Genomic DNA, 230,686 nt, shown 5'->3' with positions numbered 1-230,686 from the left:
AGGGAACCAGAAATCACCGCCATGGTTTTCTTCGCTAATTCTAGAAAGCCTTTTTTTTCCTTAAATTTCATATATGGTTATGTTTGGTTTATATCAATTTTATCATGCGCTTTTTTCCGTCATTCTTTCTTTTGTATAATATCAACTTCCCCACCAGTATCACTCGGCTGTAAGTCTTCATCCCCTTTCCCCTGTTCTTCCGGAAAATATTCATAAACTAAGTGTTTCGGATTAAGTCCATATTCATTACCCCCTATCTCTCCATCTGCAAAAAACATCCACAATTGATAAAAAGGGATAATCTGCCAGATACCTGAATTTCCTCTATCATGGCAGCGCTTCGCTCCTTGAGCCAGCATAAACCAGAAAGCAGGAATGTATAATACTAAACTAATGATCGTTGCGGTGCCACTTGCCGGAGCACCAAGCATGGTCACCATTATGCTGATGAAGCCGCATAAACTCACGTAGATGAGATAACTCAGGCCATACTCCAGCCTGCGGATTCTCCCTTCAAAGGAAAAAGGATTTTTGAACATACGTTTATATTTGGTTTGGTTGGTTACAGTAAAAAATCATGGTTAAGAAGCGTTAAAAAGTACAAATGTATCAATACGATACAATTCGATAGGAGAGATTAACCAAATATTATTAATATTTACCTAACAACCAAACGTTGTAAACAAATTTTTGAAAATAATTCAGAATGTTTAACTCCTACCCTTTCTTCATCAGGCTTTCCTTCTTCATCTTACCATAGTATTGCTCGGTCATGTCCAGGTAGCTGGCCAATTCTTTGAAACTAAAAATTTCTTCTATTTTTCTGCCAAAAAATGCAATCATGGCATCCCTTCGCTCCCATTTATCCATCCGTAATAGCCAGGAGCGCTCTTGTTCATAGCGCTTATTTTCTGCCACCACGTTGATGGCCAGTGTTGCCGCTTCGGGTGCTTTCATGGCCAGTTCCTGGAAATCTACTGTGCTAAAGGGAATAAACACCGAGCGCTTCTTCACCACATAGTGCAGATTAGAAACCGCACCATTGAAAAAACCATGCTCATCCAGCATGATCGTCCCTGCAGGGTAAATGCCAACAATCACAGGCGATCTCACACCATTCTCATCAGCTACCAGCTCATAGCAGCAGCCAAAACCCTCATCTATCCAAATTGCGGTCTTAGAAACTCCTTCTTCTTTCGGACATTCGAAATTGGATTTCCGTTTGCTATCTTCCAGCATCGGGTATATAGTCTCCAGAAATTGATCGCTGAGTTTTGCCCTATTGGACAGATAAATGAGGAGCCTGCCTGCCGGCTTGCCCTCATCAAAATAATGGTGGTTCATAAGATTACGTTAATTTGGCGTTTACTTTAGTTAACTAAATATATTTCTATTTTGAGATATACTCCAAATTTTTGTATCATTTGGTACCGCCTTTCCTATATAAAAAGCCAGAGAAATACCAGAGAAAGACTAGAGAAAAGCCTTACCTGGCGGGGTCTTGGAGGGGCCTTAGGCCGGGGTTTGGCAGGGGTTGACCGGTTGCCAACCAGACCAAACCCGCTAAAACACTTGGCTAAGTCCGCTATAGCTATGGAATTTCTATGGGCCTATGCTTGGTTATGAATTTAAGGAAGAAAAAGGATTGCAAATTTGAACATTAAAAAAGCCCCGGTCTATAAGATCCGGGGCTGATATGATTTTAAAGTGATTTGATCCAGTCGACCAGCTCATCTCTCGTTTTACCGGTCTTTTGCTGTAGTCTTCCATACAGTTCATCGTCTTTACCTTCTTCGTGTTTCAGGTCATCATCGGTCAAATCGCCATAAGCTTGCTTCACTTTACCTTTGATCTCGTTCCATTTACCTTTTAATTCCAACTTGTCCATAATACTTGTTTTTTGTGTTTTACCAGATAGTTAGCTAAATAACAGGATTAATATAATTTTGTTTGCTCAGACATATTCAACATATGACGAGCTTTTAAATGGAATTGGCACGATATTGAAAAGGTATCCTTGAAAACACAGCAATGAAAAACTTGTTTAAAACGGCAATCTTTGTCGCCCTATTCTTAATGACGATGCCTTCCAAAGCCCAGCTGAGCATTTGTTACGATAAGGATGGATTTACGAACGTTAGAAAATCTGCGTCGATCAATTCCAAAGTGATTGGCAAAATCACCGAAGGTCAGGTGTTCGCAATTGCCTCCTACACGCAGGAGGAAGAAAACAAATCTCCAGACTGGGTTGCCGTTAATTTCCCCCTGGCTGTCAAGAAATATGGTGGTGACCTACTTAAGTTTTCCGGTAAAGAACAATTGGGCTACATTCACAAAAGCAGATTAGTAAGACTGGAACAATTGCCAAGTTTAGATTTGATGAAATCGGATGCAAACACCGTGACACATGACGATGGCTATTTCGCCGTGACCATTGAGACTGGTGCATTCAGGCCAAAGGATCACCAGGTCATTCAACAGAAGACCGGGACTTATTTAATAGATGGGAAAAGAGCCTTCGCATATTACGGGGCAGAAACCCATGAGATCAAGCGCATTACCCTAAAATCTAAAACAGGAAAATATATCGTTCCCGCGCAAACCTTTAAAAATCTATTTGGTGTGAGCGCAGTTTACACTACGGTGTACCGGGGCGAAAAAGAAGAGTACTACATCGTATTTGATGCGGGTGACGGAGCTGATGCCTATAACATCGTTTATTGCTGGAAGGACAACAGGCTATTTTCAATGACAGTAACTTCGACTATTCCTTAGGTTGCCACGTAAATTCCTTACTCTATAGATACTGCAGCCTAAACATCGTACAGGCTAATGAAACTGGAACGGCCATCCTCTCCTGGATAATAATAACAAACCACCAGATACGAAATCGGCTTATCCAGATAGGCCTTTTCAGTGTTAGAGAATTTTAGGTTCGTCCGCATACTGTTGAGCACCGCACTGTCCAAAGCAGCATTGCCAAATTTCTCCAGCTGTTTTACAGCTGTAACCGAGAAATTTGTAGCCAGTTCAATTTGGAAAACAGCGATGCGTTGTTTAGCCTTATACCCGTTGATGCTTTGTAGCTGATCATTCCAGGTAAATATATTTCCAAGACTGCTGGAAAACACATTGTGCCTCTTGAGGTATTCCACTGCTTCCAGCTTCAATTCATTGGAACTTCTATATTTTTTATAAAGCCCTGGTTCCTTAACAGGGTCAAACAGGTCTAGGTGTTGACTCCCTGAACAGAAGCCAAAACTTAATTTACCTTGAAATTCAGTAGCAAATATCAACCAGGTAGTCTGCTTTTTTGGTAAAAAATAACAGGAACCGCCCCTGCTAAAAATTTTGATCCGTTTCAAGGATTTACCCTTGTAAAGATTAATGACCTCTATTTCCGCATCATGGTATTTCGAATCTAGGGAGTCGGGCGTTACATCAATGATCTTTGCTGTGGCAACGAAACCTGCGCGTTGAAAGTTGTCAGCTAGCCTCATTGGAGCGCATTTACAGGCCATTGCAGCAGCAGAAGTGCAGACAAATAAAAGGAGCAAAAAGTAATGTTTATACATAATAGAGACAGGGAGTTAGAGCGCCTGGTAGCGTAAAGCTAAACAACTAAAGCCAAATTTACAAGCTAGTTGGTTAAGCTAGCTGTTGTGTTGTACATCAAAGTTTTGAGCCTGATCTGACAAATAGACCTTACGAAAAAACTCGTTAAATTATGGTGTATTAGGTTGCATTTCCAAATCTTCTCCGGTAAGCGCAAAGAAAAGGTTTTGAACTTGATGGACATGATTTATAGCTAGAACTCTTTCAACAAGATCACCTTCCATAAAATTCATTACATCGAGATTAAACTTGTGATTGGTTTCGCTATAATAAAGTCGAAACTTTCCAGTAAAGTTCAATGGAGAGAATGTAGGAAAGCCTTCTGGCACGGTATCCTCCATTTCTATAAATCCGAACTTCAGTAACCATTCTTCAGTAATTGCTATGCCTTGGATGTCCGCGGCCTTGACTGAATACGTATCGATTACACAATCTGATTTACCGATATTAGTTACTTGTCCCTGAAGCCAGGAACGTCCGCTTAGAAAATTAACTATATTTCCGAGCCTTAATTCTTTCGATTCCATATTGTTAAGTTAGATAATTCTATTCCTGTTATATTTTTTAGATTAGAAGAAACCATGTTAGTGAGACAAAAATAATAGCGTCCTAAAATTACTACCTTAGTAGCAAGGCAGAATAGACTAGTTTATGATCTAAATCGATCATTTGATCTTGTAAACTTCATCACGAAGTACTGTAGAACTGAAGTTGGACCTTGCTTCTATTTGGTATGAGTTTTTTGAGGAGCTGAGTATCTTGACCGTTAAAATTGAATTTTTCGGTATCTCGGGATTTTTTATCAAGGTCAAGGAATCAGGGCGCAAAGTATAACTACAATCATCAATCCAAGTGACATCGAATGACATAGGTACTTCCGCATCATTGAAATATTCTAATTGCTTACCTGCATAACGCTTAATAACAACTGATTTCTCTCCTGCTGCCATTTTGAATGTTCCTTCGTGGAATTTCTTACATTCAGTTTTTGTAGGTGCAGGGCTACAATTTATTAAGAGCAGGCAAGCGACTATTGTTATTGGTTTGATGTAGAGCATATTTAATTTGATTAGTCAAATATAGAATTCGGCACCTAAGCACCTTGAAAAATTTCAACGTTAGCTGCTCGGAACTACTGATGCAGAAAGCTGTTTAAGCACAAGTTGTTTATTGAAGTTGGGAAACAGTTTTTTTATCGTCTTCTCGCTTAGGTCTCCGGTATAGAATTTCCAGGTCTTACCATTATCTATGCTGACAGCAAGTACATCCGACGAAGTGATAAAATGAGCTTTCTTCGTGCTCATAGAAACCTTTTGCGGGATGGCACAATGTAGTTCATTTCCAGCTTTGTAGATTTTACTTACTTCTCCCAATTCAACGCTGTGAAAAGCCATTCCCTCTGCTTTCATACCCGCTAATGTGTGTTTCATATTGGAAGTAAATTCTGCTTTACCGCCTGCGTTAGCTATGAGTCTTGCCTCTGTGTATTTCAGTGCGATTTCAAAATTACCATTCCAGAAACACTCTGCCCATGTTCTGGCAGTTCGTTTTATTGCCGCAGTGTCCTGTGCCTTGACATTAATGAAAGATATTAGTAACAATACGAAAACTGAGCAGGACTTTCTAGATTTCAATAAAAGAATGAGATTTTGCATTGCGATAATTTTTACGCAAAATACTAAAATCCCTGTTCTCCACAAACCATGATAGATTGTTGCCTTTCAATCAGTCGGATACAGCTTTGCAAACTGCTCAATGACTTCTTCCCAATTGTCGCCAAATGCCACTTCTATCATCCGGCCATTTGGTGACACGAGAATCTTTGTTGGATATCCAGTGACATGGTATTGATTTGCTATGGTGTCGTTTGCCATAGCCACCGGAATGGTAAATTTATTGAAGCTTAGATAGGACTTTACTTTATCCGCATTGTCCCGGCAGGCAACGCTCAAAAATTTCATGCCCTTATGCTCCTTATCGCTCAATTTCTGATGGAAAGCATTTAATTGAGGCATTTCCTGTCTGCAGGGCTGGCACCAGGTTCCCCAAAAATCAATCAGCAGCCAATTGTTTTTATAATCGCCAAGCGTATGTTGGGCGCCATCAATGCCTGTTAATGTAAAATCCGGCGCGGCTGGCCATGTTGGCACCACCTCCTTAGCGAAAAAGCGTTTAAAATCCCCTTTTGGGAGATATTTACTGTAGCTCCTTTCCATTGCACTGATGTTCTTGGGCGCTGAGTTTAACAGTTTCACAAAGTTTTGAAGTGCCGCTACGGTATCGCGATTGTCGAAAAGCTGCTCCATATAGCTATCGCGGTAACTTTCTTTCGCATGCCGTAAAAAGAGGCGGTCAGTAGCGTAGTGATCATTGCCAACAGTAGTGCCAGCAGGAGAACACAATGCGGCCTTGGCCAGATACTGTGCTGCATTTGCTGAGTCTGTCCCTTTAGTAAATAGGTATTTGGAGTAATAAGCATAAGCAAGCAAGGTCTTATTGCGGGCGATATCGTACTTCGTACTGTCCGCTGTTCTAGCCTCTAAATTGCCCATCGTTTTGGCCAGTAAAGTTTGGGCGACATCAGGCCTGTTCACATCCAATAGCATGTTGTAGAGCATCAAAGCATACCAATTGCTATTTGCCAGGTCGATCGACTTCCCGGTCATCTTCATCAGGCTGTTGGCTGTTTCAGTGAGCTGCTCCGGATCGTTTTTGCGCAACCGCGCATTTGCCCAAAGATTGAAAGCCAGCGTTTTTTGACGGAGCACTTCAATGGGCGATTGCTGGTACAGGTCTATCAATAACTTGTATTTTTGGTCATCAGCTGAGGGTTCTTTGGTGTCAATAAACTTTTGGGCAAAACTGTTCTGCAGCCAATCGTCAAATCGTTGCAGCTGATATAAATTCCGACTTACGTCATAAGATTCCTTTGCCGACATTTTCTCCATCTGAAAGAGCTTGTTCAGCAGGTGATTGCTTTGCTCCCCAGTCAAAAAGCTATTGGGGGTTTCAAATAGTGCTTTATTGTACACATCCGGCGATGCTGTCCATTGGATAAACTGAAGCCTGCTAGCCCTGTAATATGGGTCATTGTAGTATAATGGATCGTGTCGCTTAAAGTAATTGTTCAACTTAACCGTATCGAAGCCAACGCCCTTCACGAATGCAGTACTGTGGTACACATTTAAGTTCATGTACATATTTACCCAGGCGGTGTCTGATTTGTATTTGTTGACTAGAGTGCCTAAGCGCACCTCGTTATTCTCATTGATGAGGTAGCCATTTGGCATTTTGTAGCGGTGCACAATATTGGCTTTTTGTACCAGGCCGGTGTTAGCGCTATAGGTATAGGTCCTTTCTGTAGCACCTCCGGGCATATTGTTTGTCAGGTCTTCAGCCTGTTTGTAAGTAGCTGAAATGGTGGTCAGATCGTTTTTTTTCGCTGTAATCAGGTAAGTTAGTTTCTGATCGGGATTGGTCCAACTCTTACCGATAGCTAGTTTTTGATCTGGCATAGCGCTGAAGAACAGCTGGATCAGGTTGCCCGGATAATTGGCACCATTGCCCATCATCTGGTCTTTCAGACCCTGGTTTAGTTTCCAGGTATTTACGGCATCACTGAGGGCTTCTGTAACCCCTTCCAGCTTGATCAGCTTACCACTTGCATCAATGGTTGCCTTCAATGGCTTATTTAGGAGTGCTAAAGGCATAAATACCTCTGTGTTATTGAACTGGAGTTTACTAATATTATCAGTTTCCAGGGCGATCACTGTCCCGTTGGGCTCAGTACTATTTTCAGTGATTACCGCTTTTACCAGCCGGCATTCGTATATCGTGTTCGATCCCTCCTTTCCTACGTAATGAAACTGGAAGATGCTTTGCCTTGAGCTTTTTTGACTGCCACTATTGACGGTACTGATACTGAATTCAAAATCTTTCTTTTGGACGGAGCCGGGTTTTTGTGCATGGCAATAGGAAACTGCCAGGAGCAGGATTAAAAATAAGAAGCGCTTTTTCATCGAACAGGTTTGGTGGTCATGGTGTGTAATGATAAATGTAAATTTATGAGGATGTCCGAAAAGGTACGTACGTCATCCTGAATTTATTTCAGGATCTACGGACATGCTATTTACACCATGCTCAAGCGGGGATCCTGAACTAAATTCAGGATGACGAGAAACATAGAATAGTAAATTGCACCTTTTTGGACACCCTCTATTTCCAGGGAAAAATTTAGTCAGACTGGATTTTCTTATCTTTATTACCAAATAGAAACTCAAATGAAACCTAACAGGATCTTATGCAAACCGGAAACGAGTTCGATTGACGAAGCGACGGAGATCCGGCTTGAAGGATTTACTTTATCGCAACTCGAGGCTTTTCCCTGGGCAGAGTGCCGCAATTTAACTTCGCTTAATCTGGTTTTCTGTGAAGGGATGAGCATAGCGCTGATCCAATCATTACCCAGGCAATTGAGCAGTCTAGTGGCCAATGTAGACAATCTGGATGTCCTGACAGATCAGGTATGGGATGATTTCAGATACATGACTAAGCTTCATTTGAACGGAAAATGGAACAGCCCGCATGCGCTCGTCGAGGCTTTCGATCAGCAATACCCGAATATTGGCTTTTCATTTTATCATCCGGAAGATGACTCCTATCACAATTCCTTCGAATACAGGCAAGGCAAATGGGAATTTCAGTATTTTAAATAATTAGCTTCCTGATCGGAACACAACTGTACACTAGAATGATGATTTGTGGTTCGCGACAAACTTAATATTCAAGTCGTTCAAGTTTTCCTGGTAATCCATAAATCGTTCGTCCAAATCCTCCCAGATGGACTTGTTAGGATCAATTTGCTTTACAAGTGCTATCCTCATTGTTCGATCTTTAGGAACCTCCCTGTTTGGAAATAGATCAATAGCTTGTCGCAAAACGTTCGCCGTTTTAACTGCACCAATCTCCTTCAGGCTCAATAGGGTTTCATGAGCATGGTCACCGCTAGAATTCATGAAATACTGCCAGAAGCCTCCGTTATTCACCTCACGTTCCAAATTCTGATTGAGGTAAAACTTCTGCTGTGGTATTGTAATCGCTTCCATATCATCGCCGTAACTACAGGCATTCCCGATAAAATTGTCGATTTCTATTATGCTGTCATTTACATTTTCAGCATGGAGTAACTCATCTAAATTGTCCATTCTATTTATGGACAGTCCAGCGTTTTTATAACCAATTTCTGGTTTCCCAATCTCTTCTTCGTTGTCGTCAAAATATATTCCCTTCGGATTAGGCCCATACTCATTATCGCCTATTTCGCCATCTGCGAATAGCATCCACAAGCCGTAGAAGGGTATGATTTGCCATATTCCACTATTGCCCCTATCATGGCAGCGTTTCGCCCCCTGCGCGAGGAGGAACCAGATCATAGGAATCAATGTTAACAGCATCGCTATTGAAACCAATAGATTCTCTATTTCACCAATCATTTCAATAAATAACAGAAAAACCAGATACATAAGATAACTAAGGCTATATTCCAGCCTACGGATTCTCCCTTCGAAGGAAAATGAGTTTTTGAACATACTTTTATATATGGGTTGCTTGGTTACAGTAAAAAAATCATGGTTAAGAAACGTCAACTTGACCAAATATCATTAATATTTACCTGCGCTCAAAATCGGATTTCAGCATTATCTATTTCCATATTTCAAGCTTATAAAATTGCCTGGATTTTATCACCTTGCATAAGTAAGGAATTAATAACCACATAATGAAAAGTTACTGTATAGGCTAGACTCTTTGTAGTATCGATAGGAGTTCCTGTAGGGATAGTCTTTTTGATCAGGAGGTTTACTATTAAGTCTAAAAGCGACAACTGATAAAACAATTTACTCGGATAACTAATTACGTTAATACCGAAATCTTAAAATATAATGAATACCATTCCGGAACAACACAGACAAGCCCTATCATCAGCCATTGCTAAAGGCGAATTTGATAGCATGCGCAGCATAATTGAAGCAAACAACATCGACCTAAACGCTTACGAAGAACAATTTCACACGCCGATTTTGATGGGCGTTCTCACTTCATATGGCATCAAAAACGAAAACGAAAGAGTGGAGATGCTGCGTTATCTTCTTGAAAATGGTGCCAATCCAAACCTGAATTGTAAAGCGGGCTACAACAGCCTACATGTGGCGGTGCAACAGCAACGCTTGATTAAACCGCTGGACTTGTTTTTGGACTTTGGCGGTGATGTAAACCTGGCGGATAATAACGGCGGCACCGTTGCATATTGGGCCATTCAAAGTTTTCCATGGCGAACTGAGGGCGAGGAAAGGCAATTTCATTTGAAAGTTTTGGAGAAGATATTTATGGCAGGTGCGGACCTGGACCGCAAAAACAAATATGGCGTGACGCCAAGGATATGGCTGGAAAGAAGCGCTGAGGATGTAAAGGATTTGGCCGGGAAATGCGAAAAGTTAAAACCGGTTTACAAAGCCAGCGAAACACAGCAGCCGGAATTCCCAACCAAACTCAAATACCCGGAAATCGCAAAGCACATCAGGACAAATTTAATTCCTGTCCGTGGAAAGGCAGATACCACCGAAGGGGAAATGCTAAGGGGATTGGATAATTTGAGAGATGAAGCCCATAGGAATGGCAATGTGAACTTTGGCAAAACGCATAAGGAGTATGCAGATTTTATAGCCAGCACTTTGACCCAAGCTCCGTTTTTTGACAAGAAGGAAAAAGACAAGATCAGCAGCGCTGCTAAAAAACTGACCTATGCTAAAAAGCCTTATCTGGAAGATGATGTTTTTGATTACCTGACTGATCAGATCTGTGTGTATTACAAGCAGAAGAATGCCTGAAGGGTTCTCCTATCGTCAATACTACGAAGCTAGACAAACGCAAGCTTGCATTTTAGATTGCAATGATGTTTTTTATATTTGTAGAAATCCTCTCTATGAAAAACATCCTGACAGCCAGTATCGTCGCACTATTTTTGCTCTCTTCCTGTGGTAAAGAAGTCAATTCGCCTGAAATACAAAAAATTGATTTCAATAAGGCCTCAAAAGTTTTGATGGACAGCATTAGGCCGGTCATAAGAGGCAGCTGGAAGATAAAAACCTTGACCTTAAGGCCTAAAAATTTTTACGCCAATCCAAAAGATCAGACGAACGACACTGTACTTTATAATTTTGGCGACTTGCACCTAAACCATGTGAATTCCGAAGGTTATTACGAAAAATACAATGACGTCACCGGAAACCTTTATTTTAACAATAAAGTGCACGCTGTCGGTTTTACAATGCTCGCACAATCATCCAGAATCACGGAGAAAAAGGGACCTCAAGCCGTTGCATTCTTCGAATTTCGTGTTGCTGAAGGCACACCATTACCCTCTATTCGTCCTACAACTCCAGAAGAATCCTATCTAACTGAGATCGGGCTAATCAACGATAATTTCTATATTGAAATCAGTAAAGACGGAAAATCAATGACTTGGACAGGCATGAGCCGCAGAATCCGGAGCATCTATTTTGAGAAAGAATAGCACAGGTCATCTCTTAGGGGGAGATTTCATAAGAAATCACTTAGGATAATCTTAGCTGCAATAGAATCAGGCGTTTTAAAAAAATCACTATACACTATTGCTTTACTTAGAACTTCTAGGTATGTTTGTAGTATGCTAGAACTAAACAAGGATTTAATGGCCAGTTCCCTGGCGCCCTTAGTGCTACTGATACTAAAGCGTCAGGAGAGTTATGGTTACCAGATTATTCAGGAGCTCAAAGACAAGACCGAGGGTGAACTGCAGGTGGCCGAAGGTACCCTCTACCCTGTTTTGAAAAAAATGGAAGCCAAAGGCTGGATCTCTGGCGATTGGAAAAAGGTAGAATCTGGCCGAGAGCGCAGATACTATAACCTTACCGACAAAGGCAGGCATGAACTAGATGCGCAATTTTCTCAACTCAACTATATTAACGAACTAATCAACAAATTATGGAATCTTCCAACTTCAACCTCGACCAATCCATTCAAGCTTACATCGATGTAATCAGCAATCAGGGCAGCATTACGGGTTCGGATGCTGCTGAGCTGAGGGATCATCTTTATGATGCCACAGCCGACCTGATGCAAAGCGGGTTATCGACCGAAGAAGCATTTATGATCGCGACGAAACGCTTGGGCAAAAGTGAATTGCTTAGCGCAGAATATGGTAAAGTGAATGTTTCCGTGATGACCAACAAAGTTTGGGCATACCTGCTGGCTGGATTTAGCATCTTTTACGTGCTTGGTTTCTTCTTGTTTACATTAATACCCATATTCTATAATTTTGTTTTTGAAAACTTCCGTACGTCGGACACCTCCGTAGCCATTGTAACCAGCTTTCATGTGATGTTTATTGGATTGAGCTGGTATGCCCTCAAATTCAAAAGGAAATTTTCCTGTTTTATAGAGCGACAAGTGGAGCGCAGAGCAACGGCATTGTTGGTATTTTGTATAGTGATGGTTTTTGGCCTTTTCTTTTTTGGAACATTTTCACAAAAAATATTACCTACGCATTCTGTCGTTTATTATCCTGTGCGAGGTTTCGAAAGTCCATGGACTGAATTTTCATTCTATATGGCATATTTAAGTTTGGCGGGTGTATTATTGAGTCTGGTATTTAGCGTAAACAAAGTCGAGGCATTGACTGCTAAAACCTTGCTCCAGAAACCTTCAATAGCTTTTCTGGTGATATTTGGATTCGTTGTGGAGCTGCTTGCAGCTTCTACTAGAGTAATTCGTGTAGATAACATTATTTTCTCGTCCATATTATTCGGATTAGTGTATCTGCTTGCTTCATTTTCAATAGTGTATTACAATAAAAACAATCACGTAAAGTATCTGGCTATTGCTTTCCTACCAGTGTTTTTGTTGGAATTAGCTGTGGGACTTTCCGTACGAGAAGACTTAGATGTCCTATATTTCACCGCAGCAACAATTCTGGCTGTCTACGGCGGCAGGATATTTGGCCTCGCCGCGGCTGATCGTAGAGGCTATGTGCTAGAGGAATAACCGTAGGATGGGACCATCTACAGAGCCTTCATGGTCGCATAAGGAGCAATGTACGGCAGAATAATGCCTGAATTTGCTTATCTTCATTCCAAGATAGATATTCAACCAATGGTGGCCGCTAATAGTGGACCCAGTAAGCAAAGTAAGGACACGAACGAAGATTTTCGTAAGACTCAACAAGGCTGATACGGTTACTTTTTCTACTTTATGAGAAGCAGCTCAGTTACCTCTATGTGCCGCCTCATCACAAGCTAGTTTGAAAGCAATTCTTCGATCTCTTTGCGCTTCTTTCTGGCCGACCCAAAAACATCAATGATCCCCCGCGACATCCTCAAGTTATACAAGACCTGATCTTCAGTCGCATACATTTCAACTATATAACTGATCTTGGAGAGGCCACCATAAATCCAGAATTTTAAATGACCAGCTTCTGAGCGCACAGGCTTTTCTGAATAATGTGCAGCAATATTTTCAATAAGGGCGATATGCTCGGACTTATTCCGGTCAATCGGCACTTTAATGATTTCATATTTCTTAACCACTGACCACAAAGTCAGCAGACCTACGATTAGCATAAGTGCAGCTATACAACAGTATATTACCGAATTCGAATGCGATCCAAAAAATCCTTTATAAAATATTGTTACTGCAAATATCAGCACCAGGATTCCCGTTCCGTAATCAGACAACCGTTCCGAACGATTTTGTTTTGCATACCCCAGCTCAAATTCTTCAAGAGTCATATCGATAGTTAATTAAGGCCTTAAGATACAAAATTATATTTCTTGTGTGAGGGACAAGTAGCCTACAGCCTTTGCAAATCAAACCTCCCCTCCCGTACTTCAACCTTACCTCCACCCTCAGTTATCGCGTCGAAGCTGAATGTACCGGCAATGATGCTGGGGCTTAATTTGGAGATCGTAATTTCGCCATATATATCATTTTTAGACAGGTATGTGGATGAAATCAAGTCCAAATAGGTATGATAAACTGCGTAGATTTCTCCCTCGACACCATAGCCGCCAAGCTTATAAGTGACACCTTCTTCTATACGTACTCCGATGCTGCTAAAGCTTATGGTTTCCAAGGTATTGTTTCCTATTCGTGGAGCCGACACAATAAAGTAGTACGGATTATATTTCCCATAACTTGCCGTTAGATGTAGGTTGGAATTGAAACGAAGTTTCGGTGTAAATACCTTTCCGTCGACTAAACATCCGAAAGTATTTTTTCCTTCTTGTGTAATCGCAGGAAGGGACGGCGGTAGTCTATACTTTTTGCAAGCGCTGGTTGTTAGTAAAATAATTAGAGTGGTAACTAACGATTTTTGTAGATGGTTAATTTTGAAACGGAGCATTCCCAAATATACTACCGCCATGTTAAGTTAACTTTAATTCAGAAATTAACGTTCCATTTTGATGTATACAAGGCCCCTGCAGACTACTTAATATTACAAGATATTATTTTTTAATAATTCCTATTCTAAGACCCATGTGAGGGATTTGTTGTAAAACCTATTTAAGCGCTCCTATCGATAGAACGCTCAGAACCCCCTACTATTCCTCCCACCAGCCGATAATCGTATTGATCCAGGGAATATCAAATGAAAGCCATTCTTTGGTTTTTGCGGACCAGAACATGACTCCAAGGTAACCTTTGGGATCGCCGATGTAGCCACCAAATCTGGCAGCTAAAAGACCTTCCGCTGTTCTAGATTCTCCTACATTCTTTAGCCCAATTTCCTTACCCTTGTATTTAAACAGGTCCTCCTTACCATAAATCACGCTAAAACCATGGGCTAGCTTGAATTCTTTTATAGCTGATAGCGTCAATCTGAGGGTATCCAATAGATAGCTTTGCCCACTGACTGCAGTGTAATACACTTCCCCAATCTCAGTTTTATGAAAATATCCGTTGCGGTAGCCTTGTGGTATTGAGTCTAGCGTATAGGTTAACCGATCTGAGCTATCACTCAATTTGTATTTCCGAAGTTCTACTTTATAATGAATGATATCTGGTTTGGTTACTCTAATGTGATGCACGGCGTAGAGAAATTCGTCGTTATTTAGCCAGTAGCTTTCAATACTAGGAAGTTGCGTCATGTTTTTACTCAGGGCACCGGACTTCCCATCTTTTACCACCACCTTGGAACTGCCCTTAAAGTCATTTAGCAAAAGCTTGTATGATTTGGCCGACCGATCAACGCTCAGGAAGTGCTTCTTATCTGGGGATATGCTGGAATACCGGGGTGTGTACCATGACTTATCTTCAATTTTAGTGTAAGCGCCTGTTTTGAGGTTGAGCCAGCGGTAGCCCGTGCCTCTTAGCGAACTATTGCAATAGTAAATTAGGGTATCGCCCAAGGCTTCTATAAAAACATCCTCCAATTTGTAAAGTATTTTCCTTGTTTTGAGGTCTATCACGTTCCCGCCGTATTTAGTAAGTAAATACTTGTTTTTATAAACCTTATCTGCAACATTATAATTTATCCGCATTGTTTTGTCTTCTGCCCTAAATTTGGGCTGTTGTAGCAAGGTGTCCTTACCAATAAATTTTCCGTTTTTAAAATTATAGGAAGTGAGATAAGTATAGTTGCCGACCTGAAGGGAGTCTATACGGTATTCGGCAACCAGGAATCTCTGCATGCCAGATTGAGCATAAGTTGCGAATGAAAAATAAATTACCAGCGAGAGCGTTAAAAGTGATTTCATAAAGGTTTTTAGGGTTTGCACATATTAATCTATGTTTTAATAGTTAAATATAAGAAAGAAACTTGTTTTACAACTATTTAGAACAGCAATTGCAACCAAAATCCATTGACCAGTTTACCAACGCGGGTCTGATTACTTGATACCGCAGTCGAAACCAAATCCTTCCTTCTTAAGCTCTGCCCTAGCAATTGAATCAAGCTCGTGACTTCTATAAAAATGTAAAGCCTGCGCCATGAAGTAATTTTCGCCAGGTCTGCATTCAGGACATAGCGATGGCGGTGGAATCTTTTTAGCAAAGTCTATCCCAATGGAGTCAATTGCTTTAAATATTTCAAGAGAATAAATTCCATCGTATGGATTTCCAGCATCTCTTTTGCTAATTTCTTTCATAGCGTCAGTACCTTTATAACATTCCCTAAGAATAGCAATAAACACCTTGTCCTTAAATGCATTGAGACAGGGATTAGGTCCATTTCCAAAATCAAACTTAGGATACTTATACTTTATGCTGCAATTGCTAAATAACATGACACCAGCAATTAATGTTAATCCAATTTTTTTCATATCTAATTTTTATAAAACCCGTACCTCAATCCAAAGCATCGGAGCGTAAAAATAACAAATGACTCCACAAGTTGAATTAATGTGATTGTCCTGTATTGGGCATGATGTGCAGGGAAATAGGAAAGAAATGTAGCATAAGAGCGCTATTGTTTTAGGTTCGTATTTGGTTAGCTATCCGATATCCAGTACGGTATCAAATTTTATTGAGCTAAAATATGTGATCAAGTACAAAATCATGCATAAACACATAGCAAATTGGAAAGATGTTAAAATCCAATTACTTGTGGTTAAAATCTGCGTACGTTACCCGCCAACCCGGTTGTTGCAAACAAATAGTTGAAAATAACTCTAAATGAGCTTAACCTGCAGCTGAAGAGATCTACCGAAATACAAAACCAATTGGCCTAAATTTTGGGTATCATTCAAAGATTATGAAAGAGGAACAACTAAAGCCGCAATACCAGCACCCCGAACTCAGATGGATAGCCAGAATTTCTTATTTGATGGACAATCAGTTTCGCTTTCCTGGCACTAAATTCCGGTTTGGAATAGATCCTCTACTAAACCTTTTTCCATTTGCAGGTGATATGGCCGGTTTCCTGATATCTGGCGGACTGCTCCTAACTATGGCGCGCAAAGGTGCCAGCAATAAACTTGTAGTCCTCATGTCGCTCAATATCCTGTTGGATGCAACTATAGGCGCCATTCCGATCATTGGACAAATATTTGATTTCTATTTTAAAGCCAATGCCAGAAATATGAAGCTGATGCAGGAGCACTATATGGAAAACAAACATCAGGGCAGCGGAAAAAACATTGTGATTTGGGTGTCCATTGTCTTGCTGATCCTGCTCGCCGCCCTGATTTATGGTATTTGGAAACTCGTAGCGTGGCTTGGTTCAATGATGTAATCATTTGCAAGCTTGATGACCGAAAAAAAGCCTTACCGTATAGAAAGAACATAAGAAAGTAATTGAGGTTGCTCATTCCTGATGGGTTATAAATTACTTTCCCTGGTAGTTCCAATGAAAATATTATAAATCTACCGGAAAGACCTGCTGGAAAACCATATCCGAATTGGCATGTTTAGTTAGAAAAGCAATTCTTACTACCTATGGGATTTTTAAATAAGTTATTCGGAAAAAACGGCGGGGCTGAGCAGCCTGAGGGCAGCAAATTAAAACAAAATCAGCACCCCTGTAAAACTGAACAGGAACTGCTGGAACGCTATGGTGGCATTGGGTTTGAAAGACAGCTGGATTTTGCTGACGTAATTGGCAGCAACAGTTGGAATGTGGACATGCAAAAAGGAGAAATGGATTTTGGACCTGGCCTCGTGTTCCCTATCCAGGTGCTCGGCAGCTTTTCCCATTCTTCAGAAACCTGGCTCTGGGCCTGGGCAAATACCCAGTCGGGCATCCCACAAAAACTTTTACAGCAAGCCCTTCAACTGCAAAAGTACGGTGCTGATAATGAGATCGACTTACTGAACATCAGTCAGTTTGATGCGACTAAGGACGACATGCACATGATCGGCATGGTGGCTTCGGGAATGTTTGGCGCAAGCGCCTATTATATCGCCGACTATGGGCAGGGTGCTTTGGTGGTCACCATAAAAAGTGATCTTATAGACAAAGTGCAAAAAAACGACCACTATAGAATTCCTACGGTATTCCCGCAGTTAATTTCGCAATTTGAGATGAACCACAAAGCTGCACTATCTAACTATTTGATGGCGAAGGGTTATAAGGTGACGGAAAACGACAGAAAACTAACAGGTAGTAAAAACGGCAATACCATCACTGCTGAGTTTGACGAGCTTGACAGGCTGACGAAACTCTCTGGTTAAGGATCCTTGTAACGCGTGATGTATCTAGCTGCTGTTTTGGCAACAGTTCTTTATAAACTATATTTGATTTATGAAGAAAGACTTACAAGCCAAATAATCGGCTTATTTGCTATGGACACAACTAGAATAATGGCTGCAGCTTTTAGCAATCAGATTAATGCTCATGAAGGTAACTGATATCCTCAACAACGTGATTCTTTTTGGCGCGGTACAGGGCTTTATCATGAGTGCATTGCTGTTTTCTTCCAGGACCAATAGAGCTGCTGCCCGATACCTTGGACTGCTGGTTTTCTTTATTGCACTTGCAAGTATTAACCTGTATGGAAACTATGTAAACTGGTTCAATCTAAGCGCAATCCAGTTCATTGTTCAGCTGACGCCCCTGATCCTGATCATGCCACTCGGACCATTGCTGTATTTCTATATAAGACGCGTTAGTCGGCCCGACTTCAGCACTGCCCATGGATTTAAGTATCATTTTTATCCTGTCCTGATCGAGTTCATTCCGGCACTTACTGTTGCCAGCTACATCATAGCTACCATCTTCGGATGGATAGCGAGAAACCCAAGGCCCTGGGTAAATTTTATTGAGGAATTCAACGTTTATGTAGACGTTGTACGCTGGCTGTCCTTAAGTTTTTACACCTATCTGGCTTACAAATATCTATCCTCTCAGGAAGATCAGGCTCACTTTTCAAAGGCAAATGTGAATTGGCTGAGAACTTTGGTTTACATTTTTGCAGCATTTGAAATGCTGTGGCTAATCTACCTCATCCCATATCTCATTCCCAGGTATCGTAACGAACTACTGGAGCTTTTTGGCTGGTATCCCATTTACATCCCCCTGGCGGTTCTGATCTATTGGCTGGGTATCAAAGGCTATATCCATTCCCAAAATCAAAAACTGGCTAAAGAAAGTAGTTCTGATATTAAAAAGACATTGGGCCGAACTGATCTTGATGCACTGATACTTAGTATTGAAAAAAAGATGCAGGAAGATCGCGCTTACCTGGATGCTAAACTCAATCTCAATTCATTCGCGAAAATGGTTGATTGCGCGCCAAAAACAGTATCTGCCGTGATCAACCAACACTTTGGTAAGAATTTCAATGATTTTATAAATGACTATCGTGTCAGGGAATTCAAGAAAAGATTTGCGGGCAAGGATTCCCAACACTTGACAATTGCAGGTGTTGCGCTCGAATGTGGCTTCCCCTCTCAAGCTACCTTTCAGCGGGTCTTCAAATTATCAACGGGTTACGCCCCCTCGAAGTTTCGCGATATCGAAACCGATCAATGAAATCACTTCTCAAATCGCGATTTGAGAAGTGATGAATGAATTTTCCAGCTGATGTTTACAGAGCTTTGTGGCTCAATAAAGCATATGAAAAAGTCATTTCTTTTTATTATCCTACCTATTTGGATTTTTAGTGCTTCGGCACAGCTAAAGCGAAAACTCCGCCTGGATGCGCGGCTGGACAGTCTCTTATCGGCAAATTTTAAACCTGGGGAACCGGGTGTGGCCTTACTTGTTGCCAGGAAGGGAGAAATAACATACCGCAAAGCTTTTGGTTCAGCAAGTCTTGAACTAAATGTGGCGATGAAGCCCGATATGCTATTTAATCTTGGCTCCATCAGTAAACAGTTTACTGCTGTGGCTGTGCTCCAGCTCATGGAATCCGGAAGACTTTCCCTACAGGATAGCGTCCAAAAATATATTCCCCGGTTTCCATCGAAAGGCTACAAAATTACCATCGAGAACCTGCTCAGCCATACCTCGGGAATAAGGGATTATATGCAGATGAACGATAGCGACCCGTACATCGACCGGCACGATTTCAAACCTGTGGAGCTGATTGACTATTTCAAAAATGAAGCGTTAGAGTTTGAACCTGGCACCCGGTATCGTTATAGCAATTCAGGCTATGTGCTGCTTGGATATATTATAGAGCAAATCAGTGGAAAAACCTACGAGAAGTACCTGCAAGAAAACATTTTTAATCCCTTAGGCCTCAAGAACACTTTTTACGACAATGCCAACACCATTTTTTCAGGTCGTACCAGCGGCTATCAGAAGTATGAGCGATATGAAAAAGCAGACTATTGGGGAGCCAGCCTCCCATTTGCAGCCGGGGGATTGATTTCTAACGTGGATGACCTGCTGAACTGGCATCTGGGATTGTTATCGGGCAAATTGCTAAAGCAAGAAACACTAACAAGAGCCTTTTTGCCCGCCAGGCTAAGGGATGGCAGCACAATAAATTATGGATATGGCTGGACCATCGGCCAATCGGGCGATCTTAAGGTAATCTCACATGGCGGTGCCATAACCGGTTATAGAACGCTCCAGTTGTATTATCCTGATCCAGATGTGTATATCGTTATTTTGGCGAATTGCGAGCAGGTACCCATTGAGGAATTAGCGGCTACGATTTCAACACTGGTGCTAGGAAGACCTCTCCAAACCGATGTAAAGCTAAATGAAGCTACCCTAGCCCGCTATACCGGGCTTTATGAACTTTCCGGAGATGTGAAAAGACAAATTAGCGTTAAAATAGAAAACGGAAAACTTGTTGCTACCTCGGCCGGCCAGAAGTTGCAGTTTGTCTTTCAGTCAGAGCTCAAATTTGGGTTTAAGGATATTGCTGATGCCCAGGGAGAGTTCATGATCCAAAATAACAAAGCAAACGGATTTGTCATAAGACAGAACGGGTCATTCCATTGGAAAAAGATAAAATAGTGGGGATCTTATCCCCTAAGCGTTCAAATTATTCATACGTCCTTTCTGTAATGTCAATCAGCAGATTCGTGCCCGCTCGCCATTTAATCCATCCGTCATAATTCTTTCCATTGTCGAAATTGGATTCCCTGCCAAATCCCTTTTTTACTTTGAGCCAGTCGCCCTTCACCTCAGTTACCCCAAAAGGCAGGAAAGTCTGATCCTTCTGCTGAAATATGGGCTTCCCCGCAGGCTGATCGTAGATGACCAGGCTATCTTGTGTGATGAACTCTACCCTCTTTAGATACCGTTCCCAGGTTTCGAAGATGTACCAATGCGGATTATATTTGGATCCCGGGCAATTGCTGCAGTTGTTCTCAGACAGCATCCTTTCCTCGGAATAGTAAACGGCACCGGGCAGCTTCTTGATGACGATTTCCTCTCCGCTAGCTTGATTGCTGATCACCCGAAAATAAGATGCTCCGGTATCTACTACGGAAAAAACCAGTTCCGGCCCGAAATGTATCAATCCCATTTTCAAATGCTCCTCTCCTTCTTTATCTGAATCCCCCTCGTTCATGAGATAAGGCTGTAGTTTCACATCTGTAACAAACAAGGTTTTGCCGGACCTGCTGCGCTCAAACCTCAGTGTATCGAAAGGCAAGGTATCTGTTTCATTTTTGTATAAAGGGATGGGGTATTGGGTGTTGACCGTCAATATACCAATCCCAATCGCCTGAGGCGGTCCTTGCTTTTGTCTGGCGCAACTGGTTAAGAAACTAAGAAAGCCCATGAGTATCAATAGATTTTTGAAGCGGAACATAGCGTTAGTGATTTGAATCTCTATGTACATGAACCAGCGGTAGAGCGGAATTGTTTGGAGAGGATTTACTATATTGGTGCCCCTTCGCAATAACTTGATTTTTAATTTAAATAACGCTAATTATGATCCAAAAATCCCTGTTAATTTTCATTGCTGTGTTCATCAGCATTAACTCATTTGCACAATCTCCAGTCAAGTATGACACCGTTTCAGTAGGTAGTAGTAAACAGGTAGTCTCCTACTCTGGTGCTGAAAATTTACCGCTCCTGCTTTTTTTGCATGGAGGTCCGGGAAGTTCGAGAATGAAGCAAGCGGAAATGTTTACGAACCTGCTCCAAAAGCATTTTCTGGTAGTACAATGGGATCAGCGGAACACCGGCAAAACGCTTGCACTAAACAAATCTTCGGCACCAATAAACCTGAGACTGATGCACAACGATACTTATGAATTGGTCCAGCTACTGCTGAAGAAATTCAATCAAAAGAAACTGTACCTCGTTGGGGAATCTTTTGGAACTGTCCTGGGCTTTGAAATGGCAAAGGAACATCCTGAGCTCTTAAACGCCTACATCGCCTTCAGTCCGGTGGTAAGCCAGGCAAAAAGCGAACAGATATTACTGGAAAAACTAAAGCGCTATGCTAAAGAAAACGACAACGAACTGGCCCAGAAAGAACTCAGTACAGTAAAAATCCCTTATGGCGATTATCTGCAAATGAACTATGCGAAAAAATGGATGCTGGTACATGACGGACATTCGCTTAGTGCCGATGACCTTGTCGTCTATGACAAATACATCAAAGACTGGTCAGATACATGGCTTTCTACATGGAATGAAGTGATAGGAAAAAACCTTTTTAAAGAATTGCCGAAAATCAATTGCCCGGTGTATTTCTTCCTGGGTACAAAAGACCTGCAGACGAATTTTGGCATCGCAAAGGAGTACTTTGAAACATTAAAAGCACCCAGGAAGAAGATCTTTGTCTTTGAAAATGCCGGACATTCTGTGCTGACCGAAGAAGCAGAGAAAGTTCAAAAAATAATCATCGATGATATTTTGAACAAGCCCCTTAAGAATTAAGCTGAGTAAAGAGCAGAGGCCAAGTAACCTTTTCTTCGCCATTGTCATACCTGAGGCGTACCATTTCCACACCTTCTTCGCAAAACAGGTACCTTTTTGCGTAGAAGCTGCGAGGAAGGTATGGAGATGGTATTGAGTTGGTATAATTATAATCCGTTATAGAAATAACCGCCCCACCATGTTTTTTGAACGGTGAACCTGATGTAGCCATTCTTTAAGCGGTTCTTGTTGCCGCCGGCGTCATATAGATTGATTTCAAAGATCGCTTCTACACGATAATGGTCTTCGTCTATTTGTTCTGTTTTGCGGATCTCGAACATAGCATCCTCCTGGCTGTATTTATCTACAGAATTTTCAAAAGCAGATTCCGGCATCCCTGTTCTCCCAAAAGCACCCACTGAAATCGCAACGCCTTCTTTAGCATTGGTATTTTCAAAGTCGGTAGCAAAGGTAAGCCGGCCTTTTGGCAGCATCTTCCTGGTGTCTGCGGGAAAGTAAAAACTACCATACTTTTTCATGTCTTTGGTATGAAATCCTTTAGCGAAGGCGATTTTGAATTCATTGCTGCCATTGATTCGGAAATAAGTCCCGCAAGCAAAATAGATTGAGTCTATTGGTGAGTACCACCCTCTTCCGGTACTGCCGAAGGTCCGATAGGCCTTCCTTCCTGCATCAGGCTTGTCAAAGTACTTCATCCGGTAACCGCCATTCATGATGCTCGAAAGACCAGAAAAATCAGGAAGACCAGCGAAGACTTGATTGCCGATTTGGTAAGAAACGCTGTCCGTTTTCCAGGTCGACTGTGGCTCAGGTTCTGGCAAGACCGGAATATCCACCGGTGTTCCTTTTTTGCAACTTGGGATCAGGAGCGTGGCACTGGCAACCAAGGCCAGGCAGAACAGCATCTTCAAATGCCGTTTAGTTAAAACGTTTTTCATGTAGTTTGTATTTGTGTGTGTAGCGAATATAGTTAAAAACCTTATCTTCATGACAGATTCTTAAGCAATGATGAAAGTAACGCTTGTATTTTTCTGATGACACAATTTCACTTTCCGGAGTAAGGGATTAAGGGTTCGACAATGAAATCAATGGCCTGGTTTTTGAAAACAGATCTGGGCCAGGTATACTGCCCGGCATAAACCCTTATTGATCATCTATGAAAAACCTTACTTTAATTGCCTTATTGTTCATTACAACCTTATCTGCCTGTAAAAAAGACAAAGCCGAAAAAAACACAGACAGAATCGAAGGAAAATGGAAAGTAGAATCTGCAACCTACATTGAATATGAAAATGACAAGGAAGTAGATCGGAAAGAGCAATCTCTCCCCAACCAGATTTGTGATTTTAGAGCGGATGGTACTGCCTCCGTTAATTTGCAGGGTGAAGATGTTGAGGTCAAATGGACAGCCACGGAGTCTGTGCTACAACTGGATACGGAACGGGATATTAAGCTTGATCTTAAAATCAAATCTTTATCTAAAACTAACCTTTACTTAGTATATGATTCTGGAGTTGAGGTAGATAATAGCATCACCTACAAGGAAACTATAGAGTTTCAGATGCGTAAAATCGATTAGTGATGAACTGGAAGACGCTTACGCTAATGATCTTGCTGATGCTGCCCATCCTGGCATCCGCCCAAAAACCAGCTACCAATATGGATTACAAAAAATACACGGGCCGCTATGGCAGTAATTCTGGAATTTGTTTGTTTGATGATGGGAGATTTCTCCTTTATGGATATGCTACCGCTGTCTTTGGTGATTACAAGATCAATAATGAAAGCTTGCTTTTTTTTCCTGATAAACTGGAATTGTTTGAGGTTTACGGGCATCACAACAAAAGTATCGCTAAAGGTATGCGTGCCAATTTCAAAGGGTTTGAACGTGGCGACCCGACATATATTGATTTGACCGGCAAGGGGATGCAACGGGTATTTAATGAAGATGCCAATTGTTTTGACGGCCCTTTTGTGTATGAAACAGTTGGTGTAACCAAGCAGATCGGATTAGCCACACCGGCGGCACCCGCTTCCTTCAGGCCTGCGAGGAATGGGCAGTTTTGGACTTATGACAATAAGGAAGGGTATAATGATTTCATCCTGATCTACAATGCGCCGAAAAGGGAGTATGAGGATTTTCAGGGCAGAGTGCTGAGTCTCGATGGTAAGAAAATCATCCAGCTCTCTAATTATGGAGGCGAGGAAGGCTACCGACTAAACCCGGCAGAAGAGAAGAATTGGTCAGAAATGCTGGACTGGAAGAAACAGTATGACGCTGGAAGGGCAGCTGAATCGAATACCGCCTACGTGAACCAGCACTATCGTGTATTTCCAGAGCTGTCCCTGGCAAATCATAAATTGGATGCAAACAAAAACCTGTACATCAAGAATTCAGGAAACAATAATGATGAGGAGTACTTTCGCGATAACGAATACCAGGACGACCGGGCATTGAAGAAATATGTGAAAATCAAGCCATTGAAAAAGCAGGAAAATGCGGGCCTTAGCGGCAAACAGCTTGAAGGCAGCATTTTTTTTAGTGTCTGTGGTGAAGGGTCTGAACGCTCCTATCATTACAATGGTTTGAAACATCAGACCCCAGGAGGGAAAACCACCAAGCTGGACACGGTGGCTCCGATGATTGTCCCTCCGCCACCCAAACTTTAATGGAAAATAGTAGTATATTTATACTTAACGTTTTCTAGCATGAAAGAACCACTCAACATCAGCATCCCTAAACCCTGTACACAGTCCTGGGCCGACATGTCTGCAACGACAGGCGGTAAATACTGCAGTTCCTGCCAGCAGGAAGTGAAGGATTTCACAAGCATGAATGGCTTCGAAATCCAGCAATGGTTCCAATTGCATCAAACTGGAAAAACTTGTGGCCGCTTCCATGAAAATCAGATGCCTGCGCTCCTAACCGATCTTGACAAAATCAACCCATCCACTTTTTTAAGTCTAAAAGTTTTCCTGTTTTCATTGCTTACATTCCCCTTGAGTTTGAAATCAGCACAGCATCAAGTAAAAAGCAAAGTCCCTTTAACCATAAGCCCAATATACAATTCGATGGCACCTGAGTTTACTGAAATCAAAGACAATTCAGACTCTACCAAAATTCTGAAAGGAGTCATTGTTGATGGAAAAGAACCCTTGGTAGGCGCCATGGTGATGATTAAAGAAACAAAGCTCAAGACGCACACCGATAAGGACGGGAAATTTGAACTCGATCTTTCAAGTTTGGAAACAGATTCCAAGGCAGTAATTAGAGTGGCTTATTTGGGCTACGAATTTAAAGAGGAAAAACTCAATTTAAAGAATCTGAAGCCACTCAGGATTATAATGACCGATTTCCAATGTTTAATGGGCGAAGTTGTGATTAAAAAATCTAGTTCTAACCTTTTTAAGAGGATCATCAGAGGATTGTAGTTACAAACAAACCAAGAATAACCGCGCTACTGGTAGCGCAGCTGATCTTTAACTCCCCTTTTGTTCTGCTTCGTATTTCTCAAACTGAGCTTTGTTTACTTTATCGCCAAGCAGATAATAGCTTTCAAAGAGTACGGAACCATCTGGCTTATACATGTGCGAAAGACCGTGACGTTTCCCCTTCCGGTAAGTGGCATCCATGGTTTTCTTTCCCATCATATAGCTGGTACTCAAACCATCCTGCACATCATCCTGATAATTGTTTTCTGTGACGAGCTGTCCGTTGTTGTACACCCGGGAAAGTCCGTTTCGCTGGTCGTTTTTGTAATGGGTTTCTGAGATGACCTTATCGCCGGAATAGCTGGTAGATAATCCGTGTTTTTTACCTGCCAGGTATTCGGACTTACTCGTCAATTTGCCATTGCTGTACATCTCACTTGTGCCGTTGAGCTTGCCATCTTTATAGTTTTGGCGCAACCAAACTTTGCCATCATTGTCGTAATTTTCCTTTAAACCGTTCCGTACGCCACGCTTATAGTGCAGCTTGCACTCCATATGGCCACCGTTGGTGTACCAAAAAGCTTCTCCGGTGATCATTCCATTGTCGATGGTATACAGTGCAAAGCTTTTCTCGTCTAGGGGGATTTTGTATTTGCCGTTGAGTCTTTTTCCATTCAGGCTGAGCATTAGGTCACTGCTATCAGCCGTGTAGTCTTTTTTGAGGTGTTTCCATTGAATTTCTTCCGGCAATTGTGCGAAAGCCGCTGAGGAGGCGAAAGTAAACAGGAGCATTAAACTGAGCTTATGTATTTTTTTCATTTGCGTAATGATTCGTAGTAAGTAAGTAAGTAAGTAAGTAAGTAAGTAAGTAAGTAAGTAAGTCGTGCAGCAATTTGCCGTTTAGCGGTAAGCCTTTAACTCGTCGTTTGGAAGGTCGTACTCATAAAGCTGGTAATTTTCATTGTCGATGTATAACCACTGAACGGGACTGGCGAGGTTCTGCCCTCCGGATATTCCTATCACAATGTAAGCCCTGCCGCCACGATTTTGTTCTTCTATAGAATAGCTTATTTCCGCGCGCTCACGGATGAGGTGTTTGAGCAGTTTGTTCTGGGTAGTAGACAAATAGTACTCGACAATCAGGTAGATTTTGTCTTTGTAGCCATCGCTGTAATTTTGCTCCGGAGAGAAAGTAAAGTGTATATCCTTTGCATAAGATTTTCTGAATAAGGATACGGAGCCGTCCCGGATTTTGTCCACCGCAATGAGAAGATCGGCCGGAACTTCCGCCTCGTCGTCTCCAGCCATCGCAATGGTTCCCTCCTTCCAGGACACCTGGATCAGGTCTCCGCGGTTTAGGTTACGTTCCTTTACCTCGGAATTGACAAAGTGCAGCACACTGTCGCCTTTAAGGGCGATGAACTGGAAATAATCGCCATCATCTTCATAGCCAATAAATTCCATCAGGGCATGCTGGACGGGTTTCGGTACTTCCTTCTTCGTGGAAGGTACTGCCGGAGGCAATGCATTGGCCGATGGCATTTGCTGTGTTTTTGGGTTTTCCCAACATCCCTGCAGGAAGAAAATGGACGTCGCTCCTATCAAAATTCGAAGGGAAGTTTTGGAAAATGATGCTAGTTGATCGGTCATGAGGTATGCGGCGTTAAAAACATAGGTGATAAATTTTGATTGGAATGGATCAAGGTGTATGCCAAGATTGGAAAAGCTTAAAAGGAAATTAACTTAGCTAAAAATATTAGTATTTTATTTGATGCGCGGCTCAAAATTCCCTAGATTTGTAGCTGTAAAATGTACAGGCCCTTACCTGAAAACCATATGAAGATGCAGATTGAAGATCAGATTTATGGCAGCTTTGAGCTGCAAGCAGTATTCCAGGAATTGATACAGAGCCGACTTTTTCAGCGGCTAAAAGGCATACATCAGGGCGGTGCAGTCATCATCGCTGATCCCAGCATTTCGCTGACCCGCTATGAACATTCTATTGGCGTTTCATTGCTGATCAACAAGCTTGGTGGCAGCCTTGAAGAGCAGCTTGCCGGACTATTGCACGACCTTTCGCACACTGCATTTTCGCACCTGGTAGATTATGTGCTGGGCTATGAAAATGAAGATTACCATGAACAGATCTTTGCAGCATACCTATCTGACCCGGAGATTGTGGAGATACTGAGCAGGTATGGCTTTGATTACCGAAGCTTTCTTGACCTGGAAAAGTTTAAACTACTGGACTACCCGATGCCTTCACTCTGTGCGGACCGCATTGATTATACTTTGAGGGACCTGTACCACCTGAAAAAGATCAGCCGGGAAGACATTGATTGGTTTGTAGATGGCCTTGTGGTAGAAGAAGGCCGGATTTTCGTAAAAAGCCGTCGGCATGCCAATTGGTTCCGAATCCAGTTTGCTTACCTGAACGACAGTTATTTCAATGGCAAAGACAGCCAGCAGGCCAGTCAGTTCATGAGCAGCACCGTAAAGCAGTATTATCAGTCAGGATTGATCCAAAAGGCGGATTTTGGCCTGACAGACCTTCAATTCATTGCGAAAATTGAAAGCCTGTCTGGACTGGAAATCAGGAGCATGTACAGCCACTGGCTCCGAAACGGTAAAGACAAGGTGGAGCTGAAATTCAAAAACCGGAAGGTATTGCCAGACATCAGCTATACGTACTGATAACGGGGTTTGCAGTGCCGGCCTGAGTATGGCATTAAACTGCAGCCTTCAACAACAGACGCCTGGTCATGATCTTTTGGATTAACTTTCGGAGTTTTTGCTGGTAATCCTCTTTGAGCCATTGTGTATAGTTTTTGGTCACGTTGCCAAGGCATTTGGCGTACTGTTTGATCCGCCAGTCGATCTCCTTTTCCAGTTCTGCACTCAAGTTCAATGCCTCTGCGATCGCATCACTATTGTCTGCACACATTAAGGCATGCTGACGGATGGAATCGCGGATGACATTCTTAGGTTTCTCCCCACGTTCCATTGCAGCCTGATGTGCGGCCTGTATGTCAAAAGAGATTTCCCTGCTGTTGGGGAATTTGCCCCTGAGGTCTGAAGGGATCTGATGGGCCTCGTAACTGGTTTTTCTGTTTAGGCTTTCATGATAAATTTCCGGATGCCTGAAGACGTGCTGCCAGTCGATCTCGGCATTCCATGTTCCGAAGCGCTCTGCATTGTTGCCCAGATCAATGATGCCAAAAGTCTTCTTTTGGGGCAGCCTTCTGGAAGCCCGGCCCACCATCTGGTGATAGAGTGTGAGCGAGGTAGTGGCCCGGTTGAGGATAACGGCCTGTATCGTAGGTTCATCGAAGCCTGTGGTGAGGATGGAAACGGAGGTCAGGATAGCCCCTTTCGTCTTTCTCAGCCATTTCAGAATCTCGGCACGTTCTGCCGCTGGAGTTTTATTGTCCAGGTGTCTGATGGGATAGCCCAGGTTGTTGAATACCTCCAGTACTTTTCTGGAAGTGAAGATGCCATTATTAAAAATCAGGGTCTTTTTGCCTTTGGCATGTGCTTCATAGGCTTCTACCAGGAGCTCCAGCATCTTTGGGGAACTATAAAGTTCATCAGATGTGCTGACGGTATAATCGCCATGAAGACCAGTGGCCAGGGTGTTGAGTTCCACATCATATTGCCAGAGCTTCGGCCTTGCCAGATAGCCCTTGTCTATTAGGGTGGAGATCTGCTCGCCGAGCAGCAACTCATCATAGTTGCGGTTCATGGGCAAATTGATGTCGGAACTAAAAGGAGTTGCAGTGACACCGATCACTGCTGCCTGTTTGAATTTACCCAGCAGTTTGTGAAACGAATTGTGGTGTGCCTCGTCTACGATGACCAGCCCAACTTCTTCAGGATTGATCAGTCCCTCGGCAATCCGGTTTTTCAGGGTCTCCACCATGGCGACATAACAAGGGTTGGTATCCTTTCTGGGAATTTTCCTGACGAGGCTGTTGATCACCCGATTGTTTACCCCACGCATTTTGAGCGCGGTAGAAGTTTGGTTGCAAAGTTCTTTCCTATGGGTAAGCACCACGACTTTCTTTCCGTATTTACTGATGAACCTACGGGCAATCTCTGAGAAAATCATGGTCTTGCCCCCACCCGTGGGAAGCTGGTACAGGAGCCGCGACCTTGATGGATTTTGTTCCAGCTTATCGAAAAGTGTAGCAATGTCACTCTCCTGGTAATCGTATAATTTTTTCACTTTGCGTGCTGCCGGTTCTTGTGCTGAAATTTCCATAGCGCTATAACCAGTGTTTTTATTGAAAGTTTTAGCGGGGCTGGCAAAAAGCGCTATTTTTTTTTCAATAGGCTACAACAATAGGCTGTCATGTCCTTAGCCTAAATGAGCTGGTGGAATGATCGCGTTAATCAGGTGTCTTGGTTCTTTTTTTTGAAGAAAAGTGATTTAGACTACAGGGTAGATAGATTCGGCTACGTCGGATTGTCAAGTGATATGGAACTTTGTTTCATCAAAAACGTTAATCTTTAAAATAAAAACATGGAAACAAAAAATAAAATAGCCCTGATCACTGGTGGAAGTCGCGGTTTAGGCAAAAACATGGCATTGGCCATTGCCAAAAAAGGCCTTGATGTGGTGATCACTTACAATTCCAACAAGGAAGCAGCGGATGAGGTGATTGCAGAAATCCGTTCATTAGGACAAAATGCTACAGCTTTTCAACTGGATACCAGCGACATCACCGGTTTTGACACATTTGCAGACGGCTTGACCAAACACTTACAAACAGAAAATGGGAATTCGAATATAGATTTCCTGGTCAATAACGCTGGTACTGCATTGTATTCCCTTATTACAGAAACTACTGAATCGCAGATGGATGCCATATTTAACATCCACTACAAAGGGGTGTTTTTCCTGACCCAGAAGCTATTGCCTTTCTTAAATGATGGTGGCGGTATCGTCAACATCTCCTCTGGCCTGACCCGCATCTCAATGCCAGGATCTTCTGTATATGGTTCATTGAAAGCGGCAATAGAAACACTGACACGTTACCAGGCCAAGGAATTGGGTGGAAGAAAGATCAGGGCAAACGTTGTAGCGCCAGGTGCCATAGAAACGGATTTCGGTGGTGGCCGCGTAAGGGACAACAAAGAGATCAATGATCAGATTGCGGGTATTACTGCCCTGGGAAGAACAGGATTGCCGGATGATATCGGTGGTGTGGTTGCATTCTTATGCTCAGAAGATGCTTACTGGATCAATGCACAAAGGATTGAAGTCTCGGGCGGGCAGGCACTCTAAGAATTGCTTATCTTTACGGTATGAAGCCTTACAGAATCCATTCCATCAGTGAAATGCACGGTATTCTAAACCTGCCTAAGCCTGAGCATCCGCTCATTAGCCTGATAGATTATGCAGAACTGGTAGCCGCCAAAAAGGATAACGGTATAACAACAATCGTGGCCGACTATTATTCGATTTCGGTAAAACGCGGACTGGGTGAAAAGATGCACTATGGGCAGCAAAGTTATGATTTTGATGATGGGGTGATGTATTTCATTGCGCCGGGTCAGGTACTGCGCACCAACCCTGTTTTGAATGATTTGGTGAAACCTTCCGGATGGATCTTGCTGATTCATCCGGACTTTCTTTGGAATACACCGCTTGCCACCTCTATAAAGGGGTATGAGTTTTTCGATTATTCGGTAAATGAGGCTTTATTTTTGTCGGAAAAGGAGGAAATGGTACTGCTGAACCTGATCCAAAATATCCGCCAGGAATACCAGGCCAATATAGATCGCTTTAGCCAAAACATCATCATCTCTCAATTGGAAACACTGCTGAACTATTCGGAAAGGTTTTACCAGCGTCAATTCATCACCCGTAAAATAGCCAACCATCAGGTGCTGGACAGGCTGGATAAGTTGCTGACGGATTATTTTACCGATGATGCTTTCAGTCAGAAAGGCCTGCCTTCTGTTCAGTATGTGGCAGATGCTTTAAATATATCGGCCAGCTATCTAAGCGGGTTATTAAAGGTATTGACCGGTCAAAGTACACAGCAGCACATTCATGACAAGCTGATTGAGAAGGCCAAAGAAAGACTGTCTACAACGGATTTGTCGGTAAGTGAGATTGCTTATGGACTGGGTTTTGAGCATCCGCAGTCCTTTAGTAAGTTGTTTAAGACCAAGACTAATCTTTCTCCTGTGGAGTTTAGGGCTTCTTTTGGTTAGGGATTTTGGTTTGCTTATCTTCATACAGGATAACCGATCAAATATGAAAGCGACGCTCTTATTCCTGATGTTTACCTTGTTTTTGGCAAACAGCCAGGCACAAAACCATGTGGCAGGTTTCACTGTATCTATAGCAGATGCATCTTCCAGTAGGGGGTTTGATCTGCATCCTGACTTGGATCACTTGACGGTTGAATACAGCGATGGAAAGCCGATGGTGATTTACGTCTATAAGCAAAAGAATAAAAGTAAGCCGGAGCATCAGGAAACTTTTTATATGAATTTTGAAGGAGACCGTTATGCGGTGAATAAACTTTATCCGGGACTCAGACTACCTCAAGAGCCCAAGTTAAGCGTATGGCACTTTCCCAATTTAAAGCAGACCGATAGCAGTGTCTATGCCGAGGTAAAAACTACTATAAGACGGGACAGTTTGATTCACAATTTTAGTTATTTTATCAATGTCCGCAATAAAGACGGGTACAGTCGGCCAGGTATAAACAACGGGATGATATCTGTTGCGAAATCCGGCGATACCATACTTAGTAGTGACACCGTGTATTTTTTGCATCCAAAGCTAAAAAAAGATCCCCTGGTGCTACAACAGAAACTCAATGATGAATACAAGCGATGGAAGCCACTCAAAGTTGCAGATTCTGCACTGATCTTTACAGGAGTGGTTGAAAAAAACGGCTCTTTTACGGAGTTGAAGTTGCATATGGGCAAGCCCTCTCCTTTTTCTGACCGGGTTATAGAATTTATTAATCAGCGATCATTGATTTGGTGGCCCAGATCAGTGAACGGCATCTATACTGTAAGACATAGGACCAAGATATTTGTTAAGCTTAATCCGGATGATAGGATTAGTTTCTCGACTTTGTAGCTTTTAGGTGGTTTTTGTGTTTGTTAGCTGTGTGGTCATAAGCACGCAATTCTACTTTTGCTAAATCGCCCCATTCATAATTCCTGTAGAAATGTTTGCCTGCGCCATGAAATAGTGCTGTTCGGGTGTACAATATTCATAAGGCATTGGAGGTGGTATCTTTCTGGCGATTCTTTTCTGATAGCATCAATTTTACTTTACTATTAGTGTTTTCAACTAAATTTTCGCCACTTTCCTATTGTATCTCAGGTATTCTTTATGTGCTTTTTTCGCTGCCTCGTCTAATTCCTTGCTGGAATAAAAGTCGAGACAGGAATTACAAACGGGCTTTTTATGGTCGAGGTCCAGGATTGATGAGGGAAGGATCGTTTTATAAGCTGACCGACCCAGGCTGTCTGCTTGATTTGCAGCACTGGAACCCATAACGTCAAAATTGATAGCCCTGGAGATGTCGTTATTCAACAAAGTAGGATTTTCTTCTTTTAGACAAGACATAAATGCCTGACTTTTATACAGTGAAACCCAGTCTTTCGCACGTTGTTTTTGTAGGGTGACACAAGAGCTAAATAGCAGTGTTGCGAGGATTAGTTGGAGCGCATTTTTCATGGGACGGCTGTTAGTTTATATTTGGTTGCGAAAAGTTAAGGAAAATTACTTTGCCATTGCTTACAAAAAAAGGAAGTTTATGTCATTACTAGTTTAGTATCAAAAATAAATATATTAGACAAATAGATTTTCCCATAATGGGATGTTTAAAAAAGTAGAGAAAGCGGAATGGAAAAACACCCAGGAGATATCAAACCTATAAAAACTGAAGAGGACTATAAAAATGCCTTGCTCAGACTTGAAGTTATTTTTGAAGCCTTGGCCGGTTCTGTAGAAGGAGATGAACTAGAAGTTCTCGGTATATTGATCGAAAATTATGAAAATCAACATATCAAAATTGGATACCCTGATCCAATAGAAGCCATCAAATTCAGAATGGAACAATTGGGATACAATCAAAATGATCTTGCCAAGGTAATTGGGTTGCAAAGCCGGGCAAGCGAAATTCTAAACAAGAAAAGAAAGTTAACGGTGGATATGATCAGGATGTTGGTTTAATTGCTTCCCTTTGTTCCACAATTGTAGCGCTATTCTTCCTGATGGTAATAAACCTTATAGTAATTCATGCGCTTGCCGTCATCAAAGCCATTTTCTATCAGCTCCTTATCGCCATGAATGTAAATATGGAAATTCTTATCCAGTTTCAGCACGCTCTTATAAGCCTTAGCTTGCTTCTTCACCGCTTTTTCTGAAATATCGAAACTATCCGGAATTGGTGTATCCAGTCCTTCATCGAAATTCTTTTTATAAGTTTTGAAGGCTGCAATCCCCTCATCATTGGCAATGACCTGTTGGGAGAACTCTTCGATGTCAAAACTCTCTTTTTCTTTAAAATAGAGGAAAGATTTATTCAGCAAGTCGATCTGATCGGCCCGGGTAATGTCGAACTCCTGAGGGATTTGCTCAGTAATAAAGTTCTTGGCCATCAATAAAATGTCAGTGGTATTGTTCACAAAATCTGCCTTCTGCCTGTTGTTGATAAACTTGCTTTGCCAATAATCCGTTTCAGCAGTGCTGTTGTCTAAGACCAGCAAGGTATAAGGCTCTTCGGTAAAAAGGATCAATACTGCTTTTTCCGGTTTCTTGGCACCAATCCCTTTGCGCAGGGAATGGGTCAGACTGCTGGAAGTAAGATCGGTTTCTACGAAAGACTGTTTGTCTTCAAATTTAAAGATGCCCAGGCCTTCGTAAAAGTTATCATTCAGTTTGATGTCGTCGAATCGCGCAACGAACACATCACCATCCTTGATGTTGGCATTGTCGCTCACAGACATCAGGTGATCGAAGATTTTTTTGGAGAGTTCTATGAAGTTTCCGTTCTCACGTATTTGTTTGGATAAGCTGAACAACACATTGAAATTGAGATCAATAGTATGATGAAATTCCTGAGAGGAAACGTTATTGGTAAAGGGTTTCAGGAACATGTTTTTGAGTACGTCCGATAGGGTTTCGTCACTCAGGTCGAAGACTTCTTCACCTGCCCGGGCCTGACTCTCTACATAGCTCACCCTATGCATCATCACCTTCTTTAAAAAAACATCAGCTATTTCTATCATTGCTTATTTATTGTGTTCAATATATTGTTGCTGCCAACAGTTCAGGAGATCTTTCCCTGCATTCCGGATGAGGACCGGAATGGCAAAGCACAAAGTTTTGCAGTAACGAACTCGGTATCCAGTGCAGTAGCGGTCGCAAAAATAGCAGTATTTCGCTAATATTTTTATGGCTAATATTTAAAAATGAATCCCAGAGAAAACACCGCATTCCTGGTTTTTGCATCGGTATCTTCGTTGAATTCCCGGTCAGGATATACGCGAGTAAGTCCCAGTCCATAGCCTGTCTGAATGCCAAGGTTTTCGTTAAATAGATAACTCAAGCTTCCATTAATGCCGACATCATGACGGTTGATATTGCCTTCGCTTCCGTAGGTAATCTTTCCCCTGCCTGCTGAACCAGTACTCCCTGAATATCCTGGCCCCTCTCTGGTTTCCGTAATCAGATATTCATACTTTCCACCTAATCCGATCGCATAATAGGGACCAAAACCTGCGGCAAACTTCGCTTTGCCCAGCTGAAAATTGTAAAGAAAATTCAGTGGCAGCTCCAGATACAATGGTGCTATTTTGCTTTTTGCAGTTACAGTAAGCTTATTATTCCCAGTGCTCACAGATTGTTGCTCTTCACTTTTTGAGCCTTTTCCGACCAGTAACAATCCGGGTTGGAAGGTCAGTTTATTGGTCACCGGAAGGTCGACAGTAATTCCGCCATAAGCGGACAAGCGCTGTCCCGAGCCTTCGAGTGATTCGCCGGAAGCCGAGGTGTAAAGGTTAGCGAACGTGGCTCCTAATTTGGTGCCAATTTTTACTTGAGTAAAGCCTTGAAGAACCAGGCCTAATGAGAGCGCTAAAAACAGAAAACATTTTTTCATACTGAGCATTAAATTAAGGTTGCGAAAGTAATAAAAAGCCCTGAAAGTCTGTACTCAATATGATTTTGCTTACAGCTATAACTTTTAGATGATTCCGGCAGGTGGAAAATATTTTTCAGTTTCTATTGAACGTTTGCTTTACTTAGGTGTATAAAGGATCAAATATTAATTTTTTAAACAGCTAAAACGACAAACACATGAAAACACTAAAACGCTACTCAGTGGCTGGTATTGCGGTCCTGGCATTGGCTACGGTCTTCGCTTTTAAACCGATGGAAGACATCAAGGGATGGTTCCTTGCGGGCAGTAATCCTGAAAGCTATGAAATTGGCCTGGTAAAGGATGCGGAGAGAAACAGCAATGTAGGCTATTTGAAATCCAAGAAAACCGTGGAGGGTTTTGGAACCATCATGCAGAGCTTCAAACCTACCACTTATCTGGGTAAAAGGGTACGGCTTTCCGGCTATATCAAATCTAAGGACGTAAGCAGCTGGGCCGGTATGTGGTTCAGGATAGATGGACCGGACCAGAAGCCACTGGGCTTCGACAATATGCAGGACAGGCCAATCAAAGGGACTACTGCCTGGACAAAATACGAGATTGTATTGGATGCTCCGGAAAACAGTGCAGGCTTTGCTTTCGGTGTGCTGCAGGCCGGTCCTGGTGAAGTCTACCTGGATGATCTGAAATTTGAAATTGTGGACAAAAGTGTTCCTCTGACGAAGTAAATACAGTATTAAGCTTTAAATAATCAGTTATATTTAATCAATTGCGAAACAACATGAAAAAATTAAAACTCTATTCCATAGCCGGGGCTGCGCTTCTGGCACTCTCCAGCGTCTTTGCCTTCACCCCTATGGACGACATCAAGGGCTGGTTCCTTGCAGGAAGTAATCCTGAAAGCTATGAAATCGGTACGGTAAAAGATGCGGAAAGAAATGGCAATGTGGCCTTTTTGAAGTCGAAAAAAGCAGTAGATGGCTTTGGGACGATCATGCAGAGCTTCAATCCTAGCACTTATCTTGGAAAAAGGGTACGTCTTTCGGGCTATATCAAATCTAAAGATGTGAAAAGCTGGGCAGGAATGTGGTTCAGGATAGACGGACCGGACAAAGACAATGTACTTGCCTTTGACAATATGCAAAAAAGACCGATCACAGGTACCACCGGATGGAAAAAATACGAGATCGTATTGGACGCACCGGAAAACAGTAAGGGCTTTGCTTTCGGCGTACTGCAAGCTGGTCCCGGAGAAGTATGGCTGGATGACCTGAAATTTGAGGTGGTAGACAAAAGTGTTCCCGTTACCAATATATTGGAGAAAGGAACTGCAGTGTCCGGACCACAAAACCTTGATTTTGAAGAATCTAAATAATTGAATTAAGAAACCGGAATCAATGCTTTCATTTTTACCAAAATCATATGCCGTTAGCTCCGATGAGGAGCTAATGGCATATGTGGTAAAAGGCCGGCACCCCGCATTTGAAGAACTGTACCGCAGGTATTCGAAGCCCTTATTGCGCTTCTTTTACAGGCAGTTGTACCAGGATGAGGAAAAGGCACAGGATTTTTTGCAGGACTTGTTCCTGAAGGTGATCGAAAAAGCAGCATTGTTTCAGAGGGATCAAAAATTTAAGGTCTGGCTCTATGCGATGGCGAGCAATATGTGTAAAAATGAATACCGAAAAAATGAGGTCAGAGGCCATCAGGTGATCGATTATGATTTCACAGCGATCATGGACAGCAGCTCCTCTGCCCTGCTGGGCAAATTTGACCTGAGCTTGTTCAACAAGATGCTTAGGGAAGAACTTGGCAAGATGGATGAACTGCAAAGTCTTACCTTTGCCATGAGGTATCAGGACCACCTTTCTGTAAAGGAGATCAGTGAGATCATGGAATGTGCTGAGGGTACGGTAAAATCGAGGCTGTTTTATACCTTGAAAAAGCTGAACTCGGGACTCAATATTTTTAACCCTTATAAAGAAGACAAATAATGGATACCCTGGAACCAAGAATGGAATCGCTCCTGATGCGCAAAACTTTCGCGGAGTTGAATGCCGAGGAGCGCATTTTTGTAGCTGCGTCGCTTACTGAAGAAAGCTACACGGCTTATCACCTGATCCTAAAGCACACGATGAGTGATACCAGTGATGAGGCATTGGTGCCTTCAGCGGCTATTCCTGCGAAGCTGAAAGCGCATTTTGATGCGGCAAGGAGACCTTCGCTGCGCGTATCGCTGTCAGCGAAACATTTGTCTCTTGCAGCTTGCCTATTCGTAGCACTTTGCCTGGGCGTAGTGTTTTTTAAAGCAGGGCCTTCAGCCAGGCCAGAGTTGAAACCCGGACATGTTAAAGTAGAATTGCCCAAGTCGAAGGAGGAGCTAAAGAAAAAATCCATAAATCTTCCAGAACAGGCTGTTGTACAGAAGCTTGTTTCCCATGCGAAAATAGCCAGAAGGGTAAAACCTGGTCCAAAAGCAAAGCTGCCTGTGCAGGCCGGACTACTCGAGAAAGACAGTATATCAGTAGTGCCCGAGAAATTTTACGGTCTACGGGTACAGGAGCCGCTGTTGGGTTTGGATATTGATGTAAATGACCAGCTTTTGGGACTGCGGATCCCGGTTGTGAATCTCTAATGGACATCGAAAATAAAACCACTGCGCCGATTATCTGGCCATAAAGTGTCTCTGCTTCATATTTATTTGTGCTGTTGCTTTTGAAGCTCCATCATTTTTTCTGCATACCGTTGCCCCAGCTTTTGTGCGGAAGGCGCATCAAAATGGGTGCTGTCGCCTTTGTGAACTAAACCTTCCGAACTTACGAGTCCGGTATAAGGAATAAGATTGGGCACTTTTGCCAATTGAACGTTGATCAGGTCATATTGAATTCTGTACCTGCCCAGTTCTCCGACCACAAATGGAAGCTGGGGATTTCCGACCTCTTTTCTAATTCTTTTAATAAGTGTTTCCAATTGTATCAGATACGAGGAGGATTTTTTCTCTGTGCTATTAGCTTCGCCCTGATGCCAAATCACCCCTTTGATCTGTCCATATTTCATCGCCGCCCTGATGCGTAGCAAGGCATCATCATAGGGATGGGTTTGGGTCGCTTTGTCGAAAGCACCCGGTTGCCATGCCTCTATTGCCGTTCCGCCAACGGCGCAAGGGACCAGGCCAATTTTAGCTCCAGAGTTTGAGCTGGCCATCGCGATACCAAACGTAAGTCCCGGCCCCACTCCTACGGCTTTGGGTTTATCAAAATGTAAGGGGTCCTTTGCCAATACCCATATGGTGTCTTTGTTGAACATGTAGACCCTTGGATTTACTACAGCTTGCGGTTCAGGGCTCAGGGCTCCCCTGCCTGCCATATTTGATTGTCCGATGAGGATATACAGTTCGAAATTAGGATCAGCTTTGCTTTGAGCGAAAGTAACTGATAATGTGCAAATAAGCATTATAGCGAGCAGACTGGCATTTCTCATTTTATATTGAATAATCATTGACTTCTAAATTCTATTTGATGTGTCCCCTTCAATTTTTTACTTTTCCCCTTAAGAATGACGCGACATAAATCATTATGCCAAGAAACCGCTAAGCGGGCATCATCTATTTTTTTAATTTCCAGCTCATCGTCAAATTCTTCCGGATCGAAAATCAATGATATCGACTTACCCTCAGCATTCGTCAACCTCAGCACTCCATTTCTTACTTTAGTCACGGTTCCGTTGACCAGGAAGTTTAACCTGTTGCGCTCTTTAAAACTTTTCAGACTGTAACTTTCCTTTAGGCTGAGGATGCCTTGCTTGTGATCAAAAGTAAAAGTTCTGTTCCAGAAATTTACCTGAGCTTGTTCAGGATAAGCTTTAGCCAGATCCATACTGAGTGTAGTGTTATTGCCTTTGGTTGCGCAGCGCAGTGAACTAGCTTTATAGCTCGCCCCGGCTTGCTGCATGAAGCCATTGATACTTGGACAATTGTGCCAGTCCGATTGCATGTACCATAATTTATAGCGCTCGGAACTAAAGGTTTGTCTTGTATATACGCCCACCCCTGCGTCAATCACCAGTGGCAATCCATCTTTATAAATAACAAAATTGCCCAGGTCGTTGTGATTATGACTCTCTCCATTATGACCTCCTTTAGCAGCAAAAAACAAACCTTTGGCAGTGCCTTGCTCCTGTCTGGCCGTTAGGATCTGAACATCCGGCAGCCACACGTATTGGAGCTGTGGCGCTAGTGGCTTAGGCGCTGAAATCTCATCTTTGATTTGCAGGGAGTTGACAAAGCCGTTGATGTTTCCAAGGTCAAGACCTTCAGTTCCCTGGTTTATCTTTCTAAGGTATGCCGCGAATTGCAATAACTTTTCGTCATGAAATAAGCGCCCAAACTTATAAACCTTACCGGCGTCCTGTACATTGGCAACAGCGGCATCGGCAAAATTCACATAGTTGTTTTGGTCTATATGAACCCTGTAGATGTAGCGGCCTATTTGCGGAAGGAGTTCGATCCGGGAAAAGTCTAATCTTTCAGCGGAAAAAACGGAAAGCAGGTCTATATACTCTATCAGTGCGCCACCAGCCATTCCCCAATAAGAAGGGCCTTCGTCACAACCTCCATCTTGAGGGTATGATCCCAGGAAATGGTCTACACTTTTAATGGTTTTCTCTATGATCCGGTTGCGACGCTGGGGTTTATCCTCTGCCAATAGCGCAGATAGCAGGATATTGGAATTGATATAAATATTCCAATTGTTCATTTTGCGGTTGGTTTTAAAGCCCATCCACCAAAAATCATCGCGGTTGAGGTAGGGATCGAAAACGCGCTTGTTCAGTTCCGCATCAATACGTGGAATCAACAAGCGAGAATAGCTTTCCAGTTCATCTCCCAGCAGGTATTTCATATAGGCGAGAGTCGAGGCCGTCTGTGCGGCAAAAAGATCTACAATTGGTTCGTCTACGTCAGGTAGGCCATTGCCAGCTTTCTGCAGCCCCATATGCGCGGGAAGTGCCCAGGTGCTTTCTTCGAGAACCAAACCCAGGCCATTTACAATTTCCTTCAGATACCTGCCATCACCAGCAACCAGTTCTCCAATAACGAGCGCATTGAGCTTATTTCTGCGGGAAAAGTACTTACCTTCATAATCGACCCTATTACCCGAGATTTTAAACTCATTGAATTCGGTCAGGGTTAAGATGCTCCAGGGACTGCCGACTGCTGCATCTGCATTTTTGATGATTTCAGATTTTGAGCTTGTCGATAATACCTTTATCCTCGCAATGATATCTTCTTTCTTTGATCTTTTAATCTCCTCAACGCTCCCGAACACACCGGAATCTTTCTTTTCAGCATATAACTTAAAAAGCAGTGAATTGCTTGTCTGTGCGGTCAACCAACAGGGCAAAAAACATAGCAGCAAGAATAGTATCTTCTTAAAAGTCATCATTCGGTTTAGGATTAAGCTAAATAATGGCCCCTAGACGATGCCAGGGGCCATTGGTTATCCTTTCAATTTAATACTTATTTTTTTAATTGTGTTAGCATTCACATCGGTATCTACATCTACAATGGAAAATTTTCCGCTGTCAAATTGCTGCCTGATCTTTCCTCCTGTGACCTGATAATTTCCTTTTTTCATCACAAAACGAACCCTGCATCCCGGCAGATCTGCCGGAATCTTGTTATCTATAATGGCTTCATTATTAACTGACAAACCTGTATTACCTGATTTGTATGTCAAGGTTAGGTTCAGTTTGATCTTGTCATAGGCCTCAATCGGATTGGAACAAAAGCGCAGCGGTTCGCTGAACTCAAATTTATCGCCATCGATCCTGATGATGCGGAACAATCCAAGGATCTGTTCCCAGCGGTGGGCCTCTCCACTTCGGGCCACTACACCCGGACGCATCCTTATCGTTGGGGTTTTACCGAGGGTGTCTACATGCGGGGTATGGATGTGGCCATTGACGATCAGGGCTACCTTTTGTTGGTTGAGGAAAGCAGTATCGGCCCTGTCATGCCTGTGCTGGGCCATAATACGCAATTGCCCAGGGCCGTTGCTTTCCAGGAACTCATAAAGCTTTTTGCCCTGCAGGCCCGACATTGGTTTTTTATTGGGTATGTCCTTCACCGGATCGCCGAGGTAATCGTCTATAAACATAAAACGGGTGCCTGCATAAGCCAAACCGGATACCCTGATGCCGCAGAGCGCATTCCATTGAGAGGCCTTGGCGGGATGGTTGTCTTCCTTCATGCCATAGAAATCGTGATTGCCCGGAACGGAAAACACCGGTGCATTGATGGCCTGCACGCCACGGTAACCTTTTGCACCTTCGAAGTAGTTCCTGTATTTTTCTTCGATGGTGGGCAGCTTGGTATAGCCCTTGATGGTATCACCTCCCCAGCCCCGTGCATCTTTGTTGAATCGGGTATAGTCGTGGATCAGGTCGCCGGTCACGATGACCAGGTCGGGCGCGATGATATTGGCCACAGTGATGAAGCGGTCCAGCAATTGCAGCTCTTCCGCGAAACCATTGTCGGCCGGTCCCACCCAATTGCGGGACACATGCGTATCGCTGATGTGGATGAAGCTGTGTTTGGCGGCAAATTCTCTGACCAGTTTCACCGATCTGCGGGAAAGCTCTACTTCGCCCGCGGCATAGACCATGAGGTCGTACATGTCTTCGGGCTTGCCTGCCGGAACTGTGACCCAGATCTTGTTGTTGGTGTACATGGTGGTATAGGAATCGTACTCGAAGCGTCCTTTGGAGATGGAATCGATCTTGAGTTTCACACGGCTGTAAGGTCCCTTGAGCACTATTGAATCGATGGTATACTGACCTTTATTGTTATACAGGATGTGGAACTGCGTACCGGTTTTTACGATGGCAGGTGAAGCCCTGAAGGGATAGACGATACTGCCCGCAGGGATGAAGTTCTGTGCAAAACCGGTAGCGCTCAATAAGCATAAAAGGCTTAGGAAGAGGTATTTTGTGAATGGTCTGATCATGGTTCAACAGTGATTTCTATTTCTTTTAACGCTGTTTTTTTACCTTCTATCCGATGGTTGGTATACACAAATACGACTTTGTAAGTGCCAGGCTGAGTGTACACATGGCTAAACAAAGGCACCAATGTTTCGGAAAGGGATTTAACGGGAATACTTTTATCAGGCCCTAAGATTACCGTATTTAGATCTACTGCTTTACTGATGGCCCAAGCTTCTGTTTCTACCAATTTCCCAGCCGCGGTGGCATTGCCTCGAAGGGTAATCAACCCGCTGCTAAGGTTAACCGTATTGCGACCTTCTTCCAGGATTGCACCGCTTTCTACCAGACTCCATGCACCGCTGAGCTGGTCGATTGCCGTTGTCTCACCTATGTTCGTTAATGTTTTCAGCGTAAGTTCCCTTACGTCCCAGTTCCGCTGGGTACCATTGGGGCCGCTGGCGGCCGTTTGCGGTTTGCAGATGTAACGGAACCCGATGTAAAGGGGCTTGGTTTTATCGGTTACCATGGGCGTAAGGTCGACCTCCCCGGAATTGGCGTACACCGTGTTTACCGTGGATAAAGTAAACATACTGGTGATGTCTTGAAAATTTCCCGACCTAACGGATTCGATATCGAATTTCCCATTGAAATTATTGGAGATATGCACGCTGAACTGGTTGGGCTGGTTGCCATTGCGGACGCGGGTCTGGAAGGCGAGTTTGAAGGATTTAATGTCGAGGGTGCGTCCGCCGATATAGGCATAGTCGTTACCGTACTCGCCGGAGTAAAAGGTGACGAAATCCGGATTGCCTTCCATGTTGAAAACTACAGTGTCCCCCACTTTATAAGTGCTTTTATTAACGGTAGCATTAAATTCCGGGCGCTCTATTTCATTCTTTTTACAGCCAAATAAACATAATGCCAGCAGCACTGCTAATTTTCCTGTTAGATATTTTGTGTTCATATAAAATCTGTTAATAGCCTGGGTTTTGTCTCATTAAACTGTTTAGGTTCATTTCTACGGTCGGAATCGGGAGCAGCAGGTTGCGTGCCCGAACGTTGGTATAACCGGTTGCGCCATATTGAAGATTGCTGGGTGCGTTGGACAGAATATCACTTTCCACATCCTTCATCACACCAAGGAATATGCCCCATCTGATCAAATCGAATTTACGAGTGGCCTCGTAGCAAAGTTCTCTTGAACGTTCGTCCTGAAGCAGTCGTCTGAAGCTATCCTTGTCAGGGGCATCTGTACTCGTAAATGCCCTGGCTTTAGCCCTCGCCCTTACCTCATTCAATGCTTTGAAGGCGGCATCTGTTGGTCCGTTTATCTCATTTTCTGCTTCCGCAAACATCAGCAGTACATCGGCATAACGCAGGAGCGGAAAGTTGGTCGGTCCGGCATCCGAATTCCTGGTGCCTGACAGCTCTTCCTGAATACGCCATTTTCCGGTATCCCGGGCATAGATGGCCGTAGCCGCATGTGGGAGGGTATCATTCAGTGACTCACTTTTAAGGTTTGGGAAGTAATAAGTCGCAATATTCCGGTCCCTTCGTACGTCATGCGGATCATCGTACCTGCGGTACAATATGGCGGTTGCCCCCACTTCGGCATAGCCATATAGCGGGGCTGATTGGTTGCGTACAGATAGTTTCTTGGCAAACCAGCCCCCGGTTTTTAATGGATCGCCAATTCCGTTTCCAGCGATCTCCACCTCCCAGATGCATTCCTGGATATCATATTTATCCTGAGTAAGGTTGGTAAACACTTGCGCATAATTTGGGTTTAAACGGTGTCTGCCGGTTAGCATCACTTTTTCTGCCCACTTTTTGGCATCTGCGAACTTAGCTGCATCTTTGAGTGGTGCACCAGCCATCTTAAGGCATACGCGCGACAAAACACCCCAGACTGCAGCCTTGGTTACCCTGCCAGAGCCATCTTTACCAATGGTATCGGCTACCAGGCTTTCTGCAATGAGCATATCACCCAGGATCTGCTCATAGACCTTAGTTTGCGGCGTACGCGCATTTTTGACATAGATACCAGATTTCGTGGGCTTTAAGATCAGCGGCACATCACCCCAGAGGTGTACCAGCTGGAAGAACAGGAATGCCCTTAAAAACAAGGCTTCCCCCTTAATCCTGCCTCTTTCGGTTTCATCCATAACCGGACGGTCGATATTCTCGAGCAGTAAGTTAGCATTGTTAATGCCCTCATACAGGGAACTCCAGGTGTTGGTGATGACAGAATTGGAACCATCAGCATTGTAAACAATTGGATCTATCTGAGCAGTAGAGCGCTTATAGAATGCTTCGTCTGTACCAAATGCCAGGTCGAACACCAGGTTTCTGCTGTAGGTGCCGGTATTGTTTAAGATGCTGTAAACTCCCGTAAGCGCCTGATCCAGGTCTCTGGGTGATTCGTATGATGTTTCGGGAGTAGAAAAGTCTGTAGGATCTACATCCAGGTACTTTTTACAGGAGCTTAATACAAGCAGGATAATAAAGACGGGTAGTAAATATGTAGCTTTCATAACTGTATTAAAAAGAAAGGTTAAGGCCTAGGGTTAATGTTCTGGCCCGGGGATAAACAGACCAATCAAATCCTGGTGTTAATGCAGAATTGTAGGCAGAAACCTCCGGATCATATCCCTGATAGGTTGACCAGGTGAACAAGTTTTGTGCGGAAGCGTTAACCCGCAATGATTTAATCCGCAATGATTTTAATAGTTTTTGCGGCAACTGGTAGCCTAAGGAGACTGTTTTTAACCTCAAGAAGGACGCGTCCTCAATTACCCTGCTGGAATAAGCATAGGGTCCATAGCCGCCTGTTCTATAGTACGTGTTATTTGGATTCTCGGGCGTCCATCGGTTTGCATAGGTGGCAAACATATTTTGCGATGCGCGACCGTGGCCCTCAAACACAAGCCTGTTGGCATTGAACACCTCGTTGCCGACCGACCACTGGAAGAATACATTCAAATCAAAATCCTTGTAAGAAAAATTATTAGAGAACCCGCCGATATAATCAGGGTTGGGATTTCCGATAATGGTATAGTCTAAAGAATTGGTAATTCCGTCACCATTCAAGTCGCGGTATTTGATATCGCCCGGCTGAATGTTATCGCGGTCATTACCATTGGATGCCTGGTCTGGCTTCAGCAGGTATTTCCCAGAGGGAAGCAGGTTAAAATCATTGATCTGATAATTACCTTCCCAGATCAAGCCATAAAACATACCGATAGGTTCGTCAATTTTGGCCACGTAGCCCGCCAGGTTGCGGTAGTTGGTGTCCCAGTTGATGGAACTGACCAATGCCTGCTCATTTTCTGCAAGTTCCAATACTTTGTTCTTGTTAAAGGCAATGTTGAAATTGGTGCTCCACATAAAGTCCTTAGTTCGGATGTTGGTTGTCTCCAATGTAAACTCCAATCCATCATTCCTCACCTTTCCGATATTCTTGAAGGAGCTGGAAAATCCGAGGGTTGGCGGCAAACGTGCATCCAGCAATAAATCATGTGTAGTTTTTCGATAGGCATCTACCAGCAGGTTTGCCCTGTTGTTAAAAAAGGAAAGTTCGAGACCCAGATCTGCCTGAATGGTTGTTTCCCATTTCAGCTCATCATTACCCAATTCTATGGGTATTAGTCCGCGGGAGATGCCATTGCCGAATGGGTAGATTGCACCATTTGTTAAATTGAGCGTAGACCGCCAGGCATGATCGCTTACCCGATTGTTACCTGTAGCACCTATGGTCGCTTTAATTTTAGCATCTGAAATAATGTTGTCTACAGACTTCATGAAATTTTCCTTGCTGAAGCGCCAGGCAATTCCCCCTGACGGGAAATAACCCCATTTATGGCCGGGGCCAAATTTAGAAGAACCATCTGCGCGCATAGAGAAGGTCGCCAGGTATTTAGAGCCATAATTGTACTGCACACGTCCTAAAAAGGAAGCCAGTGTGTTGTTGGTAGACCTGGATGAAATGCTGATTGGACGCCCCTCGTCCAGACCGCTAACCCCAAGGGGCTCGTTTGGAACGAAAATGGCAGCTGCACCAAATCCATTGGAACTTCTGCCCTGAATGGTAAATCCGCCGACGGCATTTAACTGGTGGTATTTGCCGTACTTTTTATTGTAAGTAACGGTGTTCTCATTTAAATAATTATTTACCTCAGCATAGGCCACACTACCGCTCACCCCATTTGCGATGCCCTGTGGAGTTATAGGACTGCCGGCACGGGTTTTGGAACCGTCAAATGAATTTAGCCTGGTCATTTCCCTCGTAATACCTCCTGAGATCTTGATCGTAAAATCCTTGATCTGGTATTCTCCGGAGCCATTGGCGGTTAAGGTATTTCCCAATCTATCCCTGATCATATTTTCGTAGTTCGTAAGCGGATTGAAACGCTTATCATTGATCATGTCGATAGAAAGGTCCATGTCTTCTTCTCCCACATCAATTCCAGGGTTTCCGTTGACCGGCCGGTATCCCCAGACACTGTACATCAGCGCTTCGGACAGGAAGGAGCCTGAGGCAGGAATTGGCGAGCTACCGAACTGTTTGGTAGCACTGTAATTCACGTTTCCGCTGATCATAAAGTGATCGTTCACCCGCTGCGTTAAACGCAGCCGACCCTGGTAGCGGTTATAACCAGAGGAGACCATGATGCCTTGCTGGTCTAAGAAGTTACCTGAAAATGCATATTTGGTGCCTTTTGTACCGCCGTTTATGGAAAGCGTATGGCTTTGCTGAGGGGAATCTTCGAACATGCGGTCCTGCCAGATCACCGGCTCTACGTTACGGTAAGCATCTATATTTGGACGTGCTTCGCTGATGTACAATGAATCCGCAAGGCTTTTATCCAATCTTTCATACTGATACTTTACAAATTCGTAAGAGTCGAATACTTTGATGCGCTGCAACACCCTTTGGTTACCAAAACTTCCATCGTAAGAAACTACTGCTGTACCTTCTTTACCGGATTTGGTGGTGACAATGATTACCCCATTAGAACCTCTGGCACCATAAATTGCCGTGGCTGCAGCGTCCTTTAATACTTCTATGGATTCTACATCGACGGGGTTTATGGTGTTGTTGTCTGGATTTTCAATAGGAAAACCATCTATTACATACAGTGGCGCATTGGTACCGGTAATGGAGTTGGCGCCGCGAATGACTATGTTAATGGCCGAGCCGGGTTGTCCGTCTACCGAAGTGACCTGTACCCCTGCAACACGGCCAGCCAGGGCTTCTTCAAAAGACCTTACCGGTGCTTTTAGCAATTCTGCCATGTTAACCGACCCAACGGAACCAACCAGGTCCCTTTTGGCAACACTGCCATAGCCAATTACCACCATCTCATTGAGTTTTGAGACAGACTCCTTCAGTGTCACGTTTACAATCTGCCTGCTCCCCGGCGAAGCTTCTACAGTGGTATAACCTATGGAGGAAAATACCAAAATGGCATTTCCATCGGGTACAAGTATCGCATACTTCCCCTCGACATTACTGAAAGCAGCGGTGCTGCTATTTTTTAACTGCACGCGGACCCCGGGCAAAGGATGCCCCAGCGTATCGGTAACCCTGCCGATGATTTCGGAGGCTGCCTTTACTGAGCTTTTCTTTTCTTTGATGACGACCGTTTTTTCCTCGATGATGAAGCTGAAGGGCTGGTTTATAAAACATTTTTCCAGGGCATCGGCAATTGTGTAGTTTTTTACCTGAATATCGACCGGACTGGCCTTTTCCAGCAACTGGCTGTTGTAAATAAAATGGTAACCCGTCTGTTTCCTGATGTCGGACAGAACTGTAGACAACGAGGCCTGCTTGAGCGATAAAGTCACCCTTTGGGCAAAGCTGGCCGCAGACACCTGTATGAGACAAACCGTTACTAAAACGAAGGTTAATGTAGCACGCATAATTTCTCTATGAAAATTCATACTTTTGATATGTTTTGGCTGATTTAAGATTGTTAGAAAGGCAATATTTAATTTTTTCCAAATCGCAGCCGGGGATGGTTCCAAGCATCTCCGGCTTTTTTATTTGGAAAAAAGGTTGTTAGTGTAGCGCTAAGGCATAACCGTAACCCTCCTTCCTTTGGTCTTGAAGTGAACTGTACCGGTGTATTCCAGCATACGGAGTACCTTAGCGGCCTCTTCGAACCTGGAAACCGATCCATTAAACCTTTGATCTATAAATTTGTCGGAATACTCGACCTCGATATCGTACCAGCGGGAAAGCTTGCGCATGATGCTCCGGATGTCTTCATTATTGAACTGGAAATAGCCTTTTTGCCAGGCCAGTACCGCATCAGCATCCATATCCTGTACAGTAGTTTCCTGGGTTTGAGTGTCGAACACCGTTTGCTGACCAGGTTTGATGGTCACCGATTTCCTTTCTGAAATTACTTTCACGGAACCTTCCAGCAGAGAGGTTCGGATGAGGCGTTCCTCGGGATAGGCATTGACGTTGAAATGCGTGCCCAGCACCACAACCGTTTGACCGGCTGAGGCGACTTTGAAGGGTTTTTTCTTATTGACAGCGACTTCAAAATAGACTTCTCCGGACACTTCAACGCGACGTTCAACATCGCTAAAGGCCGTTGGGAATTTCAGGGAGGAAGCAGAATTGAGCCAGACCCGGGTTCCATCCGGCAGGTCGATCTGGTACTGTCCGCCTTTGGGTGTCCTCAAAGTATTGAAACTGATGTTCTCTTCAGTTTGTGCTGCCGAAGCCTGGTAGCTGATCCGGCCCTCTTCCGGTTTACTGATGGTCACCTCTCCTTGTTTTGCAAGAAGTCCGGTATTGGCATCTGAAAGCGGAACAATGGAGCCATCTGCCAGGAGCAGTTCGGCTTTGTTGCCACCTGGCAGGATCCTGTTCACTGTTTGATTTTCCTGTTTTACAGGTTGTGTCGCTTGTTGCGGATTGTGGAAGTAAAGTACCGAGCAAAGAAGCAGAACCGCTGCTGCACCCGAAATGACTGGCCAGTTGATGCGTCTTGGTAACTGGGTGTCTTTTTCCAGGGATTTCCAGATTGCGGATTCCAGTTTTTGGTAGTCGACGGAATCCTCATGGACTTCGCTGAGCTCCGTTTCCTTATTGTACCAGGATTCCAGTGCTGCACGTTCCTGGGGACTGCAGGTGTTGTCCAGGTATTTTTTCACTAAGATGTCCAACTCTTCATTACTCATATGTTCATCCGCATGTAGGCGGTATATGTGTGAGTGGGTTAGCTCGATGAAAAGTGGTAGAAGAAAATGAAATATTTTTTATTGCAGGAAAAAGAATAGGAAAACGCCGATTCCGCTGAATTTGAGGCGCAAGATCTTTACTGCATTGTAGATTTGCTTCTTGACCGTCTGATCGGATATGTCCATTTGCTGACTGATTTCCCGGTGATTGAGCTGCGATTTTCTGCTCAGTTCGAATACTTCGCGCATTTTAGGGGGCAGCATGGAGATTTCCCTTTCAATGAGTCTTTTGAGTTCGTTTTCCCGGACGGTGGTATCGGTAGTAAATTCGGCCTCCTTCATGAACTTCTGAAGTGAGGTAATGTGCTGCTGGCGGACTTTCCGCTTATCGATAAGGCCAAAGACCTGATAGCGTACGGTTCCATAGAGGTAGGACGAAAGGGAAGTTTCAATCTTAAGTTCATCTGCTTTGTACCAAAGGTTGGTAAACAGGTCCTGGATCAGGTCCTTGGCTTCCTCCTCATCGGAGATCATTCGCCTGGCATGGCGATAAAGTACTGCCCAGTATCGTTGGTAGATCTGCTTGTAAGCGAGATGATCGCCGGAAGTCAACAAGTCCAGCAAAACATCGTCTGCGAGGTCTTTATAGTTATCCATATGATTATTCGTTTCCCTCAATTTCTAGATGGATCATGTTGGTTTTTATTCCCATGACCCTGCCGGACAAAGATAATTTGGTGATGTTAACTCAGAATTATGAAATCGGCTGGCTCATGTTAAGGTATCGTATGAAAAAAATATTTAAATTTGAGACTCATTTAAATCGCTCAGCATGAAATACATTAAAAAACACGCCCTCGCATTCTTAACCTTTTTGTTTTTACTGGTATCGTCCGGAACCGTTTTGGCCCAAACAGATTACGTCATAGCCAAGGACGGGACCAAGACGATGGGTGAAGTGAAAAATTATTCTGTGAAAAAGGTGAAGTTTGTACCTGTTGGCACAAAGAAGGCCCAGAAATACAATCCGGAACAGATCAACGAAATGTACAAAGCCGGACACGGTACCTTCCGCTCCTTGAGTATGGATAAGGGGAAACGCCCTACCTTCTTACATGTACTGGAGGATGGCAAAATTCAACTTTATGAGTATTTGGTGACCAGCCGTGTACAAGGCGCACCAATGTACAATGGAGGCAATTTTACCGGTCTGGGTACCAGCTACAATATGAAAGACCAACGTTGGTTTGCACAAAAGCAGGGTACAGCGCTTTTAGAAGTAAAAACCAGCAGCATTTGGGGTAGCAGAAAGGACAGAAAAGATGCATTGTCCAGCTTGATTGGGGACAATGAACATGTGATGCAGCGGTATAAAACCGAGGATAGGTTTTCTTTTGATTTTGTAAGGTCTTTAATTGTGGAATACAATAAGCTGTAATAATCCTTACTATGCTGATTTTGATCTTACTCCTACCCTATATTGTGGTGCCCTGGTTCTTGCTTTTTCTGTTTAAAAGACACCATATACAGCCCTTGGGACTTTCTTATTTCTTCAGCTTCGTTATTCTGATGTTGTATCCCCTTTGTTTGGAGGCACTGTCTGACCTGGCAAAAGTAGATGAAGAATCACAAGGTAGATGTGCTCCTCCGATTGTATTGGTCAATATTTTACTGATTCCAACCAGCTTCTCACTGCAATGGTTGCTAAATAGGTGTTATTTTAGATATTTAAGCTGATTTACTTTAGCGCTTTATCGACGACATTCTCTAATTCGATCTCGCTGTTTTTGCCATTAAAACCCGTTGCTCTAAAAATAATCTTGCGCTCAGCATCCAGGAGGATTACAGTCGGATAGCCGGTAACGTTGTACTTGCTAATTAGGGGCAGCTCGTCCTTGGATACAAAAGCATCACTCGCAAGAATATTCGTCCAGCTCTGAAAACGATCCACTAACATTGCTTTTTTCCATGCTTCCCTGCTGGTATCAACCGATATACTGATGATCTCTAAACCCTGTGAACTGTATTTCTGATGCAACTTCTTTAAAGAAGGACTTTGTTCATGACATGGGGCACACCAGGAGGCCCAAAAGTCAAGCAATATGAGTCGCTTTCCAGAGATACTGTCTAGCCTAAACTTCTTTCCAAGGATATCTGTAGCAGTAAAATTTTTAACCCTCCCGCCTACGCTGGTTCCATAATAAATCTCGAACGACTTCAGTACCTGCCTCCCCAGTCTGCTTTTCTTGACTTCATCTGAAAAAGCTTTATAGATAAGTTGCAATGAATCGATATTGTAACCTGTTCTGCCAATAAAATTCTCGAGCAAAAATGCACTCGCGACTGAATTGGGGTAATTGAGCGAGAAAGAATATTCTGCTTCATTATACAGATCACTAAATGTCCTGCTATCTTTTGACAGTTCGGTTAGCTTTTTTTTAATTAATGCTGAATCTGGATATTGTTTATTTACACCGGTAAGACCTTTAAATTGAGCGCTGAGCGAATCGCTCCGCTTTTGGAACTTATAGAAGACCTCGCTATATTCCTGATGCGTTTTAGATCCTTCGATTTTCGCATAACGAAGGTTCCCATTATGAAATTCACCAGTGATGAGCCCTGGCTCCAGGAAAAGCACCAGGCGATTTGGGTCATCCATATTACGGGATTTGCGCAGATCTGAAAAATATGCAATAGTTGGCTCAGAGATGAAACCTGAAAATTTGAAGAACCCATCTTTTACGGCCGATGTATCGGAGGTATATTGCCCCTTTGCATTGGTATATTGTAGGATCAGGATATTGTTTTCTGCTCCTTGCAATTGACCGGACAATATAAATTTTTCCGTGATTGGACTGTCTTGGGAAAAGGAATTGTTTTGTATGATGAGGGTTATGAGGGTAAGAAAAAGGAGCGATTTCATAGTGGGATGTTAGCTTTCTAATTGTATCTGAGCACTGCAACAGTAATCATTAATTGACCTACATGTCGCATAGTATGTTCTGCCGCGTGGAAAAGGAGTCCGATTACAGTCGATGGAAGACCCGCCCGCCCTACTCCCCTATAATTAGTCAAAGTGCTTTCGTTGGTTTCTATCAATTGCTTTAATGCACTGTCGACCTGCTTATTGAAGCGTTCAACTAAATCCTGGGTACTATAGCCATCTTGTGAGTCATGCCCCTCCTCTGCCAGCTGCGCAAATTGAAATTCAGAAAGTTTTTCTGCCCTTGCGTAGGTAAAAACCCTGTCTAGCACACCACTGAGGTGCTGAAGGTGAAAGCCAACGTTTGCCTTTCCCGCTAGCTTTGTCCAAAGTAATTCTGCTGGAAAAGCTTCCATATATTCGTTAATCTCTTCCCTGGCTTGTAAAAGCGCATGGGCTACTGGTTGTAATAAGGCTGGAACTTCAGGCAATGGGCCTCGTTGCCAGACTTCGAGTGCCGAAGACATATGTTTTAGTTTTTAATGACCGTTTATGTTAGATATTGCTCTGTCAAAATAGCATTTTTTTCTTATTTTCGGGTGATAAATTGGGCGCTATCGTGATCATGTTACATCTCGAGATTTCATAAATCAACCGTTCCTCGGTATAGTTTTACAACAAAGGGTTCTAGAGAAAGTCTTCTTGAAACATTACGAAGCAATTCCATATCCGTGCTAAGCAGGTCGATATTCAAATGGGCGGAAATCTTTATGATCAATGGCATTTGACCATGCGAAATAGTCAGATCTTGATATAACAGTTTTTCTTCTGGCAGGACAGCGTATGGGTAAGAAATAAGTTCTTCTGCATAATTGAACAGATCATCCTTCATTAAAATTAAGGCACCTTTATAAGTGTTGGGGACGTTTGCCACAACGAAGAGATTTCGCAGGCGGCTTAGCGTGTCGTCTTCATCTGGGAACCAGCTTAAATCTTTGCGTTCATGACTTACTATTCTTTGAAGATTATCATGCTAATGCCAGATTAATGAGAATGTGCTAAACTATGCATTTAAGATGTAAAATAAATTACTTAAAAAGCTTGTGGAGCTTTAATAAAGAATATAGTTCTCATTGGCTATTATAGAAAATCAGAAATATGATTACATTTGATTATGACCATTAACGAGCTCGACATACGGTATGACGGTATATGTGTATACGCGACGATCGCTGTAAGAGCCAGCATCATTGCTAAAATCATTCTTTCTTTCCTGAACCTTGTACTTTTGTCTGCGATCGCGATTTTCTCTCTTGAAAAAGTTCCACTGGCTGCGGTCGCTTTTTCGCTTCTTGAATTTTTTCTGATCCGATTTACGTTATGGAACCTGTACGGCGAAGAATGGCTCATCATCAATGCTAGATCAATGAGCTATCAGCATCATTATGGATTTTTTACTACTAGCCTACGCACTATCCCATTTCACAGAAAAATTACATTTATTCCATATGATGAAGTCAAAGAAAATGGACAGTGCTACAGCAAGCTGATGTTTGAATCATACGATCAAAACAATTTGCCTCAACTGATTTACTATTCTGTATTACACCTCCATGAAAAAGATCTGGAACGATTTAATAAGCACATCGACCAGATCTTTGTAGATGAAATGACGTTCTCTTATGAGATGCCACCTGTAAATTTGAACTAGGGTATTTTGTAGTAGTTAATTACGTTATCTTCGCCTCTCGTTTTAAAGGCATTATTAGACTCACCAAATCATATGACTGAAGGATTTAAGATAATAGGAATATCTACGCGAACGACGAACCAAAATAATCAATCGCAAACTGATTTAGGAAAGCTCTGGGGGCAGTTTTTTGCTGATGGCATTATAGATCGAATCCCCAATAAAATCTCTGGTGACATTCTAGCGATCTACACGGATTATGTAAGTGACTTCAAAGAAGCATATACTACTCTCATAGGCGTTCCGGTATCTACGCTTGAGGAAGTTCCAGAAGGCTTAATTGGTCGTGAGTTTCTACCGGATAACTTTGAAAAATTCGTTGCTAAAGGTGAAATGCCACAAGCTGTTGTGGATGTTTGGGTAGATGTATGGAACAGGGATGCAGAACTGAAACGAAAATACAGTTATGATTTTGAACTTTATGGAGCCAAATCACAGAATGGTCCCGAGTCGGAAGTAGATATCTATATTGCAGTAAAGTAGTACTCATAGCGAAGTATACTGGTGATTCTAAATCAGGAATCGAATGGACAACCGTAATAGAATCAAAGCCCTTTTTGTAGGAATCTATAAAAACGGCTTTGAGTTATTCTACTATGATTCCGTTTTCTTCATCGAATGCTTTTTTTTCTTCTGTAGAGAGTTGATCCCTCAATACTCGAATGGTAAAGCCTCCTTTTAACTTACCATTCTGTAGATACATCCAGTCGCTTATACGGTCATTCGAAATCGACACGGTATCCCCAATTTTTACTTCCTGAGTTGAATTTGGGAGGTTACCAATGACACCAGAATATTGGCCCTTTATTTTTTTGACATCAGTAAGCCAAATGTGCTCACCATCGCCAGTAGGTGTGTCAAAGCGGGCTTTTAGCGCTACTCCGTCTATGCTGGTATTAACGCTGTTCAATACCGAATCGAATTGAGTGATGGTTTTTCTTGCAGTCAGGATGGCATTATTCATCGCGACGTCATCTCCGCTTATTTGAGCAATATCAGGCTCCCCCGTTCTTGAAATGGTTTGGGATTTATTTTGGCAGCCGAGCAACACGGTGCAGAGTAAAATAGCGAATAATGTAAAGTATTGTATTGAACTGAGTTCTCTAAGGGAGAATTCCTTCTTGTTCCTTGGGATAAATCCTACTGCCATATTTTAGAAAGCTTATTTAGATAAGTAAATCTACAAATTTGGCCTAGAAAGTATGATGGTATTTGTAATTTTTATACCGACGTAATCTAGGACATCCTAACAATAAGTGTATTTTTGGGTTTAAGTACAGCATAAATAATACCCTTCAAACACATGAATAAACATTCTCTCATTTTATTGTTGATTGTAGTCAGTCTGACGCTATCCTGCAAAACGAAAAAGACCATTGCTAAATCTGAGATGCCTGCTACTGAAAAGAAGAGCGCTGACGATGAACTGGACTGGTTAAAAAAGGAATTGCCCAGTGATGAAGTCGTGCGGACTGAGAACGGTATTAAATTCACTTTTAGCTCGGAAGTACTGTTTCCTACGAACTCTTCTTACCTCAGTGATGCGGCAAAGAGCAAGCTGACAGATGTAGCGAAGATATTAAAATCGAAAGACCCGAAACGCCAAATACAGATTGATGGGCATAGTGATGCTACGGGCACGCCTGAGTACAACATCTGGCTTTCTGAGAAAAGAGCTGTCTCGGTAAAGAACTTTCTTGTAGCCGAGGGCATTGCCGAATCACGCATCAAAACATCTGGTAAAGGCCCTAATCAGCCTGTAGATAGTAATAAAACCCCTGAAGGTCGGTTGAAGAACAGACGTGTTGAGGTGACACTGCTGAAGTAATAAAAAGTATTTAGACTACTATTTATCCAGAAAGCTTTCAATCATTGGAACCACAAAGCTTGCCTGTCGGGATTTATTTTTCAAAGTGGTTACTTCTTCAATATATTCACCGTGCAGACCTGGAATGATGGCCAGTTCTGAACCTGCGATCAGCTTGTGCATTTCAATGGCGTGTTCAGGTGTGATGACATCTTTATCTCCAATCAGGATCAGTGCTGGAGCTTTAATGGCCTCGATCTCCTTATCTGAAATGTCTTTGAAGTTTACCATACGTTTGGCATCCCTGTCGTGCATCACCTGAAGGCCAGCTGGCTTAGCTGCAACGGCAAGGTAAGCCTCCTTCAATTCCTGTGGCATGTTCTCTAATTTTGCCTGTTTCATGAAGTCCCAAAAGCCAGAAGGAACACCAGTACGCTTGGAGAGTGCTGAAGCCAGGATGATTTTATTGACGATTTTTGCGTGGCGAATAGCGAGTTGTAAGGTTGTGGTTCCTCCATTGCTAAAACCTAAAAAATCGGCTTTATCAATCTTCAGATGGTTTAAAAGTGCTGCAATATCGTCTGCATCCTGCTCGAAAGTAAGGTCTGCATTCCTATCACTGGTTCTCCCATGTGCCTGTAATTCAACTGCAATAACCATTCTATTTTTGGCAAGCATTGGGATGATTCGGCCGAAGTTACTCTCTATAGTAGAACCGCCCCCGTGAATCAATACAAGTGGCCGGCCTGCACCATGAATTTCATAATACATCTTCATACCATTGATTTCGGCGTAGCCATGTTCTGCTGGGACCTGTGCTTGAAAGTTAAAGTCTACACTGCGCCCCTCTCCGGAGATGACAGCTTTAATGCCCAGCCCATCTCGCGTATACGCTATCTTTTTTGGGAAGTCATGGTCCGGGTTTTCGAATACAAAGGCATCATTAGTGATGGAAGTTAATTTGAAAGCGACTGGTTTCGGATCCCCTGCGACACTAACGGTATAGAAAATCTGATCATCTTTGATGCTGATTTCCAGCTGTTCCTCGAAAACAATTTTTTCTCCCTCCAACGTAAATCCCCTACCGACCAATTTGCTGCTGGAAACTTTATTCCAGGTCTCATAGCCTGATTGCCCCACTTTTGCGTTACTTCGCTGCCATTTTCCAATCAGCCAATCCAATTTCTTAAATTTTTTAGCAGTGCTTTCCTGCGCATTGACGTTGTTGTTGAAGTTCATAAAAAGAATACAAAGAAAAATAATTTGGATCTGCTGTGCTTTCATGGCGTTTGAAGGAATTGACTTAGGAATATACGCATTTACTCAAATAAATTATATTTGCCGGAGTATTATTCAACCAAATATCATGAAAAGAAGAAGCTTTATTGCTGGTTCTACATTGGCATTATTAACAGGGCCTGTATTGGCAAATGAAAACAAGTCTATGTATAGCGATTTCAATCCTTTAAAAGCCGGAGTCATTGTTCATTCAGTTTATTTTTGGCTAAAGGACGAAAGCACCAAAGAAGATGAGCGCGACTGTCAGAAATATTTTGAGATATTGGCAAAGATTCCCGGAGTACAGTCTTTAAATTATGGCCAACCAGCTCCTACCCACAAACGTGAGGTGGTGGATCATTCTTATAGCTTCAACCTGATTCTTACTTTTAAAAGCCTGGACGACATTAATGTTTATGAAAATCATCCTGAACATCTGGAGGCTTCCAAACGCTTTAAGAAGTATTGGAAAAAAGTGGAGGTAAGAGATACGCTGCTGGTGTAAGCTGATCATTATGGGAGTACAGGCAATCTGAGCTCGAAATCCCTCAATGCCTTTAAATCCCCTTTGTATTCTATTTCCTTATTTTTTGCCATCTCAATTAAGCGCCAGGTCAGGAATATATCCCCAACTGCAAAATCTATCTGGAAAAGAGTATAGGCTACAGTAAGGGCAGACTCTTGAAAGTCAATTTTACAATTGTCGCGAAGCGCGCTGTCAAAATAATTTTCCGGCACCTCTTTTAATGAACCATCATCCTGAAGTATTCTTAGGTTTCCACTTTGCGTCATCAACACCTGCCCTCTCTTCTTCCAGACCTGAAAATCTGTTTCGCTCTGTAGTTTGAAGTTTTTAAAAATGTAAGGAACCTCTTCCTGCCTGGTTGTAGCCAAAGAATTGGTACAGTTTATTTTCCCATTGACCTTAGTAGTAGAAAAATGAGGGAAGGTTGCTATGGAAAAATTGTCGGCATAGCTAGCTATGTAATAAAACAGTCTGGCGGTTCCAGTGAATTCAGCGGCATTGAGGCCTGTCCATAAATAAATCCTGCTGCCCAGTCTTACATACTCAAGTATTCTGGACAGCCTTCCCAAATCTTCAATTTGAGAACGATGTTGATCATAATAAGAACCTGCGAACATGGCCTTCGTGATTCTGATGAACCAATCCGTCCTGGCTTGTAATTCCTGTTCAGTAGATTCAAGGCTGCACACAGGACCTTCATTTAATGCGTTGGATAAGGCTATTACTTCAGTATCATCTGGATCGAGCAGGCCACTTTTGTGGAGCGTTAAATAGGAATTTTCTCCAAAAACAACGTGTATTTCTTTATTGGTTTTCATGATTTGCGTTAATGCTTAAAAGCACTAAAATATCAAATTCTTTTAGCAGGAAACAAAGTATTTATTATCTTGATGTTGTTTATTAACGTTTACAAAGATTATGGTATTCATTCAGAAAATCCCTTTTGGTAAAGGAGTCAATAAAACTAAGTTTGAGCTGGCAATGAAAAAGCTGGCTGTGAAAAAGAAGTCCCCATTGGATTTAACTTCGGATGCTTATGAATACAACACACAAAATAATTTTTGGGAATATCAGGACACAACAGGACTGGAGTTTACGAGAATGCGCACATCGGTGGAAGCTTATTTTCCCAAATTGATTGTTCATGTCCCGAATGAGGAGTATATTAAACATTACCAGATCCGCTTGTGCTGGATGACTGCTACAGCAATTTTATTTTTAATTTTCATCATTCCACTGCTAATTTGGGGTATAGCTGCGAATGCCAGTGATCAATTTGCATTCATGGCGATGTGTGCGGCAGGGATAGGCTATCTGCTTTATATATTCGCAGAACTGTATTTTACTAAACGCGATATAGAGATCGCAATCAGGAACTCATCTGAAAGTACAGAACTTTAACGGTATAAAAAGAGCCCTATACAAATGCATAGAGCCCTATTTTATCGGCAGTTTCCTACTATTGAACCGGTACTGATTTAGTGGTATCCGTAGTAGTACTGTCTAGCGCAGTGGTATCAAGACCAGTTGAATCAACCGGTGTCAGTGTGGTATCTACGGCTGTGCTGTCGGTTGAATTGTTTTTAGTTTCATTACCGCCACAAGCCGCTACAGTAAGCGCGATTGCCATTGCTAAAAAGCCAAATCTGAATGCATTTTTCATGTCGTTTTTGTTTTAGGGTTTTAGGTAAAAATTTGTGTCAATTTGTAATTTTATACCCAAAACACTGAAAGGTAACCCAGTTTTTATTCTTCTTTTGAAGACCTAGACCCGAAGGCTTTATTTCTTTTTGGTTTCAAAGGACTCCTGTACTTTCCTTAAGTCATCATTTATTGACTTTAGTTCCTCGGGTGGATTACCAAATTCAAAAGTGACCTTTTTGGTACTAAAACCCATTTTCAGGGAGATCCACTCCGCGCCTCCATCTGCGCAGTCGGGGCAACCGTAGGTATTTTTCAACCGCTTAAATTTCTTGACATCTATTTTTGCTAATATGGCTTCATAGTCCTTCCCAGTAGTGGCGACGCCCTTTTCAAGTTGACTGATTCCCGGGCCATTGGACCAGGTCTTAAACTCCGTTTTTTTGGGGTATAATTTGAGTTCCTTATTGCACATGCCCTGACAGTGGCCAAAGCTACTTCCATGTGTGATGTAAGCCGCGGGTCGACAACTCAGCATGAACAACATACCGAGTATAAAACATAGATTCTTACAGGATGTTGCCATAATTAATGTAAAACTTTAATTCACAATAATAGGCATTTATTTACTCATATCATCCAATCCCCACACCGCCATAGCATCCAATACAGGCTGCAGCTTAGCCCCTGCTTCCGTCAATGAATATGTGACGAATGGAGGTACCACCGGTTCGGCTACACGCAGCACCAACTGATCTTCCTGCAACTGTTTCAAATGCTGAATGAGCATCTTTTCGGTGATCTCCGGAATTGCTTTACGGAGTTCGCTGTAGCGTTTAGGACCATTTGTGAGGTGGTAAAGAATGATAGGCTTCCAATGTCCGCCAATTTTATTCATCACATAGGTAACCGGGCAGGAAGCCACAGAAATCTGTTTGTTGTAATTGCGGGTAGAGCTTTCTTTAATTGCGGTCATGATACATACTTTGGGGTAAGTACTTGTAAAAAAGTAAGTACAAATATACCTTTGTTCTACAAATAAAAAAAACAATAGATTATGAAACTTACATTAACAGGATCATTAGGAAATATCACCAGGCCACTGGCAGAGACATTAATCGCAGCAGGTCACGAGGTCACCATCATAAGCAGCAATGCAGATAAAATAGGTGCTATCGCCGCATTGGGCGCAACTGCCGCAATTGGCTCTGTAGAAGATATCGAATTTTTAACGAAAGCTTTCAGCGGAAAAGATGCCATATACACGATGGTGCCGCCAAACTTTGGCGCGCCTGACATCAGGGCTTTCATTGGGTCGGTTGGTAAAAAATATGTGGAAGCCATCAAAGCATCCGGCGTAAAGCAAGTATTGAACCTGAGTAGCATCGGTGCGGATTTGGATGGTGGAACTGGCCCGATTGCTGGTTTGCATGATGTGGAAGCGGCTTATTCGACGCTGGGCGGGGTAGCCATCAAACATTTACGCCCTGCGTACTTCTACATTAACTTATTTGGAAATATGGATATGATCAAGCATGCAGGTATCTTAGGTTCAAATTACGATGCTGCAGCTCCACTGGTACTCGTTCATCCGGCAGACATTGCTGCCGCAGCGGCAGAAGAACTACAAGCAGGCTTTGAAGGAAACAGCATTCGTTATGTAGTGAGTGATGAAGCCAGTGCAGGATCGTTAACTCAGGCACTGGGTACTGCAATCGGCAAACCAGAACTGCCCTGGATAGAATTTAGTGATTCAGATGCTTTGCAAGGAATGCTGCAAGCCGGACTACCTGAGCCTATGGCTAAAAGTTATGTAGAGATGGGTGATGCTGTCCGAAGCCGCAAGCTATTTGCCCATTACTATGCGAATAAGCCAGCAGTTTTTGGAAAAGTAAAACTGGAAGACTTTGCACAGGAGTTTGCAAAAGCTTTTTAGTTTGGTGGTGAGGGGGCGTATGAGGGCCAAGTCTTCCCGACTTGGCCTACTATGCTATACCTGTTCAGTCTCTTTGACTACAGTATTTTTTGTCTTTGCAACTTTTTCCTTGACTGCCGGGGGCGTTCCTTCAACTGCTGCAACCAATTTAACTTTAATATCTTTAACGAGATTTTTAGCCAGTTTCTTTGCACCTTTTTCTATCGATTTTTCCAGTTTAGGTGAATTCACACTATGGATGCCTGCAATAGATTTCAGTTCGGCGCTGATGGCTAAAATCATTGCTTTGCGTATCGTCTCTTTTTCGGCTTTTACCTGCAGTTTTTTATCTTTCTTCATAAAATTTGTCAATAATCACGAAGATAGGTTATCAAATAGTTATTTTAACATTATCATTATGTTAACACTTATCCATTATATTAACACAAACTACTCCGCATTGTCCTGGATGGACTTATTTCCAGTTTCGATCTCGACTTCTTTGGTGGTCACTGCATAATGCGAAGGCCTGATCTCTGATCCATAAGCCACCGCATAAGCTTTGGTAAACTCGGCACCAAAATACAGGATGATGGAAGAATAGTAAGTCCAGAGCAAAACAATGATTAGTGATCCGGCTGCACCGTAGGTGCTCCCGACATTGCTCTGTCCGATGTAGAATGAGATCCCAAACTTACCTAACATAAAAAGTAAGGCAGTAACAATAGCGCCAAGAGCAACATCTCTCCATTTGATAATGGCATCTGGAAGCACCTTAAAAATAACACCGAAGATGGTGGAGATTACCGCCAGGGTGATGAGTTGGTTAATGATGTAAAATATTACCACAGAGATATCCGGATAGTTATTTTTAAGTTTGTTGCCAAATCCATCGATCAGGGCCGTAACACCGAGCGAAACCAACAGGATAAAGCCAAGGCTGATGATTACAGAGAAAGATAAAAATCTGTTTTGCAGCATTTTTAACCAACCACGTTTAGGCTTAGGTTTAAGTCCCCAGATCATGTTGATGGAATCCTGTATGTCAGCAAATACTGTAGTGGCACCTACCAACAAAGTACCGGCGCCAATGATGAAGGCGACTGTGCCTTTATCTCCAATAGATGCTTTTCTAATCAGTTCCTGCAATTGGGCAGCGGTATCACTTCCTAAAAACTGATCCAATTGTGCTTTAATTTGTCCTTCTGCAGCTTCCTGACCCAGGAATATGGCACATAAAGAGATGATTACCACTAATAAAGGCGCCATTGAAAATACGGTATAGTAAGCAAGCGAGCCGCTCAGCTTGGTAACTTTATGGTCTGTAAATCCGGTGAAGGCATTTTTCAATACCTCCCAGATGCCTTTGAACGTGATTTTCTGCTTCGTCATATGCTTGTGTTTGTAAAATTAAACACGGAGGCTTTTTGAATGTTTTCTTTTTTAACAGGTTTTGGATTTCACATATAAAAGGGGATGCGTTACTGCATCCCCTCCTCTACTTGTATTTACTTTATTTCAGGAAGATTGCAGCCAGCTTTTGCTGTAGTGCTTCCCCACGTAAATTCTTTGCAATGATGAGGCCATTAGGATCTATCAGGAAATTTTGCGGAATGGCTTTTACTCCATACAGCACAGCAGCAGCATTCTCAAAACCTCTGAGATCAGAAACCTGCGTCCAGGACAATTCGTCCTTTGCAATTGCTTCTATCCATGCTTGTTTCATTTTTTCACTGTCAAGAGATACACCCAGGATCTCCAGCCCTTTTTCTTTATAAGCCTTGTAAGCTTGCACTACATATGGGTTTTCCGCCCTGCAGGGTCCACACCAGGTGGCCCAGAAATCAATTAGCACGTATTTTCCTTTGAAAGAGGAAAGACTGACCGGCTTGCCATTCGTGTCATTCTGACTAAATTCCATAGCCTTTGATCCGATGGCAGTTTTGGCTTCCAGGCTGGCTTTTTCCTGAGCAGCAGCTGTTTTGCGTTCATTTTCCGCCCGTACATGCTCCGACAAGCTGGCCTGTGTAGCAGCCGGTAAGGTCTTGAGCAGGCTGTCGGCAAGTTGCGGGGTCACGAATGGCGAAGATGACACTACCGGCATCATGATCACTGCCGCACGCGATTGCGGCTTGCGTTTTAGAAAACTGACCATCTGGTCTGACATCGGTTTTACCAGGTTGGAGGCAGCAGCCTGAGTATTGGCACGCAATACAGGGTCTGTTTTGAATGCTTCCGTAGCGGCGATGGCACGTAGACTATCAGCAGTCTTAAATAGTAGCTTTAGCGCCTCATTGTAGTCGAGCGTCGCCTGTGCCCCTGTTCCTGAAATCACTACATTGCGCAACGTACCTTCTGAAGCCAAATTCATCTCGCCTGCATCCAGAATCACATTGAGCATATCGTATTCACCCAAACCGGCAAATTTTTTCGGAGTAATGGTTACGCTCGCCACATTAGTGATCTGGCCTTTGAACTGGTAGTGACCATTGCTGATCAGGGCACTGTCTGTGAGTATTCGGTCCTTGTACATGTAAACCTTAGCTGGCGATTCAGCCATGTTTTTAAGGCTGCCATTAACAGTGAAATTTGTTTTTTGCTGGGCGTTCGCTGGAAAAGCTGAGGCGCAAAGCATCAATATGCCAGAGGCATGTGTTAGTTTTTTTAAGTAATTCATGTTAGTTGTATTCTGGTGCTTGTGTTAAATTTGGATTGGCAATGATATCGGTAGCAGGAATGGGCCAGATTTGTTTCCAGCTTGCCCAGGTGCCCCCTTTTAGTGGAGCTGCAATGTTCATCACGACATCAATAGTTCCGGTACGTTTGAGGTCATAGAATCGGTGACCGAATTCGGCGAACAGCTCTACCCTTCGCTCCTTCATCACGGCATTGATCAGATCCGGCTGTAGACTTGCCGGTGTTCCACCCAGGGAAGCCCTGGCCCTTACAGCATCGATGTCTTGTTTGGCTTCAGTCAACTTGTTCAGCCTGGCCCTGGCTTCTGCCCGGATCAGGTACTGTTCAGCGAGCCGTAACAGGATGTTGAATTCTGCACCTACAACATTGCTTTTGTATTTGGCTGGGAAATAAAACTGTCCGCCCACTGGGGATGCTGTCGTGGTCGTCAACCTCAGCCAATTGCTAAACCTTGCGTCTCCTGTTTCAAAGGAGTTCTTCAGAGATTCGCTGATGGGCGTCATGGAAAAGCTAGCCATATTGGCCTGACTGGGTGCAACCGCAGGCATTCCGCCATTATAGAGTCCATAGTCGCGGACGAAAGTAGCTCCCGTATTGGCCATTGGCGCCAATGCAAAGATGGTCTCCCTGCTATTGGCCAGAAAGGCCGCGGCGGGTGCAACCAATTCGTAAGCCGTGGTATTGCCGATGACCTTAGTTGCTTCGGTTTCCGCATTCGCCCAGTCGCCATTGTACAGGTATACACGAGCCAATAATGCTGCAGCGACATATTGATTTGGCCTTGCGCGGTTAGGTGTAAGTACACTCAGGCCGTTCAAATACGTAGTACCAAGCAGGGCCTCTGCCTGTTTCAAATCCTCTATCATCTGGTTCACAACTGCTGCTTTCGGACTACGCGTAGAAACATTGTTGACCAGGTAATTGGAGGTTGTAGCTAGCGGAACATCACCATACAGGTTGAGTAGGTCGAAATGCGAAAGTGCGCGAATAAACAGCGCTTCTCCAAGCCACTGGTTTTTGTTAGGCAGCTTACTCTCATTGGCTTTGATTCCTTCAATGGCCAGATTGGTATAATACAACTGCTTGTAAAGTATACTCCACTGAGTTGAATAAGCTGAGGTAAGGGTATTGGTATGGTATACTGCGCTGGTTAGGTAAGCGGTATTGGAAGTGCTGTTTGGATTGATGAGTTGAAAATCATCAACATACAGAGAGGTCCTGTACCCAATCGATTCATTGTTGAGACTGCCTCCATAGGCAGAATTTGCCGCTGCACTACTCAGTATGCCCGTGATCACTGCACCAGCAGAATTGTCAGTCAGGTAAGCTCCGTCAGCCGCGAGTTTGTCGGTGGGCAATGGGATTTCCAGGAAGTTCTTGCAGCCTGATGTCAGGCACAATCCCAGCAGCAATGTCAAAGCCAAAAATGGGTGTTGAATGCTATATGTTCGTTTCATATTCGTTCTGTTAAAGCGTAAAGTTGAGACCAAGGTTAAATACACGTAATGGAGGCATAGAATTCAGGGAATTGTTTTCCGGATCCAGGTCATGGTATTTGGAGAAGGTCAATAAATTCTGCCCGCTCAGCACCACACGCATGTTGTTGACATTGATGCGTTTGAAAAAGGAGTTAGAGAGATCGTATGCGATGCTTACGTTTTGCAAACGGGAATAAACGATCCGCTCATAAGCGCCCGAACTTTGCCTGTAGGTATTCTGACCAAGGAAACTGTTTAGGAAACTGGTGGTTGCCTTTGGCACATCCGTCTCCTGTCCCGGAGTGGTCCAGCGATGTAATGCCCATTTCGTGGTGTTCTGGTTCAATGTACCTGGTAGGTAAGACAGTCTGCCCTGGTAGTTGAAACCGACCTTGTTCACAAGACTGAAAGTGAAATCGACAGAAAGCGATTTGTAGCTGATTGTGTTGGAGATGCTCCCAAAATATTTAGACGCAACATCTATATTTCTGGTTTTATCTACTTCGCCTAAACCAGTAAGGAAGGGTCCCTTGACTCCTGCTGCATTGGTGAAATGGTAGACACCTGTTTGTGGATCTACACCTGAGTAATCATAAACTTTCATATTGGTCAGCGATTCGCCTACAATGTAATTGGAACTCGTGAGCACTTGTCCTTCCGGAAAGGCGACCAATTTCGTCCTTGGTAGCGTTAAAACGATATTGGTACTCCAGTTGAAGTTTTTACTGCTCAGGTTGCTGCTGTTCAGCATGAGCTCTACCCCTGTCGACTGCGTTTTGGCGGGTGAATTTTGTGCGATAGAGATGTAACCCGTCACGCTCGAAAGCGGTTGCTGCACCAATGATTCGGTGGTGGTATTTTTGTAATAACCAGCATCAATGGTCAGGCGGTCTTTGAAAAAGCCGAGCGTAATGCCGATATCACGTTTATCTGTGTTCTCCCAATGCAGGTCTCTGTTGGCCAAACCGTTGTTTAGAAAGGCTGTATTGCCCAAATAAGCAGTAGTAGTCGCGTAAGTAGAGAGATAAAGGTAATTGGGAATGCCGTCACCTCCACTCGTTCCGTAACTCCCCCTCAGCTTATCGAAGCTTAAAAAAGAAAGGTTTTCCTTTAGCCATTTTTCTTCTGTAAAAATGTAACCAAGGCCAACAGAGCCAAACAGTCCATACCGGTTTCCGGGACCAAAACGGGTGGAGCCGTCATATCTTGTACTTAAGGTCACTAGGTATTTATTGTCCCAATTATAATTGATGCTGCCGAAATAGCCTTCATAACGGAACACAAACTGATTGTAGTTTTGTGTGAGCGTAGTTCCTGCTGATGGGTTATTTAACCGTGCATCGGCCACAAAGCCAGTACCTGTGATGGTGGTCTGGGTATTCATTTTATCCTGCAATGTAGCACCTGCAGTAATGTTCAATGTTCCTTTGGCAATCCTGGTGGTGTAATTGGCAAAGGGCTCAAAAGACCAGGTACGGATGCTATAAGCGTTGCTTGCACTATTGGTGTTTTGGCCATTATTGGCATTCGCGGGATTAAACACCGTGGTGGGAATCGCGCGCAGTTCATTACCCGTCAACAGGTTGTAGCCCATAATTGCTTTCAATGTCAGGCCTTTCACCGGTCTGTAGCTGAGTGAGGTACTACCGACCAAATTGTTCGTCACGCCTTTATAGATGGCTTCGATATAGCCATAAGGATTAGAGCCCGATTCCCAGTTTAACGAACCATCTGGAAGGAAAAATGAAGGAGCATTGGGTGCGCGAAAAATAGAGGCATCACCGGTAAAATCATAAGGAACCATGGTGTTTACGGTAGAGCTGTAGTATCCGGAAAGGTCGATGCTGAATTTCTTATTCGGCGTGGTATTATTGATCTGAAAGCGCAGCGATCCGTCGCGGTTATAACCCTTGGCCTGCAATACGTTGCCCTGGTCATTGTAACTTCCACTTAAGGAAAAATTGGTCAGGTCTGTTCCTCCGCTATAAGTGGTATTCAACCGTGTTGTATTGGCTGTATGTCCTGTAAGTTCTTTGGACCAATTGATATAGGCATCCTCCGGATAGGTTCCGTTTAGGTCCACATCTGTTGCTGCAACGGTAAGTCCGTCATTGGCAATCGCCTCACGCCTTAGCATCAGGTAATCTGCAGTTTTGAGTAGCTCAGGAAATGTACCGGGTTGGGTTAAGGCACGGTTGACATTTACACTCAGCTTTGGTTTACCCTGTTTTCCTTTTTTTGTGGTGATCAGGATGACTCCATATGCTCCGCGGGAACCGTAAATGGACGTTGCATCTGCGTCCTTCAATACGTTGATGCTTTCAATGTCTGCAGGATTGATGTAGTTCAACGCATTTCCGCCCTGTTGGGCCAATGTACCCGATCCACGGTTGTTGGACAAGGTAGGTAAGCCACCGGACATCCCATTGGGGTTGTTATTCAGTCCGCCAGCGGGGAAAGGCACGCCATCTACGATATATAAAGGGTCGATGTTATTTAGTCCATTCAATCCCCTGACTCTCACCAGAAAAGAACCTCCTACTTGTCCTGTATTTTGGGTTATCGACAATCCGGGAACGCGGTATTGCATTACCTGCAGGATATTTGGAACCGGATTTTTTTCGATCTCTGCACTCGTGATGGTGTAGGAATTGCCGGTATTGAGTCTTTTGGTTGTTGTGCTGTAAGCCAGGATTTGCACCTGATCCAGATCTGCAGCGGTCAGCTTTAGCCTGATGATGACCGGGCTTTTTAGCTCTTTCACTTTCATTTCCTGGCTATTGTACCCAATATGACTGAAAACCAACACGGCTTCTGCATCGGTAACCAGGATTCTGAATTTACCTTCGAGGTCGGTATTGACACGTTGTACCGTATTCTTGACGCTGATGTTGACACCCGGTTTAGGGTCACCATTTTCGTCCAGCACGGTTCCGAGTACCAGTATGGCATTTGGTGCCACATTGTAAGTGACCCTGGCTTTAGGTTTGATGACAATGGTTTTCCCGATCATGGAGTAGGTCAGCGAGAGCTTACCCAGCAATTCATCCAATGCTTCGGTGAGCTGTACATTCCTAAAGTTCACGTTCACCTTTTGTATGTCATTCAGTATTTCCAGCTTAGAAAAAAAAGTATAACCGGTTTGCTGTTCCATTTTGGAAAACACCGTCTCCAGGCTCACATTACGCTCCGAAATATTGACCGTCTGGCTGAAGACGGAGGCATGTAGGTTCAGGCAGCCCAGGATCATTAGAAAAGTGGTTAGCTTCATGATAATGAATAATTTTTTAAGCCGTTTGGATTGCATATAGCGCGGCCTACAAATAGTAAAAATTTGCATACTTTTGTTTAGGTTTTGGGTTTATTGATTTGTTGGATTGATAAAAGAAGCTTTTCGTTGGCCCAGGATATTTGCCGGTTCGTGGTCTCAACACGGACCGGCTTTTTTATAGGACCAACAAAGGCGTACAGCCTGGCTGCAACAACCTTCGTATTTGTTTATTTGACGATAATTTTGTTCCCTTCTATTTTAAAATTGACTCCACTTGCTGATAATATTTTAAATACCTGGGACAGGTTTACATTTCTGGGAACCTTGCCCTTATACCTGTCTGTAGGTATCGTTCCTTCATATACGACCTCCACACCGTACCATCTCGAGAGTTGGTTCATGATCGTATGAATGTCGGCCTGCTCAAACTGGAACATACCATTCTTCCAGGCAATGGCTTCTGAGATGTCCACTGTTTTCATTTCAAGGTTCTCCTCACTCAACACCGCTTGTTCATTAGGCTTTAACGTGAGTGTTTTTACTTTTAAACCTGTCTTATCCAATTGAGAAACCCTTGCGCTTCCTTCGACTAACGTACTGCGTATGCTGCCCTCGTTCCGGTATGCATTGATATTGAACTCCGTGCCGATGTCTTCCACAAGTTGTCCTTCTGAACGCACCTGAAAAGGTTGTTTGTCGTTATGCACCACAACGAAATAAGCTTCCCCGGTCAATTCTACTACCCTGGTTTTAGCATGGGAAAATGAAGCGGGGAAACGAATGGATGAAGCTGCATTGAGCCAAACCCGCGTGCCATCGGGCAAGGTAAATTGATAGGTCTGTCCTTTGGAAGTGCTGGCGGTCAATTCTGCAGCCTCTTCTGTCTTACCTCCAGGGCTTAGGGATTTTAACTTATCGGCTACTACAGTACCATCGCTATAGGTTAAAGCCTCCCCAATCCGCACACCTTCCTTATCCCCTTTCAATTCGATCAGTTCACCATTTGCCAATGTGATGGTTGCACCCAGTCGTCCCGGAGCGATATCACTTGCCGATTGAAAGACCATGTCCTCATCCTTTTTTAAGGGATTGGAAGGATTAAAAAGCCAGATTCCGAGTATGGCGAATGCAATTGTGGCAGCGGCGCTAAGCCTGAACCAGTTTGCAGACAGCAACTTCGGCTTAGGTCTTTCCAGTTCCAGGCGCTTGCGAAGTTCTGCATTGATCAGGCTATAGTCTTGTTCCTCTGAAGGATCTGCGATCAAGGCCGATTGCCTGGTATACCAGGATTCAATAATGGCACGCTCCCTGGAATCGGCTGTTCCGTTTAAGTATTTATCTAGTAGTTCTTCTGAATATTTTGTACGCATGATTTCGTTGGAAAATGATCGTCCTTTTAACTATGACAATCTCTTCAGCACAAAATGGTACAAGGACTTAAAAAAAATCACAAAATTAATGTAAACAGTTGTGGGCCGAGTCTCAAACGCAATTGTTTCAAGGCGCGGTACATCTGTTTACGTACCGTTTCATCAGAAATATTCAATTGGGCAGCAATTTGACTATAGGAAAGTCCCAAATTACGGCTCAAAATAAAAATCTCTCTCATTTTGGGTGGCAATTTATTGATCTCTGCCTCAATTGTTGCAGCGAACTCATTATAACGAACCTGCTCGTCCGTCACAAATTCACCCTTTTCCAGAAAATCCGCTAATGAATCCAGGTAAGTGTTCTTCAGCTTACTGCGTTTGATGAAATTCAGAACGGCATTCCGCACTGCCGAATACAAATAAGAAGATAGTGCCATTGAAATCTCAAGTTCGGCAGATTTCAACCAGAGGGAGGTAAAGACATCCTGCACCACATCCAATGCATCGTCCTGATCCTGAAGCATTTTTCTGGCATGTCTATAAAGTAAGGGCCAGTACCTATGGTACAATTCGGTGTAAGCCAAACGGTCCCCTTCTCTCATTAAGGCGGTCAATTCCTGATCAGAAAGAGTTCCGTATACTGCCATGCTTTGTCCCTGCTCTAAGATAAGTTTTTTTTGCAAGAGTATGGATTTTCCGGCAGATACTGGAAAAAGCTTTTACCTTTGGGCACAAATTTTTAGAAATATATTTTATGGCCAAGGCATCTGAGATCAAAAATGGTAACATATTACGCTTTAACGGCGAATTGGTAATCGTAAACGAGATCATACACCGTACGCCCGGAAAAGGCGGCGCATTTTATTTAGGTAAGTTTCGCAATATCAAAACAGGAAAAATTGTGGAAGCCCGTTTGGGAACTGACGAGCAGGTGGAGATCTGCCGCGTAGAGACCAACAACTACCAATACTTATACGAAGAAGGCAATTACTTCGTAGTGATGGACTACGATTCTTATGAGCAATTCAATGTTGCCAAGGAACTGTTTGGTCCGGCAGCCGTTTACCTTAAAGAAGGTATGGATGTGATTGTTTCTGTAGAAAGCGAAGAGCCGATCATGGCCCAGGCCCCTAATTTTGTGGAACTGGAGATTACCTATGCAGAGCCTGCGGTAAAAGGCGATACTTCTTCAGGAGCACTTAAAAATGTAACCCTGGAAAATGGTGTAGAGATCAAAGTTCCTTTGTTTGTAAACCAGGGAGATAAAATCAAACTGGATACACGTACCGGAGAATACGTAGAGCGTGTAAAATAAACCTTGCTCATGCAAGACATTTTAATCCTATGCCTGGTTTCATTCTGTGCAGGCTTTATAGATGCTATTGTCGGAGGCGGGGGACTGTTACAGACCCCTGCCATGCTGATCATATTGCCACAATATCCTGTGGCAACCATCTTCGGAACTACAAAAATTCCATCGCTTAGCGGTACGGCGCTGGCAGCCTGGAAGTACTCAAGAAGGGTAAAAATCAACTGGAAGGTGTTACTTCCTATTGTATTGATCGCCTTTTTTGGCTCGCTCCTGGGAGCCTACTGCATTTCCATGCTGGACAGTACATGGATCAAACCAATCATCCTGGTCATTCTCATCGCAGTGGCGATATATACGTATACTAAAAAAGATTTTGGACTTCAGAGTTTGAAGGAGTTTTCCTTCTACAAAGAACTATTTATCGGCCTGGGATTTGGATTGGTCATTGGATTTTATGATGGCTTGATTGGACCTGGCACAGGCACCTTCCTTGTGCTGGCCTTTATTAGTCTCATGGGCAACGATTTCATTAGCGCCAGTGCAAATGCAAAGTATGTAAATGTGGCTACTAACATTGCTGCGATGATCTATTTCGGCAGCACGGGACATATCTTATACCAGTTTGCCATCCCCATGGCTATATTAAACCTTTCCGGTTCTTATTTGGGCACACACCTGGCCCTCCTGAAAGGCAATAAATTTGTCAGGGTATTCTTTCTGATCGTAGTTGCCGGTACTATTTTACGCTTTGCGTATGATGTCTTTCTAAAATAGTCAGCAGTTCTGACCTTGCCGGTAATTTCAATTCATCTAAACCATTTAGGCTGTCAGGCGTTGCATAGGTAGACAAAACAGCTTATGAAGATATTTGTAACGCGGCTGATCCCCGGGATGATACAAAAAATAATGACCGACGCGGGCCATGAAATTGAAATCTGGCAGGAAGAACGCGCATTGGAAAGCGGGGAATTAATCGCTAAATGCCAGCAAGCCGAGGCTTTGCTTTGCATCAGTCAGCCCCTAAACGCAGATTTCTTTTTGCAATGCCCAAACCTGCGCGTGGTAGCGACAAACAGTGTTGGTTACGATCATATCGACGTAGCCAAAGCGACCGAACTTGGCATCCCTATAGGCAACACACCAGGCGTATTGAGTAAGGCCACGGGAGATACGGCCTTTTTACTTATGCAAATGGTAGCCAGGAAAGCATTATTCTGGCATAAACAAATTCTCGATGACAACTGGGGCTTTGCGCAGCCCTTTGAAAACCTGGGAATTGATCTTCAAGGAAAAACACTTGGTATATTTGGTCTGGGCCGCATCGGCATTGAACTCGCTAAAAGTGCTCAGGGGGCCTTTGATATGCCCCTGATCTACCATAACCGAAATAAAAATGAAGAAGCTGAAAAGACACTCGGTGCAAGATATGTGGGTTTTGAAGAATTGCTGGAGCAAAGTGATGTTCTTAGTGTGCATGCCAATCTGAATAATGAAAATAAAGGCATCTTTGACCTGAATGTGTTCTCGAAAATGAAAAGGGAGGCCATATTCATCAACACGGCCAGAGGAGCGCTACATCAGGAAGATGATCTCTTAAAAGCACTTCAGGACGGCATTATTGCGGGCGCCGGATTAGACGTCACCAACCCGGAACCCATGAAAGCAGATCATCCGCTATTAAGCCTGAAGAATACAGCCATATTGCCACACATCGGCTCAGCTACAGCAGAGACCAGGAAGGCCATGCTTTCTCTTTCTGCATACAACATTCTGGCGGGCCTGGAAGGAAAACCGCTCCCGGAATGTGTGAACCCGGAAGTTTATCAAAAAAATCAGCAGCATGCAGTATAAAAATCAAACAGTCGTCGTGACAGGGGCGAGCTCCGGAATCGGACAAGGTATAGCCATTGCTTTTGGTAAATCGGGTGCCAATGTAGTCGTCAATTATCATAGTGATGAGGCAGGTGCCCAACACACGATGGACATCATCAATCAGTCTGGAGGCAAGGGTTTCATTCATCAGGCAGATGTAAGTCAGGAAGATGAGGTTACTGAACTATTTAGAGAGACTATAGCGAGGTATGGAAGCTTTGACGTACTCATCAACAACGCAGGCATACAAATGGACAATACCTTTTCCAGGATGACATTGGAAGAATGGAAAGGCGTAATAGACACCAACCTTAGCGGACAGTTTTTATGCGCCCGGGAAGCGATCAGGCACTTCGAGAAAAGGCAGCATGTAAAGGGCTGTAAAGGAAATATTATTTTCATTAGCTCTGTGCACGATTTGATCCCCTGGGCGGGACATGTGAATTACGCTGCTTCAAAAGGAGGCATTCTGATGCTGATGAAATCACTTGCTTTGGAAGTAGCTCCGCAGAAGATCAGGGTAAATGCAATTTCTCCTGGTGCGATCGCAACGGATATTAATGAAGATGTCTGGAGCGATGAGGAAAAGAAAAAGGCACTATTAAAGCTCATCCCCTATCAGCGTATCGGAAATGTGGACGATATTGGTCAAGTTGCTACCTGGTTAGCTTCGGCAGATAGTGACTATGTGGTAGGGACTACAATTTATGTAGATGGTGGGATGACGCTTTATCCCGGCTTTGTAGATAACGGCTGAGCCATTTCTCAAAATTTTTTCATGAGTCACAAATTATTTTGTTAATTTTCAAAATTCTGTTTTACAGTGATTTAGGGTAATATTTTCTCATTTTTCTTTTCTTTATTTGGTCTTTACTAAGTATATTAGCATCAAATAAAATTGATATGACATACGCCAGATACCACTTCAATAGTCCTTGTGTCGCCGAAGATTCAGGAAGCCGCGACAACTACAATTACCTTAATTTCGAACAGCTATCTAATCGCGAACTACTCGCTATAGTGATCAGCGCGGATGACGATTGTGAAGATGGTAATTTGAATCAGGCAGATTTGATATTAAACCATGTTGAAGGAAACCTCAACAGATTGGCCTGGTTATCTTTACAAGAATTGCTCAATATTGAAGGTGTCCGTTACTCGAAGGTGCTTGCGTTGGCTGCAGCGAACACCTTACTCCATAAAAGGACGGAAAATAAATTAATAAAACTACATCAGGCAGACGACAGCAGATTTTCTTTCAACATCATCAAGTCTGAACTAAAGGAGGCAGAAAAGGGAAGCTTTTGGTTATTTCTGTTTGATGGCCAGGGTAAACTGCAACATAAGCACCATATGGGTGATACGAAGAACAGCTTCTACGATCATAGGAAGATCCTGCAAATTGCACTGGAACAGAAATCCTGTTCATTATTATTAGTCAATCACAGCAAATGGATATCTTCCAGAGCCGACAAAGCAAGCCGTACTAACATCCTTGCATTGATTGAGGCAGCAAATACCCTGAGTATGGTCGTATTGGATTATATAGTTACTCATGCCCAGGGATATTGCAGCTACCGGGATAATGGATGGTTCGAGCCAGATCGTTAGTATATTTTTTTAAATACGATACTCGAATTGTGGCCACCAAAACCGAACGCATTGCTCATGGCAACATTTACCGGTTGATCTATAGCTTTGTTGGCAACGATCTGAAGGCCTTCGGGGATGCTGGGATCTGGTGTTTCCAGGTTAATTGTGGCAGGAATGATTCCTTCATTGATGGTCTTTATGCATACAATCGCTTCAATAGCGCCCGCGGCGCCAAGCAAATGACCAGTCATTGATTTGGTGGAGCTCAGCTTTAGGTTTTTTGACTGGGCAAAAATCCTGTGTACAGCCTTCAGTTCACTGATATCACCTACCGGCGTTGACGTGGCATGTAAGTTCAGATAGTCCAGCTGATCACTGCTCAATCCAGCTTCAGTCATTGCCAGCTCCATTGATTTGGCTGCAGCAATACCCAGCGGATGTGGAGATGTCATATGGTAAGCATCCGCAGTCATAGCAGCACCCACTATTTCGGCATAGATTTTAGCTCCGCGTTTTTTTGCATGCTCATATTCCTCAAGAATAAGTGCTCCTGCTCCTTCCCCCATTACAAAACCATCACGGTCCAGGTCAAACGGGCGGCTTGCACGTAATGGATCCTGATTCCTGGTAGACATTGCTTTCATCGCACAAAATCCGCCTACGGAAGCTGCCGTGATTGGCGCTTCTGAGCCGCCTGTAACAAATACTTTAGCCTTGCCCATACGGATGTAATTAAACGCATCCATAATTGCCGTATTTGAGGTAGCGCAAGCAGAAACCGTTGTGTAGTTGATACCCTGCAGACCGAATTTCATAGAGATCATTCCAGACGCCATATTGATAATGAGCCTCGGAACAAAAAATGGACTAAATCTAGGTTGGTAATCGCCTTTTACATACTGCTCTACTTCAGATTCGAAAGTCTCCATTCCACCCTGCCCCACACCCCAGATGACACCAATATCAAAAGGATCCATCTTATCTATTTCCAATCCGGAATCTTCCAATGCCTGAGTAGCACTATAAATGGCATATTGACTAAACAAATCTGTTCTCTTGATCTCATTTCGGTCCAGGTATCGCAAAGGCTCAAATTCTTTGACTTCGCAGGCAATTTGGCTGCGAAAACGGGAAGCATCAAAGCGACTGATTTGGCCTGCGCTGCTTTTGCCCGCGATAAGGTTTTGCCAATAGCTGACAACATCATTTCCTAAAGGATTGACTGTTCCCAGTCCTGTGATTACAACTCTTTTCATATTTAATCTATTATCCAGGTTGGTATGGTTAAAAAAATTTAGTTTCTGATTTCCTGATCAACGATGGCCATTACTCTGTCCAATGCGAGGTAGAGGTGCTTATGGTCAGCTAAAGTCTTAGCCAATAAAATACCTCCTTCGATCAGGATCAGGAAAGTGTGGGCATAGTCTATTGAATTTATCCTGGTTTTAAATTCTCCATGTTTTTTGCCTTGCTCCAGAATTCCAACAATTCGTTCAGCCCAGTTTTTGAAACTGCTCCTTACCGCACTGAGCAAATGTGGAAGCTGATCGTCTGCCTCTATAGCAGTATTTAATAAAGGGCAGCCGCCATTTTCAAACACCTCTTTCCAATGCTGCCGGTAAAACTGGATGATCGAGTTCAATTGCATGTATGCTGTGCCCGATTCCGGAATGGTTTCTGCTATGCGATCTGTAAGGCTTCCTGAATTGTAATGATAAACAGCGAGTGCTACCGCATCTTTGTTTTCAAAGTTACCATAGATGCTGCCTTTAGTCAATCCCGTGGCTATAGTGAGGTCAGCAACTGAGGTGCCCATGTAGCCTTTCTTATTGAATATTGTGGCGGTTCTTTCGATAATGAATTGCCGGGTTTGCATTGCTTTTGACATCTGATATTCCAATATGTTAGCCAAAGATAGCTAAAATATACCGATTGGTATATAATAATATGAACAGATTTTAATAAGAAATTTCCAATGATTAAAATTAGCTGAAACAAAATGTATTCGAGTCGGTTCTACAATCGCATTAAGCAAATACATCTTAAACTATAAAAAACAAAACGTTATGGCAACTACAAAAACTTCAAAAGCAAAAGCTTCGAAAACAGGAAAAATGGAAGATTCAGAATTTCATGAATTTTTTATTGATGAATTGAAAGACATTTACTGGGCAGAAAAACACCTCGTAAAGGCATTACCCAAAATGCAAAAGGCGGCAACCAGCTCAGAACTTGCTGCTGCGTTTGAGAAACATACTCAGGAGACCCAACAACACATCGAAACATTGGAAAAGGTGTTCGAATTGCTGGACGAAAAAGCTCAGGCGAAGAAATGCGATGCAATGGCTGGCCTATTGGAAGAAGCAAATGGCATTATCGAAGATACAGATGCGGGTACAATGGTGCGTGATGCAGGCCTGATCCTCGCTGCACAAAAAGTAGAGCATTATGAAATCGCTACTTATGGCACACTTCGCGTATTTGCTGCCAATATGGGCCACAGCGATGTGGAAGCACTACTTTCACAGACCCTTGAAAATGAAAAAGCCACTGACGTCGCCCTGACCGAAATTGCAGAATCTTCTGTAAACGAATCGGCGGCAACTGAATAATTTTGTGATGATAAGGCTAAAATTCAAATGACAAATTCGATTCAAATCATTATACATGCATCCAGATTGGGAAATCTGGATGTATTGCAGGAACTTATCCGTCAAGGTGCAGACCTGAACGTTCAGGATGAGAAAGGATACACCCCACTCATCATTGCCGCTTACAACGATCGATACGATGCCGCAAAATTGCTGATAGAAAACGGAGCCGATGTGAATGGCAGGGACAATGGCGGTAATACCGCATTGATGGGAGTTTCTTTCAAAGGATACCACAAGATTGCGGAACTTTTGATCAGTAATGGGGCTGAATTAGATTTACAGCATGGAAATGGTGGTACTGCCCTGATGTTCGCCGCTATGTTTGGCAGACACGACCTATTAAAGATCTTGCTGGACTCCGGTGCAGACAAAAGCATTCTGGATGTCCGTGGACTTTCTGTTTATGACCTCGCCGCTCAGCAGGGAAACACGCAAGCTATTGCCTTATTAAATGCAAGCGAATGACACCAAATTAAAAAGCTTAAACAAAAAAAAGCGCCTGTAATACAGGCGCTTTTTTTTGTTTAAGCAGGTATCTTTCTAGGTTTCTCTCTTTCCCAAAACCTATGTTGGGCAATCGCTGAGATGAACTTCTTGCTAAGCGAATCAGCCTTGACTTCTACTAATACACCCGGATCTTCCTGTTGTGCATATGTGGCATTTAAGATTGCCAGCGCGTCGGCATCAAGTGCAATGGCTTTACAATGTTTATAGGCCTCGTTAATGAAATGAATAGCGTTCGCTTCATTTTCCAGACTTGCCACACTTGCTTTTCCTCCAGGGATATATACGGCGTCAAAAAGCACAGAGGCAGCAGTGAGAAAACTCTGGTCGACCACTAGTGTGTCTTTGCTTGCAGTGCTGATACTTCCAAGTCTTGGTGCAATGATCTCTGTGATGGCTCCTGCTTTTTCTAAAGCTGCTTTTAATACGTTCAGGGAATTGCCATTGACACCGTCTGCTGCGAGTATAGCAATCTTGCGGCTCTTAATGGTATCCTTTGTGGTGTGGGCCATACTCAATGCTGCCGATGATTTAATTTTGCTTTCCGGTTTCCTGGATTTGAAATCCTCTGGGTCACCATCTGCAGGAATACTTCCATTGACAGGAAAATCTGGCTTGGCCGGCAACTGGATACCCAATCCAAAGGCAACTTTAGTAGCCAATGTACTGTCGATTTGCGACAGTACACCGAGCATTCGCTCACGTATTGCTACAGTTTTCACCTTACCCAGTTCAAAGGTCAGCGCATCGATAATGTGGTTCTTTTCGGGTTCCGACTGACTATTGAAAAATAAGGTAGCCTGGCTAAAATGATCAAAAAAACTATCACTTCTGGCCCTTATTTTCTTCGCATCAATTCGCTCTGCGTAACTGGTAAATCCACCATCAGCCGCTTTAACCTGCGCCGGATCGTTATTTCCTAAAGAATTAGGACTGTAACTCGTTTTACCTTTACTGATGGTCTGACGCATGAATCCATCCCTTTGATTATTGTGTACGCCTACTACAGGCCTATTGATCGGTATTTCATGAAAATTTGGTCCGCCGAGGCGTATCAGTTGAGTATCCGTATAGGAAAATAGTCTTCCCTGCATTAGCGGATCGTTGGTAAAATCAATTCCCGGAACGATATGGCCCACATGGAACGCAACTTGTTCAGTTTCCGCGAAGAAGTTATCGGGATTACGGTTGAGCGTCATTTTACCAATTCTCTGAACAGGCACCAGTTCTTCCGGGATGAGTTTAGTTGGATCAAGCAGGTCAAATTCAAATTTAAATTCGTCTGATTCCGGTACAATCTGCAAACCCAGCTCCCATTCCGGAAAAGCACCAGACTCAATTGCATCCCATAGATCCCTTCTGTGAAAGTCAGGGTCTTTTCCGGAAATGTTCTGCGCTTCGTCCCAGGCTACCGAGTGTACACCCAATAACGGCTTCCAGTGAAACTTCACAAAAAATGATTCTCCCTGTTCATTGATGAGCCGGAAAGTATGTACGCCAAAACCCTCCATCATCCTTAAGCTTCTTGGAATGGCCCGGTCACTCATAGCCCACATGATCATATGCGCAGATTCCGGCATGAGCGAAATGAAGTCCCAAAATGTGTCATGAGCAGAGGCAGCCTGTGGAATTTCATTATCAGGTTCAGGCTTCACGGCATGGATCAAATCCGGAAACTTCATAGCATCTTGTATAAAGAACACGGGCATATTGTTCCCTACCAGGTCAAAATTTCCTTCCTGGGTATAGAATTTGACAGCAAATCCTCTGACATCCCTTGCAAGATCGGAAGAACCCCTGGATCCCGCAACGGTAGAAAAACGTACAAACACGGGCGTCTCAGTTTGAGTTTCATTCAAAAAATGTGCTTTCGTGAATTTGTCCTGGCTTTCATACAATTTGAATACACCATGCGCACCGGAACCCCTGGCATGTACAATCCGCTCTGGAATCCTTTCGTGATCGAAGTGGGTGATCTTTTCCCGTAGTATAAAATCTTCCAGCAATGTAGCGCCTCGTTCCCCGGCTTTCAGCGAATTCTGGTCGTCGTTGATTTTGACGCCATGGTTAGTCGTCATTGGTTCACCACTTGCTTCGGCGGTATGTGGCATTAATTTTTCTGTCTTTAAATTTTCTGGCTGCTGGACCAATTTCTTATCTATCGCAGCCTCGGTGCCTTCCTTAGGAGGAGTATTTTTCTTTGTCATAACAGGTGTGATTTTTAGGTGTGTGAGTGTCTCTGATAACAGACTCTCCGGTGTTTTGTTTTCAGTACAACGAAGGCTTGTCCTGTTTTGAATTATCTTCCCTATCTTTAATCAGACGATAACTAAGGGTTGCAAATATGGCAAACACAATATGTGCAGGAATACGCTGCAGGTAAAAGTTCGTGTAATTCATAGCGGGTGGCAAGGGATGAACTTTGAAAGTCGCTTTCCAGATCAGAAATCCGACTACGCCACTTAGCGCTCCCAGAATAAGCGCGTTTTTAAGACTGTGTTCGATCTTCCCGCTTTCCCATAACTCTACATATACCGCTGCGAAAATCATCCCCATGGCATAGTGTGCACCCCAACCTGCAATTACCTTGGCCCTTTTGGAGAGCAAAGGAGCTAAACGGCCAACCATGGTGCCCAGGTGCTCAGGCTCCCTGAAGTCCTGGCCCAAAAGTGACATGAGGACACTGGAAGCGGTCATAAATGTGGTACCTCCAGTGCCTGATATCACTGTTTTCGATAATTTGTTCATATCCGGATACTTAAATGATATCCTGCTCTGTGTGTGCCGCTCCTGCATGTGCCTGATGGATCAGCGATTTGATGTCTGATTTTGGCTTTTTGCCGATTTTTTGAGCCGTATGCTGCGGCACATCGTTTGAATTTTCCGCTGTGCCCCTTGCTTCAAATAAAGCGCAAAGACCATCTGAGAAGTCGTTTCTTACTTTCTTGCCCCATTTAGTTCCAAACAGTACGCCAATAAAGACGCCAGCAGCCAATCCACCTGCGAGCGCGACTAAACCGTTCGTCCTGGACGATTGATTGGTATTCAAAAATGATTTGATCAATTGACGTGTTTTCATATTCGTTCCTTTTTTTAATGCTAACACCTTGCCTTAAAGAATGTTTGCAGCAGGCTTGTTTTAAGGCTTACGAATTATAAAAAAGAAAGTGATGCTTGTCGATATAACTGAAGAATTCAGTACAAAAAATAAAAGGAAGCTTCTGTGTAGAAACTTCCCTTTATGTTTTTCAAGGTAGATACAATGATTGTAGCAGGAACCATGCCAAAAAAAACGTCAAGCATAGCTCCTAAAATGCGAGAAAATAATATCTTAGCAACGAAGACCAAACCAACCATGACACACGCTTACAAAACGCAACTCAAAAAAAACCTGGAACATTGTTACCTGAAGACCGATTGGGTTCTACGCGCTAACTTTGATAAGGGAAAAGATGAATTGCTCTTCATTATACCGAAATCCGAAGAGATCAAACCATTGTACGACAATATCTACGATACATTACTGCAACTGCCGGAAATTGAACACCCAAGTGAGCGGGTAATTATCAGTTTTTGTCATTCGGATGGTACAGGCTATTGTTCACGTGTGATTAATCCGAATAGCCAGGATGAAATCCACATGGCCCTACTCGGACAGCTCCCCAGTCGGAGGATGACCGAAGCAGAATTGCAAAACCTCGTTTAAGGATTATTCATCCAGTCAATACCGGAAACCTTATAAAAATAAAAGAATCCTGCTTATCGCAAGATTCTTCCTCATATTGATTAGCATATTGACCAACGTTGTGGTGCATAAAACTAACTATGTAATAAAGTATAAGCATCTACATAAGCCATCCCCTTAGCAGCATGCATTGCAGACGCACATGTACTACCACTTGCAACAGCCATATAGTTTGCCAATACATTACCATCTCCATCAACCACAGTTAATGTATACTCAGCGGTACAACGAAGATTGGATTTTTCTACACTCGAAGGTTTAGAAATTAAGCCGGAAACGGCACTTGTAGCGAAAACGCTGGTCGCAATGAGCAACATGGCGTTAAATAAGAATAATTTTTTCATAGGTATATAGATTTATTGATCTGGCATCAAAGATCACACCAAATCAGAAAGACAGTGATCTTCCGTATTTGAAGATAGCTTTAGGTGTTACAACACACTATGCCTGCATAATATTTTCAAATAAGTTTTCAGAACTGCAACCATCATGATATCTTTGTCCCGAGAGCGTTAATTTTGAACGGGGGTGGGTCGCCAGATTCATCCCCGTTTATTTTTCCAGGATAGTTGGATTAGTAGTTAAGAATTTGTGTTACTATGTATAAAGTGCTAAATATCTTTGGAGTCATTTTTGCCATATGGTTTGCGCTCACATCCTGGGCATGGCTCTATTATATAGCATTATACATTTCCTATCCTTTCGGAGTCATCAGCCTTCTGATTGACTTCTACTCCCCTTTTTCGTACGCCAAGTCAACGATCAAAATTATTTTATACATTGGACTGGCTGTATCCATAGCTGCCTTACTAGCCTACAGGTAGACTGTTCATTTCAACTTTTCTGAACCAATACACTTCTGCTTTGTTGTCAATTGGAATTGAAGTAAATACTGAAACAATACTTATGAAAAAGATATTAATGGTACTCACTTCGCACAGCGAAATGGAAAACACAGATAGTAAAACAGGTGTCTGGCTGGGAGAGTTTACCGATCCTTATTACGAATTTATTGACGCTGGTTATACCGTAACCCTAAGCAGTCCTAAGGGCGGCAGGCCGCCCGTTGATCCCATGAGTGAACTGACTGAAAACATCAGCGCTTCCAACCGCAGGTTCCAGGATGATGAATTGGCCAAATCAGCCTTTTCACATACCAGCCCCCTGAACCAGATCAATCACTCCGATTACGATGCCGTATTTTATCCCGGCGGACATGGCCCGATCTGGGATCTGGCTAAAGATAACAACAGTGGAATCCTCATTCATGATTTCCTGGATGCGGGTAAACCGGTTGCAGCCGTTTGTCATGGCCCTGCAGCACTCATCAGCGCAGAAAAACAACGGCCAGGCTTTTTAAAAGGCAAGATCCTATCGGCGTTCAGTAATACAGAAGAAAGCATGGTCGGACGAAGCGGCAATGTGCCTTACCTGCTCCAGAGCAAACTGGAAGAACTTGGCGTGGAGCTGAAAACTGCATTATTGCCTTTCCTTGCTCATGTAGAAACAGACGGTTTGCTCATCACCGGGCAAAACCCATTATCTGCCGGACCAACAGCTAAGGCGCTGATAGAATTATTAGAGGAAAGCTTACAAGCCAGATAATCCGTTTATCTTCAGACAAAAAGCAGCTGTGTATTGAACTAATTTGACCATCCAGAAGACAAGACATCATGAAAACGTACGAAAATAACAGAACTACCTACCTTGAGGAACTGAGTGGTAGTGATTTTGAAATTGCAGATCATCAGCCGGATATTATCGGCTGGGAAATTGTAGACAACCTGGGCAATGAAATCGGTGAAGTAGAGGACCTGATTTTCGACAGCAATGCAAGGAAAGTTCGATACATCGTGGCTAGCCTGGATCTGGATGAAGAGATTGAAGCACCAGATGCAATCGACGATCGTCTGGTACTCATTCCAATCGGGATAGTTGAGCTGGATGAAGATGACGACGAGGTAATTATACCAGAAGTTTCTGCCGCTTTTCTATATTCCCTTCCCCTGTATACTTCCGGTAAGATCATCTCGCCAGCCGAAGAGCTTGCCGTTCGTTATGCATTCCTTGGAGCCTCTTCTTTACCAGATGCCGACGCTGTAGTCTACGAAGAACACCCGGAGGGTTTCTATACCCACGGGCATTTTGATGATGCACGTTTTAACAGGCGCATCACCGGCTCAGGAGGTGAAAGCAATTGATGCCTGAATGATATGAAATGTTTACATGTGCTTATTGAGCACCCATTGAAGTTTCAAATAAATAATTTATATCATTCTGCGGAACGCAGAGAAATAACTTGTATTTCCAATGGATATTTTTACGGATATTTTCACCTACAACAAATCTTTAGCTAAAGAAAATACGATAAATAAGAATTTCCAAAAATTCGTTGAATTTACGGGATCATACATACATTTGCTACCATCGATTCAGTCGTTTGACGTAGCTAAATTAGCTCGGCCGCTTATCAAAAAAAAGCTTAAAAGAACTCCATACTTAACAATAATTGCCCAGAATTTATTTGATCCCAAGATTTTCAGCAATCGAACTAATGGATTTACCAAGACATTTCTTTCATCTGATCTGAAAGTTAATGTATATGGAACGGTAGAAGAATTCCTTGAATACAGCTGGCCAAAAATTGAGTTTATTGACGATCAATGGATTCCAGACAATCTCGATCACAATTTTTTCAAGTATACTTCTTGGCGTTACTTAATCGGTATAAACAGAATTAAAGCACTCAATTGGTTCAAAGAAATTACAGACCAAACCGTTATAGATTATCAAATGATTTCATACTACCATCTTCACGATTCACATGGAGATAGGCTAATATATGAGCTATCTAAAAATATTTACAAGGTCTGCTTACCCAGAGAGTATGAATTAGAAATAAGAGTTTTTACCGATCAAAACTTTCACATTAATTTACAATGCTTTGCAAGGCTTAATTTAAACATTATTATTTGCGATAAAAGGATAATCGATCTTGAGATTGCTAGTATTACATTAGACCCCTCCCAAAAGGAAAATGTTGGAAGCTTAAAAATTTGATAATTCTCGTCAATATTTTTCTGGCAATTTTCGCAGGCTAAATGAATATCTCTGGAACAAACCTGTCGAAGATCGCCCATTTTTTCGATAAGGAAGTGAGTTTTATCTGTAATCAGTTAATCCTTCTTTCAAAAATACTAATAGCTGTAAGATATAGTCTACGTTCTTTTCCGATTCGTCGACCATATTCCTGTTGTAACCACCATTAACGCTCGATATTTTGAAGCTTGATCAATTGATTTCGGCAAATGATATTTTCTAAGCTCTTTTTTTGATCGAAAGTTCAGCAACTCTACTGAAAAGATCATCAATGAAGTCAACCATATGCTAAATCTTATATATGGGTTGTTGCAAAAAAGAAGCTCCACAATAATATCAAGATTTTACTCCCGATAGCCCTGAAAAAAACCCTGTTCGATAAGCCTCAACTCAATTCATTCGCAGCATCAAGCTTCGCGCTGAACTAAAAAAACTTTGTGATTGTAATTACTGTTATATCGATACATGAACATAGATTTAGAAAAGATCAGCTGGTTTGCCAATACGGGTAATTTTTCAAAAGAAATAAGCCCGGGCATAGCCATAAAATATATAGAAAATGAGGCTCAATTAATTAAGAACCTGAATTCAAACAAATGGGCAAATTTTATATTATACGCTAAAAACAGGCTGTCATATTACATCAAAAGCTTCCATCCGGCAGAGGCTAAAGGCTGGAACGACTTGGCTAAAGCGGCGCAGGGATGGTACGCTCAAATTGATCCGATCATTAAGACCGCTGCAGCGGATCATCATCTGCTACCTCAGGCACTGCCATTTGTAAAAGCCATACTGATCTCCAACTACATAGAGCAATATTACTATACCAACCTCAGCCAGGAAATACCCCTGCATTTCGATAAAATTATCCAAATTTTTAGCGAAGGACATATCCCCTGTGGATGGGAAGGAAAAATGCCCAAAAATGAAGGGTATGAGGCCATCAATTTAGATTCGGGAAAAATCCTGATCTGGTAACCCAATATTCTAAGCACATGAAAGAAATTACAGCACAGCTTAAGCAGTATGGATTTCCGGAAAAAGACCTTCGGGCCCTGGTAAATTTTAAATCGAGAGACGGTTTCCAGGTCATAGATGACCAGGATTTGAGCAGCATGTTGAATTTCTTTCAGCAATACCCTGAAGATTTTCAGCACCTCATCCCCATCATGAGTGATGGCAACTCCAATTACCTGTGTGTCAGCTTCCATCAGACCGACTTTGGAAAAATTTGCTATCTTAGTCATGATGAAATTGACTTAACGCCGGTATTTTCCAGTATATCCCAATTGATCAGCGTAATCGAAAGCCACTCCGAAGCCTGGGATTTCCCGGAAATTCCCCCATCGGCACATGATGTTCACTTGCGATAAATAGCAGCAATATGATCAATGCATTCTTCTTATACCTTTAAGCCTGAAGGCAGCGATAAGCTGGAGGTTATTCACGGAGTAGTCATTTCAGAAAGTTTAATGCCAGAACTCTTTAAAGAATATAGCGCGGCCAGCAGACCAGGATTGAGAGCAGAGTTAAGTACAGGAATTGGGCTGTCCATTGTAAAAAGAATATTGGATTGGCATCATGGCTCCATCAAATGCGAAAGCACCGTCGGCCAAGGGACAACCTTTATTGTCTCGCTGCCCAAAACCAAATAACTGCCTCTGCTGTTATTCTCAAAACTGAAAAATGAGCACCATTATATCTATAGATAAATTAGTCCCGCAAATTTCACAAGAGCAGATCAGCAAACTAGAAAAAGCTGCGTCCAGACACTTGAGAGAATCTAATATTGCATTCACCATTAAGTATTCAGATGAAAACGTCACGGAGATCGAATGCAGACAGGAGGAAAACAGATCTGGTAATTACGCTACGGAAACTACCCTGATCAAGAGAACACAAGAGCTGTTCAGCAAATTTCTGCCACAGTCGGAACTCATTATCCTTCCCGTAACCTCTAGGCCATCGCCGGCCAGTTTGGTATCCCCCGCCTGGCTGGATCAGAAAATGAATGAAAAAGGAATCCGAATCAAACAAATCGCGTTCGAGACGGGCATAGACCGGGAAAGTATCTCGGACTGGGTGACAGGAAAGCGCAATATGAGCCAAATCGTTAAAGCCATGTTCTACTATTACCTGACCTCCACTTGACTGCCATTATACTAAATGTAATTGAGTAGTTGGCCTTCAAATGCTGAGGTAATTGTGCCCTAAATTCTCTAGCCTTCGAACACTATTAAGGCTGAACTGATCTGTTCTTTCGAGCAGGTTAATTGCGGGATTAGGGGGGCTTATTTACCGATAGAGAATTTAAACGTTGATATGATACTAGTAGTTAGCTAACCGAGGTACAAATCTCAAGCAATTTTTTGACATTTCTTACAATTTTTTGAAGGAACTTTTGATGATCAACATTGATTGGAAATAAATTTCTTCTTGACAAATTCATGACAAAAAATGCTCTGAAAAAGATGTCTCTGCGCGTCTAAACTCTAAGTTATAATAGTGAGTTGTGCGATAGCAACATCGATCTCTAATCTACCGGAATTCATTATCGGTCTCGCTGCTGCTGTTCCGCAGCTCTTAAACTTTTGGGAACTTTATTTTAGAATTTCGCGAGTAAGGCGCATCACTTTTGTTCTGTGTATGAGTCGGGGTCCGGTGTATTTCGATCTTCAATTGCGATACCCTATACCATAAACATTACCCCGGAGCACCAGCGTCAACTCCAACTCATCCAGCAGGTGTGTAAAAACCCAGCGAACATCGACCTGGAAATCCTCCACCTGCTCGCCGAGCAAATCCAGTCGAATCATCCTGGTAACCACAATTTGAACAGCCTGGAAAACATAGAATTTAACAAAGACAACGAAATGGAAGCCCCCGCCCGAGAATGCCGCGTCCAGTAAAACCCCTCATTTAATCGATTATAAAAAGGGAAAAACACCTGAGCATCATGCTTGTTTTATTTAAAAAAGGAGGAATTATGCCATGGCCTAAAGGAGAATACCCACCATCATATAAAAACCAGCCCAAATACCTTCGTAAAAAAGGAACAGAGATTGCCAACGGCGTACTGGCAGAAAGCGGAGACGAAGGCATCGCCATCGCCACAGGGCTAAAAAAGGCAAGGGAATATTTCAAAGATCATCCCGAGGAAAAGAAAAAAGCCCTCAAAAAGTAAAGCATATCCTCAATTTAATGATCGTCGAGATGGTAACACGCCAGATCGAGATCAGGTTATTTCAAGAGTTTTTAAACGGAGCCGCCTAGCAGCGGCCCTTTTTATGGGCCACATATAGAAACTGCATTTGAATCTCCCTGAAAATGAAAACCTGTAAGGGCATTGAAACCCATGGCTGTTTTGATATTGGCCAGGATGCCCGCTTTGCGGCGGGCTGTTCGACAGTCTGCAAGGCAGTAAGGAAGTATCGCCCGATTCGGTCATGACGGTCAATTTGAAAAAAGGGGAAAATGGAGTTCCTTACCCTTTAGAGCTGAAACACTGCAGCCTGGTCCAGCTTGGCGAGAATGCAAAACAGATCAGCAAATAGCTGTTCAAGCACCTGAATCTTAAACAATAACCGTTCGTTCTATCGGGAGCCTGGATTTAAATATTCCGCAAGGAATGGAGCTGTCCGGCTGTCACGGAATTTAAGGAAGTCCCCGGGGCTGGCGCTGCATACCACTTTACCGCCTTTCAGCCCTGCACCAGGACCAATCTCCATGATCCAGTCGCTTGCAGCAATGACAGAGAGGTCATGCTCAACCAGGATCACGGTATTGCCCTGTTCTACAAGATAATTGAGTTGAACCATAAGTTTCTCTACGTCTGCCGGGTGCAGTCCGGTTGTAGGCTCGTCCATCACGTAAAGTGTCCTGCCCTGCTGGCTGCGCTGCAATTCAGTGGCCAGTTTGATCCGCTGCGCCTCACCGCCGGAAAGTTCGGTTGCAGGCTGACCGAGTTTTAAATAGCCAAGGCCAACCTGCCTGACAATATCCAGCCCGCGTGCAAGCGAAACCTCTTCCCTGAAAAATTCCCAGGCCTGATCCACAGTCATTCGGAGTACTTCAGCGATGTTTTTTCCATTGAACGTGATTTCCAGGGTTTCCTCATTGTAGCGTGTCCCCTTACAGACCGGGCAGGGACTGTACACGCTGGGAAGGAATAACAGTTCAACCATAACAAAGCCTTCACCCTGACAATGTGCGCATCGACCTTTTGCAATGTTGAAACTGAAGCGTCCTGCATCATATTTCCTTTTCCGAGCCTGTGGTGTGGTGGCAAAAAGTTTCCTTATGGGATCAAATAGTCCGGTGTAGGTGGCCAGATTAGACCGCGGTGTCCTGCCTATCGGCTTTTGATCCACCTGGACTAATCGTTTGATGTGACTGATATCCGATGTGATCTTTCCGGTCAACTGCAGGTTTTCTTCCTGCAACAAATCAGGGCTGTTGTCTTCGGGTTCATCCTTCGACTTTTGTCCTAATGCCGCCGAAACCAATGATACCAGTGCCTGGCTCACCAGGGTGCTCTTACCGGAACCGGAAATCCCGGTCACACTGGTCAGCACCCCAAGCGGAAATGCTACATCCAGGTGCTGAAGGTTATTCCGGCTCAGCGCTTCCAGTTTCAACCATGCCTGGGGCTCACGCGGGTTTGCATTTATGGTATTTTTCTTATTGAAAATATACGCTCTGGTTTTTGAATCTTTGATTTGCCGAAGCCCCTCAGGCCTGCCGCTGTAGAGGATCTGCCCGCCATCTTCTCCCGCCCCAGGCCCTACATCCACGATCCAGTCGGCGTGCCGGATCACATCCAGCTCATGTTCCACTACAAATACCGAATTGCCTGCGGCCTTCAATTTATCCAGTGCGCTCAATAAAGCCTGTGTATCGGCCGGGTGCAATCCTGCAGAAGGTTCATCCAGCACATAAACCACCCCGAATAAATTCGAGCGGATCTGCGTGGCCAGCCGAAGACGCTGGAGCTCACCGGGGGAAAGGCTGGGCGTACTTCTGTCCAGGCTCAGATAACCCAGGCCCAGATCCAGTATAGTTTCCAGCCGCGACACCAGGTCCGCTGCAATCCGCTGGGTGACCATGTTTTTTTCCGGATGCGTGGGTAGTGTCGCCTCATCAGCCCGGGAATATCCCTTAAATATCTCGTAGAGTTCATCCAGGGACAAGGCATGCAACTCGCTAATGTCTTTTCCATCAAATGTCACACTTAAAGATTCTTTGCGCAGCTTTTTACCTTGACATAGCGGGCAGAGCGCACTGAGCATAAACTGGCTCACCCGCTTTTTCATGAGCTGACTTTGGCTTCCGGCAAAAGTTTGCATCACATATTTTTTAGCGCCGGTGAAAGTGCCCATATAATCAGGCTGTACTTTTCCGGCGATGGCTCTTTTTACCTGCTCGGCGGTATAACGGGGATATACCGGAACTACCGGTTGTTCATCTGTGAATAAAATCCAGTCCCGGTCCTTCTTAGGAAGTTTCTTCCAGGGTATATCAACGTCATATCCCAGGGTGATCAAAATGTCACGGAGATTTTGTCCCTGCCAGGCTGTAGGCCAGGCGGCAATCGCCCTTTCCCGGATGGTCAATGAGTCATCGGGAACCATAGATTGTTCAGTGACCTCGTAAACACGACCTATTCCATGACATTGCGGGCAGGCACCTTCAGGGGTATTGGCGGAAAATCCCTCGGCATAAATGATCTCCTGATCCTTGGGATAGTTTCCGGCCCTGGAATACAGCATGCGCAGCAAATTGGACAATGTCGTTACACTGCCCACCGAGGACCTGGAATTGGATGCACCCCGCTGCTGCTGTAATGCGATGGCAGGAGGAAGCCCCTCGATCTCGTCAACCTCCGGAATGGCCATCTGGTTGAACAGCCGTCTTGCGTACGGAGATACCGATTCCAGGTACCTGCGTTGGGCCTCGGCATACAAGGTACCGAAAGCCAATGAAGATTTACCTGAGCCGGATACTCCTGTGAAAACCACGAAGGCATCTCTGGGGATTTCAAGGCTTACATTTTTCAGGTTGTTTTCCCTTGCGCCGCTTACTTTTACAAAACCTTCGTTTTTCATGCTACCCTTCTTTTTTTTGTACTTGCTCGAAACTGATATTGATCAAAAATTCTACTGCCTGGCGTTCAGACTTTATTGCCCAGGGTTCCAATTCATCATTTGATCTTGTAAGTTAACCAGAGCACTTCATCTTCAATCTGTTTTACACGCTCCAGCTTTAATAAAGTGGCTCCTCCTTTTTTAGCCGACGGCTCAATCTCAAACAAGGTCGATGTTTCAATAGTCCCGTCCGCAATCGGCAGGATCAGTTGATGCAGTTCATCGATCAACCCCTCATTCAGGAAGCTGCCATTGAGCCGGGCACCGCCTTCGAGCATGAGTTTCCCGATACCATACAGCGCCCGCAATTTATACAAAGCAGTCTTAAGGTCTACTTGTTCCTGCCCGGCGAAAATATAAGAAACACCGATATCCTGCAAATGCGCCAGATAGGCGTCCGGAACTGTTTCAGTCAATACTGTGATCACATGATCTCCCTGCATCTCCGCATTTTGCCATCCCAGTTTCCCTGAGCCATCTATGGCAATGGCAAAGGATTCCGCGCCTTGCCCTGCTACGAAATCCTTTCGTTCGATTTCCTGATGGCCTTTTTTGAGGATAGGCTTAGCGTACTGCGTAAAATCTTTCTCCATGGTTGTGCGGCCGACGATCCAGGCCTTGTTGCCGATCTCTGTATGGATCTGCTCAAACTTCTGCGCCAGGTGTTTAACCCTGGGGCTGTTTCCCCATTTCTCTGAAAGTATTTTCCCGTCTACCGAAGTCATCATCAGGCAGATTACATATGGACGTTCATTTTTCATTTTTTTATTTGAGTTTTTTTCAAGCTATCAATAACGTGACCATTTTTCAACATCTTCGCCGAGGCCAAACGCAATGAGTTACCTTCGCCGAACGCTTATCGGAGATGGGCAAGCTTATCCAGGTTGACCACTGCTGAAAAGTCCTTCAAGAGCTGCTGTAGTTTTGGATTGACGATGTTACGGCAAAAAGGCTTATCGGGGTCGGCGAAATAATAGTTCAGGTATTCAGGAGTGTTCAGTTTGAAAGAGCCGAACGCCAGTACTTCTGTGATCAGCGGAGCCTCAAAGTCCTGCTGTGCGTCCTGTACCATCCAAGCCGCCTGTGCCTGCTGTTCCCTGTCCATCGTATAGACTGCGGAACGGTATTTATCACGCATGCTGTGATCGGAGGTGCTGCTGTGCGTGTGCAAATGGACCGCAATCAGGATTTTCATTGGGATGAGCTGCGGATCAAATTCCACCAGCACCGCTTCGCTGAAGCGGGACGGATCTGCTGATGAGGCGATCCATCCCTGCTCAACTGTAGTCACTCCCTTCAGTGAAAGAAAAATGGCTTCGGTGCACCAGTGACAACTTCCGCCAAATGCAATCTTTTCCATTTTTTACAGGGTGCTTTCTTCCTCATCTGCGTTCCCATCAGGCCCACTTAAAGCCTGCAGGTCATCATCTGTCAAGTCATATTCGCCTGCATCCAGATTTGCCTCATTTACCGTGTCAAAACCTACAGCTCCTGATGGCTCTGGCTCATCGCCATCGGCTGCCTCAGCCTGTTTGATATTGCTGTGCTCACCCTGACCCTTAGGCTCCGGGCTGATGCCCTTTTCCGGTTCGAGTGTAAAAGATGCTGCGCTGGCAGCGGTGGCCTGATCCAGTTCTTCCTGTTGATGTGGTTCCTGGCCGGCCAGCAGCGAATCGTCTTTTTGATTTTCCTGAGTATCCATAATTATAGGGTTTATGTTAAGTAAACACCGCTCAGCTACAATCGTTCTGGAAAGTTTAAAACAATAAATGGAACGACTTGCCAGGCACAGTTATCAATCTCAAGATCAACTGACCGTGTTTCTGACCATGTACCTGCCTTAGAAAGCACCCGCTGTGCAATCAAGCAAATTCTGGAAATTGACTTAAGGCATTCTCAACTCACTAGGATTTTTTCCAAATTCCTTTTTGAAGGCAAATGAAAAATGTGACAAATCTTCAAAACCGACCTCAAGATAAACATCGCTGGGTCTTTGATGCTGTTGATGGATCTGAAAATAGGCTTCATCCAGACGTTTCTTTTTTAGCCAAAGGCCCGGGGAAGTACCGAATGTCTGCATGAAATCGCGCTTAAAAGAAGATAAGCTCCTTCCGGTCAGATATGCAAAACGTTCCAGCGGAACATTGAAGCGGAAATTCCGGTTCATCTACGTTTCCAGGTCTATTTTGTGCGGTATTCCGAAATTGAAAAATACATCCGCCAGCCCAGGATCTGTCTTCAGCAAAATCAGCAGCAGCTCCTCCCTTTTAACATTGGCAAAAGTTTCGTCCAGCTGCAAATCCCCGGAATAATAGGGTTCCAGCGACTGAATAAAATTCCTTAAAAGCTTATTTTCCGGGATGGTAAGATAGGCATCCTGACTTTTTGAAGTATGCACAGCGTAAGCGTGCTTGTCCAAAAAGTTCCTTAAAAAAGGTTCATCTAGGGTGATGATGATTTTTTCAAAGGCGCCCTCATCTTTAAACTTGGTATAGCGCACCAGATAATTCTTCCTGGCCAGGCAATAATCACCCGGATACAGTTCGTAATTTTTAGTCCCGTCATAGGCCTTCATGGAACCTTTAAGCAGGTACAGAAAATAATGTTCCTGGATCACCATTTCAGGTGATATCTCCGGGCCCAGATGACAGGATTGAATATTATTTACTTTCACCTTATTTGATATTGATTAATGTTAAAGATAAAAACTAATGGGGATATAGACTATCCACACTCGCTAAGATCGCTTCTTCTTTACTCTTTGGTGCCCAGTGGAGTGCTGTTCTGGCCTTTTGGTTCGACATTTCTTTATAAAACCGATCAGGAGTCTGCTGCATCCGGGCAATGTTTGATGAAATGGTCGGACGCTCGGCCCTGATCAGTTCGGCAACATCATAAAAACTCATTACCCCATCCGCGTTGGCCAGAAACCTTTCACCTGCTGCCACGGGGCTGGTCATCGCCTTGATGTGCAGATCTGCTACATCGCGGACATCGACAACGCCCATTGTAAATTCGCCACTCTGAGCGGTAGTCCCATTGACGATGCCAGTGATCGCGATGTCTAAGGATGCAGATGTGATTCCGCCAATTGCAGGCCCAAAAATGCCGACAGGATTGATGACGGTAAGTTCCAAACCATCGCCCTCATCCGCCACAAAATCCCAGGCGGCTTGCTCAGCAACAGTTTTTGACTTAATGTATGCAGGGAGCGGTACATTCACATTTGTCCAATCTTCTTCGTTAAAGACATGGCCTGGAACATTGATACTATAGCCGACAGCTGCGAATGACGAAGTCAACACTACCCTTTTAACTCCCGCTTCTTTGGCGGCTTTTAGCACCCGGAGCGCACCATCGCGGGCAGGTATGATCAGCTCATCCTCGTTTTCAGGATTGCTAGCCGGAAATGGGGAAGCGATGTGCAGCACGTAATCGCAGCCGCTAACTGCTTGATCCCAGCCTTTGTCGCTGGTCAGTTCCGCCTCGTAAAGGGACAGCAGGCTGAAATCAGAGATGCCGCCATCTTTTAAGGCATTGATGACAACGTCTTTTTTAGACATGGAACGCAGGGTTGTGTTTACTAAATATCCTTGCGCTAATAATTGTAAAGACCGTATGGATACCGACAAATCCGGTACCACCAGTGACTAATACTTTTTGATTGTTCATTTTTTATAGCCTAAATCCTACTGCAAATCTCTCCAAAAAAACAAAGACGCGTTTTGCTGTGGAGTCCAATCTTTATTTGTTACAGGGTTCAGATCGGCCTAAGGTAACGCAAAGGAGTACAATAATTCCCGCCAGAAATATGAATTGAATTGCCAGATTCAACGAAGAATAAGTTATACGAAGATCTGATCATTAGATTATTACATGTAAAATCAAAGCTACCAGTAACATTAACAAGATATTTTTCATGGAAAATTTTAAAGGGCGATTGAATGAATTTATTATTCAGACGGAGAAATCCACATCTCCGACAACTATAATCCCGCCCAGTTGTTCATCTAATTAAAAAGGTTTGAAAAATCGATACAGAATAGATCATAAACTTGATGACGCCAGGCAAAAAGAAAAAGATGGTGATTTGAAAGCGGCCGAGAAGTTATATTTGAAAGTGCTAAAAACGAGCTCCAGCACTTCCATAGCGTACGATCGCTTAATGATCATCTATCGCAGACAAAAGGATAGCCGGAAAGAAGTCGAAATCATTAAACAAGCGATTTCTAATTTTAAAATGAATTACCTGGAACGACAAAAAGGTTGGATTGAAAGGAATGAGATTGCCGCAGGCTTATCGAAAGACTTAGCGATAAGTTTGGGTCTTATGGATAAAGAAGGTCTGCCTGTGTTCCCAGATCCGCTGCTGGTTAAATGGCAAAATCGCTTGGTTCTGCTTGAAAAGAGAATGGAAAAGGGAAAACGAGCTAAGAAGGTTAAGCCTCCAAAATCAGTGAAGACCTCGGGCAATGAGAAAAAATCAGCTTCAGCAATGAAAACAAAGTCAACCAGCCGAAAATAAATCAAATCACATTCCTAAAAGTTAGGTTGACCCTGGCCTTCATTGGCCTAATTGATTTCGCTATCCGATGCTCCCAGTTTTGTTGCAAATCACCTTTCATGATCATCAAAGCACCGCTTTCTAGTCTTATCGAATATTTCTCTCCATGATCCAACTTGTTCCGTATGTCAAAGCACCGCACCTGTCCAAAACTTACAGAAGCAATAACAGGATGTGTTCCCAACGCCTTTTCATTGTCACTGTGCCAGGCCACCGAATCATTGCCATCCCGGTAATAGTTTAGCAAAACCGAATTAAACCGGATACCAGCAATGGCCTCTACCTTATTCCGGATCATGAGCAACTCAGGAGTCCAGACATTCGGTGTTGACCTACGCAACGAGGTATAGTCATAAGTTTCCTCATCGGCATACCATGCAGGTAATCTTGGTGTAACGACTTCCTTATCGTACATCCTGACGATCTTTTGCTTCCAGGGAGAACTGGCAATAAAATGATTCAGTAAGATACTACTTTCATTTTCAGCAAATAACCCCGGATGGTATTCCAGTAACTCTTCAGGTAGTCCAGGGCTTTGCCCTGCTTCTCTAAACATGCTCAGTTGTTCCATCAAGCCCCCCCTCTTTGAATGGTCACCTCAAAATCTTCGCGCATTTCCGCATCGTATACTTTAAACAAGATCGCCCATTCATCCTTCAGCAAATGCGGGACATAGGCGGCAAATACCTTTACAAACCTTTCGAGATCTGTTTTCGGCTGACAGATGATTAGGTATTCTGCGTCATTTTTAACAATCACTTCAAGCACCTTTCCAGGCCAGTGGGTCTTGATTTCTTCAGGAAGCTGATTAAAGTGTTGCGATTCGATTAGCATCGCCAGATCTTTACACATCCCTTCAGGAATATCAGCATGACTATGCAACTTCCAGAGGCCCTGCATTTTCTGCATTTCACCTATCAGTTCATCCCCGTCAACGATCTGCCAGGGTTCGCCACGTCGGGACTGGATCAGCTGATAAGCTTTTTTCGAATCCCCGGCTCTAGAAAAATAGATCAGTTCAATCATATCAATTTTAATCTTTATCATTATCAGTCCATTACTGGGTTCGGCTGTATTTCCAGCTTGGCAAACTTCTGTACTTCTATACTGGGGAACCCGAAATCCTCGACCACTTTTCCCTGGATCAGGTAGCATCCCGCACCGCGGAAAGGATATACCGGGGTTGTATTCGAGAAATGCGTTGTGTCAAAGAATTCACCGTTGTGATCCAGAAAAGTACCGAACCACATTTTCTTATTGTTCTTCGCATGAACCGTTTTTTCACAGACATACAATCCGACCATACGCACTACCCTGCCGATACAGGATGATAAATCCTTAGTCGCCACATCACCCCTGTAATTCGTTTTAAGCAGGTCAAACATTGACAGGCTCAAGGGATAACCCAGGAGTTCCAGTTCATGATAAGCGTCTTCCAGTTTGGTATTGACCAATTCCGGGAGTACAAATTTCTTAGCTTCTACATGAAAAAGCTCAGCATGGTTGTTTGGTTTACTCTTCTGTCCAAGCAGCGAATGCACCTCCCAAAGCAAGGTCTTCTTACTTTTCCCCGTAAAACGCAATGCTCCGCAGCGGATCAGGATGATCACCTGCTCCAGACCGATCTCCAGGCGCTTCACAAAATCTTCCAGATCCAGGTATTCCCCGTTTTGTTTACGTTCCTCAGGTATGGCTTCTATAAACTTTCCTTCCAGGCCCTGGATACCCACAAAGCCCAGGTAAGCCTCTTCACCAAAAATGGAGACAACTGATGAACTGCGGTTTACACAGGGCAAATGAACTTTTGCTCCAGCTCTTTTAAGTTCATGCACATACAGCCATCGGGTATAAAATCCGCCATAGTTGTTCAACACTCCAACCATGAATTCTTTAGGATAGTAGGTCTTTAAAAACAGGCTTTGGTAACTCTCCACGGCGAAGCTAGCCGAATGAGCTTTGGAAAAACTATAACCCGCAAAACTAGAGACCTGCCGCCAGATCTCCTTAGTCACATCCTCCGGCCTGCCCAACACTTTAGCCCCTTCATGGAACTTTTCTACCAGGCGATCAAACTCCACACGGGAACGGTACTTGCCACTCATTCCCCTTCTCAGGATGTCGGCATCTGTCCCATCCATCCCGCCGTAATGAATGCAAACTTTGATCACATCCTCCTGGTACACCATAACTCCAAAGGTCTCCTTCATCTGTTCTTCCATCACCGGGTGCAGGTAAACTACCTGCTGAGGTTGATGAAAATTCTGGATATAGGTTTTCATCATACCCGATTGGGCTACCCCGGGGCGAATGATTGAACTAGCGGCCACCAGTGTCAGGTAATCCCCACAACTGAGCTTCGTCAACAACTGCCGCATGGCAGGTGATTCAATGTAAAAGCAGCCTATGGTATTGCCGGTTTTAAGTCGTGCATTGAGGTTCGGGTCTTTCATGAATTCCTTTACCTGGTGGATATCGATGCGCTTCTGTTGATTTTTTTCCACGAGCTTTACCGCTTCTTTAATGTGCCCGATCCCGCGCTGGGAAAGGATATCATACTTGTCATAGCCGATCTCTTCTGCCTCGTACATGTCCCATTGCACAGTCGGCATTCCTTTAGGTGGCAGGTCCAATGCGGTGTAATAAGTGATCGGTTCCTCAGAGATCAGCACCCCACCAGCGTGGATACTGCGCTGATTGGGCATATCACTCATCAACTGATGGATCATCATGATCTTTTTAAAAGTCTCGTTATCGCGGTTCAATACCGAACGGCTGGGATCAGTAAAGCCATCAATCTCAGATTTGGGCAATCCCATGACCTTACCGATCTCCCGAATCACCGAGCGGTCTTTAAAGGTCGACATGGTGCCCAGTAATGCAGTATGTTCGCGCCCATAACGCTTGAAAATATAATCCTGCACATCTTCCCGCTCATCCCAGCTGTAATCCAGGTCGAAATCAGGAGGACTGGTCCGTTCTGCGTTTAAAAACCTTTCAAAGTAAAGATCAAGCTCTATAGGGTCAACATCTGTGATCCTTAGACAGTAAGCGACAATACTGTTCGCTCCGGACCCCCTGCCCACATGGTAATAACCCCGGCGCATGGAATACTGGATGATGTCATTGGTGATCAGGAAATAGGCACAGAAATCCAGGTCAAAGATCACTTTCAGCTCTTTCTTCAACCGCTTCATCGCTTCCCTATTTTTAGCTCCATAACGATAGATCAGCCCCTCCAATGCCAGTTTCTCCAGCAAAGCTTTGTCATCCTTTTTGTTACCAGTAAAACTTTTACGGTTCAGTTTGAGTTTCCCTTCAGGGTAATCCATAACACAAAGATCCATGAGTCTGCGAGTGTTGTCCAGTATATAAGCATGTTTCACAAACTTGTTTTCCAGTTCACCAGGATTCAGGAACAGATCCGTTTCCTTACATTTATCTTCCTTCTCCACCATGGTAATCAGCGTATTTAGATCAATCCCCCTCAAGTATTCATGTAAGCGGTAGCCGATCTTGCTGGATACAAAAACAGGTTGCAGGGCAAGCATTTTTGAAGGATGCTCAACTTCCTTATTGTACAACTGATGCAGCTCATCGAAGCGGATTCCGACATATTCATTTGCTTTTAACGCGACCGTATGACCGAAAGGAAAAATAATGCAGGCGTTTAAGAATCCGGGAGGTTCATCAGGCAGCTCTTTTTGCGAAAGGTTATGAAGAGTCAGAAAATCGTTAAGCTCCTTCATCCCCTCCTTGTTTTTAGCGACACCGATGTAGAGCAGTTTTTTATCCTTTCTGAATTCCATCCCGCCAATTGGCTTGACGCCCTGCTTACGAGATTCCCTCATGAACTCCATCACACCAGTCGAATTGTTGATATCCGTCAGCACCATCTGCGTAATTCCACGCGCCTTAGCTTCCTCGACCAGCGTTTTGATCGACATGGTGCCATAACGCAGGCTATAATGGGAATGGACGTTCAGATACATCGTGTTATAGCTTTATATCCACGGCTGCGGCACGGGTGACCGCATCCTGACCAAAACGTTTGCGGATCTTATCCAATGCCTGCACCAGGCTGTATTGTTCCTGGGATTCGCTGTACATATCGATCTGCTCGAAGCCGCTCACCAGGTTACTCAGCCTGACCCCGACCAGCCTGAGCAGCATTCTCCGATTGTACATCTTTTTAAACAGATCCTTTGCTGTAGCAATCAGCACGGTATCCAGCGAAGTATAGGCAATGGCCATCTGCTTGGTCTCCGTTTCAAAATTCGCATAACGAATGGTCACAGTTACGCAAGCGCATAATTTCTGTTTTTCCCTGAGCTGGAAAGCGATGTCCATCACCTGGGCGACCAGCAAGTTATTGATCATTTCAATATCTATCGAATCTGCATGAAAGGTACATTGTGTACCAATCGACTTCTGCTCCGAATAAGGGATCACCGGACTGTTGTCAATCCCTTTAGCTTTTTGAAGTAACGAGAGTCCTGATTTTCCGAGCAGGAAGTTCATTTGTTCAGGATGGATCTGCGATAAGGTATAGATCTTTTTGATCCCCATATCACTGAGTTTCACGAAGGTTTTCTCTCCCAGTCCCGGTATCTTTCGGATGGACAAAGGGTTCAGGAATGGCTGCACTTCAGGCTGAGCGACATTAAGTTCTCCGTTTGGCTTACATTCATTGGTAGCCATTTTGGAAACCGTCTTGTTGACCGAGAGGCCAAAAGAAATCGGCAGCCCAGTTTCTTTGATCACCAATGCCCTGAGTTCATGTGCATACTTGTGCGTAGAATGGAAACGGTCCATACCGGTCATGTCGATGTAGTGTTCATCGATACTTGCTTTTTCTATGAGCGGCACACGGTCTTTCAGAATGGCGGTGATCTCATGGGAAGCTTTGGAGTATTCGTCCATGTTTCCCCGGATAAATACCGCATGCGGACAGAGCTGCTTGGCCATGCGTGAGGACATCGCAGAATGCACGCCGAACTTACGGGCCTCATAACTGCAGGAAGCAACCACTCCCCGATCCGAGCTCCCGCCTATGATGACGGGCTTTCCGATCAGGCTGGGATCTTTCTTTACTTCTACTGAAACAAAGAAGGCATCCTGATCCATATGGATAATCTGTTTCTCCGCTGACATGATGATAAAATTAGGTTACAGCTGCAAAGCTAGTCTAAACCAAGGCGTAAATCCAAATTAAATGCTAATCATATTAGTATTTAATTTGATAATTAAAATAGTTGAACTAATTATATTAGCTTTTAATCCAAAGAATTACATTCGCCTCGTGTAGATGTATTATTCAAATTTTCAGCTATGTCCAGAAGGGTAAAAATTTGACCATTTTTAAAAATTCACGGGCCTAACTAATCCGGAGCTGCCAGGACCAACAGCTACCTATTTATTTTTTTACTTAAATTATTACCGAAGGATTTTTGGTAAATAGGATCAGAATACTCACTTTGACGACAATTCTTCGATAATGGTCTTGATCTGTTTATGGATTCCTTCGAGCTGAGCTTGATCACCCTGTTCATCTCCCTGGCTTTGCGCCATGAGCTGGTAACTCCTGACCCTAAGGCGGGCGTATTTGATGAGCAGGCTATTTTGATGGTGTAATTTATGGGATAAATTTAGTTTGTCCAACTCCTGAAGCTTCCCAATTCCCTGCTCCCAATACTTTATGCCCTGATAAAAAGCTTCCATTTCTTCGGAATCGGTCAATTCACTTTCCTGATGAATCAGGGACACCGCTTTCTTTTCCAAGTCATAAAATGTATTGATGCCCTTGACATAACGCAGACGGTCGCTGGCCGCCATTGCCTGGTAAGCCCAACCAGAGGCGATGAGTACGACAACAATGGCGGTTGTCAGGGCAAATGCATTTATTTTTTGTTTGTCCGGATTCTTCAAAGCCGGAAGATAGAGGTAGCCGATAATGATCCCAGCCAACAGTCCTCCAAGATGTGCCGCGTTGTCGATAGCAGGCTGGAAGCTGGAATACACCAGGTTATAAACCAGGAACAAACCAATGTTCATCAGTAAACCCTTGCGCATCGAACGCTCCAGGTGATTGGTGGACAATACAGCGAGGAAAACACCGTAAAGGCCAAAGATCGCTCCTGATGCTCCCGCAGAAATGCCATAGTCATTCCACCATAAACTGACCAGTCCGGCAAGTATACCGCTGAGCAGGTAGGCCGTGAGGAATTTCATCCTGCCCAAGATAGGCTCTAAAAGCATTCCGACGAAGAACAATGCATACATGTTCAAAGCCAGATGAATGATGCCAAAATGTAGGAAGCAGCTGCTCAAAAGTCTCCACCATTGACCGCCCAGGGTGTACTGAATCGAGTTTGCTCCCCAGCTAAGGATCCGTGCTGCCTCAGGCTTGAACATTGAAATGCCGCTGGATACCATTACAAGGAATATAAAAATGTTGATGATGATCAACAGCGGGGTCACAAAATAGGTATCGCCCGGTTTAAATATACCCCAAAAGTCAGCAATGAATGTAAATTTAGGCCTGGTATCCGGTTTCAAAGTATCCTCGTAGGCAGGAATAAAATCCTTCTCATAAGTTTTGTAAAGCTCCTTTATTTTCTTTTCATGCAGCTGATTAACGGTCTGCTGGAATTTAGCCAGGTATTGATCAACAGCCTGCTCGTTCCTGCTGTGCTCACCGGGCATCCCGGACACCGACTGACACTGGACTTCGAGGGTAGATTTGGTCACTTTTATCTGCAATTCTCCATTCCAGGAATGAGCCCCGTTATTGGTATATCCAATCACACCGGCATCTGAGAGGAAGCGGATGCGCCAGCCCAAAGCTTTTAGGCTTTCAAAGGCTGCAACCAGGGACCACTTTTGGTTAAAATTGGCAATAGGGAGATTTTTGGTGAAAGCCATATTATCCGCGCAACTGTTTAGTCGGTAAACTTAGTTTTTTCAACGCACCGGTAGACCAAAGGGCCCAGAAGATCAATACAGGCTGGAAAAAGAGCCTACCCAGCCTTTTGGCATCCGTGTCAAGTCCGAAAGCATCTTTTTGACCTAAGTACTGCGCGACATTTCCAGGAAAGACAAGGATGAAAAATACAGCTAAAAACAGTCCTGTATTTGCGCGCTGCCTCTGGTAGAAAATCATCGCGAAGCCCAGCGCGATCTCAACCACTCCAGATGACACTACAGTAAAGTCTTTAGGTACTGGGAGCCACTCGGGTACCTGAGCTTTAAAGGTATGACGTTGAAAAGTCAGGTGTGCTAGGCCCGCAAAAACCATAAAACTGCCCAGGACAATTCTTGCAACTTTTTGAAGCGGGCTGGTATGTTGAATTTGATGACTCATCACGTCAGATTAATTTATTGATCTCCTAAAGTTTAGTAGCAAAAAGGGCGCAGTTAATGCGCCCAGGATGTTATTTTTTTGTGCTTTTCTTTGCAGAGTCACTCATTACTTTAGCGGCCTGCGATTTTTCCTGTTTCGTGCTTTTTGGATCACGCATCTCCTTGGATGCTTGCGATTTTGCTGATTTCTTTTCCATAGTTTTCTTTATTTAGTAGATATCCCTATAACTTTTTAAAAAACGATATGTTTTGAAATTTCAAACTTTCTGGCATTGAAAGGATGGATCTGGATTCAGGCCTAAGGTGATCAAATACTCATTATTTGGATGACATCATTCCAGTTTCTGCGCGCCTTACGTTTTTAGTCTTTTTTACGGACAATAGCTTGATTAATCAGTTCATGAGTCCAAAATAAAAATCAAGCCCTTATAACTCGAGATACAAATCCGTAACAGAAAAAGAAACTAACCTGCCCAGGTATGATCTTGTTGCTGAAAATTAACTATTTCAGCTCATATACTGCGCTGACTACATAATTGAGCTTGATCTTCTTAAACCCAATGTTTGAACTCTGGGCCGATGATTGCTGAACAGCCATCTCGTCCATCATGGGCATGGCCTGCGGACTGTTTTCAGCCGAAGACTCCCGTACTTCTAATAGCTTGCCAAGTTCACTTTCTCCCGCTTCAGCAAGGTATTCAGCTTTAGCTTTGGCCTCTCTTAAGGCTTTGATTTTAATTTCCTTCTTGCGCTCGGCTAACCTGGAATAGTCATAGCTTTCTACCTGCGTGTATTCGATTGATTTTGGGTCTAATTCACTAATGATCGTATTGATCTTGTTCAGGTCGTTCATCCTGATCCGGTATTGTTTGCGGATGATGAAGTCGGGATTTTTCTGCTTTTGAGAGGGGTTGCTATAGCTGGAAACATCATTGATCCGAAGGTCTTTTTTAGGTATTCCTACTTTATTAACTGCTTCGAACAACTGCTTCTCCAAATCTGTAATGACCACTTTTTTACCAGTGATGTCAGTATATTCTTTAAGGGCAATTCCAAAGTAAATGATATCAGGCGTGACTTCCTCCTCCGCAGATCCGGTCACAAAGATTTTTCTGCGGCTGTCGAATTGTTCGGAACAGGAGGCCAGGGTTAATGCTGAAACTAACAGCAGGATAGATAGTCTTTTCATATTGATAATTTTATGGAAGGATGCACCTTTTATTTGAAATCCATATTTGATCAAATTTTTGTTGACAACCTGAGACGTAATTTTACTATGCACGCATAATTTTTTCATAAATATTTTGAAAGATACTTTCCCATTGATACCTTTGTCCTGAGAGCGTTAATTTAAACGGGGTTGGGTCGCCAGATTCAGCCCCGTTTGTTTTTTTAAGGTCCTTATCTTTTGCGCTGATCCGATTGCCCGGCGGCTGCAGATAGCTGTTCAAAATTTATTCCTCTGTAGGTCGTGATGGCTTCAGCAAAGCGTTGTTCGGGATCTATCAAAAAAGTTTCCAGTCCAAGCTCCTGCCCTGCCTTGATCTCGGATTCAGGATCATCGCCGATCACCAGAATCTGATCTTTATCGAAATCATACTGTTTGATCAGCTCAATAAATACATCCTTTTTATTGCTTACAGATACGTCTACCACTTTGACATCTTCAAAATCTTCGGCAATGCCAAGCATTTTCACCTTTGAGCGTTGTTGTTTGGGGAAACCGGCGGTAACGATGAACTTCCTCCCTTTCAAGCTTTTGATGTAGTGATAGTCTGAGCTGGGTATCAGCGCTTCAGTGACTTCACGTTCGGACAAGTATTCAACCATCCGTTCGACCACATCATTGGGGAAATGGTATGCTTTCGCTAATTTTAGGAAAGGCGTACGCATCATCTCCTTTTTTACCTTTACATATTCCTCCTCCGTCAATCCAAGGTCTTCCTGGTCAAGCTTTTCATAAAGGCCGGACATGAGCACTTCTTTGTTAGGTTCGGTGAAGTAGATGGTGTTATCCAAATCGAAGAAAAAAATTGTTTTCATAGAAATCATATGTATCAAACAATATTTTTTTGGTTTGGATTGAGCAAATTCCCAAAAAGCTCAAGGGCTATATCCATTTTTTTTGATGATACCTAAACGAAATATTTAGAAAACTAAAATGAGATAGCGTAGTTTTATTTACAAATATGCCGCAAAGTCTCCCATCGAAAAATATAGAAGCTACAAAACGTATTTTGCCCATGATCCTTGCAACTGCAATCTTCATGCAGATGCTGGATTCGACCGTACTCAATACTTCACTGCCAGCCATTGCAAAGGATTTACAGCAATCTCCATTGAATATGCAGAATGCGATAATTGGGTATGTCCTGACACTCGCAGTTTTTATGCCCGTTAGTGGCTTCCTGTCGGATAAATTTGGCACAAAGAAGGTGTTTATACTCGCGATGGTACTTTTCAGTGCGGGATCGCTTTTTTGCTCGCTCTCCGGAAACCTTACTCAATTGGTCATTTCAAGAATCATACAAGGTGTGGGTGGAAGTTTAATGACACCAGTAGGAAAGTTGGCGCTGGTAAAGACCTTTCCAAAAAAAGACCTTTTGAAAGCAATGAATTTTGCAATTATTCCCGCCCTCATCGGACCTGTCCTGGGTCCGCTCGTTGGAGGTTACATGGTTGACTATTTATCCTGGCACTGGATATTTTTGATCAACATACCGATGGGAGTTTTGGGTATTGTGCTCAGCTTTCGATATATGCCAAATTACAAATCCGCAGTGACAGATTTTGATTTGAGGGGTTTTTTAATTTTCGCTGCTGCATCCCTATTGCTTTCCATTTCCCTTGAACTCCTGGGCGACGTGGTCTACACTACCCCTGCGCTGGCTATTTTATCCTTCGGGGTTTTGATGTTTTATCTTTATTATCGCCATGCGGTAACAGATAATAACCCGATTTTCCCATTGAACTTATTCAAGGTCAGAACATTCAGGGTGGGTATATTGGGTAATCTCGCTACTCGTCTAGGCATCAGTGCAATACCTTTATTGTTACCGATGATGATTCAGATCGCCTACGGCCAGTCTGCAGTGGTTTCGGGCTGGATTATAGCACCTATGGCCTTAACAGCTATTATCGCAAAGTCCCAGGTCATCAAAATTTTAAATAAGTTCGGTTACAGAACAACATTAATGGCCAATACTTTTATCATCGGCAGCCTGATCTGTACAATGGCTATACCTGGAATTGGTTCGTCCATTTATTACTATGTACCCATCATTGTAATCATGGGCTTTTTCAACTCCATTCAATTCACAGCCATGAATACCATTTCAATTGCTGACCTGCGGGATTACCATACCAGTAGCGGTAATTCCTTGATTTCGGTAAACCAGCAACTTGCAGTCGGATTTGGTGTCGCCTTTGGCCTGATTATCTTGAAGTTATTTCGCGGAGATGTCAAGCTCATTCATGACGATATCCACAATGCATTCAGGTACACCTTTCTTGTAGTGGGAATATTAACCATACTGTCCGGCTTTGTATTCAGACGGCTGCATTTTAAGGATGGAGAAAACTTAAAATAATAGTATGGATGCCAGTTGAGCCGGTTTCCCGAGCTGGCGAGGAACTGCGGAAAAATGGGAGATTAAATCCATAGCATCATCTCATCGATCTTTACTGACAGATAATCTCCCATATATCGTTATTAGTATTATGCAATATCCATTTTTTGAATAAGACCAGACTGAATGGTATAAATGTGTTTGACCTGCCCATTGGATAGTTCGTTTCCTGAAAGGTCTTTCACAATTTGATGTACCAACACTTCTACCTCACCGTCTTCCAGATCGGTAATTTTATCTGGTTTTACAATCGGATCAATCAATTTGAAATAGCCTACAGTTTCAGACTGTCGGCAAGGCCCCGCCGTCGACCGAATAATTGGTCCCAGTGATGTATTTGGCTTCGGGAGATACCAGAAAGGCAACAAGGCCGGCAATCTCTTCGGGCTCTGCCATTCTTCCTGCAGGAACGCCAACTTTGTCCATAACCGACTGGTAGGCTTGATCAACTGAGATATTTGAGGAAATGGCAATTTGCGCTATAAAATCCATCATCAACTGTGTTTTCACCACGCCTGGAGAAACCACGTTCACACGGATCCCCTGGGGAGCTAATTCATTTGCCAGCGCTTTGCTGTAGGCGTTTAACGCTGCTTTCGCTGATGAATAGGACATGGTCATTTCCCAGAGTGGAAGTTTGGCCGCGCCGGTAGATATGTTAATCACTACACCACTTTTTTGCTGGATCATCGTCGGCAGCAATGTTTTGTTGATTTGTACTGCAGACAAAAAATTGAATTGCCAATCATTGTACCAATGTTCATCAGAAAGTGCAGCAAAACCACCGCCAGGACCTAGGTTAGCCCCTGTATTGTTGACGATGATGTCTATTCTGCCATATTTTTCGATGATCTCCCGGGAAATGGCCTCTGCAGCTCCCTCATCACTCTGGTCAGCTGAAATGAAGTGATGTCCCCTGGTGTTTTCCTCAGGCGCATTCCTTGCAGTCACCACTACTTGCGCTCCTTTATCGCTCAATTTATCTGCAATCGCCTTGCCTATACCTTTTGTACCGCCTGTGACCAGGGCTACCTGTCCTTTTAATGTTGTTTCCATATTGTTGATTTAAAAATGTTTGCAAAGTAAATCACAATACTTTACTTTTGAAAGTAGTAACACCAATGTACAGTAATAACAAAAAGTAAAGAATAACTCATCATCAGCCGGTTATGAAGCAAAAAAAAAGTGAAAAATGTGAAGAGCGCTGCGCGCTTCAGGAAATTCTCGAGGTCATTGGGGGAAAATGGTCCATGTCGATTATCTATGCCTTGTTCCCCGGTAAGAAGCGTTTCAGTGAGATAGAGCGTTTGATTCCTAAGATCAATACCAGGATGCTGGTAAAGGAACTGAAAAATATGGAAGCCAATGGGATTGTTACCAGAGAAGTCTTTGCAACGGTACCCCCGACTGTGGAATATAGCCTGACAGCAAAGGGACAGGGCTTAGAGCCAAGTATCAACGAATTGTACAAGTGGGGTCTTGAACATGTGGATTGAAGTATAGAGCTTCAGGAAGCTGAAACACCCCGGCACCTCATAGGTATTGGTGTGGGGATGATGTTAATCACAAACCGACCAGTCAAAGGCATTGCTCCAGCCGCTTTCTGCAAACCGATCTTCCAAAAATCAACAGTAGTTTTCCCGGTTTCGTTAGACAGCCTGTGGTAGATCATCACCGGAAACTTGCTGTTTGAAATTATCCCATCGTCACTCAAATTAAGTATTTCCGCCTTGCTTTCCATCGCTAATGTTTAAATTTCATGTGCATAGATTTCAGCTCCTATTTCTTCGGCAAACCAGGGCGGCAGTTGGCCGAAACCGTTCCAGCAGATACCTGCAGCTGTAATTTCCGGGTAGAGTTCCGCAAGGATCTTTTTGCGCTTACAAACCCTGTAACTGCCGTCTTCCATCGGGATGACTTCAAGTGGCATCCCTCCCGCGGTAATCCGGTAAGGCTCGATTTCGTAGAAACGCGTTTTCATAGGCTACTTATTGTGTTCGGTAATGAGTTCGCCAACTTGCTGCACGAAACCATCTTCCAGTTTATCCTGTGTGGTCCAGATGACCTGGTCACCTTCAGCCTGGGCGTAACTAGTACCGATCTTATTTCGTCTTCCATGATCCGGTAAAGACCATTTTCCTGTGGTTCGATTCGGAAGCGGTCTTTCAATAATTGTATTTCAAATGATTCCATGATAGAACAACATTCCAGTTATATTTAGGTTTTGGCCACTAAGGTAAATTTAAAACACAATTTTGTTTTTCGGCCGGTCCTGCAACCGGTCATGCTCCTCTCGGGTAAAGTAAATTCCTCTCGGTTTTCGTCACCGTATTTCTGACAGTCTACCTTCGGCAGAAAGGTTCGCCTGAATCAAAACCGGTCGACGCTCTAATATAGAGACGGGAAAATGATTACAGATTATCTTTTGATTTCAATAAGTAATACCCATGCATCGTAAACAGACTTTATGAAGGACAAAAATATTGCAATTACTGTCCAATAAAGCCCGGATGTACCGAATAGTACAAGAAGGATTCCTCCAATTACATACAATATCGTAGCAACCTGATCAAACAATAATGTAAAAAAATAGATGCGCTTGAATTCCTCCAGCGATTGATAATATATTCTAAAATCGGCCCTGGTTATTAAAATCCAAACTATTAATCCAAGTGCAGTGCTTTCGTAGCCAATTAAACATTGACTTTCCTGGGGTACGAGTAAAAGCCCTGAAAAAATCAAGATCATTAATAATAATATTAAAGCTACTGAAGCTTTAATTATAAGTAGTGGAAAAGATAATATATGGCTGAGGTTAATCGAAATTCCTACAAATATCAATCCCGTCAAAGTTGCCGCTGCCGCTGCTGTGGCTAAAAAAAAGTCGTTCCATTCTTTCATTTTTTTGCTTATTCCTTAGGTATAAATTTTCACAATAATCAACAATTAATAAAACTGCAATCTGAAATTTCCTCACATGTAAAACTTCATCACAAAGAAAACGGTAACTGCACATAAATTGGGTGCAGTTACCGTCTGTCAAGTTCTCAAGCATGATTTCCAGTATGGGATATGTCGATGAATTTGCAATGTCGAGCCTCAAATAACCACTTTCCATCATCTAAAACCAGCCGATCATCATATATTGCCGTGCTTTGATATGAGGATCCATCATGATTGGCAGCCTCTTCCGAAATGATCCAGCGCGCAGTTGCCCTATCTCCTAAGATTGTAATTATACCTGAATGAAGCCTCTGACAAAAAAAACGTTTACCTGCTGCTAGTTCAAGGAATAGCGCTGTAATACTTTCGCGACCTCTAATTTCCATATCAAGCGGTTTGGCTAAGGTCCAGGTGCCATCTGCTATCCACAATGCTCCAAAACGTTCTGCATTTCCAGAAATACAGATATCGGCAAAGGAATTGGTCAGTGCCCGGATCTGATTCTCACTTTCTAACCCCTTGAGCCGTTCCTCTATGCTGGTCATAGCTTTCCCAAACCTCCCGTTTCGGCATCTGTACTACGCGATATTTTACGAATGAGCTGCTCCCAATTCCCATGCGCTATTGCCTCCTTCTCAACTGTAGATATTGATGCCTGTTCCAAGAATGTGCGGGCACCTTTTTCACCACAGCTCTGATAAGGCCAATCCTGGGAAAACATCATTCGTTCGGCTCCTACAATCTCAATCGTTCTAGAAAAATAATGCTGACTGAAGATACCGCTTGGAGTGTAGTAAACGTTTTGTGTGAAATAGTCAGCAATGGGGCGTTCCAGTTTGAGGCCCGCATGGTTTAATTGCGCAATGCGATCTAGGTAAAACAGGACCACTTCCCCCCAGTGACCGACAATTACCTGGAGGTTGGGGTAGCGGTCAAAGACTCCGGTAAGTACCATACGCAGGAGTTGTATGCCAGTCTCGTAATGCCAGCCAATTGCCCCCATGGCAAGCATGATGTCAGCCATCTGACCTACACCAGAATAATATGCATCACGCACCGACGCTGGAGGAAGCTGTGGATGGATATATAGCGGCACATGTAGCGCCTCTGCTGCCTCATAGATTGGATCGAAATTCCTATGATCCATATTACGTCCATGGACACGTCCATTTAAAAGCGCTCCTTTAAGTCCGAGATTCTGCACAGCACGCTGTAACTCCTTAGCAGCGGCAACTGGCGAAGGTACAGGAAGGGTAGCAAACCCATCAAAGCGATCTGGACGGCTTGCGATGGCTGCACTGAGGATATCGTTAAAATCTCCCGCAACTGATATGGAATCTGCTGGCTCAAAATTCTGAACACCAGGCGAAGGCAAGGACAACACCTGAACGTCGATACCGGCATCATCCATCGCCTGAATGCGAATATCTTCCAAATCTTCCAATTGTCTGCCATATTGATTGCCATTCATGGAGACTGTTAAGTCTTGTATTGTAGAAGTTGCCGCCCAGGCGTCGCAAACCATACGAGGTACAAAATGTTCTTCTAAAGCTATTATTTTCATTGTTCTATTTTCGATAATTTGGTTTGCGTAGATCAACCAATATGCTCTGCTAAAAATTGAGCGGTACGTTCGTCAGCTAGTTTTGCCGTGGCTTCCGATCTGCGTTTGCCGAGCGCACAGGCAAACCCATGATGTTGTCCTGGATACCCGAAGATTGTAATTTGTGGGTTGCCATCTAATGCAGCGTGAATCTGGCTTTGAATTTCCGCACCAACGTGCTCATCAAACTCAGGCATATGTAACATGAGTGGGTTTCGGATGGCTTCTTTTTCACCCAACATGCGCTCAATCTGTACGCCATAATAAGAAACTGCTGCATCAATATCAGTACGGGCCGATGCAAATGCGGCCATTCGTCCACCAAGACAGTATCCTATCAGGCCAATTTTGGCCTTACTGCCTACAATCTCACGGGCTTTATTAATGGTGGTCTGGACGTCATGTACCCCCTTATCTGTATTGAAGCGAATGACCACATCTACAGACCGTTTCATCGTGGAAGATATGTCCGGGTCTAATTCCATACCTGGATCCAGACGCCAGAAAAGATCGGGTGCAATGGCCAGATAACCGCTCTGGGCTAAAAGATCGCAGCGCCAGCGAATGTCGGTATCTACTCCGAAAATTTCCTGAATAACGATAACCGCTCCCCGGGGTCTACCATCAGGTTCTGCTACATAAACGCTGAACTTGCCTACGCCATCGTAGGATTGTATCTTTGTTGTGAAACTCATAACTAAATTTTTAAGCCGTACCACATGGTACGGTCAATAGCAAACGTACTACTTAGTACGGTAAAAAACAAATAAAAAATATGTCAAAAGAATTGCAACAAGAAGCCCGGCGTAAAACGATCATAGAAATAGCTGGAAAACACTTCCTTGACTATGGTTATGGTGCTACTACGATGTCTGCAATTGCTACAGCTTATGGAGGCTCAAAAGAAACCCTGTGGCGCTACTTTCCAAGCAAGGAAGTGCTTTTTGCAGCATATATTGAGTATGCTACCGCATCTTTTCGTGGACGGTTAGCACCGAGCTTGAAATCGGGCCAACCGCTGGAGCAATCCCTCAGGGACTTTGCGAAGAATTATATTGACGAGATCTGTTCGCCCGAATCGATTGATTTACATCGGCTTGCAGTTGGAGAGAGCGCGCGTTTCCCGGAAGTAGGCAGGTTATTTTATGAGCGTGCACCTAAAGCTACTGAAGAATTACTTGAAAATTTTCTGGAAACCCAAATGAGTATGGGGAAATTACCTCCGGCAGATGCAGGCAGAGCCGCCAAAACACTCACTCAACTCTGTATGATGGCAAGATATCCCGTAATTTTTTGTATTGATAAAGCAGCAAGTATTGATTCTACCGAATTGGCGCGCATCAGCGTCCTGGACTTTATGGCCATCTATGGACCATTTTAAAAGTAGCTGAAAATATGGCTGCTGTCGGCAGAAGTGAAATGGAATATCTATTTGAGAAAAGCATTAATTGATAAGTTATCATAATGCTAGCAATTCAGGCTCATCGGGAAGGATCTTTAGCATCATTTTTTATCAACCTAATTTGCTAACGTAGAAAATTACTGGATAAGCTGGAAAATGACATATCGAACTATAATGTTTACATTAATTGAAAGCACAGGGGCAATGAAGCTCCAATGATCAGCTGTAGTCCGGGCCTGCGGGCTTGACCAAATATCAATACCGCGAATCTTGAACCGGCCCAATCAGAATGATAACCAAGTATGTTAGAACCGAACCATTCCATGAATAATTACACTACCATTTATACTGTCAGAAAAAAGGCCTGCCCGGATGTGAATCCGGACAGTATTCTTATATTCCAGTTCAAATGACCATCATTATCATCAAAAGTTTCTATCCCATGCTTTTCAAGGAAACCTAATTATACTTCCCGATTAAAGCTGCAGGTATATTACTCCGTCCGCCCAAACTATCTATCTTAGCATCTAGCCTATCCCATATCTGCATCGTCTCCAACTCTTGCAATGTATGGAATGTTTTCAGCAAATTATACACTTTACTGGTACTGTGAGGCGTGTTTACCGGCTCCTGGGCACGTTGGTAAATCAGGTTATTGGAAAGGTTCCTAATGGCAAAGGCTACAATACCTGACGCAACACTTTTCGGTGCAGTTCCCGTAAACCAGCTGTTATATGTTGGTATATCTATTAACATGTTCTCTAAGGAGATCACCGGTGTTATTCTTGAGAAAAAATTGTATGGGTCATCGCCATGAGCCATGTATAATGCCTCGGTAGGAAAGTAAGCCTGACTGTGTCTGTCCTGGCTCAGGACTATCTTTACCGGTATGTTCAAGGCCCGAAGCACGATCTTTAAGAATGCGTTGGTGCCGTGACAACCTGCGGTAAAATGTCCAAAGAGGTTATTATTTTGCACAGTAGTCCCATTAATTATTCTGCTCGGCAAGACCGAGCCATATTGCCAATGGTTATACATATTACTCAATTCTATGGCTCCACCAAAGTGATAGAGATCTTTGGACCAGTTTAAGAGCGCTCCGATTGTGGCCAGCCTGCTAGTTTTTATACCACCAATTTCCTTCATGAAGGAACGCAGATAGGTTCCTGGTTCCTGCACCGATGTATTATATACTGCACCTCTGATTATTTGTGCATATTTGTTGCTTCCGTTTACGAGTGGTATATAAAACTCGTTCCCATCAAAAATCATCTTCAATTCGGTTGCACTATAAGCCAGGACGCTCCAGTTGACAAGGTCATCTATTTCCAATTGAAGGCTTGCAGCAATATTATCCAGGTAAAGGAGCCATGTTTCCCGCGGAGTATAAAGAACGGTAATTGTACTAGTTGCGTTATAATCTTGAAGTGCGGGCGGAGCAGGCACGACTGTTGTCCAATCCCTTCTAGCCTTTTCAAAAAACCAGTACAGTTCGGTTTTTTGCGTTGCATTCCATTGATTGTAGGGTAAATTTATACGCTGCTGCGTGAGCCATATGATAGCATTTGCAACCTGCGCATGATCCGCCAACCAATCATCAATTTCGGTACTAACCACCACTTTGGTGGAGAAATCCACTTTAATGCCGGGAAATGACTTTATATTCGCCGAAACCGTATTGCGATTGCCGGCGATCATATTCCCGATAGACAGTTGGATTTTTAAGTTGCCATCCTGGTCAGTAACGCCTTCTACAGCAGAAATGACACTATTACTGTCCAGCTTGTTAAATGTGACCTGGGTACCTGGAACAGGGTTGTCTCCTTGGTCTACTACCTTAACCGTAAGTGAATCATAAAGCGTCGCTCCGGGCAAGGCTGTTTGATCGTTGCCGCCAACGATGACCAGTTTCAAGTTGCTTGTCGAACTACTGGCAACCTCGGCTCCGGGAGTTAAACCAAATTTGCTGCAGGCGAAAACCTGAAGGAGCAGGAATGTACTGAATATCAAAAGATATCCTTTTCTCGTTTTTAGTAATTTCTTCGTAAACATCATATTTTCATTATTTAGGTGGTGTATGTTGATTTATAAGGCTTTAGGATTTAGGTTTCAGCCTAAGCCATGAGTACCTCTAAAAATATCAGTAGTAAGGAAAGATGGCTTCTCATGTGCTTGCGCAACGCCCGCATCGCTTTATTCATATGGTCTTTTACCGTACTCAGCGATATACTCATTTCTACTGCAGTAGCTTCGTAACTCCTACCCTCCATCTTGCAACTGATAAATATCTTTTTGCGTTGTGGCGGGAGCTGTGAAATCGCCTTTTGCAAGGCCTCATTGGTAGCATTGAAATTGATATGTTCATCCAAATGGTGGTAGTGTGCGGTGGCCTGGCTAATTAAGTGTGCTTTCAGTTTTTCATCACGGGTGGCTTTCCAGTAATGGTTGATGGCGAGATTTTTGGCAGTTTGAAATGCAATGGCTTTGAACGGAACGCCTATGTCCAACCTTTCGCGCTGCTGCCATATCTTCAGGAAAACATCCTGGTGCAATTCCTCCGCAACTGAATGGCTGATGACTATTTTTTTAATGCGAACGAAAACTTCCTGCGCATATTGATGGTACAGACGGTCAAAGGCTTGGTAATTGCCTTCGATCATTTGCTTGACCAGTATATTTTCGTCTATCAGTGTACTCAATGCTGATTATTTTTAACAGTTGCCAGGATATATATAACTATTGCTTCGCCGAAAGGTATTTGTCAAGTTGCTCTCCCAGATCCTCACTGACTCCTAAGCTTCGGTACAAAATCCTGCCGTCCGGTCCAACCAATATTGTGGTAGGAAAACCTGTCACGTTGAGTTGAGCCACGTAATCGTATACCCCAGTGCCGCTCATGATATGGTACCAATCCAGTCCTTTTTCGGCAATTGCCGTCTTCCATTTTTCTTTCGTATCCCCTTTATCAATACCCAGTATTTCGAGTTTCCCGGCATACTTTTTCTTCAGGTCCTGGAGATGGGGCATAGCGGCCATACAAGGCACACACCATGTTCCCCAAAAATCAATCAGATAATATTTCCCAGCCAAAGAGGCGGTAGAAAATGCTTTGCCGTCAGGTAATGTACCGTTCATGACCAGAATTTTAGCGCCCACTACATATTTCCCGGCGCTAATTCGGCTTGCTACCAATTTGTAAAACTCGGTCTCCTTATACTTGTTATCTATGTTTTTTATAAGATTTGTGGCTTCTGGAATAGAAAGCTGACCACGCAGCATTAAATCATTGATCAAATACAAACCCATGATTGAGGAGCTGTGTTGACTGACCATTTTTTTCAATGCATCAAGTGAGGCCTGACTTGCTGCCTCAAACTCCTTTTTTAGTTCAGCTTTATCAGCAGCGGATGAAGAAGCCCTGGCCAACTTGACCTGCAGGTTCATCTGTTGATTCAAAAGAGGAAAATAGGATTTGATCATTTCATTGCAAACGCCGTTCTCTGCACCTCCTTCAGCAGTAATTTCTGCATAATCTGTAAATTTGCCCAACAACTTCACGTCTTCACCAGGCTGTACTACGCACCACATCGAAGCAGCCTTTGTTGGGTAAGCTCCTGATTGGGCTGGGTCAGGCTTTTTCAAAATGCTTGTATTGGTTGCACTAATCCTCATGACCAAAGGCGCTTGTGCTAATTCGCTATAGTTGAATTGACCATCCACAACTGGCAGGGTCATATTCCTTAGGTTAGAAGTACCATCCCAGATGGTTAGATAAACCACCTTTCCTTCAAGGTTATCAAGCTGACTGCTCAATGTAAAGGCTTTTTTCTGCGCGAAACTGCAAGTGCTGAGCAGTAACATTACAATCGTAAATGTGATTATTTTATACATCTTTTTTAATTTAGGTTTGATTACTCCTCAAGTTTATGGACTACATAGGCCGTTGGTGAAGCCCCTGCATAACTAGGAGACGTATAAAGAATGTTTTTCACATAGATCACGGCTATTTTTCCATCTTTATTTAAGAAGGCATATCCATGACCCCTGATCAACTGCACCTTTGCTTCCCCTGCCGTACCAATTTGCCTGTTCTTTAAATCACTCAACTTTAAGCTATTGAAATCAATCTCTCCCAGATCCAGGTACTTTACGTCGCGCATCTGCGCTGTAGGATACGTTCCGGAGAATTTGTTAAACACCCTTAGAGAATCGGCTATCCAGCTGGCGTTCGGAGAAACCAGATACATGGGGCGCTTTTCAAAATCAGACAGGTCTGTATAAATATGACCATAGATATTCGGTCTGTTGGCTGCTGTTACTGCAGTTGCCACAGCTGCAGCAGCCATAGCAACCGCTGTTGGTACTGATTTGACCACAGGGGGATTGACTGTATTATCGGTAACATTGCTAAAGGTGGTTACACTATACAAAAAGGATGTCGCGCCAACTGCATATATCTTTTTACTATTAGCAACCTGTCCATTATATAGGGCCCCTCCATTTATAGAGGTCAAAAAGTTTGACGCCTGAAGTTTGACTATTATCGACTTGGTTTCACCGTTTCCAGAGGTCACATTCAGCTTTATACTATATTCGCCCTCGGTGAATGTGTTTGGGATCTTCACTGTAAATTCAAAGACAACGTCTGCGAGTTTACGGCTCAATCTTCCCTGAGCATCTGCGCTAACAGGTTTTCTGGTATCAATCATCTTAAAAGCCAGGGGAGCGATTTCAAAATTTGCACTGGCCTCAGAACTGGTAAAGGCAGCGATGCTATCGCTGGGGTTCGAGGCAAAAATTGAAAATGTTTTTGTAGCTCCGGTTACCTTGCTCACCTGCACCTGAGGTGTTTCCAGCGGGTCCATGTTCTTCACAATGAAGGACTCAGATTTTACGAGCAAAAGTTCATCTGGAGAACAGGAAGAAAGCCCCAGCATAGCCAGGAAAATGGATAGCATTAGTAGTATTTTCATATTCTTTTCAAAAAAGCTTAATAATTTGGGTTCTGTATCACCACGCCTTTATTGGCTGCTACTTCATCTTGAGGAATTGGCAGGCACAGCTGCCAGTCGCTCAGGAAGGAAGAATTGAATCTGGTAATAAACCTATTTCCAGCTTCGTCCTTCAGGCGGGCCATGGCAAACCATTCAGATGCATTTTCTACCCCGAGCTCCAGCACATATTCGTTCACGATGGCTTCAAACTGCTTGCCTTTACTGCCATAGTCGACAGCATTTAAAAGCTTATTACCAGAACGGTCCCGCAAAAAATTCAGCGGCGCCAATACTTCCGCTGCCAGAGCGCCTGTTTGTGCCAGAGCTTCGGCCTTGATGAGATAAAGTTGCGCCAGGCGCATGATATATGATGGACAATTGCCATTAAAGCGGAAGACCTTTCTGAAACTGACGCCTGTCTTTGTTACTGGCGGGTTACCCGAAGTGAAAGTATCTTCGGCCCAGGTGTACGGGTACCTCGCATCCGCCCGTATCAGGCTGCTGTAATAGGTGTTTTCACTTTCTGAATACACACTTGCAGCGTTGCCCACAGCATAACTGAAAACACCATAAGGACTTTGTGTAAGCGGATTGGCTATCGTGCTTGCAATAGTCTGCGCATTGATAAACCTGGAAAACAACAGTTCCGTGTTGGGCAGATAATCGTTGGAAGGTAAAAATACATTGGCAAAAGAACTTTCCATTTTAAACTCTGTACCGCTGATCACTTCGTTGGCTAACCTTAAGGCTTCCGAGTAATCTGTTGCCAGTCCACGCATCATCAGCGCCTCAGCCTTAAATGCCTTCGCGGTGCTGCGGCATGTTCTATAGACAGTGCTATGTGTTTTCGGTCCATTCTCTACACAGTATTGGTAATCGGCTAGAATCTGCTCATAAGTAGCTTTTACTGTGGAGCGGGAGGTAAGCAAATTGTTGATGCTGGTTGGCTCCAAACGTAAAACAGGACCGTAAGTACTCTCATTGTCCCAGAAATAGCCATAGTATTTTAATGCCCATAGATGTCCGAAGGCCCGTAAAAACTTAGCTTCTGCAATGATCTCGGCCCGCTTTTCTGTTCCGATTTTATCAGCGGGTATTTTTTCCGTATAGAAAATGACATTGTTTGCGGCGTTCACGATACGGTATACCAAACGATAAAAATTCGGGATGATATTGTCTGAGGATACTACACTAAAGGTGCTGAGGCTAACATCAAATGTAAAGCGCTGTCCTCCTTTAAGCAAGCCGGCCATCTGCGCCCCGTTTACGGCATAGTCATAAGAAAATCCGGTGGTAAATGTAGGTGAAATGGATGCATATAGTGGCGGTGTGTAATTATACTGCAGATAGCTATAGGCACCGTTAAGTGCTACGCTTGCTGACTTCTCATCCACAATAGCCACCTCGGCAGCGAGTTCATGCTCGGGTAATTCCTTTTCAAGTATTTTTTTGCATGAGCTTTGCATCATCAATGCAGCCACAAGTATGATATAAATGATTTTGTTCATATTTATTGTTTAAATGATGCATTTAAAGTGAAGCTGAAAGTCCTTGTCATCGGGTAAGTTGAATTGTCCATGGCAGGTCCCGCAATGCGGTCGTCACGGTTGAATGATTCCGGATTTACACCCGGGTATTTAGTAAAAGTTACCACGTTATTTACACTGAGACCAAGATTCAGGTTAGAAACGACCTTCAACCTGCTCAGCATTTTTTGAGGAAGGTTATACGATGCAGCGATGTTGTTGATCCGTACATATGAGGCATCGTAAAGGTTGTAGTCCGTAAAATATTGACTGAGCGGCCGGATTCTCCCAAAGCCCCTGGAGTCATTTAATGGATTGACCAACATCTTTGGATACACTGCGTTAACATTGTCCGGTGTCCATCTGTTCAGGTTCAGTTTCAACAGGTTTTTGGGATTGGTAGAAGCAAATTGAAATTGTGTTTCCATGACCGACCAGTTTTTCATCGCACCAAAGCTGTAGCTGCCCTGTACACTTAAAGCAATACCTTTCCAGTTTAACCGGCCATTAAAACCGCCATAAAAGTCCGGGAAAGAATTACCCAACACAACTTTATCCGCCTCCGTGTAATTTGCAGTTGCCGTACCGAAATCTACCCAGCCGTTTCCATTCATATCCACCAATCTGACCTCACCGGCGGCCACATGAGTGACCTGGTATTGCTGGCCCGGGTTTAGATTTCTATAATAGGCGGCTTCTTGCGGCGTGCGGAATAAACCATCCGTTTTAAAACCATAGAACAATCCAATCGGGCTTCCCACACGTAACACAGTAGCATCATAAGCGGAATTACGCTTCATCGCAGCATCCATTCTGACCAGTTTGTTCGTGTTTCTCGCGATATTAAATCCCAACACCAAACTGGTATTTTTTGTCCTTAGCAGGTTGGCATTCAGATCTAATTCAATTCCCTGGTTATCAATGTCAATCAGATTAGCCATAGTACTTGTAGTAATCAATCCCGTACTCATAGGTAGCGTATAATTGAACAGCGCACCCCTGGTCATCTTTTTATAATAACCTATGCTACCGTTCAGGTTTACCTTCTTAAATAAACTAAAATCAAGGCCCAGATCATACTGCGTAGACACCTCCCACTTCAGATTTTCGTTGGGGATCTGTTTAGGTATTGTAGCTACGTTATTGTTATAGTTGGCAGCGTCAAAGGTGCTCATCCAACCATATGCGGCTACGGCAGTGTTGGCCATGGTACCCATACTTGCCCTTAATTTGAGCATCTCTATTGCCTTTACTTTCCTAAGTAACTTCGTATCACCGATGTTCCAGCCAAGCGCAGCTGAGGGGAAATTGGCAAAGCGCGTTGCAGGCGCCATTCTGCTGGTACCATCTCTCCGCATGGAGAGCGAAGCCAGATAGCGCCCATTGTAAGAATTATAGTTTACCCTGAAAATACCTGAGACCAGGGCAGCTCCATAGGCGGTTCCGGTAGGCGGCTGTGGATTAAGCGCCTGGTAAGGGGCATTCAGATAATCATCTTCCGGAAAATCGTACAAGATCATGCTCTCGTTGTAAAAGGTGTTTTTGGTATAGGTAAATGCAGCAGTGAAATCTACATTGTGATTGGTAAATAATGTTCTGGCATAATTCAGTCGTGTATCAACTTCATATTTGCGTATTTCTGTTGACGATTTGTCCATTCTGCCACTTCTGGGCACAACGGTGCTATAGTTATTGCTTCCTATTACTGTGGTCCGATCGTAATAATTTTCGCCTTTGCTTGAATAGTTGTTCGTAGATAAAATTGAGGTCCATCTCAGGCCCTTCATTACATTCACTTGGGCGTTGGCAGCCAACGTATAATTAAAAATCTTTGTGTCCCTATCTATCCCTTCCAAATCAACTAAGGGGTTCCGATAACCCGTGTTTGCTGCGGGTACGAAAATCGATCCGTCCGGATTGTAGGGCGACATATCCGGCCGCATCAGGAGTGCGTCGCTCAAGTTCCCTACGGGCTGAGATACATCTTGTTGGTATCCATTTGCAGAGAGCGCAAATTGCACACGTTTGTTTTGGCGTGAATCAATCCTGATGTCGACATTCTTCCGCTCCGATCCTGTCTTTTTTATCTGCCCTACGGTTTTGTCCAGACCCAGGCCTATCGCATAACCCAGTTCGCCACTTCTTCCCGTCAGGCTCAGATTGTGGTTGACCTTCCTGCCATCCTGGTAAAGTACATCCATCCAATCGGTTTCTGCCTCCCCAAAATATCCTGCATTAAAAAAATTATTATAGTAGGTATGTGTATTGAAATTGATCGGTGCACCATTTCCATAGTCATTTTCATCGCGAATACGATTGGTTATTGATTCCGCAAGCAACATCTTGAATTCGCTCGCGTTGAGTACGTCCAAAGATTTCATTAATTTTTCAACCCCATAATTCATCCTGTAGCTGATGGTCGGCTTACTGGTTAAACCTGTTTTGGTTTTGATCATGAACACCCCTGCCGCACCACGTGAGCCGTATATGGCAATTGCTGAGGCCCCTTTCAGCACATCTAAGGAAACAATATCGTTGGGATTGATGCTTGATAGCCTAAAGGTTTCATCCATGGGAACTTCATTGATGACCACTAATGGCGCAAGACTTCCCGTAAGGCTGGCCACACCCCTTAATACGACCATTGGCTCCTCTCCGGGCTCACCGGTTCCCATCATCGTCATCATACCCGGAACCTGGCCCTGTATCACTTCAATCAGATTGCTTGACGGGTTTTCCTGGATCAGTTTCATATCTAACCTTGAAGTCGCATCTGGATTATTTTTTAAAGTGGTAGCTCCTCCATAACCAGTAATGACCAGTTCATTTAAGCGATTACTATCCTCTCTAAGTGTCACGTTGATGGTACTCCGATTGTTTATTCTGATGATCTGAGTTAACATACCCACATAGCTAAATTCTAGCGAAACCGCATCATCCGCCACAACGATGCTGTACAAACCCTTGTCATTGGTAATGGCAGCAATGTTTTTCTGTCCGGTTTTTACACTAACTCCTGGTATGGGGATGTTGAGGGTATCGGTCACCCTGCCCGCGATGGTTCTGATAACCTTGTGATTTGAATTTTTGAATTCTGGTTCATTAACTTCCGTGACCATATTGTAAACAGGCTGTTCATTCCTGTTGATGATGATCTCTTTGCCTTCTATACTATATGCAAGGGAATGGTTGTTCAAAACGCCTTTCAGTACAGCCTCTAGTGGTTCTTCGTTGAAGCTGGCGAGAAATTTTCTACTATTTTCAATCAATTCGGAACGGACCAGGATTTGAAAGCCTGTTTGTTTCCGAATTTCATGGAAGAGTTCTTTAAGATTAGTCTCTTTCTTGTTGAAGGTTATTTTCTGTGCGTAGCCATGAGTGATAGCCACCATAAAAAAAATGAATGTTAAATAAATTCGTATAAATTTACCCATCGGTTAATAGTTGTTTTGGTTTATAGTTAATATTAGGTTTGCCTTATCAATTCCCCATTCGGAGATTATTTCATCACAATTACCCTCCTTCCTGTTAATTTAAAATGAATGCCACCTGTCTTTTCAAGGCGGTTCAAAACGGTCTGCAAGTTGTCATACTGAGAAATCCCGCCAAAAAAACGTGCTTCTTGATCTACATTCTGATAGGTGATTTCCACGTCGTACCAGCGAGATATTTTGTTCATGATGCTGACAAGCGATTCGTCATCAAAACTAAAATTACCGTCGATCCAGGCAATGGCCTGTGTGGGATCTACTTTTCTGGTACTAAAGCTTTGTTTGGTCAAAATGGCCTCTTCAGCTGGTGATAGTTTAATGGTGTACTGGGAGTTGGAAAGCTCTACAGCGCCTCTGATTAGCGTGGTGCGGGTTTCTGGCTCAGTACTAAAAGCGCTTACGTTGAATGCCGTGCCCAAAACTTTGATCTGCTGACCTTTTGATTTAACCAGGAATGGACGGTGTTTATCTTCGGCAACCTCGAAATAAGCTTCACCATCAAGTTCTACCAGGCGTTGTTTACCAGTAAACTTTAGCGGGTACCTTAGTGCGGTTGCCGTGTTGAGCCACACTTTAGATCCATCTGACAATACTAACCGATAAAGGCCGCCCCTGGGTGTGGTTAAGGAAACGAATTGAGCCGATCGGGCATTTAAGCCATTGCGAACCTTAGTTCCATCTTCATAACGTATCGTGTTATCTTGTAAAGATATTTCATTCTTTTCGCTGCTCAATTCAATTTTGTCACCATTTGGTAGGGTAAGCACCGCTTTACTACTTGCAGACATGATCACCTCAGCAGGGTCCTCGTAACTGTGCAGCAAAAAGAAGGAAACTGCCACGATCATAAAAAGAACAGCGGCATAGCTTAGTAATCGAAAGGGAAATGGCTTTCTCTCAAAAATGATATTTTTGAGCGTTGATCTGCCGATTTTGACACTTAGTAGCGTTGACTGATCTGTTGGCATAGCGGTTGGCATGGCATCAAACTCAAGGGCTATCATCCTTGCCAGATGTTCCTTCCCCTCTGGTGTGGAGAAGTACTCCATGAGCCATTCTGCCTCATCTATTGAGCACTGCTGCATCAAAAATTTGTGATAGAGTGCATTTATATTCTGTTCCATACTATGATTTATTAAACAAAGCTTTGATGGTTTTAACAGGTACAATTCCCCTCAATATCATTTGCAGGTGCATTGGCTCCCTGGCAGAAGTATATAGCGGCCGGGTGGTGGATACGATACCCACTAAATTTCCTTTGTTGTCTAATATAGGTCCGCCACTAGAGCCCACAGCATATTCGCAGCTTACATACATCCGGTCCATCAGGGGATCGTCTGCTTCGGAGGTGATCCTGGCCACTGTACCTTTACTGTAATAATAAAGCTCTTTTCCTTTAGGATGACTAATGGCATGGACAGTAGAGGCCACCATTGCATCTTCACCAAAAGGGATAGGGCGCAGTTTGATACCTTTAGGATCGATCTTGAATATCGCCACATCTCCTGTTTCGCTAAAAGTCAGAATTTCCTGAATGGGAAAGATGTTACCGTCAATGTCTGAAATGTACATGTGTTTCTTGAGAACGGAGGTGTCTGCAATCGCTCCTAAGCCCGTAGACTTGAATACGTGATGATTAGTAATACATATTCCCTCTTCTGTGAGTATGGCCGCCGTGGCATTAATGGCTGTGTGCATTTTATCGCATTTACCACAATCATAGAAACTTCCCACCATCAGTACACCAGGGCTTCGAAGCTGGTAAATCTCTTCCGGCAAGAGGTCTTCCCGGAGCGCGGGCGGCAGGTTCACTTTAATGCTCTGTTCTTCTCTAACCTTGTTGATGTGCGACAAAAACAAGTCGAACTCCGCCATCTCGGCATGGAGTGTTTGCATTTCTATTTTCTTGATCAGCAGGTCATAATCTGAAGAAATATTAAAAACCTCCCGCTCGCTCATTTGTGCGTTCCCTGAAAATGAAATGGCAAACAACGACGTCACAACAAAACATTTAATCATAAAAAGTTGGCAATAATTCATGGTGACAGCTTAAGTTTGTTAGGTTCCTTTTGTGTAGATACAATTGAGCCCAACGAAATCTCTGCTCAGTTTAATTATTTTTTTCAGATAATTTCGAAACTGGCTCTTGGCCGTCATGTTAACGGCCGCCTTAAACCCGTTATCAATCTCCCGCATTGGGTTTTACTCGATTATGAAATGACAATTTCAGGACGTGCTAGTTTTGAGTACCAGTAAACCTAAAAGGGAAAATAGCTTAAACATTACAGAAGGGAAATCATGCACAGCTGTAATCCCGCTCGGGCATTGATGGCTGCCACCGGAACAAAGCTGGCATTAATATTGGCGAACAATTGCAAAATTCAATCTCCAGCATGTTTCTAGACCACCTGTTTACACTGATCCATCTGTTCATCATTGGTTTTAATCTCACCGGATGGATCTGGCCAAGGACAAGAAAATTTCATTTCGTTGTTGTCTGCCTGACCGCAGGCTGCTGGCTCATTCTGGGAATATGGTATGGATTGGGCTACTGTCCCGTCACCGATTGGCAGTGGAAAATCAAACAAAGCATGGGAGAAACTAAATTACCTGCTTCCTTTATTAAATATTTCGCAGACAAAATCAGCGGACATGATATCCCATCCATCCTGATCGACTGGATCACTGGAATCTGCTTCGTACTTGCAGCAGCGCTGTCCACTTATCTGAACTTCTTCAAATCAAGACTTCCTGGAGTGCAAAAGCCACATTAGCAAGTTCTGTTGCCAATACAATATCACCCTTGTACCGCAGGCTTTAAATAGTTACCAATTTTCTTCAAAATCAGGTCAATATCAAATGGTTTAGAAATATATTCGTTGGCCTTGCACTGCTTCTGGTTGTGCAGATGCCAGTCGGCTGACATCATCAGCACCGGAAGTAAAAATGCCGAATCGGCTTTGAGCTCCTCACAAAGGTCCATGCCATTACCATCAGGCAACCGGACGTCCATCAGCAGCAAATCGGGCGTTCCTAATCGAAGGGCGTATTTAAAAGCGGAAATAGACTCATAAACGCTGACCAGGTAGCCTTCATCAAACAGGATATGATTTAAAATGAACCCAATATCCCGATCATCTTCCAAAACGAAAATTTCCTTTACCATACCTTTACCCCTGCGCCTTTAGGAGAATACCCATCCCGCCTGAATTCAAAGCTTGCCCATCAGCTACCCAACACCCTGGGCCCGTAATAGTTTCAGGAATCAAACAAATAGGTAGTTAGCCCGGAGACCCCTATCCTAAACCCAGGAGTCCAATGGTTCCAGCTTAAGGAAATCCGGAATACCGAGCCCTGTCCAAGGGTGCTCTCTACGGAAATCTTTCCTCCCGTCAATCGGTCATGCTCCCGATATTTCAAGGTTTCCTAAACCCTTTTGGCTGAAAGCTGTTCGTAAAGTATCAATCTAACAATTATGAAGACAACAGATAACAATCCCCACACGAAATACCCGGTACCACCATTCCCAAAACAGACGCAGGAAGCACCTGGAACAGAACGCCAGCTCAAGCCTAAAGCGGATCATGGAGAAGACAGTTATAAGGGTTCCGGAAAACTGAGTGGTAGAAAGGCCATCATCACTGGTGGGGATTCCGGAATTGGAAAGGCTGTTGCCATTGCATTTGCCAGAGAAGGTGCAGATGTGCTGATCTCCTACCTCGATGATTCAGAGGAAAAGGACGCAAGGGACACGGCCGGTTATGTGGAAAAATCAGGGAGAAAAGCCCTGTTGGTGAAAGGCGACATCAGGTCAGCTGCACATTGCCGGGAAATCGTCGACAAAGCAGTTGCAGAATTCGGGAGCATAGATATCCTGGTAAATAATGCCGCCTTCCAGATGGCACGAGAGCGTATGGATGAGATTACGCCGGAAGAATGGCAACGTACTTTTGACACCAATATCCACGCGATGTTCTACTTGTCACGGGCTGCTGAACCGCATATGAAGCCGGGAAGCAGCATCATCAATACAACTTCTGTTCAGGCCTATGCGCCAGGGCCTTTGCTGCTGCCCTATGCTGCGACTAAAAGTGCGATTCTTAGCTTCACGGCAAATCTAGCGCAGATGTTATTGGAAGCTGGAAAGGGAATTCGCGTAAATGCAGTGGCGCCAGGACCGATTTGGACGCCCTTGATCCCATCAACGATGCCGGAGCCGGAAACCTTCGGAAAGGACACGCCAATGGGACGACCAGGACAACCCGTAGAAGTGGCTGCAGCGTATGTGTTTTTAGCTTCAGATGAGGCAAGTTATATAGCGGGTGCCACAATCCCAGTCACTGGCGGAAAACTGACCGTATAAATCATAGTGAATACAGTAATCGGATCTGATAGTAATAAGGACTTCTCATTTTAACGAAACGCTTTTGTTCTGTTCTGGCATGGGCATTAGCTTAAAGCTGATCGACGTTTTCATACTTTCGGTTCTTCCTATAGCCATAGGAAGCGGAGCACCTTTATTTGAAAATCTCCGGCATAGACTGAATTTAACTTTAACTGGCACAAACAGAACCCGCTCTAGCGTGCTGCGATTGATTTACAAGTCTACAGCCGGGTAATATGCAGCATGTTTCCATGGCCCGCCAAGGTAATGCCATAAGTCAAGCCCGACTGCCTGAACCATAAATGGTCGAAATTCTGAGGTTAATTTCCTGAGTAAAATGCGGGCTGTGTCTGCATTGACCTTATTTTGAACGGTTATATGTGGCCTGAAGCCTTGTTTGTCCTGAGCATTCAGATAAGGATAAAAACGCATGCGCAGCTGCTCGCGAAGAGAATTTAACTCTTGACTGTGAATTTTGTAGGCCACGCCAGAACCGAGACCCATCAATCCCGTAACTTCCATAGAGAAGCAATTAGGTTTTGTTTGAGATAGGATTTTGAAAGTTTCCGGATCGGATGGGAGTTTATGGAATAGCGTGAGGTGGGCCTGTAAGAAATTCCGTTCCGGTGGAAAGTGCTGTTGACGGAGTGCATTAAAAAAATGCTGAGCTTGATCGTCAATACGAATGGTAAGAATCAGGGAGGGCTCAAACGCATTCATCGGCCGCCATTTTCAATATCATCCAGTGAGGTATGGCCGGAGCTTTCCGATTTTTTGATGACCGTCAATTCCCCGTTTAATTCCATGATGACCGCCTCAACCTGATTTACATCCAGCATCCGGTACTTCCTGATCTCCGCATAGATCTCTTCAGGTGTCAATACTTCTTTTTTCATGGCATCTTCCAGGAAGCTTCCCCGGTAGAACACCATCGTTGGCGAAGAATTGATCACTTTTTCCAGGGTATTCGACTCCCGTGCGGTCCAGGCGAGCACATATTGTAAGGCAATGATGACCAGTAGTGCAGCAGCACCCTCTGCGAGTGTTACCTTGCCGAGCATCATTGAGGACAAGGTTGAGCCTAGGGTTACCGAAACCACGAAGTCAAAGGCAGTGAGTTTGGCGAGTGTCCTCTTGCCCGAAATACGGATAAACAGGAACAGGATAAAATAGGCAAGCAAAGCGCAGACGGCAACATGCCAGATGCTTTCCCAATCTTTGAACAGCAATTCTTTCATATTTTAGTAACAGCATTGCAGCGGGAATGTTGTATTCTTTTGTGATTTACGTTTAAGCTTAAATCCATTCCAGGTGCTGGACGATTTCCCTGACGGAGAACTTCGCGCCACAAACGAATTCATCTGCGGCTCCATAATAGATTGTCAGCTCATCCTCCTCTACCAGATGTCCATTTGTAAATACTACAAAGCCAAAAAATCCACTGAGTTCGTAATTTTCTGTAGGTACCATGATCGGATCGCCACTCCTGGCGAGTACTATGGAGGGGTCTTCCAGGTCCATTAAAAAGGCGCCCAGGCAATACCGGTGTTCTGCTGTAGCTCCATGGTATATTTCCAGCCATCCCTGATCTGTTTTTATCGGAGCCGCTCCAGCACCTACCCTCGCGCTGTCCCACATGCCGGAACGTGACTTGACAATACATTTGTGATTACCCCAATGAATCCCATCCGGGGACTCCGCCAGCCAGATGTAATTACCACCAATGTCTTTACTGCTGGGTCGGTGCAGTGCATAGTACTTTCCATCGATCCGCTCTTCAAAGATTGCTACATCCTTATTGTGCGGAGGCAGGATCATACCCTTACGTTCAAAGTGCTTCCAATCTGTTGTGGTCTGCAAGCCTACGCCTACCCCACTATCCGAAACAGCAGTGTAAGTCAGGTAATACTTCCCCTCCAATAACGATACGCGGCAGTCCTCGATACCATAACGTTCCAGCTTTCCTTTGCCAAACAAACCAGGGTATCCCTCCTCCTCGACAAAGTGAATTCCGTCCTGGCTGCTGAGTAACCGGAGGTGTGAGACAGTGGTCAGGTAATCCAAACCCTGATAATTAAAAACACGGGGATCTGTGGCAATCAAGTCCGGATCATTGAGTGGAACTTCAATAATTTCCAGCTTACCCTCGTCATTAAGCACGGGAATGAATGCCCAGCCTTCTACCTGTTTGATACTTTCAGCAACCCTAACGAGCAGCCAGGTTTTGCCTTCAAAGGTAAATACACCGGGGTTAAGCAGGCAGATGACCTGCAGGCCGTCCGCACTGGGACGGATGTCTTTAGGCATCAGTAAAGGATTTTCAGGGAATCGTTTGGCCAGGTCCTTCATAATATCATCATAGGTGTGATTCAGCAACAGCTTGGTTCAGCGAAAGTTTTGAAAATCGCCTCAGTTGATCCCAATTTGACACCGTTTTTAGTTTTACATTAAAACCTGTCAGCTTGTCTTCGTTCCCTATTCTCCGCTCTTACAATACCGCTGCGCACGAAGCTCCCTAAAGATAAATTTGAATAGCTCGCTCAATGCATCGTTTAGCCCAGCCGTTTTTTCCAGTCCTTCTTCATTGCGGTGTACAGCGGATCCGATTCTGCCGCCTTCCACTTCTCATAAAAGATCGCTGCAGCCTCTGCTTTGAGCAGTTCGCCTGTCCCACGCTCCAGTTGCGCATAATCATTGTCTTTATCGTATTTTTTGCCACCCTTATAGTTGGCGTAGCGCCTGGCCCTGGTGTAGCCCATCTGTAGAAACTTCCGCGACATATCCGCACCCACAAAATCATCGGCACGAAGATAGGTTATGAATTGTTCAAATATTTGGGCACTGCTTCGCAACGCAATCTCCGGAGTTTTGAAGCGCCAGTGCTGGCCAATTTCCGATTTATAAGGTTCACAGATCAATACGCCCTGCTCACCTTTCCCAACCCGATAGGCCTCCGGACGCTTTCGGTAATCGATCTCCGGTTTCCAGGGATACTGGTCCTTGTCAAAGTCAAGGTAAGTAGGCTTGCGTTTTTTTTCCATAAATTGGTATAATTAACATCAGCCAGGTTCAGAGAGGGCAATCAGCACCGCGCCCGCAATCATCACCGACCCACCTACGATGATCTGCCAGGTGATTTTTTCCTTTAAAAAAATTACCGAAAGCACAATAGCGATGACCAGCGAAAGCCGTTCAATTGTCGCTACATGGGAAGCATTTCCCATTGACAAGGCCTTGTAAGAGAACAAGGTCGATAGAGAGGTGCAGATTCCGGCAGCAATCAGAAAAATCCAGCCATTTCTTTCGATCTGCCTCCAGTCTCCCGCATTCCCCTGATACATGACCACTGACCAGCTGATGGCCACGATCAGCACAGCCTGAATGGCAAAGGCCAGACTCGAATCCACATTCTTTAATCCCGCTTTGGTCAGCACAATGACCAGTGCTGCTGAAACGGCAGCTAATATTGCCCATAATACCCACATAAGCTTTCAGTTTTAGGCATAACATCAATTTGATCAAAATGATTTCAACAATTCCATTTCCTTTCCAAAAATGCTGTTATAGTAGCACTTATAGTCTACAAGGTAGTGCCCGGCGTGGATTTCTTAACAATAGAAGATTAGACTCTAGCAAATACGAACACCTGGATTTTCCGTTCGAAATTATTGGAGTCCACTAACGCAGGCTCATGTAAGGCCTAGGAATAAGATCATTTCATTTAATTGAAAACATATAGGAAGAACAAATGTTTAATCGGCGTTATGCAACCTTAAAAACTGTCATTATGAATGGATTATCCCCATGGGCAGTATCAGCTGCCAGCGAACTGGCCGAAGGAGTACCTTCATTATTTGAGTGTACATCCGGAAGCTTCAATTTCAATATGTATAACACTCCCGATGCCATATGGGTAGTAGCCGGAATGCCAGGTGGCGGGCAAATGGCTTTCCGCACGGCTTTTAGTCCCGGGGCTTCCCTGGAGATCAGCAGGTATAAAACTCATGAACGCGGTCTTGATCTTTGGCTTAGCTGCGATGCCGGACTTCTGGAAACGCGGATTTGGATAGAAGAGGGCGAATTCCCCGTACTTCGCTACATTACCGCTCTAAAACCGGCACATGACCTTTTAGTGCCGTTTTGGCCAAGGGATATCCTGGCGATTGCGAAAAATGGGAACGCAGAAAATACTGCAGGTCAGATTCATGCCAGCCAGTGGGGCACACGCTCCGGTTTCCTATATATGAGCATGAGCAGGCCTAAATCAGCATCTGTACTATATCTTCAAAACCTGACGGCCCTGGCAGATTACTGCGAACAAACCCAGACCTCCGCCGGGGACAGTGTGGGCGGCAATTGGCCCGAACTTGGTTTTGCTTTACCTGCTGCCAACGAAAAACCACTTAAGGCTGGAAAACAGGTAGTTATTTGTGATGCGCTGGTTGCTTTTGATTCAGAAGTACCGGACGATGAACCGTCAATGATCAGGCAATACCTAAACTTATTGGCGAGGATTTATACACTTCTCTCCCTGCCTGCCACCAACTACAAGCCATGGCCAGAGGTCTTAGATAAGGGCTTGGCTGATTTGATCGATAGTCCGGGATGCTGGACGCAGGTCGCCGGGCACCGCTATTTCAATGCGTATGTAAGCGATTACAATACACCCCCGGAAATTATGGTCCAGTTGGCCGTCCTGCTTCCACTGCTGGATTATGTCGAATGGAGTGCGCGTGAACTGGAGGTCATGAGAACCATCAAAGCAGGACTACCCGAATTTTATGACCCGAAACTGGGAACGATTACCCGCTGGCTTCCTGCCGCGGAGGATAAGCTTGAAGGTGAGGAAGAACAAAAAGAACCTGGTGTTATGGACAGCTGGTACCTGCACCATCCGCTGCTCAACCTTTCGCGCCTTGCCCTGAAAGGGGATCAGGTAGCGAAGCAGCTTTTCCTCGACTCTCTGGATTATGCCATTAAGGTAGCGCATCATTTTAATTATGACTGGCCAGTGTTCTATAAAATGGATACGCTGGAAGTTTTGAAGGCGGAAACAGCCGAAGGTATGGGCGGCGAAAAGGATGTTGCCGGCATTTATGCCCATGTGATGCTGCAGGCCTGGGAGCTGACCCACAAAAAGCGCTACCTCAATGAAGCGGAGAAAGCAGCACAAACCTTACAGGGAATGGGCTTCCGGGTTTTCTATCAAGCCAATAATACGGCATTTTCTTCAGGCGCACTCCTAAGACTGTATAAGATCACCAATAAAAAAGTCTATCTGGAGCTGAGCTACATGTGCCTGGCTGGCATTTTCAGAAATACCCAGCTCTGGGACTGTAACTACGGTTATGGCAAGAACTTTCCAAAATTCTTTGCTTTGTACCCGCTTAATGACGCCCCTTACACGGCTGTTTATGAAGAGCAGGAAGTTTTCTGCGCAATGCATGATTACTTGAAACATGCTGAAGGAGTAGATCTCTTACCCTCAGTCAGGCTGCTGATTGCAGAATATATCCGCTACCTGGTAGACCGGGCTGTATATTATTATCCAACAATGTTGCCAACAGAGATGCTGGAAGGAAAACCAAAGATCGGTGAAGTTGATCCAAAGCTTTGGATCGCCCTGGAAGATCTCCAGGATGGTTGGCTGAAATCCGGAACCGTCGGTCAGGAAGTTTACGGAGCAGGAAATGCTTTTGGGATTCTTCCGCGCCACTACCTACAGGTTCCCGGCGAAGATTTTATGGTATATGTGGATTACCCGACTTCCCGCTTCACGGCAAGTAAAGGCAAAAACATACATTTTCAGGTATTAGGAGACGAGCGCATGAGCTGCAGGATGATGATCGTGAAAACCGGAAACAAAAAACTTCCGCATTTTGAGGTGAAGGGGAGCCATTCCTCTGGACCTCTACAGGAAAAATCCGTGAAAGATGGAAATAAGGAATATCAGCTCAACGGCAACCAAAAAATCAGCATCAAATGGAACCATTAACCTCAATGATCTTTTGGCCTTAAAAAATCTGGAAGAACACCTCATGTGGGCTGTCTACACTTGCCTTTCCTGCAAGGACTGAGCGCTATCGTCTGATAATGCGCTCATCGTCCGCTTCGTCCGCGTCCCTGTCATTTCCCAGGTCAGTGTGTGGCCTTGAAGCAGTTTCGTCCGAATCAATTTCTGTCTCCCGCTCCTGGTCATTTAGATTTTCTAGGGGTGGCCTTTCATCACCTTCTTTTTGGCCATCACTGCGAAATTTTGGTTTCGTCAAATCCTGAGGCTTGTTCACAGGATAATCGGAAGATCCTGGTTTTGGTGTTTCCTGATCGTTCATATCGTTTTAGTTTATAGGTTAATCATTTCCTGCCTGACGGGTCGCCTTCTGCCGTTTGGTATCGGTAGTATCGGTTCCTGTTCCATTACTGCCCGAGGTACTGCCAGTATTCGTGACGGTATCAGTCGATGTACTGTCTTTCATGGATTGGTTTTCGGTAGTATCTGCCTGGTCGGTTGACCGCTCTTCAGGCGAGGCACAGGAGGCCATCATAGCGAGGGCTGCTGCAAGTACATAATGTGTAGCTTTCATTGGAATGGAACTTTAGGTGTCTAAATTACTTTGTCCATTGAAAACCATTTCCACAAACTATAGTTTCAACTTAATCAAAATAACTCAAGTCATCGGAATTGTCATCACAGCTGACATGACTTCCAGCGTACCTGTTACTCGTGCTACGCTTCATTTAGCACAGCGTAAAACGGAATTGAAGTGCCAAATTGCGTAAATCGCGCATGGCCTGCGGGAAATACCTGAATTTCAATTTCCCTGGCTGCTCTCTCGGAATATTTTTGGCATTTTTTAAATTTAGGGTGCTGAGACATACAGGGCAGCATTAACGCAGGGATCACCAAATATGAAAGAAGACAGGGATGATTGGCTCAGAATGAGGGTGGGCCAGTTACAGCAGCAGGTTATGCTCATCAATAAGACAGTTGCGTCGTGGAATGTCAGCTGCTCAGCGCAACAGCCTGAGTTGCTGCAAATGCTGGACGAGCAATTGTTGTTGTTTTCGGAAATCAGGAAATTTCTTGAGCAACTCAGTTGCCAGAACATTGTGCTTATAGAACAGTTTGACAGGCTGATATTTGAAAGGAAGCTTATGTTAACCATGTTTAACAACAGGGTCGGCCCGGCAAATAGAGGATGATTTATTTGATCGGGAATGCCCTAAGGATAGCTTAGATGATATTCCAGGTTATTGTCTGCCCTAAAGCCGTCCGGTCAGCAGGGATTCTAATCTGCGGGCTGAAATTGTTCTTAACATGGCGTATTCAAACAAAATCATCATTTGACCACCAAAACCTTTCAATTTAAAGCCTGTACCGCAATGCCACATTCCTGGCTATTGCCCGAAGCAGACCCGGATGATCCTGAACAGTGGTATCTGCCGCATCCCACTCTCCTCTCGAATTTACGGCAAGGTCATATTCCTGATCATTGAGTTTGATCCTGATCAGGCTGGTCTGTTTGTTAATGGACTTTGTTAATACCGAAAACGTATAATCGGATTCTTCAAAGGTAATTCGAAGTGGTAGACTCATATCCAAAGATAACGCACACGCAGGAATACTGGTATAAATAAATTTCAGATTCAATCCCAAATTCTCCAGCTCCCTCCTGCTTTGTGATTCCTCCGCTGCTTGTAACCCCTAAAAAACATTCGTATGTTCAGACGTTAAGATTTTTTAAAACATTGGTTATGGGAAATCGAAACGCAGAGCTACTGAAAAATGAAGGGAAATGTTAATCCTTCTGAAGCCCTTGGAGTGCTTTGGAATTTGCGGGACTGAAGCTGAAACTAACCGTTCTACTTCAATCCCGCAGATGTTTACGCTTCCCGATGTCAGTTACTTGTCCACGGGTTTCTGCAGCTCATAGATCTGATGCGCGACTACACTGTCGGGCGTTAGGTTGCCCATGCTTACCTGGACCTTATTTTTAAAGCCGGATATTACCTTATCCTCACCCGCCATCAGGGCCTGATAGCCGTCCTTCGCCACATCTGCCGGATCAGCCATCGCTTCTTTATCCTGCACGGCTCTGCTTTCCTGCATGTCCGCCTTATTGAAGAAGTCCGTATCGGTTACTCCCGGCATCAGCGCAGTTACTGTGATTTCAGTATCACGTAACTCTTCCCGTATGGCTTCAGTGAAAGAGAGCACAAAAGCTTTTGTGCCATGATAGACTGCTTGCCATGGCCCAGGCGTCTTACTTGCGATAGAGGCCGTATTCAAAATTTTGCCGGAGTTTCTGGCGATCATGTCGTTGACGAAAAGTTTCGTCAGTACCACCAGAGAGGAGATATTCAGGTGAATGATGTCCAGCTCCCTGTCGATGTCAGTGTCTTCGAATTCTCCATACACACCCTGGCCGGCATTATTTACCAATACTTCAATATCAATGCCCTGCGACTGCAACTCGGCATACAAGGCAAAAGCCTGCTCAGGATCAAACAAGTCTTTAGCGAATGTGAGAACGGTAATACCTCTTTCTTTCAGTTCAGCTGCTGTAGCATCCAGCTGAGTTTGGTCCCTGGCCACAATAACCAGATGGTATCCATCTGCTGCAAACAGTTTCGTCAGTTCGTAACCTATACCGCTGGTTGCTCCGGTGATTAAGGCATATTGATTCACTTTTTCCATAATTTTCATTTTTAATTTGAAATTGAATTCATGTTGCTTTCGAATAAGGGCGTAGTTCTGGATCGATTTAACTTCATTCGTACCCGGAACTTGAATGCTTGGCTACGACGCAATAAAATGAAATGGCTGCCCTTGGGCGGCCACCTCATTTTAATTACCTCAGCTATTTCTTCTTACCTTTCGCCGAGATGTACTCCTCGATTACTTTGCGGTCATTAGAGCCAGTCGCGCGTTTTGCGCCGACGACCTGCTGTAGACTCACTTTCATTTTTTCTGCAACGTGGGAAAGTTCATAGTCTTCTGAAGAGTTGACTTTTTTCCGGTCACTTGGTCCTTTCTTAGCCATAGGGATAGTTTTTGATATTAATGATTGGTTGAACTATTACAGTTGAGCCTGTATGGCATTGATCATCTCCAAATGATGTTTAACTACCGGAGCGGTTTTGGCTGAGAAACCTTTCAGGTCAGCGTCCTTGAGGTTTTTACTACCGTCCTCCATCAGGGCTAACGTTTTCTGGTGCCCTTCTACCATGGCAGCGGTATAGGCTTTGTCAAAATCAGCGCCTGACTTGGATTTGAGTTCCTCGTACTTGGCCTGATGCATGGCATCCAATGCAGTCGGCAACATGATGCTTTTAGCAGTGGCGATTGTTTTTAGTTCTTCATTGGCCATACTGTGGTCCTTTACCATCATGGAGGCAAATTCTTTTACCTTCGCGTGGCTTCCCTTTTGCAGCGCCAGTTTACCAAACTCCACTTCCGCCATTCCTCCAACGGCCGCTTTGTTCGTGAAGGAAGTGTCAGGTGTGCCGGTATTTATCATGGCAGGATCATCGGAGATCATGGTATCGGTAACCATAGCAGAGGTGTCAGTTGCATCATCCGCACTTTTCGGGCTGTTGCCACAACTTTGAAAGCCGATTACAGATCCGGAAATTGCGATGGCATAAATTAATTTTTTCATAGGTCTTTGTTTTTGTTTGCTTGCATCAACCAATTGCTCGGGCATTTGTTTTCAACGATGGAAATTCGTCTAAAACATTGTAAATGCGTCAAATACGTAAAACCCAGGTGAATTACTGGAATTGCTATGAACTGTTATCTTCGATATAGGATCTCTAAACTTTTTTATCCGGGAACTGTTCAGGATAAAGCTGGTATGAACCATGCGACCCGTCAATTCAAATATCCAGTCAAATAAATCTGAACGTTATGGCACGTAAAAAATCATCTTCGAAAAAACAGCAGCTCAAAAAGTCCGATACGGGTGCGACGGTCGCTGCCCGGAGTTCCAGTGTATCTTTTCCGCCCGTGTTCAGCGGCATTGAGCTCAGTCAAAGCGGAAGGACCGACACCATATGAAAACTGGTCCTCAATCCAGGTCATTCCTCTACCGGAATGGCCTGAGCCTCGTCTTTTTAACTTTGTTCCTGATCACGCTGGCTGCCCAGGCCTTAACTGGCTGGAACAAACACAACCAGGACCTGAAAGATGATCAGAGGCCAGAAATCGGAATTGGTACTTACCTGCAGAGCGGGCATTTCATATCGGCCACATTTGAAAACTTTGAAAGTGAGTTCCTGCAAATGGCCTTATATGTCCTGCTCACGGTTTCCCTTAGACAAGTCGGATCCGCGGAATCCAAGAGCCTGGATGAACCGGAAGATGTGGACCGTGAACCTGTGCCCGGTCCGGAGGCGCCATGGGCGGTTCGCAGAGGAGGCTGGATTTTGAAGGTGTATCAACATTCCCTTTCCATCGCCTTCGGCATCCTGTTTTTTACGAGCTGGGGATTGCACCTCTACGGCAGCTGGCAAAACCACAATGTGGAACAATCTGCAAAAGATTTGCCGAAAGACACTGTACTTCAATACCTGGGACAATCAGAATTCTGGTTCGAGACTTTCCAAAACTGGCAGAGCGAGTTTCTCTCGGTTTTTGCGATTGTATTCCTGACGATCTACCTTCGGCAGAAAGGTTCACCGGAGTCCAAACCGGTCGACGCTTCGGATATGGAGACCGGAAAATGAGACTTAAAAAAAATAATATCATACCGATGAAAAAACCAATGCTTTATTTTTTTATCACTTAATCATACCCTATGTCCTTAACAAAAATTGTCATCGTAGGTGGCGGTTTCGCCGGATTAAATCTCGCTAAAACGCTGGAAGATAAACCCGGATACGACATCACGCTTGTCGATCAGAATAATTACCATTTTTTCCCGCCCCTGCTCTACCAGGTTTCCACGGCCTTCATTGAAGCTTCCAACATCAGCTATCCTTTTCGCCGTATGTTCCAGTCCAAATCCCATTTCAGTTTCCACATGGGTACGCTCCAACAGATCCATCCGGAGAAGAATAGCATAAGAACAGATAAAGCGGAACTCAATTACGACTTCCTCGTATTGGCCATGGGCACCGAGACCAATTACTTCGGAATGGAAAATGTGAAACGCGCAGCCTTACCCATGAAATCCATTGACGATGCACTGGAGCTACGTAACCATGTTTTATTGAGGTTGGAAGAGGCTGCTGAAAGCAATGATCCTGCCGAGCGCGAGCTACTCGGTAACATTGTAATTGCAAGCGGCGGTCCCACAGGCGTAGAGATTGCTGGCATGTTGGCGGAGATGGGCGGCAATATCGTGAAGAAAGACTATCCCACCGCGGCGAGTAAAGGTCTGGGTAAGATTTATCTGGTCGATGCGCTGGACCGTCTGCTCGCACCAATGAGCCAGAAATCCCAGCAGGAAGCTGCAAAAGTACTTGAGGGACTTGGCGTGACGATTATGCTAAATACAGCCGTCAAGGATTATGTAGGCCAGCGGGTGATTTTTAGCAATGGCGAAAGCATCCCAAGCGCTACACTGATCTGGACTTCCGGCGTGATTGCCAGGGAAGCTCCAGGCTTGCCTGAGGGAAGTACTGCTAGGGGTCGACGGATTAAAGTGGATGAGTTCAACAGGGTTCTGGGTTTGTCCAATGTATTTGCTATCGGTGATCTGTGTATTCAGGAAAGCGACCCTAAATTCCCCCAGGGCCATCCACAATTAGCACAGGTGGCCATTCAGCAAGGCACACTCCTGGCAAGAAACCTGATGCTAATCGAAGCTGGCACAGCTATGAAGCCATTCTTGTATAAGGATAAAGGGTCGATGGCAATCATCGCCAAATACAAGGCGGTCGTAGATTTGCCAAAGGGATTCTTCAAAGGTTTTTTTGCCTGGCTGGTCTGGCTGTTCATCCACATCATCCCGATTGCCGGCTTTAGAAATAAATTAAAGCTCGCTTTTAACTGGTTCTGGAGCTTCGCGACCAACGATCCTACCTTGAGATTAATTATCCGGCCCGAAAAAAAGGACCTGGATTAGAACAATAGTTAGCTACAAAACCAAATAAGCATCACTGCTGTTATTCCCTAAACTGAAAAATGAGCATCATTATATCTATAGATAAATTAGCACCGCAGATCTCGCAAGAGCAAATCAGTAAACTGGAAACGGCAGCGGCCAGGCACCTGAAAGAATCTAGCATTGCCTTCTCCATTAAATATTCAGATGAAAACGTTACGGAAATTGAATGCAGACAGGAAGAAAACAGATCTGGTAATTACGCTACTGAAGCTACCCTGATCAAAAGGACACGAGAGCTGTTCGGTAAGTTTCTGCCACAGTCGGAATTAATCATCCTTCCAGTAACCTTCAGGCCATCGCCGGCCAGTTTGGTATCTCCAGCCTGGCTGGATCAGAAAATGAATGAAAAAGGAATCAAAATCAAACAAATCGCTTTCGACACGGGAATAGACCGGGAAAGCATCTCAGACTGGGTAACTGGAAAGCGCAAGATGAGCCAGATCGTTAAGGCCATGTTCTACTATTACCTGTCCAAATGAAACCAGATTTATTCAGAGAGGCAATGCCCGGGAGTACCCCGGCATTGCCCTGATCACTTAAACAATGCTTTCCAGCTATTCTGCTTTTTAGATCGTAGTATTTTGCCAGGGATTCAGATTCTGAGCATCCCTGGGATTCCTTTTCCGATTATTTTCCATAATTTCAACTGTAGTAACATGATGGTGAGCTCCCTAGCACGCGACATTATTGCTGCGCCTTTGCGAAGCTTAATCGTTCAGTACCTTTCTCCAGAAAAAGTTTAAGCAGATCAATTGCCAGATCAGCAGAGACATAATGCAATGCCTGCTAATATCCGACTCTTGCTCACACAAATGAATTTGATTTGAGTAATCAAAAATCGTTTGGAGATGTACAAGGTATTACCGATTCAGCAACGACCCATAATCAAGATATCGGTGTTCAGCTATTTGCGAAGGATTTCTCCATTGCATCACCATTACTGTCGCGGAAATAGCCTTTCATCGACTCTTTCTGATTTAGCTTACTGAAGGTGCCCTCGTCGTTGGCTTCACCTTCATTAAGACTTTAAATTTAATTGCCGATAGTATCTACAGTCGCTGCAGGTGTACCGGTATTGGCTCCCCTACCAATTGCTGTATCAATTGGAGTAGCCAGGGAATCAGTTGAGGTTGTTGAATCAGAAACACTGGACTGGGTAGTATCCGCCGAACGTTGATCGGTTTTATCTGAACCGCAGGCGGCGAAAAATAAACTGAGCGTCGTGATGGTCATTAATGATAACTTTTTCATAGGGATAATTTTGTGAGCTAATTGATTGAATTATTGTTAGCAGGACACTTGAAACATCAGATTGTTTCAGGAAAAACACATTGGCGGGCTTCCGCTCTTGTAAATGAAACTGCCTTTTCAAGATCTGTATCTGAAATTTACAACATAATCGAAAATGATTCGTTCTTATTACTGAAGAAAGATGATCCTCAATTGTCTCAAGCTATAATGGCCAATGATCACCCGCGACATCCACCTGGATCTTTCGGTAAATAGGTAATCTTCCATTACAGAGCGCTTTCCCACTCGACACAGTTTTCAACTCAATCAATGGTTAAGCTTATGAACATACCTGAAAACCTTCCCGAAGAAAAGGACGAAATAGACGTAAACTCTGCCCTTGATCTTGTCTTGCTGGCCGAGCAACTTTTCGTCAGCCCAAGGCTTATCCTCAGAGCCATTAAAATTGTCGGAAACTCCAGAAAAAAGGTCATCGCACACCTGGTATATCAAAAATTGATGCCTGCTAGACGGGCCCGCTTGTAAGAAAGAAATACGAAAAAATCTTTTCCCGCTAATGCGATTGATAGGCTAGGTTAATCAGAATAATTGTTCACTATTCTGATCAAAAAATTAGACAGTCTACTCAAATTAATGATTCATCCATTCGCCGGTGTGCATGTAAGAGCATTAGATACGTCTCTCATTGTCTTGAGTGATCTTAAAAAAAATTGGAACAAGCTTTGCTAAGCTTAAAAACCTATGAATCATCTACCTATGGAAAATACTGCCTTTAACGATGAGATATGCATGCAGCGTTCCTGCCTGGAAAGTTTTGCTTATAAACTCACCGAAGATCTTGAAAATACCAACGACTATACGAAAGGCGCTAAGCGCATTGCATACTTGGTACGCCGTACCCTTTCTACGGTATTTTGAGGGTAATAAATACCAGGAAATCGCCGACGAACTTAACATTCCAATAGGTACAGTGATGACCCGTATACATATGGCCCGTAAAGAATTGCAGAAAAGCTTAAAAATGTATGCGTATGGATTTCAACCAGATTTAAAAACAGTTTAAAATTATCTCATTAACAACTAAAATCAAATATTATGATGACTTATAACTTACACCTGCCAGCCCTGGACCTGACCATTGAACCACAGGAAAATGGCCATTTCCAAATCCTTGAAGGGGACCACAAAGTCGGCTCAATTTATGCGAAATTGAAAGGTACAAAGCTGGAGTGGAGATCCGAGGAGCCGCTCAGTATGCAATTTGTAAATGAAATGGGCGCATTGATCCAGGAACATAGGCTTGGCTTTTAAGTCAAACCAGATCACGTCTGCCCCCCTTAAATACCATGGTATTTGTTCATTATTTCTGGCGTCTGACGATAAAAAGATGTCGGCGTCCAGTTGCTGTTCGGCATAATTGATTAAAATCGCCTAGCTGCTGGCAGGTACCTGTACCACAACTCGTCCTTTCCAAACGGAGTTCTTGAAAAAATACTGCTGCACTGCAGTCCAGCTAATGATCACCAAATTCAGCATCTGTAGCGGATGCAGCAGGAGATTGATACGCCAGTTCTCTCCAGCAAGCTTTGAAGTGTAAATGCGGGTTGAGAAAATGATCAGTATTAGTCCGACCACTTGATAGGGCTCTCCGGCAGCCATGATGAGCAAAGGCCCAAGGGAAAGGGTAACAATAAATGGAAGAAAAAGACTGAGCCTGTTATCGAATGGCGCCATGAAATTTTTACTGAAGCCCATGATGGCCTCATTAAATGAGCGGTACATCCTGCAGCTGACCAGCCCGTTTGCCATTAACCCCTCTCCTCTCAGCCCCGCTTCTTTCAGGGCTTTCATAATACAAAGGTCTTCGGCAACCTTATCACGAAGAGTTTCGTGCCAGCGGTGCCGATGGTATTCTTTAGCCGGAAACAACATGAACTGGCCGCAGGCAGCCGAAAATACGGCAAACCGGTGACCAAGGATCAGTTTTAACGGCAACAGCGTGAGCAATAAGTAATGCATCAGCGGAACTGTACTTTGTTCAGCCAGGCTCAGCATTTGCTGGTTGCTAAATAGGGACAACAACGATAATTTCTGTTCTTTGAGTCGGTGTAATGCGCTGGAGAGCAGAAGCGGATGAAGATTTACATCTGCATCCACGAACAGCAAATATTCTCCCTTGGCAACTTCGGCTAGTTGCCAGCAGGCATAGTTCTTACCGGTCCAGCCCTTATTAAGCGGCTTACCACGAATTACCTTTATAGCCTCATGCCTCGAAGCGTAGCTACTGGCCATCGAAAAGGTCTCATCTTCGGAATGGTCATCCAATACAATAACCTCATAGTTAACACCCTTTAAGCCCAGCACGGAATTTAAGATGAGCTGTAGATTTTGGGCTTCATTTCTGGCGGGGATAAGAATCGACACGAATTCATCGCTTGAACGACGGCTTGCTGGTAGCCGCGGATTAGAATAGTAATTATAAGCTGCCACTAAAAGTCGGGCGAGCAGAAAAATGAATATCAGGAGGATGAGAATCTGCAAAAGTATTTTTCTGGTTAAACCGTTATAAAGATTTTTAGTTTTGAAACCACATGTTTTCTTTTTCCGTAGTCAGCATTCTGGATCAATGATCCCAGGTGATTAAGGAAAACTTTCACTGCCCGAAACTGTTTCAATCTAAAAAGCAAAACATGAACAATTTTTTCAGAGGTATTATTGCTGCCTGGGGAGCAAAAAAATTGGGAGGCGGTTGTCTCTCTACTATTGTCATATTTATTCTGATCTATACGCTGCTTGGCAAATGCAACAACAAGACACGTGCGGCCGAAGTGAATCAACGAAAACCGAGTGTTGCGGTGTGCAGGTAGTTAACGATCATTGGAACAATTACCCTTGGAATGTTATTGAGCGGAGCCCCTGAAAAAATGGAACCCCGCTGATTATTAACAAACCTTATGCCCATGACATTTGGCAGGAAAATTTGTTCTATAAAAATTCATCCCATTTTGTACTTGAATAAGATTTCCAACAACCAGGGGCAAAGTTGGATCAGGGCTTTAATGGTTACCCTGATAGTTCCTATTGTTTTCTTCATCGCTTTCGCCCGGAGTTTGGGCTTCTAACATACTGACCCTTTTGTGGTTAAAAACATAGACTGCTTCTGGCTGATATCCTCCTATCTACTCGATTTCATTAACCCAATCCATCCGTCAGAGAACTTTAAGGATTTGATTGTTGCGAACTCATTTCCCGCTGACAGTAGATTCATTGACGGGCTGTCGAGGATATTCATCGCGTATTGCGTGAATCAGTTGATCCAGGCTTTTCGGAAACATGGGCATTCCAGATAATTGGTGCCTCAGCCAATGGATCATTGCTTTTATGCGGTAAAATCGTTCAGCCGCCAGATATTGAACTAGCAACACCAATCCATTTGAAGGGCTCCGCTGTTAGTTTTCATAGATTATTTAATTATAGTATGGAAATACAATTGATGATTCATCTCCCTGAACAGGAGAACAATGTGAGAGAAAGCAGCTTTGGCGGACTACCGGTAAAGCTTGTGGGGAGTGTTTTTGACTGGCCGAAGTGCAAGTCCTGTAATGCTGATCTGCAGTATCAGGGTAAGGTTAAGACGGATCTGGGTCTGGAAATGATATTTATGTGTGCGAACGATCCGGGGATGTGTGACGAGTGGGAACCAGATTCAGGTGGAAATACAGTGCTGATTGTGGAGGATGGCGATTTGGAATTTGTAGAGCCGCCTGTTCCTGAAGCAGTTCGTGATACGGAGTATGGGGTTAAGCTGGCTGATGTGGAAGCTTTGGATTATGACCAGGCACGGGAGGATTGGGGCGAGAAGCGGCGTGAGGTATTGGGACAGTTGTTTGGATCGCCTTCCTGGATACAGGGAGACGAAACTCCGGTTTGTCCGCATTGTGGGGAACCAATGCGCTTTGTTGCACAGCTGGAGGAAGGACCGGATTACCGGACGGCGATGAACTTTGGTTCTGGTGTGGCTTATTTATTCGATTGTCCTAAGGACAGGCTGGGTAAATTTCTCTGGCAATGTTGATGCCTTTGTGATTATGGTTTGAGTGTTTTATTTTATTTGATATGTCTATTCTGTTATGCCCTGGAATCCTGATTTATATAACCGTTTTAAAGATTTACGTGACCGGCCTTTTTATGAACTGGCGGATTTGATTGTTACTGTAAAAGGGATGAAAGCCCTGGACCTGGGTTGCGGTACAGGTTCGCAGACAGCGGTATTGGCCGATCGTTTTGGGGATTCGGTGTTTATGGGTGTGGATGCTTCTGCGGAGATGCTGGCTAAAGCAGATGTGTTGGCACATTCGCGTTTGTCCTTTCAGCGGCTGGAGATACAGGAGTTGTTGGGTTCTAATGAGAAATTTGATCTAATTTTCAGTAACGCGGCATTGCAATGGCTGGACGGCCATGAGCTCTTGTTTCGTGATTTGATTGGGATGCTGAACCCCGGTGGTCAGTTTGCGGTACAGATGCCGGTTCAGAAGGAGAATGTATTGAATGTGTTTTTATTAGAGCTGGTTCAGCAAGAACCTTTCTCTGCCTGGCTGGATGGTTGGTACCGGCCTTCTCCGGTATTGAGTATGGATGATTATGCACAGGTCATGTTTGCGGCTGGTCTGGAGAATTTGGTGGTAATGACGAAGGTCTACCCTATTATTGCCAATGATCATGAGACACTATATGATTTCATCGCCGGTTCTGCTTTGATTCCTTATATGGAACGTTTAGCTGCTCCGCAACAATTGGAATTGACGCAGGCATTTAAATACCGTATCGCGGAGCGATTCGTGGAACTGCCGGCGATTTATGCGTTCAAGCGCTTGCTGTTATATGGCAGGAAACCAGTCTGATTTTTATCAATTGAACTGGTTTTGGATAACTGATCCTTAAATTATGTGCTGCTTACTGAATGTCAAAAACGAAAAATGCGATCAAGAGAATTAGGGCAAATAGGGCAAAACCAATAGCTATTAATGATGATTTTCTGTCTTCGCTTCGCATTCTGGAATAGATTTCATGAACATCTTCATTGAGTTCTTCCTGTTCATTATAACTGATATAGAGCTGTGCTGCCTGGACAAATTCTTTTCTTTTGTACAGCTCGTAGAATTCTTTTTTGAAGGTTTTGTAATTCATTCCCAACGCATGATTGTGATTCCATTGAAATTTACAGTCCAGGCAATGGATCATCACCATTTTTCGGTCTTTGTAGCCAGCGACCAGCATGCCGACTCCTCCAAATAATACCGCTCCTACTGCGGCGCTGTCGTTATCAAAGCCTTTTTCTTTGGCTTCTACATTCGTTGAATTACAAGTTGGGCAGTTGAGTTCGTCTTTTTGCATTTTGATAGCGTTTATATTTGTGATTTTTTTAATGATTGATTTGGATAATTAGGTATCATGAGCTTAAATTACCAATTATTGGTTTTGAATTAGTGACCTTTTTTTGATTAAACGGCCAATGGAATAGATAAGGGCTCCAATGAATACGCCTTTAAGCAGGAAGAATAATAGAAAGTTGATCAAAAGTTGAGTAAGAGTCTGATTTTGACGTTCTGTACTAAAGAGCTTTAGGAATTCAAAGAGCCAGCCGGCATTCATAAGCAAAGACAGGCCCAATAAAATATAGGGACTTCGTCCTGGCCTGTTAAAAAGGAGTACCAGAGGAAGGATCCTGCCTGCGATAAACAGGTAGATCGGGAGGAATCCATAAGAGCCTGTTGTTTCTGTGCTGAAGCTTAGGTAATTGCTTGCAGAAAAATAGGCGATCAGGTAATCGTTGGTATTTAGGATGGCGTAGCTGAACATCAGCCACCTGACAATGGCCAGAGGTTCTCTGATGTTGGTATGCGAGATATTTCCGGCGATTAGGATCGAAAGCACACTGATGAACAGGCTGTTAATAAAAATTTGATCGATGTAGCTGAGCAGCAGGTAGAGCGATTCCATGGACTGAAATTAGTAATTATTGGTCATTAAATCAAAAGCTTTAAGTTTAAGTCATATTACTCCCTTTGGGTTATCAGATCTTTTCTTAGATTAAGGGATCATTGGAGGTAATTTATGGAATCAAGATATTGGCCTGTGATCAAGCAGGCTTATGCGGGTTTTAATGCCCGGGATATTGATCAGGTGTTCGCAGTAATGGTGGACCAGGTGCATTGGCCGAAGGCTTTTGAGGGCGGTCATGTGGTCGGAAAGGATGCGGTGAGTGCATATTGGTTGAGGCAATGGTCTGAAATCAATCCGCGGGTGGAGCCGCTTGCTATTTCGGAGCGTGAGGATGGCAAGTTAGAGGTGCTGGTATCCCAGCTGGTCAGGGACCTGGAGGGGAATATTCTTTTCGATGGGCAGACCAGGCATGTATATGCTTTCGATGGTGATATGATTGTGAGTATGGATGTGGAAGCTGCTTGACCAGAGCTTGGTTTAAGCTTTATGATTCTTAATATGTACGCTTAAAATTGTCTGGATACCGGCTGATAGTCGCCGGAGTTTATGGTCTGAGAAAGTATAGCTTTGGCGCTGTAAAGCATAAAGGGAAGCCTCTTTACAGAAACTTCCCTTTATATTTTTCTTGGCAGATATCCTGCCTGGAGCAGATTTGATGCCAGTTTTTTTATTGTTTTGTTTAAGCTTCTTCGTTTCCGGATGCATTACCGGCGAGGTCCCCGGCGATGTCATCTTCTTCTTCCTCGGTATCAGGCTCTTGGTTTTCCTGTTCGTCCTGAAAGGTGTTGTCGTCCTGTGGATCTTTATATTTTTGGTTTTCGTTTTCCGGATCTCTGGGATCTGTGTTTGCTGTTGTCATGATCTTGTTTTTTTAGGTGATTGTCTGATAGACTAAACAGCTTGTTTAGGTCCGGGTTTCATTAGTTTTGTTTTTTTTAGCGCTATCCTGGAGTGGTAGGATGAACTCTTTATGGCCTTTGGCCCGTCTACAGGTAGCAGACTATCCTACTTGATGGCTTTCTTCTTCCCGATGTACTTATAAAATTTCAGTTGTTTGTTTTCCAGATCGACTTTGGCTATTCCGGCTCTCATGCCAAGAAAGATGTTTTGATCATCGAAGGTGGCCATTGAATTGGGGTACAGTCCTCCCCAGAAAGTTTTTTCGAACAGGGTTTCTTTTTTTAATTCCTTGATGAGGTAGAAGTTGTTGTAGGAAACAACAAGGATTTGATCTTTGTATACCGCTGCCAGTTGAGGTGCGTCTTCGAATTTGATGACTCCCTGATAGCTGAAAGGTGCTGTATGGGTATTCAGTTCATATAAGGCGCCCTGGTTATAAGTGAGGTGGGCCAGGCCCTCGATAAAGTAAATTTTATCCCGGTAGATGAAAATGTCTGTAACATTACCGTTTTTGATAAGGACGCTTTCTTTAGAACGGCTCTTTTGCTGAAAACTGAGCGCCCCTCCCCATTCTCCGCGATTAACGCCGATAAGTGTGCCCCCCGGGATCCTTAGTTTGACTGTGTTTTGGTAGTTGTTCGGTTTAACGACCAGTTTGCCCTTTTCCTGAGCAACATTAAATTCATAGTTGGAGAAATTCCATTTTCTTTTCTCCTCGGCTCCTGCGGTATCCAGGTTGACTTCTACGAAGTCTCTGGGGATTTTAGGGCTATTCTGGCCCTGGCAGAGGTTGCCTAGGCTCAGTAGGATTGTAATGAAGAATGTGATGCGGAGCGTCATGTTGGATTTGACTTGGGCTATGTTTGTTTAAAGATAGGAAAATATGGCAGTTTATCATCAGCTCTTTAGCAGTGGCGCAATTCAATAGCAATGCGATTTCAATCAAACATGTTTTTGATTTACCTAAATTGGCGCCGTGAAAAATAGGAAGAGATGACAAATTACCATTTGATAAAATCATTTAATGAATTCAGCATTCACGAGCTTTATGCGGTGCTGAGACTGCGTAATGAGGTTTTTATAATAGAGCAGAACTGTCCCTACCTGGATTTGGATGGCAAGGACCAGGAGAGTTTTCATTTGCTTTATTATGTGAAGGATCAACTGGCGGCTTATACCAGGCTACTGCCTGCCGGCTTATCTTACGAGGAGCCTTCTATCGGTCGTGTGATCACGGCGCCGTCTTTTCGCGGCATCGGTTTGGGTAAGCTTTTGATGGAGGCTTCAATTGATGGTTGTTATGAAAAGTTCGGTATTTGCGGCATTCGCATCAGTGCGCAGTACCACTTATCCAAATTTTATAGTTCTCTAGGGTTCGCGGAGGTTGGTCAGGTGTATGATGAAGACGGGATTCCGCACATTCAAATGTTCAGAGCGCCACTGGGTAAGCACTAAAATCCATTTATTGCGATCTGTATTGCGGCATTTTCTTTTCGTAAATTACACAGCTGATCATGAAAGGACGATCCTGGATCAGATCCCTCTTCGATTTTCCTTGACCATCATTATAATCAAGAGAACCCCTCTGAAAGTTATTGTAAAAAATAAGCCGAAAGTCAGCATCAGCAAATTGCCATTAGTTAAAGATACTCCTCATTGGTAAAATCTCCGGTACTATTCCGCGATGCGCAGCATTTACCTGGTATTGTCGGGCCTCCTCACGCAGCACAACCACACCAAGCTTCGAATGGAGTTATCGCTATAACAACCACTTTCCACCTTCCCTAACTAGTCTGGATATCTACTATCCATTAACCAAGAGCATGTAATGCTCCTGGTTAATGGTATCCTGAATAGGATGACTAGGCTAGTTTCCAGACTTCAAACGACATCTTAATTATTAGCTGATCACTCGATCCGGTCAACATAAGGTTCATCTCCTTCTTTAGGTACCCTGCTCCCCAGATCCATAGATCCAGTTTCGCTGGCGCTTATTACCTGTTGTCTGATTTGCTGTAATGCATTGTTATCCCCGATCAAGTCGATCAGTTCCTTGGCCTCCTGGAGGCTGGCCTCTATTGTAATTCTCATACCACTTCTTCCCTTAATTTACTGCCCTCAGACCTCTTCCGAATCGTCATTCCCAGCCGCATTTCCTGCCAGGTCACCGGAAATGTCGTCCTCCTCTTCTAACTCATCAGGATTATTGTTTTCCTGCTCATCCTGTACAGTGTTATCGTCTTGCGGATCTTTGTACTTTTCCTGATCTCTTGGATCTGTATTTTCAAATACCATAATGTATATGTCTAGGTTTGTGAATAATTATAAATTGAATAGTCCGACAATCCTTGGTTTGTTCCCTTTCATTCCAAGGAGCAAATTCGGTACAAGTCTACCTGATATTCGCTAAAGCTCGGCTGAAAATGCTATATATTGGGCTTGGCTAAGTCAAGTCCGGTACCTTCCCCGCCTGGATGTCTTCCTTAATAGTTTTGGCCTTCTCAACCCATTCCGGCACCCTTTCCTGCAGGTCTTCTTTGATATCTTCGAATCGGCTGACACCAAATTCGTCTTTTTTAGTAAGGTATTCCACTGCTTTGTAGATGGCGATACCGATTAATGCGTGTTTAATAAATCCCATGATATTCAGTTTTTAATATTGATGTGTTTGCCGTTTATCGACGACTAGTCAACAACTTGATCGATGATAAGTTTCCTATTTTAACAAAACACACGATACTCCGATTTTCTTTCTTAGCTTTTGATAAAGCATTGATTTCCTTTTGAGGCTCAGGCACTCAATTGATCATTACCTCATGTTATCCTCAAGTCATTATTAAATTTTAATTGCATCGCCTCTCTGAGTATTTGACCCGGTTTAATGAAAGAGTATACTTTTTATGTTGCGTTTTTTGGCGCAACCGTTCATCATTTCAATAATCTTCCTCGGATTTGGTGTAGCCCGGCTGATACATCCAATAACATATTCATTGTATTTTAATCACATAAACAACTGAATATCAAATGCACTTATCGCTTTCACATAATATACACCTAACATACACTCTTTTTCAATTCTGCTGACTTTCTTTGCATCGTTGAATCATGAAATCCAGTACTCATTGATGAGGAAATGACTGCTTCAACAATTGATTTGATGAAAAGACATGATGATAACTTGAAACGATTATCAGGGCTGCTGACCGAAGAGATTACAACTGGTGCCGAAAAAGAACCGCTAGACTCAGGTCAGATGTCCGACACACTCAGCAAATCACAGGCTTACCGTTTATACGGCAGGGACAATGTGGACCGCTGGTGTAAAGAAAGCCTGATCCATCCGGTTAGCCTCGGCGGTTCAGGTAAGAAAAAATTCATCGACCGGCTAAAACTCGAGGCTGTTGCCCGGGCAAGTAACCGAATGATTTACCTACCGATCAGTGACCGGTAGGTAATCGGCTTGGATATCTTAAGCTTGGTCTGCTGGTCGCTTACTCCAATTTTCAGTTGCTTAACTTTAAGTTTCGCAGCACGGCAGTTACACCTTGGGTTGCAAAATCCTGTTACAGTTATTTTTGCTTCAAATTGCTGTCCGCAATACTCGCAAATTCTGGTTATTCTGATGTTTGAACTCATCGCATTATTTGTGTTTAATTGTGCTTACTTGTGTTTATTTGTGTGTGGATGTCTGGTTAGCTCTCCCAACTTTTTTGCCGAGGTACAAACTGAAATCCGAGGTACAAGTACAAGACAAGAATATGCTAAATGAGCGAAAAAGTCAAAAACCAACGGGCAACAAAAAACCGCTTAAAGGTTTCTTCGAAGCGGTTTTGTCAAAATTTTGTGTCTACTTTTTAGGGCTGTTTTTGGTTCTTACTTTCCGATACACAAATTATAACACACTATAAAACAATGACTTGTTAAAAACAAGTAACATTTTAGATTTGCCGAAAATCATCGGTAGTAATTTAGCCTGTAATGTTGACAACTATGGTAAAAATACTTAAATTTTGGTATTTGATATAGTTATCTTATTTGCTAGACATTCATATTTCACCTTGGTCGCTAGTGCACAAATCTCGAACTTTTTCCTATCTGATTTAGCTTTAATGGCCGATTTTTTTGAAAAAATAAATAATGGTGATTTTCTTTCAAACGACCTAAATAAAGCAATTCCACTCTTTTATTCGACTATGAAAAATAGTACAGAATCACATGTAAGTAACTGACAAATAAGCCACATTGTAACAAATGCAATAATTCTGTGCCTCAAAATCATGCTAACTTTCAATAAATTCATAAAGAAATATCAGGAAACAAAGGTTCTAGATATACACGAAATGAGCTTAAATAAAGGGATTTATTGGCTTAAAGGCGCAAATGGCTCAGGAAAGAGCACCTTACTGAAATCTTTAGCCGGTATTTTACATTTTGAAGGTGATGTTTTACTGGAGAAGCTAGTTAGTGTAAAAAAAAATAAGCGCGAATATCGCAGGTTGGTAAATTTCGCCGAAGCTGAACCTGTTTTCCCTGAATTCCTTACTGGAAAAGAGCTAATCGATATGTTCGCTAAAGCTAAGAGTGGAACAAACGAACAAAAGGAATTTTACACTCAGACAATTGGTCTTCAACCATATCTGAACCAGCCTTTAGGCACTTACTCTAGTGGTATGCTGAAAAAACTTTCTTTGATATTGGCTTTTATGGGGAAGCCAAAACTCATTTTACTAGATGAACCACTGATCACAGTAGATTTAACTTCTCTGGAAGTACTTTACAACTGGATTATTGAAAGAAACAAATCAGAAGACACCAGTTTTGTACTGGCTTCACACCAGTCTCTGGATGGATCTGGGATCCCGGTAGATGCCATACTCTCCATTAATGACAAGCAATTATTGTTAAGCGAATGAGGTCACCGATCAGAACTGTTTTGACCAAATCATTCGCCTGGAGGTTTTACAAAGAACATTCGGGAATACTCATTTTCTTTTTTGTAACAGTAATCAGCTATTGCTTTTTTATCAAAACCGCAGGGATTTACAGAAAAGAGGAATCTGTTTTCTATCACTTGATGCTAATGATGACTTTCCTGACTTCACCAGCTATTATGGTTGCAGTCTTTGTACTTTGGATATTTTATACCGTTAAGAGTTGGCAGTTCATTGGGCAAGAACTAAAGAAAAATCAATTCAAGTTTCTTTATTACAGTATTACATCCTCTAGCAAAGCAGCTCAGTTTTTTGCCTGGTGTTATGTGCAATTGATGATTTCGCTACCACTGATTGGATATTGGCTATTTGCAACAATCCTTGGCCTGATATATGGTTCCTTTTTAATTCCAGCTATCACATTTGTTTTTATTTTGATCTTAATTTGCCTGAGTGCACTTGTATATTTAAAATTCACAAACCAACTAGAGCGATCAAATTCAAATAGTGTACTCCTTCAACTTATCTCAGGTCGCAAAAAGAATATCTCCACGTTATTTCTTTATCAGCTATTAAACAGCGGCAAGCTTTCTTTTGTGCTTACTAAACTCTTTTCATGTCTAATCATCATGGGAATGATCAATATTTCCGCAATGGCATTAAATGATGATAGATTACCTTTAATATTTATACTTGCAATAGTTACTGCCCATAGTTTTTTGATTTATCAGTCGAACTACTTTCAGGAGAACAAACTCCGTTTGATGCGTAATTTACCGATCGGCCGCTTTCAACGTTTTATAAGTTTTTCCATGATTTGGTTTTTTTTAACTATACCAGAAACACTTTGGCTATTTTCTACATTTCCTTTACGGACTGCCTTGAATAGTGTTTTTACAGGGTTGAGTATTGCGCTGCTTTTTAATTCACTTCCATTACTTACCGGGCTCAGAATTTTCAGATATCTAATCTGGGTTTTCGCATTTTTTGTACTGCTATTTTATGGACTTGTCTGCGGAGGAAGTGACTTAATAGCTTTTGTTTGCCTGACTATTGCCTATCTGATCTTTTTTAATAGATATTATAAACCTCCTCAAATTAGTCTTTAGAAAAACCGTTAAGGAAATAAAGCGAAAAAACTCAGTAGTTTTCTGTACTACCGAGGTTTTTTTGTGGTCGCTAGTGCACAAATCTCGAACTTTTTCCTATCTGATTTAGCTTTAATGGCCGATTTTTTTGAAAAAATAAATGCGGACACTAGATAGTTATAAATTAAAGAATTAACTTACTTAAAAATTAAGAACAGGTAGTCCTACCAACATGTTTAACATATTCAAGAAGCCCAAAGGCAATATTAATAATCATCGCTTCAAAAATTTGTCAATTGATCTTCCCTCAAATTGGGAGTATGAATTTGAGCATGAAGATCAACAAGCATGTTATGATCCAAAATCACAAAGTACATTACGAATCAATATTTTACAGGTAACACCACCTAAAGAAACTATTGATCAAACAATACAAACACTAACTGCAAATATCCCTTACATTACAACTTCGAAAGGACTTCTATTAACCAATTCTACTTACTTCGACAGTCTTGAAGAGGACCAAAATATTACGCTTGTAACCTGGCGATTGATCAATTACAAATCAGTTCAAGTAACAATGGCAATTTTTACATACACGGTTTTAACAGCAGATAAGAACAGTACAAAGGAAAAAGAAATCATCAGTTTCATTGACAATTCGTTACAAAGCGCAGTTCTGATGTAAGTGTATGATTTATGTGGAGATTTCGGAGATAGTATCCACCTCTTTTCGGGCCAAAGTGTCCAGTCAATTTTCACCCAACGCTTTCTGGATCCCCTGGACCTGGCGCTAGGTATTTCTGCCTGATAAATGCGCTTAGATAAGCGTTAGTAGCCTCCCCAATTCAATTCTTTATAACTCTGTGTTTAGAATCCAGATTTTACCCTATTTTCAGTACGCTGAGCTTTCTGAAACTGCTCAGCAGACCAGGAATGCAGACCCCATATAAATGATGATTCAAAGCCTTTAAAATCAGTCAAGTGGATACTTTGGCTGAAATTAGTGGACATTTTGCAGCGAAATGGCTGGACAGCGGATTCCGAAATCAGGTGGACAGTATTGCCGAAACCTCCACCTTTAAAAGCATTTGTCAATTAAACGGAAATTTTAGATAGATTTACCCTTATGGAAGAAAGAACAAGATTTGTTTTCCCTGTTGCAGATTGGGAAAAAATCCCTTTAGAGGTATTTAAAACGACTCATCTGGAAGTGAAACAATATTTTCAGTCGCAACTGGAAGAAACAATCAGTGTTACGACAAAGACAACGCAATACGCGATCGGCTTTCTATCCTACTTATTTGCGGTAAGTGTATTCATTTTAACCAAACTGCATCCTTCTTGCTTTTTATATATCCTTTATACTTTTGCCACAATTGACATTGCGTTAGCAGGATGGATTGTTATGGGCAGAAAAGGCCACGAAACTGGCTTACGCTCAGATAACATCCTTACCCAAGACTTTGATGACCATGACAATTTCTGCGATACTGAAAAAGAAAAGCTAGCTTACTTGAATATGATTAAGTCTAATGAAATGAAGATAGATGACATTATAAAAGACAATGGAGAAAGAGGCATAAAATACAATGCGTTCCTCATCCTTACTATTATCCTCTTATTTTCGATCTCAATTTATACGCTGATCATTTCCCGCCACGGGTTTGCAGCGTCTTAACGGGTCTCACTGGTGGTTTAGTCACTTTAGCCATAGTCTTTATTTGCCGCTTTTTGTTTGAGTCGTTCTCACAGGCGGCTTGCTTTCTGTTGTTTGCTTTGCCATAATGTTAAAGGTAACAGAAATCTTCCGATTTTTCACCTAATTTTAAAGCGAAGCAGGCTTTTAAATAAATTAGCTTATTTTTATCTAGCCACTAAATTATAAGTTATGACGCATCTTTTTCTAGACACCAATATCTTCCTCCACTTTACATTTTTTGACCAAATCAAATGGAAGGATCTTGTAGGTGATGAGTTTAAAATTATACTCGCGCCGACAGTAATCGATGAACTAGATAAGCATAAGAGAAATCCAAATAGTAAAATCGCCAACCGTGCAAAAAAAGTATTGTCAAAAATAGATAGTCTATTGGAAGCAGACGAGTTGGCTTATCCGTTAGAATACCGCTTACAAAAGCCAAAAGAAGCAACTTTATCCAAATACAATTTAGAACGACAGGAGCAGGATGATTGCATCATAGCAACGATTCTGGAATTCATGGAAGAAGATCAGACAAAACTGGTCAGGTTTGTAACTCATGATACCGGGCCAAAGTTGAAATCTAAATTCCATGGAATTCAAACTTTAAAAATTCCTGAAGACTACCTTATCCCAAATGAAAAAACGGAAGAGGAGAAACTGATCGCAAAGCTAACAACGGAAAATTCAAGCTTAAAAAATAGAATTCCTAAAGTCAACCTTGCTTTTACAGGTAGTGGAGTTCTATTCAAACACCAGTTCAAGGAATTTACGGAATCTAGAGAAATGCTCGTTAATGACTTACACGAGGCTGAAAAACGTAAATTAAGCTATCTGGTAAAGGAAGAACCGAAACCAAAAGCCATTGCTCCACCTGATAATAGTGAAAACGAAACAAATGGATTTTCTTCTTTAGTGAATGTCGTGAATTTCGCCAACTTGAATTTTGGGTTTAACCAATTGAGTCAGGAACAAATGGATGATTACAACAAAGATCTTGACCAATATTTTTCGGATTATCTCACATATTTGTCTGCTGACTACCGATACAAACAAAAAAAGGCTTTAGCTTTCTCCATTAATTTAGAACTCCTTAATACCGGAAATGTTCCGGCAGAAGACATTGACATCTGGCTTCATTTCCCAGACGGTTTTTTGCTATATAATATGGCCGATTATAAAAAGAAACCATCGGCACCAAAAGTTCCCTACAAACCAAAAAGCCAGTTTGATCATCAACCCATGGACTTTTCGTTTATACACTCAATTAATAGACCGTCTATGCCGGATATGAGCAGTTTAAACACACCATCCATCAAAAAAACGAATAGCTATGAAGTAGAATACGGCTTTAAATTACTTAAACACAATCAATCAATTAAATTGAAACCACTTATTGTTCAATTCGAATCTTTTGAAGAAATCAAAAGCTTTTCTATAGAATACAGATTAATGATCAGCAATGTTCCTGATTTGATATCTGGAGAACTGAATGTAGTCTTGACGAAATAGTTGATTCTCAACAATTATCTTCTAACTAAGGTCTCATAGATCTCCTTACCAGTAATTTCAAAAGATGAACGATTATCATCGGTTACAATGGATAGCCTGATCTTATGGTCACTTTTCAAAAATAATGAAGAAAACTTGACCTGGCCAATAACTCTTAACGTATGCGATAATATAGGATCTCGTTGAACATTAACAACATGTTCCTCCCCTTCTAACATGATGGTTCTTTTAGTTTCATTCGCAAAATAATGCTCAACTTTCCCATTACTAACGGTAGAATTATAGATGTGAGCTTCTGTTCCCACAGGCCCCATCATTATGAAATCGATATGGTGAATTATAAGCTGGCCCAGATTAATTGCAACGATATCGAACTCCATAGGAACTTCAGCATTGGCACGCATCCAAGATTCTCCGTGTCCAACTGGGAATCTGGGTCGAAAAGTGACTTTAGCCTGGGTCCGGATTTGTCTATTAATTATATCCTTTACCTCCCAGTCATCCATTGCAACCGACTGAAAGTTATATCTCCGATAATATCTCTTATCAAATGCCTGGTGGGCGGTATTACTTTGTGGAATTTCAACAACATACACTGCAAGATTATCCACTGGATCTCCAATAATAACCGGATGAATTTTAACGCCGTGGATTTTGGGACTTATTCTAGAATTTATGATCTGCTCCAACGTCTCTTTAGAAAATGTATTTCTATCAATAGGATTAATATTTTCAGGAAGGTATTTGCCAGTTGCATTATTCTCTGTCATACCGTATATGATAATGCCTCCGTCGGAGTTTGCAAATGCCGAAACATCTTTTGCAATCTCATTTTTCTTCGCATCTGTTTTTTCCAGTGAACCTGATGCTTTATAATCTAGATTGATATTTTCTTCAATCTGTTCGTCGATATAGAATTGTAATTTAGCTTGATCCCAAGTCATAATAATTGCGTTAATTTAAAAGGATCAATATAGTCATAATTCTAAACAGAGCAACCGGAGCATCAGATATATCTTATCAGAAATACTCGCTTGTTATAATGTCACCTCAGTTTGAACAGCTGTATCATTTTGAACCTGATCAGACAGCTGCTTACATTCCGACTTCAGCAATTCATCCACCTCCGATTTAATCCGGATGTAATTCTCCATCACGTCCCCGTAACTTACAGGCTCAATAACTGGGATTGGTTTGTAAGCAGCTTCCTCCACTGCAATTGCCCCATGATCATTCTGGATTTCCGAATGGAACATCTTCAACTGAATCTTCTGATCCGGGTTATCGGCCACCATCCCCACAAACTCCCCGGAAGAAAGCGCTGAAATCTTAGCTGCCGGAATCGCATACTCCAGCTGCAAAGACCTGGAAATAGAAATATCCGAACTGTTGATACTCCGGCTCTCCCGATCCTGCATGATCTTCCCGAAATTCTCACTCAACTTCTTTGCTGTATCCCCGGTCACCTGCCCACTGATCACATTGCCTACAATCCCAACAATCACATCAGCCTGTTCCGAACCATAATCCTTCTTCAACTGGCTAAAGTCCTGAACCGCCAGTGTCGTCGCCACCTTGTTGCTCCTAGCCGTCGCAATCAAGCTGTCCATGTTGTTGAAATAAATCGTAGGAAATTCATCAAACACCAAACTGCTTTTCAACTGCGCCTTTCGGTTCACCAGTTTGATCATCCGGGAAACATACAAGGACAGTACAGCGCCGTATACCTGCAATTTTTGCGGGTTATTCCCCACACAGACAATCTTAGGTTCTTTTGGATTGTTGACATCCAGCGTGAAATCATTACCGCTGAGCACATAATACAGTTGCGGTGAAGACAACCTTGCCAGACCAATCTTAGCGGAGGCTATCTGCCCTTCCAGTTGTGCCATCGCCTTATTCTGCCAGGCAGAAATGAAAGGATTTACCAATACCTTAATTTCTTCCTCCTGTTGCAGAACAGAAAACAACTGGTCATAATCTGCCTGCATCAATTCGATCACATGCGGTAGTGTACAATACCGCCCCTTCTTATACTTCCTCAAATACCAGATCACAGCCGTTAAGAAATTGATTGGCGATTCCACGAAAAAATCCCCTTCTTTTTTGATCCAGCTTCGGTTCAGCCCCATCATGATGGTTCGGCTGGCTTCTGTCGCATCTGTCAGGTCGTCCATACTATCCGGATCCAGGGGATTGCAACGGTGCGTACGGTTCAGGTCGTCAAAATTGATCACATAGAATTTTGGCTTGACGGTATAGTTACCCTGGTATTTCACCAGTTTGTTGTAGGCAATCTTACTCAGGTCATCGAACTTAAAATCGTACAGGAACATGGAATAGCCTTTAGCGATGTGCTGGTCAATGATGTGCCGAATGATGAAATAAGATTTACCGGCACCCGGTGTGCCGGCTACCAGCAACCCACGGAATGGATTGATGACATTGATCCAGCTGTCTCTGATCTGATCTTTCAGCCTGTATTTAGCGGGCAGATTTACCGAATACTCATTTTCCAGCAGTCGTTCCTCCTGCGGAAAAGTCTCATTATCCGTATTAAAGATGTCCTTCTGTAACTTGTCTTTGATCAAACGACTCAATAGTGTGCCTCCTGTGAGTATCAACAAATACCCCGTTGTGGTTACTCCAATATAAGCCAGCGTGATCAGAACAGCACCTACCGGCATATAGAAGCAAAAGACACTTACGAAATACAGCAGCACTCCGGTGATCAGGTAAGCTACAATAGAATTGATGCGGATCTTTTCGTCTTTTTTGCCTTTAACGCCTAAAAGGGAGATCAGCAACAACAGTAAGCTGGCTAGTTTTGGTCTCAAGGTGTCTGCGAAAAGTCCTGTGCGTGCGATGTTATCAAACAGTCTATCGGTCAGTTCCGCGCTCAGACCCCAGTGAACAAATACCTGATAGCAGCACAGATAAAAATGAATGACCAGTATTACAATACTGATCAGCCGCGTGAGATCGATGATCTTACGCAGGGATTGAATGTCTTCTCCTGTATTCATGATTCTGGGTTATAGTCCTCGCTGCAGGTCGGTTTGTTGTCCCTTTTTTCTGCGTTTTTTCTTCAACTGGTTATTTACAGGATCGTAATCGGCTTTTGACAATAACAGATCGATAGAGTTGGTTGCAGTAATCTCTTCCATACTTGGTATCGGGGTGATCTCTTTGCTGTGAAAGCCCTTCTCGATGCGCTGTTGCATGGCTAATCTTTCTTCCAGGCTTCCGTTCTTCTGTGCATTGGCATACGCAAAAGTTTCTGTTAGCCCGCGCTGAAAACGGAACAACTGATCAAACAATCTTTCCCCTGAGTGTTTAAAGGCAGACCGGTTGAACTCTCCCATCTGCTTAGAATGCTTTTGATTTTTACCATCAGAGTTATTCATCGGACTGAGTTTGATTTTGTTACTGATGTCTTTACGGCTCACAATGATCTGAACATGCAGTTGCTCCCCTTCCTTTCGTTCCCCTGCTTTTTTAAGCCCCTTTTTCACTGCTGTATCTTTGTGCGAATAATACCGGTAGTTTTCGACCTTGCCGTACCAAAGCAGATCTTTATGGCTTTTAATTCCTGGTCGGTTAAAGTTTCTGGCATATTCGTTCATGACTTTCACCGCGTAAGCTTTTAGTACTTGCTTTACATCTTCTTCTTTATACAGGGCTTTCAGGTGGGCAATTTCCTTTTGACTGGGGCTGACGTTGATCAGGAAAAATTTAGCATCCTTCCTGCACAACTTGGCGATGTTCTGATCCATCCGGGATTTCACTTCATAAGATTCGATCTGCAGACCCTCGCCGTTAAACCAAGGTTCAGGAGCCTTCTTCGCATCTAGCCTGTTCTCTTTGTCCAGGTAGTGTACCAACTGGCCACTGCTGCCGGTATTATTGCCTTTCTCGCTATCGGTAATATTGATGTGCATGACTTAGAGTTTAGCGACCAGTTTCCGTGTCTCCAGAATCAATTCTTCCTTTTCTTTAGCGGAAGTGGTGAAACTGAAGCTGTCCCTGGCTTTGATATAATTGTTCAGGATGTACATAAACTTCATCTTCAGGCTGCTTTTATCCTCCTGCCCTTCTTTCAGACTTTTCATCAACTGGGCGGTTTCGGTAAAATGCCGGACGATCCCCTGCTGATTCTGTAACAACTCCTTATTGGCTTTTAAGACCTGATCATTGAAGTATTTGACGATCTGCTCCTGGTTGCTGATCATGCGGCTAACATCCTGCCGCATTGGAATGAGCAGGATTTTCTCCTGTGCTTTGATGAAACTGGTATAGGTATCGTGGCTTTTAGCCAGCATCTTTTTCAGCAGTTCGTCGCTGATGTCTGAAGGATCTTTGCTGGTTTTGTAGAAGTAATCTACCATCTGATTAAACAACAGCAGCTTATTCCGGCTAAATTTCTGACTGAGTTTTTCGAGTTTCTGGTCTGTGGTCTTGGAAAATCTTATGGTCTTATTGTTGTCTTCGTTCATGGCATTTCAGGTTGGAGTATACCGGAGGGTATACTATTTTATGCGTTTAGGATATGGCCAGTGGCCTAAAGTATACCCGGAGTATACTTCTACGACCGATTGCAGCGCAATGAGGGGGAAAAGTAGGGCCCTGCCCAACTTCCGCTTGCTCCTTTTCTGTAGGGAAAAGGACTTCAGGTAGAAATGCAGGACAGTGCCACTTTATGAGGAAAGGGGGACTTTTAGGTGGGGCTGATATCCTGTGGTTCCATGCTTACCAGTCTTGGATAGCCTTTGAAATTCTGCTCCACGTTCAGATGAAATACGGTACCGAAACCAAGCCTGCATACAGCTAAGTTTCCCAGGAGGAAATCAGCATCAGTATTTTTGTATACGGAAAGACTGATCAACTGGCCGGACGGGAATACCGTAAAGAAGCAATTGATGGCATTCCCGTTTTTAGACCAGATCATGAAATCCAGTCGGGCATCGTAATTGCCTAATGGCACTTCTTCTTTTTTATAAGAGTAATTTCTTGGTTCAAGACCTGCATCCAATGCAGCATTAAACTGGAGTACGTTTGAGTTGTTTTCCATGGTTATTCATTTTATGGACACAAAAGTGAAGAAGCCACAGGGACCGTTTTAGGTAGATTTGGGTAGTACCGAATAATTTATTCTGGAAAAATAAGGATCAATAAATGAGTTTTAGAATGCCACTAGGAATTTTTTATCCCCAGTACCCTTGTTTACTGAAAACAGATTATTCAGATTATGCAATATTGTAATCCTCAATAGATTTACCATGTCCATAGCATATTCAATATTCATTTCAAGAATCGGGCCCCGATATACAATTGCAAAATCATGCATACATCTGTATGTGCTCTGCATTTCTTATTCACTGGTTAATAGCTAAATCTGCTATATGGAGCCATTTAGTTTTGACAAACTTCCGGAAGTAGTTAGAAGACTGTTCGAAAAGGTGGAGCATATCGAAGAAATGCTAATTGAGCTACAGCCGAAAGCCCCCCAGGAGAACGAACTTTTAACCATCCAGGAAGCAGCCGAATTTTTGAAGGTGACAGTAGCCGCCTTATACACAAAAGTGAGCAGACAGGAGATCCCAGTAAGTAAATCTGGCAAAAGGTTGTACTTCAACAAGACTGACCTCAAAAAATGGATTATCGCATCAAAGAGAAAAAAAATAGAAGAAATCCGAAAAGATGCCGAAGAACGTATGAAGATACTAAATAAGCATAAAAATTTTGTCTAACATCAATTACAACCTATACCGGAGTTTGATATTCCTTCCGATTGCTTTAAGTAAGTCGGGCTGATCACTTACAGTCGCATCAACAGCGTCCCAATCTCCTTTTGAATTGCAGACCAGCTCATATTCCATATCATTCAGATTAATCTGTATTGACTTTGTCTCTTTAGTAATTCCTTTGGTAATGATGGTGTAATTGTAGTCTTTATCATCATAATTAATGCGCATTAGTAAACCCATAGTGCAAGTATAGCGTTGAAAATGTGCTTTTATTGCGTCGACAATTGCATAACGAATAATTTTATGAGCGATTGGACATTGGTTTTTCATTCCGATGTACGATAAACTTAAAGGCTGCTGGTCGTACGTCTTCTTCAGCATCCACATTAACCACCGCTTCAGGCATTTTTAGCATAATTTTGTCTGCGGCCTTCCGTTTGGTCTTATCCACAATTTTAGCATAGATCTCTGTATTCTTAAAAGCTTTATGGCCTAACATTTTAGAAACCGTATAGATATCCGTCCCCAGCTCCAGCTGCAGCGTAGCAAAGGTATGCCGAAAACTATGGAAAGTGATGTTCTTATTGATACCAGCAGCGGCGAGCCAATGGGTAAAGAAAGTCTTCAACCTGGAATACCTTAAACCATGAAAAACAAGTGTATGACTGTTAGACTGATCACCCATAAAAGAAACTGCCTGATCGGATATCGGCATCACTTCAGCGGCCTCTGTTTTTTCTTGTGAAAATTGCAATTCATATTTCCCTGCCGTCCCTCTTAACTCCGACCATTTCAGTGTAGACACGTCAGAAAACCTCAAACCGGTAAGCCCGGAGAACAGTGCAGCCCTTCGCATCAAATCCGAATCAGCAGGAGTTTCTGACAAATGTTGGAACTCTTCAAGAGTTAAACGTTCCCTATGCGTCTCTTTAGGGGTAATTGGCTTTACAATCGAATGCAGATCTTGTGGTATGATTCCCTTCTTATAGGCGATGCGTAAGACATGCCTCAACTTCGCATAATAACAGACTGCAGTGTTTCGTTTTATTGGTCTGCCTTTTCTGCTGATTGCCGGACCACTAAGCAAGTAGATTTTATAATCTTCACACAAATAGTCATTGAGTTCGGGAAACTTAAGGTCATGCCCCGCAAATGCGATAAAATACCGCAACCCCATCGCCCAATCATCAGATAGCGATTGCTGTTTTTTGCGCGCTTCTGTCCTAAAAAAGTCTATGAAACTGGAGTTTCTGATGGCGTCAGACAGGAAACCAAACCTACGGTTCTGGATATCAAGTTGGCGCTGTGCGCAAACCGTACGGGCCAGTATCATCGTTTCCTTATTATGCTGACGCTCCCATTGATCCGCCGGATTATCGTAAATGTAGAGCTTGAGGGTTTCAAACCTATGCAGTTTACCGTTAACCGGGTTTTTAATCGGGGGTGAATAATCAAGTAAAATGCTCTTCCTGTTATTAGCTATCGTTCTCATTCTCATCTTTACCTTAGCCATAGTCTATTTGTTTACGTTTAAAATTCTTTCCAGATCAGATTTCAATACATAAGTGTACCTGCCATTCCGATACTTGGAAATGTTATGTCTGTTAATTAAGTCATATAGTGCCTTCTCAGAAAATTTGAATTTTTCCTGAGCCTCGGCCATGTTGTAGCAATATCGGATCGGTGGCTGTTTCTTTGGTTTTTCTATTTTCTTCGCCAAAAAATCTGGTTGCTCGAAGATCTTGTCGATTTCAGTCCTTCTGATAATTATTTTTCTCTCAGAAAGCCTAACCGCTTTTATTCGACCGGAATAGACGATGTTATATATTGTTTTGGTACAGATGCCAAGTAACTTCGATGCTTCTGCGACAGATAAAAATTCAGCGGAAAGCTGTTTGGCTTCTCCTGAGGCAATTGTCTGCTTGACCTGGGTCTCGGAAGCTTTGATTTTCAGTTCACGAAGCCGTTGCTTTCCATTTCTGCTATTGCACTTTGGACTGCAAAAACGCGTTACAGTGGTCTTTGCGTTGAAAGTATTCCCGCAGTATTCACAAATTCTTTTAACAGATAAATTCGAACTCATTGCATCATAAATTAAGCCTTTTCACCTGCTCCTTGAGAATCTCTTTGTTCCACTAAATCATCGGTAGTCAGCTGACCCGGATTTAGGCCCATTTAGCGTAATTAGGGCGATTTAATTGGAATTAAGAGGAACTAAGAGCCATAATTTACCCTGAGATTTTTTAGAGTAAATATTTGGCTACTCGAGTTACAAATGAGTAACAAAAGTCAGAAAAACTATGGGATATATCCAAAAAATTGGACGAAAGAAATTAACATAACTTATTAACAATAAGCTATTTAGTTGTCGTTATTTATCGTAATTATGCAGTAATTATCACCGATTATTTGCCGATACAGAACTTGCTAAAGATATTCTCCAGCAAATCGTCTGTAGTAACTTGACCAGTGATTTCACCTAAGTAGTACAGTGCTTGTTTAATATCCATAGCCAGGAAATCGGAAGTAACAGGATTGTCCAATCCCTGGGATACATTGGCCAGAGCCGATTTGGTACGTTGCAGCGCTTCCAGGTGACGGATATTGGTCACCATAGTATGGTTGTCAGATAACTTGTCTCCGACAGCGGTTTCATAGAGCAGTTGTTTCAATTCTTCGATCTGCTGATTCTCCTTCGCAGAAATCGAAATAAACTGAATGTCAGCAGGCAACTTGAGTTCTTTTAAACGGTCACTATAGGAGAGGTCAATCTTATTGGCGACAGCGATAAAAGCCATACCAGGTCGGTGCAGACTGAGAATGTCTTCACGTATTTCAGTGGCTGACAGGTTAACTACGTCAAACAAATAAACCAATACGGCAGACTGGCTGATCTTCTGCATTGTCTTCTCCACTCCTATTGCTTCTATAGTATCTGTAGCTTCACGAATCCCCGCAGTGTCAATGAGCCGGAAATTAATGCCATTGATATTTAGTATTTCTTCAATGGTATCACGTGTAGTACCCGCAATGTCACTTACAATTGCACGGTCTTCATTTAACAAAGCATTTAACAAGGTGGACTTGCCTGCATTCGGCCGCCCTGCGATCACCGTATTGATGCCTTCTTTGATGACATTGCCGAGTTCAAAGGAACGGATCAGTTTGTTGAGGACTAACGTGATTTTGGTGATGAGTTCCTGTAGCTGATCACGATTAGCAAATTCCACATCCTCTTCTGCAAAATCAAGCTCGAGTTCTATCATGGAAGCAAAATGTATCAGCTGCTCTCTCAGCACATTGAGTTCAGTGCTGAAACCGCCTCTTAACTGGTTCATGGCCACCTGATGCGTAGCAGCAGAATCTGAAGAAATCAAATCTGCAACAGCTTCAGCCTGTGAAAGGTCCATGCCTCCATTTAAAAATGCCCTTAAGGTAAATTCGCCAGGTTTAGCCGCAGAAGCACCATGTTTTATCAGCAAATTGATGATTTGTTGAATGATGTAATTGGAGCCATGGCATGAAATTTCTACAACATGCTCTTTGGTATAGGATTTTGGACCTACAAAAAGACTAACCAGCACTTCGTCTATGACTACATTGCCGTCCTTGATCAAACCGAAATGTATGGTGTGAGATGCTTGTTCCAACAAGTTTTTTCCGCTAAATACAGCGTTGGTAATGGAAATGGCATTTTTACCTGAAAGGCGAATTACACCTATGGCACCGATTCCGGGTGGCGTAGATAAGGCGACGATGGTCTCATTTGTAATCATTCCGCAAAACTAGCCAAACATTTCATACCTTGTAGTGTTACTGTTTGAAATGTACCATCTTTTTACCTTTAAAACACTAATCTAACCTTCATGACAGACATGCCGCTCACCGTAAGACGATCCATTGAACTTCTTGGAATCGTCCTGGTCATCGCTATTTTATTCCTGGCCAGCAACATCATCATGCCGGTGATAATGGCATTTTTCATCAGCATCGTATTGCTGCCGGTTTTCCGTTTTCTTAAGAAATGGAAGTTCCCTGAAGTTGCGGCAATCATACTCCCGATTCTGATGCTCGCCATTTTCCTTGGCCTCATCATCTGGTTTTTTTCAGCGCAGGTAGGTATGCTCGTGAACGATTTCCCTGAGATCAAGAAGAACGTAAGCATTCACCTCAATGCATTGAGCAGCTGGATCAGCAGCATGAGCAACTTTTCTACTACAGAACAGGTAAAATTCATCAACGACAAAAGCAATGATCTTTTGGGAATGGCGGGTAAAGCTGCAAGCGGTGCAGCAGTTACATTGAGCTCAGTGTTTGTATTCGTTGGCCTACTGCCTATCTACATTTATCTAATGTTGTTTTATAAAGACATTTTGCTGCGGTTCATTTTCATGTGGTTCAAACCAGATCACCATCCAAAGGTGAAAGAGGCGATCTATGAAACGGAAGCAATCATCAAAAATTATCTGGTCGGACTGCTCATTCAGGTCACTTACATGACCATCCTTTTGGGGGGTATTTTATTGTTGATCGGCATCAAACATGCCTTGCTGATCGGTGTGATCTTCGCAATCCTGAACCTGATTCCTTATGTAGGTGCCTTGGTGGGTAACATAATTGGGGTGATGCTGACCCTGACTTCTTCAACCGAGCTTTGGCCCGTCGTTACGGTTCTGGGGGTCATTGCAGCCGTTCAGTTTTTGGATAATAACATCCTGATGCCTAGAATTGTAGGCTCTAAGGTTAAAATAAATGCTTTGTTTGCGATCCTGGGGGTCATTATTGGTGGAAGTATCGCAGGGGTCTCGGGAATGTTTTTATCCATGCCGCTGATCGCAGTACTTAAAGTGATCTTCGACAGAACGGAAACTTTTAAACAATGGGGCGTGTTGCTTGGTGATGAGCGGCCAACCAGGAGTCCGATGACCTTCCCTACCTTCAGAAAGAAAAAGCCTGTAGCAACTAAGCCAGGGGTAGAAAAAACAAAAGAGAAGGATTAATCCTTCTCTTTTGTTTTTATCTCAAATCTTACAAAGATTACATCCTTTCCGGAACTTCAATGCCCAGGTGTTTCATTCCTGATTTCAATACCTGCGCGGTAACGGCACAGAGATTTAACCGGTTTTGTTTCGCTGATTGGTCTTCTTCTTTTACAATCGGCGGAACTTCATGGTAGAATTTATTAAACATTTTGGCTACTTCATACAGGTAATTGGCCAGGGTAGCAGGACTATAGGCGGCTGCAGCGGCCAACAGTTCTGATGGATATTTCGCCAGCAGGATGATCATATCCAATTCGGTTGCTGTAATGGCTACTGCGGAAACAGGCTGTCCTCCAGTGTAATCGGCTTTAGCCAGCAGTGACTTTACGCGTGCATGAGTGTACTGTATAAAAGGCCCTGTATTTCCCTGGAAGTCAATAGACTCTGAAGGGTCAAACAACAAACGTTTTTTCGGTTCTACTTTGAGCAGAAAATACTTCAGGGCACCCAATCCGATTTGTTGATAAAGTCCTTCTTTCTCTTCTTCTGAAAAATCGTTCACCTTACCCAATACCTCAGTTTTTTGCCTGGCTGTAGCCACCATCTCTGCAATAAGGTCATCAGCATCTACCACAGTCCCTTCTCTTGATTTCATTTTTCCGCTGGGAAGATCCACCATGCCGTATGACAAATGATAAAGTCCCTTAGCCCAGGATTTACCGAGTTTTTCCAGGATCAGGAAGAGCACTTTAAAATGATAATCCTGCTCATTACCTACCACGTAAATAGACTTGTCCATATTGAAATCTTCCTGCTTCATTTCAGCAGTACCAATGTCCTGCGTGATGTAGACCGAAGTACCGTCTGCACGTAAGACAAGCTTCTGGTCCAGGCCATCTTCCGTAAGATCTATCCATACGGAGCCATCTTCCTTTTTAAAGAAAACACCTTTGGCCAGCCCCTCTTCTACTGCTCCTTTTCCCAAAAGATAAGTGTTGCTTTCGTAATAATACTGGTCGAAATCAACACCCAGGTTTTTATAGGTTACTTCAAAGCCATCGTATACCCAGCCATTCATGGTTTTCCAAAGCTGAATTACATCCGCATCACCAGCTTCCCAATCCTGCAACATCTTTTGTGCAGCTCTGATCAGCGGTGCATTTTTCTTAGCTTCTTCTTCTGTCTGGCCTTCTGCCTTTAGAGATTCAATCTCCTTTTTGTATTCTTTGTCAAAGATCACATAATACTTACCCACCAGATGGTCCCCCTTCAGACATGAACTCTCGGGAGTTTCTCCCTCGCCCCATTTCTGCCAGGCCAGCATCGATTTGCAGATATGAATCCCCCTGTCATTCACCAGATTTACTTTAAATACCTCATAGCCCACCGCTTTTAGGAGTTCTGCTACGGAGTACCCGAGCAAATTGTTCCGCACATGCCCCAGATGCAAGGGTTTATTTGTATTTGGTGAGGAATATTCGACCATCACCTTTTGTCCATTTGGGCTGAAAGTTCCAAAAGCAGGATTCAGCAGTTCGGTATTGAAGAGGTTCAGCCAATATTCATGAGCAATGCTAAGATTCAAAAATCCCTTCACCACATTGAATCCGCTAATCACATCCACATGCTCCACCAGGTAGTTGCCCAGGTCGTTTGCAGTTTGTTCCGGTGATTTTTTAGAGTACTTCACAATAGGAAAAACTACGATTGTGGCTTGTCCTTCAAATTCTTTACGCGTGTCCTGTATGTTGATCAGGCTTTCAGGAACAACTTCATTATACAGCTGCTGAATACCCTTAATTGCTTCGGTAATGATAAAATCCATATCGCCAAAAATAAGCAATAATGAGCGAATATTAAATTCTAAAAATTTAGATAGCTTTGTCCGACTACAACTTATTATGACTGAGCAAAACAAAGATTTTAGAGTAAGTGTAAGCACCGAGATCGGCAGGTTACGCAAATTGCTGATCCATAGTCCGGATAGCGGGCTGGGAAAAGTGGTTCCTTCCAAAGCACAGGATTGGCTGTTTGAAGATATCGTTCACCTGGATACGATCCGCAAAGAAGAATACGATTATTACCTGAAACTGCTCATGTATTTTCTTGATCCTGAAAAGATCAAGGGAAAATTGGCTGAGATCGACGCCTCCGAATCGGACAGGAGCTTTTTCAAACCAAATTCAGACGGTTTCCACCGCTCTACTGAAGTGATAGAAATACAAAACCTGCTGTCGGACATCCTGGAAGATGCTTCTATCAAAAAGAAACTGACAGCAGCCGTTTGCGCTATAGAAGGCTGCACTTATAAACTGCAACTGGAAATGATCCAGACGGATGCAAGGGAACTGGCTACCATCTTTATTTCCGGAAGCATGGCCAATGACCTGATGATTTTTGCACCCATCCCCAATTTGATCTTTACCAGGGATGTGGGCATCACCATCAATAATTACATTTTATTAAATAAACCGGCAAAGAAGGCACGCAGTCGCGAAACCCTTCTGATGCGTTACATATTTTTCAACCACCCCCTCTTTGCCGCCTATGCGAATAACATTCTGGAAATTCCGGATGTGGCCCAGCATTTCCTCCGCCCCGGTGAGGAAGAGGACCATAGAACGACACTGGAAGGTGGGGACGTCATGATGGTGAGTCCGCAACATGTGCTCATCGGTTGCAGCGAGCGGACTTCCGCTTACGGCGCCAATGAAGCTATAAAACTCTTGTTTGATAACAACGTGGTTAGCAAGGTAACGATCGTTAAGATCCCCAACAAACGCGACTTTATGCACATCGACACCGTATTTACACAAGTGAAAAGAAACGTGTGGACAATATTGAGCTCCATTTCAAAGAACCAGCAGACGAATCCAAATGAACCCATCAATTTCCTGGTCCCACCCGACAACCAAAATCTTACCGAAATCATTCAGTTCAGCAAAGGGCTGGAAAAACCGAAGACTTTCAATAGTATAGAGGATCTCCTAGACGACATCAGTCGGAATGAATTGGGCAGTACCGAAAAGACACAGTTCATTTATAGCGGCAACGGAGCTTTTCCTTATGATGCCCGTGAACAATGGACGGATTCCTGTAACCTATTGGCAATCAAGGAAGGCGTGGTTTTGGGCTACGACCGCAATGACAAAACCGTGGAGGCCTTCAGAACCAGGGGTTTCAATATTGTAAAAGTGAAGGACTTGATCGATGACCTGGAAAATGAGAGAATGAGTACGGAAAACATCACCGACACATTGATCTTGATGCCTTCTGCTGAACTTTCACGAGCTAGGGGTGGTTTTCATTGCATGAGTTTACCCATACTAAGAGATGAATTGTAATATGCAGACGACCAACCACATACTCATGATCCGACCAGTGGATTTCAAGTTCAATGAACAAACGGCCGGAAACAATAAATTTCAGCAGGCCTCTGAACAGAATGGTGTTCAGGACCTGGCTTTAAAAGAATTTGATCAGTTCCTGGAATTACTGCGCAACAATGGTGTGGATGTCACAGTCATCAATGACACCATCGATCCGGAAACACCGGATTCCATATTCCCCAATAACTGGATATCCTTTCATGACAATGCTGAAATTTTCCTCTACCCCATGTTTTCAGAAAACCGCAGGCTGGAACGCAGAAAGGACATCATCGAACAGCTGGGGGCTAAGTTTAGCATAGACATGGTCACCGATCTTTCGGAATATGAAAATCAGGAACTCTTTTTAGAAGGAACCGGAAGTATGGTGCTGGACCGCGAGCATAAATTAGCTTACGCCTGCCTGTCTTTAAGAACTAATGAACAGGTATTGGCCGACTGGTGCAAGATCTCCGGCTATACCGCAGTAACATTTAAAGCAGATGATCAGGATGGCTTTCCTATTTACCATACCAATGTAATGATGTGTATTGGCGACGATTTTGTCGTCATTTGCCTGGAGTCTATTCAAAATTATCAGGAAAGGGAAATGGTCATGCAGTACCTCATCCAAACCGAAAAGGAAATCATTGAGATCAGTATGAACCAGATGAACCATTTTGCAGGCAATATGTTGCAGGTAAAAAACAAAAAGGGCGACGGACTGTTGGTGATGTCTGAACAGGCTTATACATCATTGACAGAAATGCAGGTCTTTCTTTTGGAAAAGTACTGCCGTCTGGTTCATTCGCCTTTAGATACTATAGAAAAAAATGGTGGCGGAAGTGCACGCTGCATGCTTGCTGAAATCCATTTGGAGGAAAGATAGATTTATACTTGCCGATGACAGTATTTTAATTAATAACCGTTTTTTCTCGATTTAAAATTACATTTTTGCAAAAATTATATTGACCATAAATGCAGAGTTACTCCGAATTTCTTGATCTAAGTGTTGGCTTTCCACAGGAAGGCTACGATATTATAGACGACGAATTGTATTTTCAAGATCTCAATCTGATGGAAATGATTGAAACCTATGGTACTCCATTGCGTTTTACTTACCTTCCAATGATCAGCAAAAAGATCCAGCAGGCAAAAATCTTATTTCAGACTGCTATCTTAAAGAATAATTACCGCGGAGACTATAAGTATTGTTACTGTACAAAGAGTTCCCACTTTCGTCACATTGTTGAAGAAGCACTGAAGAACGGTATTCACCTGGAAACATCATCTGCTTTTGACATGCCAATGATTGAAGCCCTGGAAAAAAAAGGTGCTTTGACCAAGGACATCACGGTAATCTGTAACGGTTTCAAGACTTATCAATATAAGCAGTATATCATCGATATGCTGCACGATGGTTATAAAAACATCATCCCAGTATTGGACAACAAAGAAGAATTTAACCTTTTTGATGATGAAGTGGAGATGGATACGCCATGTAACCTGGGCATCCGGATCGCTGCTGAAGAGCAGCCTGACTCACAGTTCTATACTTCCCGTCTCGGTGTACGTATGGAAGATGTGATCGACTTCTACAACAACAAGATCTCTGCAAACCCAAATTTCAGGGTAAAACTCCTGCACTTTTTCATCAATTCCGGTATTACCGATTCTCCGTATTACTGGAACGAGCTGGAGAAATATGTGACACTATATTGCAAATTCAAAAAGATCAACCCTGAACTGGATACCCTGGACATCGGTGGTGGTATGCCTTTCAAAGATTCGCTGGTATTTGATTTCGATTATGAGTACATGGTAAACGAGATCGTGAAAAGGATCAAGGAAATCTGTGCTGAACATGATGTGGTAGAACCGGATATCATTACAGAATTTGGAAAATATACGGTAGCAGAAGCTTCTGGTATATTGTATAAAGTATTGGGACGTAAACAACAGAACGACAGGGAAAAATGGCTGATGCTTGATGGTTCTTTTATCACGAACTTACCTGATGTATGGGCACTGAACCAGAAATACATTCTGCTTCCGATCAACAACTGGGATGCAGAATATGAGCGCGTAAACCTCGGTGGGATTACCTGCGACGGGCAGGATTATTACAATCAGGAAGCACATATGAACAGTGTGTTTATGCCAAAAACCAGAAAAGTTCAATACCTGGGTTTCTTCAACACAGGGGCTTATCAGGAAGTATTGAGTGGCTACGGTGGTATTCACCACTGCTTGCTGCCCAGTCCTAAACACGTGATCATCCGGAGGAACCGGGACGAGACATTCAACTTTGAGGTCTTCGGAGAAGAACAGAACAGTAAACAGGTACTAAAAATACTAGGTTATACCTAAAACAAGAAAGGGCGATGCCATCCAGCATCGCCCTTCTTCTTAAAAACCAAATAAACCTATTTATGAAACTTTTATTTCTTTGCTTTGTGATTGTGCAGTGTCTTTGCCAATCGTGATGTTCAGGATTCCATTGATATACTCTGCACTGATCTGATCCGTATTTACCGTTTCAGGCAATATGAAAGATCTTGCGAAAGAATAATAATCGAATTCTTTACGGGTATAATCTTTCTTCTCCTCTTGCGCTTCCCCTTTCTTCTCAGCCCATACCGACAAGGTATCTTTCTTTACATTGATCTGGAAGTCTTCTTTGTTGAGACCAGGGGCAGCAACTTCAATCTTATAAGCATTTTCAGTTTCTAAAATGTTGACTCCCGGTACTTTATTTACGGTTAAATTTTTATTTATCGCCTCACTGAACAATGAATCAAAAACGTTGTTAAAGTAAGGTGCAGTATTCCTGGTTCTGTTGTTAAATTTTACTAATGTCATTTTGATATTCTCCTATTTTTTAATTTTTAACTTGATACAAACACATATTCAACTCTTATACCAACCGTATTTTTTATGATATTCAAGACATTTTGGCGCACTAAAACAAAAGAGACAGACAAAAAGACAGACATACTTAACCAATTCGACAGTTTCAAGTATAAAACCAATATAGAGACGCGCTTCACGGACTTTGATCTGATGGGCCATGTAAACAACGCTATGTATTTTACATATATGGAAATAGCCAGATCCAAATATTGGAAACAGGCGATTGGATGGGACTGGAAAAAGACTGGGGTGGTTATTGCAAAAGCCTCCTTAGACTATGTTGTTCCTATCCTGATTGACGATAAAATTAGCATGTATGTACGCACCTCACGTATCGGCAACACCAGCTTTGACCTGGAGTACCTGCTGGTAAAAATGGTCAATAATGACGAGGTGATCTGCAGCCGTGGAAAAACAGTCTGTGTAGCCTTCGATTACCAAACTAAATCATCATCCCCTATTCCCTTAAATGAAAGGAACAAAATGATGGTGTTCGAGCAATTAAGTGGCAATTAAATTAAAAAATCTTTCCGGGATTAAGGATCTGGTTGGGATCAAACACGGCCTTAATCCCCCTCATTAGGTTCAAATGAAGCTCGCTATATTTGATTGGCATAAATTCTTTTTGAACCAGACCGATACCATGTTCCCCTGAAATCGTACCACCAAGTTCGGTGGTCAGTTGAAAGATCTCAACAATCCCATCTCTCAACTTGTTCTTCCAGTCTTCATCACTCATACCTGCCTTAATGATGTTGATGTGTAGGTTTCCATCGCCAGCATGTCCATAACATACGCTCTCAAAACCATAACGGCTGCCAATTTCCTTAATACCATTGATCAGTTTTGGTAAAGCTGCACGGGGCACAACGGTATCTTCTTCCTTATAGACGGAATTCGATTTTACTGATTCAGCCATCGTCCTGCGCATCCTCCACAGATCTTCTTTCTGCTGTGCGGTATCCGCAAACAAAACTTCAGTGCAACCATGTTCTTCCAGCACCTGGTTTACTTTCTCACAGTCCTTAAATATAGTATCCAGGTCATCACCGTCAAATTCAATGAGTAAAAAAGCATTTACTCCTGCTTTCAGGTCAAATTTGATCTCGTCAAACTGTATCACCCACTCCACTCCTTTACGTTCCATGAACTCCAACGCGGAGGGTGTGACGCCGGCTCTGAATATGGCAGAAACTGCAGCACATGCCGCTTCATTTTCAGAAAAAGATCCCAGCATCAATACACCTTGACTGGTTTTAGGAATCAACTTGGTGACGATCTTAGTGACCACACCAAGCGTTCCTTCTGAACCGATCATCAATTGTGTAAGGTTATAACCGGATGCATATTTCACCGTATTGGCACCAGTCCAGATAATTTCGCCTGTTGGCAACACCACTTCGAGGTTAAGGATATACTCCCTGATGGTGCCATACTTTACCACTCTTGGTCCGCCTGAACCGTGTGCTACGTTTCCACCAATAAAACACGACCCCTTACTCGAGGGATCCACCGGATACAAGAGACCTTTTTCTGCTACAGCATTGATGAATTCTTCTGTAATTACACCAGGTTCTACAGTGGCCTGAAGGTTTTCTGTATCTATTTCGATGATTTTCTTAAACTTTTCCATGGATAGCAATACTCCACCAAACACTGGCAGAGCTGCTCCGCTCAGACCAGTACCTCCACCTCTGGGGGTTACGGGCACATGTAGTTCATTGCAAAGCTTCAACAAGGCCGCAATGGCAGCTGCATTTCCCGGCTTTACCACTACCTCGGGGTAATACTTCAGGTCTTCCGTTTCATCGTGGCAATAGGTGGCTAGCGATTCTTCATCGGTAAATACGCTGGTGGCACCTACGGCTGTCTTGATCTGATCAAGGATATCTGAGTTCATTTTTTGGTAGTTCATCTTGGTCTTTGCTAATTTTTCTGTGGTCCGATCATGTTAAGCCTGGTAAGAGAGCTGAACAAAAGAATGTCCGATTTGTCCAGCCATGGGCGGAGAGAGTTTCCGTATGCCTACTTCACCGGTATGAATAAAGGGATATTGTGAGATGATACGGTCCAGAATATTCCTGACTACAGTTTCCAGCATTTTTTGTGTACGGGCCATTTCTTCAAGTATAATGGTATTGATCACTTCGTAGTTGACCGTCCTGCTCAAGTCTTCAGTGTCGTCGTTCGCTTCAAAAGTTACCACCGCATCTACCATGAAGTAGATCCCGGTCAGTTGTTCTTCTGGATAGTATCCGTGTAACGCATGACATTGAACATCTCTTAATGCCACGGTCTGCAGATATTTGCGTTTACTGTTCATGCGGCAAAATTATATTTTTCCTTGGTTTTAACCAGCCATTCCGGTAAATTATTACCTTTGGATTGGTACTGATTGCTGAACCAAATATAGCGTAAACAATGAATAAATCTGCGAAAAAAGACCTTTACGAAGCTCCGGACTATTACCTCCTGGACGAATTGCTGTCCGATGAGCACAAACTGATCCGCTCAACTGCAAGGGACTGGGTAAAGAAAGAAGTAAGCCCCATCATCGAAGACTATGCGCAGCGTGCAGAATTCCCCAAACACCTGATCAAAGGCCTGGCAGATATTGGCGCTTTTGGGCCTACCATTCCCCAGGAATATGGTGGTGCAGGTCTGGACTATACTGCTTATGGTATCCTCATGCAGGAAATTGAACGCGGGGATTCGGGCATCAGGTCTACAGCTTCAGTACAGGGTTCACTGGTCATGTATCCGATTTTCGCATACGGATCGGAAGAACAACGCAAAAAATACCTGCCAAAGCTCGCATCTGGTGAATTAATGGGTTGTTTTGGTTTAACCGAACCTGACCATGGCTCCAATCCCGGTGGCATGGTGACCAACATTAAAGATCAGGGAAGCCATTATTTACTAAATGGTGCAAAGATGTGGATTTCCAATGCACCTTTTGCTGATATTGCTGTGGTATGGGCAAAAGATGAAGCAGGAAAGATCAGGGGTCTGATTGTAGAAAGAGGTATGGAAGGCTTCTCTACGCCGGAAACCCATGGCAAATGGAGCCTCCGGGCCTCTGCTACTGGTGAATTGGTATTCGACAATGTGCAAATCCCGAAAGAGAATATTTTTCCGGATATTACCGGTCTGAAAGGCCCCTTAGGTTGCCTGAATCAGGCCAGGTATGGTATTGCATGGGGCGCCTTAGGTGCTGCCATGGATTGCTATGATACTGCATTGAGGTATTCAAAAGAACGGATTCAATTTGGAAAACCCATTGGCGGCTTTCAGTTACAACAAAAGAAATTAGCCGAGATGGTTACAGAAATCACCAAAGGGCAATTGCTGGTTTGGCGTCTGGGTACACTAAAGACGGAGAACAGAGCTAGTGCGGAACAGATTTCCATGGCCAAGCGCAACAGCGTAGAAATTGCGCTGGACATTGCCCGCAACGCCAGACAGATGCTCGGTGGAATGGGGATCACAGGTGAATATTCAATTATGAGGCACATGATGAACCTGGAGTCTGTAGTGACTTACGAAGGAACGCACGACATTCACTTGCTGATTACAGGAATGGATGTCACCGGGATAAACGCTTTTAAATAAATTTTAATGAAATCTTCCACGCTCCCTTTTTGCTCCTTCTTTACCTTAAAAGTAGCAATTGTATATTTTTTCCTTTTTGGCATCCATACCCTGGTATATGGACAAAGTAAAAACTTTTCGGTAAACAGACAAAATCCGTCCTGGATCATTAAAACGGAACTTAAAGGGGCCAGGCCCCTAGACAAGGACATCTCCGACGGATATTACCTCTCTGTTTATGAGAATCAGAATCATGTAGAACTGCAGGAGGAATACACACATATCGTCAGGGAGATTGTATCGGATGCGGGAGTCCAGAACGGATCACAGATCAGCGTAACTTACGACCCGAGTTTTCAGAAACTGATTTTTCATCAGATCATTGTAAAACGCAATGGAAAGACATCGGATCAACTGGCAGCTCCCCGTTTCAAGGTACTCCAAAATGAGAAGGACCTTTCCAAGTTTATTTACAGCGGCACTTATGATGCTTTTCTTTTACTGGAAGATGTACGTAAGGGTGACCAGATAGAGTATGCCTATACCATCAGGGGAAGCAATCCGATCTTCGGTAGCAAATATGCCTCCAGCTTTTATTTTGAGGGTTCCAGCAGCATCGGACAATTGTACATGAACCTGATTGCCTCTGGCAATAGAAAAATGCAGTTCAAAAATTTCAACGGTGCTCCGGCAGCAAAGATCACAGCACAAAATGGATATAACATATATGAATGGACAAGCAGGTTAACGAAAACCCACCGTATCGCCGATTATGAGCCCTCCTGGTATAATCCATTGAAAAGGACACAATTTTCCGAGTACCAAAGTTGGAATGAAATTGTCTATTGGGGCCTGAACATCAACAGTTATCCCAATCTTAATTCTCCTTTGCTCAATAAAAAAATCACTGAATTAAAAGCGGAATCTGGGAGCAATAAAAAGAAATACATCGAATTGGCTACGCGTTTTGTGCAGGACGAAATCAGGTATATGGGAATAGAAATGGGGGTTTACTCCCATCGCCCAAATTCACCTGAACAAGTCTTGAAACAACGTTACGGCGATTGTAAAGATAAGTCTCTCCTGCTACAGCACCTGCTCAGCGCCGAGCATATCGCAGCTTATATGGTATATGCGGACACTGAGAGTACCATCAGGACCAACGAATACCTCCCCAGTCCTTTTGTATTTAACCATGTAATTGTAGCGGTAGACTATGCTGGAAAAAGAACCTGGATAGACCCCACCATTTCTTACCAGCGGGCTAAGTTTGATGATTTCTATGCACCCGACTACGGCCATGTACTGGTGATCAAACCGGGCGTAAATGCGCTGGAGAGAATGGTCAGTAAACCTAAGGGAAAACTGGTTGCGAAACTGAGCTTTGACGTTGCTGATACGAGCGATAATAAAAAATCCACCTTGCTGATTAAAAGTAAATATACCGGCAACTATGCCGACAACATCAGGTCGGCCATCGCGGAATCCGGTACAGACGGATTAGAAAAAGATTACCTAGAATATTACGGTAAATATTATACAGACATTTCTTCAGCAGCCCCGATCAAAATCTTGGATAATGAAAAAGACAATACCGTTGAGCTGACTGAAAAGTATGAGATTGAGAACATCTGGACCACATCAGAGGATAGCGACGAAAAACGGGTCTATTTCTATGCGGATATGCTGAGCAGCGAACTCCGGAACTTAAAGGCAAAGAAAAGACTCGAACCGGTAATGCTGAAACACCCGGTAAATATCGAACAGGAACTGGACATCAGAATGCCTTATAATTACAGCAACGACAACGAAACTACCACTATTGAAAACAGCAATTACTTCTTCGAGTTGAGCACATCCGGTTCTGGCAAAACCATCAATTATAAGTATACCTACCGGAGTTTGAAAGATCATATTGAGGGCTCCGAAATCATGGATTATGTAAAGGATTACAAAAAGGTCGACAGGCAGCTCAGTTATTATTATGTCGCCGGCGGACTTTCATCCTCCCTGACTTCTGACCTGAATGCTTACGCAGTGCTTGCGGTTGTACTAACCAGCATGATCTTTTCTGTTTTTTGTATAAAGATCTATCAGAAAAGAACGGATTTCGATACAGAAAAATTGACCAGAGCTAAGCCGATAGCAGGATGGCTAATACTCCTGGCCATACGTGTTTTGTTGGGGCCTGTTGTAATTACAACTAAATTTATAACTTTAAATATCTTTAATAATGACCTTTGGTTCCAGCTGAATCAGATGGAAAACCTAAAAGGAAATCTATTGACAATAGTGTATGGGATTTATTTGTTAGGAAATTCCCTCCTTATACCTTATTCAATTTTATGTATTTTCTTATTTTTCAACAGGCGGGAGAGTTTTCCGATCCAATACTCAATTTTCACCAGACTGATGATTTGCAGTGCAGTACTTTCATCGCTATTAACACTTTTCACAGCGGGAGATTCCTACCTTGACTATAATACGGGTTATCAAATAGGTAAACTGCTGGGATCGATATCTATTTCTGTGATTTGCATACTTTATTTAAAAAAATCCCAGCGTGTCAGGGAAACCTTCGTATTTACTTATCCTGAATCTGAATGGACCAAAGCAATGATCAGGTATTACAATCATAAACTCATACAAAAACAGACTGTCCCCGCTGAGGAAACAGTCGAAATCGACGAAAAGCATGAAAACATTTAAAAAATACACTTACCTCCCTGCTCCCCCGGAAGAAGTATACCTGGCACTAACGAAAGCACAAAGTATTCAATTGTGGACTGGGGCTGAGGTGGAATTCACCGAAGCGCCTGGAACAGAGTTCTCTTTTTGGGATGGAGACATCTCGGGCAAAAACCTAGAGTTTGATTATGCCAAAAAAATTGTCCAACAATGGTATTTCGGCGAAGAAAATGAACCTTCGATAGTGACCATTAAACTGCACGAAGACAGGAAAGGCACTTCCCTGGAATTTGTACAAACGAACATCCCTGTAGCGGATTACGAAGATTTTACGTCTGGTATTATAGAGTACTATTTAGGAGGATTGATTGATTTCTTCGACGAGTAGTAGAAATAACTGAAATTTATCTTAGCGCATTCTTGCAATGAACAAAATCTACCTCTCGCTGATCGGCGGAACACTATGTTTGCTGATCAGCTCCTGTAAAACCTACCTGTCGCCAGCGGTGCTTGGCAATAACATTGGATACCTTGCCAGGCCCATGCTTTCTGACGACAAGCACAGCGCAACCTATGTGAACGGTGCCTATGCGGCTGCGCTTTCACCCAGCGGTCTCAGCATCGAAATGGGCATGCTCACAGCCCACCGCTCGCACACTTTCAACTCATTTAATCTTTCCTATGGTGCTTTCGGTTTCCTGGGAAAGGCCATGCAGGGCAATTCGGCTGTTGAGCTTAACGAAGATGAGTTGCCTCCATTCAAAAAGTCTACCTATGGACTGGGCCTGAGAACAAGCATGGGTTACCAGTTGGTGTCCGGTAACGGCAATACGAACTTCCGGCTCATCAACTGGGAAAATTCGTACAGTGTAGAAGCTGGCGATTACCTGAATTACCGGAAGAGCCTTTTTAATAAAGGCCTGTATAGCGACATTTCAGTCTCAGATCAAAAAAACGTTTGGACCACAGGCTTGTCTACAGAGATTATTTGGCATGCCAGGAGAAATAAAAATATCCAGCATGCTTTCCGTTACTTCATAGGATTCACCCCAGGCGCATTGAACAGCTTTGACAACGGAAATTCAGCGTTCAAAAATGAATACGGAAACACCCCTTCATCCAAGTCATTCAGCTACTTTCTCAAGATCTATCGTGTCTCGCTTACCTATGAGTATTCGAGCAACATCAATCTTGGAAACAGCATCTCGCTTGGATACTCTTTTTAATGAGTATCCAGGCGAATAAATTTAGGAAACGGCCTCGCTGTAAGCTGACCTGATTTCGTCCCGAAGGTTGTATTTGGATGCCATTACTTCTCCATAGGCTCCCGTGCTTCGCAACGCGATTAGGTCGCCCCTATGGCTTTCGGGTAATTCTACTTCTTTGCCAAAGCAATCCGTACTCTCGCAAATTGGCCCTACAACATCGTATTTTACCGCAGGAAGACCTGACTTGCTCAGGTTCTCAATCTTATGATAGGCTTGATATAACGCAGGCCTCATCAGCTCTGTCATCCCTGCATCCAGTATGATAAAGTTTTTCTTTTTACCATTCTTTACATACAGCACTTTGCTGATCAGTGAGGAGCATTGTCCTACCAAAGCCCTCCCAAGTTCAAAATGAACTTCCTGATTAGGCCTGACGTTTAAAAATTCATTGAAAATCTTAAAGTAAGCATCAAAGTCCGGAATCTGTTGATCCGGATTGTGATAATCAATACCCAGGCCACCCCCAACGTTCAGCACCTTCACGCTAAACCCACGTTCTTCAAACCAGGTCGCAAATTCATTGACACGCACACAAAGGTTCTTATAAACATCCAGGTTAGTGATCTGGGAACCAATATGGAAATGGATTCCTAAAAACTCCAGGTTAGCACATTTTCTCAAGGTTTCTGCACAGGCAGGAAGGTCCCAGGAATTGATTCCGAACTTATTTTCATCAAGTCCGGTGGTGATGTTGTGGTGCGTGTGCGCGTCTACATTCGGATTGATCCTGATCGCAACGCTCGCTTTCTTGCCTTTGGCTCCTGCCAGTTCATCAATCACTTCCAGTTCCTGAATAGATTCTACGTTGAAGCAAAATATATCCTGATCCAATGCACCATTGATTTCTTTATCAGATTTCCCCACACCTGCAAATACGACTTTTCCTTTATCAAAGCCTACTTCTATGGCTCTATTCACTTCGCCTACGCTCACGCAGTCTGCACCAAAACCAATGGCTTCTATACAGTCCAATACACGTTGATTGAAATTTGCTTTCATGGCATAATGCACATGAAAATTATATAACTTCGCTGCTGTCGCACAAGTCGCCAACGTCTTTTGCAACAAAGCAAGATCGTAATGGTAGAAAGGTGTTTCTAAACTGGCGAAATGCGAAATATCTTTATCAGAAAACATAATGTTCAAGTTTCTTATTGTAATTCTTATTCTTGTTTTGGCGCTGATCTATTTCGGCAATTACATGGATTACAGAAAACAGCACATCAGCAGAAAGGAGTACGATAGGAGAATCAGACTCTTTATCGCACTCGTATTCCTTGTCGTCGCTATTTTGGTCTGGCTAAGGCGCCACTGATCACTCAAATAAGCGGTTGTGCAAGCTCTTCAGGGCCTCTGTTTTATCACCCGTATTGATCAGCAGTGAGATATTGTAACTGCTTCCTCCGTAAGAGATCATGCGCACGGGAATGTGTTTGATTGCATCAAGTACACGGGCAGCATAACCATGTGTCTGTGCACTAAAATCACCCACTACACAAACAATAGACTGATCGTTATCCACTTCCACAGTACCAAAATCATGAAGTTCCGCTATGATCTGCTCCAAGTTATCGGTGAAATCAACAGTGACCGACACCGCAACTTCCGAAGTGGTGATCATATCGATCGGCGTTTTGTAACGCTCGAAAATTTCAAATACACGTCGTAGGAAACCATAAGCCAGCAGCATGCGGCTGGAATGGATTTTGATTGCGGTAATGCCGTCTTTAGCAGCAATAGATTTGATCTTTCCTTTTTCACTTTCCGTGGAGATGAGTGTACCGAAAGCCTGGGGCTCCATGGTATTCAATAACCTCACCGGGATCTTATATTTCTGTGCAGGGAATACCGACTGCGGATGCAGGATCTTAGCGCCAAAATACGCAAGCTCGGCAGCTTCATCAAAAGAAAGCTGGGAAATTGGCTTGGTTCCTTTTACGATTCTGGGATCGTTATTGTGCATACCATCAATATCTGTCCAGATCTGTACTTCTTCAGCGAGAATAGCAGCGCCCAATAGAGAGGCAGTATAGTCGCTTCCTCCCCTCCTCAGATTATCTACCTCTCCAAAACTGTTCCTGCAAATAAACCCTTGGGTAATGAACAGGTTGTTTCCTTTGTGTTGCTCAAGCAAAGGCTGCAAATGCTTTGTGCTGAATGGGATATCGGGCTCGTTATCTTCATCTATTTTCATGAAATCCAAAGCAGGCAACAGTACTGAAGGCACGCCAATAGATTTCAGGTAAATGTGGTAGAGGGTAGTCGACAACAGTTCTCCTTGTGCCAGTACCACTTTTTCCTCAATGGGCGTGAAAAGATCATTCGCCAGTGTAGCCAGAAAATTAAAATGATAGTCCACGACTTCCTGACCCTGCTCACGGAATTCGCCTTCCGGCAGCAATTCAATTACAAATTGATTGTATTTTTCATGTAATGCGTTAATCAATGTTAACGCAACCTGTTTATCTTCCTTTAAAAGTTTGGCTGAAATTTCTACTAAACTATTGGTTGTACCAGACACTGCCGATAAGACCACAATTTGTTCTTCCGCCGGATCAATGATATCCAGCAATTTTTTCATGCGCTCAGGGCTTCCCACGGAAGTTCCTCCAAACTTTAATATTTTCATAATTTTATAATGGTTATACAGTTGATTTCCTCCGGACCCGCCGGATTTCACCGTTCAATTGTTTTTACGTTAACTAAACTTCAGGCATAAACCTGAAACTTTCATTAACAATTGTTTAATCTTTAAAACTCAATAAATATTTTAATCAAATTGGTTATATACTTATATTAGGCCGTGAAATTAAAGAAAACGCTGTTAATAATCGTGATATTGAGAAAATATTTTGATGATTAACAATGCTTCAGAAAACTACAGTTCCATATATTTGTTTGCTATTAGAAATTTTTAAAAAAACACCCCATATCTTATGCAATTAGAAGACGCGACATTAAGCACGATAAACAGCTGGCTTAATGGAAATTACGACCAAAAGACCAAAGAAGAAATACAGGCATTATTAGATAAAGAAGCTTATACTGAGCTAACTGACTCTTTTTACAGGAATTTGGAATTTGGTACCGGCGGCCTTCGCGGAATTATGGGGGCAGGCTCAAACCGAATTAATAAATACACAATTGGTACAGCAACACAGGGTTTGAGCAATTACCTCCTGAAAAAATATCCGGCTGAACAGATCAAAGTGGCTATCGCACACGACAGCCGAAACAACTCAGATTACTTCGCCGGAATTACTGCCGACGTTTTTTCTGCCAATGGCATTCACGTTTATTTTTTCAGTGCACTCCGCCCTACTCCTGAACTGTCATTCGCTATCCGTGAACTGGGCTGCCGCAGTGGTGTAATGCTGACGGCTTCACACAATCCTAAAGAATACAATGGCTATAAAGCGTATGGCGCCGATGGTGGACAATTTACTGCACCTGACGATACCCTGGTCATGGATGAAGTGGCAAAGATCACCAGCATTGACGAAGTGAAATTCGACCGCATCGACAGTAATGTGGAACTAATCGGGGAAGATATCGATCAATTGTACCTCGATAAGATTACAGAACTTTCCGTCTCGCCTGAGGCCATCAGCCGTCAGAAAGACCTGAAGATCGTTTATTCTCCGATCCACGGTACAGGGATCACACTGGTACCAAAGGCATTGGAGCAGTTTGGTTTTACAAACCTGACCCTGGTTGAAGAACAAAGCACACCAGACGGAAATTTCCCTACTGTAGTATACCCTAACCCTGAGGAAAAGGAAGCATTAACCCTCGCACTTAAAAAAGCACAGGAAATTGATGCTGACCTCGTATTGGCTACAGATCCGGATGCCGACCGTGTCGGGATTGCGGTTAAAAATAACGACGGGGAATTTGTGCTCCTGAATGGCAACCAAACCGGAAGTTTGCTGATCAATTACCTGCTGAGCGCATGGGAAGAAAAAGGCAAGCTCAATGGCGAGCAATATATTGTGAAGACCATTGTAACCTCTAACTTGATCGAGGCAATCGCTAAAGCGAAAAACGTAACGTATTACAATACACTTACCGGATTCAAGTGGATCGGAAAACTGATGACTGACCTGGAAGGTAAGAAGACCTTTATCGGCGGCGGTGAAGAAAGTTATGGATATCTCATCGGCGAACTCGTCAGGGACAAAGATGCAGTCGTATCCTGTGCATTCATCGCAGAAATGACGGCTTTTTACAAGGATAAAGGAAGCAGCCTGTACGATGCGCTTTTGGACATGTACGTTCAATATGGAATTTATAAAGAGGAACTGGTCTCCATCACCAAAAAAGGAAAAACCGGAGCTGAGGAAATCAAAGCCATGATGGAGAAATTCAGGAACAACCCGCCTGCAACACTTGGAGGTTCTAAAGTGGCTACTTTGAAGGATTACGAACTTGGTGTTGAAACGGACCTGAGCACAGGTCAAAAAACAGAATTGGAGTTACCAAAATCTGATGTACTGCAATTCATCACTGAAGATGGAAGCATCATCTCTGCACGACCATCCGGAACAGAACCGAAGATCAAATTCTACTGCAGCGTAAACACAGTATTGAAAGACAGGGCTTCGTTCAAGCAAACAGACGCTGAGCTTACAGCTAAGGTAAAAGCAATCATGAAAGATCTGGAGGAGTAAGCTCCAGATCGCTATCTCTCTATAAAATGAGGTTGTAAGGTGACCTTGATTACACCTTTTTTATGCAAAGGATCATTGCTACTGGCCAGTTCATTCAGGACAATATCAATGATCCTTTCTGCAATCTCCTCTATCGGCTGATCTACTACACTAATCGGTGGCGTATGCAGTTTAAATACGTCATGATCATCGTAAGAGATGATACAAAAATCATCATCAATCTTCTTATTGATTTGCTTCAGCGCTCCCAGTCCTTTAATTGCCAGGTAATTGGTAGAAAACAAGACCGCATCAATTTCCGGATGCTCATTAAACAGCAGTGCCAATTGTTTATGCGTATCTTCTTCGGAGCTGTCAAAAGGTACCTCGATGTAAAATTCCTTATTGAACTCTTGCCCCTGCTCTTTCAACGCACTTTCATATCCAAAAAAACGATTGTTCATCTGGTCAACATGAAGATCTACGGTTACAAAGGCCACATTCTTCTTGCCCTTGTCCAGCAAATGCTTGGTCGCCATATAGGTTCCATTGAAGTTGTCAACTGCTACATAGTTCACTTCAAGATCAGGAAGGTTCCTGTCAAAGATCACTACCGGTATTTTCTCCGCCAGCAACAGCTTAATGTCTTCTTCTATACCAGGCACAGGTGCAATGATATAGGCATCTACCTGCCTCGATTTAAACATTTCAATCAGGTCCTTGGCTTTCGCAACATCATTTTCAGTACTGGAATAGCTGATTTTATAGCCTTTTTTATAAGCTTTGTCTTCGATTTTTCTCGCAATGCTCGCGAAGAAAGGATTGGAAATGTCTTCAACGATCAGTCCGATCGTCTTGGTATTCCCGGTACGTAGACTGCGTGCAATCTGGTTCGGTTTGAATTCAAATTCCTTAATGACAGCCTGTACCCTTTCGATCACCGCTTTACTAATGCGCATTTGTTCTGCCTTCCCGTTAAGGATAAACGACACTGTAGTTATTGATACATTCGCTTTATTTGCGATATCTTTTATAGACGCTGGTTTCATCTGATTTGTCCCTTACCTTTTACAATCCATTTCTCTGTTACAAGTTTCTCTAATGCGAACGGCCCCCTTGCATGGAGCTTCTGTGTGGAAATCCCGATCTCCGCCCCAAGACCGAATACCTGCCCGTCTGTAAAACGTGTAGAGGCATTCAAATAAACGACGGCGGCATCCACCTGATTCAAGAACAGCTCGCTTTTCGCTGCATCTTCTGTAATTATTGCCTCCGAATGTTTGGAAGAATAGGCCGCAATGTGATCCAGAGCTTCATCAATGCCTCTCACGATCTTAACAGAGCATTTATAATCCAGAAATTCCCTTCCGAAATCGTCTGCTTTTGCCAATTGAAGGAATGGATACGCCTGCTCCTCTAAAATCGCATAAGCCCGCTCATCCGCAAATACTTCTACGTCATAGGGCAACAGCTTTGGAGCCAGTATTTTTAAAAAATCTGCGGCTACCGATTCGTCCACTACAACTGTATCCAGGGAGTTGCATACAGATGGACGGGACACCTTCGCATTGACCACTATGTCAGCTCCCGACTCCAAATTTCCACTTTGTTCAATATACGTATGGCATACTCCCGCCCCGGTTTCTATAACCGGTACCTGCGCATTTTCCCGCACGAATTCAATCAATTGGTTTGAACCCCTCGGAATAATGACGTCGATGTATTTTTTCGCCCTTAGAATCTCCACAATATACTTTCGATCTGCCGGCAATTGTTGCACAATATTCCTGTCCAGACCAAATTCCGTTAATACCCCCTGTATCAGCGCGACAATATAAAGGTTGGTATGATAAGCATCCTGTCCACCCCTCAATACACAGACATTGCCTGAGCGGATACAAAGTGCGGCAACATCAACGGTTACATTGGGCCTGGATTCATAAATGACGCCCACTACGCCCAAGGCAACAGTTTTCTTTCGGATAAACAATCCATTATCCATAGTCTGCTCCGAAATTACTTTTTCGGTAGGATCAGGCAATGCGGCCACGTCACGGAGACTGTCGGCTAAGCCGACAATTCGTTCTGCATTCAGCAGCAACCTGTCCTTCTTGGGATCTGTATCCTCCATTTTCTGCAGGTCTTTCAGATTTTCCGCTATGATATCTGCCGTATGTTCCGTAATCACCACAGCCAATCGGTTGATCAGTCGTTGTTTATCCCGATCAGCAAGTGTAGAAATGGATTTCTTTGCTTCCCTTGCCTGGATCAGTTGTTCTTCAATCGAGTCCATTTTCATTATAAAATCACAATATCGCTGGCATTGGCTATCTCCAGGTTGTGTTGTTTTGAATCCTTAATTAATGCTTGCGATGATACCTTCGCCCTGGCCACTGCGACAATGTTGCCCGCTTCATCTATGAGTTCAAATATTTCACCGTCGGCAAAAGCGGCTATAATTGACTGCACACCTACAGCCAACAGGCTTTTCCGTTTACGGATAGCCTCAACCGCTCCGGCATCAGCCATCAGCCTTCCGGTGACCAGGCTACCACTGGCGAGCCATTTGTTTCGTGATGAGATCGAACCTTCCTTTGGCGTGCAGGCCGTTCCTGTTTCGCCAGCTACGGCTTTAAGTATACCATCCGGCGTCCTCACCCCGAAGATCACAACCTGAATCCCCATACTGGAAGCCAGATGAGCGAATGTTAGTTTCGAGGTCATGCCACCGAGACCAACTTCTGATGTATTCTTATTTGCCAGTGAAAATACATCATTATTGATAGAATCTATTTTAGGAATTACCTGACCTTCTTTGTCCAGCACACCCGGTACCGAAGTACCCAACAAGATCAGAGAAGCCCCAAAGCCCACACCGAGTAAGGTCGCCAATTCATCATTGTCGGAGAATTTTAGTTCCAGGTTACTCACTACATCATTCTCATTTGCTATTGGGATCACTCCATTTTTCCACAATTCTTCATAGGTCTCCTTCAACTGGAGAAATTGCCTGCGACTGGAAAAATGTTGACGTTCGCACAAACTCTGCGCGATGGAAATTTGGTAAGGTTCAAAATACCTGGAGTACATACCCAGCAGCAAGGGATTTCCTATTGCCGCAGCAGCCTTCCTTTCGCTCATTTTACCTTTATAATTTTTGATGTATTTCTTGCCCGCTGCTACCGCGCCCGAGGACACTAAAATTAAGTGATATGCTTTCGATAGCTCCGAAACCTGGCGGGTGATGTCGGCGATGATCGCTTCATCAATCTCGCCTTTCGGAGTCGTAATGGAGGCCGACCCTAATTTTAAAACAAGTATAGACTTGGTCATTTATATTTGATATTGTAAAATTCCTACTCGAAAGACCGAAAATAGATAATTTACATCGTTTTATCGTAACTATAACATAAAAAAATCCCCTGTCTGTGAAATAGCCAGGGGATTTTCTTCGGCAAAAGATAAGTTTATACCAATGAAGCGTCCAGACTGATGTCTACACTATATGCCTTACTCACCGGACAGTTGGCTTTAGCTCCTGCCGCGATTTCCTGAAACTGCGCATCTTCTATCCCTGGAATATCAGCCTTCAATACCAGATTCGAACTGGTAATGACACCATTTTCGAGAGACACGGTAGCTTTAGTTTCCAGTGATGTCGGGTTAAATCCAGCTTCGGTAAGGTCCAGGCTCAGTTTCATTGTAAAGCAGCCTGCATGGGCAGCGGCCATTAATTCTTCCGGATTGGTTCCTATGCCATCTGCAAATCTGCTGTTGAAGGAATACTGTGTTTGATCCAATACTTTACTGTCAGTGCTCAGATGACCTGAACCTTCTTTGATGGTGCCGTTCCAAACGGCTGTAGCATTACGTTTCATAATTCAATTTTTGTTAATTTACTTAGTTTTATCGCGGTTCTTATTGAGCTTGATCTTAATTTTTCCATCCTCACCATCTGTTGCCAGTAAATGTAAAACTATTCCTTTCATCCTGCGCTCCTTTTTTTCCTGGCTGTCCGCAATCTCCTCGTCTTTTTTGGGATTCCGCAATGGTACATCCAATGCAATATTCGTTCCCGTACCTAATGAATAGACACCGGCAATATCCATGTTTAGCAGGGAGGAACTGATCTGCATCGGGTTAATGGTAATGTCCTTTCCTCTGAGATCAAATTTACCGTTGAGGTTACTGAAAGTAATGTGGTTCAGGTCACGGAAAGGAAAAGCAAATTTACCCACGCTCCGGATGGGGTCGAAATTAAGTAAAGCGCCTTTTTTAAGGTCGAAAATGATACTGCCTCTTAAAGAATTGGGCATGATCGCTCCTTTGTCATTGATGCTTCCCGATACATTTACTTTCGAATATAAATATCCCCTCAGATTTTTTGAGGTCAGGGTCTTCATCCCAAAATTGTCAAAGGCATAGAAGAAATGCTGAATATCTACATTGCTCAGACTGGTGTTTACACTGAAACCGTTGTACGAACCATTTTGACTCACGTTCCCATTCAATTTCAATGACCCCCCGGCATGTTTCACACTTACATTTTTGATAGAAATCCGGTTTTCCGACAAAAGCAGATCAGCATTGGCATCCGTTGCCAGAAATTTGTTATAGTAGACTTTGTCTACTTTTACATTCATGTTCACCTGGCTTTTCTCAAAGACTTCGTTCAGATTGTCTGAGAAATTACTCTTTACGGTTCTCTTTTTTGCTTTAGGCCTCCGTGTCCCCAGGAACCCAAGGAACTCGGCCAGATGCAGTTGTGGACTTCTGATCTTCCAGTTTAACAGGATTTTTTCCGGTGCGGTATAGTAAAGGTTAAGGAAGTTTTTGATGCTACCGTCCATATAAACAATGCTTTTGCCACTTTGCAGACGGATATTTTTAATGAATAGATCATTATCCGTGAAATTCAGTGCAATAGCGGTGTTTTTAAAATTAATCTTCCTCGGAACGTAGCTCAGGTCTGCATTCTTGATGTCAACTATACCTTTCACAAATGGTTTCGTCAGCTTAAAATCAACAATATCTGCGGTATAGGCAAGCTTGACATCAGCTGTCCCCTTACCAAATTTCAGCATGTTGTCACCGATCACATTATTCAGTTTAGCGATTTCAAACCTGGAAGTAAATACGCCTGTGGCAATGGGCTTATCCAGGTCATGGATCGATGCGGTATCAATGCTGAAGGGCATTTCTGCATAGCTGCCTTTAAATTTATAAAGTTTAATGGCTGAATTTTGATCTGTCGTGCCTTTACCCTTAATGTCATTATTGGTAAAGGTGCCCACAAAACTACAGTCTTTGATCACGCCACCAGGGGTAGTTAATGTATTTGTCCCTACTTCTGCTCTTACGTCGATGGAAGGATCGCCCCCGGGCCCCATATTGCCGGCAATCCGGCAGTTCACATGGATCGCGTTTTCCAGGTTGAACATATTAAGTTTAGAACTGATGTTGGGGGCCAGCAAGGCGGAAGCATTTTTCCATAAGATGTTTTTTGTTGTAATATCTATTGAAAAATCGGTGTTCTCCTTGGAGGTGTCAAACTGCGCAGCAATCAAAAAAGGGTCTGAACCGATATTAAGGGTATTTGGTGCTACCGATATGATGCCGGTTTCTTCACTATATTTCACCTGAAAGGGCCCTTCAAGAACTTTATCTTTTATAAAACTTCCCCTTAGGGTATTAAAAGCCATGCTTCTGGCTATTGCTTTGAGCTTAAAATCTGCTTCCCAGCCCGACCAGCCATAATCCATCTTCCCACTCAGTTCATCTAAAACAAATTGAAAGCGTTTATGTCCTTTCTGATTATCTACTACAAAGTTTACATTATTGAGCGCAAATTTCCCCAACTCCGCAGGTGCCTCCGCATCCTGCTCTGGTTTTGGTTTACTTTTATCTTTTTTCTTAAATATGGAAGTATTACTGTAGCCATTACTATCCGTATAGAGGTATATGGTAGCGTTATTAATTTCTATTTTTTTGATCTCCAAAGTGCCTGTAAGGAGCGCAAGGGCATTCACGGAAACATCAAAATCCTTGGCTTCCAACAGAGTATGTTGATGCCTGGACCACAGGCTGTCCCTCAGTATTACATTTCTTAAGCCGAGCGATACCCCCGGAAATCCACGAAGGAAGGTCGGTTCCATGCTTTCGATCGCCATGCTTCCATTCAAATTCTTGTTCAATTCACTGGTAACGCGTTGTAATAAGCTTTTTTTATTGACGTTCACATACACCGCCGCCGCGATGTAAACAAGCAGGACTACTCCGATGAGAATTCCCAATATCTTCAGTATAATTTTTGTCCAGCGTGGCATGTTTTGAGTTTATCTGTACAAACAGCGTAACAATTTTTACACCAATAATTTACGATAAGCCAAATTGCATGAAAAGCACAAAAAAAACGGAAGCAATTGATGCTTCCGTTTCCTATATTTTGATTTGTTCTGGTGCTCCCTTACGCGAGTTCAGGAACTTCCAGTTTCAAAACTTCTGAGGTTTCATTTCTAATCTGATCCGTCAACTCGGCATTTCCACTAAGCTGTATGCCATAAGAAGGAATCATCTGTTTCAGTTTTTGCTCCCATTCTGGGGTATGAATCTGATCTTTAAAGCAACGCTCCATTAAGGTGAGCATAATAGATACTGCCGTAGATGCACCTGGTGATGCCCCCAATAGCGCTGCAATTGATCCATCAGCTGCAGTTACCACTTCTGTACCGAACTCCAGGATTCCACCGTGCTTTTCGTCTTTTTTGATGACCTGAACACGCTGCCCCGCAGTCTCCAGTTCCCAGTCCTCCATTTTTGCAGTAGGCAGGTATTCCCTAAGGGCAACCATACGGTCTTCCGGCGACTGTCTCACCTGATCGATCAGGTATTTCGTCAGCTGCAGATTGTCCAGACCAGCAGAGATCATCGGCCGGATATTATTGATTTTGATAGATAGCGGTAGATCCAGCAAAGATCCATGTTTCAAAAAGCGTGTAGAAAAACCTGCATATGGTCCGAAAAGAAGGGCTTTCTTACCATCGATCATCCGGGTATCAAGGTGCGGCACGGACATGGGTGGGGCACCTACAGATGCTTTACCATATACTTTAGCATGGTGGCGCTCGATCACTTCAGGATTGACGCATTTCAGCCATTGGCCGCTTACAGGGAACCCACCGAAGCCATTTCCTTCAGGAATATTGGCTTTTTCGAGCAATGGCAATGAGCCGCCACCGGCACCGATAAATACAAATTTTGATTTAATGAGCCTTTTTTTACCGGTAGTCTCATTTTTAACTTTAACCTCCCAAAAGCCGTTCTTTTGTTTCAGCTTACGTACTTCATGGTGAAAATGAAGGTCTACCTGATCTAACTTTTGCAGGTGATTGAACATCATTCTGGTCAAGGCACCAAAATTCACATCCGTACCTAAGGTCATTCTCGTTGCAGCTACTTTTTCATTCGGGTCTCGGTCATCCATAACCAATGGCATCCATTCTGCCATCTGTTTAGGGTCCTCAGAATAGCTCATTCCTTTGAAAAGGTTACTTTTTTGAAGGTTATTGTAACGCGTTTTTAAGAATTTTACGTTTTCTTCTCCCCATACAAAACTCATATGCGGAATACCTTTAATGAAATCTTCTGGTGCACCAACGATTTTATTCTTCACCAGGAAGGACCAAAACTGTTTGGAAACCTCAAAGGATTCAGCAATAGCCACTGCTTTTTTGGTATCCACAGAACCGTCGGCTTTTTCAGGCGTATAGTTGAGCTCACAGAAAGCGGAATGTCCTGTACCCGCATTATTCCAGGCATCAGAGCTTTCTGCTGCAGCAACATCGAGACGTTCAAAAATCTCTATACTCAGGTCCGGCTGTAATTCTTTAAGCAACACCCCTAAAGTTGCGCTCATGATACCAGCGCCAATCAATATTACATCAACCGTGTTCTCCGAATTACTACTTTTACCAGTCATTTTTGAAATTTTTTGCAAAATTACAAATCAGTTAGCAATTTATATACCCAAATAGCAATTTGAATTGAATTATCTTGCCAACTTTTAACATATTAATGCAATTTTATAGCATAGTGCTAAATCCGCTAATTTTCCGGACGTATACATTCCATAAAATCAGGCACATCCCGGACATAATGGAAAGGTCGGCCACATTGAACACACCGGTCTGAAAAAGAAAAAGATCCATATGCATAAAGTCGGTCACCGAACCATGCACGAACCTGTCATACAGGTTGCCTGCACCCCCACCGATCACGAAACTGAGTCCAACAACAAAAAGAGGATCCAGTCGCTCCCTGCTCATCAAAAAATACAGTCCATAAAGCAATACCAATAAAGGGAGGAGTGAAAGCAATACAAATTTAAAGGCTGCAGGCAGCGAATCACCCGAACTGAGAAAGGCACCATAGTTCTCTACCTTGATCAGTGTCAGGCGGTCCTGTATAATAGAAACAGGCTCATGATAGTCCAATTGAGTCCTGGCAATGCTTTTCGTCGCTTGATCACAGCCCACATTAAGCAGGATAAGCACTACAATTAATGCTTTACTCATCACCTTTGTCCTTCCCATATATTTCAATACTTTCCCATTCAGCGCTGCGCTTATTTGAACGAACCTTGCTTTTTAAGTAACTTAAAGTAATCCGTTAGGTTTACACCAAAAGACTGTTCAAAAGCGGCTTGAAGGTCTTCTGGCTGTGGGTGCTTGTTTTTCCACTTACTGAAATACAATTGGAAGGCCTGGTCCATCTTTGCCCTTCCCGCCTGGCTTTCTAAAATGTATAGCCACAGGGCAGTTTTCACATAAGAGATCAGACCATACTCATCAGAGGAAGCAAATTGGGCTGCAGGAATATCTATCGGTGAATCCATAGGAATTTGCGTCATCGCACCATAAAGTCTGGCCTGAAAATCGGCTTCCGACAGGGCTTTTACTTCGGCAGGGATCTCGCCCATCATTGAGTTCGCACGGTATTTTTCGGCTTCGTACCTGAATTGAAAATAGGTATTCAGGCCTTCGTCCAGCCAAGTATGCTCCCTTTCATTACTGCCCAGCATACTCATGAACCAATTATGACCTACTTCATGCGCAATGACCGCATCCAGTGATTCTTTTTTGGCGTCGGGACTCGTGATCAATGTAATGGTTGGATATTCCATCCCGCCACTGGAATTGTTTTTCGGGCCTTCCACGACCTGCACCACCGGGTATTCATAATCGCCTATCCACTTACTGTATTTGCGTACAGCATCTTTGGTGTAGTCAATACTGTTGGTCCATAATGTCTCTTTTTTGTTGTGGTAATAAGTAAAAGCATCGATCACCTTACCGGATTCCAGTTTAACGGTATCGTACTGGATCACAAAATCCTTGTCGGCAAACCAGGCAAAATCCGGGACACTATCAATCTGGTAAGTTAATGTTTTGGTGCCCGTCTTTTGTTTTGGACTATATAAAGCCGGACTTCCTGTTCTATTCGCTACATTTTTAGCACCCAGGCTTTTATAGCTCGCCAGTTCATCGGCATTCTGCAAAACTCCTGTTGCGCCTACGATATAGCCGCTGGGTACGGTAATGTTAACTTTAAACGTTGCATAGTCACTGTAAAACTCCCCCATATCCAGGTAAGGGAACTCATTCCAGCCGGATTTATCGAACACAGCTGGCTTCGGGTACCATTGACAAGCCATAAATTCTCCGTCCGCAAATCCTGACCTTGAAAAGTAGGAAGGCAGTTTCACTTTAAAATCGGTACTGATCTTCACAGAATCTCCTGGCTTCAAAGGCGTAGCGAGCTTCACCTTGATGATGTCTATGTATTGCGGATTGGGATGGGCTTCTGTTTGCGCTACTTTCCCGTTCACTTTAAAATTCAGCCCCTCTATGCTTCCAAAAGTATATTTCTCCAGTTTCTTTACCCTGGAGGTATCATTTTTAATCTGCTGGAATAAAGCGGTAGATTCCTGCTTATAGGCATTTGGCCAGATGTGGAACCAGATAAAATCTAAGGTACTGGGTGAATTGTTCTTATACATGATCGTCTCTGATCCTTTCAGCGACTTTTCCTGGTCATTTAGTGCCACGTCAATATCATAACGGACTTGTTGTTGCCAGTAGGCCTCTTGTGCGAAAACAGCTGTACTGCAGCAGAGCAATAAAATGGTGAAGTATCTTTTCATCTATTCTGAATTTCCTGTTAATCTTTAATAAGGCTCAATAATACAAAACCCCTACGACAAAACAAACGCTCATCACCCTACTTTCTGTATAAACACTCAGATCCTTATACAAACCAAAAGCAATGTATTTTGTTAGTACAGCACAATCACTTAATTATAAACGAGATGAAGAACTATTTTACAATTGCATGCCTGGGCATCGCTACATTAATTACGTCCTGTGCCGGCAATGCCGAAAAAGAAGTGGCCCATGCCAAATTGGAAACTACAGCCGACCAAAAGGAAATCGGCTCTGCTAAGTTTTATGAGCTGGGAGATGGAAAATATAAAATGGACCTGGAGATCAACTACCCTGAACGTGCAGACAGCACCGTGGCCGTACATTTTCATGAACATGGCGATTGCGGTAATATGGGCGAAAACACCCACGGCCACTGGAACCCTACCAAAGAAGCGCATGGTAAATGGGGTTCGGCGGCCTACCATTCCGGCGATATCGGAAATATTCAGCTCGACAGCAAAGGACATGGTACGGTCAGCGTCACTACCGACCGCTGGAACATTACGGACAATGACCTGAAGAACATCATCGGAAGGGGCATCATTGTACACGGAGGAACAGATGATTATGTAACCCAGCCCACCGGAAATTCAGGTCCGCGTGTAGGTTGTGGCGTCATTGTTAAAAACTAAACCTTATAGCTTCCCGGTAGTTCGGGAAGCTTATTCCTTCGGTTCTCCACGCCAAATTGTTGCAACCAAATGACTTTAAATTTGTTACCTTGATACGTTAATCATAAAAAAATGAAAAGGATATCTTTTATTGCTGCTTCGGGAATGGTATTTCTGACCGCACTTTTGTTGAGTTCTTGTAACAGCACAAAATTGGTCTCTTCCTGGACGGCAAAAGAACTAACGGTTCAGCAGAGCAATAAGATCCTCGTCATTGCCTTAATGGGCAATAGGGATCGAAAATTAAGGGAGAATGTAGAAAATGCCTTGGTTGAACACCTGCGGAAACACAACATCACTGCAGGTTCTGCACTGGCAGAATATGGACCCAAGGATTTTGAAGGACTGGAGGAAAAGGCGGCGCTGGAGAAGATCAAAGCAAAGGGTTATGATGGTACTTTTACCATTGCCCTGCTCGATAAGACGAAACAGAAACAATTTGTTCCGGGAGGAATGGGCTTTGGCCCCATGTATTACGGCTTCTGGGGCTACTACAGGCCAATGTACGCCAGAATCTATGAGCCTGGTTACTATCAGGTGACCAACAGGTTCATGCTCGAAGCTAATTTCTTTAACCTGACCCAGGATAAACTGGTCTACTCCGCACAGACCAAAAGCACGGATCCCAGCAGCCCTCAAGCCCTGGCAGAGGAGTTTACCAAAACCTTATTGGACGATATGGTTAAAAAAGGTGTCATTAAATAAAAAGGAGGCATTATGAGAATATTCCCCGTACACTTCAAAACAGGTAGTCTGGACCTGGACGCTATAGTGACGAGTTCAGAGGCAGCCGATAGGTTCAAGGTGGAAATGGTCACCGGCGAGCCTAACCCCATCATCCTGAAGAGATCTGAGGATGGTTCATGGCTTGTTGAAAATCCCGGAGGTCGAAGGCTCAGTCCCGAATGTTATCAGAACATCGGAACCGCCATCAGCGAACACCTTAAAAACACAGCTTAACTCATCGAAGGGAACGAAATCCCTTTGATCTTCCTGAACAGTTCTACCGCATAGATATCCGTCATCCCGGATACAAAATCAAGTACAGTCTGTATCTTCGAATATACGTCCTCATTTTTGGTAAGGAACTGTTTCGGGATCAGTTCTACCAGCTTTTTATGGTATTTGGAGGTGTTATAAAGGTAGGCCGGAATAAATTCTTCCAGCAGGCCGCCCATGACCTGGTACCCCGCTACTTCAATCTGTACCACAGAGGAGTAATTGTAGATTTTCTTGATGGAGATCTTTTCAATCTGCTTCATCACCGATAAAAAAGGCTCATCTATCGCATCCATGAGGCTTTGATTGAAATCCCCGGCCAATATTTCCTCCTGACGCTGCTGGAACACCCGCGAACATTGACCGATCAGCGTGCTGATCGATTTGGCGCGCATCAGGGTGATCTTGGCATCATCATCTTCCATTTCCAAAAGTCGCTCAGGCATCCTGGCATCATTGCATAGCGGAAGCAACAGTTGTTCTACTTCCAGGTAAGACAATATTTTCAAACGGTGGGCGTCCTCCAGATCAATGATGTTATAGCAAATGTCATCTGCCGCCTCTACCAGGTATACCAGCGGATGGCGCTTGTAAACCAATGGTGAATCCTGCACCTTGATGAGTTCCATTTCTATAGCGAGTTTTTCAAAGCCGCTCTGTTCCGATTGAAAAAAACCGTATTTTTTGGTATAGATGTTCTTCTTATCATGACCGGCAGTGGCCGCACAGGGGTATTTCGCTATTGACGCCAGCGTCGCATAGGTGAGCGCAAATCCACCGCTGCCTTTCCCGGCAAAGGGATGGGTCAGGATCCGCAAAGCATTCGCATTCCCTTCAAAATGAATCAGGTCTTCCCATTCTGCCGCACTTACCTGCGATTGAAAAACCTTTCCTTCACCAGTTGTAAAATAATGGGATATTGCCGACTCTCCGGAGTGCCCGAAAGCCGGGTTGCCCAGGTCATGCGCCAGACAGGCGGAAGCTACAATATTTCCAGTCTCGCTAAGTAATGGACAGCTTTCATCGATATCAGGCTGCTGCTCCCGGGCGGTATTGTAAAAAATCGTTCCCAGCGACCGCCCCACACTCGCCACTTCCAGACTATGGGTGAGCCTGTTGTGTACAAACACACTTCCCGGAAGAGGAAATACTTGTGTTTTGTTCTGCAACCTTCTGAAAGGTGAAGAGAAGATGATCCTGTCATAGTCCCGCTGAAATTCAGATCTGGCCTCCTTTTGGTTGCCTGTAAATCTTGCTTCATTCCCCCAGCGCTTCGACGATAATAACTTTTCCCAATTCATCATATTCTAAAATATGGGCGAATTAAGTCATTTTTTATTGGAAATGCCGCTTAAAAATCAAACTTCACCCTCGCGCGTATCCCCCAGTCAGAGACCATAGGGTTATCCAGGTAGGTAAAACGCTTCACTGCATCTACCCTCAGGATCTTAAAGATGTTTCCTACACCCACGCTTCCTTCGATATATGGATCCTTATTTAGGGAATTGGTAATGGAAACGCCATCCGCATTTTGTACAAAACGCATGGTCGAAAGGTTCTTCAAAGGATCATTTTCATCTCGTAGACCGCCGTAAAGGGCTTTGAAAGACATGACTTCCCTGAGCTTTAGTTTTTTCAACAAAGGGATCTTGTTGAAGAAGAAACCATTAAAGTTCTGGTCGATATTGATACTGGCATAACGGTCACTCACAAACTCCAGGAAGTTCATCAGGTTATAGGAATTCAACTGATAAGCATAGGTCTGATTGGCCCGGTGTATAGACAATAAAGGGAAAGGCAGTTTGCCGATGATGTAGGATCCTTCCAGGGTCACATCCATATAACCCAGCTGCGAAAGGTAAAAACGCTTGTCGATGCTACCCAGGAAGTTGTGGTAGTTGTACTCCCCGCCAAGCACGCCTTTTAGACCTGCAGTATAACGCAGGTTAAAGGTAGGGTATTTATCGATGATCGGTGTCCGGTAGATTTTTCCCTGGTAGAATTTTTCATGCGGTGCATAACGCAAATGAAGGGAGATTTCCGAAGTCCGGATGTTATTGATCCGGTCCGTAAAATTGCTCGGCGAATTTGTGAAGTATAAGGAACCCGCTGGCGATTGCTCCCATTTGCGCAGCCCCAGGCTATACGAAAAATGGTTCTCAAATTCATGTACGTAGTCGATCCTGTAAAAGTCATTGTACAGCATCATGTTGTTCTCACCGCGCTTGAACGATAGCAGGAAATTGTCTTCCTGTACAAACTGCAGCTCCTGTCCCGGTATCTTTGTGTCACGCTGGAAACTTGCACTGATGTAATTCTGGGGAAAGGCATAGATGGATTTATTGTTCAGCGAATAGGTTCCCCGCAGGAAATATTTCCATTTTTCATCTTCAAATCCATATGCTGCATAGGTCTCAAAGAAATAGCGCTTGCTCAAAGCGGTCGTGGTACGTCCGCCAAGACGCAGACGAAAACCTTCTACCCCATTAAAACTATAAAAGGTGTTGACGGGGCCCATTTCAAATGGTCCAAAATCTTTGTAACCGGCAAACAGCAATGTCACCACATCCATTGTTCGCTTAAATGAAGGAATGCTCTGCAAAGTATCCAGATTGCTATAGATCCGGGCATTGGATGGACTCAGTGCCAGCGGGCGGTTTGCCGCCCAGAACTGCTCGTCTTTTTTCACTGCCTCAGGGGCAATAACCAGTTTACTTCCATCATATACGGTATCCGCCAGCGCTTTGTTGATCGCATAGTTGTTGAAACTCACCGTACGTTCGCCTGTAAATCCCGCACCGTTCTTTTTACTGATCCCAAAATCAACGATCAGGTTACTTTTACTGAGGTGATAGCGGCGGTCCGGATTCTGCTCAAATTCCAGTGTCGCCTCCAGCGCGCGTACAAAATTGAGGTTGATGTCCTTGTTCACTGTCAGAAAAACATTCTGAACGGCATAGTTGCCATCCATAGTAATGTAGATCTTTCCCTCAAATAAAAGGTCTGTTTTATTCCTGGGCGTAAAGGAAAGCTCGATCAGCTGAGGCTGGTGGTTCTTTACCGTGTCCGAAATGAAAAACTTATAGAAGGTCGGCGCACTATCTGCAATTGGACTCAGCAATTGATTACTCACCACCGATATATTGTTGTCATAGATGTCGATGTCCTGGTACATCCTGTCGAAATACGTGCTCAGCCCCTGGTTGTCCACAAAACGTTCATCAAAATTGACCCGCTTATTGGCGACAAGCACCGATTTCATCTTCTCCGGGTTTTTCCGGAAGTAGTTGTCAGAGAGTTTTTCTTCCTGAAAGACCGGCAATAGGTTCTTGCCACCTATTTTAGTCGAATCCTGCTCCTGGAACAGGAACTGGTAGTTTTTGAATACCCTCCTGCTTTTAAATTTTTCTGAAAGGTTACTCATGGAAAAAACCATACGCTCGTATTTCTGATAACTGACGTAATCATAGCTTTCAGTCCTGTTTTTAGCCTTATTGTCGATCACCTTACGGATCAGCTCCACAGCCGGGTTTTCCCTGTTGCGGTATTTTGGCTTTTTGCCCGCAGTGATCACCACCTCATTCATCAGTGTGGCCTCCGGCTGCAACTGGATATTGATTACCTGGGCGGCACCTGCCTTAATCGTCTTTACCTGGCTTTTATAGCCCACATAACTAAAGGTAATGGCAGCACTTTCTCCGCTCACAGTAATGCTGTAGCGCCCGTCCAGATCAGTCTTCCCGCCTTTAGTAGTTCCGTTGATCAGGAAGGAAACATAAGGAAGCGTTTCGTTAGTCGCCGCGTCCGTGACGGTACCGCTCACCTGGGTTTGCTGGGCAAAGGTCTGCAGGCTGCTGAAAGAGAGCAGTAAAAGAAGGATATAAGTGCGTTGTCCTATCTGCTTTGCAGCAGTAAATATTTTATACACGTTGAGTCGATTAGTTCATTGATACCACTTAAGTAAATTAAGCTGGGGCAAAGTTAATACTCAACTTCTGAATTTTATAGTAAAAAAGTCAGGAATACTGTTCGTCACAAATGTTATGACATCCGCATGAAAAAGCCAGCCTCTGCCCCATACAAATTGTTCACTAAAAAAAAGCAAAAAAATCATTAAGTTTGATAGATACCAAATATAACTACGAACCGCTAACGCATAGGATATGGCTGATTTACCGAAGGGAGAACGAGAACGTTTGCAGGCACTAAAAAGCTACCAGATTCTGGATACACTTCCGGAAAAGGATTTTGACCGCCTGACAGAACTGGCCTCTTTGATATGTGACACTCCGATCTCACTGGTCAGCCTTATGGATGAACACCGGCAATGGTTCAAATCTAAATTGGGTCTTGATGCAGCTGAAACCGCCCGCGAAATTTCTTTTTGCGAGCATGTCATCTCCAGCCATGAGTTTATGGAAATCGAGGATGCACAAAAAGACCTGCGCTTCAAAGACAATCCTCTTGTAACTGCGGCTCCGGAAGTACGCTTTTATGCAGGTTATCCCCTGATCGACGACAATGGTCATGCCCTCGGTACCTTATGTGTGCTGGACAAAGTGCCAAAAGTCTTGACCGGACCGCAAAAGAAAGCCTTAAAATTGTTGGCCGAAGAAGTCATCTCACTCATTACCGAACGTCGCTTAAAAGAAGAACTCCGCCATTTCGAAAAGCTTTTCCATTTCTCCAAAGACCTGATCTGCATCGCTGATGCCAGGGGTTTCTTCATCAAGATCAACCCTTCCTTTACACATTTGTTGAAATGGCCGGCAGAACAGTTGCGCAATACTTCTTTATATACACTGGTACACCCGGAAGATCTGGAACACACCCGCAAAGAGATCGGTAGCTTATCCCGGGACAACCGCACGGTCAGCTTCAAAAACCGGGTCAGGACCATGGACGATGAATATAAAACGCTCCAATGGAACATCACGGCCGAAACCGCGACCGACCAGTTGTTCATCATCATCCGTGACATTACTGAAGAAACCAACAAAGAGCAGCTGATCATCGATAAGGAAAACAGGTTCCGTGCATTCTTCGAAAATGCACACGGGCTCATGTGTACCCATGACCTCAAAGGCAAAATCCTGTCTCTAAATTCCGCAAGTGCCAATAGCCTGGGTTATACCATACCGGAACTCGAAGAAATGACCCTCTTCGATATCATTCAAAAGGACCACCTCCACGAATTGGAGCATTACCTCGCGGAGATCAAGCTGAACGGCAGGATGAGCGGCTTGATGCATACCGTGCACCGTGACGGCTCCTCCAGGATCTGGCTGTTCAATAACGTGCTGGTCAAAAGCCAGAGCGAACAGGATTACATCATAGGCAATGCACTCGACATCACTGAACGCCACCAGCTGGAAATGGAGTTTCGCAAAACAAAGGAAATGCTCCTCCAGACCAACCGCGTAGCCCGCATCGGAGGCTGGGAAATCGATCTCCAGGCAAATAAGCTTACATGGTCATCCATTACCAAGGAAATCCACGATGTTCCTGAAGATTTCGAGCCCGACATTGTCAGTGCCATTGAGTTCTATAAAGATGAAGCCAATAAAGAACTGATCACAAAAGCAGTCAATGAAGCAGCTGCCTATGGACACTCCTTCGATATGGAGCTGCAGATCATCACCGCCACTAAACGGGAGATTTGGGTCCGTGCCATGGGCTATGCACAGCTACAACATGGAAAACCCGCAAGGATCTATGGTACCTTTCAGGACATCGACGCAAAGAAAAAGGCAGAGCTGGAAATTCGGGAATCCAGAAAACTCTTCGAGAACCTGCTGCAGTCTGCTTCAGAAGTCAGTATCATTGCCACCGATGAGGCGGGAATCATTACTGTATTCAACAAAGGCGCTGAGAACCTGACTGGATATACCGCATCTGAAATGATCGGCAGGCAAAGTCCGGCATTAATCCACGACCCGCGCGAAATCGCGCTTCGGGAAGAGGAACTACTCCTGGAATACAATACCCCCATCAAAGGTGTCCGCGTACTGGTGTACAAAGCCAGTATTGAAGGCTCCGAACAGCGGGAATGGACCTACATCAGGAAAGATGGTTCAAAATTTACGGTATCCCTCGTGGTTTCCGCCATGCGCGACACAAATTATAACCTGATCGGCTACCTGGGGATTTCCACCGACATCTCAGAACGCAAACAGGCCGAACAGGAACTGGAGAAAGCCAAGCTCCTGGCAGAGCAGGCCAACGTAGCCAAATCTGAGTTCCTGGCCAATATGAGTCATGAAATCCGCACACCCCTGAACGGGGTCATTGGCTTCACCGATCTGGTACTGAAGACCAACCTGACTGAAACCCAGCACCAGTACATGGGCATCGTCAACCAGTCTGCCCATGCCCTGCTGAGCATCATCAATGACATCCTCGACTTCTCCAAAATAGAGGCAGGAAAACTGGAACTGGACATCGATAAATGCGACCTCATCGAACTGACCAATCAGGCCAGCGACATCATTACCTACCAGGTACAGAACAAATACCTGGAGATGCTGCTCAACATCTCCGCAGACCTCCCCAGGTTCATTTGGGCAGACCAGGTACGGCTCAAACAGGTACTCGTCAACCTGCTGGGCAATTCCTCTAAATTCACAGAGAAAGGTGAGATTGAACTGAAGATCTCCCAACTGGAGTCCAGCGGTGAAGAAGTCACGCTCCGTTTCGAAGTAAGGGATACGGGGATAGGAATCAAACCCGACAAACAGACCAAAATATTTGAGGCCTTTTCACAGGAAGATGCCTCAACAACAAAAAAATATGGCGGTACCGGCCTCGGTCTTACCATATCCAATAAACTCCTGGGCCTGATGGGCAGCAAACTGAGTTTAAAAAGTGAGTTCGGCAAGGGAAGTACATTCTACTTTGACCTGAAAGTCAGGGCCGAACATGGGGATCCGATCAAATGGGAAGACATAGACATCATCAAAAGGGTGTTGATTGTCGACGACAATGAAAACAACAGGCTGATCCTGAAAAGAATGCTGGCCCTAAAAAACATCAAATCCGACGAGGCAAAGAATGGTCTTGAGGCATTGGAAATCCTTGACAGGAATGACGAATATTATGATGTGATCCTGATGGACTACCACATGCCCTATATCAATGGACTGGACACCGTCAGGAAGATCAGGGAAATGGAGTCCAATGGCAGGTTACACCCCATCGTACTGTTGCACAGTTCCTCCGATGACGAACTGATCATCAATTCCTGCCGGGAATTACGGATCGACCAACGCCTGCTCAAACCCATCAAGATCCAGGAAATGTTCGACATGCTCTCGAGGATCTTCAAGAAGCGGGAACACAACCGCTATATTTACAGGGAGACCGAACAGAAGAAAACCCTCCATCACTTTAAAGTGCTCATCGCCGAAGACAATGCCATCAACATGCTCCTGGCCAAAACCGTCGTACGAAGGATCGATCCGGATGCCATTATCGTAGAAGCAGCGAACGGACTCGAAGCGGTAGAAAAGTTCCTGGGTACAAAACCCGACATCATTTTCATGGACATCCAGATGCCGGAAATGAATGGCTACGAGGCTGCAAAAGCAATCAGAAAAATAGGAAACACAGACAAACATGTCCCTATCGTGGCCATCACAGCCGGAAATGTAAAGGGCGAGCGGGAAAAATGCCTGAAAGCTGGAATGGATGACTTTATCACTAAACCCTTCGTAGAAGAGGCTGTAATCGCGATTATCGACAAATGGAACATCCTGAAAAAATAGTTTTGTCAGAATTATGTCATTCTGCGAGAAATTAACTTAGTGTATTTTGTACACTATATATTTTGTTCTATATTTGTATCGTTATCAAAGAAACAATTACAACAATCAACGCTAAATGATTGTTGATTATATAAAGGTAATAACCCGTTCATACAGGTTTATATTTGGTTAGAAAAGGGATGTGCGTGGATGCGACAACCCTTTCTTTTTTTTAAGCCATTTTTAAATCTATTTGGAATCTGGTTTTAAAAATTTAAACGACAAAGCTGTTCCGGTACCCAACACTGCTCCTGCAGCCACATCTGTAGGATAATGCACCCCCAGATACAACCTCGAAAAACTTACTGAACTTGCATATAAATAGGCCGGCGCAATCACGTACCATTTCGGATAGGCCTGAGACAATGCCGTGGCCGTCGTAAAGGAAGTCGATGTATGGCCCGAAGGGAAGGAATAATATTCCGGATGGTAGACCGCATTGATCTTTATGTTTCTTATAAATGGCCTCGGTCGCTTCACAGCCTTCTTGACCAGCATCGTCACCAGGGCGTTTACAGCAGAACTGCTGGCTACATAAAGGGCATTTTGCCGCATCTGTTTGTCATTCGCTATAATTCCGCCAGCAAGGAGCCCTACCGGCACACCGATATTCACCACATCATTGTGCTTGGAAAGGAACATGAAAAAATCTGTTTTGGCCGGAGTCCGTGTCTGAGACAAGTCAATAAGCACCTGGTCATCCATGCGCTGCAACCTGTTTTGTGCAAGTAGAAAGCCCGGAAAAAACAGGAACAGGAAAATACGTGGGATAAGCATTTTCAAATTTATACATATATGGTTTAACTTGGTCATAAAATTTATAAATTGCTGGGAATGGAAGCACAAGACATCAAGATCCTAAAGAAGAAGCCGATATTTCCCGTTTCCGCAGAACTGCAGAAATACCTCAAGACTTATCAGCGCGAGTCCCGGCTCCCCATCGGTTACGCTGACCTCCTGGTCTTCGATGAAGCCTATCCCATTATGGATAAGAATGGTAAAGATTCCCTTTGGGAAGCGCCCATCTATGCTTCTGGTCAGCTGGAAGAACTGAACAATGGTTTAAAGGTGATCTATGCCAACCTGAAAGCTTCCGGAAACCTCCGTATTGTACAGCACAAATACATCGACAGGATTGAATATTGCACCTTTGGCAATACCAACCCCTTCAGGGTGCGGATCGTCAACCGCCTCAATGATGTATATGATTATTTCTATGTCAAGAAAGCGGATGCCTCCCGCATCTACGGCCTCGAGCTGGAGGAGATCCTCTCCCCCAATCAGGTCAATTATTTGGTCGACCGCGATACGCTCATCGAAGAACACATTGCGGGCATCCCGGGTGATGTCTTCGCCAAAAATTACCTGCACAACCCGGAATACAACCCTACGCGGATTGCCAAAGAGTTTGTCAAGTTCAATGAACGCTGTCTGGTGATGCTTCTCGGCGACATGCGGGCCTACAATTTTGTCGTGCAGATCACGCCCGATTTCGACGACATCCAGTTCCGAATCAGGGCCATTGATTTCGATCAGCAGTTCTACGAGGGCAACATTAAAGTATACCTGCCCCAGTTCTTCAAAGAGAATTTTCCCTATGTCAAGCTCTGCATGGAGCAGCTGACCGACAAAACCTATCAGCAATACCAACAGGAAGAAAAGTCTTCCCTACTGCACCGCGTCAGGAGCGAAAGGCATCGTCTGGCCGACCTTAGGGATGTCTCCAATGGCGAAGTGCTCACTACGCCTGAAAACATTGCAAGCCTGAAAGCCGGCATGGCTGATTATTTTCAGGAAATTAAATACACCGATTGCCAGACCATGACAGATATCATCGAACTCAATGTCAAAAACATCATCCGCCAGGTCAAGCTTTAGAACTTAACGCGCAGACCGATCCCCAGGGCAAAAATATCAGAAGGCGTCAGTGCAGACATGTTCTGGAAGTAATTGATCAGGTAATAATCATTGGTATTGAATTCTGAATACACGCTGATCGCCTTTATTTTAGTTCCCTTCAGTAACTTTTCTGTATTGAATTCAATTTCGTTGCTGAACGAAAGGTGCGGTCTTATCGCCTCCGACCAGTAGTAATAGCCTTTGGGATATTGGTCCTCATTAAAGCGATAAGAGAGTTCTTCATGAAAAGTATAAGTCACAAACACTCCGGGATTTACGGGATAGATCTTCGCCCAGTCCTTCACCTTGATCATCCAGGGCTTATAGGCAAACTTCACTGTTGCGATGTTCAATACTCCTCCCTTACTTCCAGGCACAAAGCCGTAGTTCAGGTCCAGGTTTCCTCGTTCGTTCTTAAACAGGTCATAACCTACCCCGGCACTCAGGTAGCCGATGCTTCCGGCAAACTGTACAATGGCCTCATCCGGCACCAAAAATTTAAATGCCTGTGCCTGGGAGCGCAATGCACCAAAGGTCAACAGCAGGCCAATCACTGCAATTCTAGAAAAATACACGCTCAAAACTCAGTTTACGGTTCACGATTTCGATTAATAAAAATTCACTGCTGCCCATTGCCCCTGTGATCAGGAAGGGAGTTGTAGACCCTTGCGGATAGAACACATCATAGTTGTGCGTATGCGCATGAAGCGAGGCCAGCACCGCCGGATCTCCAGTAAAACGTTGCGTGTAAGCTGTGATCAGCTCGGGATCAAAATCCTCCGAATTGGGCGGCACATGGGATACTGGAATATAGGCATCGACTCCGGGTTGGGGCAACAATTGCTGATCGATCCAGGACAGGTCGGGCACCTTCCCGTTAAATTTGTATTCCCTGCCGTTCGTATCATGGCAGATGAATTTCAGGCCGCCATAGGTAAAGGAATAGTTCAGCTGCCCAAACATGTTCAGGAACACATCCCGTCCCCTCGACGTCATATCGTGGTTACCGATTACCGCCACATAGGGCGGCTTCAGGCTCTTCAGGGCCCTGGAGATCCACTCCATTTCTTTCAGGACGCCAAACTCCGAGATGTCGCCGGCCAGGATCACAAAGTCAATCCCCGGCATACTGTTTACTTTCTTACAAAATTCTACCGTCTCGTCCCTGGACCGCTGGCTATCTCCGGTAAGCACAAACCTCACGGTATCATCACCCGCACCCGGACCCAGACGGGCAAGGTTTTTCGCATTAATATCTTTGTAGGAATTCCTGTCAAATACCTGATCAGGACTATATTCAAAATGATTACAACTGGCTAAGCTGATACAACAGCCTATCAAAAACAGGACAAAAAATCTCATAGAAGGATGTACATTATGCAGCGAAAATACCAACGCATATTACCAAAACAGCATTTCTGCGTTTATATGGCATTATCTTAACATATCTGTGATTGAACTGTTCAGTCCCAACCGCTTCTTCAAGAAAAATTTCGATTTTATTTTGAACTCAACTTCTAAGTCCTATATTTGTACCCGAGAGCGTTAATTTAGAACGGGGGTAGATCATTCTGATTTACTCCCGTTTTTCTTTTTACAACATTTCATCAGCAGGAAACACCCGGAAAAAACCTTATAAAAAAGCAAAGGGACTCGGTATCCACCGCGTCCCTCGCTAATCATCCCTATTGATCATCAGGCCAAAAGCCTAACGATGATCAAATATGAAAGAAAATTTAATCTTTACCAAATTTTGCAACAAATTTATTTTACGAATTTTTATTTGCCAAAATCAGATGACGGCCGTCGGAAACCCTCGACCGGTCTGCCGATACCATCGCACAATAGATTTCCATCGGATGCTGTTTCGGTTTAGCAGGAAGTTCAAGAAAATCGTAACCTTGCATCCGCCTTGCTCCGTATAAATTGTAGCATACTTCCGACAAAACCGGAAAATAAACGAGGAGCATCAACTGATCAGCAGGATGTGCATCGGGATCCATCGAACTTTCCCAACGAATAGACAGTCCTTCATTTTCCAGCTCAAGCCTTGGCTGTTCCAAACCGGGCAACGGGCCTTTAGCGAGCAGTACCTTTTCGTAATCGATACTCAGGTCGGGATACTCCCCTTTCAGCGCATGTTTCATATGATGGGATACAGCCATATTCATGGCATACATCTCTGCCTCCCTTGCCGCGGCATGAAAGCCAATCCGTATGAAGGGCTTCAAGGGCTTTAAAAAAGCATTCACCACTTTCATCCCCCGCTGACTGCTAAGTTGTTTTGGTGAATCCACCTTTCTCCGTTTGCCGGTCATGCGCAGCACAGTCTTATTGAGTACCGTATACATGACCGTATTCCCGAGTTTGCCGCTTACCGTTCCCGCAATTCCATTTCTAATGATTGCCATTTTTCAAAATCAATTAAGGCGCCGGCCCGAAAACCGACGCCAAATGTTTAACCCACAGGCATTGCGCCCAGGTAAGTACTGTTGCTCACCAGTTTTTTGTCAGCAGACACAAAAGCCACATAACAACGGACCGTGTCCCCGGAGAAATCCTGCGGCAGCAGCAGCGCATAGGCCTGTGTCGACCGCGTCGCCATACCTACCGATACCACAAAACGGTTCTTGTCTTCATTGAAGATCAGAAATGCGGCCAGATCCCCGGGCTTCGCCAGCTCGGTATCGGATGTCGGACCCCAGCTAAAATCGAGGCTTTGTCCCGTACCGCTCTCTACATCCATCGAATTGGGTACCGGAAGCTGCCCCCTACTGAGCATTACTTTCGGGTAGTCGATCGTGTACAGCGGAGCCACACCACTGAGCGCATGTTCCATATTGTACCGTACTGCGGCATTCATTGCCGACATTTTCGCATCGAATTGCTGAAAACCCAGCTTGATGAAACTCGCAAAATTAGCGAGCCATCCGTTCATCAAACCAAACTGAATCCGCTGGTTCAGCTGGGCTTCAGTAGCTGGTTTGTTGGTTTTTGCAGGTCGCATGGAAAAGACATTCTTGCCTTTCCTTACGCGGCCCACGTTGTTTCCGGTCCTTCCCTGTAAATGGTAGAATGGACCTCCTAATAAAAATCCCATAATTAGAAATTTAAGGTAAATAATTCTGTTAATTGCTGCGCAGCAATACAAACATAACCAAAGCATTAAGCAAAAAAAAGCCCGGTCCTGGAATTGGCCGGGCTTGACTGAAAATTGGCTGTATTTAGCGTTTTGCAACCGCTTCTTCTGAGCTCAGCAACTCAATGATCCCTTCATTCTGAATGATCATCATGCCTTGCCGGTCAGAACTGATCCCGGCTTCCAGCTGGTAAGTATAGCGGGGCACATGCCCATCCATGACTGTAGGCAGGTACACGAACTTAAAGTTCTTCCGTCTTTGCGCCAGACTTTCCCCTACTTCTATGATGTGTGTAGATACAATAAAAAAGCATTCAGAAGTATCGGAAAATGCTTCGGTGATGGAAAGTGTGGCGTCATAGGCATCCTTCACATTCGTTCCTTTAAAGAGCTCGTCGAAAATTGCCACGAGGTTCTTTCCTGAAGCGACTTCTTCCGCGACTTTCTTAACCCTGAGTACTTCTGCATAAAAATGGCTGTAGCCCATCCCCAGGTTATCGGGAACATTGATAGAAGTATACAGTCCGTCTTTCACAGAGAATTCCATACGCTCAGCGGCCACAGGAAATCCCATATGCGCCAGATATATGCCGATCCCGATCGATTTCATCAGGGTAGATTTGCCGGCCATATTGGCCCCGGTCAGGAACAGTACATTGCAGTCCTCAGTCAGCGATATGGCATTCCCCCTGGCATTTTCCAGGGCCGGATGCCTCAGCTGTTCCGCAATGAGCTGATGTGATTCGGCAGGCAAAGCTTTTGCATACCTGAAGCCCTTGCGGAAGGCCACGCCGGATACGGCCAGGTATACATCCAGCTGAAAGATTAATGTCGTCAGTTCCTTCATCTCCTTGTGCAGCCCTGACCTCAGTAAATAATCATAGCGGACCAGTTTAAAGAAGGACAATTGTTGAACGCCTTCCTCCCGCTGCAGCCAGGCCAGCCTCGGCTCCCCGAAAAGCTTTTTGATCCTGAGGAATTCTCCTTCATAAGGGCTTCCCTGCACATCCAGGCTCAGACTGAATGCATGGAACTGGTTCAGCAGCGCGATGGTCTGGCAAACTTCATTCATCAGCAATTCATAATCCTTGTCCTGGGCCAGCAATTGAAGCAGCCTTTTGCTTCCTATGGCCATTCCTGCACTAAGCTGGTTTCCTGCACTGCCAGAACGGAGGTAATTTTCTACCAGAGCAAAGGATTTCGCATCAAAGGGAAGCTTGAGCTCAAGCCCTGTAAAGTACTCAAAAATAGCGGACCTCTGGTTGATGGCTTCTGCATCTGTCAGGGGATACTGAAATAGGTTTTCCATGAGCCTGCTGCCCCCGGCAGTCAGGGTATGGTCAAATAGCCTGGATACCGAATTGTTCTTATACCTCCCCGGAATATTCAGGTCTTCCAGTGTTTGTTTGTCTGCAATAAAGCTCATAGTATTTGTTTTGACTTGCTCCTGCTTCGGATAATTTCCAGGATTTTTTCATTATTGATGATGATCATGCCATGCCGGTCTGCAGTGATTCCCTGCTGCAGCTGATAGGTATACACGGGCTTTTGCCCCTCCATCCGTGTAGGCAGATACACAAAATTGATATTGCTGCAGCGCTGCTTCAGCACTTCACCGGCTTCTATAATGTGTGTGGAAACCACAAACATGCAGTTGCGTTTCCTGGCAAAGGCCTCGGTGAGTGCTATCGTGCCTTCCCCCGCATCCTTTACATTTGTTCCCCTGAACAGTTCGTCGAAAATGATGAACAGGTTTTTGGCCACACTCAGCGCTTTTGCGATGGTTTTCACCCGCAGTACTTCGGCATAAAAATGGCTGTTGCCGGAACTCAGGTCATCGGGCAGGTTGATCGTGGTATAGATCCCGTCCCGTACCGAAAATTGCATAGCAGCTGCGGCCACAGGAAAACCCATATGGGCCAGGTACATGGCAATTCCCAGGGATTTCATGAAGGTAGATTTACCTGCCATATTCGCGCCCGTAAGGAACACAATATTGCTGTCGGGGTCTATCCGGATGCTGTTCGCTACGGCATTTTTCACCAGGGGGTGATACAATTGATCCAGGACAACGGTATGCGAGTCTTTTGGCATGGCCACAGGAAACACGAACTGATGCTTCAAAGCGACCTCTGCAACAGAAATATACACGTCCATCTGGTAGATCCAGCTCAGCATGGTCTTCAAACGCTGCCACTGCCGGAACCGCAGCACATGGTCATACTCGGCTACAGTAGCGTAAGGCAGTTTGCCGCCCTGCTTCTCCTGGAGCAGGGCATGGAAATCCGGCTCGGCAAACAGTGCCTTCATGTCCTGCAAACTGTTTTCATAGGCTGTCCCTGCGGCGAAAGCTCCTGCTTCCTGCACAAAGCTGTTCAATTGCTGCAGCAGTTCCAGAATTGCCGTAATGCCGTTATAGATCATCTGATAATCTCCGTCAAGGGAAATGAACTGGCTAAAACGCTTGGCCAGGCTGTGTTCTTCCCTGGAGAGTCTGGTCCGCTCGTCAGTCATGCTGAGGTAGAGCTCAGTACTGTCAAGCTGCTCTGTTTTAAAGGGAAATGTTCGGGCTACTGAACTGAAATACCGGAAGATGCTTGCCCTTTCATTGATGGCTTCCACCTCCGACAAGGGGTAAAGAAACATTTGCTCTAGCAAATCTGCTCCTCCACGGGTATAGGTATTGTTGAACAACTGGTAGACCGAGCTACTGCCCGGCCTTCCTGTAATGTTCAGGTCATTCAGCGTTTGCTGGTCTGTACTGAAACTCATATCGATTGGCTTTCTGATTAAATCAACTTAGTGTCTTCTCCTTTTAAACAACAGAATAGCACCGAAAATGGCGATTAGTGCAGGGATTACGCCACGACAGATGTACTTCATCACCGTGATGTCTTCCCTGCTTACCTCAAGGGTCATGTCTTTTGGCTCTGGCCTGGTCACGTCGATGGGAAACTGACCCTTCGACAACCAACGGAATACCCCCTGCATGTAATATTCGTTTTCTCCGCGTTTGCCACGGTTCAGTTCGCTATTGCTCATGAAATCTGCGTCGCCGGAGACTACTATACGCTGCTCCTTGCCATTGATCTTTCTGCTCAGTGCCAGCGAGATGGGGAACTCAGCCTGCTGATCTCCTGCTGCCGCATCGAAACGGAGTGCCGGGGCCGTCGGATCTATGCTGGCAACTTTGTTCCAGCCATCTTTCGGGCTCATCAGCAAAGGATGAACCTGGAATCCGGAAGCACCTTGATAATCCAGCGCTGCAGCATTTTGAATGGCTACACCCACACCGTACCGGGACATGCGGCTTAGGTTGGAATCCAGCGCAGCTGCACCTTGATTCACGAAACCTGATACAAAGCCAGGACTGAATTTGCGATTGCCCGTTACCAATGTACCTTGGCGCAGTTGTACCCCCAAACCTTGCAATACTGGGTTCAGCACCGCAATCCGCTCCGGATCCCCGTTGATGAGCATATTCCCGCCCTTATTCAAGTAGGCTGAGAGCCGCTGCTGCGCAATTGCACTTAAGGGTTGTGTCGGATCGCCGAGCACAACCACATCAGCATCAGGGTTGATGTCTGCAGTATTCAGGTCCAGCGTATCAATGTCAAAACCTTGATTGAGCAGCGACAACCTCCGCACTTTCCGGGCACTGATCATCTCGTAACCACGGTCACCATTATCGGTAATCGAGCGTTCATTGTTGCCGCTTAGGAACAACACTTTAGGTGATTTTACAAGCAGGCGTTTTACTGCCGCCATAAATTCTGCCTCCGATGGATAAGGATCCTGCTCACCCAGTCCCGTATAGAAACGGATGAAGGTGCTTTTGCCATTGTATTCCAGCTTACGTACGTTCAGATAACCCTCTGATTTAAGATCCTGCTGTTTGTCCATCTCCGCCGGGGAAATAAACAGTTTCCGGTTAATGTCCATATTGGTGGCCATCTGATCGGCAATCTTATCTGTATTGGAGATCCCCCTCAGGTTTGGATTGTAGCGGTACTCTGCATAATTGGAGTCCAGAGGTTTCTGGTAGTAATAGATATAGCTAACCTCCATTCCGGGAATAAATCGCTTGAACTGTTCCAAACGGTTGAGGTCGGCATTTCGCGCCGCCGGCAACACGTTCCAAACATACGGTGCCAGCATATTGGCATAGGTAGTCACTTTCAGTTCGCCTTTCACCTGCTTAGCGATCTCCTGACTGTTCTTGGTCATGGTCAGGGATTTGGCAGCAGTAGCATCCAGGTAACCAGTCAGCAGAGGTCTGGAGCTCAGGTAACCAAGCAGCAGCGCTGCACAGATCAGTCCAGCATACCGTCCGGCTTTCACGCTCCAGGGTTTCAGTTCACGTTCCGTTTTCAGGCGCAGCACACACAAAGTCAGGAAAGACGAAATAATGATGAGGTAATACAGCACATCTTTGGTCGTCACCAGTCCGGCAATCATTTTGTCGGTACGGCCAGAGATGGAAAGGAAGTAGGTCAGGTCACGAACAAAGTCGATGTTCTGGCCAAGTGCCCCCACAAACCTCAACAGCGCAAATACCGCCAGCGTACTGATGGCCGCAACTACCTGGTAGGTGGTTAGGCAGGACATAAACAGTCCGATTGCCGCATAAGTACAGATCAGCAGGTAAAGACCAAAAAGTCCGGCAATGATGCGGCCGCTGTCTGCATCCGTTACAGAAAACATACCGATCAATCCAAAGATCGCCAGCACCAGGATCAACAATAATCCGTACCCTATGATCGCCAGGTATTTACCGATGATGATCTCACGTAATTTGACAGGTGAAGAAAGCAGTAATTTAATTGAGCCGCTGCTGGTTTCCCTGCTCATCAGGCCCATGGTCAGGATGGGTAGGTAAAGGTATAGGTTCGATTGTATGGTACCAAATAATCCCGAAGTGCCGCCAAAAAGGCTGCCCGTAATAGGTCTGGTCTGGTAGCCCAGCCCGAGCGACATACTGATGCCCTGAAGATTGTCCAGGAAGCTGAGCCCACACTGAATCATAAATATCGCCAGCACCAGCCAGGCCACTGGCGAATAAAAAAGGATGCTCAGTTCTAACTTCGCTATTTTTAAAATTTTTCTCATGTTCTATTTATCTAGTAGATTTATTCGACAACTGGGCAAACACCTCGTCCAGCGAGCTTTTTTCCAGCATGATTTCGTTCAGTTCCCAGCCTTTGTGTACACTCATTTTGATCAGTTCCTTCGAAATCGAAGAAGAAGCTTTAAAGCGCAGCCTGATACTCCGGTCGTTCAGCATTTCCACTCCCGTAATGCCCGGAATGGCCATCAGTTCTTCCTTCGCCGGCGGATTATCCATAAACACCAGCATGGTGTCCGGCATGATGTAATTGTTAAAGGCATCCATGCTGTCGGCAAAGACCATCCTCCCACTCTCTATCATTCGAATCTCTTTACAAATTGCCTGCACTTCCGATAAAATATGCGTGGAAAACAACACTGCACGCTCTTCGGCAATCTCACGAATGAGTTTACGTACTTCCAATATCTGATTGGGGTCCAATCCATTAGTGGGTTCATCCAGTACTACCAGTTTTGGTTTATGGATGATGGCCTGGGCAATGCCCACACGCTGGCGGTAACCGCCAGACAGGTTGCGCAGCAGGCGCTTGCCAAAATGGGCCACACCACATTTCTCCATCACCTCCTCTACAGCTTTCTGTACCTTTTCAGGATCTATATTGCGGATATGTGCACAATAGGTCAGGTACTCACTGACACTGAGGTCGAGGTGCAAGGGCGCATTCTGAGGCAGGAAGCCTAACAATTTTTTAGCTTCTTCGGGTTGTTCCCGCAGGTCGATGCCATCAATATAGACGTTGCCTTCTGTTTGATTCAGCACCCCGCAAAGGATATTCATAGTGGTCGACTTCCCCGCTCCATTGGAGCCCAGCAGACCGAGAATTCCCACCGGGGCGATCTCGAAGTTGATGTCCCTGATGGCCCAGTCGCGACTGTAGCGGTGCGACAGATTTTCAATTTTTACGATGCTTTGGTTCATTGAAATTTGATTTATTTTGATTTTCTGGGTATAGCGATCCTATAGCCACATGTAAGATGTAGCCACAGGATCACCTTTTTTGTGATTATTAAGGATTATTTGGCATCCCGGGATTTTTATCGGTGATGTACTGCGGCAGACGCAGGGTCAATCGTTCCGGTCTCAGCGTAAACACCGTATTTGTTCCCGCTTCAAAGTTATACAGGGTATGCGTATGCACCTGTCCGGCAAAGATGGGGTCCACCGACTGTCTCCGCATATCGAACCAGCGGTAACCTTCCATCGCAAATTCACGGATACGTTCTTCAAACACATATTTTATCAGGTTAATCTGGTTGCCTGCTATAGCGGAAGGTACAGTCGCATCAGCAGCTGGCATCCTGTTTTTGCGCAGCATTTCAAGATCGGCCACGGCACCAGAGAGGTCATTGGTACGGGCTTTTACTTCTGCACGCAGTAGGTAAAGCTCCGAAATCTGCAGGCCAAAAGCGCTATAAGTCACCCCATATTTCCTTAAGCGTCCCGAAGGGTTCGGCGTGCTCCATGGAAACTCAGGCGCGTAAAACTTCAGGCGCAGGTCGGCATTGCCAAACAAGGCCTGGGCTTTAGGATCCAGTACAAACGCATCATTCCCAAATCCGTTTCCGGAATACGAGCTGTTGTAGAAACGCCTGGAAACCAGCGATTCAGTAAAATCATTGTAATTATTGCCTGGCGAATTGTTGGGCCCGTCATAATTGATAGGCGTAAACTTGCCTCCGCTGCCAAACTCCAGCACATAATCGTACAGTTTTGCCGGTACCGCACGGAGGGCATTGTCGGCAAACGCTGCGTTGAAGCTACTCAAGGCATCCGCATTTCTACCCATGAAAAGGTATACTTTACCCAGCATCCCTTCCGCCGCCGATTTATTGAACTGAATGCCTGTTGCCGGGTTCATCGGTAATTTCGGAATTGCAGAACTGAATTCCTTGATGATGAACTCATACACTTCCTGCACCGTGTTTCGCTTAAACTGCTCCACTGTAATGTCAGAAGTCAGGATAATCGGAAAACCCAGATCAGTAGCAGCTGTTCCTGCCAGATAAGGCTTACCGTACAGGTTAATCAGCTGGAAATATACCCAGGCACGACTAGCCCTGGCAGCGGCTTCTATTTCGTCTTTCAACTGGGCATCACCGCCTTTGGCAGCCTGCACCTCATTGATCACTTTATTCAGCTGATATAGATTTTCCAGCCAGTTGTCGGTCGTCCAATCCTTGTCTTCGATGCGAAAGATCTGGTTGTCCCAGCGAAAAGCTGCCTGTGTAGGGAGCTGGGCCTGACCAAACATGCTCGATTCGGCTGCGACATCGTCCCCCATGATCGCCTGTCCTTGCCAGCCACCTGCAAAATTGTACAATGCCAGGGCAGGGTCGGCCATCAGCAAGCGATAGTCTTCGGTGCTGGTTGCCACCTTCTGCCCTTCGGGAACGATGACTAAAAAATCTTTCTTACAGGAACTGAACGCGAGGCACAGCAGACCGAAGATCACAGAACGGTATATATTAATTTTCATGACGCTCTCTTTTTAAAATGAAACATTTAAACCCAAACTAAAGGCATGACCGCCTTTTTCTCCTCCGCCGTATTCCGGATCTATTCCTTCCTTATTGGCCTTCCACAGTAGAAAGTTGCCAGTCTGTACAAAAAAGCTTAGCTTTTCAACCTGGATGTGTTCCAATAATGACCGGGACAGGTCAAAAGACAGCGTCACATCCCTAAGTTTCAGGTAATCTGAACTAATCACATTGATGTCTGCGTAAGCGTAATACGACAGATCACGGCGGCTGTAATTAGTCCCCTGATTGCTCACATAAGAAGGCACATTGGTACGTGCCTCGTCCCCGGGCTGTTTCCAGCGATTGGCAAATTCCGCCAGGCGGTTGCCATCAGAGAAAGAGCCCACCGTCAGGCGCCCGGTATAGTTTTCTGTTGGCTTGCGCATTACCGCCCCTAAATTATAGATCAGGTTTGCCGTTAGCGATACAAATTTATAGCGGAAGGTGTTGCTCAGGCCGCCATTATATTTCGGCTGCCCGGTTCCCATATAGATCAAATCTTCAGGTAAGGCCGTATTCGGTTCCTTGCTCACAGAGCCATCGGCCTTAAAAATCTGCGGGTCGCCCAGGTTGTCCAGTCCGGCATATCGGTAAGCGAAAACCGGCCTTCTCGCATATCCTACCAGATAACTGGCACCCAGTTGCGAACTGGCACCGACCAGAAACTGTGAAGGTACAGAATACGAGACCAGTTTGTTTCGGTTGTAGCTAAACACCATACCGGTCGACCAGCTAAAATTGCGGTCCTGAATGTTACGGCTGTTCAGCGTCAGCTCCACACCGGAATTTTTGATGTTACCGATATTACCGCGGGTGCTCGAACTCCCCGTAAAGGGATTATACTCCACTTGTCCCAACAGGTCCTTAGTATTCTTGAAATACAGCTCAGTACTACCCGTAAAACGGCCCCGAAGCACTGCGAAATCCATTCCAAAGTTCCAGGTATGGGTTGCTTCCCAGCTCAGCTTGTTGTTGGCAGGCGAGTTCACGTGGAGGTAATTGCCCAGTACATTGTCCCTTCCGGAATAGAGGATATCAAATGTAGAGCCTGCACCGAGGAATGGCGAATTGCCCGTTACCCCATAAGTAGCACGAAGTCCAAGGTTGTTCAACCAGGTCTGCCGGGCCATCCAGCGCTCCTTAGTCAGCAACCATTTGGCACCTATGCTGAAAGCAGGTTTATTTTGCGCCGATTGGTCGGAGGCAAACAAACTGCTCTTATCCTGGCGTATGCTCGCGTCCAGCATGTAGCGCTCATTGAAGGCATAGTTAAATAAGCCGAAGTAGGACATAAAGCGTGATTTCTCCGCAAGCCTGTCAAAGGGCTTTTCATTAAACATCGAATATCCCGAACCGATTGCACCAAATAAAGGCTTGGCCAGGGTCACATAGTCGAGCAGGCTATACGTCTTCATCTCGATACTGTAGCCCCTGCGTACTGTGGTATTCAGCACGCTTGACTGCTCCAGTACCTCGTTACCCAATTGTATATTGATTCGATCTTTCCCTCCACGCAGAACGGTGTTGAAGGCTAGCTGGTTTCTTAATGTCCAGTTTTGGGAGCTCCGGTCCGCCACAGAAAACCTGCCACCCGTTGCAGGCAGATAGTACACTGGTATATCATTGGCACTGCGGGCCACCGTAAAGTTCAGCAGTTCCTTACGGCTATCCATGCTGCTGATATCCTGGTACGTTTCCGTAGTTCCGGTACTGCGTTGATAACCATAGGTACCCTGAAAGCTCAGCCCCTTCCAGAAGCGGATCCCTACATTAGCCGAAGTGTTTACATTTAACAGGTTACCCTTGGAAAAACCATTATCCAGTTCATTGAGCGGATAATAATCCAGGTTGATGCGGCTGCGCAGCTGGTAATCAGCCAGGCGTTCCGGCGCCCAGCCCACCATGTAGTTCATGCGCAAGGCATCGCCATTATCGTCGGCAAACAACTGATAAGGGAGGAAGCCAGTGCCCACATTTACAGGCCTTTTTGATCTGGCAAGGCCATTGTTCAGACCCGTATTCAAACCGATGGTCATCCAGTTACTGGGGTTCAGCGTCTGATTTAAGCTCAGGGAAAAATTATTGTTCAGATCACCCGGAGTGGTACTGCGGGTATGGGCATGAGATATCGAGCTGTAAATTGAATACACGCGGTTACCGGCCGACGCTGAAACCGTATTATTGGTACTGAAAGAATTTTGGAACATCAGGTCATTAATCTGCGAGCGGTTATTGATGCGGGAGAGGCTGTCCAGACTCTTATTGGCCTGAGCCTCTGTGGTCAGGCTTCTGTTCAGGTTATACAATATCTGCTCGTGCGGGGCAATGTAATTGTACGACAATTGGGCGATCGGATAAGCGACCGGATCGAAAGTCTCCTTCGCTGCCTGAATATATTGGGCACTGTTCATGTAAAACCCTTCGTTATACTTAGGCTTGCCGTTGAAGCTGAAGGCCCCATTGTAATTGATGTGTACCTGCTGATCTTTTTTGCCGGTTTTGGTCGTCACAACAATTACTCCGTTGGCCGCTTTGGCACCGTAGATGGCAGCAGCGGCAGCATCTTTCAACACCGTAACATCTTCCACGTCATTGGGGTTGATGTAGCTCAAGTTAGGCACCTGTACTCCGTCCAGTACGTACAGCGGCTCACTCTGGAGGTTTACCGAACTTAGTCCCCGGATCACACTCTGCTGGTTGTTTCCAGTCCCATACCGATTGGCACCCCTGCCTCCCGGACCGGGGCTTACGGCAACACCGGCCACAAGACCTTCAAGTCTGTTGATGATGTCATTGGTACCCACACGCTCACTGAACACCTGCATATCCGGTTTGCTGTACGCACCTGTCGCGCGTTCTTTATCAAGCTTCTGGTAACCGGTGTTCAGCACCGCTACTTCTCTAAGTTTTGTCGACAAAGGCACCATCCTGATCGTTACCATCCGCTGACCGCTGAGCATCAATGAATCATTTTTGTAACCCACATATGAAGTGATCAGCATTTCAGATCCGCCAATATCTTCCAGCATAAAATTTCCGTTTTCAAGCGTACCATAGCCACGGTTCTGGCCCCTAACGATTACATTGGCCCCTGCCAGCGGCTCATTGCGTTCATTCAGCACCACCCCACGCAAGGTATAGCTATTTAAAAAATCAACAACATGTCCAATTACTGTTTTTTCCTTTTTGCTGACCACCACAATGCGGTCTCTGATCGAGTAGTCGAGTGGTTGCTTCTCGAATATTTTCGCAAGCACGCTCGACACCTCTTCATTATTGACCCTGATACTTACCAGATTGGCTTGCTTAAGCATATCGCTGGTTACGATGAAATCGAAACCCGTCTGCTTGCTGATCCTGTCGAAAACAGCGACCAGTGAAGCATTTTTTTCCGACAGGCTGATCCGCTGTGCGAAAGAACCTGCACTTACCTGCATGATGACTGTAAAAAGAATAAAGGTGGTTAACCGCATCATCAACAGAAATTTAGCTACGTAGCCCGAGGGCGTACATAATTTTTGTTTATAAAAATTGTACATTTGTTTGGTTTGGTTGAGGCGAATACCCTTGCATTGTCTAGATGGAGGGGGTATCGCGTAGTTGATCGATTTTAACAATTGATGAGCAGCCAGATCAGAGTCAGGTATCCGCAACGAACGGTTCCTGACTTTTTTGTTTTGGTCTGCTCCGCTGAAGTAAGTTTACTGCATAACGGTGACCCTCCTTCCTTCGACTTTAAAATGAATGGTTTTGGTAGTTTGCAGGGCATTCAGCACCTGACTGATGTTGTTGCTCATGGAGATCCTTCCGTTTAGGTTTTCGTTGGATACACCAGGTTCATAGACTACATCAATATTATACCAGCGTGAGAGCTTGCGCATCACACTGGCTATAGGTTCATCATTGAACCTGAAATAGCCATTTTTCCAGGCCAATGCCTCTTCGGTATCTACGCTGTGTTTAGCCAGTTGACCCGCTGTCAGCAGCCCCTGTTCACCGGGGATCAGCACCATTTGCGCTGCGCCATTGCCTTTCTGCGCATCACCTTTGAGGCCTATTCTTACGCGGCCTTCCACCAAAGTTGTTTTCACAGAACGCTCATCCGCATAGCTGTTGATGTTGAAATGCGTACCCAGGACCTCCAGTTCCTGCGCGCCGCTAAGCACAATAAAAGGGTGTTTATGATCCTTCGCCACTTCGAAATAGCCCTCGCCGGTCAATGAGACCTTACGTTGTTTACCTTTAAAAGTCCTTGGGAAACTGAGTTTAGAACCGGCATTCAGCCAGACCCTCGTTCCGTCAGACAGTCTGAATTCGTAATTCTGTCCCTTTGCCGTACTCGCGGTCAACTGAGATTCTGAAACAAGTTCAGACTGACGACTTCCTATCACGTCATCCTGAACTTGTTTCAGGATCTCGCCATCGTCATACTTCAGGTTCGACGCAGCAATCACGACCCCGGACTTACTACCATCCAACACAATCACCTCTCCAGAGGAAAGCGTCAGTGTCGCACCATTCCGACCCGGTGCGATATCATTCTTCACCCAGTCCACCTTTTGCGAAGCCGGCAACCCGCCAAATTCAAAGAACCAAAGTCCAAATACGATCATCGCTATTGCAGCGGCAGCGGCCAGGATTTTTGGCCACAAAGGTATATGTCTGGTTTGTGGTGTCGCAGCTGCAAGCGTAGCACTCAGCTTTAGCCAGGCGGCTTCATCATCGATCCTGCTAAATTCGGCAAGCTTATCCTGTACAAGTTCCGCATTGCCTAGTTGCTCAAAAAGCAAACGGTTCGCCTGGTCTTCCTCAATCCAACGATCCAGCATTTTTTGCTGAGTAGGATTAAGTCCGCCTTTCTGCTGGAGACTGATCAAAGTTGCGATATCAAATTCGTTTTCAAACATTTCTATTCCTCAGACGCTGTTCGAGGTTGATTTCATAATTTTTTAACCTGCGTCTAACATAGAAACCACAAAAAAGCAAAACGCCCTATTGAAAATACATTTATTTTTATTTTTTTCCGATAAAGAGGAAAACTGCGAGAGAAAGCGCGTCGGCAACACCCTTTTTGAGGAAAGCATGATGCAGCATTTCTATGGCCCGGGCTTTATAATTCCGTACGGTTTTGACAGAAAGGTCCATGGCGATGGCGATTTCATCCGTTTTACGGCCTTCAAAATACAACATTGTAAAGACCTTCCGGCATTGTTCAGGTAAGCGTTCTACTTCCTGATACAGCGAATTGAGAAATTCAGACTCTATAACATGGTTGAGCACTTCTGCATCAATTACTTCTAAGTGATGAATGTATTCCTGCTGATCGGCAGTCCTGCGCTTGAGTTGCTTCAGGTAATTGAGACTGGCATTCCTGCAGGTAATGAACAAGAACGCTTTGATACTTTGAGAAGATTCAAAATTCTGCCTGCGTTCCCAGAGTTTTACAAAAGCCACAGCGGCAATATCCTCAGCTTCGGTATCGTCCTGAACCATTTTCGTCACGAAATAGCAAAGCGAACGGTAATGCAACTTAAAAAAATAAGCAAGGGCCTGCTCATCACCCTGACGGAATGCCTCAATCCAGTTGTATTCGTCAAGCGTTGCCACGCCCTCTAGCTCCATGTTAGAGTTTCTGAACCTCTTCTTCCGAAAGCTTAGTTATCTTCACAATCGTCTCTAATGAAATACCCTCATTTTTCATTTCCCTGGCATTATTGATTGTCGCCACCTGCATCCCCCGATCTATTCCCTTTTTAAAAAAGGGATCTTTCTCTAATTTAAAAAAACTCGATATTGGTTCCATAATGGTAATTTTTTCAAAATCGTCTTCTAAGTTACGTAATTGTGAAGATAAGCCCAACACTACTTCTTCAATATCGAACTTTTCAGATAATACCATCTCCCTCCACTTTTCCGCATCACCCAGCTCCCTGCAGCCCTCCTGCGGGAAAAAGTCCTTTCCGAAACACAAAGCCAATCCATAACTGCCGCCTTGGTCATCCAGTCCTCATCACCACACTGGCACAATGTCCCACACTGGCACAACGTCTTCAGACTTGTGCCTCCACTCCCATTCCAAATCCTCAGCTCCCTGATCATTTCCCCAAGCAAAACCTCAATCCTTTCCAAGACCAAACTCATAAAAAAAACACTTAATATAAAACTGCCGCAGAAACGCGGCTAAACCCAAACGCCACAGGGAGGTGGAACGCGTCTGATGGGCAGAAAATCAATACAACCTTTGCACTAACCTGCGAACAGCCTCAGTGAGTACCGAAACCGCACCGCTCCAGTTGAATTTTGCGTGCATATGCATCGCTTCAGAAGACACGAACCACAAGGCCAGGGCGGCTTTACGATCGGCGCAACTGCAGAGCAGTACCCAATGCCTGTTCTTCTTATCAAAGATGTCCAGGCATTCTTTATGGTAGAGGCCCTTTCCCAGTCGGCTGCAAATGGCTTCCAGTTGGGAGATAAAATACTGGTAATTGAAAAGGTGGTTGATCCGGTACAAATGCAATGCGTCTTTCAGCATCAGGCAGGCGGTACCGTTGCGCCTCGGGTAAATAGAAAGGGATAACCTGTTCATAATTTTGAGGTTTTGATGTGCCACAAAGATAAAAGGGGCAAAAGGGCTTAGTTAGCCAATACTGACCATTTTACCAAAATAGTCAAATCAAATATCCAGAAATTTCCTTTTCGAAATTTTCAGCATTGTGGGGTTTATGCCGATGAAACCACAGGTCTGTTCTCCCGTCAGTCGGTTATAAAGATCAGGGAAGAGCGAAACAAAGAGCACGTAACGGTCCTGCTTTTCCTCCATCAGGATATCCAGCTGTCGTACCCGGCGTTCCGTCTTCAGGTCATTGATGCGGCGTGTCAGCTCATGGGCAGCAATGTGTTGCTGGTAGATGTCGTCCATACAAAGGTTAGTGATGCTCACCAGCTCACTGTTCTCAATCAGCTGGATGTAGAAGTCCTTATTTTTCAAGCGGTCGCGGAAAGCCTTCAGCAGTACAATGATCTCCCCTTCCCGCCAGATGTAAAAGATCTTCTTCTTTCCCTTCTTCCGGCTCATGGTATATAAGATGGCGAGCCCTTTATGGAGGTAATAGGCTTTGCTGGCATCCATACCAGGTTCCAGGAGGAAGGTCTTTTTGGCACCGCAGCTGGTATTCAGCACTCCGGGCAGCATCAGTTGTGCTTTCAGTTCTTCAGGCACCTGATCGTACAGGGATTCAAGGTAGGCCACTGTGGCCCTTTTCATTTCCAGGATCTTTTCCGGATCCAGTTTTACTTTGTTTGTTTTCATATAGAGCTCTATAATTTAATTTGATGATTACTGAGTATTTTTAGTGTTTTTGGAAAATTTTTTATGTTCTCTTTGAAAAAAAAGAGCATGTCTTTTTCTGCAAATACTCAAAGGCTGCGCCGCTCCGGGCCGCAGCCACTGATACTGATGTTACCTGTGTGCTTGTTCAATTCATATCTATCACCGTTCTTTTCTGTTCTGCCTCTTCATAAAAGCGCAACAAGTTGTACTTTACATAGGCCCTGAAGGTGTCTACATCTCTGGAAATTCCGTCCTCCAGCCCTATCCGATAGCTTCTTTCAGGATCGGCACTGATGAGTGTTTTCCAGCCCACAGCTTTGAAGATCAAGTCAAACTGGAAGAGTTCAAACGTGCAGGCACATACATGGGCCCAACCACCCATATAATAAGACCATAAATTATTGATGTTGAGGTTATCCAGTTCTGCTACAGACTTCAAGCCCAGTTTCTTGCTGAATTTTGGGTCATCTCTGTCTATTGCCAGGCTTAAGATAAATTTTACCGGGGCTTCATTCCAGATTACTGCTGTGGTACACAGCTCATTGGTCAGGTCTATTTCAATGCCATTGGCATTTACGTAGTTGTTCTTGTGTTTCTCCATAAAGCGCTCTATCTCCTGGAGCGTCAATAAAGGTTCGTTGTTCATTGAATTTGGTTTTTGTTTTCTGTTATTTATTATAGAGCGCGAGGCAGAGCCGATCAAGGAATGCCACTTGTTTAAGTTTACAATTCTCCGCCTGCGCGCTCAGTTTATTTAATTGTTTTTTTTTGCTGTATCTAAGTCTAATGACAAATTCCCTGGTTCTTTCATCCACATTGGCATTGGCTGTTCCTTAAGATAGTGGTCAAAAAACTGCTTCCTCCTAATATTGAAATCTTCCCTGCCATTACCATTTCCGAAATTAGCATGATCGCCCCCCTCATATTCTATTAACCAGACAGGTTTACTATTTCGCTTCAAAGCATAAAACATATTCTCTCCCTGATTGAAGTCTACTGCAGTATCTTTACGGCCATGCGTCAATAATAATGGAGTAGTAACCCTGTCAGCCTGAAAAATCGGTGAATTTTCAAGGTAAATCTCAGGGTTTTTCCATAATGTCGTATTCAGGTTTGTTTGTCCGCGTTCTGCGAAAGTCAACGATCCAGCCTCAAAAGCCTGTCCAAACACAGCCTGATTTGATGCACCGTCAGATGTCTGTGCAGCTGCAAAAAGATTAGTATTAGTAATAAGGATATTAGTCTCATAACCGCCAAAGCTTTGACCTTGTATCCCCATTTTGGTACTGTCAAACCAGGGATACTGCTTCAAATACTCAACAGCAGAAACCACTGAATTAACAGTCGTTTTGGCAATTTTACCCGGTTCATTGTTAATGATATCGGGCATGACCACTAAATAACCATTACTGACATAGTATGGTACATTTATATTTACGTCCATTCCTGGATTAAAATATTCATGAAGTCCGTCACTTCTTTTTTGATAGTAGGTAAAAATTACAGGATATTTTTTAATCGGATCAAAGTTCTCTGGCTTATATATTATTGCTGAGCCAGTTTTTCCCTCCTTCATTGGGTAACGAATCAATTCAGACTTAAGCCAGTTGTATTCAGCTTCCGGGTGGATATCGCTGAGCCTATTGAACTGCTTTAAATCTTTCGTATAATATAAATTAGGAGATTCCAAAGCCATCTGGCCGATAACAAGGTAATCTGTCCGGTCATCTGATTTTTTAAAAAATGTAGCATCCGCAATGTTCCAATATAACAGTTTGTCCATCATTTTTCCCATTTTAAGCCCGTCTTTTGAGCCCAGTTTGATCTCCGCCAAGCCGTTTTGCTTTTCCTGGTTTAACGCTGTAACTATAATCCTGTCACCTCTTTTCAAATTTGATGACATCTCCTGGTGAATGGTTCGGAATTCGGTGTTATTTGACCTACCATAACCGCCAGTAAGATTTACAGGTGCCTTTATGCCAGTTGGATCAAGTTCCCAAAGGTCATATTGGTCACGTACAATAAAACTGTGGTCACCCTCTGTCCAGCCATGAACGTAAGGTTCAATCCTGTAGAAATAAGCTCCATCAGCGCCATAGCGCATATCATTAGGTAATTTCACGTTTTTGGTAACATTAATCAATTCCTGGGTGATAACACTGTAGCAATAAAATTCCGTTGACACCTCGTCAAACCACGTAGCAAAACCTTTTGAGGGAGAAAAATAAATCCGTCCCCCCTTTACCAGATGTCCCTTAGGAACAAAAGAGGTTGTTTGACCTGATTTAAGTGAATAGAGCAGAAAGTCAGGCGCCTTATCTTTTTGATAAAAAATTCTGTCATCCGCCTCATACTTCCGAACAAAAAATATCTGATCAGGATCACCTGTTCCTGTAGCTGATTCGACGAAACCTGTAGCTATTGTCTTTAATTTTGGTTTGGAATCCTGCAAATTAATGACAGCAATGGCAAAATCCATACAATAGTTTGGGTTGTCCGGAATGACTATTGAGTTCGGATGCCAGATAGCCATCTTCGGAATCATAGCATTATTCTGGGCTGTTAGTGAGGTCTTCTTTTTTTCGAACTGGAAAATCAGGGTCTGGCCATCAGCATTGAATTGGGCCTGGGCGGTACTTCCCATACGACCGTAATCGGATTGACCAGCCTGAAAAACGTATCCTTCAGGGAGGCCGTTATTATTTTCATCGAAGAGAACGCTCAACCGGGTCTCAGGAATGTTGTAGACATAGGCTGACATTATCTTATCCTGTCCATAAAAAAATATGTGTGTATCCTGGTTATTAAACAATACCTCCTTTACTGATTTTACTGCACCAACAGATGTCACTTTCATGGCTGACAGAGAAACCAACCCTATTCCCTTATTACTGACAACCGCAATCATAGTCGACCTGGCATTCAAGACGTAATTTTTAACACTATCTATTACCAGAGATTTGACATTTTCGATATTCTTAATTTCAAGCTGCTGATTAGTTTTTCCTATAATGAGATATTCTTGTCTATCTGAACTAACGACTTTCCAATTAGACACCCCTTTCTCATACGATTTAGTCTTTCTTATCAAATCATACTTTATCAAGGAATCCCCTCTAAGAGAAAAATAAAGTGTTCGGTTATTTTTCGAAAAAACAGGAGAATTTGAAAAATCTACATTCTTCATCGTGTCAGCCCGCATACCTTTTTGGTCGACAACGATAAGGTGTTGCTTCATCAAACCATCATCATATCCATAACATATAAACTCACCATTCCCTGATAACGCTATTGAACCTTTCTCGAGATGTTTCCAGTTGCAGTAATCACTGTTACCAATTAGTTTCTTTTGAGCAAATGTTCCCTCAAGCTGGCCGATAAGGCATAATAACCCTACACCAAGCGCTTTCAAAAAAAATCTATACATCTTACTTCACTTTTTGATAAACAGCTTTAACACGATCTACTTTATCTGGCATTATAGTCGTTCGCTGAACTTCCAATAATTCACCTTTCACTTTCCATGTTTCTGTACGCCAGTAAACCCACTGAGCTCCATTAATTTCGTAGGTAGCCCTAAAAATAAATTGATTTGCCTTTTTGTCCCAGTTAACACCTGACAGCTTTAGTGTCTTTTGATCTACTAGTGTTTCTACATCCGGAGCGCCTATTTTCAAGCGTTCTTCCAAAACCGGCATCTGTGCAAACTCCCTGTATACAAATAATGAGTCTGCATTCATAGCTAGTTTAATGGTATTCGGCGCCGCGATCTTCTCCTCTAGCCCACCAAAATCACTTTGGCCTTTAATAATTTGCCATCTACTAATAAACTTAGCAGACTGGGCACTTGCCTGGATGCCAATGAATATCACTCCTACTGCAAGCATACAGCGTATTTGTTTTTTCAATTTCATATAAGTATAGCCTTTTGTATTACTCCTGCCAGGTTTTCAAGCCTGTTTTCATTTTCTGCAATGTTTCTGTGAATTCCTTATTACCGGGAGACTTTTGAAGCGCTATAGTTTCCTGAAGGATGGCTTGTTCCTTTTCGCCGAGTTTGTAGAGCAAATTGGCATAAGTATCAATGTCTTCAGGTGCGGGTGCACCGCCTGAATATCCCATTGCAATTCGACTCCACAGCAAGGCTGCCCTCAGATCCTCTGTATCTTTAAACCTGTTGAAGGCCATCCAAGCCATATCATTAGCCTTATTACCATCTTTAAGGCCATTATTTGGATAGGTTAGATAAAAGTTAAATAAGCGAATTACCGTACTAAGATTGGGATCGGGGTCTTTGCCAAAAGGATAGTACAAGTAATAATCTACAACATTTTTGTACACATCGATTTTCCACCTCCGCTCTATGTCCAGTCCGTCTACTTTCTTCTGAAGCGATTCCCATCCTGGATTTGTTTTTAAAAATGGAAGTACAACTTCATTAAAAAGAAAATAGGGTTTGTTCCAAGCAATTGCTATAGCGCCCGCTTTTCCAAAAGGCTTCGCATTCGTCTCAATCAATTTCCAGTTTGCCTTACCTTTGTCGTCTTTCCAATATGGTCGTACAA

242 protein-coding genes (1 of these 242 cut by a window edge) are annotated in these 230,686 nt (G+C 43.8%); 90 read left to right on the top strand and 152 right to left on the bottom strand.

The annotated features are described in order from the left end of the window. The 4 genes from WAE59_RS23500 to WAE59_RS23485 all read right to left on the bottom strand — a co-directional run. Positions 1-71: the start of a peptidoglycan-binding domain-containing protein gene (locus WAE59_RS23500; RefSeq protein WP_337858443.1), read on the bottom strand. The gene continues 667 nt to the left of window position 1, outside the view; 71 of the gene's 738 nt are visible here — the first part of the coding sequence; its start codon is at positions 69-71; the stop codon falls past the left edge of the window. A gap of 48 nt (positions 72-119) precedes the next feature. Then, positions 120-539 carry a DUF805 domain-containing protein gene (locus tag WAE59_RS23495; RefSeq protein ID WP_337858442.1) on the bottom strand — a complete coding sequence of 140 codons (420 nt, stop codon included), beginning with the start codon at positions 537-539 and terminating at the stop codon, positions 120-122. Between the two features lie 178 nt (positions 540-717). Next, positions 718-1,344, bottom strand: coding sequence for a hypothetical protein (locus tag WAE59_RS23490; RefSeq protein WP_337858441.1), 627 nt, complete (start codon positions 1,342-1,344; stop codon positions 718-720). A 358-nt stretch (positions 1,345-1,702) separates the two neighbouring features. Beyond that, positions 1,703-1,888 carry a CsbD family protein gene (locus tag WAE59_RS23485; protein ID WP_337858440.1) on the bottom strand — a complete coding sequence of 62 codons (186 nt, stop codon included), beginning with the start codon at positions 1,886-1,888 and terminating at the stop codon, positions 1,703-1,705. 143 nt (positions 1,889-2,031) lie between these two features. Between WAE59_RS23485 and WAE59_RS23480 the strand changes: the two genes are divergently transcribed. Next, positions 2,032-2,775: a hypothetical protein gene (locus WAE59_RS23480; RefSeq protein WP_337858439.1), complete on the top strand. Its 744-nt coding sequence runs from the start codon at positions 2,032-2,034 to the stop codon at positions 2,773-2,775. 38 nt (positions 2,776-2,813) lie between these two features. Here WAE59_RS23480 and WAE59_RS23475 read toward each other — a convergent pair whose 3' ends face one another. The 5 genes from WAE59_RS23475 to WAE59_RS23455 form a co-directional block, all read right to left on the bottom strand. Continuing rightward, positions 2,814-3,500 (bottom strand): hypothetical protein, encoded by a 687-nt coding sequence (locus WAE59_RS23475; protein ID WP_337858438.1) that lies wholly within the window; start codon positions 3,498-3,500, stop codon positions 2,814-2,816. A 225-nt stretch (positions 3,501-3,725) separates the two neighbouring features. Continuing rightward, the gene (locus WAE59_RS23470; RefSeq protein ID WP_337858437.1) at positions 3,726-4,142 is read right to left on the bottom strand and encodes a hypothetical protein; all 417 of its coding nucleotides are present in this window, start codon (positions 4,140-4,142) and stop codon (positions 3,726-3,728) included. Positions 4,143-4,280: 138 nt separating this feature from the next. Next, positions 4,281-4,673 (bottom strand): hypothetical protein, encoded by a 393-nt coding sequence (locus tag WAE59_RS23465; RefSeq protein WP_337858436.1) that lies wholly within the window; start codon positions 4,671-4,673, stop codon positions 4,281-4,283. A 60-nt stretch (positions 4,674-4,733) separates the two neighbouring features. Continuing rightward, positions 4,734-5,270, bottom strand: a complete 537-nt coding sequence (locus WAE59_RS23460; protein ID WP_337858435.1) for a hypothetical protein — start codon at positions 5,268-5,270, stop codon at positions 4,734-4,736. A 66-nt stretch (positions 5,271-5,336) separates the two neighbouring features. Next, on the bottom strand, positions 5,337-7,634 hold the full coding sequence (locus WAE59_RS23455; RefSeq protein ID WP_337858434.1) for a redoxin domain-containing protein: 2,298 nt from the start codon (positions 7,632-7,634) through the stop codon (positions 5,337-5,339). 261 nt (positions 7,635-7,895) lie between these two features. Here WAE59_RS23455 and WAE59_RS23450 point away from each other — a divergent pair, with 261 nt between their 5' ends. Beyond that, the gene (locus WAE59_RS23450) at positions 7,896-8,330 is read left to right on the top strand and encodes a hypothetical protein (protein ID WP_337858433.1); all 435 of its coding nucleotides are present in this window, start codon (positions 7,896-7,898) and stop codon (positions 8,328-8,330) included. A 30-nt stretch (positions 8,331-8,360) separates the two neighbouring features. Here the strand turns inward: WAE59_RS23450 and WAE59_RS23445 are convergent, their stop codons facing one another. Further along, positions 8,361-9,203: a DMP19 family protein gene (locus WAE59_RS23445; RefSeq protein ID WP_337858432.1), complete on the bottom strand. Its 843-nt coding sequence runs from the start codon at positions 9,201-9,203 to the stop codon at positions 8,361-8,363. A 351-nt stretch (positions 9,204-9,554) separates the two neighbouring features. On the opposite strand from WAE59_RS23445, the gene WAE59_RS23440 reads away from it, so the two are divergent. The 4 genes from WAE59_RS23440 (at position 9,555) to WAE59_RS23425 (ending at position 12,693) form a co-directional block, all read left to right on the top strand. Further along, a complete protein-coding gene (locus WAE59_RS23440) occupies positions 9,555-10,499 on the top strand; it encodes an ankyrin repeat domain-containing protein (protein WP_337858431.1) in 945 nt (314 codons plus the stop codon). Between the two features lie 95 nt (positions 10,500-10,594). After that, positions 10,595-11,185, top strand: a complete 591-nt coding sequence (locus WAE59_RS23435) for a hypothetical protein (protein WP_337858430.1) — start codon at positions 10,595-10,597, stop codon at positions 11,183-11,185. Between the two features lie 156 nt (positions 11,186-11,341). Beyond that, complete coding sequence (locus WAE59_RS23430; RefSeq protein ID WP_337858429.1) at positions 11,342-11,689, top strand: PadR family transcriptional regulator; 348 nt, start codon at positions 11,342-11,344, stop codon at positions 11,687-11,689. Next, positions 11,635-12,693 (top strand): permease prefix domain 1-containing protein, encoded by a 1,059-nt coding sequence (locus WAE59_RS23425; protein WP_337858428.1) that lies wholly within the window; start codon positions 11,635-11,637, stop codon positions 12,691-12,693. The genes WAE59_RS23430 and WAE59_RS23425 overlap by 55 nt, the downstream gene beginning before the upstream one ends. Before the next feature lie 251 nt (positions 12,694-12,944). Here the strand turns inward: WAE59_RS23425 and WAE59_RS23420 are convergent, their stop codons facing one another. The 4 genes from WAE59_RS23420 to WAE59_RS23405 all read right to left on the bottom strand — a co-directional run bounded on the left by WAE59_RS23420 (position 12,945) and on the right by WAE59_RS23405 (position 15,968). Continuing rightward, the gene (locus WAE59_RS23420; protein ID WP_337858427.1) at positions 12,945-13,436 is read right to left on the bottom strand and encodes a hypothetical protein; all 492 of its coding nucleotides are present in this window, start codon (positions 13,434-13,436) and stop codon (positions 12,945-12,947) included. Between the two features lie 62 nt (positions 13,437-13,498). After that, the gene (locus WAE59_RS23415) at positions 13,499-13,780 is read right to left on the bottom strand and encodes a hypothetical protein (RefSeq protein WP_337858426.1); all 282 of its coding nucleotides are present in this window, start codon (positions 13,778-13,780) and stop codon (positions 13,499-13,501) included. Between the two features lie 469 nt (positions 13,781-14,249). Beyond that, a complete protein-coding gene (locus WAE59_RS23410; RefSeq protein ID WP_337858425.1) occupies positions 14,250-15,404 on the bottom strand; it encodes a hypothetical protein in 1,155 nt (384 codons plus the stop codon). A gap of 132 nt (positions 15,405-15,536) precedes the next feature. After that, a complete protein-coding gene (locus WAE59_RS23405; protein ID WP_337858424.1) occupies positions 15,537-15,968 on the bottom strand; it encodes a hypothetical protein in 432 nt (143 codons plus the stop codon). 431 nt (positions 15,969-16,399) lie between these two features. Here WAE59_RS23405 and WAE59_RS23400 point away from each other — a divergent pair, with 431 nt between their 5' ends. The 4 genes from WAE59_RS23400 to WAE59_RS23385 all read left to right on the top strand — a co-directional run bounded on the left by WAE59_RS23400 (position 16,400) and on the right by WAE59_RS23385 (position 20,557). Further along, positions 16,400-16,879, top strand: a complete 480-nt coding sequence (locus WAE59_RS23400; RefSeq protein ID WP_337858423.1) for a DUF4112 domain-containing protein — start codon at positions 16,400-16,402, stop codon at positions 16,877-16,879. A gap of 203 nt (positions 16,880-17,082) precedes the next feature. Further along, positions 17,083-17,817 (top strand): DUF6882 domain-containing protein, encoded by a 735-nt coding sequence (locus WAE59_RS23395; protein WP_337858422.1) that lies wholly within the window; start codon positions 17,083-17,085, stop codon positions 17,815-17,817. Between the two features lie 163 nt (positions 17,818-17,980). Further along, complete coding sequence (locus tag WAE59_RS23390; protein ID WP_337858421.1) at positions 17,981-19,117, top strand: helix-turn-helix domain-containing protein; 1,137 nt, start codon at positions 17,981-17,983, stop codon at positions 19,115-19,117. Between the two features lie 84 nt (positions 19,118-19,201). Next, positions 19,202-20,557 (top strand): serine hydrolase domain-containing protein, encoded by a 1,356-nt coding sequence (locus tag WAE59_RS23385; protein WP_337858420.1) that lies wholly within the window; start codon positions 19,202-19,204, stop codon positions 20,555-20,557. Between the two features lie 28 nt (positions 20,558-20,585). On the opposite strand, the gene WAE59_RS23380 is transcribed toward WAE59_RS23385, so the two are convergent. Continuing rightward, positions 20,586-21,389: a hypothetical protein gene (locus WAE59_RS23380; protein WP_337858419.1), complete on the bottom strand. Its 804-nt coding sequence runs from the start codon at positions 21,387-21,389 to the stop codon at positions 20,586-20,588. A gap of 92 nt (positions 21,390-21,481) precedes the next feature. Between WAE59_RS23380 and WAE59_RS23375 the strand changes: the two genes are divergently transcribed. After that, positions 21,482-22,438, top strand: coding sequence for an alpha/beta hydrolase (locus tag WAE59_RS23375; RefSeq protein WP_337858418.1), 957 nt, complete (start codon positions 21,482-21,484; stop codon positions 22,436-22,438). A gap of 146 nt (positions 22,439-22,584) precedes the next feature. Here the strand turns inward: WAE59_RS23375 and WAE59_RS23370 are convergent, their stop codons facing one another. Continuing rightward, complete coding sequence (locus tag WAE59_RS23370; protein ID WP_337858417.1) at positions 22,585-23,376, bottom strand: hypothetical protein; 792 nt, start codon at positions 23,374-23,376, stop codon at positions 22,585-22,587. A gap of 218 nt (positions 23,377-23,594) precedes the next feature. Here WAE59_RS23370 and WAE59_RS23365 point away from each other — a divergent pair, with 218 nt between their 5' ends. From WAE59_RS23365 to WAE59_RS23355, 3 genes are read left to right on the top strand one after another with little or no spacing between them, the layout of a single operon-like run. Beyond that, complete coding sequence (locus tag WAE59_RS23365; RefSeq protein WP_337858416.1) at positions 23,595-24,017, top strand: hypothetical protein; 423 nt, start codon at positions 23,595-23,597, stop codon at positions 24,015-24,017. 2 nt (positions 24,018-24,019) lie between these two features. Next, a complete protein-coding gene (locus tag WAE59_RS23360; protein ID WP_337858415.1) occupies positions 24,020-25,108 on the top strand; it encodes a preprotein translocase subunit SecD in 1,089 nt (362 codons plus the stop codon). 39 nt (positions 25,109-25,147) lie between these two features. Further along, the gene (locus WAE59_RS23355; RefSeq protein ID WP_337858414.1) at positions 25,148-25,870 is read left to right on the top strand and encodes a carboxypeptidase-like regulatory domain-containing protein; all 723 of its coding nucleotides are present in this window, start codon (positions 25,148-25,150) and stop codon (positions 25,868-25,870) included. A 48-nt stretch (positions 25,871-25,918) separates the two neighbouring features. Here the strand turns inward: WAE59_RS23355 and WAE59_RS23350 are convergent, their stop codons facing one another. Together WAE59_RS23350 and WAE59_RS23345 are read right to left on the bottom strand one after the other, a co-directional pair. After that, complete coding sequence (locus WAE59_RS23350) at positions 25,919-26,689, bottom strand: toxin-antitoxin system YwqK family antitoxin (protein WP_337858413.1); 771 nt, start codon at positions 26,687-26,689, stop codon at positions 25,919-25,921. 81 nt (positions 26,690-26,770) lie between these two features. Next, positions 26,771-27,520 (bottom strand): hypothetical protein, encoded by a 750-nt coding sequence (locus tag WAE59_RS23345; protein WP_337858412.1) that lies wholly within the window; start codon positions 27,518-27,520, stop codon positions 26,771-26,773. A 186-nt stretch (positions 27,521-27,706) separates the two neighbouring features. Between WAE59_RS23345 and WAE59_RS23340 the strand changes: the two genes are divergently transcribed. Further along, positions 27,707-28,564, top strand: a complete 858-nt coding sequence (locus WAE59_RS23340; RefSeq protein WP_337858411.1) for an HD domain-containing protein — start codon at positions 27,707-27,709, stop codon at positions 28,562-28,564. Positions 28,565-28,598: 34 nt separating this feature from the next. Here WAE59_RS23340 and WAE59_RS23335 read toward each other — a convergent pair whose 3' ends face one another. Then, a complete protein-coding gene (locus tag WAE59_RS23335) occupies positions 28,599-30,131 on the bottom strand; it encodes a DEAD/DEAH box helicase (RefSeq protein ID WP_337858410.1) in 1,533 nt (510 codons plus the stop codon). Between the two features lie 261 nt (positions 30,132-30,392). Between WAE59_RS23335 and WAE59_RS23330 the strand changes: the two genes are divergently transcribed. From WAE59_RS23330 to WAE59_RS23320, 3 genes are read left to right on the top strand one after another with little or no spacing between them, the layout of a single operon-like run. Next, complete coding sequence (locus tag WAE59_RS23330; RefSeq protein ID WP_337858409.1) at positions 30,393-31,157, top strand: SDR family oxidoreductase; 765 nt, start codon at positions 30,393-30,395, stop codon at positions 31,155-31,157. 20 nt (positions 31,158-31,177) lie between these two features. Beyond that, positions 31,178-32,092, top strand: a complete 915-nt coding sequence (locus WAE59_RS23325; protein ID WP_337858408.1) for a helix-turn-helix domain-containing protein — start codon at positions 31,178-31,180, stop codon at positions 32,090-32,092. 43 nt (positions 32,093-32,135) lie between these two features. Then, the gene (locus WAE59_RS23320) at positions 32,136-32,975 is read left to right on the top strand and encodes a hypothetical protein (RefSeq protein ID WP_337858407.1); all 840 of its coding nucleotides are present in this window, start codon (positions 32,136-32,138) and stop codon (positions 32,973-32,975) included. A 216-nt stretch (positions 32,976-33,191) separates the two neighbouring features. On the opposite strand, the gene WAE59_RS23315 is transcribed toward WAE59_RS23320, so the two are convergent. Beyond that, positions 33,192-33,581: a hypothetical protein gene (locus WAE59_RS23315; protein ID WP_337858406.1), complete on the bottom strand. Its 390-nt coding sequence runs from the start codon at positions 33,579-33,581 to the stop codon at positions 33,192-33,194. A 168-nt stretch (positions 33,582-33,749) separates the two neighbouring features. Between WAE59_RS23315 and WAE59_RS23310 the strand changes: the two genes are divergently transcribed. Next, positions 33,750-34,079, top strand: coding sequence for a helix-turn-helix domain-containing protein (locus WAE59_RS23310; protein ID WP_337858405.1), 330 nt, complete (start codon positions 33,750-33,752; stop codon positions 34,077-34,079). A 29-nt stretch (positions 34,080-34,108) separates the two neighbouring features. Here the strand turns inward: WAE59_RS23310 and WAE59_RS23305 are convergent, their stop codons facing one another. Beyond that, entirely contained in the window at positions 34,109-35,137 is a 1,029-nt protein-coding gene (locus WAE59_RS23305; protein WP_337858404.1) for a nucleoid-associated protein, read from the bottom strand. Between the two features lie 12 nt (positions 35,138-35,149). Here WAE59_RS23305 and WAE59_RS23300 point away from each other — a divergent pair, with 12 nt between their 5' ends. Further along, a complete protein-coding gene (locus tag WAE59_RS23300; RefSeq protein WP_337858403.1) occupies positions 35,150-35,296 on the top strand; it encodes a hypothetical protein in 147 nt (48 codons plus the stop codon). Between the two features lie 11 nt (positions 35,297-35,307). Here WAE59_RS23300 and WAE59_RS23295 read toward each other — a convergent pair whose 3' ends face one another. After that, a complete protein-coding gene (locus tag WAE59_RS23295; RefSeq protein ID WP_337858402.1) occupies positions 35,308-36,009 on the bottom strand; it encodes a porin family protein in 702 nt (233 codons plus the stop codon). Between the two features lie 197 nt (positions 36,010-36,206). Between WAE59_RS23295 and WAE59_RS23290 the strand changes: the two genes are divergently transcribed. Genes WAE59_RS23290 through WAE59_RS23275 form a run of 4 tightly spaced genes read left to right on the top strand, consistent with a single transcriptional unit; the run spans position 36,207 to position 38,644 of the window. Continuing rightward, positions 36,207-36,737, top strand: coding sequence for a hypothetical protein (locus WAE59_RS23290; RefSeq protein ID WP_337858401.1), 531 nt, complete (start codon positions 36,207-36,209; stop codon positions 36,735-36,737). 53 nt (positions 36,738-36,790) lie between these two features. Next, the gene (locus tag WAE59_RS23285; protein WP_337858400.1) at positions 36,791-37,384 is read left to right on the top strand and encodes a hypothetical protein; all 594 of its coding nucleotides are present in this window, start codon (positions 36,791-36,793) and stop codon (positions 37,382-37,384) included. A 22-nt stretch (positions 37,385-37,406) separates the two neighbouring features. After that, on the top strand, positions 37,407-38,003 hold the full coding sequence (locus WAE59_RS23280; RefSeq protein ID WP_337858399.1) for an RNA polymerase sigma factor: 597 nt from the start codon (positions 37,407-37,409) through the stop codon (positions 38,001-38,003). Further along, entirely contained in the window at positions 38,003-38,644 is a 642-nt protein-coding gene (locus WAE59_RS23275) for a hypothetical protein (RefSeq protein WP_337858398.1), read from the top strand. The genes WAE59_RS23280 and WAE59_RS23275 overlap by 1 nt, the downstream gene beginning before the upstream one ends. Positions 38,645-38,706: 62 nt before the next feature. On the opposite strand, the gene WAE59_RS23270 is transcribed toward WAE59_RS23275, so the two are convergent. From WAE59_RS23270 to WAE59_RS23235, 8 genes are all read right to left on the bottom strand, one after another. Next, complete coding sequence (locus WAE59_RS23270) at positions 38,707-39,489, bottom strand: sialate O-acetylesterase (protein WP_337858397.1); 783 nt, start codon at positions 39,487-39,489, stop codon at positions 38,707-38,709. A gap of 14 nt (positions 39,490-39,503) precedes the next feature. Beyond that, complete coding sequence (locus tag WAE59_RS23265; RefSeq protein WP_337858396.1) at positions 39,504-41,396, bottom strand: heparinase II/III domain-containing protein; 1,893 nt, start codon at positions 41,394-41,396, stop codon at positions 39,504-39,506. 108 nt (positions 41,397-41,504) lie between these two features. Further along, a complete protein-coding gene (locus WAE59_RS23260; protein ID WP_337858395.1) occupies positions 41,505-43,013 on the bottom strand; it encodes a metallophosphoesterase family protein in 1,509 nt (502 codons plus the stop codon). Then, the gene (locus WAE59_RS23255) at positions 43,010-43,957 is read right to left on the bottom strand and encodes a DUF5017 domain-containing protein (protein WP_337858394.1); all 948 of its coding nucleotides are present in this window, start codon (positions 43,955-43,957) and stop codon (positions 43,010-43,012) included. The genes WAE59_RS23260 and WAE59_RS23255 overlap by 4 nt, the downstream gene beginning before the upstream one ends. A 10-nt stretch (positions 43,958-43,967) precedes the next feature. Beyond that, positions 43,968-45,527 (bottom strand): RagB/SusD family nutrient uptake outer membrane protein, encoded by a 1,560-nt coding sequence (locus tag WAE59_RS23250; protein WP_337858393.1) that lies wholly within the window; start codon positions 45,525-45,527, stop codon positions 43,968-43,970. A gap of 7 nt (positions 45,528-45,534) precedes the next feature. Then, entirely contained in the window at positions 45,535-48,936 is a 3,402-nt protein-coding gene (locus WAE59_RS23245; protein WP_337858392.1) for a TonB-dependent receptor, read from the bottom strand. A 129-nt stretch (positions 48,937-49,065) separates the two neighbouring features. Further along, on the bottom strand, positions 49,066-50,190 hold the full coding sequence (locus WAE59_RS23240; protein WP_337858391.1) for a FecR family protein: 1,125 nt from the start codon (positions 50,188-50,190) through the stop codon (positions 49,066-49,068). A gap of 78 nt (positions 50,191-50,268) precedes the next feature. Next, the gene (locus tag WAE59_RS23235; protein WP_337858390.1) at positions 50,269-50,847 is read right to left on the bottom strand and encodes an RNA polymerase sigma factor; all 579 of its coding nucleotides are present in this window, start codon (positions 50,845-50,847) and stop codon (positions 50,269-50,271) included. A 175-nt stretch (positions 50,848-51,022) separates the two neighbouring features. Here WAE59_RS23235 and WAE59_RS23230 point away from each other — a divergent pair, with 175 nt between their 5' ends. Continuing rightward, positions 51,023-51,628, top strand: coding sequence for a hypothetical protein (locus WAE59_RS23230; RefSeq protein ID WP_337858389.1), 606 nt, complete (start codon positions 51,023-51,025; stop codon positions 51,626-51,628). A gap of 300 nt (positions 51,629-51,928) precedes the next feature. Here the strand turns inward: WAE59_RS23230 and WAE59_RS23225 are convergent, their stop codons facing one another. The 3 genes from WAE59_RS23225 to WAE59_RS23215 form a co-directional block, all read right to left on the bottom strand. Then, positions 51,929-53,113, bottom strand: coding sequence for an AhpC/TSA family protein (locus WAE59_RS23225; RefSeq protein WP_337858388.1), 1,185 nt, complete (start codon positions 53,111-53,113; stop codon positions 51,929-51,931). Between the two features lie 17 nt (positions 53,114-53,130). Then, positions 53,131-53,640, bottom strand: a complete 510-nt coding sequence (locus WAE59_RS23220) for a DinB family protein (protein ID WP_337858387.1) — start codon at positions 53,638-53,640, stop codon at positions 53,131-53,133. Positions 53,641-53,756: 116 nt separating this feature from the next. Then, positions 53,757-54,047, bottom strand: coding sequence for a hypothetical protein (locus WAE59_RS23215; protein WP_337858386.1), 291 nt, complete (start codon positions 54,045-54,047; stop codon positions 53,757-53,759). Between the two features lie 240 nt (positions 54,048-54,287). On the opposite strand from WAE59_RS23215, the gene WAE59_RS23210 reads away from it, so the two are divergent. Both WAE59_RS23210 and WAE59_RS23205 read left to right on the top strand, forming a co-directional pair. Further along, complete coding sequence (locus WAE59_RS23210) at positions 54,288-54,824, top strand: hypothetical protein (protein ID WP_337858385.1); 537 nt, start codon at positions 54,288-54,290, stop codon at positions 54,822-54,824. A gap of 72 nt (positions 54,825-54,896) precedes the next feature. Beyond that, the gene (locus WAE59_RS23205) at positions 54,897-55,346 is read left to right on the top strand and encodes a GyrI-like domain-containing protein (protein WP_337858384.1); all 450 of its coding nucleotides are present in this window, start codon (positions 54,897-54,899) and stop codon (positions 55,344-55,346) included. Between the two features lie 103 nt (positions 55,347-55,449). Here the strand turns inward: WAE59_RS23205 and WAE59_RS23200 are convergent, their stop codons facing one another. After that, positions 55,450-56,013 carry a YegJ family protein gene (locus WAE59_RS23200; protein WP_337858383.1) on the bottom strand — a complete coding sequence of 188 codons (564 nt, stop codon included), beginning with the start codon at positions 56,011-56,013 and terminating at the stop codon, positions 55,450-55,452. Between the two features lie 153 nt (positions 56,014-56,166). On the opposite strand from WAE59_RS23200, the gene WAE59_RS23195 reads away from it, so the two are divergent. Beyond that, the gene (locus WAE59_RS23195; protein WP_337858382.1) at positions 56,167-56,691 is read left to right on the top strand and encodes an OmpA family protein; all 525 of its coding nucleotides are present in this window, start codon (positions 56,167-56,169) and stop codon (positions 56,689-56,691) included. Between the two features lie 18 nt (positions 56,692-56,709). Here the strand turns inward: WAE59_RS23195 and WAE59_RS23190 are convergent, their stop codons facing one another. Next, entirely contained in the window at positions 56,710-57,954 is a 1,245-nt protein-coding gene (locus WAE59_RS23190; protein WP_337858381.1) for an alpha/beta fold hydrolase, read from the bottom strand. Positions 57,955-58,036: 82 nt separating this feature from the next. Here WAE59_RS23190 and WAE59_RS23185 point away from each other — a divergent pair, with 82 nt between their 5' ends. After that, positions 58,037-58,453: a Dabb family protein gene (locus tag WAE59_RS23185; RefSeq protein ID WP_337858380.1), complete on the top strand. Its 417-nt coding sequence runs from the start codon at positions 58,037-58,039 to the stop codon at positions 58,451-58,453. Positions 58,454-58,461: 8 nt separating this feature from the next. Here WAE59_RS23185 and WAE59_RS23180 read toward each other — a convergent pair whose 3' ends face one another. Then, positions 58,462-59,292: a DUF3658 domain-containing protein gene (locus WAE59_RS23180; protein ID WP_337858379.1), complete on the bottom strand. Its 831-nt coding sequence runs from the start codon at positions 59,290-59,292 to the stop codon at positions 58,462-58,464. 100 nt (positions 59,293-59,392) lie between these two features. On the opposite strand from WAE59_RS23180, the gene WAE59_RS23175 reads away from it, so the two are divergent. Continuing rightward, a complete protein-coding gene (locus tag WAE59_RS23175; RefSeq protein ID WP_337858378.1) occupies positions 59,393-59,875 on the top strand; it encodes a hypothetical protein in 483 nt (160 codons plus the stop codon). Between the two features lie 58 nt (positions 59,876-59,933). Here WAE59_RS23175 and WAE59_RS23170 read toward each other — a convergent pair whose 3' ends face one another. From WAE59_RS23170 to WAE59_RS23160, 3 genes are all read right to left on the bottom strand, one after another. Continuing rightward, a complete protein-coding gene (locus tag WAE59_RS23170) occupies positions 59,934-60,137 on the bottom strand; it encodes a hypothetical protein (RefSeq protein WP_337858377.1) in 204 nt (67 codons plus the stop codon). 117 nt (positions 60,138-60,254) lie between these two features. Then, a complete protein-coding gene (locus WAE59_RS23165; RefSeq protein ID WP_337858376.1) occupies positions 60,255-60,701 on the bottom strand; it encodes a hypothetical protein in 447 nt (148 codons plus the stop codon). A gap of 36 nt (positions 60,702-60,737) precedes the next feature. Next, complete coding sequence (locus WAE59_RS23160) at positions 60,738-61,091, bottom strand: winged helix-turn-helix transcriptional regulator (protein ID WP_337858375.1); 354 nt, start codon at positions 61,089-61,091, stop codon at positions 60,738-60,740. A gap of 81 nt (positions 61,092-61,172) precedes the next feature. On the opposite strand from WAE59_RS23160, the gene WAE59_RS23155 reads away from it, so the two are divergent. Continuing rightward, positions 61,173-62,051 carry an NAD(P)H-binding protein gene (locus tag WAE59_RS23155; RefSeq protein WP_337858374.1) on the top strand — a complete coding sequence of 293 codons (879 nt, stop codon included), beginning with the start codon at positions 61,173-61,175 and terminating at the stop codon, positions 62,049-62,051. Positions 62,052-62,105: 54 nt separating this feature from the next. Here WAE59_RS23155 and WAE59_RS23150 read toward each other — a convergent pair whose 3' ends face one another. The 7 genes from WAE59_RS23150 to WAE59_RS23120 all read right to left on the bottom strand — a co-directional run bounded on the left by WAE59_RS23150 (position 62,106) and on the right by WAE59_RS23120 (position 71,529). Continuing rightward, positions 62,106-62,390 carry a hypothetical protein gene (locus tag WAE59_RS23150; protein ID WP_337858373.1) on the bottom strand — a complete coding sequence of 95 codons (285 nt, stop codon included), beginning with the start codon at positions 62,388-62,390 and terminating at the stop codon, positions 62,106-62,108. Between the two features lie 90 nt (positions 62,391-62,480). Next, positions 62,481-63,422: a YihY/virulence factor BrkB family protein gene (locus WAE59_RS23145; RefSeq protein ID WP_337858372.1), complete on the bottom strand. Its 942-nt coding sequence runs from the start codon at positions 63,420-63,422 to the stop codon at positions 62,481-62,483. Positions 63,423-63,543: 121 nt separating this feature from the next. Next, positions 63,544-64,665, bottom strand: coding sequence for an AhpC/TSA family protein (locus tag WAE59_RS23140; protein WP_337858535.1), 1,122 nt, complete (start codon positions 64,663-64,665; stop codon positions 63,544-63,546). Positions 64,666-64,708: 43 nt separating this feature from the next. Further along, positions 64,709-66,184, bottom strand: a complete 1,476-nt coding sequence (locus tag WAE59_RS23135) for a RagB/SusD family nutrient uptake outer membrane protein (RefSeq protein WP_337858371.1) — start codon at positions 66,182-66,184, stop codon at positions 64,709-64,711. 10 nt (positions 66,185-66,194) lie between these two features. Continuing rightward, positions 66,195-69,476: a SusC/RagA family TonB-linked outer membrane protein gene (locus tag WAE59_RS23130; protein ID WP_337858370.1), complete on the bottom strand. Its 3,282-nt coding sequence runs from the start codon at positions 69,474-69,476 to the stop codon at positions 66,195-66,197. 227 nt (positions 69,477-69,703) lie between these two features. After that, positions 69,704-70,846, bottom strand: coding sequence for a FecR domain-containing protein (locus WAE59_RS23125; protein ID WP_337858369.1), 1,143 nt, complete (start codon positions 70,844-70,846; stop codon positions 69,704-69,706). A 77-nt stretch (positions 70,847-70,923) separates the two neighbouring features. Then, positions 70,924-71,529 (bottom strand): RNA polymerase sigma factor, encoded by a 606-nt coding sequence (locus WAE59_RS23120; RefSeq protein WP_337858368.1) that lies wholly within the window; start codon positions 71,527-71,529, stop codon positions 70,924-70,926. Positions 71,530-71,600: 71 nt separating this feature from the next. Here WAE59_RS23120 and efp point away from each other — a divergent pair, with 71 nt between their 5' ends. From efp to WAE59_RS23095, 5 genes are all read left to right on the top strand, one after another. Further along, complete coding sequence (efp, locus tag WAE59_RS23115) at positions 71,601-72,161, top strand: elongation factor P (RefSeq protein ID WP_337858367.1); 561 nt, start codon at positions 71,601-71,603, stop codon at positions 72,159-72,161. A gap of 9 nt (positions 72,162-72,170) precedes the next feature. Next, positions 72,171-72,932 (top strand): sulfite exporter TauE/SafE family protein, encoded by a 762-nt coding sequence (locus WAE59_RS23110; protein ID WP_337858366.1) that lies wholly within the window; start codon positions 72,171-72,173, stop codon positions 72,930-72,932. 84 nt (positions 72,933-73,016) lie between these two features. Next, on the top strand, positions 73,017-74,009 hold the full coding sequence (locus WAE59_RS23105) for a 2-hydroxyacid dehydrogenase (protein ID WP_337858365.1): 993 nt from the start codon (positions 73,017-73,019) through the stop codon (positions 74,007-74,009). After that, entirely contained in the window at positions 73,999-74,787 is a 789-nt protein-coding gene (locus tag WAE59_RS23100; RefSeq protein ID WP_337858364.1) for a glucose 1-dehydrogenase, read from the top strand. The genes WAE59_RS23105 and WAE59_RS23100 overlap by 11 nt, the downstream gene beginning before the upstream one ends. Positions 74,788-74,933: 146 nt before the next feature. Next, positions 74,934-75,641 carry a JAB domain-containing protein gene (locus tag WAE59_RS23095; RefSeq protein ID WP_337858363.1) on the top strand — a complete coding sequence of 236 codons (708 nt, stop codon included), beginning with the start codon at positions 74,934-74,936 and terminating at the stop codon, positions 75,639-75,641. Here the strand turns inward: WAE59_RS23095 and fabF are convergent. Together fabF and WAE59_RS23085 are read right to left on the bottom strand one after the other, a co-directional pair. Beyond that, positions 75,638-76,879 carry a beta-ketoacyl-ACP synthase II gene (gene fabF, locus WAE59_RS23090; RefSeq protein WP_337858362.1) on the bottom strand — a complete coding sequence of 414 codons (1,242 nt, stop codon included), beginning with the start codon at positions 76,877-76,879 and terminating at the stop codon, positions 75,638-75,640. The two genes, WAE59_RS23095 and fabF, sit on opposite strands and share 4 nt — an antisense overlap. 38 nt (positions 76,880-76,917) lie before the next feature. Beyond that, complete coding sequence (locus tag WAE59_RS23085) at positions 76,918-77,511, bottom strand: TetR/AcrR family transcriptional regulator (protein WP_337858361.1); 594 nt, start codon at positions 77,509-77,511, stop codon at positions 76,918-76,920. A 178-nt stretch (positions 77,512-77,689) separates the two neighbouring features. On the opposite strand from WAE59_RS23085, the gene WAE59_RS23080 reads away from it, so the two are divergent. Both WAE59_RS23080 and WAE59_RS23075 read left to right on the top strand, forming a co-directional pair. Next, complete coding sequence (locus WAE59_RS23080) at positions 77,690-78,235, top strand: YciE/YciF ferroxidase family protein (protein ID WP_337858360.1); 546 nt, start codon at positions 77,690-77,692, stop codon at positions 78,233-78,235. 27 nt (positions 78,236-78,262) lie between these two features. Further along, positions 78,263-78,742: an ankyrin repeat domain-containing protein gene (locus tag WAE59_RS23075; protein ID WP_337858359.1), complete on the top strand. Its 480-nt coding sequence runs from the start codon at positions 78,263-78,265 to the stop codon at positions 78,740-78,742. A gap of 59 nt (positions 78,743-78,801) precedes the next feature. Here WAE59_RS23075 and WAE59_RS23070 read toward each other — a convergent pair whose 3' ends face one another. The 3 genes from WAE59_RS23070 to WAE59_RS23060 all read right to left on the bottom strand — a co-directional run bounded on the left by WAE59_RS23070 (position 78,802) and on the right by WAE59_RS23060 (position 81,860). Continuing rightward, positions 78,802-80,988: a catalase gene (locus WAE59_RS23070; protein ID WP_337858358.1), complete on the bottom strand. Its 2,187-nt coding sequence runs from the start codon at positions 80,986-80,988 to the stop codon at positions 78,802-78,804. 61 nt (positions 80,989-81,049) lie between these two features. Beyond that, positions 81,050-81,529, bottom strand: coding sequence for a hypothetical protein (locus WAE59_RS23065; protein WP_337858357.1), 480 nt, complete (start codon positions 81,527-81,529; stop codon positions 81,050-81,052). 10 nt (positions 81,530-81,539) lie between these two features. Beyond that, on the bottom strand, positions 81,540-81,860 hold the full coding sequence (locus tag WAE59_RS23060) for a YtxH domain-containing protein (RefSeq protein ID WP_337858356.1): 321 nt from the start codon (positions 81,858-81,860) through the stop codon (positions 81,540-81,542). A 276-nt stretch (positions 81,861-82,136) separates the two neighbouring features. Between WAE59_RS23060 and WAE59_RS23055 the strand changes: the two genes are divergently transcribed. Continuing rightward, positions 82,137-82,487: a hypothetical protein gene (locus tag WAE59_RS23055; RefSeq protein ID WP_337858355.1), complete on the top strand. Its 351-nt coding sequence runs from the start codon at positions 82,137-82,139 to the stop codon at positions 82,485-82,487. 113 nt (positions 82,488-82,600) lie between these two features. Here the strand turns inward: WAE59_RS23055 and WAE59_RS23050 are convergent, their stop codons facing one another. Next, on the bottom strand, positions 82,601-82,870 hold the full coding sequence (locus WAE59_RS23050; protein ID WP_337858354.1) for a hypothetical protein: 270 nt from the start codon (positions 82,868-82,870) through the stop codon (positions 82,601-82,603). Between the two features lie 562 nt (positions 82,871-83,432). On the opposite strand from WAE59_RS23050, the gene WAE59_RS23045 reads away from it, so the two are divergent. The 7 genes from WAE59_RS23045 (at position 83,433) to WAE59_RS23015 (ending at position 87,776) form a co-directional block, all read left to right on the top strand. Next, positions 83,433-84,131 carry a type 1 glutamine amidotransferase domain-containing protein gene (locus WAE59_RS23045; protein WP_337858353.1) on the top strand — a complete coding sequence of 233 codons (699 nt, stop codon included), beginning with the start codon at positions 83,433-83,435 and terminating at the stop codon, positions 84,129-84,131. Between the two features lie 68 nt (positions 84,132-84,199). Further along, complete coding sequence (locus WAE59_RS23040) at positions 84,200-84,727, top strand: PRC-barrel domain-containing protein (protein ID WP_337858352.1); 528 nt, start codon at positions 84,200-84,202, stop codon at positions 84,725-84,727. Positions 84,728-84,836: 109 nt separating this feature from the next. Next, complete coding sequence (locus WAE59_RS23035) at positions 84,837-85,586, top strand: hypothetical protein (RefSeq protein ID WP_337858351.1); 750 nt, start codon at positions 84,837-84,839, stop codon at positions 85,584-85,586. 504 nt (positions 85,587-86,090) lie between these two features. Next, positions 86,091-86,603: a hypothetical protein gene (locus WAE59_RS23030; RefSeq protein ID WP_337858350.1), complete on the top strand. Its 513-nt coding sequence runs from the start codon at positions 86,091-86,093 to the stop codon at positions 86,601-86,603. A 17-nt stretch (positions 86,604-86,620) separates the two neighbouring features. Further along, on the top strand, positions 86,621-86,998 hold the full coding sequence (locus WAE59_RS23025; protein ID WP_337858349.1) for an SMI1/KNR4 family protein: 378 nt from the start codon (positions 86,621-86,623) through the stop codon (positions 86,996-86,998). An 18-nt stretch (positions 86,999-87,016) separates the two neighbouring features. Then, the gene (locus tag WAE59_RS23020) at positions 87,017-87,280 is read left to right on the top strand and encodes a sensor histidine kinase (RefSeq protein WP_337858348.1); all 264 of its coding nucleotides are present in this window, start codon (positions 87,017-87,019) and stop codon (positions 87,278-87,280) included. Positions 87,281-87,311: 31 nt separating this feature from the next. Further along, positions 87,312-87,776 carry a helix-turn-helix domain-containing protein gene (locus WAE59_RS23015; RefSeq protein WP_337858347.1) on the top strand — a complete coding sequence of 155 codons (465 nt, stop codon included), beginning with the start codon at positions 87,312-87,314 and terminating at the stop codon, positions 87,774-87,776. Between the two features lie 524 nt (positions 87,777-88,300). On the opposite strand, the gene WAE59_RS23010 is transcribed toward WAE59_RS23015, so the two are convergent. After that, positions 88,301-88,441: a hypothetical protein gene (locus tag WAE59_RS23010; RefSeq protein WP_337858346.1), complete on the bottom strand. Its 141-nt coding sequence runs from the start codon at positions 88,439-88,441 to the stop codon at positions 88,301-88,303. A gap of 140 nt (positions 88,442-88,581) precedes the next feature. On the opposite strand from WAE59_RS23010, the gene WAE59_RS23005 reads away from it, so the two are divergent. Next, a complete protein-coding gene (locus WAE59_RS23005; protein ID WP_337858345.1) occupies positions 88,582-88,809 on the top strand; it encodes a hypothetical protein in 228 nt (75 codons plus the stop codon). Between the two features lie 409 nt (positions 88,810-89,218). On the opposite strand, the gene uvrA is transcribed toward WAE59_RS23005, so the two are convergent. From uvrA to WAE59_RS22970, 7 genes are all read right to left on the bottom strand, one after another. Beyond that, positions 89,219-91,729 (bottom strand): excinuclease ABC subunit UvrA, encoded by a 2,511-nt coding sequence (uvrA, locus tag WAE59_RS23000; protein WP_337858344.1) that lies wholly within the window; start codon positions 91,727-91,729, stop codon positions 89,219-89,221. A gap of 95 nt (positions 91,730-91,824) precedes the next feature. Next, positions 91,825-92,529: a RibD family protein gene (locus tag WAE59_RS22995; RefSeq protein ID WP_337858343.1), complete on the bottom strand. Its 705-nt coding sequence runs from the start codon at positions 92,527-92,529 to the stop codon at positions 91,825-91,827. Positions 92,530-92,624: 95 nt separating this feature from the next. Continuing rightward, positions 92,625-93,128 (bottom strand): peptide-methionine (S)-S-oxide reductase, encoded by a 504-nt coding sequence (locus WAE59_RS22990; protein WP_337858342.1) that lies wholly within the window; start codon positions 93,126-93,128, stop codon positions 92,625-92,627. 3 nt (positions 93,129-93,131) lie between these two features. Further along, a complete protein-coding gene (locus tag WAE59_RS22985) occupies positions 93,132-93,470 on the bottom strand; it encodes a hypothetical protein (RefSeq protein WP_337858341.1) in 339 nt (112 codons plus the stop codon). 183 nt (positions 93,471-93,653) lie between these two features. Further along, a complete protein-coding gene (locus tag WAE59_RS22980; RefSeq protein ID WP_337858340.1) occupies positions 93,654-93,935 on the bottom strand; it encodes a helix-turn-helix domain-containing protein in 282 nt (93 codons plus the stop codon). After that, positions 93,936-94,442, bottom strand: a complete 507-nt coding sequence (locus WAE59_RS22975) for a hypothetical protein (RefSeq protein WP_337858339.1) — start codon at positions 94,440-94,442, stop codon at positions 93,936-93,938. 34 nt (positions 94,443-94,476) lie between these two features. Next, positions 94,477-95,331 carry an NAD-dependent epimerase/dehydratase family protein gene (locus WAE59_RS22970; RefSeq protein WP_337858338.1) on the bottom strand — a complete coding sequence of 285 codons (855 nt, stop codon included), beginning with the start codon at positions 95,329-95,331 and terminating at the stop codon, positions 94,477-94,479. Between the two features lie 461 nt (positions 95,332-95,792). Here WAE59_RS22970 and WAE59_RS22965 point away from each other — a divergent pair, with 461 nt between their 5' ends. After that, positions 95,793-96,293 (top strand): hypothetical protein, encoded by a 501-nt coding sequence (locus WAE59_RS22965; protein ID WP_337858337.1) that lies wholly within the window; start codon positions 95,793-95,795, stop codon positions 96,291-96,293. Position 96,294: 1 nt separating this feature from the next. On the opposite strand, the gene WAE59_RS22960 is transcribed toward WAE59_RS22965, so the two are convergent. The 9 genes from WAE59_RS22960 to WAE59_RS22920 all read right to left on the bottom strand — a co-directional run bounded on the left by WAE59_RS22960 (position 96,295) and on the right by WAE59_RS22920 (position 105,734). Continuing rightward, positions 96,295-96,903: an alpha-ketoglutarate-dependent dioxygenase AlkB family protein gene (locus WAE59_RS22960; RefSeq protein WP_337858336.1), complete on the bottom strand. Its 609-nt coding sequence runs from the start codon at positions 96,901-96,903 to the stop codon at positions 96,295-96,297. Next, entirely contained in the window at positions 96,903-97,379 is a 477-nt protein-coding gene (locus WAE59_RS22955; RefSeq protein ID WP_337858335.1) for a hypothetical protein, read from the bottom strand. Before WAE59_RS22955 ends, WAE59_RS22960 begins: the two co-directional genes overlap by 1 nt. 2 nt (positions 97,380-97,381) lie before the next feature. Next, a complete protein-coding gene (locus tag WAE59_RS22950) occupies positions 97,382-100,321 on the bottom strand; it encodes a DNA polymerase III subunit alpha (protein ID WP_337858334.1) in 2,940 nt (979 codons plus the stop codon). A gap of 4 nt (positions 100,322-100,325) precedes the next feature. Further along, positions 100,326-101,483, bottom strand: coding sequence for a DNA polymerase IV (gene dinB / locus WAE59_RS22945; RefSeq protein WP_337858333.1), 1,158 nt, complete (start codon positions 101,481-101,483; stop codon positions 100,326-100,328). A gap of 318 nt (positions 101,484-101,801) precedes the next feature. Continuing rightward, positions 101,802-103,253, bottom strand: coding sequence for a rhomboid family intramembrane serine protease (locus WAE59_RS22940; RefSeq protein WP_337858332.1), 1,452 nt, complete (start codon positions 103,251-103,253; stop codon positions 101,802-101,804). A 1-nt stretch (position 103,254) separates the two neighbouring features. Continuing rightward, positions 103,255-103,692, bottom strand: a complete 438-nt coding sequence (locus WAE59_RS22935) for a DoxX family protein (protein WP_337858331.1) — start codon at positions 103,690-103,692, stop codon at positions 103,255-103,257. A 70-nt stretch (positions 103,693-103,762) separates the two neighbouring features. Continuing rightward, positions 103,763-103,888, bottom strand: a complete 126-nt coding sequence (locus WAE59_RS22930) for a hypothetical protein (protein ID WP_337858330.1) — start codon at positions 103,886-103,888, stop codon at positions 103,763-103,765. A 305-nt stretch (positions 103,889-104,193) separates the two neighbouring features. Continuing rightward, positions 104,194-104,880: an SIMPL domain-containing protein gene (locus tag WAE59_RS22925; RefSeq protein WP_337858329.1), complete on the bottom strand. Its 687-nt coding sequence runs from the start codon at positions 104,878-104,880 to the stop codon at positions 104,194-104,196. A 212-nt stretch (positions 104,881-105,092) separates the two neighbouring features. Then, on the bottom strand, positions 105,093-105,734 hold the full coding sequence (locus tag WAE59_RS22920; protein WP_337858328.1) for an HAD family hydrolase: 642 nt from the start codon (positions 105,732-105,734) through the stop codon (positions 105,093-105,095). Positions 105,735-105,880: 146 nt separating this feature from the next. Between WAE59_RS22920 and WAE59_RS22915 the strand changes: the two genes are divergently transcribed. Further along, positions 105,881-107,281, top strand: a complete 1,401-nt coding sequence (locus WAE59_RS22915; RefSeq protein WP_337858327.1) for an MFS transporter — start codon at positions 105,881-105,883, stop codon at positions 107,279-107,281. A 128-nt stretch (positions 107,282-107,409) separates the two neighbouring features. Here the strand turns inward: WAE59_RS22915 and WAE59_RS22910 are convergent, their stop codons facing one another. Next, the gene (locus WAE59_RS22910; RefSeq protein ID WP_337858326.1) at positions 107,410-107,583 is read right to left on the bottom strand and encodes a hypothetical protein; all 174 of its coding nucleotides are present in this window, start codon (positions 107,581-107,583) and stop codon (positions 107,410-107,412) included. Between the two features lie 19 nt (positions 107,584-107,602). Then, positions 107,603-108,376, bottom strand: a complete 774-nt coding sequence (locus WAE59_RS22905; protein ID WP_337858325.1) for an SDR family oxidoreductase — start codon at positions 108,374-108,376, stop codon at positions 107,603-107,605. A 113-nt stretch (positions 108,377-108,489) separates the two neighbouring features. Here WAE59_RS22905 and WAE59_RS22900 point away from each other — a divergent pair, with 113 nt between their 5' ends. Continuing rightward, positions 108,490-108,816 (top strand): winged helix-turn-helix transcriptional regulator, encoded by a 327-nt coding sequence (locus WAE59_RS22900; RefSeq protein ID WP_337858324.1) that lies wholly within the window; start codon positions 108,490-108,492, stop codon positions 108,814-108,816. Between the two features lie 11 nt (positions 108,817-108,827). Here the strand turns inward: WAE59_RS22900 and WAE59_RS22895 are convergent, their stop codons facing one another. Both WAE59_RS22895 and WAE59_RS22890 read right to left on the bottom strand, forming a co-directional pair. Then, on the bottom strand, positions 108,828-109,061 hold the full coding sequence (locus WAE59_RS22895) for a hypothetical protein (RefSeq protein WP_337858323.1): 234 nt from the start codon (positions 109,059-109,061) through the stop codon (positions 108,828-108,830). Positions 109,062-109,070: 9 nt separating this feature from the next. After that, positions 109,071-109,301 (bottom strand): hypothetical protein, encoded by a 231-nt coding sequence (locus WAE59_RS22890; RefSeq protein WP_337858322.1) that lies wholly within the window; start codon positions 109,299-109,301, stop codon positions 109,071-109,073. 353 nt (positions 109,302-109,654) lie between these two features. Between WAE59_RS22890 and WAE59_RS25895 the strand changes: the two genes are divergently transcribed. Beyond that, on the top strand, positions 109,655-109,717 hold the full coding sequence (locus WAE59_RS25895; RefSeq protein WP_443147270.1) for a hypothetical protein: 63 nt from the start codon (positions 109,655-109,657) through the stop codon (positions 109,715-109,717). A gap of 21 nt (positions 109,718-109,738) precedes the next feature. Here the strand turns inward: WAE59_RS25895 and WAE59_RS22885 are convergent, their stop codons facing one another. The 4 genes from WAE59_RS22885 to WAE59_RS22870 all read right to left on the bottom strand — a co-directional run bounded on the left by WAE59_RS22885 (position 109,739) and on the right by WAE59_RS22870 (position 112,561). After that, positions 109,739-110,221 carry a hypothetical protein gene (locus WAE59_RS22885; protein ID WP_337858321.1) on the bottom strand — a complete coding sequence of 161 codons (483 nt, stop codon included), beginning with the start codon at positions 110,219-110,221 and terminating at the stop codon, positions 109,739-109,741. A gap of 146 nt (positions 110,222-110,367) precedes the next feature. After that, positions 110,368-110,808, bottom strand: a complete 441-nt coding sequence (locus tag WAE59_RS22880) for a nuclear transport factor 2 family protein (protein ID WP_337858320.1) — start codon at positions 110,806-110,808, stop codon at positions 110,368-110,370. After that, positions 110,805-111,788, bottom strand: a complete 984-nt coding sequence (locus tag WAE59_RS22875; protein ID WP_337858319.1) for an amidohydrolase family protein — start codon at positions 111,786-111,788, stop codon at positions 110,805-110,807. Before WAE59_RS22875 ends, WAE59_RS22880 begins: the two co-directional genes overlap by 4 nt. A 71-nt stretch (positions 111,789-111,859) precedes the next feature. Continuing rightward, positions 111,860-112,561, bottom strand: coding sequence for a dienelactone hydrolase family protein (locus tag WAE59_RS22870; RefSeq protein WP_337858318.1), 702 nt, complete (start codon positions 112,559-112,561; stop codon positions 111,860-111,862). Positions 112,562-112,641: 80 nt separating this feature from the next. Between WAE59_RS22870 and WAE59_RS22865 the strand changes: the two genes are divergently transcribed. After that, positions 112,642-113,247, top strand: a complete 606-nt coding sequence (locus WAE59_RS22865; RefSeq protein ID WP_337858317.1) for a TetR/AcrR family transcriptional regulator — start codon at positions 112,642-112,644, stop codon at positions 113,245-113,247. Between the two features lie 480 nt (positions 113,248-113,727). On the opposite strand, the gene WAE59_RS22860 is transcribed toward WAE59_RS22865, so the two are convergent. The 8 genes from WAE59_RS22860 to WAE59_RS22825 form a co-directional block, all read right to left on the bottom strand. After that, positions 113,728-115,323 (bottom strand): Ig-like domain-containing protein, encoded by a 1,596-nt coding sequence (locus WAE59_RS22860; protein ID WP_337858316.1) that lies wholly within the window; start codon positions 115,321-115,323, stop codon positions 113,728-113,730. A gap of 59 nt (positions 115,324-115,382) precedes the next feature. Then, the gene (locus tag WAE59_RS22855) at positions 115,383-115,967 is read right to left on the bottom strand and encodes an RNA polymerase sigma factor (RefSeq protein WP_337858315.1); all 585 of its coding nucleotides are present in this window, start codon (positions 115,965-115,967) and stop codon (positions 115,383-115,385) included. A 37-nt stretch (positions 115,968-116,004) separates the two neighbouring features. Then, positions 116,005-117,159: a TlpA family protein disulfide reductase gene (locus WAE59_RS22850; protein ID WP_337858314.1), complete on the bottom strand. Its 1,155-nt coding sequence runs from the start codon at positions 117,157-117,159 to the stop codon at positions 116,005-116,007. A gap of 20 nt (positions 117,160-117,179) precedes the next feature. Further along, positions 117,180-118,241, bottom strand: a complete 1,062-nt coding sequence (locus WAE59_RS22845) for a hypothetical protein (protein WP_337858313.1) — start codon at positions 118,239-118,241, stop codon at positions 117,180-117,182. 17 nt (positions 118,242-118,258) lie between these two features. Continuing rightward, positions 118,259-119,770: a RagB/SusD family nutrient uptake outer membrane protein gene (locus WAE59_RS22840; RefSeq protein WP_337858312.1), complete on the bottom strand. Its 1,512-nt coding sequence runs from the start codon at positions 119,768-119,770 to the stop codon at positions 118,259-118,261. A 2-nt stretch (positions 119,771-119,772) separates the two neighbouring features. After that, positions 119,773-123,180, bottom strand: a complete 3,408-nt coding sequence (locus tag WAE59_RS22835) for a SusC/RagA family TonB-linked outer membrane protein (RefSeq protein WP_337858311.1) — start codon at positions 123,178-123,180, stop codon at positions 119,773-119,775. A 107-nt stretch (positions 123,181-123,287) separates the two neighbouring features. Continuing rightward, positions 123,288-124,403, bottom strand: a complete 1,116-nt coding sequence (locus tag WAE59_RS22830) for a FecR family protein (RefSeq protein WP_337858310.1) — start codon at positions 124,401-124,403, stop codon at positions 123,288-123,290. 1 nt (position 124,404) lies between these two features. Then, positions 124,405-125,280, bottom strand: a complete 876-nt coding sequence (locus WAE59_RS22825; RefSeq protein ID WP_337858309.1) for a S1 family peptidase — start codon at positions 125,278-125,280, stop codon at positions 124,405-124,407. Positions 125,281-125,672: 392 nt separating this feature from the next. Here WAE59_RS22825 and WAE59_RS22820 point away from each other — a divergent pair, with 392 nt between their 5' ends. Then, entirely contained in the window at positions 125,673-126,053 is a 381-nt protein-coding gene (locus WAE59_RS22820) for a DUF2784 domain-containing protein (RefSeq protein WP_337858308.1), read from the top strand. 23 nt (positions 126,054-126,076) lie between these two features. Here the strand turns inward: WAE59_RS22820 and WAE59_RS22815 are convergent, their stop codons facing one another. Then, complete coding sequence (locus WAE59_RS22815) at positions 126,077-126,445, bottom strand: response regulator transcription factor (protein WP_337858307.1); 369 nt, start codon at positions 126,443-126,445, stop codon at positions 126,077-126,079. A 309-nt stretch (positions 126,446-126,754) separates the two neighbouring features. Between WAE59_RS22815 and WAE59_RS22810 the strand changes: the two genes are divergently transcribed. Then, the gene (locus WAE59_RS22810; RefSeq protein WP_337858306.1) at positions 126,755-127,642 is read left to right on the top strand and encodes an SDR family oxidoreductase; all 888 of its coding nucleotides are present in this window, start codon (positions 126,755-126,757) and stop codon (positions 127,640-127,642) included. A gap of 234 nt (positions 127,643-127,876) precedes the next feature. Here the strand turns inward: WAE59_RS22810 and WAE59_RS22805 are convergent, their stop codons facing one another. The 5 genes from WAE59_RS22805 to WAE59_RS22785 form a co-directional block, all read right to left on the bottom strand. Then, positions 127,877-128,383 carry a 2'-5' RNA ligase family protein gene (locus WAE59_RS22805; protein WP_337858305.1) on the bottom strand — a complete coding sequence of 169 codons (507 nt, stop codon included), beginning with the start codon at positions 128,381-128,383 and terminating at the stop codon, positions 127,877-127,879. After that, positions 128,380-128,901: a DUF421 domain-containing protein gene (locus tag WAE59_RS22800; protein ID WP_337858304.1), complete on the bottom strand. Its 522-nt coding sequence runs from the start codon at positions 128,899-128,901 to the stop codon at positions 128,380-128,382. Before WAE59_RS22800 ends, WAE59_RS22805 begins: the two co-directional genes overlap by 4 nt. A 58-nt stretch (positions 128,902-128,959) precedes the next feature. Then, positions 128,960-130,039 carry a glycoside hydrolase family 130 protein gene (locus tag WAE59_RS22795; RefSeq protein WP_337858303.1) on the bottom strand — a complete coding sequence of 360 codons (1,080 nt, stop codon included), beginning with the start codon at positions 130,037-130,039 and terminating at the stop codon, positions 128,960-128,962. A gap of 176 nt (positions 130,040-130,215) precedes the next feature. Next, positions 130,216-130,704 (bottom strand): DUF4385 domain-containing protein, encoded by a 489-nt coding sequence (locus tag WAE59_RS22790; protein WP_337858302.1) that lies wholly within the window; start codon positions 130,702-130,704, stop codon positions 130,216-130,218. Between the two features lie 18 nt (positions 130,705-130,722). Continuing rightward, positions 130,723-131,148: an EamA family transporter gene (locus WAE59_RS22785; RefSeq protein ID WP_337858301.1), complete on the bottom strand. Its 426-nt coding sequence runs from the start codon at positions 131,146-131,148 to the stop codon at positions 130,723-130,725. Between the two features lie 302 nt (positions 131,149-131,450). Here WAE59_RS22785 and WAE59_RS22780 point away from each other — a divergent pair, with 302 nt between their 5' ends. Then, positions 131,451-133,658, top strand: a complete 2,208-nt coding sequence (locus WAE59_RS22780) for a hypothetical protein (protein ID WP_337858300.1) — start codon at positions 131,451-131,453, stop codon at positions 133,656-133,658. A gap of 85 nt (positions 133,659-133,743) precedes the next feature. On the opposite strand, the gene WAE59_RS22775 is transcribed toward WAE59_RS22780, so the two are convergent. Together WAE59_RS22775 and WAE59_RS22770 are read right to left on the bottom strand one after the other, a co-directional pair. Continuing rightward, the gene (locus tag WAE59_RS22775) at positions 133,744-133,995 is read right to left on the bottom strand and encodes a hypothetical protein (protein WP_337858299.1); all 252 of its coding nucleotides are present in this window, start codon (positions 133,993-133,995) and stop codon (positions 133,744-133,746) included. Positions 133,996-134,013: 18 nt separating this feature from the next. Beyond that, entirely contained in the window at positions 134,014-134,247 is a 234-nt protein-coding gene (locus tag WAE59_RS22770) for a hypothetical protein (protein WP_337858298.1), read from the bottom strand. Positions 134,248-134,572: 325 nt separating this feature from the next. Between WAE59_RS22770 and WAE59_RS22765 the strand changes: the two genes are divergently transcribed. Next, positions 134,573-134,866 carry a hypothetical protein gene (locus WAE59_RS22765; RefSeq protein WP_337858297.1) on the top strand — a complete coding sequence of 98 codons (294 nt, stop codon included), beginning with the start codon at positions 134,573-134,575 and terminating at the stop codon, positions 134,864-134,866. A 163-nt stretch (positions 134,867-135,029) separates the two neighbouring features. On the opposite strand, the gene WAE59_RS22760 is transcribed toward WAE59_RS22765, so the two are convergent. The 4 genes from WAE59_RS22760 to WAE59_RS22745 all read right to left on the bottom strand — a co-directional run bounded on the left by WAE59_RS22760 (position 135,030) and on the right by WAE59_RS22745 (position 137,325). Beyond that, positions 135,030-135,260: a hypothetical protein gene (locus tag WAE59_RS22760; protein ID WP_337858296.1), complete on the bottom strand. Its 231-nt coding sequence runs from the start codon at positions 135,258-135,260 to the stop codon at positions 135,030-135,032. A gap of 306 nt (positions 135,261-135,566) precedes the next feature. Beyond that, a complete protein-coding gene (locus tag WAE59_RS22755) occupies positions 135,567-136,361 on the bottom strand; it encodes an SDR family NAD(P)-dependent oxidoreductase (RefSeq protein ID WP_337858295.1) in 795 nt (264 codons plus the stop codon). 163 nt (positions 136,362-136,524) lie between these two features. Beyond that, positions 136,525-136,707 carry a DUF3606 domain-containing protein gene (locus tag WAE59_RS22750; protein ID WP_337858294.1) on the bottom strand — a complete coding sequence of 61 codons (183 nt, stop codon included), beginning with the start codon at positions 136,705-136,707 and terminating at the stop codon, positions 136,525-136,527. A 36-nt stretch (positions 136,708-136,743) separates the two neighbouring features. Beyond that, the gene (locus WAE59_RS22745) at positions 136,744-137,325 is read right to left on the bottom strand and encodes a DUF4142 domain-containing protein (protein WP_337858293.1); all 582 of its coding nucleotides are present in this window, start codon (positions 137,323-137,325) and stop codon (positions 136,744-136,746) included. 248 nt (positions 137,326-137,573) lie between these two features. Between WAE59_RS22745 and WAE59_RS22740 the strand changes: the two genes are divergently transcribed. From WAE59_RS22740 to WAE59_RS22725, 4 genes are all read left to right on the top strand, one after another. Next, entirely contained in the window at positions 137,574-137,723 is a 150-nt protein-coding gene (locus WAE59_RS22740) for a hypothetical protein (protein WP_337858292.1), read from the top strand. Beyond that, positions 137,720-138,391 carry a DUF6766 family protein gene (locus WAE59_RS22735; protein WP_337858291.1) on the top strand — a complete coding sequence of 224 codons (672 nt, stop codon included), beginning with the start codon at positions 137,720-137,722 and terminating at the stop codon, positions 138,389-138,391. The genes WAE59_RS22740 and WAE59_RS22735 overlap by 4 nt, the downstream gene beginning before the upstream one ends. A gap of 71 nt (positions 138,392-138,462) precedes the next feature. After that, the gene (locus WAE59_RS22730) at positions 138,463-139,734 is read left to right on the top strand and encodes an NAD(P)/FAD-dependent oxidoreductase (protein WP_337858290.1); all 1,272 of its coding nucleotides are present in this window, start codon (positions 138,463-138,465) and stop codon (positions 139,732-139,734) included. A gap of 59 nt (positions 139,735-139,793) precedes the next feature. Continuing rightward, positions 139,794-140,255: a helix-turn-helix domain-containing protein gene (locus WAE59_RS22725; protein ID WP_337858289.1), complete on the top strand. Its 462-nt coding sequence runs from the start codon at positions 139,794-139,796 to the stop codon at positions 140,253-140,255. A 553-nt stretch (positions 140,256-140,808) separates the two neighbouring features. Here the strand turns inward: WAE59_RS22725 and WAE59_RS22720 are convergent. After that, on the bottom strand, positions 140,809-141,027 hold the full coding sequence (locus WAE59_RS22720; RefSeq protein WP_337858288.1) for a hypothetical protein: 219 nt from the start codon (positions 141,025-141,027) through the stop codon (positions 140,809-140,811). A gap of 321 nt (positions 141,028-141,348) precedes the next feature. Here WAE59_RS22720 and WAE59_RS22715 point away from each other — a divergent pair, with 321 nt between their 5' ends. The 4 genes from WAE59_RS22715 to WAE59_RS22700 all read left to right on the top strand — a co-directional run bounded on the left by WAE59_RS22715 (position 141,349) and on the right by WAE59_RS22700 (position 142,338). Beyond that, positions 141,349-141,552, top strand: a complete 204-nt coding sequence (locus WAE59_RS22715) for a DUF3606 domain-containing protein (RefSeq protein WP_337858287.1) — start codon at positions 141,349-141,351, stop codon at positions 141,550-141,552. 216 nt (positions 141,553-141,768) lie between these two features. Next, positions 141,769-141,945, top strand: coding sequence for a hypothetical protein (locus WAE59_RS22710; RefSeq protein ID WP_337858538.1), 177 nt, complete (start codon positions 141,769-141,771; stop codon positions 141,943-141,945). Beyond that, on the top strand, positions 141,866-142,090 hold the full coding sequence (locus WAE59_RS22705) for a sigma factor-like helix-turn-helix DNA-binding protein (protein ID WP_337858286.1): 225 nt from the start codon (positions 141,866-141,868) through the stop codon (positions 142,088-142,090). The genes WAE59_RS22710 and WAE59_RS22705 overlap by 80 nt, the downstream gene beginning before the upstream one ends. A 32-nt stretch (positions 142,091-142,122) precedes the next feature. Next, on the top strand, positions 142,123-142,338 hold the full coding sequence (locus WAE59_RS22700) for a hypothetical protein (RefSeq protein WP_337858285.1): 216 nt from the start codon (positions 142,123-142,125) through the stop codon (positions 142,336-142,338). Positions 142,339-142,458: 120 nt separating this feature from the next. On the opposite strand, the gene WAE59_RS22695 is transcribed toward WAE59_RS22700, so the two are convergent. Beyond that, entirely contained in the window at positions 142,459-143,568 is a 1,110-nt protein-coding gene (locus tag WAE59_RS22695) for a glycosyltransferase (protein ID WP_337858284.1), read from the bottom strand. A gap of 937 nt (positions 143,569-144,505) precedes the next feature. Between WAE59_RS22695 and WAE59_RS22690 the strand changes: the two genes are divergently transcribed. Both WAE59_RS22690 and WAE59_RS22685 read left to right on the top strand, forming a co-directional pair. Then, entirely contained in the window at positions 144,506-145,102 is a 597-nt protein-coding gene (locus tag WAE59_RS22690) for a hypothetical protein (RefSeq protein WP_337858283.1), read from the top strand. Between the two features lie 55 nt (positions 145,103-145,157). After that, positions 145,158-145,928, top strand: coding sequence for a methyltransferase domain-containing protein (locus WAE59_RS22685; protein ID WP_337858282.1), 771 nt, complete (start codon positions 145,158-145,160; stop codon positions 145,926-145,928). A gap of 52 nt (positions 145,929-145,980) precedes the next feature. Here WAE59_RS22685 and WAE59_RS22680 read toward each other — a convergent pair whose 3' ends face one another. Next, positions 145,981-146,421 carry a hypothetical protein gene (locus WAE59_RS22680; protein ID WP_337858281.1) on the bottom strand — a complete coding sequence of 147 codons (441 nt, stop codon included), beginning with the start codon at positions 146,419-146,421 and terminating at the stop codon, positions 145,981-145,983. 75 nt (positions 146,422-146,496) lie between these two features. Further along, positions 146,497-147,027, bottom strand: a complete 531-nt coding sequence (locus WAE59_RS22675) for a hypothetical protein (RefSeq protein WP_337858280.1) — start codon at positions 147,025-147,027, stop codon at positions 146,497-146,499. 114 nt (positions 147,028-147,141) lie between these two features. On the opposite strand from WAE59_RS22675, the gene WAE59_RS22670 reads away from it, so the two are divergent. Beyond that, positions 147,142-147,495 carry a ketosteroid isomerase gene (locus WAE59_RS22670; RefSeq protein ID WP_337858279.1) on the top strand — a complete coding sequence of 118 codons (354 nt, stop codon included), beginning with the start codon at positions 147,142-147,144 and terminating at the stop codon, positions 147,493-147,495. 214 nt (positions 147,496-147,709) lie between these two features. On the opposite strand, the gene WAE59_RS22665 is transcribed toward WAE59_RS22670, so the two are convergent. Both WAE59_RS22665 and WAE59_RS22660 read right to left on the bottom strand, forming a co-directional pair. After that, entirely contained in the window at positions 147,710-147,889 is a 180-nt protein-coding gene (locus WAE59_RS22665; protein WP_337858278.1) for a hypothetical protein, read from the bottom strand. A 146-nt stretch (positions 147,890-148,035) separates the two neighbouring features. Beyond that, the gene (locus WAE59_RS22660) at positions 148,036-148,770 is read right to left on the bottom strand and encodes a hypothetical protein (RefSeq protein WP_337858277.1); all 735 of its coding nucleotides are present in this window, start codon (positions 148,768-148,770) and stop codon (positions 148,036-148,038) included. Positions 148,771-148,923: 153 nt separating this feature from the next. Here WAE59_RS22660 and WAE59_RS22655 point away from each other — a divergent pair, with 153 nt between their 5' ends. Further along, positions 148,924-149,385 carry a GNAT family N-acetyltransferase gene (locus WAE59_RS22655; protein ID WP_337858276.1) on the top strand — a complete coding sequence of 154 codons (462 nt, stop codon included), beginning with the start codon at positions 148,924-148,926 and terminating at the stop codon, positions 149,383-149,385. 453 nt (positions 149,386-149,838) lie between these two features. On the opposite strand, the gene WAE59_RS22650 is transcribed toward WAE59_RS22655, so the two are convergent. The 3 genes from WAE59_RS22650 to WAE59_RS22640 all read right to left on the bottom strand — a co-directional run bounded on the left by WAE59_RS22650 (position 149,839) and on the right by WAE59_RS22640 (position 150,571). Then, a complete protein-coding gene (locus WAE59_RS22650; protein ID WP_337858275.1) occupies positions 149,839-150,021 on the bottom strand; it encodes a hypothetical protein in 183 nt (60 codons plus the stop codon). Between the two features lie 27 nt (positions 150,022-150,048). Then, positions 150,049-150,225: a hypothetical protein gene (locus tag WAE59_RS22645; protein WP_337858274.1), complete on the bottom strand. Its 177-nt coding sequence runs from the start codon at positions 150,223-150,225 to the stop codon at positions 150,049-150,051. 148 nt (positions 150,226-150,373) lie between these two features. Then, positions 150,374-150,571, bottom strand: coding sequence for a YtxH domain-containing protein (locus WAE59_RS22640; RefSeq protein WP_337858273.1), 198 nt, complete (start codon positions 150,569-150,571; stop codon positions 150,374-150,376). 516 nt (positions 150,572-151,087) lie between these two features. Between WAE59_RS22640 and WAE59_RS22635 the strand changes: the two genes are divergently transcribed. The 6 genes from WAE59_RS22635 (at position 151,088) to WAE59_RS22610 (ending at position 157,163) form a co-directional block, all read left to right on the top strand. Beyond that, positions 151,088-151,381 (top strand): hypothetical protein, encoded by a 294-nt coding sequence (locus tag WAE59_RS22635; protein WP_337858272.1) that lies wholly within the window; start codon positions 151,088-151,090, stop codon positions 151,379-151,381. Positions 151,382-152,207: 826 nt separating this feature from the next. Then, the gene (locus WAE59_RS22630) at positions 152,208-152,843 is read left to right on the top strand and encodes an ABC transporter ATP-binding protein (protein WP_337858271.1); all 636 of its coding nucleotides are present in this window, start codon (positions 152,208-152,210) and stop codon (positions 152,841-152,843) included. Further along, entirely contained in the window at positions 152,840-153,970 is a 1,131-nt protein-coding gene (locus WAE59_RS22625; RefSeq protein WP_337858270.1) for a hypothetical protein, read from the top strand. Before WAE59_RS22630 ends, WAE59_RS22625 begins: the two co-directional genes overlap by 4 nt. Positions 153,971-154,181: 211 nt before the next feature. Then, complete coding sequence (locus tag WAE59_RS22620) at positions 154,182-154,637, top strand: hypothetical protein (protein ID WP_337858269.1); 456 nt, start codon at positions 154,182-154,184, stop codon at positions 154,635-154,637. Positions 154,638-155,078: 441 nt separating this feature from the next. Beyond that, entirely contained in the window at positions 155,079-155,630 is a 552-nt protein-coding gene (locus tag WAE59_RS22615) for a hypothetical protein (protein WP_337858268.1), read from the top strand. Positions 155,631-155,840: 210 nt separating this feature from the next. Then, positions 155,841-157,163, top strand: a complete 1,323-nt coding sequence (locus WAE59_RS22610) for a PIN domain-containing protein (RefSeq protein WP_337858267.1) — start codon at positions 155,841-155,843, stop codon at positions 157,161-157,163. 14 nt (positions 157,164-157,177) lie between these two features. Here the strand turns inward: WAE59_RS22610 and WAE59_RS22605 are convergent, their stop codons facing one another. The 5 genes from WAE59_RS22605 to WAE59_RS22585 form a co-directional block, all read right to left on the bottom strand. After that, a complete protein-coding gene (locus tag WAE59_RS22605; protein WP_337858266.1) occupies positions 157,178-158,107 on the bottom strand; it encodes an AlbA family DNA-binding domain-containing protein in 930 nt (309 codons plus the stop codon). 93 nt (positions 158,108-158,200) lie between these two features. Next, positions 158,201-160,189 (bottom strand): conjugal transfer protein MobC, encoded by a 1,989-nt coding sequence (gene mobC / locus WAE59_RS22600; RefSeq protein WP_337858265.1) that lies wholly within the window; start codon positions 160,187-160,189, stop codon positions 158,201-158,203. A gap of 9 nt (positions 160,190-160,198) precedes the next feature. Continuing rightward, entirely contained in the window at positions 160,199-161,104 is a 906-nt protein-coding gene (locus tag WAE59_RS22595) for a DUF5712 family protein (protein ID WP_337858264.1), read from the bottom strand. Positions 161,105-161,107: 3 nt separating this feature from the next. Next, complete coding sequence (locus WAE59_RS22590) at positions 161,108-161,659, bottom strand: BfmA/BtgA family mobilization protein (RefSeq protein WP_337858263.1); 552 nt, start codon at positions 161,657-161,659, stop codon at positions 161,108-161,110. Between the two features lie 221 nt (positions 161,660-161,880). Further along, a complete protein-coding gene (locus tag WAE59_RS22585; RefSeq protein ID WP_337858262.1) occupies positions 161,881-162,234 on the bottom strand; it encodes a hypothetical protein in 354 nt (117 codons plus the stop codon). 331 nt (positions 162,235-162,565) lie between these two features. On the opposite strand from WAE59_RS22585, the gene WAE59_RS22580 reads away from it, so the two are divergent. After that, positions 162,566-162,913, top strand: a complete 348-nt coding sequence (locus tag WAE59_RS22580; RefSeq protein WP_337858261.1) for a helix-turn-helix domain-containing protein — start codon at positions 162,566-162,568, stop codon at positions 162,911-162,913. 6 nt (positions 162,914-162,919) lie between these two features. Here WAE59_RS22580 and WAE59_RS22575 read toward each other — a convergent pair whose 3' ends face one another. The 4 genes from WAE59_RS22575 to mnmE form a co-directional block, all read right to left on the bottom strand. Beyond that, positions 162,920-163,150: a hypothetical protein gene (locus tag WAE59_RS22575; protein WP_337858260.1), complete on the bottom strand. Its 231-nt coding sequence runs from the start codon at positions 163,148-163,150 to the stop codon at positions 162,920-162,922. 61 nt (positions 163,151-163,211) lie between these two features. Next, positions 163,212-164,423, bottom strand: coding sequence for a site-specific integrase (locus WAE59_RS22570; protein WP_337858259.1), 1,212 nt, complete (start codon positions 164,421-164,423; stop codon positions 163,212-163,214). Between the two features lie 3 nt (positions 164,424-164,426). Beyond that, complete coding sequence (locus tag WAE59_RS22565) at positions 164,427-164,993, bottom strand: helix-turn-helix domain-containing protein (RefSeq protein WP_337858258.1); 567 nt, start codon at positions 164,991-164,993, stop codon at positions 164,427-164,429. A gap of 322 nt (positions 164,994-165,315) precedes the next feature. Beyond that, complete coding sequence (gene mnmE / locus WAE59_RS22560) at positions 165,316-166,686, bottom strand: tRNA uridine-5-carboxymethylaminomethyl(34) synthesis GTPase MnmE (protein WP_337858257.1); 1,371 nt, start codon at positions 166,684-166,686, stop codon at positions 165,316-165,318. Between the two features lie 90 nt (positions 166,687-166,776). Between mnmE and WAE59_RS22555 the strand changes: the two genes are divergently transcribed. Further along, on the top strand, positions 166,777-167,910 hold the full coding sequence (locus tag WAE59_RS22555; protein WP_337858256.1) for an AI-2E family transporter: 1,134 nt from the start codon (positions 166,777-166,779) through the stop codon (positions 167,908-167,910). Between the two features lie 37 nt (positions 167,911-167,947). Here WAE59_RS22555 and argS read toward each other — a convergent pair whose 3' ends face one another. Continuing rightward, positions 167,948-169,717, bottom strand: coding sequence for an arginine--tRNA ligase (gene argS, locus WAE59_RS22550; protein WP_337858255.1), 1,770 nt, complete (start codon positions 169,715-169,717; stop codon positions 167,948-167,950). A gap of 76 nt (positions 169,718-169,793) precedes the next feature. On the opposite strand from argS, the gene WAE59_RS22545 reads away from it, so the two are divergent. The 3 genes from WAE59_RS22545 (at position 169,794) to WAE59_RS22535 (ending at position 173,630) form a co-directional block, all read left to right on the top strand. Then, a complete protein-coding gene (locus tag WAE59_RS22545; protein WP_337858254.1) occupies positions 169,794-171,236 on the top strand; it encodes an arginine deiminase family protein in 1,443 nt (480 codons plus the stop codon). Positions 171,237-171,261: 25 nt separating this feature from the next. Further along, positions 171,262-172,149, top strand: a complete 888-nt coding sequence (ctlX, locus tag WAE59_RS22540; protein WP_337858253.1) for a citrulline utilization hydrolase CtlX — start codon at positions 171,262-171,264, stop codon at positions 172,147-172,149. An 89-nt stretch (positions 172,150-172,238) separates the two neighbouring features. After that, positions 172,239-173,630 (top strand): arginine decarboxylase, encoded by a 1,392-nt coding sequence (locus tag WAE59_RS22535; RefSeq protein ID WP_337858252.1) that lies wholly within the window; start codon positions 172,239-172,241, stop codon positions 173,628-173,630. A 60-nt stretch (positions 173,631-173,690) separates the two neighbouring features. Here WAE59_RS22535 and WAE59_RS22530 read toward each other — a convergent pair whose 3' ends face one another. Continuing rightward, on the bottom strand, positions 173,691-174,122 hold the full coding sequence (locus WAE59_RS22530; protein ID WP_337858251.1) for an Hsp20/alpha crystallin family protein: 432 nt from the start codon (positions 174,120-174,122) through the stop codon (positions 173,691-173,693). A 75-nt stretch (positions 174,123-174,197) separates the two neighbouring features. On the opposite strand from WAE59_RS22530, the gene WAE59_RS22525 reads away from it, so the two are divergent. Beyond that, positions 174,198-174,689: an acyl-CoA thioesterase gene (locus tag WAE59_RS22525; RefSeq protein ID WP_337858250.1), complete on the top strand. Its 492-nt coding sequence runs from the start codon at positions 174,198-174,200 to the stop codon at positions 174,687-174,689. Position 174,690: 1 nt separating this feature from the next. Here the strand turns inward: WAE59_RS22525 and WAE59_RS22520 are convergent, their stop codons facing one another. Beyond that, on the bottom strand, positions 174,691-176,088 hold the full coding sequence (locus WAE59_RS22520; RefSeq protein WP_337858249.1) for an FAD-binding oxidoreductase: 1,398 nt from the start codon (positions 176,086-176,088) through the stop codon (positions 174,691-174,693). A 36-nt stretch (positions 176,089-176,124) separates the two neighbouring features. After that, positions 176,125-176,496 carry a dihydroneopterin aldolase gene (locus WAE59_RS22515; protein WP_337858248.1) on the bottom strand — a complete coding sequence of 124 codons (372 nt, stop codon included), beginning with the start codon at positions 176,494-176,496 and terminating at the stop codon, positions 176,125-176,127. Between the two features lie 98 nt (positions 176,497-176,594). On the opposite strand from WAE59_RS22515, the gene WAE59_RS22510 reads away from it, so the two are divergent. The 4 genes from WAE59_RS22510 to WAE59_RS22495 are packed head-to-tail and all read left to right on the top strand — an operon-like array spanning position 176,595 to position 181,678. Beyond that, on the top strand, positions 176,595-177,785 hold the full coding sequence (locus WAE59_RS22510) for an acyl-CoA dehydrogenase family protein (protein WP_337858247.1): 1,191 nt from the start codon (positions 176,595-176,597) through the stop codon (positions 177,783-177,785). 6 nt (positions 177,786-177,791) lie between these two features. After that, on the top strand, positions 177,792-180,473 hold the full coding sequence (locus tag WAE59_RS22505) for a DUF3857 domain-containing protein (protein WP_337858246.1): 2,682 nt from the start codon (positions 177,792-177,794) through the stop codon (positions 180,471-180,473). Further along, the gene (locus tag WAE59_RS22500) at positions 180,460-180,840 is read left to right on the top strand and encodes an SRPBCC domain-containing protein (protein WP_337858245.1); all 381 of its coding nucleotides are present in this window, start codon (positions 180,460-180,462) and stop codon (positions 180,838-180,840) included. The genes WAE59_RS22505 and WAE59_RS22500 overlap by 14 nt, the downstream gene beginning before the upstream one ends. Before the next feature lie 37 nt (positions 180,841-180,877). Next, positions 180,878-181,678 (top strand): hypothetical protein, encoded by an 801-nt coding sequence (locus WAE59_RS22495; RefSeq protein ID WP_337858244.1) that lies wholly within the window; start codon positions 180,878-180,880, stop codon positions 181,676-181,678. 21 nt (positions 181,679-181,699) lie between these two features. Here the strand turns inward: WAE59_RS22495 and lysA are convergent, their stop codons facing one another. Continuing rightward, positions 181,700-182,857: a diaminopimelate decarboxylase gene (gene lysA, locus WAE59_RS22490; protein ID WP_337858243.1), complete on the bottom strand. Its 1,158-nt coding sequence runs from the start codon at positions 182,855-182,857 to the stop codon at positions 181,700-181,702. A 178-nt stretch (positions 182,858-183,035) separates the two neighbouring features. After that, the gene (locus WAE59_RS22485; protein ID WP_337858242.1) at positions 183,036-184,349 is read right to left on the bottom strand and encodes an aspartate kinase; all 1,314 of its coding nucleotides are present in this window, start codon (positions 184,347-184,349) and stop codon (positions 183,036-183,038) included. A 307-nt stretch (positions 184,350-184,656) separates the two neighbouring features. Between WAE59_RS22485 and WAE59_RS22480 the strand changes: the two genes are divergently transcribed. Further along, entirely contained in the window at positions 184,657-186,390 is a 1,734-nt protein-coding gene (locus WAE59_RS22480; RefSeq protein ID WP_337858241.1) for a phospho-sugar mutase, read from the top strand. A gap of 11 nt (positions 186,391-186,401) precedes the next feature. Here WAE59_RS22480 and WAE59_RS22475 read toward each other — a convergent pair whose 3' ends face one another. The 8 genes from WAE59_RS22475 to WAE59_RS22440 form a co-directional block, all read right to left on the bottom strand. Then, positions 186,402-187,418, bottom strand: coding sequence for a LacI family DNA-binding transcriptional regulator (locus WAE59_RS22475; RefSeq protein WP_337858240.1), 1,017 nt, complete (start codon positions 187,416-187,418; stop codon positions 186,402-186,404). Beyond that, positions 187,415-188,662, bottom strand: coding sequence for a glutamate-5-semialdehyde dehydrogenase (locus WAE59_RS22470; protein ID WP_337858239.1), 1,248 nt, complete (start codon positions 188,660-188,662; stop codon positions 187,415-187,417). Before WAE59_RS22470 ends, WAE59_RS22475 begins: the two co-directional genes overlap by 4 nt. Before the next feature lie 5 nt (positions 188,663-188,667). Continuing rightward, a complete protein-coding gene (gene proB, locus WAE59_RS22465) occupies positions 188,668-189,702 on the bottom strand; it encodes a glutamate 5-kinase (RefSeq protein ID WP_337858238.1) in 1,035 nt (344 codons plus the stop codon). A 134-nt stretch (positions 189,703-189,836) separates the two neighbouring features. Beyond that, the gene (locus WAE59_RS22460) at positions 189,837-190,247 is read right to left on the bottom strand and encodes an OsmC family protein (protein WP_337858237.1); all 411 of its coding nucleotides are present in this window, start codon (positions 190,245-190,247) and stop codon (positions 189,837-189,839) included. A gap of 18 nt (positions 190,248-190,265) precedes the next feature. Beyond that, positions 190,266-192,695 (bottom strand): AsmA family protein, encoded by a 2,430-nt coding sequence (locus WAE59_RS22455; protein WP_337858236.1) that lies wholly within the window; start codon positions 192,693-192,695, stop codon positions 190,266-190,268. A gap of 140 nt (positions 192,696-192,835) precedes the next feature. Next, positions 192,836-194,365, bottom strand: coding sequence for a malate:quinone oxidoreductase (locus tag WAE59_RS22450; protein ID WP_337858235.1), 1,530 nt, complete (start codon positions 194,363-194,365; stop codon positions 192,836-192,838). A gap of 85 nt (positions 194,366-194,450) precedes the next feature. Beyond that, positions 194,451-194,960 carry a signal peptidase II gene (gene lspA, locus WAE59_RS22445; protein WP_337858234.1) on the bottom strand — a complete coding sequence of 170 codons (510 nt, stop codon included), beginning with the start codon at positions 194,958-194,960 and terminating at the stop codon, positions 194,451-194,453. Positions 194,961-194,992: 32 nt separating this feature from the next. Then, positions 194,993-196,570, bottom strand: a complete 1,578-nt coding sequence (locus WAE59_RS22440) for a M1 family metallopeptidase (protein ID WP_337858233.1) — start codon at positions 196,568-196,570, stop codon at positions 194,993-194,995. A 165-nt stretch (positions 196,571-196,735) separates the two neighbouring features. On the opposite strand from WAE59_RS22440, the gene WAE59_RS22435 reads away from it, so the two are divergent. The 3 genes from WAE59_RS22435 to WAE59_RS22425 all read left to right on the top strand — a co-directional run bounded on the left by WAE59_RS22435 (position 196,736) and on the right by WAE59_RS22425 (position 198,262). Continuing rightward, positions 196,736-197,263, top strand: coding sequence for a superoxide dismutase family protein (locus WAE59_RS22435; protein WP_337858232.1), 528 nt, complete (start codon positions 196,736-196,738; stop codon positions 197,261-197,263). A gap of 111 nt (positions 197,264-197,374) precedes the next feature. Beyond that, positions 197,375-198,007, top strand: coding sequence for a hypothetical protein (locus tag WAE59_RS22430; protein WP_337858231.1), 633 nt, complete (start codon positions 197,375-197,377; stop codon positions 198,005-198,007). A 12-nt stretch (positions 198,008-198,019) separates the two neighbouring features. Continuing rightward, on the top strand, positions 198,020-198,262 hold the full coding sequence (locus WAE59_RS22425; protein WP_337858230.1) for a hypothetical protein: 243 nt from the start codon (positions 198,020-198,022) through the stop codon (positions 198,260-198,262). Here the strand turns inward: WAE59_RS22425 and WAE59_RS22420 are convergent. Together WAE59_RS22420 and WAE59_RS22415 are read right to left on the bottom strand one after the other, a co-directional pair. Further along, positions 198,259-199,602: a deoxyguanosinetriphosphate triphosphohydrolase gene (locus tag WAE59_RS22420; protein ID WP_337858534.1), complete on the bottom strand. Its 1,344-nt coding sequence runs from the start codon at positions 199,600-199,602 to the stop codon at positions 198,259-198,261. The genes WAE59_RS22425 and WAE59_RS22420 overlap by 4 nt on opposite strands. Before the next feature lie 50 nt (positions 199,603-199,652). Next, complete coding sequence (locus WAE59_RS22415) at positions 199,653-202,229, bottom strand: DUF5686 family protein (RefSeq protein ID WP_443147268.1); 2,577 nt, start codon at positions 202,227-202,229, stop codon at positions 199,653-199,655. Positions 202,230-202,464: 235 nt separating this feature from the next. Between WAE59_RS22415 and WAE59_RS22410 the strand changes: the two genes are divergently transcribed. Next, positions 202,465-206,064, top strand: a complete 3,600-nt coding sequence (locus WAE59_RS22410; protein ID WP_337858229.1) for a PAS domain S-box protein — start codon at positions 202,465-202,467, stop codon at positions 206,062-206,064. 228 nt (positions 206,065-206,292) lie between these two features. Here the strand turns inward: WAE59_RS22410 and WAE59_RS22405 are convergent, their stop codons facing one another. Next, positions 206,293-206,880 carry a phosphatase PAP2 family protein gene (locus WAE59_RS22405; protein ID WP_337858228.1) on the bottom strand — a complete coding sequence of 196 codons (588 nt, stop codon included), beginning with the start codon at positions 206,878-206,880 and terminating at the stop codon, positions 206,293-206,295. Between the two features lie 57 nt (positions 206,881-206,937). Here WAE59_RS22405 and WAE59_RS22400 point away from each other — a divergent pair, with 57 nt between their 5' ends. Beyond that, positions 206,938-207,981: a hypothetical protein gene (locus WAE59_RS22400; RefSeq protein ID WP_337858227.1), complete on the top strand. Its 1,044-nt coding sequence runs from the start codon at positions 206,938-206,940 to the stop codon at positions 207,979-207,981. On the opposite strand, the gene WAE59_RS22395 is transcribed toward WAE59_RS22400, so the two are convergent. The 20 genes from WAE59_RS22395 to WAE59_RS22300 form a co-directional block, all read right to left on the bottom strand. Then, the gene (locus WAE59_RS22395) at positions 207,978-208,577 is read right to left on the bottom strand and encodes a hypothetical protein (protein ID WP_337858226.1); all 600 of its coding nucleotides are present in this window, start codon (positions 208,575-208,577) and stop codon (positions 207,978-207,980) included. The genes WAE59_RS22400 and WAE59_RS22395 overlap by 4 nt on opposite strands. Further along, positions 208,564-209,364, bottom strand: a complete 801-nt coding sequence (locus WAE59_RS22390) for a metallophosphoesterase family protein (protein WP_337858225.1) — start codon at positions 209,362-209,364, stop codon at positions 208,564-208,566. The genes WAE59_RS22395 and WAE59_RS22390 overlap by 14 nt, the downstream gene beginning before the upstream one ends. Before the next feature lie 407 nt (positions 209,365-209,771). Beyond that, a complete protein-coding gene (locus WAE59_RS22385) occupies positions 209,772-210,413 on the bottom strand; it encodes a DUF6266 family protein (protein ID WP_337858224.1) in 642 nt (213 codons plus the stop codon). A gap of 47 nt (positions 210,414-210,460) precedes the next feature. Further along, complete coding sequence (locus tag WAE59_RS22380; protein ID WP_337858223.1) at positions 210,461-211,102, bottom strand: DUF6266 family protein; 642 nt, start codon at positions 211,100-211,102, stop codon at positions 210,461-210,463. A gap of 124 nt (positions 211,103-211,226) precedes the next feature. Continuing rightward, complete coding sequence (locus tag WAE59_RS22375) at positions 211,227-212,567, bottom strand: MutS-related protein (RefSeq protein WP_337858222.1); 1,341 nt, start codon at positions 212,565-212,567, stop codon at positions 211,227-211,229. After that, positions 212,564-213,913 (bottom strand): MutS-related protein, encoded by a 1,350-nt coding sequence (locus WAE59_RS22370; protein WP_337858221.1) that lies wholly within the window; start codon positions 213,911-213,913, stop codon positions 212,564-212,566. The genes WAE59_RS22375 and WAE59_RS22370 overlap by 4 nt, the downstream gene beginning before the upstream one ends. 27 nt (positions 213,914-213,940) lie before the next feature. Then, positions 213,941-216,250: a Gldg family protein gene (locus tag WAE59_RS22365; protein WP_337858220.1), complete on the bottom strand. Its 2,310-nt coding sequence runs from the start codon at positions 216,248-216,250 to the stop codon at positions 213,941-213,943. A 7-nt stretch (positions 216,251-216,257) separates the two neighbouring features. Beyond that, a complete protein-coding gene (locus WAE59_RS22360; RefSeq protein WP_337858219.1) occupies positions 216,258-217,187 on the bottom strand; it encodes an ABC transporter ATP-binding protein in 930 nt (309 codons plus the stop codon). Positions 217,188-217,275: 88 nt separating this feature from the next. Then, positions 217,276-218,745, bottom strand: a complete 1,470-nt coding sequence (locus WAE59_RS22355; RefSeq protein WP_337858218.1) for a RagB/SusD family nutrient uptake outer membrane protein — start codon at positions 218,743-218,745, stop codon at positions 217,276-217,278. Positions 218,746-218,757: 12 nt separating this feature from the next. Beyond that, positions 218,758-222,264 (bottom strand): SusC/RagA family TonB-linked outer membrane protein, encoded by a 3,507-nt coding sequence (locus tag WAE59_RS22350; protein WP_337858217.1) that lies wholly within the window; start codon positions 222,262-222,264, stop codon positions 218,758-218,760. A 225-nt stretch (positions 222,265-222,489) separates the two neighbouring features. Next, positions 222,490-223,695, bottom strand: a complete 1,206-nt coding sequence (locus WAE59_RS22345; protein WP_337858216.1) for a FecR domain-containing protein — start codon at positions 223,693-223,695, stop codon at positions 222,490-222,492. Positions 223,696-223,801: 106 nt separating this feature from the next. Next, positions 223,802-224,410, bottom strand: coding sequence for an RNA polymerase sigma factor (locus WAE59_RS22340; RefSeq protein ID WP_337858215.1), 609 nt, complete (start codon positions 224,408-224,410; stop codon positions 223,802-223,804). Position 224,411: 1 nt separating this feature from the next. Continuing rightward, positions 224,412-224,591, bottom strand: coding sequence for a hypothetical protein (locus WAE59_RS22335; protein ID WP_337858214.1), 180 nt, complete (start codon positions 224,589-224,591; stop codon positions 224,412-224,414). A gap of 59 nt (positions 224,592-224,650) precedes the next feature. After that, entirely contained in the window at positions 224,651-224,929 is a 279-nt protein-coding gene (locus WAE59_RS22330; protein WP_337858213.1) for a hypothetical protein, read from the bottom strand. 88 nt (positions 224,930-225,017) lie between these two features. Further along, positions 225,018-225,377 carry a hypothetical protein gene (locus tag WAE59_RS22325; protein ID WP_337858212.1) on the bottom strand — a complete coding sequence of 120 codons (360 nt, stop codon included), beginning with the start codon at positions 225,375-225,377 and terminating at the stop codon, positions 225,018-225,020. 87 nt (positions 225,378-225,464) lie between these two features. Beyond that, the gene (locus tag WAE59_RS22320; protein WP_337858211.1) at positions 225,465-226,100 is read right to left on the bottom strand and encodes a Crp/Fnr family transcriptional regulator; all 636 of its coding nucleotides are present in this window, start codon (positions 226,098-226,100) and stop codon (positions 225,465-225,467) included. A 166-nt stretch (positions 226,101-226,266) separates the two neighbouring features. Beyond that, on the bottom strand, positions 226,267-226,767 hold the full coding sequence (locus WAE59_RS22315) for a hypothetical protein (protein ID WP_337858210.1): 501 nt from the start codon (positions 226,765-226,767) through the stop codon (positions 226,267-226,269). A gap of 108 nt (positions 226,768-226,875) precedes the next feature. Further along, positions 226,876-229,548, bottom strand: a complete 2,673-nt coding sequence (locus WAE59_RS22310) for an alpha/beta hydrolase family protein (RefSeq protein WP_337858209.1) — start codon at positions 229,546-229,548, stop codon at positions 226,876-226,878. A 1-nt stretch (position 229,549) separates the two neighbouring features. Beyond that, a complete protein-coding gene (locus WAE59_RS22305) occupies positions 229,550-230,035 on the bottom strand; it encodes a hypothetical protein (RefSeq protein WP_337858208.1) in 486 nt (161 codons plus the stop codon). Positions 230,036-230,054: 19 nt separating this feature from the next. Beyond that, positions 230,055-230,686: hypothetical protein (locus tag WAE59_RS22300; protein WP_337858207.1), on the bottom strand; the 632-nt coding region annotated here is incomplete at its 5' end.

The sequence above is a fragment of the Pedobacter sp. GR22-6 genome (genome assembly GCF_037402555.1).
In the GTDB taxonomy this organism is placed as follows: Bacteria; Bacteroidota; Bacteroidia; order Sphingobacteriales; family Sphingobacteriaceae; genus Pedobacter.
The sequence above is the reverse complement of the archived record's forward strand: the minus strand, read 5'-3'. Positions and strand labels throughout refer to the sequence as shown.

Coding starts and splice junctions, on each gene's coding strand:
- WAE59_RS22400 (WP_337858227.1), top strand. CDS start 206,938: ATGGAAGCACAAGACATCAAGATCCTAAAGAAGAAGCCGATATTTCCC.
- WAE59_RS23275 (WP_337858398.1), top strand. CDS start 38,003: ATGGATACCCTGGAACCAAGAATGGAATCGCTCCTGATGCGCAAAACT.
- WAE59_RS23135 (WP_337858371.1), bottom strand. CDS start 66,184: ATGAAACGAACATATAGCATTCAACACCCATTTTTGGCTTTGACATTG.
- WAE59_RS23385 (WP_337858420.1), top strand. CDS start 19,202: ATGAAAAAGTCATTTCTTTTTATTATCCTACCTATTTGGATTTTTAGT.
- WAE59_RS23340 (WP_337858411.1), top strand. CDS start 27,707: ATGAAGATGCAGATTGAAGATCAGATTTATGGCAGCTTTGAGCTGCAA.
- WAE59_RS23465 (WP_337858436.1), bottom strand. CDS start 4,673: ATGCTCTACATCAAACCAATAACAATAGTCGCTTGCCTGCTCTTAATA.
- WAE59_RS22885 (WP_337858321.1), bottom strand. CDS start 110,221: ATGAAAGAATGGAACGACTTTTTTTTAGCCACAGCAGCGGCAGCGGCA.
- WAE59_RS23160 (WP_337858375.1), bottom strand. CDS start 61,091: ATGACCGCAATTAAAGAAAGCTCTACCCGCAATTACAACAAACAGATT.
- WAE59_RS22680 (WP_337858281.1), bottom strand. CDS start 146,421: ATGCAAAAAGACGAACTCAACTGCCCAACTTGTAATTCAACGAATGTA.
- WAE59_RS22970 (WP_337858338.1), bottom strand. CDS start 95,331: ATGTCTAAAAAAGACGTTGTCATCAATGCCTTAAAAGATGGCGGCATC.
- WAE59_RS23320 (WP_337858407.1), top strand. CDS start 32,136: ATGAAAGCGACGCTCTTATTCCTGATGTTTACCTTGTTTTTGGCAAAC.
- WAE59_RS23020 (WP_337858348.1), top strand. CDS start 87,017: ATGCATTCTTCTTATACCTTTAAGCCTGAAGGCAGCGATAAGCTGGAG.
- WAE59_RS23185 (WP_337858380.1), top strand. CDS start 58,037: ATGAAAAGAAGAAGCTTTATTGCTGGTTCTACATTGGCATTATTAACA.
- WAE59_RS22715 (WP_337858287.1), top strand. CDS start 141,349: ATGAACATACCTGAAAACCTTCCCGAAGAAAAGGACGAAATAGACGTA.
- WAE59_RS22610 (WP_337858267.1), top strand. CDS start 155,841: ATGACGCATCTTTTTCTAGACACCAATATCTTCCTCCACTTTACATTT.
- WAE59_RS22660 (WP_337858277.1), bottom strand. CDS start 148,770: ATGACGCTCCGCATCACATTCTTCATTACAATCCTACTGAGCCTAGGC.
- WAE59_RS22360 (WP_337858219.1), bottom strand. CDS start 217,187: ATGAACCAAAGCATCGTAAAAATTGAAAATCTGTCGCACCGCTACAGT.
- WAE59_RS22605 (WP_337858266.1), bottom strand. CDS start 158,107: ATGACTTGGGATCAAGCTAAATTACAATTCTATATCGACGAACAGATT.
- WAE59_RS22675 (WP_337858280.1), bottom strand. CDS start 147,027: ATGGAATCGCTCTACCTGCTGCTCAGCTACATCGATCAAATTTTTATT.
- WAE59_RS22810 (WP_337858306.1), top strand. CDS start 126,755: ATGAAGACAACAGATAACAATCCCCACACGAAATACCCGGTACCACCA.
- WAE59_RS22595 (WP_337858264.1), bottom strand. CDS start 161,104: ATGCACATCAATATTACCGATAGCGAGAAAGGCAATAATACCGGCAGC.
- WAE59_RS22585 (WP_337858262.1), bottom strand. CDS start 162,234: ATGGAAAACAACTCAAACGTACTCCAGTTTAATGCTGCATTGGATGCA.
- lysA (WP_337858243.1), bottom strand. CDS start 182,857: ATGTTTTCTGATAAAGATATTTCGCATTTCGCCAGTTTAGAAACACCT.
- WAE59_RS22460 (WP_337858237.1), bottom strand. CDS start 190,247: ATGAAACGTAATGCTACAGCCGTTTGGAACGGCACCATCAAAGAAGGT.
- WAE59_RS22725 (WP_337858289.1), top strand. CDS start 139,794: ATGAGCATCATTATATCTATAGATAAATTAGCACCGCAGATCTCGCAA.
- WAE59_RS23435 (WP_337858430.1), top strand. CDS start 10,595: ATGAAAAACATCCTGACAGCCAGTATCGTCGCACTATTTTTGCTCTCT.
- WAE59_RS23290 (WP_337858401.1), top strand. CDS start 36,207: ATGAAAACACTAAAACGCTACTCAGTGGCTGGTATTGCGGTCCTGGCA.
- WAE59_RS23495 (WP_337858442.1), bottom strand. CDS start 539: ATGTTCAAAAATCCTTTTTCCTTTGAAGGGAGAATCCGCAGGCTGGAG.
- WAE59_RS23130 (WP_337858370.1), bottom strand. CDS start 69,476: ATGAAGCTAACCACTTTTCTAATGATCCTGGGCTGCCTGAACCTACAT.
- WAE59_RS23165 (WP_337858376.1), bottom strand. CDS start 60,701: ATGGCAACATCCTGTAAGAATCTATGTTTTATACTCGGTATGTTGTTC.
- WAE59_RS22790 (WP_337858302.1), bottom strand. CDS start 130,704: ATGGAAAAAAAACGCAAGCCTACTTACCTTGACTTTGACAAGGACCAG.
- WAE59_RS22845 (WP_337858313.1), bottom strand. CDS start 118,241: ATGAAAATACTACTAATGCTATCCATTTTCCTGGCTATGCTGGGGCTT.
- WAE59_RS23310 (WP_337858405.1), top strand. CDS start 33,750: ATGGAAAAACACCCAGGAGATATCAAACCTATAAAAACTGAAGAGGAC.
- WAE59_RS22895 (WP_337858323.1), bottom strand. CDS start 109,061: ATGGAAAGCAAGGCGGAAATACTTAATTTGAGTGACGATGGGATAATT.
- WAE59_RS22315 (WP_337858210.1), bottom strand. CDS start 226,767: ATGAACAACGAACCTTTATTGACGCTCCAGGAGATAGAGCGCTTTATG.
- WAE59_RS22700 (WP_337858285.1), top strand. CDS start 142,123: ATGATGACTTATAACTTACACCTGCCAGCCCTGGACCTGACCATTGAA.
- WAE59_RS23280 (WP_337858399.1), top strand. CDS start 37,407: ATGCTTTCATTTTTACCAAAATCATATGCCGTTAGCTCCGATGAGGAG.
- WAE59_RS22840 (WP_337858312.1), bottom strand. CDS start 119,770: ATGAACAAAATCATTTATATCATACTTGTGGCTGCATTGATGATGCAA.
- WAE59_RS23350 (WP_337858413.1), bottom strand. CDS start 26,689: ATGAAAAAAATACATAAGCTCAGTTTAATGCTCCTGTTTACTTTCGCC.
- WAE59_RS23480 (WP_337858439.1), top strand. CDS start 2,032: ATGAAAAACTTGTTTAAAACGGCAATCTTTGTCGCCCTATTCTTAATG.
- WAE59_RS23250 (WP_337858393.1), bottom strand. CDS start 45,527: ATGAAAGCTACATATTTACTACCCGTCTTTATTATCCTGCTTGTATTA.
- WAE59_RS22730 (WP_337858290.1), top strand. CDS start 138,463: ATGTCCTTAACAAAAATTGTCATCGTAGGTGGCGGTTTCGCCGGATTA.
- lspA (WP_337858234.1), bottom strand. CDS start 194,960: ATGGGAAGGACAAAGGTGATGAGTAAAGCATTAATTGTAGTGCTTATC.
- WAE59_RS22440 (WP_337858233.1), bottom strand. CDS start 196,570: ATGAAAAGATACTTCACCATTTTATTGCTCTGCTGCAGTACAGCTGTT.
- WAE59_RS23330 (WP_337858409.1), top strand. CDS start 30,393: ATGGAAACAAAAAATAAAATAGCCCTGATCACTGGTGGAAGTCGCGGT.
- WAE59_RS22630 (WP_337858271.1), top strand. CDS start 152,208: ATGCTAACTTTCAATAAATTCATAAAGAAATATCAGGAAACAAAGGTT.
- WAE59_RS22690 (WP_337858283.1), top strand. CDS start 144,506: ATGGAAATACAATTGATGATTCATCTCCCTGAACAGGAGAACAATGTG.
- WAE59_RS23360 (WP_337858415.1), top strand. CDS start 24,020: ATGAACTGGAAGACGCTTACGCTAATGATCTTGCTGATGCTGCCCATC.
- WAE59_RS23125 (WP_337858369.1), bottom strand. CDS start 70,846: ATGCGTACAAAATATTCAGAAGAACTACTAGATAAATACTTAAACGGA.
- uvrA (WP_337858344.1), bottom strand. CDS start 91,729: ATGAAAAACGAAGGTTTTGTAAAAGTAAGCGGCGCAAGGGAAAACAAC.
- WAE59_RS22505 (WP_337858246.1), top strand. CDS start 177,792: ATGAAATCTTCCACGCTCCCTTTTTGCTCCTTCTTTACCTTAAAAGTA.
- WAE59_RS23015 (WP_337858347.1), top strand. CDS start 87,312: ATGAGCACCATTATATCTATAGATAAATTAGTCCCGCAAATTTCACAA.
- WAE59_RS22735 (WP_337858291.1), top strand. CDS start 137,720: ATGAAAACTGGTCCTCAATCCAGGTCATTCCTCTACCGGAATGGCCTG.
- WAE59_RS22455 (WP_337858236.1), bottom strand. CDS start 192,695: ATGCCACGCTGGACAAAAATTATACTGAAGATATTGGGAATTCTCATC.
- efp (WP_337858367.1), top strand. CDS start 71,601: ATGGCCAAGGCATCTGAGATCAAAAATGGTAACATATTACGCTTTAAC.
- WAE59_RS22870 (WP_337858318.1), bottom strand. CDS start 112,561: ATGAGTTTCACAACAAAGATACAATCCTACGATGGCGTAGGCAAGTTC.
- WAE59_RS23445 (WP_337858432.1), bottom strand. CDS start 9,203: ATGTTCAAAAACTCATTTTCCTTCGAAGGGAGAATCCGTAGGCTGGAA.
- WAE59_RS23045 (WP_337858353.1), top strand. CDS start 83,433: ATGAAAAAGATATTAATGGTACTCACTTCGCACAGCGAAATGGAAAAC.
- WAE59_RS22775 (WP_337858299.1), bottom strand. CDS start 133,995: ATGAACGATCAGGAAACACCAAAACCAGGATCTTCCGATTATCCTGTG.
- WAE59_RS22590 (WP_337858263.1), bottom strand. CDS start 161,659: ATGAACGAAGACAACAATAAGACCATAAGATTTTCCAAGACCACAGAC.
- WAE59_RS22475 (WP_337858240.1), bottom strand. CDS start 187,418: ATGAAACCAGCGTCTATAAAAGATATCGCAAATAAAGCGAATGTATCA.
- WAE59_RS22770 (WP_337858298.1), bottom strand. CDS start 134,247: ATGAAAGCTACACATTATGTACTTGCAGCAGCCCTCGCTATGATGGCC.
- WAE59_RS23245 (WP_337858392.1), bottom strand. CDS start 48,936: ATGAATTTTCATAGAGAAATTATGCGTGCTACATTAACCTTCGTTTTA.
- WAE59_RS22435 (WP_337858232.1), top strand. CDS start 196,736: ATGAAGAACTATTTTACAATTGCATGCCTGGGCATCGCTACATTAATT.
- proB (WP_337858238.1), bottom strand. CDS start 189,702: ATGACCAAGTCTATACTTGTTTTAAAATTAGGGTCGGCCTCCATTACG.
- WAE59_RS23225 (WP_337858388.1), bottom strand. CDS start 53,113: ATGAAATCGCTCCTTTTTCTTACCCTCATAACCCTCATCATACAAAAC.
- WAE59_RS22420 (WP_337858534.1), bottom strand. CDS start 199,602: ATGAATTGGGAAAAGTTATTATCGTCGAAGCGCTGGGGGAATGAAGCA.
- WAE59_RS22995 (WP_337858343.1), bottom strand. CDS start 92,529: ATGAAAAATGAACGTCCATATGTAATCTGCCTGATGATGACTTCGGTA.
- WAE59_RS22510 (WP_337858247.1), top strand. CDS start 176,595: ATGAATAAATCTGCGAAAAAAGACCTTTACGAAGCTCCGGACTATTAC.
- WAE59_RS22745 (WP_337858293.1), bottom strand. CDS start 137,325: ATGAAAAAATTAATTTATGCCATCGCAATTTCCGGATCTGTAATCGGC.
- WAE59_RS23095 (WP_337858363.1), top strand. CDS start 74,934: ATGACATACGCCAGATACCACTTCAATAGTCCTTGTGTCGCCGAAGAT.
- mnmE (WP_337858257.1), bottom strand. CDS start 166,686: ATGATTACAAATGAGACCATCGTCGCCTTATCTACGCCACCCGGAATC.
- WAE59_RS22530 (WP_337858251.1), bottom strand. CDS start 174,122: ATGACATTAGTAAAATTTAACAACAGAACCAGGAATACTGCACCTTAC.
- WAE59_RS22880 (WP_337858320.1), bottom strand. CDS start 110,808: ATGACCAGCATAGAGGAACGGCTCAAGGGGTTAGAAAGTGAGAATCAG.
- WAE59_RS22575 (WP_337858260.1), bottom strand. CDS start 163,150: ATGGGTTTACTAATGCGCATTAATTATGATGATAAAGACTACAATTAC.
- WAE59_RS22930 (WP_337858330.1), bottom strand. CDS start 103,888: ATGGAAAAGAAATCAGCAAAATCGCAAGCATCCAAGGAGATGCGTGAT.
- WAE59_RS22320 (WP_337858211.1), bottom strand. CDS start 226,100: ATGAAAACAAACAAAGTAAAACTGGATCCGGAAAAGATCCTGGAAATG.
- WAE59_RS22835 (WP_337858311.1), bottom strand. CDS start 123,180: ATGGTGGCTATCACTCATGGCTACGCACAGAAAATAACCTTCAACAAG.
- dinB (WP_337858333.1), bottom strand. CDS start 101,483: ATGTCAGCGGAGAAACAGATTATCCATATGGATCAGGATGCCTTCTTT.
- WAE59_RS23295 (WP_337858402.1), bottom strand. CDS start 36,009: ATGAAAAAATGTTTTCTGTTTTTAGCGCTCTCATTAGGCCTGGTTCTT.
- WAE59_RS22985 (WP_337858341.1), bottom strand. CDS start 93,470: ATGGATACTCAGGAAAATCAAAAAGACGATTCGCTGCTGGCCGGCCAG.
- WAE59_RS22915 (WP_337858327.1), top strand. CDS start 105,881: ATGCCGCAAAGTCTCCCATCGAAAAATATAGAAGCTACAAAACGTATT.
- WAE59_RS23005 (WP_337858345.1), top strand. CDS start 88,582: ATGCTTGTTTTATTTAAAAAAGGAGGAATTATGCCATGGCCTAAAGGA.
- WAE59_RS23410 (WP_337858425.1), bottom strand. CDS start 15,404: ATGAAATCACTTTTAACGCTCTCGCTGGTAATTTATTTTTCATTCGCA.
- WAE59_RS23075 (WP_337858359.1), top strand. CDS start 78,263: ATGACAAATTCGATTCAAATCATTATACATGCATCCAGATTGGGAAAT.
- WAE59_RS23050 (WP_337858354.1), bottom strand. CDS start 82,870: ATGAAAAAATTATTCTTATTTAACGCCATGTTGCTCATTGCGACCAGC.
- WAE59_RS23180 (WP_337858379.1), bottom strand. CDS start 59,292: ATGAAAACCAATAAAGAAATACACGTTGTTTTTGGAGAAAATTCCTAT.
- WAE59_RS22335 (WP_337858214.1), bottom strand. CDS start 224,591: ATGGAACCAATATCGAGTTTTTTTAAATTAGAGAAAGATCCCTTTTTT.
- WAE59_RS23365 (WP_337858416.1), top strand. CDS start 23,595: ATGAAAAACCTTACTTTAATTGCCTTATTGTTCATTACAACCTTATCT.
- WAE59_RS23240 (WP_337858391.1), bottom strand. CDS start 50,190: ATGAGTAATGAAGAGTTGGACATCTTAGTGAAAAAATACCTGGACAAC.
- WAE59_RS23270 (WP_337858397.1), bottom strand. CDS start 39,489: ATGAGAAATGCCAGTCTGCTCGCTATAATGCTTATTTGCACATTATCA.
- WAE59_RS23400 (WP_337858423.1), top strand. CDS start 16,400: ATGAAAGAGGAACAACTAAAGCCGCAATACCAGCACCCCGAACTCAGA.
- WAE59_RS23055 (WP_337858355.1), top strand. CDS start 82,137: ATGACACACGCTTACAAAACGCAACTCAAAAAAAACCTGGAACATTGT.
- WAE59_RS23150 (WP_337858373.1), bottom strand. CDS start 62,390: ATGAAGAAAGATAAAAAACTGCAGGTAAAAGCCGAAAAAGAGACGATA.
- WAE59_RS22755 (WP_337858295.1), bottom strand. CDS start 136,361: ATGGAAAAAGTGAATCAATATGCCTTAATCACCGGAGCAACCAGCGGT.
- argS (WP_337858255.1), bottom strand. CDS start 169,717: ATGGATTTTATCATTACCGAAGCAATTAAGGGTATTCAGCAGCTGTAT.
- WAE59_RS23370 (WP_337858417.1), bottom strand. CDS start 23,376: ATGAAAAACGTTTTAACTAAACGGCATTTGAAGATGCTGTTCTGCCTG.
- WAE59_RS23175 (WP_337858378.1), top strand. CDS start 59,393: ATGGTATTCATTCAGAAAATCCCTTTTGGTAAAGGAGTCAATAAAACT.
- WAE59_RS22430 (WP_337858231.1), top strand. CDS start 197,375: ATGAAAAGGATATCTTTTATTGCTGCTTCGGGAATGGTATTTCTGACC.
- WAE59_RS22900 (WP_337858324.1), top strand. CDS start 108,490: ATGAAGCAAAAAAAAAGTGAAAAATGTGAAGAGCGCTGCGCGCTTCAG.
- WAE59_RS22865 (WP_337858317.1), top strand. CDS start 112,642: ATGTCAAAAGAATTGCAACAAGAAGCCCGGCGTAAAACGATCATAGAA.
- WAE59_RS23475 (WP_337858438.1), bottom strand. CDS start 3,500: ATGAGGCTAGCTGACAACTTTCAACGCGCAGGTTTCGTTGCCACAGCA.
- WAE59_RS22340 (WP_337858215.1), bottom strand. CDS start 224,410: ATGGAGCTAGAGGGCGTGGCAACGCTTGACGAATACAACTGGATTGAG.
- WAE59_RS23460 (WP_337858435.1), bottom strand. CDS start 5,270: ATGCAAAATCTCATTCTTTTATTGAAATCTAGAAAGTCCTGCTCAGTT.
- WAE59_RS22500 (WP_337858245.1), top strand. CDS start 180,460: ATGAAAACATTTAAAAAATACACTTACCTCCCTGCTCCCCCGGAAGAA.
- WAE59_RS22375 (WP_337858222.1), bottom strand. CDS start 212,567: ATGAGCTTTATTGCAGACAAACAAACACTGGAAGACCTGAATATTCCG.
- WAE59_RS22305 (WP_337858208.1), bottom strand. CDS start 230,035: ATGAAATTGAAAAAACAAATACGCTGTATGCTTGCAGTAGGAGTGATA.
- WAE59_RS23080 (WP_337858360.1), top strand. CDS start 77,690: ATGGCAACTACAAAAACTTCAAAAGCAAAAGCTTCGAAAACAGGAAAA.
- WAE59_RS23145 (WP_337858372.1), bottom strand. CDS start 63,422: ATGACGAAGCAGAAAATCACGTTCAAAGGCATCTGGGAGGTATTGAAA.
- WAE59_RS22710 (WP_337858538.1), top strand. CDS start 141,769: ATGAATCATCTACCTATGGAAAATACTGCCTTTAACGATGAGATATGC.
- WAE59_RS22950 (WP_337858334.1), bottom strand. CDS start 100,321: ATGTATCTGAACGTCCATTCCCATTATAGCCTGCGTTATGGCACCATG.
- WAE59_RS23105 (WP_337858365.1), top strand. CDS start 73,017: ATGAAGATATTTGTAACGCGGCTGATCCCCGGGATGATACAAAAAATA.
- WAE59_RS22685 (WP_337858282.1), top strand. CDS start 145,158: ATGCCCTGGAATCCTGATTTATATAACCGTTTTAAAGATTTACGTGAC.
- WAE59_RS22350 (WP_337858217.1), bottom strand. CDS start 222,264: ATGATGCGGTTAACCACCTTTATTCTTTTTACAGTCATCATGCAGGTA.
- WAE59_RS22555 (WP_337858256.1), top strand. CDS start 166,777: ATGACAGACATGCCGCTCACCGTAAGACGATCCATTGAACTTCTTGGA.
- WAE59_RS22800 (WP_337858304.1), bottom strand. CDS start 128,901: ATGAAAGAATTGCTGTTCAAAGATTGGGAAAGCATCTGGCATGTTGCC.
- WAE59_RS23035 (WP_337858351.1), top strand. CDS start 84,837: ATGGATATTTTTACGGATATTTTCACCTACAACAAATCTTTAGCTAAA.
- WAE59_RS22905 (WP_337858325.1), bottom strand. CDS start 108,376: ATGGAAACAACATTAAAAGGACAGGTAGCCCTGGTCACAGGCGGTACA.
- WAE59_RS22520 (WP_337858249.1), bottom strand. CDS start 176,088: ATGAACTACCAAAAAATGAACTCAGATATCCTTGATCAGATCAAGACA.
- WAE59_RS22645 (WP_337858274.1), bottom strand. CDS start 150,225: ATGGTATTTGAAAATACAGATCCAAGAGATCAGGAAAAGTACAAAGAT.
- WAE59_RS23405 (WP_337858424.1), bottom strand. CDS start 15,968: ATGAAAAAAATTGGATTAACATTAATTGCTGGTGTCATGTTATTTAGC.
- WAE59_RS23205 (WP_337858384.1), top strand. CDS start 54,897: ATGACTGAAGGATTTAAGATAATAGGAATATCTACGCGAACGACGAAC.
- WAE59_RS22640 (WP_337858273.1), bottom strand. CDS start 150,571: ATGGGATTTATTAAACACGCATTAATCGGTATCGCCATCTACAAAGCA.
- WAE59_RS23140 (WP_337858535.1), bottom strand. CDS start 64,665: ATGCTTTGCGCCTCAGCTTTTCCAGCGAACGCCCAGCAAAAAACAAAT.
- WAE59_RS23235 (WP_337858390.1), bottom strand. CDS start 50,847: ATGGATAACTATAAAGACCTCGCAGACGATGTTTTGCTGGACTTGTTG.
- WAE59_RS22860 (WP_337858316.1), bottom strand. CDS start 115,323: ATGATGTTTACGAAGAAATTACTAAAAACGAGAAAAGGATATCTTTTG.
- WAE59_RS22580 (WP_337858261.1), top strand. CDS start 162,566: ATGGAGCCATTTAGTTTTGACAAACTTCCGGAAGTAGTTAGAAGACTG.
- WAE59_RS22385 (WP_337858224.1), bottom strand. CDS start 210,413: ATGGCAATCATTAGAAATGGAATTGCGGGAACGGTAAGCGGCAAACTC.
- WAE59_RS23200 (WP_337858383.1), bottom strand. CDS start 56,013: ATGGCAGTAGGATTTATCCCAAGGAACAAGAAGGAATTCTCCCTTAGA.
- WAE59_RS23440 (WP_337858431.1), top strand. CDS start 9,555: ATGAATACCATTCCGGAACAACACAGACAAGCCCTATCATCAGCCATT.
- WAE59_RS23070 (WP_337858358.1), bottom strand. CDS start 80,988: ATGACAAAGAAAAATACTCCTCCTAAGGAAGGCACCGAGGCTGCGATA.
- WAE59_RS22960 (WP_337858336.1), bottom strand. CDS start 96,903: ATGGAACAACTGAGCATGTTTAGAGAAGCAGGGCAAAGCCCTGGACTA.
- WAE59_RS23255 (WP_337858394.1), bottom strand. CDS start 43,957: ATGAACACAAAATATCTAACAGGAAAATTAGCAGTGCTGCTGGCATTA.
- WAE59_RS23470 (WP_337858437.1), bottom strand. CDS start 4,142: ATGGAATCGAAAGAATTAAGGCTCGGAAATATAGTTAATTTTCTAAGC.
- WAE59_RS23325 (WP_337858408.1), top strand. CDS start 31,178: ATGAAGCCTTACAGAATCCATTCCATCAGTGAAATGCACGGTATTCTA.
- WAE59_RS22815 (WP_337858307.1), bottom strand. CDS start 126,445: ATGGTAAAGGAAATTTTCGTTTTGGAAGATGATCGGGATATTGGGTTC.
- WAE59_RS23430 (WP_337858429.1), top strand. CDS start 11,342: ATGGCCAGTTCCCTGGCGCCCTTAGTGCTACTGATACTAAAGCGTCAG.
- WAE59_RS23395 (WP_337858422.1), top strand. CDS start 17,083: ATGGGATTTTTAAATAAGTTATTCGGAAAAAACGGCGGGGCTGAGCAG.
- WAE59_RS23220 (WP_337858387.1), bottom strand. CDS start 53,640: ATGTCTTCGGCACTCGAAGTCTGGCAACGAGGCCCATTGCCTGAAGTT.
- WAE59_RS22820 (WP_337858308.1), top strand. CDS start 125,673: ATGTTTCTAGACCACCTGTTTACACTGATCCATCTGTTCATCATTGGT.
- WAE59_RS23455 (WP_337858434.1), bottom strand. CDS start 7,634: ATGAAAAAGCGCTTCTTATTTTTAATCCTGCTCCTGGCAGTTTCCTAT.
- WAE59_RS22650 (WP_337858275.1), bottom strand. CDS start 150,021: ATGAGAATTACAATAGAGGCCAGCCTCCAGGAGGCCAAGGAACTGATC.
- WAE59_RS23450 (WP_337858433.1), top strand. CDS start 7,896: ATGAAACCTAACAGGATCTTATGCAAACCGGAAACGAGTTCGATTGAC.
- WAE59_RS23085 (WP_337858361.1), bottom strand. CDS start 77,511: ATGTCAAAAGCAATGCAAACCCGGCAATTCATTATCGAAAGAACCGCC.
- WAE59_RS22495 (WP_337858244.1), top strand. CDS start 180,878: ATGAACAAAATCTACCTCTCGCTGATCGGCGGAACACTATGTTTGCTG.
- WAE59_RS23210 (WP_337858385.1), top strand. CDS start 54,288: ATGACCATTAACGAGCTCGACATACGGTATGACGGTATATGTGTATAC.
- WAE59_RS22750 (WP_337858294.1), bottom strand. CDS start 136,707: ATGGCTAAGAAAGGACCAAGTGACCGGAAAAAAGTCAACTCTTCAGAA.
- WAE59_RS22535 (WP_337858252.1), top strand. CDS start 172,239: ATGCAGAGTTACTCCGAATTTCTTGATCTAAGTGTTGGCTTTCCACAG.
- WAE59_RS23260 (WP_337858395.1), bottom strand. CDS start 43,013: ATGATCAGACCATTCACAAAATACCTCTTCCTAAGCCTTTTATGCTTA.
- WAE59_RS23010 (WP_337858346.1), bottom strand. CDS start 88,441: ATGATTCGACTGGATTTGCTCGGCGAGCAGGTGGAGGATTTCCAGGTC.
- WAE59_RS23040 (WP_337858352.1), top strand. CDS start 84,200: ATGAAAACGTACGAAAATAACAGAACTACCTACCTTGAGGAACTGAGT.
- WAE59_RS22625 (WP_337858270.1), top strand. CDS start 152,840: ATGAGGTCACCGATCAGAACTGTTTTGACCAAATCATTCGCCTGGAGG.
- WAE59_RS23485 (WP_337858440.1), bottom strand. CDS start 1,888: ATGGACAAGTTGGAATTAAAAGGTAAATGGAACGAGATCAAAGGTAAA.
- WAE59_RS22565 (WP_337858258.1), bottom strand. CDS start 164,993: ATGAGTTCGAATTTATCTGTTAAAAGAATTTGTGAATACTGCGGGAAT.
- WAE59_RS22370 (WP_337858221.1), bottom strand. CDS start 213,913: ATGAGTTTCAGTACAGACCAGCAAACGCTGAATGACCTGAACATTACA.
- WAE59_RS22480 (WP_337858241.1), top strand. CDS start 184,657: ATGCAATTAGAAGACGCGACATTAAGCACGATAAACAGCTGGCTTAAT.
- ctlX (WP_337858253.1), top strand. CDS start 171,262: ATGATCCGACCAGTGGATTTCAAGTTCAATGAACAAACGGCCGGAAAC.
- WAE59_RS22620 (WP_337858269.1), top strand. CDS start 154,182: ATGTTTAACATATTCAAGAAGCCCAAAGGCAATATTAATAATCATCGC.
- WAE59_RS22890 (WP_337858322.1), bottom strand. CDS start 109,301: ATGAAAACGCGTTTCTACGAAATCGAGCCTTACCGGATTACCGCGGGA.
- WAE59_RS22310 (WP_337858209.1), bottom strand. CDS start 229,548: ATGTATAGATTTTTTTTGAAAGCGCTTGGTGTAGGGTTATTATGCCTT.
- WAE59_RS22920 (WP_337858328.1), bottom strand. CDS start 105,734: ATGAAAACAATTTTTTTCTTCGATTTGGATAACACCATCTACTTCACC.
- WAE59_RS23230 (WP_337858389.1), top strand. CDS start 51,023: ATGAAATACATTAAAAAACACGCCCTCGCATTCTTAACCTTTTTGTTT.
- WAE59_RS22635 (WP_337858272.1), top strand. CDS start 151,088: ATGAAAAGACATGATGATAACTTGAAACGATTATCAGGGCTGCTGACC.
- WAE59_RS23420 (WP_337858427.1), bottom strand. CDS start 13,436: ATGACTCTTGAAGAATTTGAGCTGGGGTATGCAAAACAAAATCGTTCG.
- WAE59_RS22655 (WP_337858276.1), top strand. CDS start 148,924: ATGACAAATTACCATTTGATAAAATCATTTAATGAATTCAGCATTCAC.
- WAE59_RS23375 (WP_337858418.1), top strand. CDS start 21,482: ATGATCCAAAAATCCCTGTTAATTTTCATTGCTGTGTTCATCAGCATT.
- WAE59_RS22785 (WP_337858301.1), bottom strand. CDS start 131,148: ATGTGGGTATTATGGGCAATATTAGCTGCCGTTTCAGCAGCACTGGTC.
- WAE59_RS22425 (WP_337858230.1), top strand. CDS start 198,020: ATGAGAATATTCCCCGTACACTTCAAAACAGGTAGTCTGGACCTGGAC.
- WAE59_RS22765 (WP_337858297.1), top strand. CDS start 134,573: ATGAAAGAAGACAGGGATGATTGGCTCAGAATGAGGGTGGGCCAGTTA.
- WAE59_RS23425 (WP_337858428.1), top strand. CDS start 11,635: ATGGAATCTTCCAACTTCAACCTCGACCAATCCATTCAAGCTTACATC.
- WAE59_RS23345 (WP_337858412.1), bottom strand. CDS start 27,520: ATGACCGATCAACTAGCATCATTTTCCAAAACTTCCCTTCGAATTTTG.
- WAE59_RS23380 (WP_337858419.1), bottom strand. CDS start 21,389: ATGTACATAGAGATTCAAATCACTAACGCTATGTTCCGCTTCAAAAAT.
- WAE59_RS22925 (WP_337858329.1), bottom strand. CDS start 104,880: ATGAAAAGACTATCTATCCTGCTGTTAGTTTCAGCATTAACCCTGGCC.
- WAE59_RS22380 (WP_337858223.1), bottom strand. CDS start 211,102: ATGGGATTTTTATTAGGAGGTCCATTCTACCATTTACAGGGAAGGACC.
- WAE59_RS22365 (WP_337858220.1), bottom strand. CDS start 216,250: ATGAGAAAAATTTTAAAAATAGCGAAGTTAGAACTGAGCATCCTTTTT.
- WAE59_RS22940 (WP_337858332.1), bottom strand. CDS start 103,253: ATGGCTTTCACCAAAAATCTCCCTATTGCCAATTTTAACCAAAAGTGG.
- WAE59_RS22470 (WP_337858239.1), bottom strand. CDS start 188,662: ATGGACTCGATTGAAGAACAACTGATCCAGGCAAGGGAAGCAAAGAAA.
- WAE59_RS23060 (WP_337858356.1), bottom strand. CDS start 81,860: ATGAAAACACGTCAATTGATCAAATCATTTTTGAATACCAATCAATCG.
- WAE59_RS23100 (WP_337858364.1), top strand. CDS start 73,999: ATGCAGTATAAAAATCAAACAGTCGTCGTGACAGGGGCGAGCTCCGGA.
- WAE59_RS22780 (WP_337858300.1), top strand. CDS start 131,451: ATGAATGGATTATCCCCATGGGCAGTATCAGCTGCCAGCGAACTGGCC.
- WAE59_RS22980 (WP_337858340.1), bottom strand. CDS start 93,935: ATGAACCGGAATTTCCGCTTCAATGTTCCGCTGGAACGTTTTGCATAT.
- WAE59_RS22670 (WP_337858279.1), top strand. CDS start 147,142: ATGGAATCAAGATATTGGCCTGTGATCAAGCAGGCTTATGCGGGTTTT.
- WAE59_RS23355 (WP_337858414.1), top strand. CDS start 25,148: ATGAAAGAACCACTCAACATCAGCATCCCTAAACCCTGTACACAGTCC.
- WAE59_RS22615 (WP_337858268.1), top strand. CDS start 155,079: ATGGAAGAAAGAACAAGATTTGTTTTCCCTGTTGCAGATTGGGAAAAA.
- WAE59_RS23315 (WP_337858406.1), bottom strand. CDS start 33,581: ATGAAAAATGCGCTCCAACTAATCCTCGCAACACTGCTATTTAGCTCT.
- WAE59_RS22990 (WP_337858342.1), bottom strand. CDS start 93,128: ATGGAAAAGATTGCATTTGGCGGAAGTTGTCACTGGTGCACCGAAGCC.
- WAE59_RS22935 (WP_337858331.1), bottom strand. CDS start 103,692: ATGAGTCATCAAATTCAACATACCAGCCCGCTTCAAAAAGTTGCAAGA.
- WAE59_RS23025 (WP_337858349.1), top strand. CDS start 86,621: ATGAAAGAAATTACAGCACAGCTTAAGCAGTATGGATTTCCGGAAAAA.
- WAE59_RS22330 (WP_337858213.1), bottom strand. CDS start 224,929: ATGAGTTTGGTCTTGGAAAGGATTGAGGTTTTGCTTGGGGAAATGATC.
- WAE59_RS22325 (WP_337858212.1), bottom strand. CDS start 225,377: ATGAACAGGTTATCCCTTTCTATTTACCCGAGGCGCAACGGTACCGCC.
- WAE59_RS22875 (WP_337858319.1), bottom strand. CDS start 111,788: ATGGTTTGCGACGCCTGGGCGGCAACTTCTACAATACAAGACTTAACA.
- WAE59_RS22485 (WP_337858242.1), bottom strand. CDS start 184,349: ATGAAAATATTAAAGTTTGGAGGAACTTCCGTGGGAAGCCCTGAGCGC.
- fabF (WP_337858362.1), bottom strand. CDS start 76,879: ATGAAAAGAGTTGTAATCACAGGACTGGGAACAGTCAATCCTTTAGGA.
- WAE59_RS23170 (WP_337858377.1), bottom strand. CDS start 60,137: ATGAAAAATGCATTCAGATTTGGCTTTTTAGCAATGGCAATCGCGCTT.
- WAE59_RS23155 (WP_337858374.1), top strand. CDS start 61,173: ATGAAACTTACATTAACAGGATCATTAGGAAATATCACCAGGCCACTG.
- mobC (WP_337858265.1), bottom strand. CDS start 160,189: ATGAATACAGGAGAAGACATTCAATCCCTGCGTAAGATCATCGATCTC.
- WAE59_RS22525 (WP_337858250.1), top strand. CDS start 174,198: ATGATATTCAAGACATTTTGGCGCACTAAAACAAAAGAGACAGACAAA.
- WAE59_RS22405 (WP_337858228.1), bottom strand. CDS start 206,880: ATGCTTATCCCACGTATTTTCCTGTTCCTGTTTTTTCCGGGCTTTCTA.
- WAE59_RS23110 (WP_337858366.1), top strand. CDS start 72,171: ATGCAAGACATTTTAATCCTATGCCTGGTTTCATTCTGTGCAGGCTTT.
- WAE59_RS22515 (WP_337858248.1), bottom strand. CDS start 176,496: ATGAACAGTAAACGCAAATATCTGCAGACCGTGGCATTAAGAGATGTT.
- WAE59_RS23065 (WP_337858357.1), bottom strand. CDS start 81,529: ATGAACAAATTATCGAAAACAGTGATATCAGGCACTGGAGGTACCACA.
- WAE59_RS23335 (WP_337858410.1), bottom strand. CDS start 30,131: ATGGAAATTTCAGCACAAGAACCGGCAGCACGCAAAGTGAAAAAATTA.
- WAE59_RS22390 (WP_337858225.1), bottom strand. CDS start 209,364: ATGAGATTTTTTGTCCTGTTTTTGATAGGCTGTTGTATCAGCTTAGCC.
- WAE59_RS22345 (WP_337858216.1), bottom strand. CDS start 223,695: ATGTTTGAAAACGAATTTGATATCGCAACTTTGATCAGTCTCCAGCAG.
- WAE59_RS22850 (WP_337858314.1), bottom strand. CDS start 117,159: ATGTATAAAATAATCACATTTACGATTGTAATGTTACTGCTCAGCACT.
- WAE59_RS22955 (WP_337858335.1), bottom strand. CDS start 97,379: ATGATAAAGATTAAAATTGATATGATTGAACTGATCTATTTTTCTAGA.
- WAE59_RS23195 (WP_337858382.1), top strand. CDS start 56,167: ATGAATAAACATTCTCTCATTTTATTGTTGATTGTAGTCAGTCTGACG.
- WAE59_RS22410 (WP_337858229.1), top strand. CDS start 202,465: ATGGCTGATTTACCGAAGGGAGAACGAGAACGTTTGCAGGCACTAAAA.
- WAE59_RS22570 (WP_337858259.1), bottom strand. CDS start 164,423: ATGGCTAAGGTAAAGATGAGAATGAGAACGATAGCTAATAACAGGAAG.
- WAE59_RS22805 (WP_337858305.1), bottom strand. CDS start 128,383: ATGAATGCGTTTGAGCCCTCCCTGATTCTTACCATTCGTATTGACGAT.
- WAE59_RS23305 (WP_337858404.1), bottom strand. CDS start 35,137: ATGATAGAAATAGCTGATGTTTTTTTAAAGAAGGTGATGATGCATAGG.
- WAE59_RS23285 (WP_337858400.1), top strand. CDS start 36,791: ATGAAAAAATTAAAACTCTATTCCATAGCCGGGGCTGCGCTTCTGGCA.
- WAE59_RS22545 (WP_337858254.1), top strand. CDS start 169,794: ATGACTGAGCAAAACAAAGATTTTAGAGTAAGTGTAAGCACCGAGATC.
- WAE59_RS22740 (WP_337858292.1), top strand. CDS start 137,574: ATGGCACGTAAAAAATCATCTTCGAAAAAACAGCAGCTCAAAAAGTCC.
- WAE59_RS22720 (WP_337858288.1), bottom strand. CDS start 141,027: ATGAAAAAGTTATCATTAATGACCATCACGACGCTCAGTTTATTTTTC.
- WAE59_RS23490 (WP_337858441.1), bottom strand. CDS start 1,344: ATGAACCACCATTATTTTGATGAGGGCAAGCCGGCAGGCAGGCTCCTC.
- WAE59_RS23390 (WP_337858421.1), top strand. CDS start 17,981: ATGAAGGTAACTGATATCCTCAACAACGTGATTCTTTTTGGCGCGGTA.
- WAE59_RS23190 (WP_337858381.1), bottom strand. CDS start 57,954: ATGAAAGCACAGCAGATCCAAATTATTTTTCTTTGTATTCTTTTTATG.
- WAE59_RS22355 (WP_337858218.1), bottom strand. CDS start 218,745: ATGAAAATTAATATATACCGTTCTGTGATCTTCGGTCTGCTGTGCCTC.
- WAE59_RS22665 (WP_337858278.1), bottom strand. CDS start 147,889: ATGACAACAGCAAACACAGATCCCAGAGATCCGGAAAACGAAAACCAA.
- WAE59_RS22830 (WP_337858310.1), bottom strand. CDS start 124,403: ATGGAACAGAATATAAATGCACTCTATCACAAATTTTTGATGCAGCAG.
- WAE59_RS23030 (WP_337858350.1), top strand. CDS start 86,091: ATGAACATAGATTTAGAAAAGATCAGCTGGTTTGCCAATACGGGTAAT.
- WAE59_RS22760 (WP_337858296.1), bottom strand. CDS start 135,260: ATGAGTCTACCACTTCGAATTACCTTTGAAGAATCCGATTATACGTTT.